This window comes from Aestuariibaculum scopimerae, from assembly GCF_059428085.1.
Map to the genome: position 1 here is coordinate 720,739 of NZ_CM182089.1, position 230,686 is coordinate 951,424.

Sequence of the window (230,686 nt, forward strand, 5' to 3'; positions counted from 1 at the left end):
GTAAATGTTTTTTTAACACTTAATATAAAGATAGTTAACTTCTAAATAATTGTGAGTAGTCCTCCAGAGGTTCATCAGAGGTTCATCAGTGGCCCAACAGAGCTTCGAGGTTCGGTGTAGCTTCGACGGAGGATCGACAGAGGATCGACGGACCAACAGCGGACCGTCGACGATACATCCATCTATATTTTTATTGGAAAGGCATCCAGACGGTCATTTCCTTTTGCAAGCGATTGCCCCAACTGAAATAAGGCACTAAGGTAATGGCTACCTTTTCTTTATCTTTTGAAATAGGCTGATATAATGTATTCTCCCAATTGGCTTTTTCTATAAAGGCGGTGGCACCTATAGCTGTAAGCGGTCTGTCGTCTATATTTATAGTTTTGACCACAAAATCTGAATTTATGTCCAATACCACTTTATTAATATCGGTTTCCTTTGAAATGTCTTCTGATTCTAAACAATACACTATAGGCCCTCGTTTCACTGCTACCTGATTCTTGGTTTCTTCAACTAAAGGATTGGCTTGCATCACCTCTACCGGCATGGGGATGTTAACGGTGACGATATCGCCTTTTTTCCAGGATCTGTTAATTTCCAGATAACTTCCGTAAGTGATGGTGTGGTTAACAACCTCATCATTTACTGAAATGGTGGTACCCTCACTCCAACCTGGTATTCTTAAAAAGAAACTCATTGCTTTTTTAGGAGCTTTTAATACGTTTAATTGGATGTTTCCATCCCATGGATAATTGGTCTGCTGGGTTACTTCCAATGTTTCGCCCTGTACTGTTTTTGTTTTTAAATGATTACTACCATATAAATTAATATACAGTCCTTGCTCTGAAAGGTTGTAGGCGTAATTTCCAACCTCAGCCAAGGTACGGGTCACATTAGGCGCACAGCAATTGGACAGGCTGATATACCCCTCCCGAATATTTCCCCAACGTTGCTTAAAGGGTAAATTATCGGACACATTTAGTGGATTGTTATAGCAAAATGCTTTACCATCTAAACTGATTCCTGAAAGCACACTATTATACAATGCTAATTCTACGATATCAGCATATTTGGCATCGCCGGTAATTTGTAACATGCGCCAGTTCCACAATACATTACCAATATTGGCACAGGTTTCTGTATGGGCCGTGGCATTGGGTAATTGGTAAGGCCGACCATAAGCTTGGTGAATTTTTTGTACTACGGATGGGTTGTATGAGGTTCCATCTGGAGACACCCCGTCGTACAAAGCACCGCATCCTCCTGTGATGTACATTTTTCTAAACACCACATCATCCCATATGGATTTTAAATTTTCCAGTAGTTTTTCTTCACCGGTTTCTGCATATAAATCGGCAATACCTGCATACAGATAATTAGCTCTTACTGCATGTCCCATAGCCTTGGTTTGTTCTCTAAAGGGAATACGGTCTTGATTGTCGTCGGTTCCATCATTCGTAGTTCCCCGAATATCGATTAGGTTGTTTGCTAACTCTAAGTATCTGGGGTCTTTCAAGGTCCGGTACATTTCAACAATACCCATGTAATGCGAAGGGCAAATAGCATTCCTGGCTAATTCCGGAGAAGCTTTTTTATAAAAATCATATAGGAAGTCGGCAACACCTTGGGCAACATCCAGAAAATTGGTTTTTCCGGTGGCCCGGTAATGGATGCATGCGGCCGTCATTAAATGCCCCATGTTGTATTTTTCAAAACCCAATTGCTTTTTTAATTCTTCCGGACCTAAGGTCCCCCAACGTTGTTCTATTAATACCGGGGTGTTAATGTAACCATCTTCTCTTTGGGCTTTCTTGAATAAAGCGATGGCAGTGTCCATTTCTTTATCCAGCTTTGGATTTTTGGTAATGGCATAGGCGGCGGACATCCCTTCCATGATTTTATAGAAATCGCCATCGTGAAACGACGGACCACTATGCTTACCTTTCATTAGCCCTGCGGCTATTTCAAAGTTTTTGTAGGCGTGGGTAATGGTGTCATTATGATACAGATCCCACATAAAAGGCAAGGTGTTTTGAGTTTCTACATCAAACTGTTCTTTCCAAAACCCGTTGGTCCATACCACATCTTGTAATCCGACACTTTGTAATTTGCTGTGAGGACTTTTAGCATTAGCTACCAATCCGTTGCTTTGAGAAAAAGCGATGCCACTTAAACAGAAACATGCTATTATTAAAACGTTATTCTTAATCATGGGTATATCTTATTTTATGTAAATATTGATTATACGGGTCATGCTATCGCCTTCTCCATCTTTTACAGAAACTTTAAGGGAGGCCATGCCTTTTTCTTTTGCTTTAAACTGAAGTGCACTTCCGTTTAAAGTAACGGTTCCATTATTAACTGATGAAAAACTATATTCGGGGTTGGTTTCAAATCCTTTAAAATAATCTTTCAAGTCGCAAGTTATCGCCTCTTCTAAGGTAATAAAATAATGGGGTTGGGCCATCCAATCTAAATAATCGTCTAATTGTGTAAAACCGTCTTTATCTATATCGGCCTGAGCATCTGAAAAATCATTAGCTGCAGATGCGGTATTTAACCCATGGGCTTCTTCCCACCAATTGGGCAAGCCATCGTGGTCTGTATCCCAATCGTCAGCACGCGTCTCGCTCTTAAATTGCGGCCAACCTCCTGCGTCTTGCTCTGTATCAATCATACCAGGCAACCCACTTTTAGTTCCTTTATATTTGTAGGTGCCTTTTATGGTTTCTTCAACAATACGCATATCGTGTTTGTTGAATGTGGGCTGATTGGCACCTACATCTGAAAGGACATTTTTATAAGCGGCTTTAGCGGATTGTGTTTCTACATACGACTCAAAAAACGGCGCATCTACAAAGGTTTCATAATCTACATTTGCATTATGGGTAATTTTAGAGGTTCTACCGGCCTCTTGGTTGCCCTCATTGAAATGTCCCGGCATTACATTGCCTTTAAAGTAGTATTGTTGCTTGCCTTTACCAACCCCTTCATGCTGGGCTATCAAAGCATAAAACACATCGGAAGATTTTCCGGGCTTATAATAATTGTTTACAAAGTTCACTTTATTGGCACCACCATCCGTTGTGCGGTGCCCCCAGTTGTAAACAACGTTGTTTCTAATATCTAAACGTCCGCTATAGTAGCCATCACCATTCAGCCCACCACCTATACTCCAGTTTCGTCCATAGTTATGGGCCAAGAGGTTATGATGAAAACTACCTATATCGCCTCCTATAGTTGCTGCATATCCGTGCATTTTTCCACCTTCATATTTATCATGACCTGCCACATTTAAGGCTTCTGATATTAACGTGCGTTGCAAGGTGATATTGTGGGCACCTCTGGAGCTAAAGGATTCATCAATGGTCCAACTGATGGAACAATGGTCTATAATGCTGTGGTTGGCACCTGTTAGCCCCATACCATCATAGGTCGTTCCTGAGCCTATTCTAACTCTTAAAAATCGTATGATGCCGTCATCACCTGTAAGGCCAATGGGGGCTCTGCTTATGGTAATACCCTCTCCGGGGGCTGTTTGCCCTGCAATGGTAATATAGGGTTGGTTAACAACCAATCGGGATTTTAGTTCTATGTTTCCGGAAATATTGAACACAATGGTTCGCGGACCAATATCCTGATTAACCGCATCCCGTAAACTTCCGGGGCCGTCATCGTTTAGGTTGGTTACTTCCACCACTTTACCGCCACGGCCTCCAATGGCATAACGCCCGTAACCTTGGGCTCCCGGAAATGCTAATTGTGCTGGCCTAAAAGACCAGATATTACCGCGCGTGATACTGCCTTCGTTATCAATCTCGTCCACACGCCAATAATAGGTGGTCATGCTATACAAATCATTCACTGTAAATTTGGTGTTGGTTTGTTTTCCTTTAAATTCCAATGCACTTTCGTTGGCGTTATATACCGCGTCTTCATCGGTTCCATAGTATAAGTTATGGGCAACAGCGCCATTGGATGCCTGCCATTGTAGCACCAAGGAGTCGTTAATCTCAACATGCTCATCCAAGTTTTCGGGACTAGGACTATGTGCTTGCTTCTTTATATCTGGCGTATTAATCTCAAACCCATTAATAATAAGTTGTTGTATGGCTTTGTCTGATTTTGAATCTATTTCAAATCGAATCACCACCGTTTCGTTTTGTTCTACATCAAACGTGACATAGGCCGTTTCGGCTTCAATTTTTGAAAATACGCGATTGCTTGGTGATACTGTTTTTACAAGTTTATCATTCACATAAATATTGATGGGAGCATTTATTTTCCCATTTAACTTATCGAAGGTATTGTGGAATGTTAGTAAGGAATGTTCTCCTGCTTCCAGACCACTAATGGTTAGTTCTAAATCATTATTTGTAATCAACCCATCACTGGTAAGTCTGGCATAATTGGGAGCGCTAACACCTACTTTGAACCAACTTGAGGCAAAGTTTCCTTTTAGTTTAATAGTGACCGCATCAAATGTTTTTTCTGCTTCGGTTTGTTCACTAATAACCCATGAGCTATATAAAGGGTCATGTACTTCCTGCAGTTTTCTTTGTGAAAAGTCGAAATCGACTTTTATGGGCTGTTTTGCCACATTACTGTGGTTGGTTTTACATTGTATATTTGATATGGCTATACCAGCTACAAATAAACACTTTGCAATTTCTTTTATAGTACGCATTTTAGTTTAGTTTTATTTTTTTATTCAAATCCCAATCTAAAAGATTTACAATATCCTTTACTCTTTCTTTTGGGAATACTTCTATATATTTTACCTCGCCATTCTCTAACTGTACTTCTACGGTGGTATTCCCGGAGACATGTAGTTTAAAATGAACATTCCAATCTTTTGGCCAGGCAGGGAATAGCAGGAGTTTTCCATCTACTTCCTGCAATAACATTTCCTGCATGCCTATCATGCCGGAACCGCCCCAGTTATGGTCGGGCACCCAATCGTAACCCGGCCCCCAAAATGCCGGGAAGCGTCTGCCGGAATCAGCCATTTTTAACAAACTGTACTTAGCAGCTTCTTTGGTTAAACCCATTCTGGCAGCAAAAATATTATCTTGTTTCCACCCGATATGATTTCTGAATTTTATAGCATCCATATCATAAGTCCAAGTGTTAATTGCTGTTTCCAAATCGGGTTTACCAATACCATAGAGTTTCCACGGATATACCGGGTATAGTTGTGGTACTTCGGTATTATTGATGCGTTCCCAGGATTGAGCGGGCGCCAATACTTTGTGGTGTTCAATCTCCCGATAATTTAATGGTGGTATTCTAGATTGAAAGGCTTTTAAGTACTCAACATCCGCTGTGCTTAACTCATCTTCTGAAAGCGCCAACAGGTTTTCTGTAACCACCTTCAATGCCGCAATGGTACTGTTGGCATTGTAGGCCATTTTATAAGTTTCTGCTGCAGAACCCGGATACAGAATAAGATGCCCATTGGCATCTAAAGCTTTTCGGCCTCTTTGCTTGGCCAGATATTGATAGTGTTCATCAAAAAAACGTAGGCAACTGATGATGAACGGATGGTATTTTTTTATATCTGTATTCGTATAGGCTTTTAAGTCGAGCATCATCTTACAGAACTCAAAAACAGTATCCCATTGGTACTCTAACCAGGCATTGTATTGCATGCCCGGGTCGTAATCAATCGGACGCTTCCATTCATACTCCGCAGGGTTGGGCAACCCATAATTTTCCAATTGCTCGGTGAATACAGCTCCTTTATGTTGCCAATAGACCTTACTACGCAACTCTGCATTGTGCTGTAAGCTTAAGTAATAGTCCAATTGCGAAGGCAACATATCAAAATCGCCACTCTTAAACATGGGAAAATAAACCAACCGTTGGTTTTGTGCGGTCATAGTCCCTCCACCCCAATTCCTAAAGTCCGGGGTAAAAGTGTATTCCGGATTTACATACACGGGGTCGGTAGTAAAGAGTCCGCCATTAAATTTTGTTGGGTATTTACCATAAGCATTACAGCCCAACATATAACGAAAGAGTTGGTAGTTTTGCCCGATTTGATAAACGGAGTCTTTTGCTCTGGAGTCTTTATTTTGGGTATAAATAAAACTCCGGTCCCAAAACTGATGCCACCAATCGGTCGTCACCTTCTCCGCCTTCTTTTCTTTGTATTTATAGGCTGACATCTGACTTTTAAGTTCGGTATGCCATTGGGTGTTGTCATCTGATTGGTTAGTATGCAAATAAATTTTAAAAGCTTGCTTTTTGGATGGCTTCTCACTCACCAACCGGTAGCCTTTAAAATCGGTATCCTGATAGGTTCCTGTATAGGTACCGTCTGGTTGCATGTTATTCCCCATCATGTAGCCTCCAAACATGCGGTATTTTAAAGGGTTCATCATACTATCCTTAACCGCTGTCATTTTTTGTTGTGCAACAGCTACGTCAAACACGGTTTGGGCTCTGTTTCTATGATAGAACAAAATGCCGTCAGACTCAAAATCAATGGAATCTTTATAGGTAATGATATCGCCCTGTGGTGCCCATTTATAAGAATTGGCATTGTTTGCACGCCCTTTAACCTCCCGGTTTTTATAGCGCCAACTTTCAAAGGACGCCTGCATTGTAACAGGTTTATCCGATTTTAAATCGACATGAATCACCGGGTCAAAGACATCTACCCACAACTTGATTTTGGTTTGGTTTTGGGCGATTTCAACATAACCATCTTGTAATTGTAAGGTTTGTTTAAATCCGTTATTATTTTTAAAAGGGTTGGGGGTTAAGGAGACTTTAACGCGTCCTAACTTTAACAGGGTATTGTGCTCATCAAACGTACCGCTTTTAGACAGGTAAAAATAGATATCACCATTTTCTACCCAAACATTCAGTCCGATATCGCCTCCACCCAAGGGCATGGATTCTGAGGCATTGCTGCTTTGGGTATACCATACGGGATTGTAATCTTTAAGCACAGGCGTTTGCGCTTTTAACAAAAGCGTTAAACTTAAAAACAAATAGCATATCCTGTACTTCATATCTTTTAATCTTGTTAATTTACCAAGAATCTGTTCTAAAGGACGATACTGGTAAACCGCCTACGCTAAACAATTCGGCTTTGGTAAAATCTTTAAACAAATACCTTACGGCTACGGGTTCTGCAACCAGCGGACTGGATAGTATTACTGATTTTCTTCTCAATACAACATTGGCAGGATGGAATACTTTATCTTCTCCAGCAATTTCAAAGCCAGTCACTTCCTTTCCGTAAGACGTCAGTCCATTAGGCGCATCCTCAAAAGCTACAGTTACAGTACTTCCTTTCACTTCCATGGCTTTAAACGTCGGACTTACGTATTCAAAGCCTTCCACGCCATAGGTTTTGGCTAAGGCTAAATAGGCTAATCGGTTACCTCCTTCTGCTTTATGAGCCGGGTGAATATTATCTTCTTCCCCAAGATCCATTAGCACAGCCATACCTGCATTGGGTATTTCCTGTGATGCCAGTAATTGAGATTCTCTCACATAGGCTGAGTTATAGATATCTTTATAATCATTGGGATGGAATTGCGCATAATTAAACGGTGCTATTTGTGCAAAGTAAAATGGAAACTCCCCTTGATTCCAAAGGGTTCTCCAACTTTGCACCATGGTTTTAAACAGGTCTTTGTATTGTCCCGGACGTTCATAATTAGACTCGCCCTGATACCATATACAGCCTTTAATACCATAACCGATTGCCGGTGACAACATCCCATTAAACAAAGTTGTGGGTTTCCTGTTGCGTTCTTGCTTGATGTCTTCTTTGGTTTTAGGGATTTCAATACCTTCAAAATCTTTCAGCATTTCTTTATTCATCCAGGCTTCTACATTAGACCCGCCAAAGGATACGTGAATCAATCCCACAGGCACTTGTAATACCTCTTGCACTAAGGAGCCAAAAAACCATGCGGTAGCACTAAAATTAGATGTTGTTTTTGGCGAAGCTGCTTCCCACTTGCCTTCAAAATCATCTTTGGGAGATAACTCAGCGGCTCTGGGTATGGTGATTAATCGGATTTGATTGTTGGTGGAATGTACAATGGCTTCATTACCACCTTTTACAGGTTGCCCGGGGAATCCCCTTAAAGGCATTTCCATATTGGATTGTCCAGAGCATAACCAAACTTCCCCTATGAGTATATTCTTGATTTCTAAAGTTTCTTTTACTCCCGATACTTTAATCGTGTAAGGACCACCCGCTATTGGGGTTTGCAAAGCTTGTTTCCATTTACCGGTTCTATCGGCTTTAACCTGATATACTTTGGAGTCCCAAGATGTTGTAATGGTCAGATTTTCATTGGCACTCGCCCACCCCCAAATGGGAGCGTTGCTTTGTTGTTGTAACATCATGTTATCTGAAAATAACGCAGGTAGTTTTATCTCGGCATGCACTTGGCATAATGCCAAAATACATAACATGGTGATGGTGATTAATTTTTTCATATCTATACTATTGTTTTTCTTCTTTAACTAAGGTTACGGGGCCTAGCAATCCGGCTTTTAATAAAGTATTCCCTTTTAACCGGAATGGTGCTGTGGTCCAGGTTAAGCGGTCTTTTTCTGGTAACTCCTGGTCACCTATCAAGCGGTTGGCCCAGGTATTGGTAATCCTTATTTCTAAATTGTTTTCTCCTTTCTTTAGGTATTCAGATATAGCAATCCGGTAGGGATAAGTCCAAAGGATACCGCATGGGTTACCGTTTAAACGGACATCTGCTATATTGGCAATCTCACCCACATCAAGCCATATTGCATCGGTGGTGTCTTGTGTCCAGTTAAATGTCGTTTTATAAATGGCTGTTCCCGAATAATATTTAATACTATCATTTTCTGAAGTACTCCAATCAAAAAGTTGTTTCGTTTGTATTGGTGCTTTCGGACCGTGGAAAGCGGTATCAAATTGGAGTCCCCAGGAATTGTTAAGTGTTTGAACGGTCTCAAAGTCACTCCAGTTTTGTAAACCACTTGGAGGTGTTTGTGTGGACGCATTTTCAAAAATGATAAAACAAGAGGCATTGGGTTCTAACTTGATTGGAACTATGGTTCGTTGATTTTCTTCCTCCCAAAGAGTTAACGTTTTGGTTTCATTGATTACAGGGTTGTATAGTTTCGGGATTTTTCCTGATATTCTAAAGGATGTCTTAAGCAGTTGCACTTCCGGGTTTTGATTTGAAATAAAATAGATATCCTCATCAGCCGTCTTTCTATGCGTCCATGCTATGGTGCCGGGTGTGGTATTGTGAAACGTTACATCCGGAGCTAAGTCAAAGGCTCTAAAGTCCTCCTCTAAATAGGGTAGTTTAACCACGGTTCCCTGACCGATATTCCAGATTGATTTATTATCACTCCCTTTCCAAATAGCATCCACAGTCTCTTGCCATGCTTTTGCATCAGTATCTTGTTGCAAACCGGGTATTCTGGTTGGTTTTTCAGCAACTAAAATGGTCGCGCCAGCTTTAACAAGTGCTAACATTTTTTTGGCAACTGCCAAAGACACCATATTGTTGGGGGCCATCTTCCTGCTTCCGGGAAATAATAAAAATCGGTATTCCAATCCATTTTGAAATACCACATGGCCGTTTTTAACGGTGGCTCTGTTTAGTAGCACATCGGCATTAAAGGAATCGTATTTATAACCATGCAAGGCATCTACCCAATCGTTTAAATCAGTGCTGTTTTTAGAATACTGCACTTCTTTGGGTTGTTTTCCAAGGGGCTGACCTTCATTCTCCAAGCGTATCTTTTCAGATGCTACACGTGCTTTACCAAACACATTGGGAATGAAAGGTACGAGTCGGTCCGGCAGCACAGCTCTGGAGGGAATATCCTCCCCGGCAAAAACAGCAAAGTCTATCACCGGTTTTCCTTTTTGAAGTTGGTATTGTACCCGCTGGCAATAATCAAAAAAGGCCTTTCCGGGTTCCCACCAAGTTTGGTCTCTTTGGAAAAACGTCCCGATACCATCTAGGGTCATCCCCGGCTTTCTGTCCGTCCAAGGATTATGAACAAACACATGATAAAAAAAGCGGTTGATTCCCAAGGCATAGTTTCTGTCTGCTAGTGTTTTCAGGTTACCGGGATGCTCATCCCAATCCATACGTAACTCTGTAAAAGCTTCTGCCTGTATAATATCTTTACCGTAAATATGTCCTCCGGAAATGGCATCCAACATATCATTGGGCTTGTCGTGGGTAGGGCTCTTTAACCAAAATTCACCGCTTGGGTAATCTACATATTTGTAATGTAACAGATTATCGCTTACCATGGTTGGAGCTACATTTTCTGAACTGAATTTTACATCGGCTTTTTTAGCTTCTTCGGCCAAGGTGGCAAAGAAATTATCGGCAATGAGTTCGGATATTGTTTTTCTAACATCATACAACACTTGTTCGGATGTTTCTATATTATCTATAGGGATTCCGGCCATTACAGGCAGGTAATCTATCAAATCATACCCTCTTCGGTCTTTAAAGGCTTGCTGGAATACGGGGGACCAATTCTGACTCCCACACTCCCAGCTATCTAAATGCAATATTTTTAATATCCTGGATGCTAGTTCAGGGCCTGCTACCCGAATCACTTCGCCAAACCAGTGGTCTAATTGAAACCGGATGGCTTCGGGATTAAACTTATCAACTTCCAATCCCTTTCCGGCACCTCCGGTGGCATTCTCATGTCCGGTAGAGGTATGTCCAAAACGCAGGATGCGCCAGGTGCCTTCGGACTCCCAATGAAGTACTCCGTTGGCATCTACAAACTCGGAAATGTTGACCATTTTGGATTTATCGATACAAACAGCATCGGGTGTTTGGGTTTTATCAGCACGGGTACTTAAACGCCAAACGGCGGCTGATTTCCCCTGGTAATTATCTATTTTAGGTTCTCCGGACAGGATAATTTTAGAGACTTTTAAGGACTGCTTCCACTTGGCGGCATCTAAATCTTCGGCACCGGGTTCCGTCCCCTCCGGGTCATAGACAAAACGGAAATACTTGGCTGTGGTTGGCACAATACTATGCGTATAGTACACATCGGTATCCTGCCATCCGTGGCGTGGCGCTTCCAGTCGTCCTAAACTTTTAAAATGCTCCCCATCGTCACTGACTTCTACCAACAACCTTTGTGCCTGATAGTTATTGCCCTTGGTTTCTATTTGTATGGACCGGCATGGAAAGGGTTCGGTGAATGCATATTGCACCCAGCCTTTTTCGTAAAGTTTAAAGTTACCGTCTTCCTCCAGACTGCTTAAAAAGGAAACATCTGTATTGGCTAAGGACGAGGTCACTTTGGGCTTCATTTCATGAGAGGTTTTGTAAACTTCAGAAACAGGCAACGCAAAGGTGGCGATGTCCTTATAATAATCTTGATAATGTTCCGGTAGCGGTAATTTTAAGTTTTTTGTTCCATTTTCATTGACTATAGTATCGGACCAAACGACTTTTTGCATGGAGCGTTCCGGGGTAATCCATGGACCTCCGGCAACCGCAAAACCATCGGCAGCGTGAAAGGCGATTTTTAAACCCAACCGGTCAGCCTCAGTTAAGGCAAAATGTACCATATTCCAAAATTCCTTGCTTAGTTGCAATACGGGTGGATCTATGAGTGGCGGATTTTCCGGTCCTTTAATGGTCATTAAATAGGCTCCTGCAATGCCGGCGCGTTTCATCGCCTCCAAATCGGCTGTAATACCTTCTTTGGAATAGGCGCTTTTCATCCAATACCAATATACCCATGGCTTGGCGGTTTCCTGAGTGGGCTGGAAATAAGCTATCGGTTCCTGTTCCGGGGATTGCTTACAGGATACCAGACCGATTAAGAAACTGCATAAAAGTGCATATGTAATGGATAATCGCATTTAATATTTAAAGGTTTTAAGTGTTTTATTTAAAGCGGGACCACCGGATTGAAATGGCACTAAATAAAAACCATATTCATAATCTTTTGAGGGGATTTGATACTTTTCTAAAGGCGCACTTACCGGCGACCAACTGTCGTTACCCCCGACACCCATTTGAATTAAATCGACGTTGACGGTTATAAAACCGGCATCTTTTAAATCGTAAGTGTGTTTGGCTTCATTCAAATTGTTTTGGGTATAAGGCCAGGCACTCATGCTTAGCGGTTGTGTCCCTACAACCAATAAACCGCTGTTTTTGTTTTGATTAGTAAAAGCCATCCATCGCACCTCCGTTCTATTCCCGTTTTCCTGAGGCATTACATAAGGTTCTGTAAATGTTTCCAAAGGCAAATGGTATTGCTTAACGGGGAATCCGTGGTTGCGGTCTATATAATTTTCCAGAGTACCTTTACCATACCAGGATATTGCTTTATAATCTTTGGGAATGCCTAACTGCATGCCCACTTTAGGAATGTTAGGCAAATCTTTTGAAGCCTTCAAGCCATAGGCGACTTTAATAACACCATCGGGCTTTATACCGTATTCTACAATCACCTCAGCACTGTCTTTAATCACTTCATAATTGATATGAATCAGTACATCACTTTCTATTTTTAAAGCTTTTACGGATTTAACCCGGGGCTTCGCTTCATACCAGGGTTTTAAAAGTTTGTTGGGCTTCCATCCCTTTCGGTCGTTGTCGGTTAAAGGTCTGGTGAAGTTTGGTAATAACGGGGCAAATACTTGCTCAGCACCTTTAAACACATAGGAGCTCAGGGCTCCCTGTTCTTTATCAATAGTGACATTAAAATCATTTCCCTTAACCGTAATGACAGTATCCGATTCTGAAAGCACCAAAGCTTTAGAAGATGTTGTACTGTAGGACACCTTGGGTTTTGATTGCAATAAAAACTGGTCTTCTGCCACAACAAATCCTTTTTTAGCCCAAAGGGTCGCTTCCGGTAATTGAAACTGTATGTTCAGGAAATATTCTGAATCGGATTTTAATTTTGGCAGGTATGGTTTGATGTTGAATACCTGCTCCTGACCTGCTTCTATTTTAAACGGCGGCAAGGTTGTTTCTTTTACAACCGTTCCATTTTCGAGGATTTGCAGTACCGGTGTATAAACCTCTAACGATTGGGCGGCTTGACGGTTTTTTATTTTAAGTTGTTGCCCGTCCAGACTACAGGTTGCCGGTTGGTACACCCATTTATTTTCATACATGGCGGCTTTAGGTCTACCATCGGCTGCCACGATGCCATTGATGCAAAAATTACCATCGTGTCTTGTTTCTCCAAAATCGCCACCATAGGCATAAAATGTTTTACCTGTTTCCTTATCTGTTTTTAACAAGCCCTGGTCTTTATAGTCCCAAATACAACCACCGATAACACGGGGCAGTGAACGGAACTCATCCCAAAGCTCTTTTAAGTTTCCTGTGGAATTCCCCATAGAATGCGAGTATTCCACAAATAAAATGGGACGGGTATCGGCTTTTTTATCCACAAGGAACTTCGGGGTAAAAACACCGGGATAAAACCGACTGACCATATCGACATAGGGTTCGTCCTGCGGATTTTCAAAACGGTGCGAATGGTCGCCCGTAGACGGATACCTTTCATCCAGAGGGTCAATGTACCCTTCCAATCGAGGATTCCCTTGTGCCGGCTCATAATGTACGGGTCTGGTGATATCGAAATCATGTACCCAACCAGCCATAGCGGCGTGATTGGGACCTTTGCCAGATTCATTACCCAAACTCCATATTACAACGCTAGGGTGGTTTTTATCACGTTCTACCATACGGGTCATACGCTCTAAATAGGCATGCGTCCATTGGGTATCGTTGCTCAGTTTACCTCCTATACCGTGGGTTTCTAAATTGGCTTCATCCATAACCATAATACCATAGGCATCGCACAACTCATAAAAATAAGGGTCGTTGGGATAATGACTGGTTCTTATGGTATTGAAATTAAATTGTTTGATGGTCTTTACATCGTCCTCTATGTCTGTTCTGGTCAAAGCCTTTCCTCGAACGGGATGGTGGTCGTGACGATTAACACCATAGATATAGGTTTCTTTACCGTTGATTAATAGCTTGCCATTGTCTTTTGAAAATTCTATAGAACGGAAGCCTACTTTACAGGATTTTACCTCTGTAATCTGCCCGTTATCATCTTTAAGGGTTAACACCAAGGTATAGAGGTTGGGGGTTTCTGAACTCCACTTCAACGGGTTCTTAATGGTTTCTTCAAAAAACCCAAAGCGGACGTTGTCTAAACGCGGGTAGCTTTCATTGATGAGGGCCTTTGCTGGTTTGGAAACGGGTGCCTCAAATAAAGGCTCGTTTTTTTGATTGTACAACTGAAACTCAAACGTAGCATTTCTTATGGAATCGCCGGTGAGGTTTTCCAATTTGGGTCGCAGTTGAAACAGGGCATCTTCATAGTTGTTATCTAGCTTTGTTTGGTAGAAAAAATCCTGAATACGCAACTTGGGTTCTGCCATGACAAAGACTTCCTTTTGGATGCCACTTAAACGCCAATGGTCCTGATCTTCCAGATAAGCACCGTCTGCCCAACGAATCACCCGAACGGAGACGATGTTATCACCTGCTTTTAGATATGGTGATATGTTAAACTCCGATGGCAAGAAACTATCTTCACCATAGCCTACAAAGGCACCGTTAAGCCATACTTGAAATGCTGAACTCACCCCGCCGAAGTGTAGGGTTACATTCATGTCTTCCCAGTCTTTTGGTATTTTGAATTTGTATTGATATGAGCCTACGCCATTGGTGTCTTTTGGGATGTACGGCGGATTGATGGGACGAAACGGGTACACTGCACTTTTATAAATGGGCTTGCCATAGCCTTTTAGCTCCCAGTTGGATGGTACGGCAATGGTGTCCCAGCCGCTGACTTCCTGTTTATAGAAATCTTTGGGAGCCTGTTCTAAATTGACGGCAAATTTGAAGTTCCAGGTCCCGTTGAGCATGAGCAAACGGCTTTTATCCCGGTTGCCTTCCAAAGCATCTGCTACAGTTTTATAGGAGTAGGCAGTGGCTCTGGCCGGTTGTCTGTTAATACTGGTTACCAACGGGTCTTCCCAAGGGGCATTGACATACTGTTTGGGTGCTTCAGGAATGCCTGCAGGTTCTCCGGTTACGGTCTGAGCCTGAACACTCCAAAACCCACTGATTATAAAGAATAAAAAGATGTTATTGCTTAGCTTCATCATTTAGTTTTACAAAGTGTAAATCGCTTTTTCCTATATCTTTAGAAGTTGCCAATGCAATGCCACGCTGTCCGGCTTTATTCACTGCGCAATAGTAATGATAGACCACACCATCATGCTTAATAACGAATGATTTGTGTGCAAATACACTATCATAATCTTCTGAAGATTTTATTAAATCGTCGCCCTCCCAATCTTTCCAGTTAATTAAATCGTTAGACACTGCAAAACGGTTAAACGCTCCGGGTTTCCAAAACGCTCCAAAATAGAACATCACCCAAGTGTCGTTTATTCTTTGGATGTAGGCATCACCCGAAATCCCTTTATGATGGTTTATTAAGGGTTTATCGCCATAGCGTTCCCAGTGTTTCATATCGTTGGAAACAGCCATAGCAATGCGTTCTGCACCCCGACCCGGATTGATGCTGTCACCTCGGGCATTGTAATACATAATGAAATTATGCCCGGTTTCTTTATTGACATCGCGAATGACTGAACTCTTATACATAGTACTGTTATCCCACCATTTAGCTTTATCGTCATTGGGTCTTAATACAGGCTCAGGCAATCTTTTAAACTCGTGTGGTGTGGTAGGCAATTCATCGGTGTATGCCATGCCCATGGATAGAATACCGGCTTCATACCCGGTGGTATTGCCACCAAAATAACTCATCCAGTATTTACCTTCGTAAGGTTCCCATGCATAGGAACCGCCCCAGGTAGGGTCTTGCAAGGCAATGTAGCCAGCTTTCTGGTTCACATCCCATTCGGTGGTGTCTTTGGAAAAGGACATCACTTTTCCCAAATGTTCCCAATGCAACAAATCGTTGCTTTTAGCTAACCAGGTTTCATACCCCCGACCTTCAAATATTAAATAGGTCATATACCAGGTATCGTCTTTTTTAAAGATGCTGGGACAATCCATTTTATAGGAATCGTCGGTAGGCACCATAATTAACCCGTATTTATAAGGTGTTTTTATCTCGTTGTAAATCTCTTCCATCACCGCATCTGTAATAGCTCTCTTTTTTGCTTTGGACGTGCAAGACACCAAGGCGATTAAAAGGAGTACTATGACTGATGCCTGGCCTAACAGCTTTTTACTTGTTATCATGAATTCTATTTGTTAAACTTTAAAAATACCCTATGCTTTTGCGGGCCGCTCAACCATTTGGGTTGTGATGAGGGCCCGATTAAATCGGTCATGTTTACTTTGTTTCTTACCGGGGGTATCACATCTAAAATGGCTATACCGGTATCGGGCAGCGTGTATAACAAGGCATCCCGTCCGTCTCTTGGGGAATACACACCCAAATAGGTATTGGGATTGGTGTTTTGTATGTGAATGTTCCCTTCGCTTGTTTGGAATAACACCCATTGCCAGCCACTAAAGTAGCCTTTAAACTCCGGATAAATGAAGGACTCACCCGGAATGGGGTCGTTGTAATCGTTTTGCCAAACATCCAGTTTGGTGCCTTTCATTCGGTTTTGCCACACACGGTACGGACCATCGCCCAACCATATTTTGGATTGCACATTTTCTTCGGGGTATTCAAAATACACCCCTGCTAAATCTACCACGCCGTTGTATTCGTATTCGTAATCCAGTTGCACGGTGCCATCGGCTGTCATCGTCCAAACAACGTTTTGAAGGATACCGTGGTAACGGGCTTCTATTTTTACAGATCCATCTAGCTTGTTGGCCTTAATACTAAGGAGGTTTTCTTCACAGTTAACTTCTTCATCAATACAAGCGAATTGTTTGTAAATACGGTCTTCGCCTTTTTCAAACTTGGGGTCGATGGTACCATCCAGAGTTCTGTCACCGCGGCGGGCAATCATCATTTTAGGGCCATCTTTAAAACTGATGGTTTTACCGTCTTGTGTAACTTTTGTCAGCTTCCCGGTGTTTTTGTCTATTTGTATAGCTATTTGGTTGGCACTTACTAAAAAGGCGGCATCGGTTTCTTGTAGATTGACATTTCCAGACGGATTGGTACCCTCTATGACTTTTGATTTATCCCAGGTAAAATCCCAGGTCCATAATTCTTCGCCGTTAGGGTTTAAGGCTTTTATGTAAAGTACATCTGCCTTTTGCCAACCGTTGGGTAATTTAATGGTCAATTCGCCTTCACCATGTGGTGAAATATCGGGACCATCCATGCTTTGTTTTTTAATGGTTTTGTGTCCCGGTTGGTTGGTTGTAAAACTAGCAAGTTCCCACTCAAAAGTACAGTCCTTGGTATTGGTAAAATCGTATCGGTTTTCGATAGCGAATGTCTCATTGAAATCATCTTTCAATTCAGAAGCATTTGTTATCATAACGGGCGACCAAACTTCTTTTACGGTAAAAAAGCTGCCTTCTTTTTCATGATGGGGTCCTACGATACCGTCGGCGCCATAATTCCCTTGGTTATCTATACGTCCGTTTTGGTCAGTTCGTGCAATGCCTTCATCGGCAAACACCCAAAGGTAGCCACCGCCACTTCTTGGATGTTTTCGCATGATTTCCCAATAATCATTAAATCCGGCACCGTGACCACCGTCATAAAGACCGTGCAGGTATTCGGTAGGCATGAAAATGTTATCATCCCTAAAATACTCCAAAGTTTCACCGTAAGAACGGTAGTGCATGGTTTCTACGCCATTATGTTCTTGTTGTGGGTGCAATACGGGACGTTTTTGTAAATCCCAGATATCGAATTGGTCATCTAAATTTGTATTCCAGCCGCCTTCATTACCATTGGACCAGAAAATGATGCTGGGATGGTTTAAATCCCTTGTCACCATCTCTCTTACCAGTTTTTTCCCGATGGGGTCGTCGTAGTGTCCGTGCCAACCACCCAATTCGTCCATAACATACAAGCCCAATTCGTCACAGGCTTTCAGGAAATCAGGGTCTGGTGGGTAGTGTGATAAACGCACGGCATTCATGTTCATTTCTTTCATCAATTTCACATCGGCATAGTTCAACTCTTTGTTAAGTGTACGTCCAGATTCCGGCCAAAAACTGTGGCGGTTAATCCCTTTCATTAACACGCGCTGACCGTTTACGTAAATCCCATCGCCTTTTCTGATTTCAATAGTTCTAAAACCAATGGTTTCTGAAATTTGGTGCAGGGGTGTTTTATCTTTAAAGAGGCTGATGCTTACCTGATACAGGTTAGGCGTTTCAGCCGTCCAGGTCTTGATGTTTTTAAACTGTCCGGATAAATGGATTTTGTCACTTCCGGCTGCTACACTGCCTTTAAGGGTTTCCCCTATTTGTTTGCCGTTGGTATCTTTTATAACAATCTCTGCACGTAAGTCGGAAGTGCCGTTCCCAAGGAACAGGTTTGCGGCAAAAGTACCGTCGGCTTCTGCTTTTAAAGCCGCGTAATCGATATGTGTTGCAGGTAATGCTTCTAAAAACACCGGTCTAAAGATGCCCCCGAAATTCCAGTAATCGGCACGGCGCTCGGCCAGGTTGACACTGGCGTTTTCGGATTCTTTGCTTACGGTAACCTCCAGTACGTTTTCTTTACCGAATTTTAACAGTCTGGAAATATCGTATTTGAAACGGTAGAATGCCCCTTGGTGTTTACTCCCTGCGGAACGACCGTTTATTTTGACTTCGGTATCGGTCATAGACCCTTCAAAAACAATTTTAACTATTTTGTTTTCCCAATCTTTGGGTACGGTAAAGATGTATTTGTATTCGCCTACCTCATCGGCGATGCCATCAGGGAATGGCTTTCCGTAAAATTTGATACCGTATTGGTATTTTCCAAAACCTTCTTGTTCCCAAACGGAGGGTACGTTAATGGTAGACCAAGTGTCACTTTGTCGACCGTCAGATATTTTAAACTCCCAGGTTTTGGTGTCTTGAAATCCTTTCCCAGATAAATATTGTATTTGGGTTTCCTGAGCAAAGGTGCTTAGGTTAATACATATGAAAAGTAAGGATATGTGTTTAATAATATTGTTCATTTAGTTGTTGTTTTTAGATCCTTCAGGTTTTTGAAACCTAAAGGGTCTTTAATACTATAATGCTTTATACTTAATTTGATATGATGTTTTTGGTTGTATGCGTAACTGATAGGTGTTCTTGTCCAACTGGAACAATTCGCCTGTATTGGTTTTTGGTTTGGTTTTACTTTTTATAATGAGGTTGCCCTGCCCTTCGTCGGCCATCACTTTTATTTCTGTAGTACTGCAATACATATTGACAACACCATTGGGGGTTGGCACCTTCCCCTCCATCCATTTTAAACCGCCTAAATTGGGTTTGATATCGTATTCAGTATATCCGGGCGCGGTGGGCTGTACACCCAAATAGTATCGTCCAAACAAATAGATAGGACTGGCACCCCAGGCATGGCAGAGGCTTTTTCCGTAAGGTCGCCCATACATTTCAAGATGGTCTTTGCCTTGTTGTTTAGGGTCGTACTTTTCCCAAAATGAGGTGGCTCCGAGTTTTAACATGCCGCCCCAATAATCTCGGATTTCATCTAACACAAACTCTTGTTCTCCAATGGCACACAGAGCCTCTAATTCATAAAACCGCATGTAGGGTGTTGTGATTTGTAGGATGTCATCATTCAACAATACCTTATTTTTGACACTTTGCTTTTGGGCATCATCAAAATAATTAAAAAAGATACCGAACATATTGGCATAGCGGGTAACAATGTCCTGCATCTCACCATCTATGCGCTGGTGTTTCATGACTTGATTGTCTTTATCCCAAAACACGTCAAATAGTTTTTGTTTTAAATCGTCGGCTAGGGTTTGGTACTTGGATTGATCTTCCGGCTTTCCGGCTATATCGGCACTCACTGCCATGGCTTCCAGACTTCTTGCTAGTAACATTTGTTCAAAACTAACTTCGCCTGTTTTTGGTAAGCCGTCGGCCCAGTCAATAAATACCCAATCGCCTTCCAAAGGTTCAAGGAAGCCGTTTTTATTTCTTCTACCCAGACAAAAGTCCATGAGTGTTTTCATGCGTGGGTAAAAGGTCTTGATGAATTTGGTATCGCCTGTGTATAAATAGTAATCGTAAATGCCCACAAACCAATACAGCGAATAATCCATAATGGTATTGATGTGCGCTGTTACGGGTTCTTTACCGCGAAGTGCCAATAGGGTACGTTCTACAGACGGGGAATCGAAAAACAGATAGTAATTCATTAAATAACTTTGGTAAGCGTCGCCGGACCACACCCAGCGGTCGCGCTTAATACCATCTATAAAAAACTCCCGCGAGGTGAGATGCATGGTATAGGCGGATACATCCCAAATATCATTAAGTAAATCATCGGAGGATTTAAAGGCGCCTCGGTACTCTAATGGTAAATATTCATAAAGCATAGATATGGAATCGTAGCTAATGGTGGAGTCGGCTTGCACTTGTACGTATCGGTAGGCTTTGGATTCGTCGTGGGTATAGGTTGCAGACTGTTTTCCATCGAAATAAAGACGGTCCAGAGTTTCGCATTTGGCGGAATCTAAGGCTTCCTCACGGGATTCACCGTAGTATAGAGCGATCTTACCTTTTCCTTTTAAACCATGAATGCGAATGTATCCAAAGGTTTCTTTTCCAAAATCTATCAGTTCTGCTGTTCCTGTTTTTTCTACTTTTTTAGCGTTCCAGGCTTCGGTAGTGAGTCTGAATTCAGAAGGCTTGCTGTCCGGCGTATTAAAATTCCATGAGCCAACAGGCATCCAGGGTGTTCCGGATTGCTGTGCGGTACCGCTCTCGTCAATCCAGAGTTTATCTTCATTGGTTACTATCCAGCTTTGGTTGGAATTAACATAGGTTCCATCAATGTATATAGCGGGCAGCACTTCCTGATTATAGACTTTAAGGGATATTTTATGTTTTCCTTTTGGAATGTTAATGGTTTTGGGCTGTCCGTAAATTTGAACGCCATCTACCAATAATTGAAACGGGCCTTCGGAGTAAATGTTTACGGTATCAGCTTCAGGTATGTCGACTTCGGTTTGAAAGGTCACTAAAGCATAAGGACTGTAATAACGCCACAGCGGAGGAAATACGGCTTCACGTTCGGTACGCCTTACCTGCATTTCGTTACTTAGCCAAATTTCAAAATCGCCGGGATACCAAATCCAGGTAGCATCATTGTTTGTTGTTTCCTGTGCGGAAAGGGATGATAGGGATAATAACAGTATCCCAATGCACATATTTAATGCTATTAATGCTTTATTGCTCATATACCTATTTTAGTTAGTAAAAATGATAATCCTTTTTTTAATTTGCATCCTGTACCGACCTGTCGTTGGTGCTGGCTTTTTATGCGTTTCGACTCCGCTCAACGTGACAATCCGAATGTCAGTTCGAGCATTGCCGTAGTGCAAAATATATTTTGCAACGAAGGTAGCAAGCGTAGCTTGTCGAGAACCTTTCAAGCCAAATTTATTGAGCCAATCTTTTCTTAGCCTCTTCCCAACAGGTTTTCACAATGTCTTTATATAATAATGCCTGCTGCCAACGATCGCCTTCTTCCTGTTGTCCATCATTTTGTGTTGGTATGGTTCTGGCATAGAAAATATCGGCTTTTAAAAGTTCTACTGTAAAGCAGATATAATCGCCTGGTTCTGCTGTTTTTAAAAAGCCCATAAACGCCCGTGTCCACATTTCTTTGAAGTGAGCCACATAGGTTAGATTGTCATCGTTAGTGATATCTACTTGTATGCTACCGGGATTACCAATACGCCCATGCATAAAGCGTACCCTATCGAATACAGGCTGTATAAAATCCCATTTGTTCTCGATACCACCGTAAACCATTTCTTGTCCGGTGTACCAATGTGAGAAGTCACCATTAAACCGTACTTCCGGAAAGCGTTTGGTCAACTCCACCGTTCTGAATAAATCCTGTGTAATGGTGGCACGGTGGGTTTCTATGTAAATGGGAATATTAAAATTGGCAACACACTCTTTTATATAGTTGACTAACACATCCATTTCGGCATCGCTTTCCATACCCCAACCTAAATGTACGGTGGCACAGTTATAGCCTTCAGACTTCCATTTAGGCAACAGTCCTTTTAAATCGCCTACTTTATTTACACGAGCGTGGGCCGTTAATTGGAGGTTTAAGGCTTTGCATAATTCCGGATCGCCGTCTTGTATACCTCCAAAGCCTGCCTTGGCAATGGCTTCGTGTTTTTCCTTGTCACTGCCTTTGGGGCCGGTTGAGAAGTCTGGCAAGTCATCACAGGTTCCATAGTTTATATCGATGCGTAATGCCGGTGGGTTGTTACTTCCATTGTTTGTGTTTTTAATCATCGTCATTTATTTTTAATTATCCCTCTTTAATTCCCATTAAAGTATATGTACAATAAAACCATGGTTAAAATCAGTGCTGCCCAAAGCAACCTAACTTTTGGCTCCATCTTCGCCAAAGAAGTATTATCCAAAGAACTTACATGCGGATTGGTTTGCTTATCCAAATACGAAATAAGTACAATCATTACCGCAAGGAAACAGAAAATATAAAATGATAATAACAGGAAATGTGGCCAAAATTGATATATTTCATTCGGGAATATCCAGAGATACATAATGCCTACTGTTAAACTCAATAGGGTTCCAAAAATTAATATGCTGTTAGCGGCTTTGGTGGTTGTTTTAGGCCAAAGCACGCCGAACAGGAATACAACGGACATGGGTGGTGCTATAAACCCTAACACAGATTGAAAGACATCAAACAGATTCAAACCTTTTATACTGTTTATAGCCAAGGTTATGAATATGGATAGCACCGCACCTGCAACGGTAACGATTCTACCAATGGTAACGATTTTACTCTGACTGGCTTTGGGTTGAAACTTTTTAACATAAATATCCATAGTAAACACAGTACTCAAGGCGTTTAATGCGGAATCGATGGTACTAACCAACGCTGCTATTAACACCGCCATAACCAGACCTCTCATACCAGTTGGGAACAATTCGGTAACCATAGTCATATACGCTTCATCGGGATTACTTAAATTTGGAAACAGAACAAAACACATAATACCGGGCAAGATGAACAAGGGAACATCAATAATCTTTAGCCAACCTGTAAAGTTAGCACCTAATTGTCCTTGCTTAACACTTTTAGCACCTAATACGGATTGTACCATGGATTGGTCGGTACACCAAAACCAAACCCCCATAATGGGGTAGCCTAATAATATAGCTGTCCATGGATAATTGGCGTCATCTACAGGCATAAACAGGTTCCAATAATGGGACGGCGTTTTTTTAATAACTACATCGATACCTCCTACCCGCTCCAATCCCACCCACATGAGAATGAAGGACACAACTATTAGCAAAATCATTTGTATAACATTGGTGTAGGCTATAGTTTTGAGTCCGCCTGCTACCGTAAAAAACCCTGCTATAAGTAACAAAATAACAACTGATAACCACATAGGCACATTTAGAATTTGTTGTATCAGTATACCGCCAGCAAATAGGGTGAGGGACAACCAACTAATTAAAATAGTGACTATGGTATACCAAGCTAGAATGTTTTGTGTAGAATTACCAAAACGTTTCCCCATAAACTCGGGTAAGGTTTGCACTCTGGCACCTAGATATCTTGGTGCAAATACAACGGCCAGCAAAAAGATAAAAATAAATGCATACCATGAAAAATTGCCTGCTACAATGCCGGTTGAATAACCTATACTGGCAGATGCGATGAGCATGGATGGCCCCACATTGGTTCCCCACATATTAAAACCAATGCTGGTCCAGTTTAAGGATTTACCTGCTAAGAAATAATTCTCGTCACTTGGACGTTTGGACCTAAAACTAATCCAGGCACCAATACCTATTAATGCTAATAGATACAAGCCCACAACAGTAAAGTCAAGTAGTTCTAATTGGTCGTATATATTCATTTTAAATGCTTAAAGGTCTAAATGTGGCTTAGTTGGTTTTGTTTACTCTGCGTAAGTACTGATGTTTTCACCTTCTTTTATAAAGGGTTCGGCCCAGTATAAAGGTTCTGTTTCATTTTTCAATATAGGTTCAGCTGAATATTGTATCAATAAGACACGTCGGGATTTGTTGGTAGTGTTAGACCCGCTTCTGTGGAAACAAGTGCTTGAAAACAATGCTACATCTCCTGCATTTAAAATAGCCGGCACACCTGGATTATCTCCAAAATAACCAATTTTATCATTGGTGCCTTCCTGTAATACGTGGTCAATGCGTTTTTCTGTACCTGCATCTTTGTATGGTAACAGGTAAACTGTACCATTTTCTTCGGTAACATCGTCCAATGGACACCAAACGGACAGGTAAGGTTTGTGCTCAAAATCCAAATATCCGGAATCCTGATGCCAAGAGAACGTCATTCCTTTATCGGCTGCTTTAACTACAAACTGCTCTAAAAACAGATAGACCTGATCGCCTAATATTTTTTGGGTGATTTCTTCCATTTCTTTACCAAAAATGAGGTCTTGCATGGTTCTACTGTCTTTGTAGCGCAAGGCTATAAAGTAGCGTTTGCCTTTATGGTTTATTTCATCAACCTCTACCCCTTTACGGTCCATTTCATCATCTTTTTCTTTTATAAAACGCTGACATTCGTCCTGTAAACGCTTTATTAGTTCTTGTGGTATTACGTTCTTTACTATACAAAATCCTTCCTCCTGGAATTGATTTAATTGTGCATCGGTTAATACTGCTGCCATTTTTTTAGATATTAGATCGCTTCGCTGTTAGACAGTAGATCTTTCCTGTTTTCAACTAAGCTTAAGTTATTATTAAATTTGTTTGTTTCTGTTCTATTCTCTCCTTACAAAAAATCCAAATGCTTCCAAATGCCTTTAAAGTTAGCATCTATTTTTATATGTATTACATTATTTAAGTCCATTTCATCGGTACAACTTACGGCTTCCGGATATAATGGTACTACGGCCCCTGCTTTTACCCAAACGGGCATGTCTTCCATGGGGGCTTCAAAATTGTTTAACCAACGATTGCCTGTGTTGGTGTCGCCGGTAAAAAAGTTTACCCACTCCCCTTCTGGTAAATAGACATCGCGTTTGTTTTCGGAATTCATCATAGGTGCTACCAAAAAATCATCGCCAAAATAATATTGGTCATCGATATGCCAACATATTTTATCGGCCTGGTGATGCATTAACAATGCGCGAATGACCGGGAATCCTGATGTTGTTGTTTTCTCGCTTTCTTTCAATATATAAGGCAACATGGCATAGCGAAGTTTCCACCATTTTCTTATTAAAGGGGCAACATTGGGATAATAATACGGTTCTCTTTTTGAGGTGCCATGATAACGGATATGAGACGTGAACACGCCAAATTGGGTCCAACGCACATATAAGTCGTCGGGTATAATGGCATTCATAAAATCTGGTACGCCGTGAAACCCAGGAACATCATGGCTCCAGAATCCGAAACCGGACAAACCTAAATGCAATCCGCCTTTTAAAGACCCTGCCATACCATCCCAAGATGCTGCGGCATCGCCACCCCAATGTATTGGAAAACGTTGGCAACCACTCCATCCTGCTCTGGCCCAAATAATGCCATCGCTGGACACTTCCTTGGTAACTTCATAAGCTGCTTTTTGATACAATAATGCATATACATTGTTCAATGATTCTGGGGTCATGTCATGGTAATTGGCATCTAGGTGAATTTCTTCTCCAAAATCAGTTTTTATACAGGACACACCCATATTCAGCAGTTCTCTCAATAAATCCTTATACCAATCCACTGCTTTGGGATATGTAAAATCTATTGTACCTGCATAATCCAGATTGCTAAAATTTGAGCCTCCTTTTATAATTTTAGAATTTAAAGCGCCAATATAGTTTTTAGATTTGGCTTCTTCATACTGTTGTGCATCTTCAGAAATATAGGGCATTTGCCATAAACTCACTCGGTAACCATTATTTTTTAAATTGGAAACAAATTTTACAGGATCTGGAAAGCGATCGGAATTGAATTTCCACTCACAAAGCCAATCGGTTTCAAACCAACCAGTATCAATATGAATAACATCACAAGGAAAATCCTCTTTCCGCAATCTGTCGCAAATGGTATTCACTTCGTCAGCAGAGAAATATGTCATTCTACTCATCCAAACACCATAACTCCAAAGTGGTGGCATGGTAGGAAAGCCTGTTATTTTTTTATATTCGTAAATTATTTTTTCAGGTGAATCTTCACCTATTAAAAATAAGTCCAATACTGGTTCTTCTACTAATAATTGCACGGAACGCGTTGAGAAATCGGCCATGGAAAATTTACAATAGGTAGAGGTATGCAAAAACAAGCCGTACATTTCACTAGAAAGGTAAAAGGGGATATTTTTATAAGTTCGCTTATTGTTAACCCCCTGTCCGTCCTGATTTTTCAATTGAAAAGTATGCCCAGATAAATCCATTTTACTAAAACGCTCCCCAGTACCCACAAACTTCTCATCAGGTTTGGCATGAAAAGATATGGAAGTTTTACTGGGCTTACCGTGCTTTTCTATAAAGGATAGACACATGGCATCCATTCTATTAGGAAAAAACTGGTCGTAAGCACTAACTTTAACAGCCTTTTTGCCATCAGGGTAAAAGGTGGCTTGCATAGACTCCTCAGGTTTTGGCAATAGATCACTCCAATAATCTATATTTGGAGTGGATAAGTCAAAAACGGCTTTGATGGTACCCTGATCATCTTTCACAACCCAAGAGTCTTCAAATTTCTCAAAACCCAAAGCTGTTTCTTTAAGATCTTTTGAAAATTGTAGTATAGGCGAAGTCCCTTCAATGTCACTTTGAAAACCAATGCTTACTCTGAGTATTTTTTTTCCAAAAGCACGAATAAAGACTTGATATGTTTCTTTGGGTACTAATGGATCTGGTGCAATTTCGTTTGATAATAACTGACATTGAAATGGGACTGTTATAGCCACCCCTAACCCGTTTTGATATATATCTACGGGCTTACAGGCTTTCCATAACCTGGACACCCCTTCTTCTAAAGATAGGTCAACATTAAAATCCAGAAAGTCAAAAAATTGATGATTGGTTTGTTTCATTCTTTTAGTTTATTTAAAAACACCCATGTTTCTCCACGACGTGTGCCTTTAATACCTGTTTGGTATTTTTTCATCAAAGTATTCCAATCGTCTACCCGCGGATTGTTTTCCGTTGTTTTAGGGTTTAGATCATCCAAACTGATCCCTTTTGGAATACTTATAATTAACATGAGTTGGCGTCCGTTTTTAAAAACCTGCAATTGCTGAAAATCAGCATTACAAAATCCTTGCGCTACTTCTGGCCATGCTTCAAATTGGGTTTTATGGTATTGTAAATAGTCTTCTTGCAGTGCTTTATCGTCCACAAGGTTAGCTGTTAGCACAACGTGGTCCCAGTCTTGGGCCATATCAACGCTTTCACACCGTTCAAATCGGTTAAAATTATAAACGGGCGTATTGTATGTTTTTATGTCGGCTTTAGGATATGCCTCGGCCAATTTATTCTTTAAATGGTCAATATGGTTCAGTTTAGCATAGAGCACCAGATGTTTCTTCCACTGGTACAGTTCTGCATCAATCACCCCGTTGGCTTTGGCGATAGCTTTTATTTTTTTAGAATCAAAACCCGAACCTACCAATTCTATGGCTGCAAAATGAGGGACTTCCTGTAAAGGCCACGTGGTGTCTACCACACGTTCTTTTAATAAATGCTTGTAGGGGGCACGAATACCTGCATTTTCTCTAATGGCATTTCCAACGTAAGCATTATTATTTGTCCATGTGTTATCGGGACCATTGGCGTTTTGTAAAAACTTTTCAGCAGGCACCCAATTGTCCTTCACAGTAAAAAAGGACGAGCCTTCATCAGTATACAAATAAAACCAGTGGTAAGGGTCATGAGCATAGGGGTTATAGTAAATGGAATCAATATAATTTTCTTTAATCACACTTTCAGGTTGTGCAGAAAGTGTATACACCCCTGCCACATCATATAAGTGTTTTCCATAATGATGAATTCGATTAGCAACCACTTTGTTATGCTTCATGGCATTGATTGTTTTAGTCCAACCCCAGCCTAGACCAATGCCTGTGTAGGACACATCTGAGATTTCATTATGTGCTATCGTAATGTTTTTTACAAAGCCAGCACTAATACCCAAAGTACCCCAATCCTCGTTGGTTACGTTTGTAATTAAATTATCTACAATCAATTCATTTGAACACACCTCACGCTCATCAGTAGGGTTGTATGGCAAATGGGTTTCAAAAGCTTCATCTGAGAACACGCCAACATTTATGGCACTACCACCAATATCTTTAAATAAGTTGCCCTGTACTGTATTGTTATTGGTGCCTTTGTGTAAATCCAAGCCCGTGGAGGACAAGTGTTTAAATATACAGGCTTCAAACGTAATATGGTTGGCAAAATTAACCTCTACAGCGGCTCTGGGCCTACCAATCCATGCCTGATTTTCCAAGCCCGCTTTATCGGGTGTTCCAGGTTGCTTTAGTTTGTAAGCATCCAACAGATACATACCTGCCTGTAAAGGCACATGTCCTTTTTGTGACGGGCGTAACCAATTGCTGTGTTGAAAAGCAATACCCTTTATATATACATGACGTACGTAGCAATCGATTACACCTCTAATGTTTAATATATTTTCCAAAACAGGCGCAGTAACTTGTATTGTATTGATATCCTCTCCCACTCTAGGGTAATAGTATATTTTTGAATGTGCTTTGTCTAAATACCACTCGCCTGGTTCATCCAGCAAGCTCATGGCATTTGTTAAGTAAAAAGGTGAGTTTCCAGTTTTTTTTGATATCCAGGGTGCTGGCCACGGGTGCTCACTTTGAATGCGACTTTCTGGTTGTTCAAAATATAACTTGGCGCTATCGCCTTTAACCTCCATTTCTTTAATTCTTAAATTGGCAATGGCCCACCATTGTTGGATAAACAGTTCCATACCAGGCTGGAATGTTACAGATTTATCATTAAACGGAATCCAACACGTTTGTGAAGCTTTATTCCAAGATAAAATTCTATCCATTTCCGGTCCAGTATTGCTTTTTGCTCTAACAGCTTTTTTGCCATTAACCCACAACTGTCTGTACTCTATAACACGACCTGCTTTTTTAGGGGCATCAGCTACCCAAAAAGCTCCATATTTTTTCCAATCACTAATTTGAATACCACCACTTAACATGGCTTCACCCCTATTTTGTGCCTCAATGATTGTTGGGCTGTCTTCAGTGCCTGAATCTTCGGGTCTAATAAATACAGGTTCCTCTAAATGAAAAACCCCATCCATTAATATTATACGAATACCACCCTTTATGGAAGGGTTATTTAAACGTCGCATGTTTCTGGCTTTTCTTAAAGCCATATTTAAAGTGGCCAATGGCTCTTCTTTGGTGCCCAAATTGGTATCATTCCCTGTATTGCTCACCCATATTTCAGTGGCGTTACAATAAAAAACAGCCCATAACAGCAATAATACTGTTATAATTTTACAGTGGTTATGTAGTCTCATTTAGTTGTTAATCTTATAGTAAAAGCAATCCTTAAATCATTTTAACAAAATGCAAAGAATTACTTTTTTTGTTTTAAATAGTATAAAATAAATATCTTTACTCAAACAATATACTTTATTCACTTTCAAAGCATAAAGATATCCATAATACTATTTTACACATAAAATCTGGCTAATATTACTATTTTAACAATAAAATAATGTTATTTTTAATCGACGGTCAATTTCATAAATGATTTTTTGCTATTTAATAATTATAAATAAAACACCATTAATTCGCACTTAGTTTAATATTTAAAAACTATAATATGGAAAACTTATCGGCATCTGATGTATCCGCTAAAAAAATCAAAACTGGAAACTATGGTATTTGGTGGCATAAAGGTAATTTAGGCCCTCTTGAAAAATTACCCTATATCATTCAGTTTGGGAGCATGAAATTCTCAAAAGTCCGGCTGGATGAAAATATGCGCCCCCATTTAAACGATGGTATTGAAATTCATTTTGTGAATAGTGGCAAATACAACTGGGTCGTAGACGATAAAGAAATTGAACTTTTGCCAGACAATCTGTCGGTTACCGCCCCTTGGGAATTCAATGGAAGCCCTATGGGAAAAATGGATATTGGTCAAATAAACTGGATTGTTATTAAGCCCAAAGAATATGCCAGAAACAAGCCCCTTAACTTTGGGTCATGGACTAAACTCTCTCCCGAATTTCAAGAAAGTTTAGGAACGATGATTGCCGACGATAATAACTTGGTAATTGAAAAAGCCAAAATTTTCAAAAAGTATTTTATTGAACTTGAAAAAGAACTATCTAACCAAGAAAAAGGGTTTGAAATCATGGTGGGCAACATCATAGAAAACTTATTTATAGACTTACATAGGCATCTATCCTTCAGACAACAAAAAAACAAAGAAGAGGATAACTTCATAGACAAGCTTACTCAAATTGTGCTGGGCGATTTAAACAAAAAATGGATTATAGACGACCTGGCTTATAAATTTGGTATGGGAAAAACCAAGTTCACCTACGAGGTTAAAAAACTCACTGGCTATCCACCCAACAGTTTCATTATCAATTTAAAAATCCAAAAAGCCATAGATTTAATTGAAAGTAATGATGGCATGAACATGTCCGACATTGCTTTTGCTTGCGGATTCTCCTCTTTACAACACTTTACATCCACATTTTCACAGCGTATTGGCGTAAGTCCTGGCAAGTATAAGAAGTAAACAAAACAGGTTAGCGAATGATTTTATCATAAATCTTTCGTTTATTTTCGTTTATTTTCGTTTATTTGCATTATGGCACTATTACCAAATCAACGACGCGAAAAAATTATTGAGTTTCTTCAAGAAGATGGCTCAGCTAAAGTTATTGACCTAGCTAAACTATTTAAGGTTACCGAAGTAACCATTAGGCAAGATTTAGAAAAACTAGAAAAACAGGGACTCATTATACGAGAGCATGGTGGCGCCTTTCTAAAGAATATCGAGGACCATGTTAAAAATTTCTCATTGTTCCACCAGGAAAATCTAGAGAAAAAAGAAATCATCGCACTTAAATGTCTAGAGTTCATAGAAAGCGGCGATACTATCATATTAGATTCTGGTAGTACCACTACCGAAATAGCAAAAAAACTAAAAGGTTACAAGAACCTAACGGTTATTACTAACGCCCTGAACATTGCATTAATGTTAGGCACAGAACCTGGCATAGAAGTCATAATGACCGGAGGCGAGTTTAAACCACCCACACTGTCATTAACAGGACAAAAGGCTGCAGATTTCTTTAAAGGCCTCAATGTTCAAAAGTTGTTTTTAGCAACTGCCGGTATTTCACTTAAATCGGGGTTAACCTACCCAAGCATTAGCGACTTGGTTGTTAAAAAAGCCATGATAAATGCCGCAGACATTACCTATCTGGTTGCAGATAGTACGAAAATTGGTAAAAATGCCCTGGCCAGTTTAGGGGCCCTATCATTAATTGATTATATCATTACCGATCCTCATATTGAAGATAAAGACAAAGACGTATTTAAAGAACATGAAATTGAAGTGATTTTAGCCACAAACTAACACCACTATTGAACTAACTAGAATTATAAAAAAACAAAAATGTCAAAACCAGCACTTAGTATAGGAATCATTATTGGTAACCGGGACTTCTTTCCTGATAGTTTAGTTGAAAAAGCACGTACCGAGATTTTGGACGTGTTTGCAAAACTCAACCTCAAACCTGTATTATTGGAAACCACCGACACCAAATTGGGTGGTGTTGAAACTTTTAAAGAAGCACAAAAATGTGCTGACCTTTTCAAAAAGCATGCAGATGAACTTGCTGGCATATTGGTACTGTTACCCAATTTTGGAGATGAAAAAGGTGTGGCCGATACCTTAAAACTCGCCAACTTAAATGTGCCTGTTTTAATTCAAGCGTATCCCGATGATTTATCTAAAATGAATGTTGTAAACCGTCGTGATTCTTGGTGTGGTAAAATATCCGTTTGCAACAACCTCTATCAGTATGGTATAAAATACACACTAACGAGTCAGCATGTATCACACCCTTCTGATGAAACTTTTCAAAAAGATTTAACCGATTTTGTAGCAGTATGTCGCGTTGTTAAAGGCTTAAGAAACGTTAGAATTGGTGCCGTTGGTGCCAGGCCAGGGGCTTTTAACACCGTACGTTATTCCGAAAAAATATTGCAACGCAACGGCATTACCGTAACCACAGTAGATCTTTCTGAAATTTTAGGTAAAGCAGACAAACTGACTAAAGATGACGCTGCCGTTAAAAAACACTTAGAAACCATAAATGCTTATGCGCCTAAAGGTAAAACACCTGATGCCGCTATGATACAAATAGCAAAGTTAGATGTAATACTTAATGAGTTTGTTGACGAACATGCTTTGGATGCCACCGCTATACAGTGCTGGACCTCCTTACAGCAAAACTTTGGGTGCAATGTGTGTACCAGTATGAGTATCATGTCTGAGAACATGTTACCATCCGCTTGCGAAGTGGATGTTACTGGTACCCTAAGCATGTATGCTATGCAGCTAGCATCTGGTTCACCCAGTGCTTTGGTAGATTGGAACAATAATTATGCAAACGACCCCAACAAATGTGTGCTGTTCCATTGCGGTAACTGGGCCAAGTCCTTTTTACCAGATATCGAAATAAGCAACGCCCCCATTTTAGGAACCACCGTGGGTGTTGAAAACACATACGGCGCATTAGATGGCCGAACACCTGCTATGCCCCTTACCTATGGGCGCATTAGTACCGATGACCCTAAGGGTATTATCAAAGCTTATGTAGGCGAGGGTGAACTAACAAACGACCCGCTAAACACCTTTGGTAATAGAGCTGTAGCTCAAATTGGCAACCTACAAGGCCTTATGAATTATGTTTGCCGTAATGGTTTTGAGCACCACGTGGTAATGAACGCTTCTAAAACAGGTGCCATATTAGAAGAAGCTCTGGGCAATTATATGGGTTGGGAACTCTATAACCATAAGGGCTAAACCATTAACCCTTACATGAAACGAAGGAACGATGACGAATAAAGAATTAAAATTAAAATCTGTAACACTTAGAAAAAACCTTCTTAAGTACATATACAAGGCCAAAGCCGGACATACAGGTGGCAGCCTATCCTGTGTTGATACTTTAAATGTGCTATACAATCGCGTTTTAAATGTCAATCCCAATGATTTTAAAAACCCTAATCGCGACCGATATATACAAAGTAAAGGTCACTGCGTAGAAGCCCTATTTGTAACCCTGGCAGACCGTGGCTTTTTTCCAGAATCCGATTTGGAAACGCTCTGCCAATACCAATCCCATTACATTGGGCACCCTACAAAAAAGGTGAACGGGGTCGAGCAAAACACCGGTGCTTTGGGGCACGGACTCCCTATTTGTGTGGGCGAGGCCATAGCCGCTAAGCTAGATAACAAAACCCACAGGATATTTACGTTAATTGGTGATGGTGAATTACCCGAAGGTTCCAATTGGGAAGCCTTTCTATCTGCCGCCCATTACAAACTAGATAATCTCTATGCCATTTTAGATTATAACAAACAGCAAATAACAGGCAACAACAGCGATGTGATGAATACCGATTCTGTTCGTGAAAAACTGGAAGCCTTTGGTTGGGCCGTAAAAGAAGTAGATGGCCACAATCTTGAAGCCCTAGAAGAAGCCTTAAACAATGGCCCTTTTGAAGTTGGCAAACCCAACTTTATCATTGCCCATACTATTAAAGGCAAAGGTATTAGTTATATGGAAAGGAATATTAAATGGCACCACGGTGTTCCCAGTCCGGAACAATACGAATTAGCCATATCCGAATTAAATGAAGCAGAAGCATTAATCTAAAACATTATGGAGTTAGATAAAATAGAAGAAAAAGATTTAAAAATGGGTAAGGCCAATCAAGAAGTGTTTTCAGAAACCATGCAAACATTGGCTGCAACCGATAATAATATTATTGCCGTTACCAGCGACTCCAGAGGTTCGGGAAAATTAGTCCCTTTTGGCGAAAAGTACCCCAATCAAATTGTAGAAGTTGGTATAGCCGAGCAAAATTTAGTTGGTGTAGCAGCTGGTCTGGCCTCGGCAGGAAAAAAAGCCTTTGCTGTATCGCCCGCTTGTTTTTTAAGTGCCCGTGCTTTAGAGCAGATTAAAAATGATGTTTGTTATTCCGATAATCCTGTAACACTCGTTGGTATAAGCTCGGGTGTTAGTTACGGTGCCCTGGGTACCACACACCACAGTTTGCACGACTATGCAGCCTTACGTGCCATTAACAATATTACCATTGTGGCGCCTGCCGATAATTTTGAAACCGAACAAGCTGTTATATTGGCGGCACAGCACAACAAACCCATTTACATGCGGTTTGGCAAAAAGGCCATGCCTTTTCTTAGTAAAGAGAACCAAAGCTTCCAATTTGGAAAAGGCCGTGTCGTAAAAAAGGGAGACGACCTCGCCATCATTGCCACTGGTGAAACTGTTTATCCCGCTTGGTTGGCCGCTAAAAAACTGGAAGATAACCACGGTATCAAAGCCACCGTAGTAAGTATGCATACCATTAAGCCTTTGGATACCGATTTATTAGAAACACTTGCCGCTAATGGCCGCCCCATTGTTACCGTAGAAGAACATATGGTACATGGCGGACTTGGCGAAGCTTGCGCCTCCCATCTCTTTCAAAAGGGCATTACCAATCCGTTTAAAATAGTGGGCATACCTGATGAATACACCGTAACGGGCTCGCAAGTAGAAATTTTCAACCACTATGGCATTTCAAAAGAAGGTCTTTACCAAACCTGCAAAACCCTTTTGAAGCTTTAAAAACCAACAACTATGACTAAACTAATATATTATTTGAATCGATTCCGGCTGAAACACGTGATAGTCCTTCTGGTTACGCTAACCCTAAGTGGTTGTAACAACAAAAAGAACGAAGGCCCCAAGAAGATAGCCGTAGTTATTTCCACCCTAAATAATCCGTGGTTTGTGGTCTTAGGAGAATCAGCAGCCGAACGCGCCAGAGAATTGGGTTATGAAACTACCATTTTCGATTCGCAAAACAACACCTCTAAAGAGGCAGAACATTTTGAGAATTTAATCGCAGCTGGTTACAGTGCTATCCTGTTCAACCCCACAGATTCCGAAGGTTCTGTATCTAATGTAAAACGCGCCAAAGAAGCCGGTGTACCCACGTTTTGTATGGACAGGGAAGTTAACTCCCTCGATGGTCCCGCCTCGCAAATCATCTCCGATAATTTTTCGGGCTGTGTAGAATTGGGGGAATACTTTGTTAGAAAACTTAATAAAAAAGGAAAATATGTAGAGCTGCTTGGACTGGTTGGTGATAACAACACATGGAACCGCTCCAAAGGCTTTCACAGTGTTGTAGACCACTTCCCAGACCTCAAAATGGTGGCGCAACAAAGTGCCGATTTCGATAGAAGCAAAGCCATGGAAGTTCTGGAATCCGTACTACAGTCCAACCCCGATATCGATGCCGTTTTCTGCGGAAACGATGCGATGGCCATGGGTGCCTATCAAGCCTTAGTAGCCTCCGGAAAAGCCGATAGCGTTATGGTTTTTGGTTTTGATGGTGCTAAAGATGTCATGGATGCCATTAAGGACAAAAAAATCATGGCAACCGCCATGCAATCCCCCAAACAAATGGCTCGAACAGCCGCCGAGTTGGCCGATGCATACATTAAGGGCAAACGGGACTTCATTGCCAAAACACCTTTGGCCGTAGAAGTAGTAACACAAGAAAACATTAACGAATTTGGTGCCTACGGTGCAGAAAACTAGACTATGAAAAAGCTTTTTAAATATCTCGTTTTAGGAATCATTGTAATTGTTTCGCTATACAATGCCATGTACTTTAAGCCATTGGATGAAGTAAAAGCCAAACTGGAAAGCAAAGCCTTTAATGCCAAGGCCTATGCCAGTGCCTTTATGAATAACAAAGCAGCAACCTTACCCGCCATTAACGCCTCTAGTTTTTTAAACGATATCATTAAAGATGTTACAGCCTACGCCGAAGCCAAGGGCAACAAACTTGGTATTAGCAAAGATTACTATTTCATTATTGAAAGCAATGCTACCGTAACCCACATTGGGGAAGAAAATGTAACCGTTACCTTAACAGACAGTGAACAACAAATCAACATCGCTACCGATTTTATCTTCGGGAATGCCATTCGTGAAGGGGCACAAATGGCCAATATTGGCGATTATCAAAACACGATGGATTACAACAATATTTCCGTAGAGCTCAATAATATTGTTCGCGAAACCATTGTGCCACCGTTTTTAAAACAAGTCAAAGAGAGCGATGCCGTTTATTTTAAAGGCGCTGTAAAAGTCAACACCAAACACCCGAACTTGGATCAACTACGCGTAATTCCTCTTGTACTCACCATAAATCCATAAGCCTTGAAAGACCAAACCAACATACTGCTTAAGGCACGGAACATCACTAAGCGATTTGGAGGCGTAACAGCATTGGACGATGTTAATCTGGATGTTCACACAGGTAAAGTCAATGTGATTGTTGGCGAGAACGGTGCCGGGAAATCCACCCTCATGAAAATCTTATCGGGGGTATATCCCGATTATGAAGGAACGCTGTATTTAAACAATAACGAGGTAACATTTAGCAGCCCCAAAGAGGCTATGGAACATGGGATTGCTATCATCCATCAAGAATTAAACCTCATCCCTTATTTAAGTATTGCCGAGAATATCTTTTTAGGCAGGGAACTCCAAAACACCTTTGGTATTTTGGATTCCAGTGAAATGATAAAACAAACCAAAGCATTACTAGAACAGTTAGACTGTCACTTAAACCCCAGAACCTTAGTTAGTGAGTTACGCGTAGGCGAGCAACAACTTATTGAAATAGCTAAGGCTTTATTAGAAGATGCCAAGGTAGTTATTATGGACGAGCCCACCTCTGCCATATCCGACTCGGAAGTGGAAGTGCTCTTTAAAATCATTGCCTCCCTAAAAAAACAAAACGTTTCCATACTTTATATTTCGCATAAGCTGGATGAGCTCTTTTTAATTGCCGATCGATTTATCGGCCTACGCGACGGCAAAACCGTTGGCACTATTGAAGATGTTTCCAATGCACAAAAAGACGACCTTATCCGGCTCATGGTAGGTAGGGATATTAAAAACCTTTATAAAAAAGATGCCATCACTTTAGGCGAAGAAGTACTTCGCGTAGAAAATATTTCTCTGCCTCGTGCCAACGATAAATCCAGTTTTCTAATAAAGGACATCAACTTTAGTGTTAAAAAAGGTGAAGTGCTTGGTATTTTTGGTTTGATGGGCGCTGGTAGAACTGAACTATTGGAAACCCTGTTCGGCCTGCATGCCAATACCATGACTGGCAAGGTGTATATAGACCATCAAGTTGTTAAAATAAAATCTGTAATAGATGCCATAAACCACGGCATGGGCCTAGTTCCCGAAGATCGTAAAGAAGATGGCTTAGTCCTACAAATGGAAGTCTCCAAAAACATCAGTATGGCTACAGTAAACAGCGTGGTTAAAAATGGTTTTTTAAACAATAGGCTTGAAACACTACTGTCTAAAAAATACATCGAATCGCTTAATATAAAAACACCTTCCGAAAGGCAACTATCTAAAAACCTAAGCGGTGGTAACCAACAAAAGATTGTACTATCCAAATGGTTGGCTACCACCCCTAAAGTGTTGTTTTTGGATGAACCTACACGGGGCATTGACGTGAATGCCAAAAACGAGATTTACCACCTTATTAACCGCCTGGCCAAAGACGGCTTGGGCATTGTTGTTGTTTCATCCGAATTGCCTGAAATCATGGCTATTTCAGACCGGGTGCTAGTGCTAAGCAACGCCAAAATATCTGGAACGTTTAACCAAACTACTGCCAGCGAAGAAGCCATTATGAAAGCCGCTACCTTATAACCAAACTAAGACCAACATCGTATGACAGACATTAAATCTACCCTAGTAAAATTCCAATCCATCATAGCCCTCTTGGTGCTGTGTGTTGTTTTAACCATCCTGTCCGATAAATTCTTTACCGCAGAGAATGGCTGGAACATTGCCCGACAGATATCCATTAATGTTTGTATTTCTGTGGGTATGACGCTGGTTATCCTCACCAAAGGCATCGATTTATCTGTAGGCTCCATGTTGGCATTTAGTGGCGCCATTGCTGCGGGCTTATTAAAACACGGTCTGGAAGTACCTGCCATAAACACATATATTGGCTTTACCGTTTTTGGGGCCATTCTTGCCGGGCTTGTTATTGGGGGTGTTATGGGCATTTTTAACGGTTGGATGATTACTCGCTTTAAAGTCCCTCCCTTTGTGGCAACCCTAGCCATGCTTACCATCGCCAGAGGCGCTACCATGTTATGGACGGGCGGTTTTCCCATTACAGGCTTAGGAGAACATTTTGCCTTTATAGGCACGGGGTGGTTTTTGGGTATCCCCATGCCCGTGTGGATTACGGCTATCATTGTAGCATTGGCTGTCGTTTTAACCAAGAAAACAAAATTCGGCAGGCATATTTATGCCATTGGGGGCAATGAAAGTGCAGCCCGTTTATCTGGCATTAATATCAACAAAGTTAAAATTTGGGTGTATGCCATAGCAGGTATTTTGGCTGCCGTGGGCGGTATTATCCTAACCTCGCGCTTAGACTCTGCGCAGCCCAATGCGGGAATGAGTTACGAACTAGACTCCATTGCAGCCGTAGTTATTGGTGGCACCTCACTATCTGGTGGTCGGGGTTCCATTATGGGCACCGTGCAAGGCGCCCTAATTATCGGGGTTTTAAATAGTGGCTTGGTATTGCTGAATGTTTCGCCTTTTTGGCAGCAAATTATTAAAGGCCTGGTTATTCTCGCCGCTGTTATCATGGACCGCTTAAACCATCCTAACGAAGATTAAATTACACACATTATGGCATCATCATACATTTTATCCATAGACCAAGGCACCAGCGGCACCAAAGCTATCATTTTTGATGCCTTGGGCAAGGTGGTTGTAAAAACCACCGAGCCCCTAAAATCCCATTACCCGCAGGCCAGCTTTGTAGAACAAGACCCAGAGGACATCTACACCTCAGTAATCCGTGCCGTAAAAACATGTATAGAGGCCTTTCAGGCTAAATTTCCTAAGGCCATTAACAACATTATATCTTGTGGTATATCTAACCAAAGGGAAACATTTGTGCTGTGGGACAAACAGGGCAATCCCTTATGCAACGCCATAGTTTGGCAGTGCAAGCGCTCTATTGCTATTTGCGAAAACCTAAAAGCAAGTGGTCTGGAAACTGCCGTAAACAATAGTACCGGTTTAACCATCGACCCTTATTTTTCGGCCACCAAAGTCATGTGGCTTTACCAAAACAATGCCACTGTTAAAGAGGCTATCGATACTGGCAATGCCTATTTTGGAACTGTAGATACCTGGTTGCTTTACAAGCTTACCAACCACAAGAGTTATAAAACCGATCACACCAATGCCTCTAGAACCCTATTTTACAATATTTACAATCTGGAGTGGGACCGCAACCTGTTGCGTATCTTCAATCTTGAACAATTAAACCTTCCTGAGGTTACTTATTCTTCCAATAACTTTGGCGCTACCACCTTTCAGGGCCTCCTTCAAGAAAGCATCCCCATAACGGGCATGATAGGCGATTCGCAAGCCGCTTTTTTTGGAGAAGCCTGCTTTACCAATGGCATGGCCAAAGCCACTTTAGGAACCGGGTCGTCGGTTTTATGGAATGCCGAAACCCTAAACAAACAGCCCAGCAATGGTATGTTAACCACTATTGGGTGGAGTATTAAAAACCAAACCAACTATGCCTTAGAGGGCGTTATTGTAAGCTGCGGCTCTACCCTAGAATGGCTAAAAAATCAAATGGGCATCTTTACATCCCATGACCAAATTGAAACCATGGCCACATCCTTGTCTACCAACGAGGGGGTTTATTTGGTACCCGCCTTTAGTGGCATGGGTGCCCCCTATTGGCAAAAAGATTGGAAAGCCTCCATTCATGGTCTATCCTTTGGCACCACCAAAGCGCATTTGGTACGTGCTGGGTTAGAGGCTATTGCTTTTCAAATAAAAGATGTTATTAACGCCATAGAAACAGAAACCAATACCCCCTTAAAGGCCTTAAAAGTAAATGGCGGCATTACTGCCAATACATTTTTAATGCAGTTTACGGCAAACTTGCTAAAAACACCCATTACCAATATGGGCATTACCGATGTGTCGGCCTGGGGCGCTGCACTCATGGCCGGTTTGGGTATTAACCTTTGGGAAACCATGGCCGATTTTCCAAGCCCCCCTGCAGAACGTATTAAAAACTACACCCCTAACAAAACCGAAAGGTACGCGCACGAATCGTATGCCAACTGGCAAACTATTCTACAAAACAAAACACAATAAACCTGCCTGTTAAATATTTTATAATACAGGACACAGCAGGATAGTTTCCTTCACAAAAAAAACTACTTTGTGTGGGTAAAAGCTATTGTTAATTTAGTGTATTAAACTAGATTAAGGTGTTAATAACAATTCTTTTAAAAATCACATTGGGAATACTTATTTTTTGAGTATTCCCTTTTTTGTTAACTTGTAGCGAACTTTTGTTTAAAAAAATAGAAAACAGAGAATAGAGAGTAGCAAGTTATGAGTTATTACAACTAACCGACTTTACAACAAACAACTAAACATACAGACATCTAAAAACTAACATATAATGAAAAACTCAAGACGAAACTTTTTGGCTTCTGTAAGCATGCTTGCCGCTTATAGTGCTTTCCCTATTAATGCTTTTAATTTTGGCAGTTCTAAAAAACTCCGTATTGTTCTGGTAGGCACCGGCATTCGCGGCACCAGTTTTTGGGGCAAACGATTGGTTGATGAATACTCTGATATTTTAGAATTTGTGGGCCTATGCGACATTAACCCCGGCAGGTTAGAATATGCCAAAGCATACATGGGCGTTAACTGCCCGGTGTTTGTTGATTTTAATAAGATGCTGAATGAAGTAAAGCCAGATCTGGTAATTGTTACCACTGTTGATGCTACCCATCACGAATTCATTATTAAAGGTTTGGAGTTTGGTTGCGATGTGCTAACTGAAAAACCTTTAACTACTGATGAGCACAAAGCACAGGCCATTTTGGATGCCGAACGCAAATCCGGCAAAAACCTTATTGTAGGGTTTAACTACCGATGGAGTCCTTACAGCACCAAAATTAAGGAAATACTGGCCAGTGGTACTATTGGAAAAATTACTTCGGTAGATTTTAACTGGTACCTAAACACCTACCATGGCGCCTCTTATTTTAGAAGATGGCATGGCCTTAAGGACAAGGGCGGCTCCCTTTGGGTGCACAAATCTACGCACCATTTCGATTTGTTGAACTGGTGGATAGACTCAGACCCCCAAGAGGTTTTTGCGTATGGCGATTTAGAACACTATGGCTCTAACGGACCTTTTAGGGGCGATAACTGTAGAAGTTGTGCCCATAAAAACGATTGCGAATACTTTTATGATATTACCGAAAGCAAGCGCATGATGGATTTATACGTTGCCAATGAAAAGCACGATGGCTACATTCGCGACAACTGTTTGTTTAGAGAAGAAATTGATATTTACGATAAAATGTCGGCACAAATAAAATATGCCAATAACGTATCGGTAAATTATACCCTAACCACCTATTCGCCTTTTGAAGGTTGGCGTATTGCCTTTAACGGTACCGAGGGTAGGGTTGAAGCATCCTTGCACATTCCTTACCATGAAAAAGTAGCCGTTAACCAGGCCGAAATGCACGCTAAGGAAATGGAACAAAATGCTTTAGAAAAAGTAGATATAGAGACTATTATTGTACACAAGCTATGGAGCGATTTTGATACTGTAATTGTAAAATCTGAAAGAGGCGGCCATGGAGGTGGCGACAAACGCTTACAGGATAAAATTTTCCGGACTGCTGCCGAAAATGATCCTTATGAAAGAGCAGCGGGTAGTCGCGATGGGGTTATGTCGGCCATCATAGGGATTGCCGCACGTAAGAGTATAGAATCTGGCAAACCCATAAAAATTGAAGATTTAACCGATATTAAACCAATGCCTAATAGAGGTTAGATATTAAAAGTAGAAAAACAAGTCTTTTACCCGTAGGGTATTAAGTATTGTAGAAAAGCATAATTCCCCCACCCCATATACACCGTAGGTGTTTAACATTATGGGTTGTTTATACCTGCCTTGCCGATAGGCAGGCGCTACGCGGAATTTCAACAAGGAGGTATCATGTTTTTACAATACTATAACCGCTACGCAGTAACTTATAAAACTATAAAAAATGCAACAAATAAACACAGCTTTGTGTTCATACGGTATGAGTGGCCAAGTTTTCCATGCGCCGTTCATTTCTGTTAACCCAAAGTTTAATTTTTATGGTGTTTTTGAACGCACCAAAAACCTTGCTGAAGCCCAATACCCAACCGTTAAAACGTTCCGGACTTTGGAGGATATGTTGGCTGATAATGTTATTGATTTGGTAATTGTAAATACACCCAACATTACACATTTCGATTATACTAAAAAAGTAATTCTTGCCGGCAAGCATGCCATTATAGAAAAACCTTTTACTGCCACGGTTGCTCAAGCCCAAGAGCTTATTGCTTTGGCAAAGGAAAAAAACGTGGTTATTTCGGTGTACCACAACCGCCGTTATGACAGCGATTTTAAAACGGTGCAAAAAATATTAAGCGAAGGTTGGCTGGGCGATATTGTTGAGGCCGAGCTGCATTATGACAGATACGACCCCGAATTAAGCTATAAAGTACACAAAGAAACCCCCACGGCAGCCGTGGGGAGTTTATACGATTTGGGTTCGCACCTTATAGACCAGGCCCTGCAATTGTTTGGTATGCCCAATGCCTTGTTTGCCGATTTGGATAGCTATAGGCCAAACTCAAAAGTGGGCGATTATTTCGATTTAAAATTGTTTTACCCCACCCACCGGGTCATTTTAAAATCCAGTTACTATGTACGCGAACCTTTACCGGGCAATGTGCTACATGGTACTAAGGGGTCGTTTATAAAATCGAAAGCCGATGTTCAAGAAGCCGACCTTCAAGCAGGAAAACTGCCTGGCACCAATGAGTGGGGCATTGAACCTATTGAGGAACGTGGTACGCTGCATACTGAAAAAGATGGTAAAGTCATTAACACATACATATCTACCCTGGCAGGTAGTTATATGGACTATTTTGATGGGGTGTACGAAACTATCATGAACGGAAAGCCATTGCCCGTAACTGCACAGGAAGGCATGGCAGTAATACAGGTTATTGAAGCCGCCCTAAGAAGCCATGATGAAAAACGGGTTATAAAAATGAAAGAGGCGCCATAACAACGCCTCTTTCCGATCAAATAAATCAGGACAAGTGTCCTGAAGCCCCAAAAAAAAAAATCTTCTAAATAATGTTAACCGCCATAAACAACGCTTATAATATCGCTTTGTTGTCCAATCTCATTATCACCCTTAAGCCCGATGGCCATGTATTCACGGGTTTCTGGTATGGATGGATTTATAAGTGCTCTTTTATCATCGTATGGACTGTTGGTATCGCGCGATAAAAACTCCCACCCTTCTGTACCTTTTAAGCGTGAGTAAATATTAACACCCGTAAACCCTTTTTTAGTGAATTTTATACGCACATACCCCGGATAAGGTCTGGCTTTTATAATAGGTTTTTTATTATTCAAATTTTCAGATGTACTACCGCTCACAATTCCTAAAGTCTCTCCTATAGACTTGGTGTAATTAGGATTGGTTTTAATTTGGGCAACCGTGGCTCGCAAACTTTTACCATTATCTCGCTTGGCATCTTTTTTTAATTCCATTGCAGAATTCAAATTCACCTTAGCTTCTTCAGCACCATCAATTCCAGTAAGAATAGCATCGCAGTCTGCAACTGCTTCATTTGTTTGATCTACGGTAAGCCCAACATTAGGCCCCTCTGTTACAATTTTTGTTTTAAAGTTTTTAAGCCAACTTACTAATTGACTTTCTTGTGTAGGATAATATCCAGACATAATTTAAATGATTAAGGTGTTAATAATAAATTAATTTATGAGTAAATATGTATGTGCTTGTATAATTAAAAGTAAAATTTCGATGAAAAAATCCAGTAAAATTTATAAATTCCTTGGTGTTACTAACAATTTCACTGGTTTTATTCAGAAGAAAACAAGTGTAATTGGCCATAAAACTGGTATTGCTGATAAGAAAACTAGTTTTATTGAGAACAAAACTGGTTTTGTTGAGAACTAAACTAGTTTTATTAAAAGCTAGACTGGTTTTATTGAGAACTAAACTAGTTTTATTGGGAATTGCAGATGTGTTTTTAACAACAGCCTTAATATTTTTTATAGTAACCTTAATACTTTTAGTAATATAACTTGTGCAATTATTAATAATAGTATGATTCTTACCAACATACTTTATTTTTCTATAAATAGCTTTGTTGTTTAAGTTTTGGAATGTAGGTTTATTGCTCAAATCTTCTGTATATTTTGTAATATTTTGGGGGTCATTGTGTGACAAACTTACAAATTTAGTAGGAATAACAATTTAATTTTATTGTAAAAACTCTTATTTAATAAAATTTTAACATTTGTTGTGTAGTTAAAATCCTGTAATTAAATGATTTAAGGCATTTTCGATAAAATGCATTTTTTTATTCTTGTTTTAATGTGTTTTAATATGCCGTTATAGGTGGGTAATAGGTATAGTCCATTAAATGTGTAATGGGTTTTAGGCGCAGGGATCATTCTATTTTACTGCTTTTTATAAAAAACAGCGTATTCTTTATCTAAACCATTGGGGCTGTTTTCGGGGTAGTCTTTATATAAAAACATTATGGAATCGTTATTTATTTCTGAAATGGGGTAGGATAAAAAGTCGTTTGAGTTGAACCCCCTGTAATAATGCAATACATCATTATCTATAAGCCAACCGTTAACACCACTTGGAAAGCAGGGCAAGAAGTATTTTCCAGACTCTGATTCTACTAGCTTAACCAATGGTTTGGACGGATTTTCAATGGGACAGGTTGTATTAAAAACTACAAGCTTATTAGAATAAAATTGAATGGTGTCTGTTCTGTTAAGATTACCATAATCAGAGCCCGAATCGTATGAAATAGAATCTGTTGCATCTTGCTTTTGGATGTATTGGTATGCAAAATACCATTTTCCCATTAAAATTTTTTCAGACTGATTTGCTTGCGAAAATAAATCTTCGCCACTAAACCTATCTGGCGGCGCAGCTTCATCTTTATTTGATGAACAGGCTACCAAAACAATTAATAATAAGAACCTGCTTAACCTCATAACCAATTAGCATTTAAAGTTTTAACTAAAATAGTTAAAAAAAAGCATTTGTTAATCTTGGCTTCTATTATTTTAATAATTTTTAATGCACTGCACTGGGTACGCCCTGCTTTTCGCCTATAACAACTTCGTTAAACTGTATGTTTTTGGTATTGGTTAGGGTTAAGCCATTTTTTGCCGATTGAAAGCTTAGGGTATCTAAATGAATGTTTTCAACTTTATGTTCGGGGTAGCCTTCTATTACAATGGCTGTGTTTAACACGGTTTTAAAGCTTACGTTGGATATGCTTATGTTTGATATTTTTGAAGGATACAGGCCACTGCCCTCACCGTGGTAATTACTGGTCATATATATACCGTCCTCAACATTGCCAAAAGCCATTCCATCTATATGGATGTTTTTTATGTAGCCGCCCCTATCGGAATTGGTCTTTACATAAATGCCCCGCTTTAAATAGCCACTGGCTTTACAGTTATAGGCATAGATATTTTTTACGCCGGCCGACATTTCGCTGCCTATTACTAGGGCGTGCAGGCCTTTAAAACGGCAATTTCTAATGACTATATTTTCTGAAGGTCTATCGGCATGGCGCCTACCATCATCATCTCGTCCGGCTTTTATGGCTATATTATCATCGGCATTATTAAAATCGATGTCCTCGATTAAAACGTTTTTAGATTGCTCAATGTCCAATCCATCATTATTCTTATTGTGGGCATCATATTTTAGCCCTCTTAGGGTAACACTTTCACTTTTAAGTATGTGGATGCACCAAAAGGGCGAATCTTCAACTTTTACATCTTCTATGAGTATGTTTTTAGAGTTAACGAATTGAATAAGCTGTGGCCGTAAATAATAACCTTCTCCAAATACGCGGTCTTTTACTGGTACCTGTTCGTGGTTCATGGTTCGGCTTCTTTGTTGCCCTTTGCTTTGTTTATCGCGCCAAGTATTCCAGGTGTTTTTGGCTTCGCCATCTATAGTGCCTGTTCCGGTAATGGCTACATCTTCTACATTTAAACCATAAATCATGGGGCTGTAATTGTACAGCGCGGTGCCTTCCCAACTGGTTAATACCATAGGGTAATCTTTAGGGTTAGAGCCGAATATAATTTTAGCTCCGGCCTGTAAATGTAGGTTTACGTGACTTACAAAATGGATGGGACCGTTTAATTTATAAATACCTGCTGGTACTATAATGGTGCCGCCTTGTTTTTTGGCACATGCCTTCATGGCCTTATCAAAAGCGGGCTTACTGTTTTTAATGCCATCGCCCTTGGCTCCGTATTGGGTTACATTTACGGTGTAGTTAGGAATGGTAGGCAAACTTATATTTTGTTCTATAGCTGTAATGGTCTGGGCATGTTTTTCCATATGTTGTGCGCTTGCAAGCTGGAAACAACATAAAAGACCTATTAATAGGGTGTACTTCATTTGTTTGTTTTTATTTAATGTATTTTACGAGTTCTGGTACTTTCTTTTTTAATTCGGCTACGGCCAGTTTGGCAATTTCGGTGGCTCCTAGTTTAGATAAATGGGTATTGTCCTGCTTTCCATTTTTGTAATACGGATGTTCACCGGGCTCAAAATGTAAATGCAATTTTTTAGAGCCTTCTACGCCATAGCTTTCCTCTAAATGTTCTGTAAAATATTGTAAGTCTATAAAAGGCACGTTGTACTCCATGGCTACCAGACGGGTTTCCAAAGGGTATTCGCCGTGGGTGTCTATCAACACGCCATGCTCGTTAAAGTTACGCCTAACGATGGATGAAAACAGCACGGGTATGGCGCCTTTTGCACGGGTTTCTTCTACAAATTTTATTAGGTTATGGCGGTAGGTAACATGCGGATTGGTGTAACGGGTTGGGGCTTTAAATTTTTGGTCGTTATGCCCAAATTGAATGAATACAAAGTCGCCTTCTTTTAAGGTTTGCAGTATAGAATCCCAGCGGTTTTCGCCTATAAAACTTCTACTGCTTCTACCGTTTACAGCCCGATTGTCTATTACTGCACTATTGGTAAAGAATTGCTGCAATACTTGGGCCCAACCATGCTCTGGGTTTTCTTCTGGATTTTTTTTATTGGCCATGGTAGAATCGCCAATGGTATAAATGGTGGTTTGTTGGGCCATGCAGCTGGAGGCTGTTATTAATAAAATGATGTATGTTGTTATTAAAAAGGACTTCATTGTTTATTTGAATTTATGGGTTTATTTAAGTTTATAGGTTTATGTGAAAACTGCGACTGCGACCGCAACTCAACATCACAACTTCTAATACCAAGCTGTTTTTGTGTTTTCGGTGTTTGATTTTAATATGTTGTCTTTTGTATATTGTTTTGCTTCGGAAGCTTTTAACTGATGCGACCAGGGCACGCGACTTGTGGGCTTAAACCCGGGACCGGAATTGTTGTACTCCCCATAGAAGGTTGTGGTCTGGGCTTCTTCTTTAGACCAATTGTGCCAGCCTTCGGCGCGTATATGGGAGCCCATATTACAATTAATGAATACGGTTTTGGCATACAGGCGCCAGGGCCTTCCTAAATAAACGGCATCTACATTGGCATCGGCCGTTAGTTTACAGTCTTTAAACACATAACCAAATGGTTGCCCTTTTGGTGTTGATGCCGCCGTTATATAGGAATTCGATTTACTGTTTATGGTACAGTTTTCAAACAACACAGTGGCTTCTCCAAAAATAAAATCGACCGTGCCTTCTATAAAACAATCTTTAAAATATTGCTTAAAGCCTTCGCCTGCGGTATAAACGGTATCTTGATACCCCAGAAAAGCACAGTTTTCAAAATAACACCGATCGGCATTCACTGATACCGCCACTGCTTGGCCTACTGGCCCAGAGGTATTTTGTATGGTGAGGTTTTTGGCTATAAAATCGTTACCTTCTACTAATAAGGTAGATGTATGGAAGGTACTGTTTCTTCCTAAGTTTAGCTTGCTAAAATAGTCATCATAAGTAATAATGGTGTTTTCTTTGCTCTCACCAATAAAGGTAACATAAGTGTTCCAGGAGTACACATGTACTTTTTCTTTGTACACGCCATTTTTAATGTTTATAATAACCCGTTGGTAAGGAAATGCCTTGGCAGCATACATGGCTTCTTGTATGGTGGTAAAGTCGCCACTGCCATCTTTGGCCACTACCATGTTATAAGCGTCTTTTGGAGCCTGTTGTGCTTTGCGCGGGGTATCGTGTTTGGCTTTCCATTTTGGGTAGGCTTCCAGCACATCCTTTGGGTCGTTAACATACCAGGCGTAACCGTTTCTACGTTCATGGCCTATTTCGGCCAGCGTGGCTTTTTTAATACCATCTCTATCACAAAAGAAAGGTTTGTTGTCTTCTAGGTTCATAAACCGTGCCCAAAGAGGGTCGGCATCTGCTACCTCAACCATTTTCCGGTCTAAAAAGGCTCCAGATGCATCGTAGATACGTTCTTGCTTTAGGTTGGTTATTTTAACTTTTTTAAACCAATCTACGGCACTGTTAATCGCTTTTTTAACGGCTTCTGAAGGGTTTTCTAAAGACATTAGCAACAATACAATACCCGCTGATTCTTTTCCACTCAAGGATGGCAATTCGTATGAACGTGCCTTGGCGGGTTCTAAAGTAAATTCGTCATGCTGTGCACACCAAGCGGTTAATACGCCGTTTTGTTTATACTGGGTTTTTAATATGCAATCAATGCCCTTGTTAAACGCCTCTTCTATGCTTTGGGCAACAGCTTGGGGAGGTTTGATGGCATAAACGCCTGTATTGTCCTTTAAGTCCTTTAACAAATTCATGATGTTTACCATAGAATCGTCGTTATAGGTAATATGGGTGTAATAACCTTTTCTTAAGGGATAAAATTGTGGCCAGCCACCGTTGTTGTACTGTGCCTCCAAGATATAATCTAAACCTTTTAAAAAGGCTGCTTTATAACGTTCATCGGGTACTTGGCGGTACATTTTTGAAAGGAACAGCATTTCTTGAATGGTGGCACCGTTATCGGTTGTAGCGGTTTCGGTACTGCTTTTTAGTTTTAGCAATGCTTTTTTCTCAGCTTTACTAAGGGGTTTTTGCATTTGGGTGTTTTTGGGCCAACCTCCTACATTGCGTTGGTACAGCAACACATTTTCGGCCATGGCTTTGGCTTCTTCTGAGGCAAACCAGGGGCCTTCTTCTTTTTGTATGATTCGTCGCCAAGAAATGTCGTGTACGCGCTGCGCTTGTAATTCTACATTAGCAAGCACCCCGACCAGACATGCTATAATTGTATGTTTAAGGAATGTTATGTACATGTTTATTTTTTTAGTTCCATTTAAATGCGAAATACTTGCATGGTGTTTCTTTAGCGTTACCCACCCCATGCATTAGTTGTGATTTTGCCAAATAGAAATCGCCTGCTGAAGCTTCGTATACTGTTCCGTCTATACCCATGTTGGTATCGCCAGAAATAACTAAAATAATCTCGGTTTCTATATGTTTATGCGGTGCATGGCTTAAGCCTTTACGGTTTAATTGTGTGATATGCATCTCAAAACGTTCATGCATACTGGTAGCCCTATCAAAATAAGGAATACCACCACCCTTTTCACTGGGTATAAATTCTAAATTGGCCGCATTATAAATTACCGAACCGCCATTTGCTTTACCGCGTTGGATGTCCATGGGTTTTTTAGATTTAAAACTCAATACATAATAGGTTAGGTTGGTATCGCCTACATTTTCCATAGCATGTTCTTCCTGTGGCATAAATAGTATAACGCTTCCTGGACCTACTATTTCGCTTTTACCTTCTATGGTTACTTTCATTTGGCCCTCTTTTACTATAATACATTCCTCAATATCCTCATTTGCATTAGGCTTATTGGGCTTGGCACCGGGATACTGCGTGGTGGCGTGCATTTCAAAATATTCTAAATGTGGCGAAGTGCCTTCTAATATGGCCCTGGACTCGCGGTCTTCACTTTTGGTTACTGGAAGTTCGTCCCATTTATAAACGCCGCCTTTTACGGGACTTAACTGGGCACTTGCACTTATGGTGCAAAATAGTATGATACTTAACAATAATGTTTTCATAATATTAATTTTTTAATGATTCGCTTTCAAGTTTTGGTTGTTATTTATGTTTATCTCTACTTATTTCCATTTTAGCACGATATACTTACAAGGACTATCGGTAGCATTACGCATACCATGCATAAGTTGCGATTTTATAAAAAACAAATCGCCAGCACTGCCTTTATAATCTTTTCCATCTATGGTCATTTCGGTATTTCCCGATACTATTAAAAAAATCTCACCTTCTAGATGTGCATGTGGGGCATGACTGGGACCTTTTACATTTAATAGTGTTGCATGCATATTAAAATTTTCGCACATAGCTGTTGGCCTGTTAAAATAGTCTATAGCACCCCCGCGGTCGGTTTTCTTGAATTCTAAATCGGATACATTAAGCAATAAGCTACCACCATTGGCATGGGCTCTTTCCAAATTCATAGGTTTTTTAGATTTGTACCGAATTACATAATAGGTTAGATTGGTATCGCCCACATTTTGCAAGGAATGCATTTGTTTGGGCATTAAGGAGAGCACACCACCTGCTTCTAGAATAGTGCTTTCAGTATCGAACGACACTTTCATTTTTCCTTCTTTAACATAATGCATTCCTCAATATCATCATTAGCATGCGCCGTTGAGGGTGCCGCTCCAGGATATTGCGTGGTAGCATGAATTTCTATGTACTGGAAGTGAGGAGACACACCTTCTAATATTTTCCTGCCTTCTCTGTCTTCACTTTTGCTAACAGGCAGATCCTTCCAATAGTAAGGACCTCCTTTTATGGGTTCTTGCTGTGCACACGCACCAACAATGTATAGTAAAGTAATACTGATTGATAGTAGTGCTTTCATTTGTTTATTATTTAGTTTTTCTTTTAGTTTAACGTTTAAGGGTTCAGATGCCGACCATTAAGACTGGGACTTCAACTGCAATCCCAACTCAATCATCCTAAAATTCCTCAACTACCTGCTTTCCTTCTAACCAGGCAATCATATTCAACACCAGATAGTTCCAGTTTTGAAATCCTTTGTTTAAAAGAGGTTCGCCTGTTTCGGGTTCGTAATATTCATGTAGGGCACCGTTCTTTTCAAAATCTTTTCCAAACAACCAAATGGTTTTGGACGCTAATTCCTTGGCCTCATTATTAAAACCATAGTTTTTTAAACCTTTAAATACCATATAGTTTGAAATGCCCCAAATGGGCCCACGCCAATTAGATGGATTGGCACTGGCACGCATGCTGTACATCTTTTCCATTTTAGATAAGGTACGCACGCCCGATGGTGCGTTAAAGGTTTTAGGATTTGCATAGTGTTCTTTTACAATACGCTCCGCCTGCTGGTGTGTTGCTACACCTGCCCATAGGGCTAAGAAACCAGACCAGACTTCTATACGTTGTATTAAACAATCATAATCACGTGGATAGCCACTATGAATCATAAATTCCTTACCAAGCGTACTATCTAAACGATTGGTGGCAGGGGTTAAATTTAAATCTACACTGTAAAAGAACCCATCACGTTCATCCCAGCAGTGTTCTTGTATAGCGGCCTTTAAGTCTTCAGCATCTCTGGCAAACTCCTCTCCTATCTCAGATTGGTTTAATTGATTTGCCAAATACACCATAGCTAGTAATTCTTTGTACATTAAACAGTTTAGGTAAATGGAACCAGAACTTTTGGCCGGTCTGAAAAAAGTGGCCGGGTCGTTATCTACACCAATAGCCACATCGTTTTGCCAATAATACAAACCTGTTGCCTTGTGCCTGTGGTGAGACTTGTAATTATTTACAAAGGCTTGTAGGTGATAGAACTTTTCACGGAGCCATTCGGCATCTCCTCCATTGGTTTTGGTTATAAACGCTGCATGCTGTGCCAAGACAGGCTTGTGCATGTTTACATTGTAAATGTTCTCGGGCATAATATCCCTAGGCTTGGAGTCGGCCCAAATAACAATGGGCAAATAACCGTCCCAATCACCATAATGTAAAAAGTTAAGCACACAGCCTTGTTCATATTTAATGGCTTCGTTTTTATCTTTAGCAGAACCCACATCGGTTAGTATTTGCCTAAGGGCAATGTTACTTAGCCAAGAATCCCAATCCCACAATACATTATCATATTGGTTGCTTCCGGGTGTGAGAAACGGATAAACCAATGAACCACTGCCGGGGCGGTACATGTTTTTATAATCTTTGTAAACGTAATCTTTTATAATGTTTGCATAACGCGCTATGGTATCGTTTCCTTGTGCACATATTATGGAACTTACTAATAAGGTTGCTATGACTAATATTTTTTTATGCATAATGTTTTTTTAGGGTGCTAATACATTATTTAATGGCGCCCACTTTTTCTGCCAATCGGGGTACCTGTCCAATACGCCTTGGGGTGCGTAGGTGTACCAAGCATACCCACTGCGGCGTTCTACCCCTACTTCTGCCAAGGTATATAAAAATTCGCTGGTACGGTCGCAAAACAAAGGTCGTTGTGTACCCAACTCGTAATAACGTGTCCAGATAGGAGGCGCCTTGGGGTCGTTAACTACACGACGATCTCTAGTTACGGTTTTGTATTTAGACTCGAATGGTTCTATATCAAAAGATTCAATTTTGGTATTGTAAATCTTGGAATCTTCAAACCATTTTACGGCGCTTTGTATGGCTTTTATTATCTTATCGCTGGGATGGTCTATGTCCATTAAAAACATAACAATTTCTGAGCTCTCTCCATTGCAAATACTGGGCGGCTCAAAATCACGTGCCCACGCTGGTGATAGGTCAATGTGATTGTGTTGTTGGCACCATGCTGTTAGCTCACCTTGGTCCTTAATCTGGGCACTTAGTATGCAATGCAAGCCTTTGTTATATGCAGATATGGCTTTAAGCATCAAATCTTCATCATCAATGAAAGCAATGTTTGGATCTTTTTTAACAATCTTTTTCAACAGATTCATAATACCTATATAGGCACCGTCATTAAAGGTAATGTACTGGTTGTAGCCCTGGCCCACGGGATAGTACTGTGGCCAGCCACCGTTAGGGTACTGGGCGTCAAGTATAAACTTAATGCCTTTAACACAGGCCTCTCTGTATTTTTCCTCGCCGGTAGCGGTGTACACTTGTGCCAGGTAATAGATGTGCGTGTAGGTGGTGGCGTTATCAAATGTGGTGTTGGTCATAGGTTTCGTTTCAACAACATGGGCTATTTGTTCTGGGGTGAGTATAGCACGCATGTCGTAATTTTTAGGCCAACCGCCGTTATCCCTTTGAAAACGAATTATGTTATCAGCAATAAGCGTATAATCGGTTTCCTCATAGCGCGGCTGATTGGGAACGGGATCTACCAAACTGTGTGCATTTTTAATATTATACCAATGGCTTACCCCGTCTCTAAAAGGACGGGTACTAATGGTATTAGAATCTTTTTGAGCGTATAACACACCACTAACACTTATAATGAGTGCAAATAGCAGTAGTTGTTTTATACGGGTCTTGATAAGCATTGTTCTTGAATTATTAAGTTAGTCAATCACTTTATATATAAAATTGTCAAATTGCACAGTTCCTTCTCCAAAGGCAAACAATCCGGCACGTAAGCTAAGGAATTCTCCAAATACATTATGGTTAAAACCACTCGCCTCAATACTACGTTCTACACGTGTCCAGTTGGTTCCATTGGCACTAAAATAGAAACTCACTTCATTCTCATCATTTAGAATACGCAAGTAACCATGATTGCCCAAGGTGTTGGGTTCACTGATTTTTCGTCGCTGGCGATTGAATACGGCAAAGCGCTCATCGGTTGCCGAGATATGCATGTTGGCAACTTCATTGTAATACAGGCAAAGCCCAAATTCAACACCTGGTTCTAAAGTGTATTCTACTTGAACTTCATATTTTCTATCACTGCTGTTTACTAAAAGCGGTGAGCTATCTGCAAAGGACGTACCTTTAGCCTTGAATTCTAATTTGCCATCGGTTAGAACAATTCTGTCCGGATCATTATCTTTATAGAATTGCCATTGAAGCCCCAGTGCGTCATTAAAATCATCACTCAACGCAATAGCTTTCTCTGATGGGCTTAATTTGGGAGCGGTAATCTTATCGGCTGCGTTTACTCCATCTGACACTTTAAACCAGCCATCTTCAGTCCATTCAATAGGTAACATAAGCGTTTGTCTTCCCAGTGTTTGGAAATGTTTTTCGTAACCATGGTACATAATCCACCAATCGCCATTGGCATCATCTACCAAAGTACCATGCCCTTGGTTCCACCAGCGTTCAGATCGATTTTCGGTGTGTACAATGGGGTTGTAGGGAGAATTCTCAAAAGGGCCGTAAGGTGATTTAGCTCTTGCCGATACCACCATGTGGGCTGTTGCGGGCCCTGCGGTTCCTCCTTCGGCTGTTGTGAGGTAATAGTACCCATCTTTAACGGTAGATTTTGGAGACTCTAAACAAAAACATTCTGTACTCCATGTTTTAGGGAATTCCCATCCCTTATAGTTTTCAACAGGTTCTTCGGCAGCGGATAAACCATCGGGGGTAAGTTTCACTACATAACCATCGGAAAGATATAAATAACGCTCACCACTTTCATCTACTAGATGCCCGGGATCTATAAAGCCTCTTAAGTTTAAATCTACCGGATCACTCCAAGGACCCTCTGGCGAATCGGCATATACTACCCAATTGGTTCCTCCTGCAGGAAAGTAGATATAATATTTATTATTGACATACACTAAGTCGGGTGCCCAAACGGAACCTACATTTTTGGTAATGGCATGCGATATACGCTTCCAATTAACCAAATCGGTAGAATGCCAAACGATGAGTCCCGGATAGTAATTAAAGGAAGAATGTGTCATATAATAATCTTTACCCACACGAACAATGGACGGATCGGGATAATCACCCCCTAGTATGGGGTTTTCAAATGTGTTTTCTTCTTTGGTGTCCTCTGGTATATTTGCTTCTGTTTTGTTTTTGCAATGGGTTAGGGTTAAAATTGCTATAACCCCTAAAACGATTGCTGTTTTTAATGTTGGTTGTCTCATTTAGTTGTCTTTTCTTTTTTGTTTAACCCTGCAAGGTTTTTAAAACCATTCTATTTTTAAATCCTTAATTAAGGTCGCTCCACTTCTTACGGTTCCTGTATGCTGGAAACTTACACCGCCATACTTGTTAGGAACTATTTCGGCTTGCATATCTACTACATTTACAACACCATCCTCACCATGAACTGTAAAATAATCTAACATATTTTCAGCATGCACCATTAACTTATTGCCTTTAACAGTAACTGTGATTTTACAATTTGGTCGGTAACAGGATGCCGATACTGGGTCGCTAATAGCTGTAGCTATGCCATTATTGTATTTCATTAAAATAAAATCGATGGCATCATGATATTTGGTAGTGCGGATAAGGCGTAAGGCATAGCCATTCATCTTTTCAACATCCATTTTAATACCTATATCCATATACTGGGCGCGTGCACTACTAAAGCCCTGCCCTGCGGTTTTAGAGGGCACTGCTATAAAGCTCACCTGCATATCCCCAAAGGTATTACCAACAGGCGTATAGCGCATGCGGGCACCTTTGGTGTTTTGTACAAAACCTTTGGTGCCTGCGGCACCGTTAATACCCTCGCCATAGTACCAAGGGTCTTGGCTATTATCGCCTTCCCAATCAAAATCATGGGTGTCGGCTGGTGCATAGCTATCCAAAGCCCAAAAGCCGGGTAGTGTTTGGGGTTGATATTTACCTGACATGTGCTCCAAGTCGGCCATCAAAATGCTAGAGTTGTCGGTCACATGTTTTGCGGTAATGGCTTTTATATAAACAGCAGTTACAGGTGCACCGGGGTCGCAACGCAAATGGTTGGGACGCACACTGGCCATAATGTAATACCCGATGTCGCCTGCAGATAGTGTGTAGTCTGCCATAGGCTCATTAAACCTAGACACGGCAATTTCTATAGGGTTACTCCCTTTGGCATCGGTACAACGGTACCAACTAATGTGAGATTGGTCTTCATAAGGCATATCCAACGTATAATTCACATGGAGTTTACCCGCTTTGGGTTTGGTGATGCTTGGTGATTTAATAAACGTTGGTGGATCAATAAATGAGGGGGCTATATACAATACACTCGCCCACTCCAATCCGGAAGCTGTCGATGCGGTAACAATAATCTCTTTTGTCTCCGGTTCATTGTTGGTCGGCACGACCAAACAAGTACCATCATTGTTTACTTTTAATGTAGCAAAAGGTTGATATTCCGCTGCGAGTTTCCAGTTAATAGGAATGCCTTTGATTTCATAATTACCAAAACGATTTACGGTGGCTTCTAACAACAAACTGTCCTTACCAGTTTCCAAAGTTTGTCGCGTGGGCTGAATAATAAGTTGTGTTGGAACCGTGGTGTAGTTGTTTCCGGTACTTTTCTCGGCAGCCTGTACCATGGGTTTGATTCCCATAGGATCCCAATCGTCATCCCCCCGCAATAAATTATAGGTATTGTAAACTACCTGATCGTTGTACTGAAACCGGTAGGCGTTTAATACGTCTTTACCGGTCATGTCCACAGTAGCATAGGATTCATTTTCACTAAGCATAATAGGCGTCCCATTCAAACGGACATCGTATTGGTAGTACCGTGCTTCTACATCGGGGATATCCCGCCAGCCAACATAATCTACGTGTTCTCCGGAAAAACGTGTATCGACAGCCGTTACGGGCCCACGCCCTTTTACAAAATACTGAGGACCGCGGGAAAACGATTCAATATCTGAATTAAAAAACACGGCTCCTGTACCGCGCGTACCTCCAAAAGGTTTTGATGAATATACGCCTAAGGTACAGTTAAGATACACGGCAGAACCATTTAAAGCATCGTCGGTAGATTCAAAATGGCACCGGTCAAACAGCGTACGTTTGCTACCCAGAAATGGCATGAGATTCAGGCGACTCATAAAACGGGTATTGCGGGCTACAACTTTATCACCATCCGCAAAAATGAGCTGTGCCTGGACTATGGCCGAGCCTCGTTTCTCCCTGTTGAGTTTAGGATTGAGCGGATATACCAAGTCAATATTGCAATAGTTACCAAAGGTGATATTCTCGGCACTGGTACCGTCTCCACTTATTCTAAACATGGTAAAGTTTCCTTTGGATCCCATGGTTTGCCCTCGATTACATGCTAAAACTACATTTTGCGCATCATCAGACAAGCCTTGAAATCGCAACCATTCACATTCAATTTCCAACCCAAAAGGTGCTCTTTGATTACCCTTTGGTATTCTAATTTCTGGGTCGTCTGGATCATCTATCCAATACACCCAAGGTGCTATGTACAAAACCATAGGGTCATATTCGGAGCCATTGGTAAGGTGTTTGGAAGCTTCGTTTACAGAATTATAAACATAGTTATATTTAGCGGCTTCTTTATCTGATAGTTGTCCATCAAGAAAAAAGGCCTTAGGACCCAGAATAATTTTTTGCCCTTTATAGACAATATGGTCTTTATGAAATTCTAAATCCTGGTACAAATCACCTTGATGATTTTGTGCTGGAGCAAAATAAAACCCTAGCAACATACATAGTATACTTAATAATGTTTTGTTTCGTGTTTGGTTAAATAACATAGTTTAGCTTTATTTGTTATTTGTGAAGCCAAGCTACCACAGCGCCTTCTATAGGAGTTTTTAAATTAGTAACCTGTTGCTTAACTCGTATTTTTGTTTTGATAATTTCACCAGTTTTTGGGTTAATCCAGTCCAATTTATATGATTTTGAATCGTTGTTTAAATCAATATTTATCTGGGGCATATCACTGTAAATAATATAACCCAATCCTTTTTTTCCAAGCACATAATCATTATATCCTGAATGTTTAGTGGTATAACTTAACATATTTACGGCATCTTCAAAAAAGGCTTCATCATCTATAGTGGGCAAAGACGCAAAGGAGCCCCCAGCCATAAAGGTAGCCCAGTTAGAATAGGGTGCTCCTCTTTGCGAATACACAACAGCCTTATTAGGGTATTTGGTTCTATACTCAAGAACAGCCCTGTAAATTTGATCGAAAGAAGTCTCTCCAGGATTCATGATACGGGCATATTGCCGAGCTGCTAGACTAACACCTCCGGGCGGCTCATAAGTACTACCATCGGCACGGTATTTCCATTGTAGGATATCTATAACATCTATTAATTTGGAATACTTGGGATTGGATAAGATAGTGTCTTGTACATCTTTGGTACCCGATAGCATAACCAATACGTTTTGGTTGTTTTCTTGCTCCCATTCGGCAATAACGTCCAACCAGAATTCCACAAAATGCAAAGGGCCTGTATATTCCCAACCAATATGGTGTATAATGTTCTTGTTATCTTTAAAGTTATCTAGGCTCTTACGAATGTAATTACGGTATAACTTAGTACGCACTGCATTGGTAGTGTCGTAAAATGCTTCGGCCATATAAATACGCTTATCTCCAGCGTATGCGGGGTTTTCTGCAAAGCCAGTATTATTAATATTGTTAGCAGTTCGCCATGGGTAATCTGCCCAGTGGGCTCCTTCTTCAATAATATTATGCTGCAAAAAATGTTCCTGTACATATAGCAGACCATTGTAATCTGCCAAGTCGGCAAATGTCTTTAAACGATTCCAGTACCAAGTATTCCATTTGGTAAGGTCATATTTACTCAAACGATCAAACGCTTCACCCTGGCCGCTTCTGCTAAAGGGTTGCTCATAAAATGGCGCCCAAACATCGGCATCGGCACGTCTGGTTCTGGCATGATCATCACGGCGACGTTCATACCAAAGTGCTGGAAAGCTTTGCATAACAGTGGTATGCCTTTCTTGCATGTCATCAACCAAGACATCTAAATCGTCTGTAAGTCCTCTACCTATACGTCCCGGCACAAACCTAACCAAATTGGGGCTGGGTCTTCGTAATTGGGAGGGCCTTGTGGAGCCACGCCATAATGAGGTTCTATTTCTACCTCCATATAGGATTTTATCGTCTTTAATAAAGCGTCCGTCTTTAAGTTCTACACGAACAACATCAGCTTTAAGTTGTTTGATTTTATTGTCTGCTAGCCCCCAAGTTTTAGCTTTTGAAACATCAGAAGTAATGGGGTATTTTTCAATCATTTGATCAATCCAAGCATCCATAATTAAATCAGGAGTTCTAGAACGCTCACTATATTGAGCAGTTAATTCAGGCAATGGCGCAGTGGTTTCATTAGACTGATACACCAATATTTTATCTTGTTCTTCTGATTTTTTGCCGGTACGGGCTTCCAGTTGTGCATAAAAAATACTTTCTGGGTTTATAAAGGTATGTTGCAATTCATGGTGACCACTTCCATAACCTTGTGCCCAGCTGCCATAGGCCCAATTTTGGGCTTCGGGTGGTTTTGTTAAATGGATTTTAGCAGCCCTGGTTTGCCAGCTTAATGAGTTGGCTGTACTCCAACCCCCTCCTTGACCATCCACATCGCGATAGTCAAAACTAAGCGAACCCCCATCTATGGTTGTTTTATCAAATAGAATACCGCTAGACCAACCGCCCACAGCACCACTAAAATTATAGGGCAAGTAGGAGTAACACTGTACAAAGGCATTGGGTCCTGGTGTTGTAAAGCCTACAGAGTAAGCATGATAGGCATACTCGGCATAACAACGTTGAAATAGTACTTGCTGCCCAAGAGTTTGAAATGCATAACGGCGATAGTTACCTATTTCGCCAACAGGATGAAGTGATTTACAATCTTCTACTGTAATGCGTTTAGCGGTTTCCCAAATGGCCACTGCGGAACTTACAAAATTTTCAGCCACAATGCGACGTACCCAGGAATCACTCACACTTTCCATGGTAATGGCCATCCAGCTGTGATTTTCGTCTTTATCGTTGGTTGGGTCGTAAATAGACTCACAACGTATATTCTCAATACCCACATGATCTATTCTACCATCCCAGTTATAACGAGAAACGGTACCACTCCCATATTTTGGGTCAATACCATTGGTTAAGGGGGCATCTAAAGTAATCGTGTTGTCTGATATAGCCACAACGCTGCGATCCCAATTCATATCAAAATCACCAGGTTCCCACTTGGTAAGTGTATAGTCTACATAAATGCCTATTTTATCGGCACCAATACTTTCTATCCATTCTTTTGTTGAGGGTCTATTTACAATCACCTTATCACCAACTTTAAAGGGATGGTCTTTAGAGAAAGATAATTTCGTTGTGTTTACAGGAAAGTATGCTTCTTCCAAAGCTACGGGGGTTTCCAATACACGATTGTTTGTCCCAGCTACACGAATAAGTGTTTCACGGTTTTTACTGGTAGCCAAAAGGACCGTACCATCCTGGTCACTTCCACTACCTCGTAACACCACACCACTAGTAGAAATCAATAAACTTCCATTAATTTTATAGGTTCCTTCTTTTAGAAGAATGGTTCCTCGAAACCCATTCTTATCTACAGGCAAACTGGAAACATGATCAATAGCCGATTGTATTAATGATGTTGCATCACCTGCTATTTGTTCAATGATAAGCACCACTGGCACATTGGGCAATGGTGCTTCGGAAGCCTTATAGCCACAATAGGAATAATCGGGAACCCGATCGCCGTTAGGCTGAAGCTTATATTCTAAGGCACCTGCTTCAGTAATGTGTATTGGAGAATCCTTTGTTGTTGTAAAATGCAAAAAAGCCATAGCTGGAGCTACCAAAACAATTAAAATAATATAAAACGTTAGCCGCTTGATCCATTTTGATTTCATAGTATCATACTTTTAGTTTATGGTCTTTAGATACCCGATTAATAGCTTCATATTTCTAATATAAGCACCTGTTGAAATGTATTCTTGCCCAGAATCGTCTGGATAAGGTGATGTATCATATTTGTCGCCTACACGGGTAGTTGCATATTTATCGGTATCACCCCCTGTTGGCTTACCATCTCCTATATAAGGATTACTTATAAAGGCCCTAGTAGATAACCATCTGTTTTGGTCATCCAAAGCATTAACTATTTCACTAATTCTTGATTCGTCTGGTTTAAAATTGAACACATACCTATTTAAATCATAAAAGTTTTGTGGTGTACCTTCGGCGGTAAACTCTTGCGGCTTTAGTGGGGAATCTTTGGTAGCTTCTTCTTCAGATAGTTTTAATAGTTTGTTATACTCATCCTTTATTTCTTGGATGTTTACAGACGTTTTGCCTCCATAGTGAGACAATAGATTTTTGTCATTATGATCTACATAATATTCGCCATTAACCACATTGGAACCTCTTCTATGCACATATATGGCTTCATTGGTGTTAATATCTATAAATGTTGGGTGGGTGCGCCTACCTTCCGCTTGGCTTTTTGGAAGCTTAGAGGCTTCTAACCATGCAATGCCTCTTGGCACACCTTCAAGGTATTTTTTATCTCCTGTTAACCGATAAAACTTCATGAGCAGGAATAAATTTTCACGAGTTGCACCAGGTAAAAATGCTGCGGGTTCATAGGTTCTGGCACTAGCCGCTCTCATATTCATATCTACTTGTTGGCCCCAAGCTCCTTTAGGATCCTGTGAAATTTTGTAGAAGTTCATCCCTCTATAAATAGGTTCCAGAAAACGCGCTTCACCCAACACTAAATAACACTGCATTAAAAAGTGTATGTTTTCCCAAATAACATCGTCGTTAAATGTATAGAAAGGGGTGTAATCTGGAAAACCTGGCTTTTCATAACCTTTTACCAATGGGTAACGCTGTGGCCATCCTCCATTTTCGTACTGGCTCTCTAGTATAAATGCAATGGCTTTATCTAATGCAGGCTTATAGGCAGGATCCATTTTTTCTAAATACATCCTTAAGAGGAACCTAGCGGCATCGGAAGTCACATCGTCATCAAAAGTCGCATTTCCATAATAGTGTTGAAATTCCTCTAAACGCCAGCCATTTTTACCAATGGTACTATACCATTGTTTTAAGGATCGGTCGCCTGCAAAATCAATCATATAGTTCCAACCACCTTCATGACTTTGACCCCAAATAATAGCATTAGCAGCTTTTTGGGCAGCTTTATAGTAATATTCGTCTTTGGTTGCTTGGTAGGCATCCAAAAACACGTGCCCCATACTTATGGTGCCTGGGTGTTGCAACCATATCATGGTTTTGTAGGCTTCCATTTCGCCCCACTGTCTTGAGAAGTCAGGCATATAATACCATACATAACCACCGTTGTTGCTTACATCTTCCACCATATACTTAGTGGCTCTATGCATGGTTTCTATAATATTTTCCTTGGTTAACTGGGTTTGGGCATTGAGGGTTAATACGATAAGGGTAAATGACAAAAAAATGAGGCGTTGTCTAGTTGATTTCATTAATGAATTATTTAAAAGTTAGTTTGGTCTTATTTTTTAAAAACAATAAATTGGTCTGCATTCAATTGCTTAGGTGTAATCTTAATTTCATAAACAGCACCTTTAAACCAAGAAACTTTATTCATACGTACACCTATGGAACTTTGTCCGGTTTGTATGGGTAAAAATGAATAATCCTCTGACAATTCCAATGTCCCATTTACATAGGTTTTAATACTATTTTTCCCTACTACCAAAGCCACATGGAACCACTTCCCTAAGGGGTGTAATAGCGTTTCATCTATCAATGCTTTTTTGTTAGTGCCCGAAGCTGCAAAACCATCAAAGTACCATTGTTCTTTTACGGCACGAATTTCCAGCAGCATACGATCTTTTGATATTTCTCCTATGTGCAAAACCCGTTGCTCGAAAGGGGCATCTTTTGCAGGACTAAAGATCATTTCCACAGTAAATTCCTCCATACCAGCCAACGGCATATCGTTTGAAAATATAGCATCGTCAACACCGTCAAAATAAACCGCTTTCCCATATGGGGAATCCATTATTTTAGGATTTCCTGAAATGGTGTTAGATTCTGCTACAAGCCGGTCTGCAACCAACCATTTGGTAACCATATGCCCCATTTGGTCTGTTTTAGAATTTTGACTATTTACATTAAAGGAAAGGAACAAAAGAAATAGTCCAATTAGTTTAGTTGTTATTTTCATCTAATTAATTTTAAACCATATTTTTTTTAACACCAGCAACTGCTTATCATGCTGAAATATTACTTGTTTTTTTAATAAATAAAACAATCAAGTAAAGGGGCTGCTTAATTAGATTATTGTAAACAGTGTAATCGATTACTCAAATATATTTAAAAAAAAAACTTATCCAAATTAAATGACGTTAAAATTAAATATGATTAGTTAGTTTATAGTTAATCTGGAAGTTAGACTTGTAATAGACTAAATGGTTTAATGCAAATAAAAAATTAATAGTTCACCGTTTTTGGCTTATGCCTTTTTAAACCAAAATATAGAATTACTATAAAACACACTAGAGGAATAATATAACCTGATTGAATATCATCTTGCTTCATATCTATTAAAGTTCCCATAATATATGGAAGAATGGCTCCCCCAACAATAGACATTACTAACCAAGAAGATCCCGTTTCTGTATTAGATTTTAGGCCAACCAAACCTAATGAGAAAATAGTGGGAAACATGATTGACATAAAAAAGCCTATGCCTCCCAATGCATAAATAACATAAATCCCAGTTCCGTAAATGGCCACCAAGCAAAGCAGTACATTAAGCAAACAATATGTGGATAGTAATATATAATCTTTTACATATTTCAAAAAGAAGGTTCCCACAAAACGTCCCAACATAAACAAAAAACCATATACCCCTAAATAGTATGCTGCTGTTTTTTCATCCAACCCCGCCCCTTGTTGTGCTATTCTAATAAAAAAGCTGGTCACACAAACTTGGGCACCTACATAGAAAAACTGTGCGATGACAGCCCAACGGAGATGCACTATTTTTAAAACGGCAAAGAAGCCCGATTTAATTTTGTCCTGCGGTGAGGCCTCTAATTTCAACGCGGGCAACTTCATAAAATACACAACTACGGCTACCAGAATAAGTACACTACCCAAAACAATATAAGGGAGTTTCACAGAAGAGGCTTCCTGCATTAAATAGGCTGATCGGGCGGTTTCGGTCATTGCATCCATTTGATCTGGTGTGTAGTTTTTTCCTGAAAGAATGAATAAGGACCCTATTACCGGTGCTACCATAGCTGCCAGTCCGTTAAAGGACGCTGCTAGGTTCAATCGCTTGGATGCCGATTCTGGTGGTCCCAAAATAGCTGCATAAGGATTGGCACTCGTTTCCAAAATGGTGAGTCCGCTACCAATCACAAACAAAGCAAATAAAAACAGTTCGTAGGTTCTGGTATTCGCAGCCGGAACAAACAGAAAAGCGCCGATAGCAAAAACTAACAACCCGGTAATGATACTGTTTTTGTACCCAAACTTTTTGATAATCATCCCGGCCGGTATGGCCATCAGGAAATATGCAAAAAATACAGCTGTGTCAATTAATGTCGATTGTCGGTTGTTCAACTCACAGGCCTTTTTCAAATGAGGTATCAATATGGAGTCCAAGTTGTGGGCCATTCCCCAGAGAAAAAATAAAAAGGTTATCAGTATAAATGGAAACAAATAGTTCCCTACCAAACTTGTACTTTTTGGTGCTGCCAAAGGCGCACTATCTTGACCTGTGATTTGCATATTCAAATAGTAAACTGTTAAACGTTCTTCTTTACAAGTAATAGGTGATCGCACACCAAAACCACATCGCCATGTTGGTTTATTATTTCAACGTGTTCGGTAACCGTCCCCATGTCCGGCCGTTTCGCCTCGCTTTTATCAGATATCGTGATTTCAGAGTGAATAGTATCTCCAATGTGCACCGGTTTTACAAACCGTAAACGGTCGTAGCCCTTAGAAAATGCTTCAGGATTAATTTCCGAAGCCGTTAAGCCAATCCCGATACTAAATACCATGGTACCGTGTGCAATACGCTGCCCAAAGGGTTGCGTTTTACACCAGGCTTCGTCCATATGATGCGGAAAGAAATCGCCGGTATGGCCGGCATGCACCACAAAATCGGTTTCGGTAATAGTTCTCCCTAAAGTAATACGCTTATCGTTAAGCTTGTAATCTTCAAAAAAAGTGGATTTAAAATACATAATGCTTTTGTTTTATATGTTGTTTAATGATACGCCACCGAGTGCATTGCTTTCATAACAGGCCTCTACCACACGCATGGTATCCAATACATCCTGAACACTGGTGTGCAGGGTGGTATCAGACCCTTCTTTATATCGCATTAAGTTAGACATGGTGCCTATAAAGGCCTCTGGAAACCAAGAGCCTTCTAAATCTAAAGATTGCCATTGGTACGTTTCGCCATCTTCTGCTACCGCATATTCAAAGGTATCGGGCAGACCGTCGGGGTAATTCATCAACAAGCCCATTCTGGCTTTGATAGCGCCTTGGGTACCCTCCCATTTGATATAGCTTTCTTGGTGCCTCTCTCCAAAATGGTGGTCGTGGTTCGTTTTAATAGACACGCTCATCGTGTCACCATAATCTAAAATAATGGTCGATCGGCAAGATGATAAGTCCTTTAAAGGATGCTTAGTTGTTCGCGCCATGACACGTGTTGGATTCCCTAAAAAGGAGCGAATACAATCAATGTAATGCACACTGTGAAACAGTATTTCCAATCTAGGATGTTGCTTTATTACTGGAAACAATTCCCAAGGGGTATTAACAGTTACCTTGAACTCCAAATCATATAAATTGCCAATAACCCCTTGGTCTATTATATGCCTTGCGGCGCTAACAAAAGAAGCAAAGCGCAACTGGAAATTAATAGCAGCCACCAGGTTTTTACGCTCGCATACCGCCACAATCTCCTTAGCTTGCTTTAAATCGTTACCCATAGGCTTTTGTATCAATACCGCAGCACCATCGGGTAACTGTTCCAGTATACTAATGTATTGATCCGGCAATACGGTAATATCATACACAGCATTGACCGGGGCGTGTTTAACCGCTTCGGCCACATTCTCGAACACATGAGGTATGCCATAGGTTTTAGCAAAATCATGCGCTTTGGAAATCGTTCTGTTGGTAATTCCAAACACGTCAAACCCTGCCATCTTATAGGCCGGTAAATGGGCATCTTTTACAATCCCACTGGCACCGATAATAATAATAGGCTGTTGCGTTTCCGGTAGTAATGGTTTATAGTTAACTGTCATTGTTTTTGAATGTTTTGGATGTTATGTTGAGTCGCTTCCAAAAGCTTTTTGGAAGACACATCACTCTGCAAAGCGTTCAGCACCATACCATCTATTAGTGCTGCTACCTTAGGCCAAACAGGTGTTTGCGGCAAGGTTTGTGCATTCTCATGCAAACGGGCCAATTTATTATAATAGGGTATGGTGTTATTAATGTCGGTATCCTTCCAGGTGGATTTCCTGCAACCTATGCCCCCTTCATTGGTCAACAGCTTATCACTTGCCGGGGTGGTTGCAAATCGCAAAAAGTCATAGGCCAGAGGTTTATGTTCACTGCCGGACCCAATGGTGTAGAGCCAATAAACATTCAGCGAAGCCGGGTCGCTATCTTCTGCACAGGGCAATTCTGCAATATCCACACAACCTTTTACGGTGGACGCTTCAATCACCTCACACATGGAGGCAAAACCAAACCAATTAATCGCCATCGCCGCTTCTCCCTGAGCGAAAGCCATTCCGGCTTCTACAGAGCCAAAATCTTTGGAGCCCGGGTGTGTGGTTTGTTTATTATTGACTATATGTCTGTAAAAGTCCAATGCTTTAACCGCCGCAGGCTGGTTAATATTGATATTATTTTCTGCGTCCAGCAAACTACCACCGCGTGTCCATAGTTGCAAACAGAAATCGAATACCATATTATGCCCATCCGGAAAATTGGCAAACACCACTCCGTATTGATTCTTATCCGGCCTGTTAAAAAAAGTAGCCATATCCTCAAACTGCGTCCAGGTTGTAGGCGGTTTCAGGTCGTAGCCATACTGTGTCTTAAACTGCTGTTGTTCTGTTTCGTCATTAAATAAATCCGTTCGGTAAATCAAGCACTCGGGTCCGTCATGAAATGGAAGTCCGTAGGTGCTCTGATTAATTTGTTGTAAATGCAACAGAGACTCATGCCAACCTTCCGGATAATTTAAAGGAGGTTGCTGGTGAATATAGGGTGATAAATTTTCAACCGCTCCGGCCGTCACGGCATCCAGAATCCAATCGGTATTCATATGGGCAATGTCCCAATCCCCTTTTTTCAGTCCGCCTTGAGTCAGCGTAGCGTCGTATAAATCATGAAGTTCCAGAGGTACCATCTCCACTTTAATGTCGATGGCATTTTCAGTACAAAACTGCGCCCAAAGTTTTTTTAAGGCAGATTCAAAAGGATCAAATTTTCTAACGGCTATTCTAAATGTTTTCATGCATGGTGATTTAATTCTTTTAAAATGCGTTCGTTATCTTCTCCCAGCTTTGGCGAGCCTTTTCCGGCGGTAAACAATGCGCCATCTATTTTTATAGGGCAACGGGTGGTTTCATAAGCATAGCCATCCTGCATAGTCACCTTTTGAACAAAATCCAATACCTTAAAGCCTTCCTCTTCAAAAAGCTCCTTATAATTCAGTACGTTGGCGCACCAAATATCGGCAGGTTCCAGAATGTCGAGCCAATGTTTTGTAGATTGGGTCTTTAAATGTTTAGCCAAAACTGCTTTTATCTTATCCCTTAAATGAAACTTGTTTTCTGGAAATTTCAATAGGTCTTCACATCCTAATAGTTCTGCCAACACAGGAATAGCACCCATAGCCAGCGCTAAATAACCATCTTTGGTCTTATAAATCCCGTAGGGGGCTCCCAAATAGGCGTGGGCGTTATTAGATTTGGTGCGTACAGGCAGTTCCCCACCATCATTAAAATAGGTGGTAATGGTTTCAAACTGAAAATCGATGGCCGATTCCAACATACTCACCTGCACCAAAGCTCCTATGTTTTTTACTGTTCTTCTATATAAAACTGCCAAAATCCCTTGGGCTAAATGGGCACCAGCCAGCATATCCACTATAGAGAGCCCCATAGGCACCGGGCCATCGTTTTGATTGCCCGTCAACCAGGTTAAGGCTGTGAGGGATTGTAATAATAAATCCTGTCCGGGATGCTCTTTCAAATCCGGGTGATTACCATAGCCTGATATTTCAGCATATACAACCGTTGGGTTAATGGCTTTCACCACCTCGTAACTCAAACCAATCCGTTCCATTACCCCCGGTCTGAAATTATGCATCACTACATCGGCACGAGCTATCAATGCTTTAATATGCTCTAAATCCTTCGGGTCTTTAAAATCAACAGCAAAGGATTCCTTATTTCTATTAATTGTATGAAAAATGGACGATTCGCCATTCATAATTAAATCTGAAGTATACAAGGTTCGGCAAATATCACCTTTGCCCGGTTTTTCTATCTTAATAACACGTGCTCCCAAGTCTGCCAGACGCAAACTAGCCGAAGGTCCGGATAAAAACTGACTAAAGTCTACTACTAAATAATCTTCTAAAGGTTTCATCTGTTCATTTTTATTTTATATTTCGGTCAGATGTTACACCCTAATGATCATTCTCGTGTGTGTTAAACAATTTGTCATGGGTGTTTCATTTAATCATTAATATAGTGTTCACGTATACTGATGGTATCGGCACCCACTTTGGGTGCTGCCTTGGCTGACTTTAAAATAGCCCCATCTATTTGAATAGGGCATCGGGTGGTAACCATCGTATTTCCATCGGCACTCGTTACCGTTTGTTTTAGTTGCAAGTCTTCCATAAAAGCCTTGCTATTCAAAGTGTGGTAATCCAGCACCTTTTCACACCAGAGTCCCTGTGCTCTCAATACCTGAATCCAATAATCAGAGGGCTTGGTGATAATCTTTTTACTCAATATTTTTCTAATAGCAGCTCTGGAGCGGAACCATGTTTTTTTATCGGTGTACTTGCTTAAATCTACTTCCAAAACCTCGCCCATTAAGAGTAAGTCGCCCATCGCTAATGCCAGATACCCGTCACTAGTTTCGTAAATACCATAGGGTGCACTTAAAAAAGCATGAGCACTGCCCCGTACATTCCCCCGGTCGGCCAATTTACCGCCATTATTTAAAAACATAGTAATAGCCTCAAATTGCACATCCAAAATAGATTCCAGCAAACTTACCTCCACCAAGACCCCTTTTCTGGTTTTAGCACGTTTAAGCAAGGCTGCCAAAATACCCTGTACAAAATGATTCCCACACATCAGGTCGGCCACCGCCAACCCAAAAGGTACAGGGCCTTGGATACTTTTACCACTCAGCCATGTTAAGCCCGAGAGCGATTGTAATAACAAATCCTGTCCGGGTTTCTTGGCCCAGGGTCCTGTACTGCCGTATCCGGTAATAACCCCATAGATAATTTTAGGGTTGATGGCCAAGGCTTCTTCAAAACTCAGTCCAATTTTCTCCATCACGCCCGGTCTGAAATTATGAGTCATCACATCGGCTTTGGCTATAAGTTGTTTTACCTGTTCCAGATCGTCGGGGTTTTTTAAATCTGCCGCAAACGATTCTTTATTTCTATTAATGGTATGGAACAGCATACTGCTGTCGTCCACAAACAAATCTTTAATACTAAGCTGCCTACAAGCTTCTCCTTTTTCGGGACGTTCAATTTTAATAACACGAGCACCCAAATCTGCCAATTTTAACCCAGCTGACGGCCCCGCCAAAAATTGGGAAAACTCAAGTACCAATACTCCTTCTAACGGCAACATTACGGCTTCATTTTTAAAGATTCCACATAAAGCGTATCTAAGGCATCCAATACCGTCTTTTCATTACCACCTTGCATTAAATATTCCTGTACCACATCTCCTGCACGATCCTGAAAGTACATGTGCCCATAATATCGGGGACGTAAAAAAGCACGCTCTAAAGCGGGCAGGGTGTTTTTAAAATAATCGTGTGTTAGTTGATTGATCCTATCACTTTTCCAAGCTTGTAAATGTCCGGGTTGCCCACCGTTATCTGCAAATATGGTTTGTTGTACTTGCGATGACATGGTAAATTCCACATACTTCATCGCCTCTGGAATATGCTTGCACGAAGCCGAAACAGCTAACCCAGTACCGCCCAATGAACTGATCATGGGCTTATTATTTAAGCTAACCAAATCATAAAAATGAAGCAGCTTTTTGGCATAGCCTATTCTAGAATAATTAGAATACCCATAGGCAAACGGACAATAAGCAATGGCATTGGTATTAACCATGGCCTCATAAACCTTAATGGGGTTTCTGTTAAAATTCTCAGCATCTATTAATGTTGCTAGCTCACGAAACATTTGCAACGCCTGCTGTCCCGTTTCATAAGATACAACCCGCTCCTGCGATTGAAAGGGAGCCTCGCCCAAACTACAGCAATACGAATAAAAACTCATTAACACATCTATGGGTATGCCAGCAAAAGCTACCAAGCCTTTTTTAGCCAGTGCCATTAAATCGTCGTACGTTTTAGGAACTTCCAGACCATGTTTTTCCAAAAGATCCAATCGTGCCGAGGCTACCGGTGTGGCAGCATCTAAGGCTAGAGCCCAGGATTTGTTTTCAAAAACATAGCTTTCAAAAGAACGTCCTATGGTATTCGTTTTTTGGTCTTCTATAAAAGCCTCCGGCAAATAATCGGATAGTGGTAAAATGACTTTAGATTGCGACCCAAACCCCGTCCAGGGATGGTCTATCACCATCAAATCAAACCGCTTTGCCAAATCCTCGATAGAAGCATCAGCAAATTCTTGTAAACTTCGTTTTTCCCATGTAATCTCTACTCCAGGGTTTAATTCAGAAAAACGCTGTGCTGTTGCCACCATGGGCACCAAGCCCCTGGTATGATTCCATGTAATACCTTTTAGTTTTTTCATTTCATATTCTTTATCATTTTAAAAGCGCTTCAGGCCATTGGTAACTGCCTGGTTTTATAGTAATATATTTTTTAGGGTCGTTATCATATCGCATGCGCACTACACCTAAAGTCAATTCTGCAATGGGTGTAAACGATTCCCATTGTAACTTTTTGAGCACATCATAAGCAGTAGCACCTCCTTCTATAAGCAATTCGTTTATAGTAGACTGTTTGAAAAGTAATTTTACAATATGGCACATTCTGTTTTTTAGAACTTTAGAACTGTTCTCAAATTTTATAATGCTATTGGAAATCCTTAATGCCATTTTTTCGTGCTTACTATAAACCTTAACCACTTCTTTGGCCCATACCTTTAAATCCTTTTCTTCAATATTTTTTTGCAACAACTGGTTTGGAAACACCATTACAGGACAATCTTTTTTAAGCATCTCACTATATGCAATGCTTTGGGGGTGTACACTACCAGACACCAATAAATATTGATTTAAGAAACTGTATTTGGACGACACCTTGAGTTTTGAGGTTAGGTTTAGTTTAATTAAAAACTGTTCAAAGAAAGCAGCACTTCCTCCTATGAGATGGGACTCCTCATACAAGTGCAAAGCACTAATTAGATCTGCTTCCGAATTGCAATCTGGAATATACAGCCCATTCGATGTTATTGTATCGATTAAGCCCGTATGTATTTTTTCAATACCTGAATACTTTATGCCTCTATTTATAAGTAGGTTTTTTACTGAAGATGTTGTAGCTGGAAAATCTGGATCGGTAACAAATCCTGTGTTTTCTATTAGGGTATTGTTTATATAATAAGAACCATTTATAATACAACGTGCTCCTCTGGGGTTTGCTGGCTGTAACAAAATAGTGTTTTTATCTTTTACACTCATTATGGCCGAAAGCTCTGACAAAACATACCCTCTTAAAACAGAATCACATTTTTTAAATATAATTTGATTGGTATTTTCTTGAATTATTTCTTTTGTAATCTGCCGATGTATCATATAAGCTTCTACTTCGGTACCAGATCTAGAATCGGTAGCCACGATATTAACTGTGGTCATTTTTTTGGGCAAGGCATCTATACCAAAAGCCACATGTATGCCATAACGAAGACAAACACCCGCAATTTCTGCGGCTCCTGTTAAATCATCGGCAATTACAGTTATCATCTTCTATCGCTACTTTTATGTTTAGCCATCACCACAGCATAATCTATGGCTACTAACATGGCATCGGCTGAAGCAATACCTAGACCTGCTATTTCAAATGCCGTCCCATGATCCACAGACGTCCGTATAATAGGCAAACCCAATGTAATGTTAACCCCTTTTACACTTTTCATGGTCTCCTTTTCATTATCCCATTTAAAACCTTCTAATTTAAAGGGTATATGGCCTTGATCGTGGTACATAGCTACACAGCCATCAAATTTTCCTTGTACTGCCTTAACAAACATGGTGTCGGGTGGAAAGGGTCCTTCTACAGTATAGCCCAAACGATTGGCTTCTTCTATTGCAGGAATAATTTCATGAACTTCCTCATCACCAAATAACCTATTTTCTCCTGCATGCGGATTTAATCCCGCCACTGCTATTCTTGGTTTTTCTATTCCAAATTTCAAGCAAGCATCGTGCAATAAAGTAATTACCTCAAACACGCGATCTTTTTTGCACAAATCACAGGCCTGTCTTAAGGACACATGTGTACTTACATGAATAACCCTAAAGTTCTCGTCTGCCAAAAGCATGGCAAATTTTGAAGTGTTCGTGTAATCTGCATAAATCTCTGTATGTCCTGAATATTTATGCCCTGCTTTGTGAATGGATTCTTTATTTATAGGGGCCGTTACCGTAGCATCAATTTCATTGGCCATGGCCAATTCAATGTTTTTTACAACGGCCTCGAAAGCAGCTTTTCCTGCCATGGCCGAAACAACGCCCGGTTTTAATGCGCTAATGTTTACATTTTTTAAATCGAAAACATCTACCGTTCCATACTCAAACTTCGCCTCACTTACCTTATTAATGGCATTGATATGCAGTGGCGACTTTAGTGTCTCTACTTCATTTCTCATGGTTTCGGCATCACCAATAATTAATGGTCTACAGCTTTCATATAAGCTTTCTAAAGCCATCGTTTTTATTATTATTTCCGGACCAATTCCTGCGGGATCGCCCATTGAGATTCCTACTTTTGGTTTCATCTACTTTTATCTTTTCTTTATTTTTACACAGCGTGCTTTATCTCTCTATTCTCTGATCTATATCAAAGCAATTCTTTATATATTTTAATAGCATCTTCCTTGGTCACTTCTCTAGGATTATTTTTTAGTAACCGAGTAACTTTCATAGCAATGTCTGCCAGTTCGGGCAAAACGGTTTCGGTAATCCCTATAGCTGTCAATCGCTGTGGAATTCCACATGCTTTTGATAAAGTCTCTATTTTTTCTATCCCTAATAAAGCAATGTCTTGATCTGCATCTTGAGTTGTAATTCCTAAAGCACGTGCTACCTCAGCATGCCTTTTCGGATTTGCAGAAAGATTGAATCGCAACACCTCGGGCATTAAAATAGCATTTGCAAGTCCATGTGGCACATGGAATTTACCGCCCAATCCATAAGATAGGGCATGAACAGCCGATGTGTTTACAGGCCCCAAGCACAAACCGCCATACATAGAGCCTAGTAACAATGCTGCTCGCGCCTCTATATCATCACCATGTTCGTAGGCTTGTTGAATATTGTTGGCAATCAATGCCATTCCCTTTAAAGCATAAGTATCTACAGTAGGATGCGCAAATTTATTGGTATACGCCTCTATGCAATGTGACAAGGCATCAATACCCGTTTCGGCAGTTAGCTTAGCTGGTAAGCTAAGGGTTAAAACAGGATCGAGATAACAAGCATCGGGCACTAAGTAGGGACTAATAATACCACTTTTTGCTTCTGTAGCCTCATTGAGCAAAATGGCATTTGGAGACACTTCACTCCCTGTTCCCGATGTTGTTGGCACACATATTAGTTTTATAGTTCGCTCTTTTAAAAATCCAATACCCACAACATCTTCCAAACTTTGGGTAGCATTGGTAAGCGCCGCCATTAGTTTGGCGCAGTCTAAAACACTACCGCCACCTATGCCTATAACACAATCTGGATTAAAGGATTCGCTTATCTCCAATAAGGTATTGAATTGTGAAAATGTGGGTTCTCCCAAAAAAGGATATTCTGTTAAAGACATCGATTTGTTTTCAGATTTAAGGTTTTCCACCAATGGCTGGATCGATTCCAATAAAGGTGGTGCCACCAATAGCATAATTTTGTTAGCACTTTGTATAATAGTGTCTTTAGCAAGCTCTAAAATTGAATGCTCACCAAATACTATTTTTTGAGGTTGTAATAATGTAATGGAATCCATTGTTATGTTTAGTTTCTTAATTTGAAATAGCCATAAATTGTCAGTTCGTCTTTAACGGTTTCTGACTTGAATAAAAAACTGGCAAAATAGCCTACCAATAATACAATAAGGTGACTGTAGACACCCAACATATATTTATGGTGCGGAAAATTATAATCACCAAAATCAAGTAGCAGGGAACCACCTATCTCAGTTGTAGTCAATACGGCATAAGCTGTAAACACAACACAGGTAACAATGCCTATATATAGGCCTTTCTTATTGGCGCGCCTTGAAAATAAACCCAAAAGAAAAATACCAACAATCCCTGCAGAAAAAATGGCGTATAATTGAAACACCACTCCTAAAACGCCCTGTCCGTTCCAAGCCGCATATAGTAGTGCTACAAAAGACATAGCAACACCTGAAAACAAAACCAATAAGCGTCCTACAAACAAGCGTTGTTTATCTGTACAATTAGGTTTTATACGTTGGTAAAAATCCTCAACACCAATGGCTGCTAAACAGTTCATATCAGAATCTAAGCTAGATACTGCTGCCGCAATCAATGCCGATAGCACCAAACCCACAGCACCTACTGGCAGCTCAGTACCAATAAAATATGTAAATACCTGATCGGCCTTCATACCCTCAGGTAATATGGCTGCCCCTGTATTATAAAATACAAATAACAAAGACCCTATCAACATAAACAAGGCCCAAGCTGGTACACTTGCCAGTACACCTATATAAGCTGCCTTTTTGGCCTCTTTATCACTTCTCGCCGCTAAATAGCGCTGTACAATGGTTTGGTCGGTTCCATACTTTTGCAAAGCATAAAATACACCATTGATTACCAAAACCCAAAAAGTAAGCTCTGTAAAAGTAAAATCATAAGGCCCAAAATCTATCTTCTTCATGGCAATGGCTTCATGCAGCATAAAACTGGGACCACCATCTGTAGAGAACAATAAAATGCCAATACACAACAACCCGCCTCCAATCAATAAAAAGCCTTGAATAACATCCATCCAAATAACGGCCTCTATACCTCCAAGCAGGGTTAATAATATAATAACAACACTCAAACCCAATATAAACAAAGTAACATCAATACCAGTTAAGGTTGCTAAAGCCAAACTAACCAAGTAAAGAACCGTACCCATTTTTGAAAAGTGTGTTAATATAAATGCAACAGAACTGTACATGCGGGCAAAAACCCCAAATCGCCGTTCAAAATACTCATAAGTACTTAAACGAATTACTTTTCTAAATAGGGGTACAATAACCCAAATCAACCCTATTAATACTATGGGTACCATGAGACCTTGTACCAATAAAATCCAATTCGATTTGTATGCTGCAGCTGGATAAGCCAAAAACGTAACACTACTTATTAATGTTGCAAATATGGAAATACCTATGGCCCATGCGGGTATGGTTTTACTGCCCGAGAAATATTGATCGGAGCTTTTTTGCCTTCGGGCAAAATAAAATCCTGCTCCCAATGTAAAACATACTGTAACTATAACAATTACAATATCAAGCCAATGAATATTTATCATAATGTATTTAATTTAGTTGGTTGGTTTTTCTTTTTTTATGCTTTAATCTATTTCAGTTAGAGGTGGCATCATGGTTTTATTGCAAATCCCTTTAGCAAATAGCAACGCTTTTAGCTTAGCTAGGGACTCTCCTAATGTTTTATCTTTTTGGTATTGCTGCGCGATGGCATCGGTTTCTTTTTGCCATTTTTCACAAGTATCCCAATCGGTTTCCATAGCAGCCTTATATAATGCTTTATACATTTCTGGAACATAATTACCCGTACTGGGTACAATACCATCGGCGCCCATTTTTAAACTCCCAGCACTTTGTGCTCCCCAACCACAAAAAAAGGAAAATGTTTGGTTATCCTTATAGGTATTAATACATGCTTGCATACGTTCTACGTCGCGTTCAGAGTCTTTTAAGCCCCATATATTAGGATGCTTAGATAGTGTAGCAACAACATCCAACGGAATGGACATTTGTGTGGTGGCCGTAATGTTGTACATCATAACAGGGCCTTCAATAGTATCGGCTAGGGTTTTATAAAAAACGGTCATTTGTTCAGATGTCAATCCATAATAAGATGGCAGGGTAGCCACAACACAATCGGCATGCAATGCTATGTATTTTTTACCTCTTTCTATCACCTCCGCTACTTGATTTCCAACCAAGCCAGCATATATACATTGGCCCTCCGACTTTGCTTTTACGGCTGCTTCAACCATCCGTAGGCTCTCTATTTCGTTTATAGAAGAGGATTCGCCCGTGGTTCCCAAAACCAATGGATGAATACCATTTTTAGCAAACAATTTAACCAAACGGCTTACCGCCTCAACATCCACCGTTAAATCTTTATTAAGTGGCGTTATCATAGGTACAACTACTCCTGAAAAACGTTTATGCATACATCATATATTGAAATTATTCACAATGTCTCAAATTCATCAAGCGCTATGGTATTTAAACTTATACCCACCATAATTTACTGCCTAAAATTCCGAAATTGTCATTGCCTAACGCGCAAGATTACCAAATTAACAACAATTCAATGGTATTTTTGAGCGCTGACCGATTTCATAAATCAATCTTTGCTTTTTTATCACAAGCAAGCTATATTTCTCCAAACCTGTTAAATGTTGTCCGCTTTAAAACATATTGCTATGATTTTTATAAAATATTATATATATTCGTGCAATCGATTGCATTTCGTTACAATAAAATTGTTTGATTAAATATAATATATTCTAATTGTATCAACTTGCATTTGTTAAACAGCAACTAAACTAAGTATTAATGATCATAAGAAAAACCTTTTTGGCTATTAACCTATTTTTGCTTGTTTTCAATATAGGCTATAGCTATCAACTTGATTATCAAAATTCTAATTCCTTACAGAAAGCATCTTATGATTTTATAGTTGATTCTAAAGGTCATGGTGACTTTACAACGGTTCAGGAAGCTATAGATGCTGTTCCGGACTTTAGGAAAAAAGAAACCAAAATCTTTATCAAAGCTGGTATTTATAAAGAAAAATTAGTGCTTCCTGCGTCTAAAACACATATAACCTTTATTGGTGAAAATAAAGACAGTACTATTTTAACCTTTGATGATTTTGCCAAGAAGCCCAATAAATTTGGAGAAGAAATGGGAACCACAGGATCAACATCCTTTTTTGTTTTTGGCGATCATTTTAAAGCCCTTAACTTAACTTTTGAAAATAGTGCTGGCCCTGTTGGTCAAGCGGTGGCTGTAAGGGTTGATGGTGACAAGGTAATATTTGTAAACTGTAAGTTCCTGGGAAATCAGGACACCTTATATTTACATGGAAATAATAGCAGACAATATTATAAAGATTGTTACATAGAGGGGACAGTCGATTTTATTTTTGGGTGGTCTACGGGGTACTTTGAAAATTGTGAAATCTATTGCAAAAATAAAGGCTATGTCACTGCTGCATCTACCAATAAAGAGACACCTTACGGATTTGTTTTTTACAACTGTAAAATTACAGGAAATGCTTTAGAAAACACTTTTTATCTTGGAAGACCTTGGCGTGATTATGCGCAAACCGTTTGGATAGATTGCTATATGGATAAACTTGTTAAACCCGAGGGTTGGCACAATTGGGGCAAGCCTCATGCTGAGCAAACCACATTTTATGCAGAATACAATTCCTCTGGCCCAGGAAGTTCTAACCAAAGGGTTACATGGGCCAAAAAGCTCTCAAAAAACGACCTTGCATCTTTTAGCCTGGAAAATGTTCTAAAAGGTAATGATAACTGGATTCCTAAAATATAATACATTAAATAAACTAATTTTTATGAAAATCACGAAACACTTCTTACTATACACGCTAACATTATTGCTGTTTTCTTTTCAGGCCTGCAAAGAAAAACCAAAAGAAAAAGCCGAAGCAGATGTTTTTGATGCTGCCGATGAAATTATAAATGCCATTAAAATACCAGAATTTCCAAACACAACCTTTAACATTGTAGATTTTGGTGCTGTTGGTGATGGCGAAACCCTAAATAGTGATGCCATAAAAGCAGCTATCGATTCCTGCAGCAAAATTGGTGGTGGCAAAGTAGTAATTCCTTCAGGAGATTTTTTAACCGGCCCCATACATTTAAAAAGTAATGTAAACCTGCATTTAGAAGCAGGTGCCCAAGTACTGTTCACCAAAGACAAACAAGCGTATCTTCCCGTAGTTCAAACCTCCTATGAAGGCGTAGAACTTATGAATTACTCACCGCTCATTTATGCCTTTAAACAAAAAAACATTGCTGTAACTGGTAAAGGAACTTTTAATGGCCAGGCAGACCCTGCCAACTGGTGGCCTTGGTGTGGTGCCGAAAGGTACGGACATATAGAAGGAACACCCAAACAAAGAGATGATCATAACTTACCCCGATTACGCACCATGAATGAAAATGCTACACCAGTAGCCGAGCGCATTTTTGGCGAGGGGCATCAATTACGTCCCACATTTTTTGAACCTTTTGAATGTGAAAATGTTTTAATACAGGGTGTTACTTTTACCAACGCCCCTTTTTGGGTAATACACCCAATAAAATGTAACTATGTACGTGTAGATGGTGTAACCGTAAGCAGCCACGGCCCTAACAATGATGGTTGCGATCCAGAATATTCTAAAAATGTACACATTACCAATTGTACATTCGATACGGGTGATGATTGTATTGCCATTAAATCTGGTAGAAACGATGAAGGCCGTCGTGTAAACATTCCAAGTGAAAATATTGTTGTTGAAAACTGCAGTATGAAAGATGGTCACGGTGGTGTGGTTATGGGTAGCGAAATATCTGCTGGTGTTCGCAATGTATTTGTTAGAAATTGTAAAATGGACAGTCCAAATTTAGATCGTGCCATACGTATTAAAACCAATACCCTTAGAGGTGGTTTTGTAGAAAATGTTTTTGTTAAAAATGTACAAGTTGGGCAAGTAAAAGAGGCCGTTTTAAAAATCAATACCTACTATGGTATTTATTCCAACCAAGATGGTAACCACATCCCTTCAATAAAAAACATACACCTTCAAGATATACAAGTAGAAAATGGAGGTAAATATGGTATTCTTATTAAAGGCCGTGAAGAAAACATTGTTAAAAATGTAACATTTACCAATGTCCAAATTAAACAAACAGAAACACCTATGTCTGTCGAAAACTCAGAGCCTGTTGTGTTTAAGAATACAACAATTAATGGAGAATCCTATTAGGTTAACGCGAACAACTAAAAACTGAATATTAGAAACTAAATAAAATGAAAAAAATAACCATCTTATCCATAGCCTTAATAAGTCTTATTTCCTGTAAAGACAAGGCTTCAAAAACAGAAGATGCACATACCAATAACACTACAGAAGTACAAGCTACAGCAAAAACCTATGCCGAAATATCGGTTAAGGAGGGTGGTGAATGGCAGGGCAAAAAATATGTAGGGGGCGATCATTTCAAAAATGTCGACCAACTGGATGTCCCTAATAGCCATACCGATCATTCTTATTACATCCGCTACGAAGGCCCTGGATGGGAAAATGGTCAAGTAGGCTATCGCCTATATATCGATTGGCGTACGGCTATTGATATTTTTGGAAAAAAAGTAGATTCCATGGTGCTCCCATATGTTGGACAAGACGGGTTTGATTCTTACCATGAGCCAGCGCCTTGGGGACAAGATATCCTAAAGGCTGGAAAATCTATGGGAATTGGTGGTTACGGACGTATAGTGGCCGACACCGTGGTACACTTTCAAAATCTGGGAAGCCGCTCTGTAAAGCTGGACAACACAGCCAGTAGCTCTTCGGTTAATATTGCCTATAAAGGTTGGTCCAGTGGCAATGACACCATCGATTTAAACACCAAACTAACCATTTATCCAAATGATCGATTTACCAAAGCTGAACTTACACCATCACAGGCTATTGATGGGTTGTGTACAGGCATTGTTATTGGTAAAGACATTCCTTTAATTAAAAAAGAAGGAACCTCTTGGGCCTATATTGCTACCTATGGGCAACAAACTTTGGCAAGTCCGCCCGATAACTTAGGCATGGCTCTATTCTATAAACTAGACGAGGTGGCCGAACAAAAAGAAGGCATACACGACCACTTGGTTATCTTCAAACCCACAACCCAAACCCTTACCTATTACTTTTTGGGCGCCTGGGAACAAGAACCAAACGGTTTAAAAACCAAAGAAGCATTCTTAGACGATATCAATGCAAAACTACAAACACTAGACAATACAAATACTCTTAACTAAAATACTATGAAGAAGACAACCAAACACATCGCACTTGTTGCCATGGCTCTGGGACTTATCCTAACAGCCTGCAAAGATGGAAGAAAACAAACAGAGGACACTGCCGAAAACACGGTAGAAAAAGTAGTGCCAGAAGATTTAAAATGGTCCGAGCGTATGATGCTTTCTGAAATTGAACGCTTCCCCAGTGCCTCTAAACTGGACTTTGTAGATAAGCCCCGTTGGAGTTATACCAACGGACTTGTACTATCGGCCTGTATTAAAGTGTACAAAGAAACCAACAAACAAAAGTATTACGATTATATATATGCCTATGCCGATGAATTGATAGACAGTACAGGCACTATTAAAACCTATAAATTGGAAAACCAGAATTTAGACATGATCAAATCTGGTGATGTGTTATTATATCTCTATCCAAAAACAAAAGAAGAGCGCTTTTTAACGGCCATAGAGACCTTAAACAGCCAAATGGAGTCACAACCCAAAACATCCGATGGTGGTTACTGGCACAAAAAACGCTACCCACACCAAATGTGGCTAGATGGTCTATATATGGCCGAGCCATTTCACACACGTTATGCGCGCGATTATGTAGAAGATCCAGCAAAAAAACAACAAATATTTAACGATGTGGTCTTGCAGTTTGATCTTATCCAAGAACACAGTCGCGATGAAGCATCTGGCTTACTTTTCCACGGTTGGGATGAAAGCAAGGAGCAACGATGGGCCAATAAAGAAACAGGAAATTCATCACACTTCTGGTCTAGAGGTATGGGCTGGTACGGCATGGCCATGGTAGATGTATTGGACTTTTTGCCACAAGATCACCCAGGTCGTGAGCGTATCATTACCTATCTAAACCAATTTGCTGAAGCCATAACCAAAGTACAGCACGAGTCGGGGTTATGGTATCAGGTTCTAGATCAAGGCGATCGTGAAGGCAACTATTTAGAGGCTACAGGTACGGCCATGTTTACCTATGCCTTTGCTAAAGGAGCACACAAAGGGTATTTACCAGAAAAGTACCTAGAAGTCGCAGAAAAAGCGTATGCCGGACTTATAGAAAATTTAGTGTCAGTAGAAGACAATGGTGTAGTAAACCTTAATAAATGCTGTGGCGTTGCAGGCTTGGGAGGCGACCCATACAGAGACGGTTCTTTTGAATATTATATAAACGAAATAATACGATCTAACGACCCTAAGGGAACAGGTCCATTCATATTAGCTAGTCTAGAATTAAACAAATAATAAATTAGTTATAATGAAATTTAATTCCCTATTATTTTCACTTTTAAGTACAATCGTATTATTTGCTCAAACAAACAAACCTTATGTCTCCGATGTATGGGTAGCCGATCAAGGTGATGGCACTTACCAAAACCCTATTATTTATGCCGATTATTCCGATCCGGATGTGGTAAGGGTTGGTGATGATTATTACATGACGGCCTCTAGCTTTAATGCTGCACCTGGCTTACCAATCTTGCACTCTAAAGACATGGTTAATTGGAAATTGGTTAACCATGCCTTAAAACAACAAGTTCCTTTTGATACTTTTAAAGTACCCCAACACGGTAACGGTGTATGGGCTCCCAGCATTCGCTATCACAATAACGAAGTCTATATTTATTGGGGCGATCCAGATTTTGGTATTTACATGGTAAAAACCAAAGATCCTTTAGGTGCTTGGGACCCTCCGGTATTGGTTATGGAAGGCAAAGGCCTTATAGATCCCAGTCCGCTATGGGATGACAATGGCGATGCCTACCTAGTACATGCCTATGCAGGTAGTAGAGCTGGTGTAAAAAGCCTGCTCACTGTAAATAAAATGAACCCAGAAGGCACTAAAGTTCTAGATGAAGGTGTACATGTGTTTGATGGTCATGACAGCCACCCCACTATTGAAGGATCAAAATTTTATAAGCGTAATGGCTATTATTACATCTTTGCACCAGCAGGCGGTGTCCCTACAGGGTGGCAGCTTATTTTACGCTCTAAAAACATTTATGGCCCTTACGAAGAAAAAATAGTATTAGAACAAGGAAGCACCAATATCAATGGTCCGCACCAAGGTGCCTGGGTAGACAGTCAAGATGGGGCCTCTTGGTTTTATCATTTCCAAGATGTTGAGGCCTATGGTAGGATTGTACATTTACAGCCCGTGTCTTGGATAGACGATTGGCCCATGATGGGAAAAGACTTTGATGGAAATGGTATTGGCGAACCTGTAACATCACACAAAAAACCAAATGTAGGTAAAACCTATCCTATTGAAACCCCAGTAGAAACTGATCTTTTTGATGGTTTCAATATAGGTTTGCAGTGGCAATGGAATGCCAATTCCAATGTACTGTGGCATGCCAAACTTCCTGGAAACAACTATTTGCGTTTATTCTCTATTAAACCACCAAATGAAGATGTTGTAAATCTGTGGATGACGCCTAACTTATTGCTTCAAAAGTTTCCGGCGCCAAACTTTACGGTTTCCACAAAAATTGCATTATACCCAGAAGAGGCTAAAAGTGGCAAAACGGCAGGGCTTATCATCATGGGTATGGATTATGCTACATTAAGCATTTCGCACGATGCCGATGGTTTTTATATAAAACAAACCGAAGCTATAGGTGCCATTAATGGGGCTAAGGAAACAATCGTGGCCCAAGAGCGCCTAAAAACAAACAGTGCGTATTTTAAAGTTGAAGTATCGGCTCCCGATGCCATGTGCCAGTTCAGTTATTCCGAAAACGGAAAAAAATACAAAAAGATAGGACAGCCTTTTAAGGCGCAACCTGGAAAATGGATTGGTGCCAAAGTAGGGTTGTTTAGTGTAAGCACAGAAGAAGCGAAACGCGGTGGTTATGCCGATGTTGATTATTTTAAAATATCTAAATAGATTTTAAATACAAAGCCTCTTTAGGTTCTTAGAACCTAGAGGGGCCAAAAAACCAAACTAAACAAATGAAACAGTTAAGCGCTATTCTTATTATGGTTTGCTTCACGCTAGTAGCGTGCATAGAAACCCAACAATCTGCTGTTGTTACAACAGATGATGATGAAGCCAGCCTGTACGAAGGCATTGAATTTGATATGCCAAAAGTAAAAACAACCAGCTTTCCAGACCTTGAAGTCCGTATTACAGATTTTGGGGCCAAAAGTGGTGGCATCTTTAAAAACACTGATGCTTTTGCAAACGCCATCGACCATGTTGTTTCTAAAGGCGGTGGTAAAGTAGTGGTACCTCGAGGCATTTGGCTTACTGGTCCCATTACCCTTAAAAGCAACATCAATCTGCACTTGCAAGCAGGGAGCTTAATCCTTTTTAGTAAAGACTTTGACGATTACAAACTTATTGAAACCCATTTTGAGGGCCTTAGTACTGTAAGATGTATATCGCCCATTAATGCCAACAATGTAGAGAACATTGCCATTACTGGCAAAGGTATTATAGATGGTAGTGGCGATGCATGGCGCCCAGTTAAATCTGGAAAAATGACCAGTGCACAATGGAAAAAACTTGTAGAATCTGGTGGCGTGCTTTCAGAGGACAAACGTATTTGGTTCCCTTCAGAAGGTGCCAAAAAGGGCTATGAGAGCACAACCAATTTTAATGTACCAGATCTTATAGACAGTTCTGAGTTGCAATCGGTTAAAGATTTTTTACGTCCCGTAATGGTTAGTATTGTACGTAGCAAAAGAATTTTGCTAGATGGCCCTACCTTTCAAAATTCCCCTGCATGGAACTTACACCCTTTAATGAGCGAGGATATTATTATTAGAAACCTAACCGTAAGAAACCCGTGGTATTCCCAAAACGGTGACGGTCTGGATTTAGACTCTTGTAAAAATGTACTGATTTACAATAATACGTTCGATGTAGGTGATGATGCCATGTGTTTTAAGTCTGGAAAAAATGAACAGGGCAGAAAACTGGGTATGCCAACACATCATGTTATTGTAAAAAACAACATTGTTTACCATGCCCATGGTGGGTTTGTAATAGGCAGCGAAATGTCTGGTGGTGTTAACCATGTACACGTATCCAATTGTACCTTTATAGGTACCGATGTAGGGCTTCGTTTTAAAAGTAACCGTGGTAGGGGTGGTACTGTAGAAAACATCTACATCTCCAACATCGATATGATGCATATACCCACCGAGGCCATTCGCTTCAATATGTTCTATGGTGGAAACTCCCCTGTTTTAGAAGAAGATCAGGAGGAAGATGTACATGATGAAACTCCAGAGCCCGTGACTGAAAAAACACCGTCTTTTAGAAACATCTTTATGAAAGACATTCGCGTGTCCGATTCCGAAATCGCCGCCTTCTTTATGGGCTTGCCCGAAATGAGTCTAAAAAATGTGTCTTTAGAAAACGCTGTTCTGGAAACCAAAAAAGGTATTACAGCAATTGATGTGGATGGACTCACCCTTAAAAACGTTAAAGTGATTGCTTCTAATGGCTATGCCTTAACGGTTTACAATGGAAAGCATATCAAGGCCAGTGATTTTGACTTCAGTGCCAGCAAATCCCCGGTTCGGGTGTTGGGTGCCAAAAGTGAAAATGTACAATTTAGCAAGCAGGATTTTAGCAGTGAGGAGCAGTTGGTACTTGGAAAGGGTGCAAATAAAGAGGTTGTGACAATTGAATAAATAAAGCGTATGATAAAATGCATTGTATTCATCTGTAGCTTTTTCTGTTGGACGCTCCAGGCACAAGATGTTATCAACTTATGGCCCGAGGGTAAAATGCCAAACTCCAAGGGTATGGTGCTTGAACATATAGAAGCTCGTGAACGTATTACGCAAGTTGCCACACCCCATATGCTTGCCTTTTTTCCTCCCAAGGAAGAACAAAACGGCAGTAGTGTTTTAATTTTACCTTCAGGTGGTTATCATCACCTAACCTATAATTTAGGCGGTATCCAATTAGCAAAATGGTTTAATACTCAAGGCATCGCAGCGTTTGTACTTATGTATAGGCTTCCTACATCGCCCGACCTAATTATTAGCGAAAATGGACCCATTCAGGACACCCAGCGTGCCATGAAACTTATTAGGCACCATGCTGATGCATGGCGTTTAGACACCAACAAAGTAGGTATATTTGGAGCTTCGGCTGGCGGGCATCTGGCCTCCACTATTGGAACGCATCAAACTGACTTATCTAATATTAATGATACTATCGATACGCAGGAGTTCATTCCCAATTTCATGATCTTGGTATCCCCAGTTATTAGCTTTACCGAAATTACCCATAAAGGCAGCTTAACAAACTTTTTGGGCGACCATATTACTGATGAGAACATTCGTAAATACTCCAATGAGTTTCATGTTACTAAAAGCACCCCGCCTACCCTATTAATGCATGCCCAAAACGATACTGCTGTTAATTGTAAAAACAGCTTACGGTTTTACGAAGCCATGCTAGAACACCATGTTCCAGGATCACTTCATATTTTCCCATTAGGAGGACATGCCATAGGTATTTACAACAAATCGGCATTAACAGATACATGGAAAACTATTTGCTTTCAATGGCTAAAAGAAATGGACATCTTAAAATAAAAACCATGCAATTAAAAAACACTCACTTCATCATTTTCTTATTAGCGTTTTTTACAATCGCCTCATGTAAGTCTAAAGAAACGGAAACTGCTCAGGAAACCGATAGTACACCACCAGTAACGACCATTTATTTAATTGGCGATTCTACCATGGCCGATTACAGTGGCGATTATGATAAAGGAAAAGACTATATGAAAACACGCTATCCGCTTCATGGCTGGGGACAGGTTTTTCAAAGGTTTTTGGTTTCAGATAGCTTAACACTGGTAAGCAAGCTTATAAAAACCGATAGCGCCTTTGTTGATGATCGTGCCCGGGGTGGCCGTAGTACCCGTACTTTTTTTCAGGAAGGCCGATGGCGTGCCGTATATGAAACCCTTAAAGAAAATGACCTCGTGCTCATGCAATTTGGCCATAACGATGCTGCAAAAAACTATGCGCCACGTTATGTTCCTATTGAGGGTTATAAAGAATTCTTAAGGCTTTTTGTAACGCAAACCAGACAAAAGGGTGCTATTCCCATCATTTTAACGCCAGTTGCCAGAAACTACCCTTGGGAAGATGGTGTATTAAAAAACGTGCATGGCGATTATGATCAGGCTGCTAAGGATGTGGCTGCAGAATTAGACGTTCTACTGATTGATTTGAATAAAAGATCTATGGATTTCTTTACCAAAATGGGTGAGCCCTATGTAACAGCAAATTATTTTATGAACCTCCCTGCGGGTAAATACGAGGCCTATCCTGATGGACAAAAAGATAACACCCATTTTCAATTAGAAGGTGCCGTAGCGGTTTCACGGTTGGTATTTACAGGTATGAAAGCCTTAAATGCCAATATTAAACAATAAATACATTAACAATGACTAAGTTTATAAAAATTGCATGCCTTAGCATTACTGTTTGCTTCGCTTTAATCGCCAAGGCACAAGAAAAAATAGAATTTCCTCCATATACCATTGAGACTACTTATCAAAAGCTTAAAAAGAACTATCCCTTTATCACCCCTATAAAGCCTTTGGTTTTTAAAACCATTAAGGCCAAAGAAAACATCACCTATAAAACAACCGAAACCAGCGCATTAAAGCTCGATGTGTACTACCCAAAAGGAAAGGCCAAAAAAACCTACCCTGTGGTATTTTTAATCCACGGCGGTGGTTGGCTTGTAGGCAGCAAGGAAAACGAACGGGTTATGGCCCAACATTTGGCCCTTAACGGGTATGTTGGCATATCGGTAGGTTATAGGCTGGGCTATGAAGCGCCCTACCCTGCTGCTGTTAATGATATAAAAGATGCGATTAGATGGGCCCGAAAGCACGCCAAGAAATACCACATCAACCCCGATAAAGTGGCCGTTTTAGGAGCTTCGGCCGGGGCACAATTGGCCGCACTGGTTGGGGTAACACCCAATTCGTCCATTTATGGTAAAGATGCTACCTTTTCAGATGCTGTACAGGCTATCATAAATGTTGATGGTATTGTATCCTTCATTCACCCAGAAGCCGCTGCCGAAGGTACCATGGCCGGTATCTGGCTCAGTGGCTCTAGAGAAACCAATTGGAAAAACTGGAAAGAAGCTTCGCCCTTGGAATATGTAGATGAAAACACACCACCCACTATTTTTATAAACAGTGCACAGCCCCGTTTTCATGCTGGTAGAGACGACATGATTGCCATCTTAAACAAGCACGGTATTTATAACGAAGTACACACCATTCCAGAGAGTCCACATTCCTTTTGGCTCATGCACCCTTGGTTTGAAACGACCTTAAGTTATACCGTGAATTTTTTGGATAAGGTGTTTGGGGAATGAGGATTTACGATTTAAAAGACATAAGTGAGTCAACTTTTAACTTTTAACTTTTAACTTTTAACTTTTAACTTTTAACTAAACTATGAAGCGTTTTACAAACCACAAACTGTTAGCACTGGCTTTAATGCTCTTAGTATCCACTACTACAGTGCTTGCCCAAGACAAAAACATCACCATTTATCTGGTAGGCGATTCTACCATGTGCCTTTACGATGAAAGCAGATATCCACAAATGGGTTGGGGCATGCCTTTTGCTTACTATTTTGATGACACGGCTAAAATTGACAACCGTGCCCGAGGTGGCAGAAGCTCTAGATCGTTTGTAGAGGAAGGCCTATGGCAACCTATTACAGATTCGCTACAGCCCGGCGATTATGTTCTTATCCAATTTGGACATAACGATGCGGCCAACTCCAAGAACCATCCCGATAGAATGGCACCGCCTGACGTTTATAAAACATTCATGGGGAAATACATTACCGAAACACGAGCTAAAAATGCACATCCTATATTAATAACCCCAGTAACCAGAAGAAAGTTTGACGACCAAGGAAAAGTCCTAGAGTCGCATGCACCCTACCTGCAAGCTGTTATAGAATTGGCTAACGAATACCAAGTGCCCATGATAGATCTAGACACCAAAAGCCGCGAACTTGTAGAGGCTATGGGGCCCGAGTTTTCCAGACACCTGTATATGTATTTTGAGCCCAATGAACTACCAAAATTTCCAAAAGGTTACAAAGACAACACGCATTTTAGTGAATTTGGTGCCCGAAAAATGGCCGAATTGGTTTTGTGGGACATCAAAGCACAGGGCTTAGACTTGGCCAATCATATTGTAAAACCTTACGTTAGAAAATAATTACGTTTAGGGCAATAGGCTATTTATAATATTGCCTATGGGTGAAGTATTCTAAAAACTATAATCACAGAGCCATATTTAAGAACCCAATACAACCAATAAAGCCATAATATTATAAACATATTCCAATTGAGTTATATGAATTTATATATTTGTGTTTCTTTTAAAAAAACAAACACTAAATAATGAAACCATTTAAACTACTAACATTTTTGCTGCTTACTGCTTTTGGTGCAGCACAAGCTCAAGTTACTTTTATTTCGAATACTCAAAATCGTACATTCACAAGTTTAAATGGAAAATGGAAATATGTACTCGATCTTTATGAAACCGGGCAAATAGGTTTTATGCCTGTATATAAAAACGTAAAACCAAAAGAAAAATGGGACCGGGTTGAATATAGTTTTGATGATGCCCAAACCCTCTGGGTTCCTGGAGGGTGGAATGCTCAAGAAACAGCGCTTAAATATTATGAAGGAAGTGTTTGGTATCGCAGAATGTTTGATAAGACAGATGTCTCTAAAGACAAAAGGTATTTTGTATATGTTGGAGCTGCCAATTATATAAGCACCGTTACTTTCAATGGAGAAGAACTTGGTAAACATGAAGGGGGCTATACACCGTTCTGTTTTGAAATAACCGATTTGCTAAAAGAAAAGGATAATTATTTAATAATTGGAGTAAACAACAGGCGTTCTGATGATTATATTCCAGCAAAAGTTACCGATTGGTACAATCATGGTGGAATTACGCGCGATGTGAAATTAATAGAAGTACCAAAAACATTCATTAGCAATTATTTTATTGCTCTAGATAAATCAACTTATGCCCAAGCGAAAAAAAGCATACATGGAAAACTCCTTCTTACCGGAAAAACATACCCAAAAAAAGCTACTGTTTCTATTCCCCAGTTAAATATTGAGCAAGACGTTGCGGTAAAATCAGATGGTACATGTGAGTTTACAATAGAAGCTAAGCATTTGGTACTTTGGTCGCCCGAAAACCCGAAATTATACACAGTATCCATAGAGGCTGGAGATGATAAGATTAGCGATCAGATTGGTTTTAGAAGTATTGAAACAAAAGGAAAACAAACTCTATTGAATGGCAAACCTATATTTCTTAAAGGTATTTCATTGCATGACGAAAATCCACTTCGAAAAGATCGTGCCAATTCAAAAGAAGATGCTGCTTTAGTACTTAATTGGGCAAAAGAACTTGGATGTAATTTCATTCGTTTGGCACATTATCCCCATCAAGAAAACATAGTTAGAATGGCAGATAAAATGGGTATTTTACTTTGGGAAGAATTGCCTTTGTATTGGGGTATAGATTGGGATAATCCAGCAGTACTGGACAAAGCGAAACAGCAGTACACAGAATTAATAAATCGAGATTACAACAGAGCTAGCTCCATTATATGGTCAATCGCCAACGAAACTAGCCCCACAGACGATCGCAATGCCTTTTTAATTTCAGTGGCAAAACATATTAGGTCGATAGATAGCACCCGATTACTTTCAGCTGCCTGTAAAAAAGATCAGGCCATGGACGGACATCCCGATATGGATTATACGATATCAGATCCAATCATGGAACATCTAGACATTATTAGTTTTAATGAATACTTGGGATGGTACGGTGGTCTGCCTGATGAATGTAGAAACAAAACCTACAATTCTACCATAGACAAGCCAATTATTGTAAGTGAATTTGGTGGTGGAGCACTACAAGGTTTCTATGCCGATAATCTTACTCGCTGGAGCGAGGATTACCAAGAATACATGTACAAGGAAAACATTGCTATGTTTAACAAAATTGATGGACTAGCAGGCATGACTCCATGGATCTTGGTTGACTTTCTATCGCCACTTCGCCAGTTGCCAAATGTACAAGATGGTTGGAACCGTAAAGGTTTAATCTCCGAAAAGGGTATAAAGAAAAAAGCATTTTATGTGCTACAGGAATATTACAAGACAAAGTAGGCATCAAGAAACCGTTTCAAAAATAAACAACAGCAATACCGCAGTTAAATCACTGTTCTCTATCGATCTTAAAAACGCATACGAGCGTTTCATTTGGGTTTTAACGGTATTAATGGAAATACCATAAGTCTCCGCTATTTGAGAATAGCTAAGTCCGTCCACAACATGCGATATAAATATGTTGCGTCGCGATTCGGGAATTTGGTTCACCAGCTCGCGTATTTTTGTAGTCTTGGTATCTTCGGCCCCCTCAAACAAGGTTGGCTCATCATGGATTTCAACAGCCAATTCGCTTTTGTTCAATGCGCGCTTTCGCAAAGCTTCTACATGCTGTAAACTCAAGTTTTTAACAGCTCGGCTGGCATACGCCTTAAACGAGACATGAATCTCTAAGCTTTTATCTTTTTTCCATAAATAGATAAAAAAATCCTGAACAATATCCTTTGCAGACTCCTTATTCTTGGTGATTTGAAAAGCCACCAAGCACAAAAAATTAAAGTGCTCTTTATACAACTTTTCGAATGCTAATAAGTCATCTTGAAATGTCATGCTTTAGTTGGTTCAGGATCGTTTAATGCTGTGATTGAATGCAGGTGCGTTGTGCCAAATATATAAATTTTTAAGAATTAATATAAAAAAAACATAATTTTTGTCACCCTATATTATCATTTACACAACATATAAATAACACATGTTATATTATGAATACAAGCAAAAACATCATTACAGTTCTTAGGAAAGTTGCCAAAACCAATGCGATAGACCCAAAGGACTTGATCGGGTTATCTGCAGAAGAGCAGACCTTAATCCAAGATTTATATAAAGACCAGCTTATTCATGAAGCCCTGGATTTGGTCAGTACACTAGATGCTAACAAAAGCTGGAAAGTACTCAAGGCAAAATTAACCAAACAGCAAAACCCCGTAAGGCCCCTATGGCAAAAGGTGGCCAAGTACGCTGCTATTTTTGTGGTGCTTTTGGGCTGTTTGTTTTTCCTTAAAAATCAATATTTCAACAAGCCTGCCAATACAAAAGTAGCTTCCAATGCCATAGAGCTTTTATTGGACAATGGTAATGTTAAAATACTTAATGATGAAGGAACCGCCAAGATTGTTAAATCAAACGGCCAGGTGGTTGCTTCCCAAACGGGCGATGTTTTAAATTACAGTGCTGCACCGGCTGCTACACAAATTACCTACAACCAACTTAGGGTACCCTATGGAAAAACCTTCCATCTGGTCCTGTCCGACGGCACCAAGGTTTACCTAAACGCAGGCACCAAATTAAAATTCCCCACAAACTTTATTAGCGGAGAAAACAGACAGGTATTTCTAGATGGCGAGGCCTATTTTGAGGTTGCCAAAGACCCCAACCACCCTTTTATAGTTAATGCCAATAGTGTTAATGTAACTGTTTTGGGTACCAAGTTCAATATTTCATCCTACCAAGAGGACGAACAAATAAACACGGTACTTATTGAAGGTTCGGTTAGGCTTTCCAATACAGCTCATCCTGAAGATGCCGACTTGCTAAAACCTGGTTATAAAGGTTCTTGGGATAAAGCTAAGGCCATTATGACTTTAGAGAAAGTAGACACCAAAATATATACCGAATGGATGAAAGGCGATATCATATTTAGAAATACATCCTTTAAAGACATTATCAAGAAACTGGAACGCAATTACAATGTAAGCATTACAAACCATTACAATGCCTTAAACGAAAAGCGTTTTAATGCCAGTTTTAACAACCATATAGAAAGCATTGAAGACATCATGAATTCCATAAGCGAAATTCAACCTTTTGCTTATACCATAAACAATAACAGTATAACCATAAATAAACTATAGCCTATGTAGAAAAAAGACTAACAGACTAAACAAAAGACCAAAAAAAATCGGAAAATAGTACCAGTATTTTCCGATCCGTTAAAGGTTTCAACGACGACTTAAAATTAATCATTAAAACCAACTAAAATTATGAAAAAAATAATTAAGGCTAAAAGGATATGTTTATTATATCCAAAAATCAACCTGAAAATGAAACTCACCACTATATTACTTATAGTTTCGTTGTTTAAAGTACAAGCTAATTCTTATTCTCAAAACACTAAACTAACCTTAGATATAAACAATTTAAGTGTACAACAGGTTTTCAACCAAATTGAATCCATTTCAGAGTTTAGGTTCTTGTTTGAGAGCAATCAAATAGACCTAAACAGAAAGGTTAGCATACAGGTTGAAAAAAAGAAGATCTCCCATGTTTTAGAGCTCTTGTTCAAGAACACCAATGTATCTTACAAAACAAATGACCGGCAAATCATTTTAACAGTAAAAAACAAAGACCCAAAACAAGATACCACATTAAGCAAAGCTGATAACACACCCATACAGGGCATAGACGTCTCTGGTAAAGTTACCGACGAAAAAGGCTTGCCCCTACCCGGTGTTAATATTTTAATAAAAAACAGCAATACCGGAACCCAAACCGATTTTGATGGCAACTTCAGTTTAACAGTCCCTGATGAAAATGCCGTTTTGGTCCTTTCTTATATAGGCTATCTAGGGCAAGAAATTACCGTAGGTACCAATACCGCCTTTAACGTTATTTTAAAAGAGGATGTTGCCGAGCTGGACGAAGTGGTTATTGTTGGTTACGGTAGTTTAAGAAAACAAGATGTAACAGGAGCCGTATCGTCTATTGGCAATACCGAAATTAACCGTGTGGGTGCTACCAGCCCCATGAAAGCCTTACAGGCCAATGTTGCCGGGGTTAATATTTCGCAACGTACAGGCTCGGTAGGTGCTGGGTTCGACATCCAAATTCGTGGTGCCAACTCCCTTACAGGGGGCACGCCGCTTTTTGTAGTAGATGGCGTTATGATCGACAACATCGATTTCCTAAACCCTAACGATATTCAACGTATAGACATTTTAAAGGATGCATCATCCACAGCAATATATGGATCTAGAGGTTCTAATGGGGTGGTTATTGTTACAACCCATTCTGGAGAAGGCTTAAAAAACAAAAAGCCTACCATTACCTATTCTGGTTTTACAGGCATTAGGGATATTGCCAACATGCCCGATTTTCTTAACACTTACGATGAAAGTGTTACCTGGCAACGCGACCGCCAAGTGGCCAGAGACCTGGTTCAAGGCAATCCCATAGTACCATCGCTAACCTATGGCTTCCCAGAAATTATTACTGAAAACGGCACCAACTACTGGGAAGAAAACCTTTCCAATAGAAATGGCACCGATTGGTTGGGCGAATTTTTAAAACCCAGCATACAGCACAACCACTTTATTTCGGCTTCCAACAGTGGTGAAAAAGGAAGCTATGTTATTGGTTTTGGTTACCAGGGCGATAACGGTAATGCCAAAGGCCAATCGTATGACAAATACAACTTTAAAGCCAGTATCGATGGGCGGTTTAGCGACAATTTCTCAATAGGCGCCAATATTAATTTAGCTTATTCAGACCAAGAACTGGTTTCTAGGCAAGGTTACACACAACAACTTTTTAGAATGCCAAGATATGCCCCTTCCAGGGATTTAGAGGGCAACCTCATCCAATCGCCTATGGTTGGTATATCAGGCAACGTAAGCCCATACACTTTCCTAGACAACAATTCGTTTTGGAATGTGCAGCAGTACAACATTGTTTCAAACTTTTATATTAAATTCAGCCCCGTTAAGGGCATTACCTTTAAATCTACCTTTTCTCCCAGTGCGCGTTTTGAAAGACGTGGCGAGTACAAAGACCGCTTTGCAACGCGCTCTATTACGGTAGCCAGAATGTGGAACGATATTAGTTTAAACTACATTTTAGATAACCAGATTACCCTAAACAAAGATTTTGGCGAGCACAGTCTATCCTACGACTTTATCCAATCGGTACAATTCAACCGTTTTGAAACCGCTTTTGCTTATGGTAGGGATGTACCCTTCCAATCGTTGTGGTATAATACGCAAAGTGCACCACGACGCGATTCGTCTACAGGATTTGCTAAAAGCACCTTACTATCTTTTACCAATAGGGCCAATTACTCCTATAAAGACCGTTATTTATTAACGGCTACGGTAAGATGGGACGGTTCTTCAAAACTGGCATCCGGTAACAAATGGGCCATCTTCCCATCGGCAGCTGCAGCTTGGAGAATGAGCGAAGAACCTTTTATGCAGGACATTACTGCTGTTAATAATTTAAAGTTACGCTTAAGCTACGGGTATACCGGTAATAACAACATCGATCCCTACTCTACACAATCTGCTTTAAATAGGCAAACGTATTACGATTGGGATGGCGACAGTGCCAATGGGTTTATACCAAGCGCCTTGTCTAATTCCAACCTAACCTGGGAGCGTACCCGCGAGTGGAACTTTGGTATCGATTATGGCTTATTCAACAACCGTATTTCTGGTGCTATTGATATTTACGACCGTTTGTCTTTAGATTTATTGATGGAACGTAAGTTGGCCATGCCAACGGGTTGGGGGTCTATGATAGACAATGTAGGTTCGGTAAGCAATAAAGGTATTGAGCTACAATTAAAAACCGTTAATGTAAATACCAGTGATTTTAGATGGGAAACCAACTTTATCTTCTCTAAAAACACCAATAAAATTGTAGAGCTGTATGGCAAAAAAGAAGACGATGTGCCCAACAGATGGTTTATTGGGCAGCCCGTAGATGTTGTTTATGCTATGGAGTTTGATGGTATCTGGCAACGCGACGAATTGGATCCTGCCGATCTTCAAGCTTTAGAAGGTACCGCTAAGGTAAAAGACCTTAATAACGACGGCAGTATTGATATTGATAACGATATGCGTGTGCTGGGATCGCCAACCCCCGATTGGATTGGTACGTTCTCTACCACGCTTAACTATAAAAACTGGGATTTCTCTACAACCATTTATACCAAACAAGGGGTGTTTCAATACAGTCCCTTCCACAGGGAGTTTACCGATTTTAACAGTAGGGTTATTTTAGATGTGCCTTACTATGTTAGAGAGAACCCCGTTACCCAGGCACGTTATTCCAATACCCACCCACAAGCATCTTATATGGGCGAATACTGGAGTGAAGATGCTGAAGATTATGGTTACCCTGGTTTTAATAAAGATGCGTCTTTTGTACGTGTTCAAAACATTACACTGGGCTATAGTTTTGGCCAAAATGCTTTAAACAAATTGGGCCTAGAACAACTGCGTGTTTACGTAAATGCACTTAACCCGCTCACCTTTACCAAGTATGAAGGTTTTGATCCTGAGTGGGCCGGTGCACAAATGTCTGGAGTAGATGCCACCAATACAGGGTATTCTATTTATCAGCTTGGTGTTAATATTAAATTTTAAAATTATGAGACATACATATATATACATACTATCAATTTTTATAGGATTCACTTTAGTAGGTTGCTCTAACTTTTTAGAAGAAGAAAATCTGGGCAACACAACGGCTGAAAACTATTATGGATCGCAATCTGGTTATGAAAGCTTAGTAAATGCGGCCTATGCTTCTATGAGAGATATTTATGAGCCCACGCCATACATTTTTTGTGCGGGCACCGATTTGTTTTTCAATGCACATGCCGAAGTGCCAACGGGCTTGGCCTCTTACCAAACCCTTACACCCAGCAATAGCGAGGTAGAAGATTTGTTCCGCACCACTTACCAAAGTATTCAAATAACCAATTTGGCCATTGCCAATGCCGATAACACAGAGCCTTTTTCCGATTTGGAAACCCGCGTGGCCGAGCTTAAAACCATTCGTGCTTATTTCTATTTCCTTTTGGTGCAAAACTTTGGCGATGTTACTTTGGTAGATCAAGTGGTTAATGAGCCCATTACCCATTTTGATCGTAACCCCGCAAGCGATGTGTACCAGTTTATTATTGATGAGCTAACAGCTGCCATTGCTGTGTTGCCACAAACCCAAGACGATTTTGGTAGGGTAACCAAGCGGGCTGCACAACATATGCTTGCCAAGGTTTACCTAACTAGAGGCTATGAGTCTTTTGGAACGGCATCAGACTTTAGTGATGCTGCTGTTCAGGCCGATGCCGCCATTAATGGTCAGGGCCTTAATTTAAGTTTCGACCAGTTGTTTGCTTATGAAAATGACAACAATGAGGAAGTGCTGTGGTCTATTCAATATTCGGCAGGTTCTACCCAAAATGGAGGTGCCCACAACTGGGACTATCCCTGGGGCCCTTTGGTACAAAGTAGCGATGATGGTGTAAACAAGAAAAACGCTTTACACCCTACAGAATACCTGTTTACTTTGTTTGATGATAACGATATGCGGTTTGAAGGAACCTTCCTAAATGTAAAGACCACCCCCTATTCGGGATGGCGATTGGATCCTGATAATACGCCCGTGGCCTATTACTACCCTAGAACGGCCGATCAAATTGCCAATGTAGATAACTGGCGCGCCGAAAATCCAGATACACGTACCAATACGGTTATTTCGCCTTTAGACCCCCATTGGTGGGACCCGTTAAACCAAACGGATTTCCCGGCTGTTAGGAAGTATGACCGCCTTCAATTGGCAAATATTCAATACACCCACGATTTGTATTTGGCTCGTTTGGGTGAAACCTATTTAATTGCTGCCGAAGCATATTTACAATCCAACAACCCTGGCAATGCCGTTGCCCGTGTTAATACGGTAAGACAACGTGCGGGAGCCGATCCTGTGGCGAGTGTGGATTTAGACTTTATCTTAGAGGAAAGAGCCCGTGAGCTTGCTGGCGAAGGGTTTCGTTGGCTAGACCTAAAGCGTACTGGAAAGCTTATGGACTATACGAAACTAAGAAACCGAGACATTAAGGCACTTGTAGATTCTGGCACCGATCCGTTTGTTGGAAATGACGGCAACTTTAAAATATTAAGACCTATTCCACTATCAGCCATTTCGCTAGACGATGGTGAGTACCCACAAAATCCAGGGTATTAGGAATTGTTTAAACGTTTAGTTTAGTTATTATTTAGTTGTAAATATTACCCATGCGTTCTATAGCAATATAGGATGCATGTGGTAATATTTCTTTTTAATCTGTAAACAACACATATTTATTGCCCGCTGCATCCACCCTATAAAAGGTATGGCCCTCTACCAATAGGGCTTCAGACTTTCCTTTGGCATGTGGCGTATCCAAATCTATCACTTTGTTATCGTACCAGGTGGTAATAATATCAGATACAATGGTGTGTCCTGTAACAATATGCTTGGTTTGGTATTGCTTTAGGGTAGTATCTACAATGTCCCTAATGTTGGCCGGTGGCCCATGGTAGTAACCACGGTACCATAGGGGGCCATTGGCACCCATAAGCAATTGTAGGGTTTGGTCTGTTTTAAAGTTCCTGTAATCCTGGTAGTGTGGCTGTACTTTTTGGTTCATATCTGCCACGGGCATATGCATGGCATTTACCTCGGGCGATATCCCGCCGTGCATTACCAATAAGTTGCCTATAGTTTCCACAATGTTTTTGCTGCGTAGCCATTGCCCCAATTCCGTATCGGCATGGTATAGTGCCTCTAGGGGCCTTTGCAATACCTCGGCATATTTTTTATAGCTCTCGTGCACATACCTCAAATCGCCAGAAAGGTTCATGGTTTCATGGTTGCCCAATACCACATGCACATAGCCCCCTGCAGCTTTGGCCTTTTCCTCAAGACTGTACAGCAACCAAAGGCATTCCGTAACATGGGCCCCACGGTCAAACATATCGCCGGCTATCACCAAGTGCCCGTCCCCAAAGGTCCAGTTATAACGGTCGTCCATCACACCACCTTGTATCAAAAGGTTTCTAAAAACTTCAAATTCCCCTTCAATATCAGACATGGCCAATAGCTTGGCAGGTTGCTTGTAGCTGGTGGGCGCTTTGGTGTGTGTGTCTTTTAAAGTGACCGCAAAGTTCCATCTTGGCTGGTTTTCAAAGGTCACGATCACTGTATTATTGTCTTTGCCCAAAGGCTGTGTCTTGCTGCTATAGGTATCCTTTTGTATTTCAACGTACCGGGCCTCTTTGGTGCCATCGGCTTTATGTATTACAAAAGGGATTTTAGACTTTGGGGGTTCGGGCTTAAGCATCCCGGGGTAGCATATTCCATCGGGGGCCTTAAAGTCCACACCCAACAGTTTGGCCACAAAAGGTGCTATATCGTACGTATGCATTTCTGGAATAACAGTGCCCTGCTTTATACCAGCGCCATAGGCTACCATACCCGTCATAAGCTCCGGCCTGTTGGGGTACTGCCCATGGGTGCCCCCTACATAGGTTCCCAGGTCACGGCCTTGGGTACCGCCAAATACGACCACGCCCAATATAGGGTTTAAGGCCAGGGCCACCTTAGCATCGGTGCCCACAGTTTTTAGGCGTTCGCCTTCAATAATTTCAAATAGGTCCTTGGTTTGTGCCGGTAAGTTATGGAGCACGTCTTTTACCTGTTGCAATACTTTTTTATTGTTGTTCCTTACATATAGAAAACCAGAGCCACTACCAGACTGAAAACGTGCCTGCCAGTGGTCGCCCTCGGTAACAATGCCCGCTTCTTGCAACCAGATGTTCGGACTTATATAACTGTGAATATCGCTAAACCCGTGGTCGCCCACCACCAGAATAGTGGTTTTATCCGCCATACCATGTTCCTTTACGGTTTCCATAAGGTTGCCAATAACATTATCTACAGCTGCGAGTGCCGCTTTTACATGGTCCCCTTGGCGTCCGCCCTCATGCTGGGCATGGTCTACAGATATGAGGTGCAAGGCCAACAGGTTGGGCTTGTACTTGGTGTACAGGTAGGCTGCCATACGGCCTACGTTTTCGTCCATGCGCAGGGTACCACTATTAATAAGCTTAGAATCCAGATCGCCCACAGCATTAGCCTCCAGTTCTTGCATCAGGCCTTGGGGTGTGGTTAGTGCCGCAATTCTTGCCTTAGTTTGGGTGTTGTCTTTGGCATCCCATATATCGGGCAGGTTGTAGGTTATGGGGGCCCCTACGGTTACGGGCCATAGCACAGCCGCAGAGGTTTTATTATGGGCCTTTAGGGCATCCCATAGGGTGGGTGTTTTTATGTCTTTGGCATACCAATACCAATCGCCCGTACTGCCTTGCGGCTCAAAGGGCGTGTTGTAATAAATACCGTGGCGTACAGGCTTTGCCCCAGTAACCATAGCGGTATGGTTGGGATAGGTAATAGAGGGAAATACAGGAATCATTTTGGTGGCATGCATACCGGCCTCATATAAATGCTGCAGGTTGGGCATGGGGTATGTGGGGTCTTGATAAAACTCGGGTCGCATGGCATCGATGCTTATCAATATAATGTGTTCGGCTTGTTGGGCTTGTATGCTAAAACCATTTAAATACAGCAGGCTTAGTGTTATAAGGCCTTGCTTGAGTCTCTTTTTAATGGTTTTTGGTTGTGGTTGATTGGATGGTGCTAGCGATAAAGTTTTTACCATGGTTGGTTGTTTAGTGTCATTTATAGCCTTTAGTTAATAGACGTTTGGTAAACCAAATACCCTTATTAAGAAAATGTTAAAGTTCCCTTAAACAGAACAAAGGTATAATGGGGGCTAAACATTCCTCTAGTATAGTCCTCGTAAATTTACTATCTTCGGTTTATGGTGAAAAATCCTTGAGGGTTTTACAAAATGAGACCATACCAAAACCATTGGCAGTCTTTATGAAAAAATTTTACTTAATAATTTCACTTCTTTTATTTAATTATTCGATAAGCCAAGAAACGAATTTACAACTGATCGACAATGCTAAAACTAAACTTCCTGCAAAAAAAATAAACAAATTACTTGTCGGAAATTGGGAGTTTATAAAATTGACTGATTCTACAAAAAACAATGAAATTAAAAAAGTAATTCATAAAATAAACGATACAATTACTGCAGTTGAAGTTGTTGAAAGGCCAAACGTGCAAATAAATAAAGACGGAACGTATAAACAATACAATTGTCCAACTGAAAACTGTGAATCTGGAACATGGAGTTACGACTTGAAAGAAAAATTACTAAAGTTTAAGTTTAAAGAACCAAAATATAATGTATCAATAGACAGACTGGCACCCGGACTTTTAGAAAAACTAAAAGCTAATGGGCAACTAATCCTAAGTGAAGGATTTGAATGGGAAATAGCTGAAATAAACAAAACCGAATTGGTGATAATTGAACATTTACCACATAATCAATTTGAGTTTAAATATAATTTAAGAATTTATCGAAAAAAATAACCAATGATTACGTTTTTTAAACACTTCCGTAAACGCCTAATTGCTGAAAATAAGTTCAGAAAATATCTTACTTACGCCATTGGGGAGATAATACTTGTAGTTATTGGCATTTTAATAGCCTTACAAATTAATAATTGGAACGAAAAAAGAATAGAAAACAACAAAAAGCTGTCCCTATTGAAAGGTGTCGTAGAAGATTTAAAAATGGATACCCTGTATCATTATTTTAGCATAAAACTTTATGAGGAGCAAAGTGAAAATAGTATTGAGTTATTAAAGGATTCTATATTTGTAAATATCAAGACAGACTCTTTATTCAATAAACTTCCACTAGGTAATACCTCTTTTTATTTGAACTCCCAAACTTTTGAGAAAATAAAAAATACAAGTTTATCCAATTTATTAGACAACCCTAAATTAGACAATGCTATTAGCGCTTATTATAATTCAACGGCTAAGGATAGTCAGGATCTAATGAATTGGGACATAAAAGAAACTGATAAAGATGAAGATTTTTGGTATAATGAACTACATATTGAAACCCCAAATAATTTAATACCTTCTTTTAAAGATAACATTCCATACAAACAAAGTGAAGCCAAAAGAAAGCAAATATTGTTGGAAGCCATTAACTCCATTGACGGTAGAAGTCGCATTAGGATGGCTTTATATCGAAAACAATTAATTTTATCAGCCTTAAAAGAGAGAAAAAGGTTTGCAGAATGGATAATTTTGGAGCTAGATAACATTTTGTAAAACAAAAATGCCCTCTATCTGCTTTTGTATGTAAGTGCCATCTTAAAATCGGAATTTAACGTCGCATAACAAACACCACTGGCATAACACATTTTGTCTCCGTTACATAGAGCAATTGCCTCGGTTACATAGCCTCTTTACCGCAACGGCATAGCATAATCCCCTCAGTTACATAGCAGGATGGTCTCAGTGGCATCGGGCTCTAAACAAAAAAAACCCGCAAGGTTTGCAAAACCTTGCAGGCCTCCTGCCATTACAAATGCTGTTTAAAGCACTGTAAGTTCCTTAGAGAGGTTTCCCGTACGCAATGTTAGCGTATTGAGTAAACTACGCACCTCCAAACGGTAGGTTCCCGCCGCTAAAACTGGTGGGTTTAAAAAGATCAGCTCAGCAGGCTTATTGCGCAACATTTGGCTATCTACTCTTGTGGCTACCCCGGTAGCCGTGTTAACAAAAAAGATCCCTTGTGCCACATCATCCGCATCAAACTTTAGGTCGGTGCCAACAATGCGCCCACCTCCATTTACGGTAATCTGTTCGTCCTGGGTTTCAGATGTGTTGTCGTTATAATGCAACAGCACCGGTGTACGCTCTTTAGGCGCTACTTTTTTAACAGGAATTTGCTCGGTTACGCCATTAAACCGTACACCGGGTTTTAAATGGATACTGATTTTGTGCTTGCTCTTGTTAAACGCTTCGTCCTCCGAATTGAACACACCACCCACCGAGGAGGTAATCGAAAAAAATGGTGTTACTACTGCATGGCCCTCCTGTACTTTCTTAAGTACCGATTTAACCATCGCTTCAAAATTTGCCAGAGCTTCTGCCTTGGTGACTGTAGATCCCTCTCGGGTAACATCATCATAGATGCTTTCCAAGCCATAGCTTAGGGCATTTCTGCTAACCGCCATGTAATCATTGGGGTCTGCAGTCATTAGATTGGGTATTAAATAAAATTCTAATGCCATACTAACATAAGTTTAATTAATTAAATATTCCAGTGTCATTATTTGCCTCCCGCACCGGTTTTCGGGAGTTTTCGTCAATCGTCAATCAACACCCCCGTTACCACCCCTACCAACACCCCGCCAATGCCCGCGCCAATAATCCGCCAGGTGTTCCTTTGTTGTTCTTGCTTAATATGTTCTTCGGTGGCTATAAGCTTAAGGTTCAGTTCCGAGAGCTTAAGGTCGGTTAGCAGCAATCGGGTGCGCAGTTCGGTGTTTTGGGTCCTTATGAATTGGAACAGGGCTTCCACATTGTTTTGCTTTTGGGCGAACAGGCTTTGCAGGCTGTCCAACCGCCCCTGCTCCCGTAGCAAGAGGCTTTCCAATAGCTGTTTGCAGTTATAATCTAGGGTTACCACCAGGCTGTCGTTTAGCAGGGTTTGGGTTGGTTGTTGCGCTTGGGCTGTTGTGGTGTATGCTAGTAGTAGCAATAGGATGGGGATTCGTTTTTTCATTATACTTTTGTTCTAAATGCTGTGCTAAATGTTGTTCTAAATGTTTAGTTGTTTGTTGTAAAGTCGGTTAGTTGTAATAACTCATAACTTGCTACTCTCTATTCTCTATTCTCTTTTCTCTTCTCTCTATTCTTATTCTAAATGTTTAGTTGGTTGTTGTATAGTTGGTTAGTTGTTTCTTACTCGGATTTGCTTACTGTTGCTTTTAAACTCCCCGGATTGCTGTTGCACAATGCCCGCGCGCCTCCTGGCCCCTTCACTAAATCTTTCCACTGGAAAGATTTTTAACGCTCGGTCCCCCCATCTTCGGAAAAGAAGAGGGGAGCCAGATTCGTCTGGCTTTTTAATTTCGTCTGAGTAAGCAAAACTCTGAACTCTTAACTTTGAACCCATAACTTGCCAACCCACATTTCGCTTGTTTTTTTAACATTTTTCATTTTTTGTTAGTTCTTTAATGTTCAGCTTAATGGAGGGTTAAAAACCCAACCGTGGTATTCATAATCCTGAATCCTGAATTTTTCTCTAGTCTCTAACAGCAAAGCGGTCTAGCATCTAGTTTCTATTTTACTGTTCATTCTTTTCACTTTTAACTTTTAGTTTTTCACTTTTCACTGCTTTTCACTCTTTTCACTGCTTCTCAATCAAGTACCCCGTTAACTCCCAAAACCCTTCCATTTCCTGTGCCATGTTAAACACTTGGCTCCAGCCCCCTGCTAGCAGCAGTATTATAGTGTCTTTTTTAAACACCACACTATTAAGGGTCATGTTGGTGCGCCGCTCTATAACAGCCAGTACCTGGGGCAATAGGCCCTTTACGTTTGTTGTGGTGATGGTCATCTTAAAAATGAGATCCTGGCCGTTTCGGTTCATGGGTATCTAATTGAGATGTGACATGGTTTAGCTCTTCCTGCCACTGGTTTAATAGGGCACTTATATTCTTATCTATTTCTGCATCGGTAGCACGGTAATGCCACAGGCCCCTATCTAGGCTGTCTATGGCCGCTTTGGCCTGCACCAGTTGATCTTGGGCATTGGTAATACGCTGCTGGGTAGCCTCTAGCTTTTGCTTAAGGGTCCGGGCGTTTTGGTACTGCCCAATGTTTAGTAGGAGCATCAACAGGGTAAGCGCCCAGCCCAGGGACTTGATAAGGCCCTTCCCTATTCTAGACCATAAGCTTGTTGCTGGTAGTTTGGGGGATTGTAATGTCATATTCGTTTAATTAAAATTGTAAATCATACATCGTAAATACAAATCCATTTCCTGTATAATTTAAAAAATTTTCATATATAATTGTATTCATAATTATCAATATTTGTTTTTATTTGTCATTTTTCAGTTGCAAATATGTCAAAAATTATAAGAATAAACATACTTAATCTTTCAAGCGTACGAAAGATTATTTTAGGTTTTTGATAGACAAGAGCGGGTATTTAAAATCAATTGGTTGCTTTAAATATGTTAAAACTGAAAAACATCAAGCTTTATGAAAATTAGCCACGAACCCGCCTGCCGGCAGGCAGGTTTGTGGCGTTTTAGAGATGTGTACACACGGTAGTCCCTCGAAAGGGAAGGAATTTCTCGTCTGCAGTGTTTTTGTTTAGCTAAATCAAGGCATAGGCTGTAAGCCTTCCCACTTAACATTCCAGGTACCATCTTTTGGGAAGCCTGGGTTTTTCTCACTACCATCATAACCCGCGCACATTAATGCGATGGCGGATAGGATGCCCCCATTACCGGGTAGGTATAGGGTAAGCCTTTCGGTTTGGTAATTATGGCCGCTTGGTAAATACCTGTTGGTGGTTTCGTCTCTAAGCAAACCTTTTATGGCATCTTCGGGCCTGCCTAAACGCGTAGCTGCCATGGCTTCTAAAGGAAAATCCCAGCCCCAGGTGTGGTCCCAGTGCCAAACTTTGTTAACGGTATCAAACGTTTTATTCATCACATCCATATCCACATAATTATTTTCTGGCAAGAAGCTAATAGCGCCTAGTACAGCCGGGTGGTCAATGGTATGCTCACTGGTAGGTGAGTAAGAATTCGGTACGCTTTCGGCGGCTAAATAGACGCCGTCCTGTTGTGCCATAGGCGATAGGTTATCGATGATGTTTTGCCAATCGGCATCTTTATCCATACCCAATCGTTCGCGCCATTGTTGGGCCTTTTCTAAAGCCCATTTCCAATAGGCCAGTTCGAATGGCGGATTGTAGGTCTCTAATTTATTAAAACACTCTTGTGCCGGAATAACGCCTTTGCCCAGGATGTACCGATTGTTTTCTGCATCATGGTTGGGGTAGGACGCCATAAAATCGGCCGTAGCCATAACTAGCTTTTTATATTTTTCTAAAGTCTCTTTGCTGGGGTTGTTACGGTATATCAACTCTGCTAAATAAATGGGATGCGGCTGTTGCCATATTAAAAAGGAGCCCACATTGGACGGTGCTTCATCGGCATTGTGATCGGTCATTTTTTGCCAACGTACGCCTTTATAGCCCTGGCGCTCGGCAATGTTTTTGGCTTTATCGAAAGCATCAAAATACCAGCCCATACTGTTTTCCAATAAATCGGTACGGCCCCATAACGGGTAATGGGCGCCATGCCACCAATACATTTCCATATGTGGCTTGCCATACCAGCTATTATAAGTTAAACCGGTTTCTTGTACGGGGTAACTGCCTGCACATTGCGAACGGGTAAGGTATTGCGATAAAACAACGCGTCTTTCTATTTCAAAGGCTCTAGGGTCTGTACATTCTGAAAAATCTACGGCCCCTCCCGATTGCCAAAACTGCTCCCAGGCCGTGGCACTGTTTTGTGCCGTAGTGGTAAATGTATTGGGCATTCCTTCGGTATTTGATGGTGTAAAGGCTACTGCTATTTCAAAAGCTTCGCCAGCTTGCGGCGCTAAGGAGTAATAGTGGTCTTCTACTTTGGTAACGGTGGCTTGGGTATTTAAGGATGCTGTTACATAGTAGTGGTCCTGGTCTAGGATTCTACTGAATACAAAATCTTTACCTGCCTGTTGGTCTACACTGGTAAGGTGCTTATCGCTGCTATTGTAATTGGCTGCCCTATCGGCAAACTGTACCGTTGGATAGGGAAAGCGTAATTTTACTTTTATACGGCCCTGGTTTACTAAGGGCGATGTTACTTTTGCGGCTATGGCATCTTTTTTAGAATCGCCATAGGTTATAACGCTTACGGGGGTACCCTCTACCGTGAAACGACTTTCTATTTTGCCCGTCCAAAGATCCAGATTTTGGTCAATGGCCTTAATGTCATCTGGTTGGGCCAGGCTGCCATCGGTTTTGGTTATCTCTAAACCTATATTACCCAATTGCAGACGGTGCGGATTGGCACGAAAGTAGTTAACAGCATTAACACGCCGTTGGGGTTCTTTATACTGAATGGCGTATAGGCTGTTTTTATAGCCATTAAAATCGTAGCCTTTTAAGGTTTCATCAAACGTATAGTTTTCAGGGTTTGGTAGAGTGTGCCAGCCCCATTCGGATTGGGTCCCTAGTGGCACGCCTTTTTCGTAAAACTCGGGAAAGGATTGCAAGCCCGTAGCATCTACGGTAAAGGCAAATTTACCATTACCCACGTTTAACGACCCCAGGGTATCTATATGCTTTATTTGCACATTATGCCTGGTTACCACGGCTTTGCGGTCTATTTTTTCTATGGCTTGGCTTTCGGCCACCTGGTCTTTACAGGATGTAAGGCCAAAGCATACTAAGATTAAAAGTAAAAGAAGGTTTGCTTGTTTCATATGTTTATTTTTATTGTTTTAGAGGTCATATGGAACACCTAGACAATCATACTCGTGTGTGTGAATGCAATTCTCATGGGTGTTTCATCTGTTTATTTTTATTGTTTTTAATTGTCAGACCTGCCTTGCCGGCAGGCTGGCGGAACGCCGAGATACTCATTATTATGTGCTTACTCTTGTTGTTTAAATACTGCATTTTGGATTACTAAATTAATTTATTTTAAAGATAAAGCCCGAGGCCGTTTCGTATTTGCCCCCTTGTGAGGCCGTGAATAAATAGGTGGGCTTTCCTTGCTGAAACAACACTTGGGGGCGCTCTGCACGTCCGTACCTATTTAAGTGCTTGGGCGCTGGGGGTTGGGTAACATATTTGCTTAACTGTTGATAGCCTATTTTTGGCTTAGACCAATGCTTGCCGTCTTGGGAATGCATATAAAGCCCTTTGTCTATACCATACACCCCTAAGTCGCGTGCCAGCATATGAAACTTATTATCGCCATACCAAACGAAGGCATCTTCACATTGTTCGTTGTTTCCCATACCATGATAGTCTATAACCGGGTTTCCTTCATATTTTATATATGGGCCCTGCAAGGTCTTTGCTATAGCCAGTCCGTATTTTCTATTGCCCCTAATTTTAAACTTGGGATGTATGTAGCCCTCGGTATCGAAGGACTTGTAATACAACCAATACTCGCCATTGGGATGCTTAAAAAAGGACGGATTGGTCGTACAATGGTCATCCCACGCGCCCGCTTTGCCCGGCATTAATAAAGGCGTATCGGGACGCTCCCAAGGGCCATAAAGGGAATTGGCGGTTGCCAATCCTACCCGCTGTGTATTGAGCTTGCCGTTGGAGTTGCCCATAAAAAACAAGGCGTACTTGCCATCTACATAATGAATGCTGGGGTTGTGGCAGGTGGTAGCATCCCAATGGCCTTCGCCACGAGGTGCCAGTACGGTGCTGACATGTTTGTAGGGCCCCTCGGGACGATCGGCCACGGCATGGGCAATCTCAGATGCATGCGTCCACCCACTCATGCTTTTGGCCTTGGGCCAACGGGAATAAAACACATGTATTTTACCATCGGGGCCTTCTATGGGGCTATTGCACCACACGTAATAATCCTTAAACTCCAAAGCACGCCCAACGGGACTGAGCCGTTTTTCAAAATCGGACAATGGAGGTTCTTGAAGCCCTGCGCCAAGCCACTTGTGTGCATGTAGTGGCATAAGGGCCCCTAAGGAGGTTAATAAAGTGGATGTTATAAAGTCTTTTCTATGCATAATTAGTAACGCTTTAGGGTAACACTCATAAGGCCAATAACGACCTCGTTGGCTACGGCCTTTAGCTCCAGTGCCTGTAATGTTTTGTTTGGGTTTAACGCTACATCCAATAGGGTAGCTGCACCACCATCTATACCAAATTCGCTAAAACCCTTTATGGGTGTAAAGTTGCTAAAGGTTCTTGTTATCTCGCCTGTTTTTAAATATACCCTTGGGGGCTTGGGCGCATTGGTGGTAAAGGCCAACCCATCTACAAAATAATCTTGCTCTATGGGCCACCAGTTTTCGGGGTTTTTCAACTTTAAGGTTTCGGTACTGCCATCGGTATAGCGTATTACCATTTCGCCATTGGTAAACCTACTTTGCATGGGGTTGGTGGTTCCGGCCATCATAAAATAGGCATGGGTAGCTTTGCCAGACAAGGGCGCTGTTATGCTACTGGGAAAATTATCCCATTGCGATACAAAAGCAATGTTATTGGCTTGGCTGTTGGATGGTGTTTGAAAGGGAATGTTTTGCGGACTGATAATGGTATTATCGGCTCCTGCTTTTTCTCGCAGCCCAACATCGTTAATCTCTGGTTTTATATAAGGATAGCACCAATTGCCAATACCCTGGGTTGGTAATTGTAGGGTTGGCGAAGTGGGCCTGGGGCTTAGGTATTGCTGCTCGAAAATTTCGGTGACCTTACTATTGAAAACGGTTTGTAAATCAACCCTATCGAACACGGTACTTGCAGGCCATACAACATCCCAATCTTGAGAAGTTGCTTGTGGGTTTTCTGCGGGCAACACCGTTATATGTATGGGCTGCCACCAAACCATATGGTTTTGTTTTAATTGTACGAAATAGGTTTTATGACCTGCTTTGGCTGCCACCCTAAAATCCAACTGATGTGGGGCTTTATTGGTTACGGTTATGGAAGCCTGTGGGTCTTTTACGCTTACAATACTTGCCTGGGTGGTTTTAAACTGAAGCATATCGCCTTGATGCCCTGTAAATTGAAATGCTGGTTGCTCTAAGCGGCTGCCTTGCCATGTTATTTCAATCTCATACTCGGGATGGTAAGGGCTTTCTATAATTAGTTTGGGCGTGCCAATGGCATTTTCATCTAATTGCCAGGCAACTTCTTTATTGTTAACCGTAACATGGGCAAGGCCTTCATTTAAAACATCTACCTTAAAGCGAAGCGCCATGTGCTGTTTAAATTTAGGGATGATGGTATAACGGGCCCCCTTTTTTTGTTTGCTGTATGTTACGGAGATATCGGGCACTGTTAACGATGCATAATTCCAATCTTTAGGAAAGCCCGGTTTTACGGTTAGGGTATTATCTAAGGCATTGGGCTGCACACCAAATAAGCCCTCTACCAACGAGCGCGCTGCCATACCTACGGGGTCGGCAAAATCGCGATACAATTCCCCACGGATGGCATCGTAATGGGATAATTGCTGAAAGCCTCCTGGCGATGCCCCCAAGTACATACTTTCTAAAAGGGCGCTTTCCCATAGTTTAAAGGCTGCTTCACTTCTACCCCCTTGCCAATAGGCTAAGGCGGCATGTAAATTCTCGGCTAGAGCCACGTTGTTAACGGACCATGTGTAAGGCTGCCAATTGGTAGTGGCCAGTAAATACAGATCGTCTTGCGGCAACCCTGTAACAGGGATGTGCGGTATTTGGGTATCTACATACCGTAAGGCTTGATAGGCTTGAAATGCATTGGCTATCTGCTCATCCAAACTGTGGTATATGGTCCAAAGCCCCGGGGTATCATGCGCTAATTGATTGCCCAGCAAATCTTTATATTCGGCAAACACGCCTTTTTCGGGCAACCATAAATTGGTATCGATGGCCGTTTTTATTTTTTGGGCTTCTTGGAGGTACGGCTCTGAATGCTCATGTAATAGTTTGGCAATTCGGGCTGCCAACCTATTGGCACTGTAATTATAGGCAGAGGTATAGGTAACGCCACCCCCTGTATACTGCAGGGCATCGCTTGCCCAAATGGCTGCGTAGGCATCATAAAGGCCGTCGTTATCGGCATCAAAGTTTCGCTTTTCCCATACTAAATGACGCTTTACTACGGGCCACATCTGTTTGATAAAATCGGTATCTCCCGTCCATTGGTAATGCCGAAGTAATTGGTTTATAAACACCAAATTCATATCGTAATGGTGGGCAACGGTATTGTTGTTGGGGCGCCTACTTATATAGCCCCTACTAAACATGGCCGTGCCTAAAACTTCTTTTTGCCTGGCAAAGTTTCGGGAGCTGTCCAATACCACTGGGCCCACTTCGGGCTCGAGTACTTGCGAATTGCCATAGCTTTTAAAATGGGTTTCAGCCCGATCGTGCCAGCCCAACGGATCGGCCACATAGGCCCCACGCCAAGCATTGAGGTGCATACGCCAGGCTACGGCCCCATGTAAATAGGCGGGCGCTTCCCAAATGGCATCTCCTGCAATGGCCAAAGCACCCCCTAGGGTATTAATGTAAGGGTTTGGGGTATTTAGTACAACCCGTTCTCTTAATTGTGCCACACTTTGCAGGGCTTCATTAAATTCGGTCGCCAATTGGGCTTGGCTTGTGGGAACGACAGCTTCTGTATTTTCTATTTTCCACAGTAAGGTGTCCTGGACTTTTAAGTGGATCTTACCCATAATTACGGGCAAGCTATCAGGCACTGTTTGGAACAATGCGTTGGGAGTCTTATTTAAATGGACCTGGGCTAGCTTTAATTCAGATTGTGGAACATACCCTGCCAGGGTTCGGTTATTACCTGTTTTTTGCCGGTTGCTCTCTGAACCATAATGCAATAAAAAGCTGTTTGCTTTCTCAAGATCGTAGGTGTTGTTTATGCAATATTCGGGCTGTAAATAGAATACGCTTTCGGGGTCGGCACCTATATCGCCATCGCGATGGAATTTTTTTCCAGTGGCACCACCATATACCCATAGAAGGCTTAGCCCTTTTGGGATGTTTTGGGTTGTTACTTTAACCAACATGCCCTCGGTAGTGGCATGGGCTACTACCTGAAGTTGTATGCTACCCCCTTTTAACCATGCATCGGTAATGTTATAGGTCATAGTACCCGGGTTGTAGCAGGTGGTAATGGAATCGGCTACTGTAAGCCATTTACTGCCTGCTTGGGTAGCAAGCCCTAACTTAAAATTACCGCCCATACCTGGCATGTACAATGCAAACTCGGGCAAATCGCCTGTTTCTACCCGAAACCCGGTATTGGTGCCATACAAGGCTCTATTAAACTTTCTGGAACCGTATTTTAAAATAAAACTTTTGCCCTCGGGGGCATAATGTATCTTTCTGCTGTTGTTTTGTGCGGTTGCTGTTAGTGTGCTTATTACCAAAAAAAACAACCAGCTTGTTAATTTTATATTTTGATGCATGTACTGCTTTTTTATTATACCAAACACAAGTTTGGTGCTACCGAGGCTATTTGGCTATTTCAACAGTGATGTTTGTAGATAGCTGATTTGTTAATTGCTTTAAATAATTTTCGAAATAGGTTTTATTGATAAAACCTGCATCACTCAATTCCCAACACGCCACGGCATAATAGCTAACGGGCTGGTTATTTGCAATCTTGAGCTTTGCTAAAAATGTTTTGGAAAGCGGGCCTTCTTCTGGTGCCTGGGTATAACCTAAATAAGCGGCCTTGGGAAGTATAAGTGCCATACCCAACCACCATTGTTTTTCATAGGTTTGCTTGTCATGCGTATAAAGCACCACATAGGTATCATTCGTGTCCATAATATCCAACGGGCCATCATAATTGATATTCACTAACCCTACTGCTAAATACTCATCACCCTGTAGGCCAGAAACGGCTACGGTATTTTTATAGCCATACATACCGGGCCAAATGGTTGTTTTTTCTTCAACGGAATAGGTTCTATCATTGGGTTTCCAGTTTTCATAGTTATAGGTTAACACAGACGCCACAGGGCCTTCGGCTTGAATCTTGAAGCTTGTTTTTTCTACATTGTTTATAGAATCGTTTACCGTAACACCCAAGCGCATAAAAGCGTTATCGGTAATTAGGGCATAGCCACCAATACCTACCGAGTTGCCAACAGCCAGTACGTCCCTACCCCAAGCTTCCATAACGTGATAATTATCTTCTACGGCACCTTCGGCATTTACACCAACGGTTTCTGGAGATATTGCAGCGGTTTTTTTACCAAAGAGGTCTTTGGCGTTTCTTCCATCAAAATAATGCCTAAAGCCTACTTTATCGTTTTCCCATGAAGGGCCATCGGTTTGGTAAGGTTGGTAACCCAGGCTTTTGGGCAATTGATTGGCCAGTAAAACATCTTCGGTTACTGGTTTTACTGGGGTGTCTATAGCACTTCTTTTACCAAATCTGGCACTGGTTCTAATGGGGTATTCTGGAGCCGCATCTACCAATTTAAACTGTACTGATTTCTTTTCTTGTGGCTCAAAATCTGCTACAAAAAACAAGGTGTCCCAAACACCATCACCATTGGTATCGTTTACCTGGGACGGAATGGTATCTGTATTGGAAATAAGTAAAGGAATTTTGGTTATTGTATCTTCAATAGATAACTGGGTTCTGGGTATTGAAACCGCTTTATCTGTTAACTTAAATTCTGAAGGGTTTGTTAAAACAATTGTTTCGCCTTCTTTCTTGGTGTTTTCGCAAGCTGCAAGTATGGCTATTAACAAGCTTAGTTTTAGTAATTTTCTCATTTTATGTTTGTACATTGTTTATTTAACTGCTACATCCCAAACTTTTGACAGCCTAGAATGTCCTTTAGGGCCTTGGATATCTAAAATTACAACATATTTTCCTGCTTCACTATATTGATGTATTGGATTTTGTATTGTTGAAGTGTGACCATCTCCAAAATCCCAATGCCAAGACGTAATTTCACCATGAGATTCGTCGAAAAAAGCGACTTGTCTTCTATCCATATCTATGATATTGAAAGCCCATTTAGTCTCTATTTCTTTTTTGAATGGTTTTTCTAGGGGCATTAATTTAAAAGGCAAACTGTAGGATGCATTTCCGTACATGGTATGCTCTTTAGATAGGTTCCAAAATCCATTGTTGCTTTTGTTGTTTACATCATCATAATCTATAATGGCCCAACATAGCCCAATGTTATTGTTCTCTTTTAAAATGGATTGTATGGCCCGCTCTGGATTATTTCCTGCATAATCAAAAGGTGTTATCCAAAACTCTAAAACCAGTTTTCCTGCCTCGCCCGGCTTAAAATTATAATTGTAAGCGGCATTGGCATAAGGTAGATTTTTTATCCAAGGTTGACTGCCCCAAACCATGGTCCAATCTTTATCTTTAGCTGGTGTAAAAATATGGTAGTTTTGCGCATGCACCCCATGAAAGGTATAATAGGCATCCATAATATCCAAGCTTTTATTAGGGTGAAATCGATCTATAAAAGGCCCTCCAGATTGATCGGCATCTACTATCACTTCAAAAGTATCATTATGCAATCCTGGCAACGAGAAATCCCAATAATCATCAAAAGCCTCATAAAGAAAATACAATCGGTTAAGCCCTTTTACCCAACCCACTTTTACACTAACGTTTAAGTTTTCGGGGTTAGCTTCTGGCTGTTTTTTACTGTCGTCCCAAAGTTGGTCCATGCCAACTGTATAACTATCGGGAACCATATCCCAATCTTTTGTATCTCCATTTATTGTTGGAATCTTATCTGCCGGAAATTGAAAGATTTTAAAATGCCTGGTATCTTGGGCCTCTATTTTGTATACCCCTATAAACAAGATAACCAAAAGCCATTTTAAGGTTTTTTTGAAAACCGTAATATTTGAAAACTTACGATTATCTATTGTCTTATTTATTGCCATTTTTACAAAAAAACATAAGGGTTATAAATAGTAAATTTAAAATAAACCCAAAGGCTATGTATCCTGTACATACATGCCAAAGGGCGCAATTACTTTTAAGGACAAATCCTTACGGATTGGGTTTTACATAATTTTTGATTTCTTAAAAAACGAATAAGATGACTGTTTGCAAATAATTTTATATTAATTTTGTTCAGTTAAACTAATAAAATAAGCAGCAACTAAAACGTATGTCGCAATTAATAGAAATAAAAATTAATGAATCTTCACGTATTCCTAAATACAAGCAAATTGTAGATTCAATTATTAATGATATTTCTAAAGGCAAATTAAAAATAGGCGAAAAAATCCCGTCTATTAATGAGCTTAGTGAATCTTGCTATTTATCTAGAGATACTGTTGAGAAAGCATACAAGCAGCTTAAAGAACAAAAGGTTATTGTATCTGTAAAAGGAAAAGGATATTACACTGCTAAGACCGATTTGATTTCTAAGGTTCAAATCTTTTTCATGATTAATAAACTAAGTTCCTACAAAATGATGATTTACAACTCTTTTGTAAATAGTATTGGCATTAACGCCCATGTAACCTTGGCTGTTTACCACTGTGAGGAATCTATTTTTACAAGAACCCTGGAAAGAAACCTTGGGGCTTTTGACTATTATGTAATTATGCCCCATTTTAAAACAGAGGAGCTAAACCATATAAGCACCACGCAAAGCGTGCAAGAGGTGATTGAAAAAATACCTAAGGATAAATTGATTGTTTTAGATAACGATAAAATTGATATTAAGGGCAACTACGCCTCGGTTTATCAAGATTTTCAAGAAGACATTTTTAACGCCCTTAAAAAGGGCCTTGATAAATTAAAAAAATACGATAAGCTGGTTTTGGTGTATCCGTTTAAATCTGTTTACCCATACCCTAAAAGAATCGTTCATGGTTTCCGTAAATTTTGTGCAAAATACGATTTTGACTTTGAGGTACTGAATGAAATTTACGACCACATGGAATTGGACAGTAAGGATGCCTACATTATTGTTGAAGAGCACGACTTGGTGGACTTAGTAAGACAGGTACGCAAAAAAAACCTAACCTTGGGCGAAGATATTGGCATTATATCTTATAATGACACACCTTTAAAGGACCTTTTGGGCATTAATGTTGTTAGTACCCACTTTAAAGCTATGGGCGAGACAGCCGCCTATATGGTTTTAAACCATAAAAAGGAAAAGGTTAAAAATGTATTTGAATACATTGAGCGAAATTCCATTTAAAGCTTTATAGATTCTATATAAATTTAAGGATTCATCACAGTACAGGATGGATCTTTTTTATTTTGAAGATATTTTAGACAAAATTTAGGTATAAAATATATGCAATCTATTTACTTAATCTTTCTTAGCTTAGCGTTAACTACCCAGGCCTATGCACAAGAATTAAGTACCCATTTTTATTTTGGAAACCATACAACCTCCTCTGGAACCCTTATAACCACCCCCATTATATACAATGAAGCTAGGGGCTATGGCTTTGATTTTGATACGGCCAAAGATGTTGTGTTTACAAAACATGCGTTTTCTGGTACGAACAGCATTTATTTTTCGGTAAAGCTCCCTGAAGGACATTATAAGGTGACTCTTGTTTTAGGAGGAAATGAAGACTCTAACACCACCGTAAAAGCAGAATCCAGACGCTTAATGCTCAAGGAATTTATTTTAAAAAAAACCGAAACAGCACAGCAGTCTTTTATGATTAATGTAAGAACCCCTAGAATTAATGATAGTACTTTTATAAAAATTAAAGCACGCGATAAGAACCAACTAAACTGGGACCATAAATTAACGCTGGAGTTTTCTGGAACACCAATAATTCAAAGTATTCAAATTACTCCTGTTACTGATGTTAAGACACTTTTTTTAGCTGGGGACTCCACCGTTACTGACCAAGATGTTGAGCCTTGGGCTTCTTGGGGGCAGTTTATCACCAATTATGTGTTGGATAATGTTGTGGTTGCCAATTATGCCGAATCGGGGGCATCCTTAATAACTTTTAAGGGTTCTAACAGGTTAGAAAAAATACAGTCGTTAATGCAACCTGGGGATTACCTGTTTATAGAATTTGCCCATAACGATGAAAAACGAAAAGGTGTTGGAATAGGGCCCTGGCAATCCTATACCAATTTATTAAAAGACTATATTGCCACGGTTCGTCATTTAGGAGGACATCCCATTTTAGTGACTCCTACGCAACGCCGTGCCTTTAATGCCGATGGCTCTTTAAAGCCTACACATGGAGATTACCCTAATGCCATGCGAAAGGTGGCCAAGGATTTAGGTGTGCCTTTAATTGATATTACTAAAATGACCACCATTATGTATGAGGCGTGGGGCGCGGAAGCTTCTAGAAATGCATTTGTACAATATCCAGCAAACACATTCCCCGGACAAACAAAAGCACTAGAGGACAATACCCATTTTAATAGTTTTGGAGCTAATGAAATTGCTAAATGTGTTGTACAGGGCATTAAGGATTTAAACCTGGACCTTGCTCATTATTTAAAGCCAAACATCCCTACTTATAAACCTGAAAAACCCGATCACTTAAGTGACTGGACCGTACCCATGAGTACACGATTTGAAACAACTAAGCCAGAAGGCAACTAATGATATTATGAAATACACTATTTTAAAATTAAACCTATTAGTTTTTATATTAACCTCGCTTTTCTATCTCCATACAACGGCTCAAGAAACAGAAACAATTTATTTAAGCGGTAAGGATTTTAAACATCCCGTAACCTGGGAATTTATGTGTACCGATGGCCATAACAGTAATGCTTGGCATACCATTAATGTACCTTCTAATTGGGAACTGGAAGGGTTTGGCACATATACTTATGGGCGCTGGTATATGGAATTAAAGCAAGAAGCCCCCAGTAAAGAAGAAGGCTTTTACAAATACACATTCCACATTCCTGAGGCTTATAAAGGCAAACATGTAACTATTGTTTTTGGCGGTGCCATGACGGATACTGAGGTGAAAATAAATGGTAAATCTGCAGGGGATCTTCACCAAGGTGGATTTTATGAATTTAGATACGACATTACTTCCCTGCTTAACTATGGTGGTGACAACCTTTTGGAAGTGCATGTTTATAAACACTCTAGCAATAATAGTGTTAATGCTGCCGAAAGAAAGACCGATTGGTGGCTATTTGGTGGCATTTATAGACCTGTTTGGCTGGAAATAACATCTAAAAACTACATAAAACATGTTGCTGTAGATGCTAAAATGGATGGTGCTTTGCGTGCCGATTTAAACCTTATAAACAGTAGCAACAATGCCATTATTGAAGCAACCATAACACCTGTTGGAAGTGACGAAACTTTTCCTACCATTACAATTCCCCTAAAAGATGCATCGGGCCAACAAACCATACATGCAAAATGGGACAACGTAAAAACCTGGGATCCTGAATCGCCCAATTTATATACCCTTACATTATCCCTTAAAACCAACGGAACCATACAACATACAACCACCACCAGAATAGGGTTTAGAACACTGGAGTTTCTTAAAAAAGACGGCATTTATGTTAATGGTAAAAAAATTATCATGAAAGGTATTAACCGCCATGTTATTTGGCCAGAATCTGGCAGAAGTACAGATAAGGCTATTAGCATTTTGGATGTTAACCTTATTAAGGATATGAATATGAATGCTGTACGCTTTCATTACCCTGTAGACAGTCATTTCTTGGATGTGTGCGACTCTTTAGGGCTATTTGTTTTAAATGAGGTAGCTGGTTGGCAAAACTCATACGACACAAAAACTGGTGCCAAATTAATTAAGGAAACTGTTGAACGTGATGTTAACCATCCATCTGTGATTATTTGGAATCATGGTAATGAAGGGGGCTGGAATTATGACAATGATGTGGTATTTCATGAATACGATCCGCAAAAGCGTATTGTAATACATCCTTGGGCTGATTTTAATGGCTGGGACACCCACCACTATCCAACCTACTTAACGGGCATGCACCGTTTTAATAACGGTGAAAATGTGTTTTTCCCAACAGAGTTTATGCACGGCACTTACGATAATGGTATTGGAGCCGGTTTAGAGGATTTTTGGAAACGCTATAAACAAAGCCCCTTGTTTGCTGGTGGCTTTATGTGGGCCCTTTTAGATGAAGCGGTCTTGCGAAGCGATTGGACTGGTGAGCAAAAATATGACTCTAAAGGCAACCTTGCTGCTGATGGTGTTTTAGGACCCCATAGAGAAAAAGAGGGCAGCTTTTTTACGGTTAAGGAAGTATGGGCACCCATTCAATTTAAACCTAAAATGATTACATCGAAATTTGATGGTTCCTTTTTTATTACTAACGAATACATCTATACCAACTTAAACACTTGTAACATGGTATACCGTGTTATAAAAACAGATGAACATACCTTATACAATGATAGCAAAACAGAAGTTATTGCTACTGGCTCAATCCCTTTGGAAAGCATAAGCCCAGGCGAAACCAAAGCCATCCATTTTAATATGCCCGAAAACTTTTTTGAAGGTGATTGGTTAGAAATAACCGCACATGATAAACACGGTAGAGACATTTACACTTGGTCTTGGCCCATACATAGAGCCCCTTATTATGCAAACAAATTGATTGCTAAGGACGATATAACCAAAACTGCTAAAGCTTCTAAAACCGATGACGAAATTGTGCTAAAGAGCAAATCGGTTACCGTAAAGCTTGATGCTAAAACTGGCCAAATTACGGCTATTAATAACAGCACTGGTGATGTGCCCTTTAAAAATGGCCCCAGGCCCATTGGCATGAAGGCCGAAGTTAAGAACACAACAATAGAAACAACAACCCATGCAGCCATTTGTAAAGTATATTATAACGGTGGTATTGATACGGCTACTTGGACATTATTTAATGATGGCCGATTAAAATTAGAAATTATCCTGTTAAAAAATGCGGGAAGAAATAGTGGTTTTGATGGTGCTTTCTTTGAGGGAGCTATTGATAAGTTTGGTGTTACTTTTGATTTTCCTGAAGCTGGTGTAACGGGCATGAAATGGCTAGGTAATGGTCCTTACCATGTGTGGAAAAATAGAATTAAAGGTACCACACTGGGGCTTTGGGAAAAGGATTATAACCAAACAATCACTGGTGAAAGTTTTGAAAACTTAATCTATCCTGAATTTAAAGGATACCACGCCAATTTTTTAGCTGGTAACCTTAAGACCGAAAATGGATCTATTAAATTTTTTAGTGAATCGGACAAATTGTTTTTAAGACTGTTTACTCCAGACCTACCTAAGCATACGGTATCAAAAACATTTCCGCAGCCTGAATTTCCTGAAGGCAATATTTCGTTTATGTATGAGATTCCTGCAATGCGTGCTTTTAAACCTTTGGAACACCAAGGCCCTGAAAGCCAGCCTACCAACATAAGAATTAAAAGCGGCGACGATGGCATACCCATGATTTTATGGTTTGACTTTAAAGGTGATTAGTGCCTTACCAAAGCGTTAATACTGGTCAAGTGTTTTATCGTACATCTAAAAGTGAAACGGTCTAATATCTAAAAACAAGTAGATGAAAACATTACAATTATTAGCAGCAATGTGCTTTATTGCATTATTTATAAGTTGTAAACAAGGCAACCAAATAAAACCCACAGTTTATACTGTAGGTGATTCTACCGTAAAAAATGGACAGGGAGATGGTGCTGGTGGCTTATGGGGTTGGGGTGATTTTATTAATCAATTTCTAGACACTACAAAAGTTCGTATAGAAAACCATGCTTTAGGTGGTACCAGTAGTAGAACTTACCAAAACCTAGGGTTATGGGATCGTGTAAACAACAAATTGAATGCTGGTGATTATGTTTTAATCCAGTTTGGGCACAATGACAATGGACCAATTAATGACAACTTTAGGGCCCGAGGGACCATTAAGGGAGTTGGTAACGAAACTGAGGAAATTGATAATATACTTACCGGTAAACATGAAGTTGTTCACAGTTATGGCTGGTACATTGAAAAAATAGTTACCGATGCCAAAGTAAAGGGCGCTATACCAATTGTGCTATCGCCAATACCAAGAAATAGATGGGATGGCAATAACATACCCAGAAATGATACATCTTATGGCTTATGGGCCAAACAAATTGCTGAAAGAAACTATATAACCTTTATTGATTTAAACGATAGAATGGCCCTTAAAATGGAAGGCCTTGGTGAAGACCAAGTTACTGGTACTTATTTTTACAAACGCGATCCTACACATACTTCAGCAAAAGGAGCTGTGATGGCTGCATCGGTTATTGTTGAGGCATTAAAACAAACCTCTAACCCACTTAAGGATTACATTGTGGAGAATCCTAAAATAGTGCTGCCTAAAAAGAAAAACATTTTTTTAATTGGCGATTCTACCATGGCGGATAACGGAAATCCCAATGCTACAGGCTGGGGCGTGCCTTTTCCTAAGTTTTGTGACACCATGCAAGTAAATGTGATTAATAAAGCTAGAGGTGGTAGAAGTTCCAGAACTTTTATTTATGAGGGCTTATGGGATGCCGCTAAAGCAGAATTTCAAGAAGGTGATTATGTGTTCATTCAATTTGGACACAATGATGCTGGAAATATAGACAAAGCAAAATACAGGGGCTCTTTAAAAGGTCTAGGAGATGATACCCAAAGTGTGTTAAGAGATAGCATTACTGAAATAGTACATACTTATGGCTGGTACATGACGCAAATGATACGCGATACCAAAGCAGCAGGTGCCATTCCAATTGTTCTAAGTTTAACCCCCCGTAATGAGTGGTCAAATGGAAAAGCCGAAAGAAGAACGAATACTTATGTAAAATGGGCCGAAGAAGTGGCTAAAGCTGAAGGAGCCTTTTATATAGATGTAAATGATATTGTTGCAACCAAGTATGAAACCCTTGGAAAAGAACAAGTAAAATCTTTTTTTCCACAAGACCATACACACACTAATTTAGAGGGTGCTACGTTTACGGCGCTAGCTGTTGCCGAAGTATTAAAGACCTCTAAAGAAATGGGGATGCGTGGGTATATTTTTTATTAATATCAGTCTAAATGAAACACTTCTTTTAAAGGAACACTAACGGGGGAATTATCTGGATTTGTATCCATAATATCTGCCATATAGGCCCACCACTTCTTTACAATGGGATGATTGGATAAATATGCAGGATCAAAATCCTTATTTATTTTTTGAACCGCAAAAAGTATAAGGGTTTCTTCATCCAAAAAAATACTGTAATCTTGAATACCTGTTTCTGAAAGCAAGGCTGAAAGTTCTGGCCATATTTCATCATGGCGTTTTTTATACTCGGCTTCAAAACCTGGCTTTAGTTTCATTTTAAAAGCGTTTCTTATACTATTGCTCATTGCTCTGTTGGTTTTAGGTTTTAGGTTTTAGGTTTTAGGTTAATATAAACAGGTTGGTTTCTATTGCAAGTAATCTGGCCATCCATATAGTTTAATTCTGCCACCTGAATGGTGCTTCTTCGGGTTTGGTAATTATCTTTTCCATCATTTTCAGGCGTTCTTCCAGGATGTGTAAAATAGAATACATGGGCTTTATCCCCTTGAACCACTACGTCTGGGTGACCTCCTTTTACTTTATCGTCTTTTCCGCTTCCGGGTATTTCTAAAATATTGTTCTCTTGGCGTTTCCAATTTATGAAATCTGTAGATGAATATACACCTAGGCCTTTCCAGGCATCATTTACCATCCAGTTTTTACCCTTCCATGAAAAAACCTTAGGCCCTTCACCACAATCTTTAACCACTTTTTCGCCACTGTCTACCCAATGGTATAAATCTTTGCTATCGGCATAATAAATTGACTTGCCATCTTCTTCGTTATTATAATACATGCGCCAAACACCACTGGGAAGTTGGAAAACTGATGCATCGATACAACGTTCTGAAGCTAATTGCAATCGTGACTGGAATTTCCAGTCCATTAAATTACTACTGGTTAAGTGCACAATATGCCTTGGGTGGTACCAGTCTTCAAAAATACCGGGCACTATTGTTAAATACATATGGTACGTGCCCTTATATTCTAAAACATCGGGTGCCCATTGTGTAATATCTTTTATTTTATAGTCAATATTACAGGTATCTACATAAGTCCAATGTGCTCCATCTTTAGACGCCGCTACACCTATTCGAGTTCCATGCACCCAACTTACTCCTTTGGCTAAGGTATCTTTGGCGCGCCTGTTGGTGTAAAACATATACCATTTTTGTGCTGCTTTGTTCCAGATAATGGAAGGATCGGCTGCCCCATCAAAAATGGTGTCTCTAAACAACGGCTTATCAGCTATATGCTGTTTTTGTGAAAATACACTGGTAAAAGACAGTAGCAAAAATAGGAAATAAATAATACTCGTTTTCATTTAGAAAGACTGCGTTAATTCAACATTTACCGTTTTATCATCTTTTAAAAATTGATTTTGAAGTCGGGTTTTCATGTCTGCTGTAACCGAAGCGTCTTTATCTATTAAGTTGTTTTTCTCTTCTGGGTCTAAATCTATGTTATAAAGCTGGTATATTGCTGGCGAATTATCTGCCTGTCGATTTCTAATAATTTTCCACGGCTTGTGTATTAAACTTTCTTGAACATGACCACGCACATAAATATCATGTGGTGTTTCTGTTTTTGGGTTTAAAATAGAAGGCCAAACGTTTACACCTTCAACAGCCTTAGGTATGTCTGCATGAATTAACGAAAGGATTGTTGGCATAACGTCTGAAACTGACATATAGCTGGAATTCATTTCCGAATTTAAATGATGTTTCCAATATACAATTGCAGGAACTCTAATGGCCCCTTCATAGTTTGATGTTTTCCAATCCCGTAAGGGTAAATTACTCCCCAATACGGGGTTAGGGCCGTGTACCCCATTATATTGCTCTACTGGAAACCAGTTTTCCATAGCGCCATTATCGCTCATAAAAATAACCAATGTATTGTCTTCTAACTTTAGTGTTTTTAAGGTTTCTAAAACGTTACCAATACTATGGTCCATATGGGTCATGGCTGCAGCAAAATCGCGTCTTGAACTATCTTTAATGGTTTCATAGTACGGTGCTTTCCATACAGCTTCTTCCTGTAAAGGGAAATGTGGAGCACTATATGCCAATTGCACATAAAAGCTTTTTGTAGTATCGCGCTTTTGGGTTAACCATTCTATGGCTTCTTTGGTCACCAAATCTGTTGTATGCCCTTCTTCTTCAATCATGTTATCGTTTCTATACCAGCTCGCATCGCCATTCTTGTACCGATGGGTATACTGGTCTATTTGTCCATGAAGAAAACCATATGAATAGTCGAAACCAAAGGCATTGGGGCCATTAGAAATATCCAATCCCAAATGCCATTTGCCAAATAAGGCGTTTTCATAATTATATTTTTTTAATGCTTGTGGCAGTGTAACAATAGAATCTGGAAGCGTTTTTTTGCTCTTTCCGCTAATGGGTGCTACTACTCCTATTCTACTGGCCGGCATACCCGTTAATAATGATACTCTTGACGGCGAACACGTAGGGTTTACATAAAATCTATTTAATTGCACACCATTATTAGCCAACCAATCAATATTAGGGGTGTTTATTATTGAACCGTTATAACCCACGTCATTCCATCCCGCATCATCTGCTATAATAATTAGCACGTTGGGGTTATTGCTAACAGGTTTTTCTTTTGTTTTTTGATTACAGCTTAATACTAAAAAACAAAAAAGTAATGGAACGTAGTTAATTGGTTTTATCATGCTTTAAGAATAAATTAATTGCCAACTTTTAACTGCAGTGAACTATCATTTATTTCAAAATCATTGTTATTAAGCATGGTTATGATCTCTGCACCTGCCAGTAAAACAGGGCCATAACCATGAGCAGCGTAAACATTTATAGGTCTGTAATAATAAAAAGCTGGATCGAAGGCCATACCGGTGCCAACACAGGTGCCTTCTACCTGGCCTTTGGCATTTACTTTTGTGGCAACGGCATTCCAGCCTAAAAGTGCAACAGGCGAATATGCTAATTTATCAATATATCCTTTATTGATGGCTTTAGCAATGGCATATGTATAAATGGCAGTTGCCGAGGTTTCTAAATAGGTATCATTCCTGTCTATAAGCTGGTGCCAAAACCCCGTACCATCTTGGTAAGACATTAACCCTTTTATATGCTTTTGTAGCTGATTTAAAACAGCTATATATCCTTGATGTTCTTCTGGTAGCACATCCAGTAATTCAACCAACGTCATAACCGCCCAGCCATTGGCTCTTGCCCAGTAGAATTGTGGATGATCTTTCATACCCATTACCCAACCATGCATATACAACCCTTTGTCTTCATTAAACATCCGCTTAGAGAATTGCAACACCTGTTTTACGGCATCATCATAATATTTGTTATCACCAGTTAGTTTTCCCATTTGTGCCAATGCCGGCACACTCATAAACAAATCGTCTAGCCATAGGGTATTGGGTTGTGGTCTATTTCTAGCCAATGTACCATCTTCAAAACGAAATTGTTTGTTGCTTATATAATCAATAAAATTATCTATTAAGGGCTGAAGGTTTGCATTTAAACCAGCCCTTTTAGCCTTTATCATAGCCGCACAAATAGCGCCTGCATCGTCTAACGCATGTGGCCTCAAAGATTGGATAATAGGTGATGGGTAATCTTTGTTTTCTTTTAATTTTTCTGAATAAAATGGTGCTATGTCTGCAATTAATTTTAATCGCTTATTAGTATAATCGGAATATTTACTATTACCCGTTGCCTCTGCTAAGTGCAACATTCCTGCATAGGTTACACCCCACTCATAACTTGTTAATCGGAATGCGCCAGGTTCGAAAATAGTATTTTCATTTAATGCTTTAAGATCTGTAACCTCTTGTTCGGTTTTAGAGTCAATAAGTTTTGAAGCTGTTTCGCTTTCTAAATAATCATAAACCCTATCTAAGGTTGTAGTTATATCTTCTACCGACTTTGCTTCGTACGGTGTTGGATAATCTGGTTGTAATGCATGCAATGGTGTAGTAACATCGTTAGCGGGTTCATCTTCGTCTGTGGTTTGCACCTGTTTAACAGAAGAATTACATGATATTAAAAGCAGAAAAACTGTTATAATCGCGATTTTTATTTTCATTTTTTTATTTAGTATTTTACGTTTATTTATGTTGAAACTTGGTTTGTCTTTATTTTAATTTATATATTTTCAAATCATCTATTTCTTGTCTGGATTCTGTGGTTCTAAAGCCAAAATATCCACTTTTTAGAGGGGCTTTATCAAAAAAAGAGAAATATGCTTTATTATCTACAAACACTTTAACCAAACCATTATAAATTATAGTTTTTATTACATAGGTTTTATTGGGCTCTAAAAGATACTCTTTTTCTCGTAAATCTTCAATTAGCAATCTTTCGCCATTACCTAAATACTTTCTAAACCTTGATGTTGTATTATAATTACCTCCAATACCAAAATAGTATAGTTCTAAATCATGATATTGAGCAAAGGTTCCTTTTCTGGTAAAAAGATTGGAATTTTTGGGGTCATTTGCCATGCAAAATTGATTTAAATCTGACAGTCTATCATTTATACCATCTTCCATTACTACCCGACGCTTATATTCTATTAATACATTCCCGTAGAGTTTTTTATTTAACCAAATGGTAGCTCCACAATCTACATCAACAATTAGTTTTCCATCTATTATTTCAACTTTAGTATGGCGCAAAGTATCTGTTTCTACCTGCCATTGAGAAAGGTCTTTATTAAAATCATCTTCGTAAATAAGTGCATCTACTTGATAACTGACCTGCATGTCGTTTTTAACTTGGCCATACAACATATTAGTTATTACATAAAGAAAAATTACTAAGCGTGATTTTTTTAGCATTGAAAACCTTTTATTAATCTTTAAAAATTGAATGGTCCTCGGGTAAGTCATCACCAACTAATTCAAGTAACTCTATAGCATTTAAACACCATTGTGCTACGGTATTGGTTGAAACTCCTGGTACCTCATAAATTGGTTCAAGTGTTTCATCTCCTTCAAAAAGTATGGTGTTAAATTTTATTTGATACCGACTTCCTTCAGATCCTAAAAAATCATTCCAGGCCCTTTTTGCATATGTTCTATCGCCTGTTGCATTGGCATAATATGCCGGAAGTCTGGCATACCACGGTCCAGGATCTCCTAGTTTAACACTTCTGCCAAACTCTTTTTGGATGTTCTCCTTTGGAGTACCATACAATTTTGTGAATTGAAGCCATAATTTATTAAATTTCTTGTTTTTTAATAATGGCATTAATTCAAATGAAACTTCTGGCCCTCCCATTAAAACAGATAAATGTGAAAACCCTATACCATCATCACTTAGCTGAAAAAGCTCATAGGTTTTAGGATTATAACCAAATGCGGCACCTTCGGCCGAGAAAAGTCCATAAGGCATTTTTGATAGGTTTTTTACACCCGTTAAAATTCTATCTCGGTATTCATTATTTCCAGTGCGTTCCCATTCGGTCATCCAATTCCCAACTAGAGCGAACCAATCTGGTCCTACTCTTGCATGGGTAGGATATTGGCTTTTCTCCAATATAAGCCTTAATGGGTCTAAATTTCCAATAGCCGTATTTGATGCTTCAACAACATCATGCATTAAATCGCCCGTACGTTCATCGGTTGTAAGATAATAGTAAAACCTCCCAAGTGCAGCTTGTGATATTCTAACTTCTTTTGCGCCCCCTCCCCAATGGCGAACATTGTGTCTAGACCCTAAGCCTTTAAATTTACCTAAATGATGAACGTCTACCTCGCCTGTATGCCGGGTCATAGCTTCTGCCATTTTAAACACATCCTCTTTACCAGTACGTAAATATTGATACCAAAGCCACATATTGGGCATTAACTCGGTATTATCCCAAGCATATCCACCTATATCATATTTCCAAACATGCCTATCAAAATCATAGCCGTGCATTACATCTCCATAATCCCAAAACCCATACCAATTGCGCTGTTCTACTTCCTTTTTATAATAGTTAAAAACAGTGTCTAATTGGTTTTCTAGCCAAGCTTTTCCTTTAGTTGACCTATTGGGCAAACTCCAAAAACCGAAAACAGGAATGCTGTGTATATATTCTGGTGATGCCGTGAGCAATGGCGGGTTGTTACCTAATTCTGCAATGGTATTTAACGTTTTGTAAGAAGGGACGTTAGATGAGGCAAATAATAAAATTTCGCTAGTTCTAGCAATGCCTTTTGGAGTAGCGTGCCCTGGTTGTGCGTCCTCGTAACTTGCAATTAAAGTATGGCCATTTGGTATGGTATCATAAGGTCGCAGATCCATTGCCGGACTATCTGGAGACCAAAACCATGCCTTAATTTTACCTACATCTTTTTTCATGTTCCTAACCTCTAATGAGGTTGGGTAGGATTGCCAAAAATTACGTAATGTAAGCGCTAAGCCTCCTGAAACATCTCCGGCAAAAACCATACCTCGCGACCGAGTACCAAAACCGGCATCTAACCATACGCTTTTATCGTTGGTTCTTTTTTGTATTCTAAACCCTTCGGCATTTTCTTGCATTAATTTAAAATCGTTCCAAGAAGCCCAATTGTCTAGTAAAAATTGTTGCCTAGCTGAAAAAGTATCACGATTAGGTATACGTTCTCCTTTTAATTGTGAAGGGTAATACCTTTCTTCTCTAGAAAGTCTACCTCTACCTATAAGTGGTTGTACAGGTTCGTCCCACAATCCATTATTTTCGCCTGAAAATCTTATGTGACGATTATAAATTTCTTCGTTTAAAGGAATATCAAATGTTATCCCTAACCCACGTATAAAATCTTTTTCTTGCTCTCCGTCATAAATTATAGTATGTATTAGTTTAACAGATTGCTGTCCTGCATAAAAATATAGCCTAACTACAAATGGCAACCACTCTCGGTTACCAGTTTCAGACTTATGATTGCCTTCAATTTTAATAACTGATCTTACAGGCCCATTTTGTTCAATAGTAACTTGGGATATATTTCCTGTAAATTTTTCTTTTATGGGTTGAACTCCTATCTCATTTTCTGGTCCATTTTGTACTATGCAAACTAATTGGCTTCCTGAGCTTATTTCTTTTCCATCAACAGTTAATGATGAGAATAGTTGATTCCCAGACTTTGGAATTTCTCCTTGTAAAACCCCAGTATCTATATGAATTGACGCTTCTTTTTCGGTAACAGAAATTTTAGTAAAAGGTTCAGTAGTTATTTCTTTTTGATTAAACTTGAGATTAAACGTTGTGCCACTTTCGCTTGTAACTGAAGTACTAAACCCTACCCATTTAAAGGATCCATCTGGCCAGTAAGCCAATTTCCATGATTGTAATGGCAACTGCTTATTGTTACTATCTGTTAATTCAAATTGGTTAAGCGATTTTATTTCACCTTCATTAAATGGCACACCCCAACTTACCCCTGTAGAGATACTTGGTTCTGTTTTTCCCAACCATGATAATTTTACATTATTTTTATTTTGGGCGTAAAATGTATTGTTAAATCCAATACATAAAAGGGCAAAAGCAATGATTGCTTTTTTTGTTGATGAAAAAGAAGATGAAACTTGAACTTGCATATTATATTTATTATAGTACTAAAACATAAAAGCCCTAACTAATAATTAGGGCTTTTAGTTTTTAATATGTTAAACAACAAACTTATACGAGACTAATAACCCGGGTTTTGTGTTAATTTAGGATTGGATCCTAAAGCTGTTGTTGGTATTGGGTATAGAGTTCTGAAAGGCTCTGAAGGCGCTTTAAACTCCCATGCATCACCAAATTTTCCAAAACGGATTAAGTCTCTCCTTCTTTGCATTTCGAAAGCTAACTCTCTACCTCTTTCATCAAGAACATCATCAAGCGTTACAGAAGCCAGGTCTGGTGCATTACTTCTATTTCTAACTTGGTTTATAATTGGTAATGCCAAATCTGGATTACCTTGTCTCACCAAGGCTTCTGCTTTAATCAATAAAACATCGGCATATCTAATAAAAGCAATATCGTTCCCAGCGTTACCGCCATTTGTATTAGGATCTAAGCCCCATTTAACCCATTTTAAACCTGCATTCATTGGTTGCAAACGAATACCTGTAGCTGGAATAATCTCATAAGGCACCGGGCCTTCTGTAGAAACTCCTGGCTCATATAACTTGGAATTATTATCTGGCACAATACGTTCTACCATTACTGTTTCGCCATTTCTTGGGTCTATTAAATTACCGTAAGGAATAATCAGGTTTTTTCTATCATCGCCATCTTCATATAATGCAAGCACCGATGGTCTTGTTCCAAATCCATTTTGTGGAGTATAAGGTAACCCAAATAAGCCTCCTTGGATGCCAGGAAGTACTTTTTGTACCAATGGATGCCCTACACCTCCAGCTACATCTGGAGAGTAAACAGCTCCAAATATAAACTCATCATTATTTTCATTGTTATAGACAAAATTATCGAAGTAATCTGGCAATAAACTATAAGCACCAGAATTTATAACCTTGTCGGCATATTCTATAGCTTTAGCGTTTTGTTCTGTACCTGTATATACTTCAGCATTTAAGTATATTGTAGCCAGTAAAGCTTCTGCTGCTTCTTTTGTAAACCTACCATAATACCCATTACCAGCTTCCGCTTTTGTTGGCAAATCTGCTGTTGCAGCAATTAATTCGGATGTCACAAACTCAAATACCTCAGTTCTTGTATTTTGTTCTGGTAAGTTTAAAGGATCTACTTTAGGCAATGTAAAGATTGGCACATTACCAAACAAATCCATTAAAAAGAAATAGGCATACGCTCGTAAAGAATGTAACTCCGCAAGCGGACCAGCTACTTGGTCTTCTGGTAAAGCAGACCCTTCTAATGATGCTATAAGGGCATTGGTTTGCCCTACTGTTCTAAAATAAGAGTCCCAAGTTCCTGCTATATAAGCATGGCCAGGCGTCCATGTGTGTTCCATTAATTCGGCAAAGTTAGCGCCACCCCACCAACCTTGGATCTTTTCATGTACAACGACTTGATCTCCCGGTAATTCTAAACATCTATATTCCACTCCCATACCTGTAGTTCGCGCAAAATTTCTATATATTCCCGAAAGCGAGGAAAGAACTTGTTTTTCATTGGAATAAAAAGTCTCTGGAGTGTATATTGAATATACATCTTCTTCAAGACTACATCCCGATAAAATTACCATGATACAGCATACGCTAAGTAATTTTATTCTTGTTTTTAATTTTTGTATACTTTTCATACTATATTTTCTTTAAATTTTAACAATTTTTTATTTAAAATGTTATACTCGTTCCCAATAGGAAAGTTCGTGGTCGCGGATAAACCAAGTAGTCTATTCCTACAGATCTAGTTTGAACTTCAGGATCGTAACCTGAATAACCTGTAATTACAAACAAGTTGGTCCCTGTCAAATAAACTTTTGCCTTTTTAATAAAACTAACATTGTTCACATCAAAGTTATAACCAATAGTTAAATTGTCTAATCTTAAATAGCTGCCATCTTCTAACCATTGCGATGAATATTGCGCTGTTTGTGTTCTACTTGCCCCTGTAGTTAAAGCAGATTTAAGAACATTTACGCCTGGTGCTTGACTAACATAAGAAAACTCTGCTGCAGTATTATTGTAAATATCATTACCTATTACACCCCTAAGATTCACTGTAATATCAAATTTCTTGTAGTTAAAGTTATTGTTAAAACCAAATGTCCAATCTGGGTTTGCATCACCTATTACTACCTCATCGGCACCAGCTTCGCCATCTACATCTAGATATGTTTCTAAGCCACTGGCATCATAACCTGTAAACTTTCTCCCATAAAATGTGTTTAATGGAGACCCTGGTTTAATTATTTTTGTAAGTGCATTTTCACCTACAACACCAGACCCTGCAGTTGTTCTAATTTCATCTCTTTGGAAGTTTTCATTAGAAAGGCTTATTACTTCATTTTTGTTTGTAGCAAAGTTAAGGTTTGTAGACCATCTAAAATCTTCTTTATCAATTATATCAGCACTTAAATTCAACTCAAATCCTTTATTTTCAACTTCTCCAACATTGGCCCATTGTGTAGCAACCACTGAGGGTGCCGCTGTTGAGAATTCCAACAATAAATCTGTGGTCTTTTTTAAGTAATAATCTATAGAACCCGTAATTCTTTGATCGAACAAACCAAAATCCACACCTAAGTTTAATTGACTTGTTTCTTCCCATTTTAAATCTGGGTTCGGGTAATTTGTAGGAAGCACACTTGGTACTGCTAGACCACCAAAAACATAAATTGCTGAACCTGCTATTGAAAGCTGTTCTCTATAAAGATTGTTTGGAATTTCTTGGTTACCTGTAATACCATAACCAACTCTTAATTTTAAGTTACTGATTTTTGAACCAGCCATAAAATCTTCATCAGTCACATTCCAGGCCAAAGCACCTGATGGGAAAGTACCCCATTTATTATTGGCACCAAATCTACTAGAACCATCACGTCTTAAAGTAAAGGTAAGTAAATATCTATCTTTATACTTATAGTTAAGACGACCATAATATGAAGACAAACGATTGGCATCCTTAAAAGACGTATTGGATTGTACTGTACCTGATTGAATCAAGTTCCACTCTGTAGCATCAGACACAAAATTATTTGCAGATGTAAATGTGTTCTCAGTTTCAAAACGCTGATAAGAATATCCAGCTAAAACAGTGATATGATTGTCATCGTTTATTTGCTTTTCATAGGTAAGATTGGTTTCCGCTAATATATTTGTGTTTTTATATTTATTAATAGAACCAAAACCACCTTGGCCTTCTCCTGCTGGGTGGGTTGAAGGAATATAATTGAATCTACTAACATTTTCACTTGAATGTCCAATATTAGTTGATAATTTAAGCCCTTCTATTATCTCAAAAGAGGCGTTTAAATTGCCTAAAAACAATGAGCTTTTACTTTCATCGGTAACATCAACCCAAGATACTGGGTTTATCCTTAATGCTCCAATTTGGTAATAACTACCATCATCATTCCTTACTGGTAATGTTGGTGCCCAACGAAGTCCATCTTTTAATATGTTACCTCCTTCATCTGCAATGTTTGAATTTAACGCAGGCCTTTGGTCGTCAATTTGTGAATAGGTTAAATTTACACCAATTTTTAATCTATCATCAATTGTAGAATGGTTTGCGTTTAATCGAGCTGTGTATTTTTTAAGATCAGAATTTAGCAAAATACCTTCTTGGTTATTATAACCTAAAGAACTTGTTACATTTGTAGACTCGGATCCACCAGCAAAAGACACATTGTGATTGTGTGTAATGGCAGTTCTAAAAACTTCTTTTTGCCAATTAGTATTTACACCTTGATCAGAAAATGGTAAACTATTGCTGTTAGCATAATCTCTGTACTCATCGGCAGATAAAAACGGTAATAATTCTGGAACACTTGAAATACCTACATAAGAATCGTACGTTAAGAAATCGCCATACTTACCTTTGTTTTTTGTAGTAATAACAATTACACCGTTTGCACCTCTAGATCCATAAATAGCAGTAGCTGAAGCGTCTTTTAGAATATCTATACTTTCAATATCTGCTGGATTTATTAAACTTAATGGATTGGAAGCTTCTTCAGAGAGTGGTGAGGACCCTGATGTAGCCACTCTAATTTGGTTGTTCGCACTCCCAAATTGCAATGGCACACCATCTATAACATAAAGTGGGTCATTCCCTGCTGATATTGAGCTGGTACCTCTAATTCTAACAGTAGATGAAGCACCTGGCCGTCCGCTATTTTGTACAATGTTTACACCAGCAACTTTACCTTGCAAGAGCTGCTCTGGAGCAACTGGCAAAGCATCAATAAAGCTTTCTGATTTAATGGATGCCACAGCTCCTGTTACATCCTTACGCCTTTGGGTACCATACCCAATTACAACAACTTCATCTAGTTGTGCATTGTCTGTTTCAAGCGAAATATCATAGACATCTCCGCTTCCAACAACTACTTCACTTGTTTTAAACCCTACATAAGAGAATACAAGTGTTTCTCCAGGGGCTACAGATATACTGTAGTTCCCATCAAAATCTGTACTTGCTCCTCTATTTGAGCCTTTAACAATAACATTCACTCCCGGTAAAGGAAGGTTTGAGAGATCTGTAACAGTTCCCGAAACATTTTTTTCTTGAGCATAGCCCGTGGAATACATTAAAGCAAACACGAGCAAACTCATGAAAACAGTAATTTTGTTTTTCATGTAATACTTAGTTTAGTTAATTATTGATTAAACCCTAAAAGCACTTGACTTTTAGATGTTTTTATGTTTGTTGACACTCAAAGTAACTGCTATTTTCTTGTTACGCTATCCTGTACTTTCCTGTTTTTTACAAAATAATTCACCGACTCATTCTATAAAAAAGGGTCCTTTATGTGGGAAATAACCCTGTAAATCAGCGTTTACAAAACAAAACTTCAGAATCTAAATTATTTTTGATTAACAAAAATTAAGGCATTTTTACTGCTTTATTTCGGCCATTAATGGAACAATCATAATATCATTACTTGTTAAAAGACTGGAATTAAACAACACCCATTTACCATCTGGGCTAACGGATTGGTGCATGTGAGCTTCCTCAGAAAACGGGCTCACACTTAGTAAACGATGACCTTGCGTTAATAGCACCGTATCCTCTGGATTGGCCGCGTTAATACGATATAATTTACCATCAAAAGTATCGCCAGCTATCCACTTACCATCTGGTGTGGCATTGCAATGCCAGTAACCGCCACCACCTGTTTGCCCATGAAATTGAAGTTCATTGGTTCTTAGATCTATTGAATAGATCCCTGTTTGATTTTCTTTTAAGCGATCAATATGTCCCATAAGATGAAATAACACCTTATTAGGTCCCATAAATACTTCATGGGTAACCCAGTCGTTACGTCGCTCTTCATATAAAGGCCTGTTACTAACCTTGCCTTTAGAATCGATTGAAAGAAGCCACATACGTTGTGGGGAATCGCCTCCCGTTTCCCAACAATACATAAGTTCTCCAGATACGTATGGATTGTTCTGTAAATGTCCTATACGAAAAGGGACTTCTAAAACCTGCGATGTTTTTCCTGTTTTAAAATCTACCCTATAAATTGCATGCCTGTCATCATCTATTCTGGTTGAAAAGAAGATTGATTCCTCTTTAGCGTCTAGCCCCAAGCCCGACGGCCTTATAGAGTCTGGTATCTCTGCTATTACCCGTTCATAATCTTCAGGGTTCTTAATGCTATTATTTTCACTGTCTTTTAAAAGCTCCCCTAAATTTAGTTCTACCAAATTGTTTCCACTAAATTGATATGCCACATTTTTATGCCAACCCAAATGCATGTTTCTACCTCGATCACCAGTGGTTATTTGAACAATTTCAAAATTGTCCATTGAAATAGCATAATACTGTCTATCCCTATTTTCCCTTGTAGATGTTCTGTTAGACGAAAAAACAATATACTTTCTATCTGGAGTCCATTGAGGGTGCGTTTGGTACATTTTAGAATTACTGTGTCTTGATGTTGTTAATGCATTTACAGTTACTCCAGTAACATGATCCATATATGTATAATTTTCCGAGGGGAACCTTTGCCCAAAAATATCATCTCCTGCCATATCAAAAGTATGATCAACATCTGAAAGCGAAGAATAATCTTTACCTTCGACTATCTGTGCTATTATTGTGTCTAAACAAAATACAATACAAACCACACTCATTAAAATTTGTTTTAAGCTAATCATAATCTTATTTTTATTATTTAGTTATATTTAAATGTATTCAAAACAAATAGCAATAGTATCCTGCTCTTACATGTTAAAACTTAACACACTTAATCCATCATAATAAAAAAGCATTATACCACAGGATAGTAATCAAAAAAGAGAACTCTATTTTTACTAAATAAATTTTTACTAAATAATTCAATGAACGTCAAAACTAAATATCTCCTCTTATTTTTACTTTGCCTTGCTTTTTTAAATTGTAAAGAGCAAGATTCTAGTTCAAATTCCCCTTGGCCTGAACAAACTAATGTAAATAAACCTTGGACGCGATGGTGGTGGATGGGCAGTGCTGTAGACAAACCCAATATCAAATCAAATTTAATAGCTTTACAACAAGCTGGCATTGGCGGTGTTGAAATAACTCCCATATATGGTGTAAAAGGTGAAGAAGATCATTTTATTGATTATCTGTCCCCTAAATATATGGATATGTTAGACTATACAATTCATATTTCTGATAGTTTAGGAATGCAAGTAGATATGGTTTTAGGCACCGGATGGCCCTATGGGGGCCCTCAAGTAACTGTTACCCATGCTGCTACAAAACTAATAGTAGAATCCTATGAATTAAAAAAGGGTAAGACATTCCATAAGACCATTGAAGTAGAAGATAAAAAACAAAAAGGACTGGCCCAATTACTTTATGTTTTAGCCTATGGAAATGATGGATCTTTTTTAGACTTAACAAACAAACTTACCAACTCTCAACTGCATTGGCAAGCCAACAATTCTGATTATACTATTTATGCCGTTTTTAGTGGTAAAACACAACAGCAAGTTAAACGTGCTGCCCCAGGTGGCCAAGGCTATACACTTGACCATTATTCTGAAGAAGCTCTTAATGCTTACGTAGTTCCTTTTAATGAAGCTCTAAAAGGCTTTGAAGGTAAATTACGTGCTATTTTTAATGATAGCTATGAAGTTTACGGAACCGATTTTACACCTATGTTTTTTCAAGAATTTGAAAAGCGCCGAGGTTACGATTTAAAACCGTATTTACCCCAATTACTTAACACCGAAAATGACACTATTGGAAATAGAATTAAGAGTGATTTTAGAGAAACCATTTCAGATTTACTACTTAACAAATTTGACATTCCTTGGACAGAATGGGCACATTCAAAAAACTACAAAACAAAACTACAGGCACATGGCTCGCCTGGAAATCTAATCGATTTGTATGCTTCATCCGATATACCAGAATGTGAAACTTTTGGATCTATGCCCTATGATATCCCTGGATTTAGACGTGAATTAGATGATATTAGAGAAGGTGATGCCGACCCAGTAATGTTAAAATTTTCATCATCGGCTGCACACATTACAGGAAAACCACTAACCTCTTCTGAAACATTTACATGGCTACGTGATCATTTTAAAACAGCTTTATCGCAATGTAAACCTGAAGTTGAAGATTTATTGCTAAATGGTATAAATCATGTGTTTTTACACGGCTCTACCTATTCCCCAAAGAGAGCAGCTTGGCCAGGTTGGAAATTCTATGCATCTGTTAATTTTAATACCAATAATACCATTTGGGAAGATGTTCCTGCTCTGTTTTCCTATATAGCAAATTGCCAATCGATGCTTCAAGAAGGGAAGCCTGATAACGAAACCCTATTATACTGGCCCATTTATGATACTTGGGGCAAAAACCTTAATGCCGAGTTATTTGTACAATTTAAAATCCATTCCCTAGACCAATGGCTACATGGCTCTCCTTTTTACGAAACCACAAAAGCATTGATGAAAAATGGCTATAACACTGATTTTATTTCTGATAAATTTATTGCTCAAGCTACTGTTAAAGATGGACTTATCGTATTACCTGGTGGCCACTATAAAGCTCTAGTGGTTCCAGACTCTGATAAAATGCCTTTAAAAACCTTGGAAAAATTATGGGACTTAAAACAAGCTGGCGCCCATATTATTTTTCAAGGATTTCCAGAATCGGTTCCTGGATTTCATAATTATGAGACCAAAAACACTAAACTATTGGAGTTGGTTTCCAATTTAAAACCTACTTTAAACTTATTTAAAGATTTAGAAACTGCAAATGTATTTCCAGAAACATTGGTAGAAACGGGGTTAAAATTTATAAGAAGGGATGTAAATGGAGAAAAAATATACTATGTAGTTAATCATACTTCAAAGCCCATTAGTGGTTTTGTTCCTTTGGCTATTACCAATAAGGAAGTTATTATTTTAGATCCATTAACTAAAGCTGCAGGTAATGCCCTAGTGAAAAAAGAAGCCCAAAATACTTTGGTAAAACTTCATATAGAACCAGGAGCATCTTTAATTCTAAAAACAGAGAACAGCCAATCCCAACAGGCATGGCCCTATTACGAAATATTAGGCAAGCCCATTGCCTTAAATGGTGTTTGGAATATTACCTTTGATAAAGGTGGTCCGGAGTTGCCTGCACCCGCAACTATGGATTCGTTACAATCTTGGACCTTACTTGGTCCAAAAGCCGAAGCCTTTTCTGGTTCTGCAACATACACTTTACAATTTAACGCCCCTGATATTGAAGCCGATAACTGGTCTCTAAATCTAGGTGATGTTCGTGAGAGTGCCCAAGTATGGCTTAATGATAAATTTATTGGTCATGTATGGTCGGTGCCTTTTAAAATTAATTTAGGGGCTCTTAAAAAAGAAGCAAACCAATTAAAAATACAGGTAACCAACTTACCTGCCAATAGAATACGTGCCAAAGAAGTAAGAGGTGAAACGTGGAAAATCTTTTACGAAATAAACATGGTCAATAAAGATTATAAAACATTTGATGCAACCTTATGGAACCCAATGCCCTCTGGTTTATTAGGGTCCATTACTGTAACTCCCTTAAAAAAGCAATAACTAATTAACTATAAAATGAAAAAAAACCTTTTCTCTTTAAGCCTGTGCCTTATAATATCAATATCAGCCTTTGCGCAGCAACCCTTTAATAAAAAAGAAGTCTTGGCGCACATGCAGCTGGCCAATAAATACTTTATGGATAAATGGCCAGATGTTGGCAAAACTATTATAACCAATAAAGAACGCCCTAGCCATATTTGGACACGTGGTGTGTATTATGAAGGTCTTATGGCTTTACACGAAATATATCCAGACCAAACTTATTACGATTATGCATTTTCTTGGTCCGAATTCCATAGATGGGGATTTCACAGAGGCAATACTACCCGTAACGCGGACAATTACTGTGCGGCCCAAACCTATATAGATCTATACAATTTAGAGCCAGACCCTAAGAAATTAAAAAACACCAAAGCTTGTATAAACATGCTACTTAATACACCACAGTTGGATGACTGGTCTTGGATAGATGCCATACAAATGGGAATGCCTGTTTTTGCTAAACTTGGTGTTTTAGAAAAAGATGATCGTTATTTTGAAAAAATGTACGAGATGTACATGTACACAAGAAACTATCATGGCGATCATGGTTTATTTAATGAAGCCGATGGACTTTGGTGGCGTGACGGTGATTTTGATCCGCCATACAAAGAGCCAAATGGCGAAGATTGTTATTGGAGCAGAGGCAATGGTTGGGTAATTGCTGCATTGGCTAAAGTACTAGCTATCATTCCCGAAAATACGCCTCACAGAGCACAGTATGTTGAAGATTTAAAGGCTATGGCCAAAGCCTTAGTTCCCATTCAAAGAAAAGATGGTTTTTGGAATGTTAGTCTGCACGACCCTAACCATTTTGGAGGTGAAGAATCATCAGGAACTTCTCTTTTTACTTACGCCATGGCCTACGGCATTAACAATGGCATATTAGATAAAAAAACATATCTTCCTGTTATAGAAAAAGCTTGGAATGCCCTTACCAAGGATGCATTGCACGACAATGGTTTTATTGGCTATTTACAATCTACAGGAAAAGAACCTAAAGACGGTCAACCGCTATCCTATGACAAAGTTCCTGATTTTGAGGATTATGGATTGGGCTGTTTTCTATTAGCAGGATCAGAAATTTATAAACTTAAGATATGATACTAAATATAACATCAATACCAACCGCACTTATTGTTGCTATGCTAATTGTAAATTTAACTGCAAACGCTCAAGAAGAGGTAAGCCTTTGGCCAGATGGTATTCCAAATTCTAAAGTTAATAAGGATTATGTAGAAGCTTATACTTATTTTGACAATGAAGAAATTAATGGGATTAGTAAAGTGTCTATCCCTACTTTAACTGTTTTTTTAGCTGATGCTGATATAGCCAATGGTGCTTCGGTAATTATTTGCCCCGGTGGGGGTTATTCCCATTTATCTTTTAACAAAGAAGGCCTAAAGGTTGCCAAGTGGTTTAATGACATTGGCATACATGCGTTTGTTTTGAAATACCGATTGCCCAGTGATCTCATTATGAATAATAAGACCATTGGCCCCCTACAAGATGTGCAAGAAGCGATTCGTACAGTACGACGAAACGCTAAAATGTGGCATTTAAATCCTAACAAGGTTGGGGTTATGGGGTTTTCAGCTGGTGGTCATTTAGCATCCACGGCTTCTACACATTATGCCGACAATGTATACACACCAAAAGATACCACGAGTGCCAGACCTGATTTCTCTATTCTTATTTACCCAGTTATTTCGATGGCGGATGGTGTGACTCATAATGGCTCTAAAAAGAATCTTCTAGGAGATAACCCAGATGAAGCACTCATAGAAACCTATTCCAATGAAAAACAAATAAACGGCCAAACCCCGCCTACCTTCTTAATTCATGCCACCGATGATAAATCCGTTCCCCTAGAGAACAGCATACAATATGTATCAGCACTCAAGGAACATGGTGTTCATGCTGAATTGCATATTTATGAAACTGGCGGTCATGGTTTTGGATTAGGTCGCGCAGGTACTAGTAAGTATTGGCCAGAAACACTTAAACATTGGTTGGATATTAATATAATATCAAAATAACCTAAAACAATCGCAGGTGTATACCTTAAACACCTTAAGGTATACACCTGCTACTCTTTAAGATACATACCTTCGATACTTTAAGGTATACACCTCCAATTATTTTTCCATAGTTCCATTTACAAGACGCCAGATTCCGAGTTTATTTTCGGCTTTGAGGGCGTCCGGCAGCATGAAATCAGGATAATCCTGATAACATACTGGTCTTACAAAACGTCTTATTGCAGTGGTACCAACGGACGTTGATTGTGGTGCTGTAGTTGCCGGGTATGGTCCACCATGTACCATAGCATGGCATACTTCTACGCCTGTAGGATAACCATTTATAACAATACGTCCCACTTTTAACTCCAAAATACTAAATAGCTCTTTGTATTCTTCAAAATCGGCATCAGTACCATGAATGGTTGCTGTTAAGTGACCTTCTAAATTTCTTGCAGCTTCCAATATTTCTTCTTTGGTAGAGGCTTCCACTAACACACTTGAAGGTCCGAAGTTTTCTTCTGCTAAAGATTCATTTTCCTTAAAATTACCAATAGATGTTTTAAATATTCTTGGAGTGGCACTATTGGATGTATCACTTGTCAAACCAACCGCAAACTCTTCAACATCATTAACGGCCAAGGTGTTTTTTACTCCATTATTAAAGGCTTTTAGCATATCTGAAGTAAGCATAGTTCCAGATGGTGCTTCACTAACACTATCTTTTAATTTGCTGTAAAACTTACTGATAGTGTCTGATTTTTGAACAAATGAAAGTCCTGGATTGGTACAAAATTGGCCAACACCCAATGTGATAGACCCTACCATGCCTGCCGCAATAGCTTCGCCCCTTTCTTCTAAAGCTTTGGGCAAAATAAATACCGGGTTTGTACTGCCCATTTCAGCAAAAACAGGTATAGGCTCTGGCCTGCTATTTGCATAATTAAATAAAGCTTTACCACCACCATAGGATCCAGTAAACCCTACGGCCTTTATTCCAGGATGCTTTACCAGGTTTTCACCAACATCTCTTGAGTTACCATGAAGTAATGCAAAGGTTCCCTCTGGCATGCCACAAATTTCTATAGCTCTTAAAATGGCTTTAGATACCATTTCTGCAGTTCCAGGATGTGCTTTGTGTCCTTTTACTACAACAGGGCAACCGGCAGCTAAAGCCGATGCCGTATCACCTCCAGCAACAGAAAAAGCCATTGGAAAATTACTGGCCCCAAATACGGCTACAGGACCTAATGGCTGAAGCATATGTCTAATATCAGACCGTGGCATAGGTGTTCTATCTGGCATGGCTGTATCTATTCTTGCATCTACCCAAGAGCCTTCTCTAACTACCGTTGCAAATAATTTTAGTTGATTTACGGTTCTACCCCTTTCACCTTGTAGCCTGCCTATTGGCAATGCAGTTTCTAAATGACATCTTTGCAAAAGAGCATCTCCTAAATTCATTATCTCGTCGGCAATCTTATCTAAAAAGTCTGCAATACTATCTTTATCCTTTTTTCTATAATCGTTAAAAGCTTTTGCTGCTGCTTCAACGGTTTTATTAACCTGTTCTTCACTGGCACTTATAAATGCTCCTTCTAAAGGTTCATTAGTAAAGGCATTGATGCCATAAAATGTTTTATCTGTACTCATTAAAATTCTATTTTAATAATTCTGTTTGCTTATCAATTAACTTTTGAAGCTCGGCTACTTCATTCGGTTTTGGAATAGGCAATGGTGCTCGCACGTCACCTGCGCTTTTACCTATTAACTTGGCACCTGCTTTTATTAAACTAACAGCATATCCTTGTGAATTACTTCTTAGTTTAACAAAAGGCATGAAAAATTCTTTAATAATGATACGAACAGTTTCTGTATCTCCGGCACGTAACGATTTATAAAAATGGTTGGCCAAATCTGGCACAAAATTAAATACTGCCGAAGAATACGTATTCACTCCTATTGACAAATACGCTTCAGAAATAATCTCTGCGGTTGGTACTCCTCCAATATAAACCAAACGGTCTCCAACAGTTTTAATAGTAGTATTTAACGCTTCCATATTACCTGTTCCATCTTTGAGGGCTATAAAATTAGGGCATTCCTCGGTAAGCTTAGCAACATATTCTGCTGGAAGAATTCCATTGGCCCTATTATAGTATATAACAGGTAAATTGGTGTTTTGCATAATTGCTTTAGCATACTCATACACGCCTTCTTTGGCACATTCTGTTAAATAAGGTGGCATTAAAAGCAAGGCATCTATTCCTGCCTCTTCAGCTATAGATGCAAATTCTATAGCTTCTGGAATACTTCTCCCAACACTAGAAACTGTTGGAACACGGTTTTGTACAGTCTCAGCAGTTACTTTAACTATGCTTTTATATTCTTCTCTAGATAATGAAAAGAATTCACCTGTGCCTCCTGCTACAAATATTGCAGAAACATCATGGCTTATAAACCATTCCAATCTGTCTGCAAAAGTAGCAACATTAAACTGCCCTTTACTGTCCATATCTGTTACTGGAAATGATAATAACCCATCTCCTAGTGCTTTTTTTATGTTTTCTAAATTTGATTTCATTTTAATATTATTATTTGTTTTATTTTTAAGTTAATGGTCCTGGATTAAACAAAACCAAATCATTATGAATTCCTAGCTTATCGCAAGCTACTTGTTTTTTTCCACTGGCAACATCCAATATCATATGGAACAACTCCCAACCCATGGCTTCGATTGTTTTTTCTCCTGTTGCTATTTTACCAGCATCAAAATCAATTAAATCAAACCACCTATTACTTAGCTTGGAATTAGAGCCCACTTTAATAACAGGTACCATAGATAATCCATAAGGAGTTCCTCTTCCGGTCATGAATACATGCATATTCATTCCAGAAGCTAATTGCAGAGTACCGCAAACAAAATCACTAGCGGGGGTAGCTGCAAATATTAATCCTTTTTTCCTAATTTTTTCTCCGGGCTTTAGAACATCTACAATAGGTGTTGTTCCTGATTTGGCAACAGAGCCCAAGCATTTCTCAACAATGGTGCTTAAACCCCCTTTTTTATTTCCAGGTGATGTATTGGCACTGCGATCGGCTTGTCCCTTTTGCAAATAATCATCATACCACTGCATCTCTTCTATGAGCGCTTTGGCTACCTCTGGACTAGCAGCCCTAGGCACCAATAGATGTATGGCATCTCTAACTTCAGTTACCTCAGAAAACATAACACTGCCGCCCGCTCTAACAATCAAATCGGCTGCAAATCCTGCAGCAGGGTTTGCGGTTAAACCTGAGAAAGCATCACTACCTCCACATTGCATACCCACTACCAAGTCAGAAGCTGGACACGTTTGTCTTTTACGCTTGTTTAATTTTTCTAAATGAACCTTAGCTGTTTCTAGAATACCATCTACCATTTCATTAAATCCGTGAAAGGATTCATCTTGCATATAAACAATACTATCTTTATGGTTAGTGTCTTGCTCTTCTCGAACTAAACGCTCTGGTCGTAATTTTTCACACCCCAATCCTAAAACCATTATCTCGCCTCCAAAATTAGGATTTGTTGCTATATTTTGAATGGTTCTTATAGGAACAACGGCTGCTGGAGCATCAATGGCCACACCACATCCGTAAGAATGACTTAACCCCACCACATCGTCTACATTTGTATATTGTGTCAAGAGGTCTTGCTTTATTTTCTTTACTACAAACTCGGTAAGTCCCGCTACACATTGTACACTATTGGTTATCCCTAAAATATTTTTTGTACCAACGCTTCCATCATGGTTCTTATAGCCTTGAAAAGTATAACCCTCTAACGGTTCTATTTCTTGGTGTTTAAACTCTGGCATTGATATGTATTGCAATTCGGGAGACTTAGGTAATATTATATTGGTTTCATTTACCCAAGTGCCTTGTTTTAAATCTTTATCAGCATAACCAATTACTGCTCCATATCGTATTATAGCCTGTCCTTCATTAATATCCTGTAGAGCAACTTTGTGCCCATTGGGCACATATTCTAAAAGAGCAAAACCATATTCAAGCCATGTTCCTTTCTGCATACCAAGTTCGTTAGCTACTATACCAACATTATCCTTGTCCGTTGTTTTTATTAAAATATTTTTACTCATTATTTTGCTTATACAAAAGGAAATAACTTAGAAAGTATCATAACACCTATTAAACCAGAAAATGCCATAACCATTAATAGAAATGAAAAATGGCGAATGGTTTCTTTTTCTTCCATACCACTCATTTTGGTAATAATCCAAAAAGCACTATCGTTCATCCATGCAAATATCTTAGAACCACATCCAATCACTAAGGCTAGATAAACAGGATGGAATGCCAGTCCTGCACTTGCAACACCACTCATAATCCCTATGGTTGTAACCATAGCTATAGTTGCAGATCCTTGAGCTGTTCTAACTGCTGCCGTTATAAGAAACGCCATAGGTAAAATGGCCATTTGGTAATTTGAAGATAACTCTTGTATTCTAATACCAACTCCTGTTTGCTGCAACATTTGTCCGAATACACCACCTGCCGAAGTTATTAATATAATCATACCGGCACTGGTTAAAGCTTCATAAATATACTTTTTATATTTATCCATATCTGCTACCCGTGTCCACATTAAGTACATCGCTATCAATGCAGAAATGAATAATGCAATATTGGGATCGCCTAAAACAGAAAAGGCAGAGGTTAAACCTGTTTGAAATGCACTTAAATCTGTTCGCCCTTCTGTTAGCATTTTTGAAAAAGTATTTCCTGTTATTAAAATAATAGGAAGTAATACTGGCAATAAGGACAACCATATATTTGGCAAGTCTTTGTTATCTTTCTCCGATATTTGCTTAAGTTCTTCAATACTGATATCCGGTGTACTACGCATTGGTAAATCCCATCGTTTGTTAGCCCACACGGCATAGCCATAACCACTAAGTACTGTAATTAAACCAACTACTAAGCCTCCAATCATCATTACTCCTAAATCTATGTTCATGGTTTCAGCTACAAACAAAGGCCCGGGGGTAGGAGGAATTAAAGAATGAGCCATAACACCACCACCTATAACAACCATTAAATACAGACTGAACTTTTTAGGATTTTTAATCCCCATGGATTTAATTACCGGAATCATAAGATAAAACACCGTATCAAAAAATACAGGAATGGCTAATGTAAAACTACTGAATAATAAAGCTACGGAACTATTCTTCTTCCCAAATAATGCCAAAATACCTCTTACAATACGTTCTGCACCTCCACTTCGCATTAATGCAGTTCCTATAACAGAAGCCAAAGCTATTAAGATTCCTATTTTTCCACTGGTATTTCCAAAGGCAACACCAAGTCGTTTACCTAGTGAAACCTTAGATAAATCTATAGCGCCTTGCTCAGACATGCCACTGTTTAATGCAAAATTATAAATAAGTTCAGGAGGTGTTAATAATGCCGTTACTAAAGCTGCTAACAATAATGAAATAACCGCATGCATTCGCAATACGATAATACAAAATAGTACGACAGCAGTTCCTATTAATATAATTAATATTGGATCCATAAATCACTTTTTATCTGTTTAACTCTAGGGCAGCCATCATAAATGGTCCTAACCCATGTGAGTTATCTGTTATTATTTTTTCACTCATATAATATTCAAAAGATCCATCTCTATATGGATCTCCTCCCAGTCCTGCGCTTCCACAAATTTGTGTTAAATGAATCTCACCATCATCATCTACCTTAACTAGTTTGTTTACCAAGCCATCAAAAGCTTTATTGGCTACTGCTTCGAATTTTTCGGGCAAATACCCTTTATGTGCGCCTTTAGCAAAGGCATATGCAAACATACCTGAGCCCGAAGCCTCTAAATAATTACCCGCTCTATCTTGCATATTTGGCACCTGGTACCATAAGCCTGATACATCTTGAAAGTTAATGGCTGCTGTTGCCAATTCGTTTAGATAACCAACCAACATTTGTTGTTTAGGATGATCCTCAGGGAAATAATCCAACACATCAACTAATGCCATAGCATACCATCCCAACGCTCTTAACCAAATGTTTGGTGCTGTACCAGTTTCTTTATTTGCCCAAGCCATTTGCTTACTTTCATCCCAAGCATGAAAATACAGACCTGTTTTTTCATCAAGTGTATGATCGTGCAAGAGTTTAAATTGGTGAGCGACATCATCGAGTTTTTCACCCGATTCGAATTCGACTGTATAGCGTGCATAAAATGGTTCCCCCATATATAGGCCATCTAACCACATTTGGTTGGGGTATATCTTTTTATGCCAAAAGCCATTTGATGGTGTTCTTGGATGTCCATCTAGCTGACTTCTTAAAAGTTTCAATGCTTTTAGGTATTTTTCATCTTGGGTTTCATCATATAGATTAAAAAGGAGCTTCCCTGGGTTTATCAAGTCAATATTATAGCTTTCCAGTTCATAGCCCTTTATGGCTCCTGTACTATCAATCATAGTATCTGCATAAGCTTTAATATAATTGAAATACGCTTTGTTATTGGTTGCTTTATATAGCCTCTCGTAAGCTTTTAAAACCAAACCGATTTTGTAGTCCCATTTAGGAGCCTCACGGTGGTCAATATCCCAAACTTCAGGATTACGCTTCATAATGGAAAGTGCCATACGATCTGACCATTTTAAGGTATCTGATATAACTGATTTAACAGTATTATCATCAAGTTTATTACTTTGTTTCGTTTCATTTTTACAACTCACCAACAGGATAGTACTGTAAATGGCAATGAAACATACACACTTTATTAATTTCATAATTTCAATGTTGAAAATTCTCATTTAAACTTCTATATAATTAATAACCCGCTACATAATGAGCGGGTTATTATTTTTATATAGATACTATTTAAATATACTCATACTTCAAAAATACTACTCTGAAGCGTGTCCGTATCCTTGAGTTAAGTTACCGTTGGAAGTACGTAATGCATCTCCAGATAAAGGCATAATATAACGTGGTGGTACACCGGCTGCATAAGAACCATCTGGATACCCTAAGAATAAATCATCCGTATATTCTACCACATTGTCAACAAGATTGATTCCCCAATTTGCCTTAGTGTAGCCATCTGCTTCAAGAGCTGCAGCAACTGGGCCAGCAGGGTCTATATAACTGTACAGACCTCTAATAGCCAAATGATTTTTCTGTCCTTCGGCAGATAATGTTGCCAAATAATCTGCCCAACCATTATTGGTTCCTCGCCATCCTGGCACTAAAACAGGATAAGTTGGATCTGCTTCTGTAAGCCCATCTGGTGTTTTTGTCGTTAACAGGTCTAAACTAGGATCTATGTCTTTAATAGCAACATTTTTAGTCCAAACATAATTTGAAATTTGATCACCATTGTCAAATGTGTAATAACCATCCGCAGCTAAACCTGCAATCATAGCTCTCATATTATCACGCATGGTTTGAATTCTTTCTGGCATAGTACCAAAAACAACCATATCCCAACGCGTTACACCTTCTCCTCCAGTTTCTAATTTAAGCTCTTGCTCAATACCTCTTAATAATGCATTGCCAGACATTCCGTCTACATAAGCATTCACCTTAGTTGCTTGATCTGCTGCTGAGAATGCACGTGCACGTACTTTTTTGAAGTATGTTTTAGCTGTTGCCTCATCACCTGTCGCGGCGGCGGCATAAGCAAGATAAAGCATTACACTTCCCATACGTACTTGTTGCCAGTTAACCCCAGATTGACGTTGTCTTGGAATATAGGGATCAGACATACGAGCCTCATCAAATTTATTAGAAGCTAAGCCTCCTCTTTCACGGTTACCACGAACCCAGCTCATTAATATTTCACCAGCTTTACCAGTATTACCAGTTATACAAGCTGTGATTTCACGACGCTTATCATCTGGATCAAAATCTGAATAATAATAATATGGATTTATACGACCTTGTCCGTAACATTTGTTTGGATGGTCGTTAGACCCAGCTCCTCCCGAAGGACGTCCCCAAGAATATGGCCAGTCTGAATTTTGAGTACGTGTATAACCACACTCAAATAAAGATTCTGGACTTACCTCCAAATCTAATAGATACTGGAAGTTTCTTTGGAAGGGATTATCAAATTCTGGGCCTCTTTCATCTGTTTCAATTAAATAAGCTGAACCAGAATCATTAACTACCTTTAAATAATATTCTTTGGCTATTTGCATAAAACTTTGCCAGTTACTATTTCTAACATATTTACATTGCCATTCTGAACTTTCTTGACCCCACTGATCGAAAGAAATACCTCCATAATCAAAGTCTGTACGGCGTAACTGGTAACCCGCAGCATCAAAAGCCAATCTTGCAATTACTTGATTACCATAAACTCTTGAGAATTTTTCGGCAGTCACCCCATTTTCACCTAAGTTATACATTAAAGGCACTGCTTGTTTAAGTGCTTCAATTTCATTTTCATAAATATGATCACGTATAGTATACCCTAATGTATCTGTCTGTCCTGTACTTCTAATAGCATAATCAAAATATGGTACATCACCAAAATACTTTATTAATAATTTATAATTGGTAGCTCTATGACAAAGTGCCTCACCGTATAAATGCGTCCAAGCATTGGCTGTACCTGATGCCACGGCATCTTGATATTCTGCTTTGTCTTCAATAGCCTCAGCTACTATATTGGCTCTATTAATTAATTGATAACATTCCAACCAAGTATCTCTATGGGCATCATCATCAATAGGATATGGTACAGGAAAAAGTCCCATGGGTATATGACGTGCTTGTGCAGTATAAGGCTCTGGATGATGCTCTGAATCCGATCCTACAGACGACACATCATAAAATAACCTTTTATCTAGGTCATGCCATATGTCATACATCCCTGCTAATACTTTATCGGCCTCCTCTGGGAAACCAAACACAAAGTCTTCATCTACACTGGATGGGTTTTGCACCACCAGAAAATCTTTCTCACACGAAGTATTCACTAGTACTAGGAATACGGTGAGCAATAAATACAATAATTTTTTCATAATTAATTTCTTTTTTTATTAAAATTCAATATTCAAACCAAATGTATATGTGCGTGGTCGTGGATATGCATTTAAATCAAGCCCAGGGGTTGGATACCCACCTTGATTATTTGCATTCGCATTAATGCCTCTTGATTCTTGTACATTTATTTCAGGGTCAAAACCATCATACCCTGTAATAGTAAATGCATTATAAATTGAACCATATAGACGGAATCTATTGATTCCAAATTTATCAACTACTTTTTGAGGAATTGTATATCCTAATGTAAATGTGTTTAATCTTAAGAACGAACCGTCCTCTATGCCAAACGTAGAGGCTACCGCCGTTTCTGGATAAGGTAAGAAGGTTGTTGCATTGGCATTAAGCGCATCTAAAGCAGCTGGCTCTACAACATTTACTAATTGTCCATTTACAATATCATAAATCTTATAGTGCCCAGATAATTCATCTAATCTGTTTCTAAACAAACCAGATTCTTTATTACCCAAATAAGCATTTACATGATTGGCATTATATATATCGTTTCCTACACTCCAAGTGAAATCAAAGTTGAAATCGAAGTTCTTATAATTACCTGAAAGGTTAAAGCCTCCTGTGTGATCTGGATTAGCATCACCTATAACAGTAATATCATCGTCATTAATCACGCCATCACCATTAAGGTCTTTAAGTTTTTGAACACCAGGGTATTCAGCTTGGCCACTAGGTTTGTTAGCTGTTGTACCATATACAGTTCCTAAAACACCACTTTGTATTGATGGCTGTCCCGCCTTAGTTGTATAAGTTTGTGTGGAAGGATCATAATCAAAATCATCAGTAGTATACCATCCATCATGAACAAATCCACGGAACAAGCCTACAGGACTACCTTCTTCAAAGAAGTAATCTTGTCTTGGGTAAAAATATACCCCACCAAAACCTGAACTATAAGTTCCGTTTACACTATCATCTAACTCATCAACATTGCCCTTGTTAATATTGATATTAAAACTTGCCATTAAATTAAAATCTTCAGACTTTATGATATCACCACTTAAAGACAGCTCTATACCTTTATTACTGGTTTGTCCTATATTATCCATTGTAAACGGAAAACCTGTAAGTGGTGAAGTAGGTGTTACCAATAATAAATCTTTAACAGTGTTCTTGTACAATTCAAGTGTACCACTTAATTTACCTCCAAACAACTGAAAGTCAATACCCAAGTTTCTTGTAATAGTTGTTTCCCATTTTAAATCTGGGTTAGCCAGTAAATCTCCTGGAGCATAACCTTGTTGTCTTACATCACTTAATGACCATCTTACTGTACTAGGCTCCCAACTTTGTTTCCATAATTCAGCACTAATACCATCATTACCTACTGAACCGTATGAGAAACGCACCTTTAAATCATCGATCCAACTGGCATCACTTAAGAAATCTTCTTCAGACACTCTCCAAGCAAAAGCTCCTGCTGGAAAATATCCCCATTGATTTCCTAGTGCAAATTTAGAAGATCCATCCGCACGGAATGTTCCTGTTAATAAATATTTGCCTTTATATCCATAATTAAGACGTCCGAATATAGACTGCAGACGATTAGGCACTCCTCCAGATGAGTTTAACGAGAAGAACTCTGAGCCTTCTTCTCTACGGTATGAATTCATATTAGCCCAAGCACGCTCGGCGTCAAAAGATACAGGATATCCATCCCCTCTAATATCCGTAGATTCAGAACCAGAGTCTGCTACCTCATAACCAGCTAAGGCACTTAATTTATGGTCTTCTCCTAAACCTTGTACTTCATAATTCAAAGTGTTTACCCAACGGTAATTCCACCCTTGTCCCATTCGAACTCTAGCATCACCACCAAAGGTTGCATTACCATCAGCATCCAAATATCCACTAGCAGTGGCTCCATCCCAAGTATTATTTCGATCCCAACTTGAGCTTAAACTTAAGTTTGTTTTAGCAGTTAATCCGGGTATAATTTCCCAACTTAAAGATGTATTAGCAACCAAGCCACGACTTACTCTATCACTTTCTGTATCATTTAGTAATGCAACTGGACTATATCTATCCTGAAGTAAGTTAATATAATCACCTAATATAGTGTTAACTGTTTGGTCACTCTCACCTTGTATGTATTGAGAATCAATAGGTCGGAAATAATAAGCGGTTGAATTACCATCATTATTACCTGTTTTTACTTGACGGAATCTTGTATTAATAGATAGTTCTAATTTATCACCTAATTTTTGGTCTAATCTAAATGACGCGTTAGCTCTTTCATAAAAAGATCTTACTTTGTTACCTTCTTGATCCAAGTAATTTACAGCCAATATATACTTTGTGTCTTCAGTACCTCCTGAAACAGTGAAGTTGTGATTATGTGTGAAGGCATCATTATATAATTCTTTAGTATAATCACGACTAGGAACTGTTTTGTAATAATCAATACCTGCTGAATTACTACCTTCAAAACCACCTATGGCCCATAATTGTTCCCAACCTTCTTTGTAGCTGTCTCCAATTGCTGCGGCATAACCCCAGTTATACGCAATATAATCGTAACCATCCATCACTGGTACATATTCTGGAATCACACTAAACTGCGTATACCCGTCATAAGTGACTTTGGTTTTTCCTGTTCTACCACTCTTTGTGGTTACAATGATAACCCCGTTTGCTCCACGTGCACCATAAATGGCCGTTGAAGATGCATCTTTTAACACATCAATACTTTGTATTTGGTTACCTGGTATGTTACTAATTGTACTTACTGGAAATCCATCCACAATAAAAAGCGGTTGGTTACTCTGTGTAATAGAGCCTCCTCCACGTACACGAATGGCAATATCAGCTCCTGGCCGACCATCTTGTGTTGTTACACGAACACCAGGTAGTTTACCTTGTATAGCCTGTGCTGCATCTGCTACAGGAACTGCAGCAATTTTTTCACCTGTTACAGAAGCAATTGCACCAGTTACATCTCGTCTTGTAGTACTACCGTAACCAATTACAACCACTTCATCTAACTGGCCGGCTTGTTCTGCCATGTTTAAATTAATTGTAGATTGTCCGTTAACAGCAACCTCTTGGGTTTTGTAGCCCAAATAGCTAAAAACCAAAACAGCATCAGAATTTGCACTAATGGTGTAATTTCCATCAAAATCTGTTGCAGTACCTGTTGTTGTGTTTTTGACAATTATTGAAACCCCTGGTAAAGGTACGCCGGCTTCATCGGTAACCGTACCTGTAACATTTAATGCGTTTTGAGCATAAATTGGTAAGTAAAGTAATATCCCTAATAAAAAGAAATAATACTTAGCATTCATTTTTTTTGCTTTCATACTAGTTTATTTAGTTTAGTTTGGTTTGAATTTTTTTTAAGTTTGAATGTGAGTTTAAGTTTAAAGAGTCTTTTTTCTGCATAGGCATACATTTTTAAATTAGTTTAGTTTGATATTTTTTTTAACAATCGATTACACTGAATAAGACCGTAATAATCTAGCTTATTATGATCAATAATAAGCATGTATATTATTTATTCAACCGTGTAATTAATGTAATCGATTACCAAAAATAGAAAAAAATATATATATTGCAATGAAATTATGGGAAATTTAAAAAAAAAAGTCTGTATTATTAATTTGGCGAAATATCAAAACAAAAAATAATGATTTGACAAACACGTGTTTTTTAACTTAAAATTAATATTTATCGTAAGACTTATTCTATAACATCGAAATATTAATACTTTGGATTTTAATTAATTAATTTACTTTTGCAAAATATAGCTAGATATTAAATGAAGAAAAAAACCACCATATACGACATTGCAGAAAAACTTAACATTACTGCTGCAACTGTTTCTAGGGCTTTAAACGGTAATTCTAAGATAAGTGAAGCCACCCGCAAGCTTGTTGCTGAAACGGCAAAAGAAATGAATTATGAACAGAACAAACTTGCCCAAGCACTAAAAAGTGGCAAAAGTTTTAATGTAGGTGTTGTTGTCCCGCGTATTGATAGTAACTTTTTTGCTTCGGTTATTCGTGGTATTGAGGAAGAATTATACCCTAGGGGGTACCATGTTATTATTTGTCAAACCCATGACCAAGAGCATATAGAGAAAGAAAACATCAATTCGTTATTAAATGCTCAGGTGGATGGTGTTTTAATATCGGTATCCAGCTCTAAGCAAGAAAATAACGAAAGCCTTAATAAACTCATCAGAAAAAATGTTCCTTTAATATTTTTTGATAGGAAGAAAGACATTAAAGGTATTAGTTCGGTGACCATTGATGACTATAAGGGCGCATACGAAGCGACCATGCATTTAATAAGTCAAGGTTGTAAACGTATTGCGCATTTATCTAACTTCCGTTCGTTACAAATTTTTAAGAATAGATATTTAGGTTATAAGCAGGCTATTTTGGATAGTGGGCTGGAATTTGATGAAAGCCTTGTTGTAGAAACCATGAGCAAGGTTATTGAGGGAAGAAAAACGACTAAGAAGTTTTTAAATATGAAAAACCCTCCTGATGCCATCTTTTCTGCTAGTGACTTTACTGCGTTGGGTGCCATCCAAGAAATTAAAGCAAATGGCCTAAGAATACCTGAGGATATATGTGTTATTGGTTTTAGCAACGAACCATTTACGCGATTTATGGAACTTTCTATAACTTCGGTAGATCAATCTCCTATTGAAATGGGACGAATTGCTGCCAATGTATTTTTAGAGGAAGTTAACAACGGTAAAAACATTCGGTCTGATAAGCAAGTGATTTTATCGCCTGAATTGATTGTTAGAAAATCATCTTTAAAGTCGCCCGTTTTGATGAAGAGTGAAAAAATGAATTGATATAACCCAAGGTTTACACTATAAAAAACCCCAAGATACTAATCTTGGGGTTTTTTATAGTGTATTTTATATCTCTTTATAGAGAAACTCCTCGTCTCCATGGAATAAAATCATTTTGATTTAACAACTTAGCTTTGGTTGTTACCTTACCGCTGGCTACATCAATAATAAAATCTAATAGTTCCTCGGCCATTTCTTCAATTGTTTTTTCGCCTCGTATCACAGCTCCAGTCTCGATATCTATAATATCAGGCATTCTTTCTTTAAGCTCTGTATTGGATGATACTTTTATTATTGGTGCTATTGGATTGCCTGTTGGTGTTCCCAATCCTGTTGTAAACAGCACGACATTGGCTCCTGAACCTACTAATCCTGTGGTACTTTCTACATCATTCCCCGGGGTACATAATAAATTAAGACCTGGTTTACTAATGTACTCACCATAGTCTAAAACATCTTGTACAGGTGAGGTCCCTCCTTTTTTGGCTGCACCGGCCGATTTCATAGCATCGGTGATTAATCCGTCTTTGATGTTTCCTGGTGATGGATTCATATCGAACCCTGAACCTGCATCTACTACAGATTTTTCATAGGCTTTCATTAATTCTAAAAACTTCTTGCCATCTTCATCATCAACACATCGATTCACCAATTCTTGCTCTACGCCACAAAGTTCTGGAAACTCTGCCAATACGGCTATACCGTTTAATGCGACCAACATATCTGAAACGGCTCCTAATGTTGGGTTTGCAGATATTCCAGAAAACCCATCGGATCCACCACACTCTAAACCTACTCGTAATTTTGATAAGGGTGCTGGTTTACGTTCTATCTGATTGGCTTTTTTAATGGCTTCAAAGGAATCTTTTACGATGGCTGTAAGCATATCATCAACGGTCCCCATTTGCTGTTGCTCATAAATTAGAATGGGTTTGTTTAGGTTTGGGTTAATGGTGTTTAATGCTTCTTTAAATACACTTATTTGAAGATTCTGGCACCCTAAGCTTAAAACTGTAGCTCCTGCTACATTGGGATTGTTTACATAGCCTGCCAATAGTTTGGCCAAACTTTCTGAGTCTTGTCTAATACCACCACAACCTCCTGGATGGGTTATAAATTTTACATCGATGTTATTGAAAACATTGGCTGATTTTTCTGCTACGGCTGTTTCTTCTGCACCACCTACTAGGGAACGAAGTAACATTTGGTGCGGGTTCACTTTTTGCTTTAAAAGCTCTTTTTCAAAAATGTCTTTTAGTATTTCTATGTTTCTGTTTTCACAAAAGACTAATGGAAAGAACAACCAAACGTTTTCTGTTCCTACTTGTCCATCTTCTCTATGGTAACCTAAAAAGGTTTTATGCTTCCATTTTTCAACATCTGGTGGGGTCCAGCTAAATGATTCTGTTTTGCCATGCACCTTTTCGCTTTGGTGCTTTACATTTTCTATTGTTAATACATCTCCTTTTTTTATTGTACCATTTGCTGTTCCTACTAGAACACCGTACATAATGATCCTGTCGCCAGATTCAAATGTATCTAATGCTATTTTGTGTTTTGATTTTGTATCTGAAAGTATGTGAATGTCTTCTCCTTCAAAGGAGACAACATCGCCTGCTTTCAAATTAACTAAGGCAACTGCTACATTGTCTGATGCATTTACTTTTATAATCTTTTTCTGCATTTTTATTGTATATTATAGTTGTACTATAAAACTTAAAACTTTTTACTGTAATTTGTAAATCCTGCTTCTATGCCATTTGCCTCTATTTCTTCTAAAGCTAGGGCAATGGCTTCGGTTAAGTTTTCAACTTTTGTGAGATCTTCATCCCAATAGGCTTCATTGCTCAATACGGCTTTGGCTATTTCGGTATAATTGTTAAGCTCCCATATTTTTGCAAAGTTTGCCACTATGTCTTCACTATCGTTAATGGGTAGTTGTTCACCTTGCCAAGTACCTTTGTAAAAACGTATTAGTGCTGCAAATGCAAAGGTTAAATGGGTTGGCACTTTGCCGTGCATATTTGCATACTCTAATAAACTTGGCAGTACTCTTACTTTAAATTTAGATACTGAGTTTAAGGCTATACTGGATAGGTTGTGAATAATAAACGGGTTTCTAAAACGGTCGAAAATCTCATCGGCGAAACTGTTTAATTCGTCACGGTCCATTTCTAGGGTATCTATAATCTCATTAAATACGGCCTTGCTAATAAATGCTCCTGTAAATGGATTGTCTACAGATTGTTTTACGGTTTTGTTTCCATATAGTATTGAGAATGGCACCATTGCGGTATGCGCCCCATTTAATATACGAACTTTTCTGGTTCTGTAAGGTTGCATATCGTCTACAATCTTAACATCTAGTTTGGTTTTATTGAATGGTAACTTTGCCTTTAGGTCATCGCCTCCTTCTATTACCCATAGTAAAAATGCTTCTGCAGCTACTATTAAATTGTCTTGGTATGCTAATTGGCTATTGTAAGCTTCTATTTCATCTTTTGGATAACCGGGCACTATTCTATCTACTAAGGTATTGTGGAAGGTGCTGTTTTCTAAAAGCCATGTTTTAAAGTCTTCGCCTAGGTTCCAATCTGCTATATATTTTAAAATAATCTCTTTTAATGTATCGGAGTTATAGTTTATAAGTTCGCATGGAATGATGGTAAGGCCTTTACTGGCATCGCCATTGAAATGCTTAAATCTTTCGTACAACAGTACGGTTAATTTTGCCGGAAAAGAGCTTGGGGGCTGCATGTCTTTAGTATCTGTACTTACATAGGCTATCCCAGCTTCGGTGGTGTTGGATATTATAAACTCTAATGATGCTTCTTTGGCTAGGCTTATATAATCGTTAAAATTGGCATAAGGGTCTACGCCTTTTACAATATTGGATATTAATTCTATGTCTTGAATTTCTTGTCCTTTTTTTACCCCTTTCATAAATAGGGTGTACAGACCATCCTGATCATTAAGCATTTTTACCAAACCTCTGTCTATGGGTTGCACTACGGCAATACCACCATTAAAGTTGGCTGCTTTATTTAATTCTTGAAACGCATATCCTATAAAAGCTCTCAAAAAGTTACCTTCTCCAAATTGTACGATCTTTATTGGGAGCTTTTCTTCTAATCCAACATTTTGTCTGTTTAATTTTTTCATTCTGTTTTTACTTTGGTTTTTAAAGCTGTAAAGTTGTTCTGGTTTTTTAAGGGATTGCTTTGCCTTTTAGGAGCTTGCAACAACAAGCAACTTTGCTACTTTTATGCTTTTTTGGTGTTTTATTTCTTTATTTCTTTTCAACTTTATTACTCTATTAACCCAAATACTCTAGGTAACCATAGGCTTAACTCTGGTAAGTAGGTTACTAAAAACAAGGCTATAATCATTACTAAAAATAAGGGCATGAGTGGTTTTACTACTTTTTCTATGGTGGTATTGGCTACGCCTACACCAACAAAGAGCACGGAACCAACGGGTGGTGTACACAGCCCTATACATAGGTTTAGCACCATGATAATTCCAAAATGGATGGGGTCCATTCCTAATTCTACTACTACGGGTAAAAATATGGGTGTAAAAATCAATACGGCTGGTGTCATGTCCATAAACACCCCTACAAACAATAACAATAGGTTAATGATTAATAGGATGATGATTTTATTTTCACTAATGCTCAACAATACGGAGCTTATATTTTGTGGTATGTTTTCATAAGACATTACCCAAGACATACTCATGGAGGCACCTATTAACAGCATTACGATGGCTGTGGTTGCTGATGACTCTAATAATATTTCTGGCAAGGACTTAAATGATATTTCTTTGTATATAAACCCTAATACGAGGGTGTACAGTACGGCTATGGCCGATGCTTCTGTGGCTGTAAAGATTCCGGTAACGATACCTCCTATTACTACTACTAATAGGAACAAACTTGGTACGGCATCTATAAATGTTTTTACTACCTCTTTTAGTTTGCTGCGTTCGCCCAGTTTGTATTTTTTCTTTTTGGCCCAAAGGGATGCTACAATCATTAAAAACAAGCCTGTTAGTATTCCTGGAATGTATCCTGCTAAAAACAGGGCTGCTATGGATACACCTCCACTTGCTAAGGAATATACTATTAGTACATTACTTGGCGGAATGATTAATCCAGTGGTTGCTGATGTAATGTTTACGGCGGCACCAAATTCTTTTGAATAGCCTTCTTTTTCCATTTCTGGCCCTAAGATACTTCCCATAGCTGATGCTGATGCCATGGCTGATCCGGCAATGGCTCCCATTAACATGGCGCCTATTACGTTTATTAATGCTAAACCCCCTGGAAGTGACCCTACTAATGTTTTGGCAAAGGCTATGAGCCTATGGGCTATACCGCCTTTGTTCATTAATTGCCCCGAGAGTATAAAGAAGGGGATGGCTAGCAGGGCAAAACTATCTAACCCGGTGCCCATACGCTGCGATACTGTTGTAAATGCTGCCATTGGAGATATGCTAACCAACATGGTTAATACTGCTGAAATGGCTATACTCCATGCTACTGGAGTACCTATTGATAGGAGAAATAAAAAGCTGATTACTAATACTAATACTGGTATATATTCCATAACATTATTTTTTTAGAAGGTCTGATGTTTTGTAATAAATGATTAAAATACCGCTAATGGGGATTACTAAATAAACAAATGCTAGTGGTATTTGTAATGCTGGCGAACTTTGCCCTAGTAGATAACTAATGTAAACTAACCTGATACCTCCTACTACTAATGCTAAAAAGGAAAATACTATTATGATTATGTACACTAAACGCAATATCTTTTTTTTGTTTTTACTGCTTGCTCTTGATGGCAATACGTCTATGGCTACGTGCATGTTACGACCTGATACGTAAGCTGCTCCTAAAACGCCTATCCAAATCATTAAATATCTGGCCAATTCATCGGTAAATGAACTGGGGGTGCCTACTACAAATCTTGTAAATACCTGCCACAGTACATTTATGACCATTACGGCCATTATTATTATGAGAACGCGGCCTAAAACCTTATCAATTTTTTCTCTTAAATTCATGTCGCTTTTTAGTTTGTTGGAATCATAGTTTTAATTGATATCGTGTATCTTTTCTATGATGCTGGTTAATTCTGGATTTTTCTTATATTCTTCATAAATGCCCTTTACTTTTTCTTCAAATAATGTTTTATCAGGTGTTATTATGGTTACGCCTGCTTTTTCTACTTCTCTTAATGCTTCGGCTTCGGCTTCGGCCCATAGTTTTCTTTGATAGATTACTGATTTGTCTACGGATGCCTGTAACCATTCTTGTTCTTGTTGTGATAGGGTATTCCATCTATGGGTACCTATTACTAATACGTCTGGTAGTACGGTATGCTCGTCTAATGAATAATATTTACATACTTCGTAATGGCGAGACAGATAGAAACTGGGCGGGTTGTTTTCGGCACCATCTACTACGCCTTGTTGTAACGAGGTGTACAATTCTCCCCAGGAAATGGGTGTTGGCGATCCTCCAAAGCTTTTTACCATATTTATGGCAGTTACACTTTCCATTACGCGTACTTTTAAACCTGCCAGATCTTCTGGGGCGTTTATGGGCTTGTCTTTGGTATAGAAACTCCTGCTTCCTGCATCGTAATAGGCTAGACCTTTTAACCAGTATTGCTCTCCATCGTCTAAGATTTCTTTTCCTACTGCGCTATCTAATACATCAAATGAATGTTGCCTGTTTCTAAACAGGTAAGGGATTCCAAAGACTTTCATCTTGGGCGCAAAATTTTCCATAACGCCTACTGATACTTTGGTCATATCTAAACTTCCTATTTGTAGAAGTTCTAGGCATTCGCGTTCGGTACCTAGTTGTTGACTGGGGTAAATTTCTAATGTCATTTTCCCGTTTGATCGTTCTTCTAGGTCTCTTCCCATTTCTACCATGGCTTTGTGCACGGAATGGTTTACGTCTAGTCCATGAGCTATTTTTATGGTGCGTGTTTTGCTAATTTCGCCACATCCTGTTAATGCTATTGCTAGCAAGAGGATGCAGGTTTTTAGTTTAAAGTGTCTTAAATGCCTAAAGTTTTTATTCATTATAGTTTCTGTTTAGAAATCAAAATATTGTTTGGCGTTGTGGTAACTTATATCTGAAACCATTTTTCCTATCCATTCTATGTCGTTTGGTAATTCGCCGCGTTGTATTTCATCGCCTAACAAGTTACATAATATTCTTCTAAAATATTCGTGTCTTGGAAATGATAAAAAACTTCTTGAGTCAGTTAGCATACCTATGAAGCAGCTAATAAGCCCCATGTTTGACAGGGCGTTCATTTGCTTGGTCATCCCGTCTTTTTGGTCTAAAAACCACCATCCAGACCCAAACTGTACTTTGCCTTTTACACTGCCGTCGTTAAAGTTCCCTATCATGGTGGCCATTACTTCGTTATCGGCAGGGTTTAGGTTGTATATTATGGTTTTGGTTAGTTTGTCTTTGCTATCTAATGCATTTAGGAAGGCCGACAGTTTTTGTGCTTGTGGGTAATCGCCTATGGAATCCCACCCGGTATCGGGACCTAATATGCGGTGCATGCGTGCATTGTTGTTTCGTAATGCTCCTAAGTGGAACTGTTGTACCCACCCAAATTCGTGATAGGTTTCGCATAGAAACACTAATATGGCGCTTTGGAATTTTAGGGCCTCGGTTTGGGTTAGGGCTTTGTTTTGGCGTTTCTTTTTAAATATGGCACTAATTTCGCTTTGGGTGTAGTTTTCAAAATATATTTGGTCTAAACCGTGGTCGCAAATTTTGCATCCGTTGTCGTTAAAGTAGGTAATGCGCTTTTTTAGGGCGGTACATAAATCGGTGAACGATTGTATGTCTATGCCCACTACTTCACTTAAAGTGTCTATATACGCATTGTACCCTTCATTTGAAATTAATATGGCTTTATCGGGCCTAAAGGCGGTGCTTACTTTTATGTTGAAATCGCTTTTTGCTATTTGTTGGTGGTACTGTAAATTGTCGGTAGGGTCTTCTGTGGTGCACACTAGTTCGGCATTTACTTTTTGCAGTAACTTGCGGCAACTGTAATTGCCTGATGTTAGTTTATCCTGGGTGTTTTCCCAAATGGCTTCTGCTGTGTTTTCGTTTAGCAGCTCGTATATATCAAAATATCTTGCTAGTTCTAAGTGTGTCCAATGGTACAGAGGGTTACGCATGGTGTAGGGCACTGTTTTGGCCCAGTTTAAAAACTTGTCTTTATCGGGGGCATTGCCTGTTATAAAGTTTTCGTTTATGCCCAAGGTACGCATGGCGCGCCATTTGTAGTGGTCGCCATCTATCCATACATTGGTTATGTTGTTAAAGGTTTTATCTTCTGCTATTTGTTGTGGTGGCAGATGGTTGTGATAATCTATTATGGGTTGGTTTTTTGAATAATTATGGTATAATTCTTCTGCATATTTGTTTTCTAGTAAAAAATTATCATGAATGAATGTTGTACTCATTTTTATTGTTGTGATGTGTTAATCTTCGTTTGATGGTTTTCCTATGGTTGCTAATATGCCGCCATCTACATATACTACTTGCCCATTTACAAAGTCGCTTGCTTTTGATGCTAAAAACACGGCTGCTCCTGCTAGATCTTCGGGATTGCCCCAACGTGCTGCGGGTGTTCTACTTATAATGAATTCATTGAATGGGTGCCCATCTACGCGTATGGGTGCTGTTTGGCTGGTGGCAAAATACCCTGGGCCTATGCCGTTAACTTGTATGTTATGTTTGGCCCATTCGGTTGCCAGGTTTTGTGTTAGCATTTTTAGCCCGCCTTTTGCTGCTGCATAGGCTGATACGCTGTTTCTGCCCAATTCGCTCATCATGGAGCATATGTTTATTATTTTGCCTTCTTTTCGTTCTATCATTTGTTTGGCGACTAATTGGGACATGATGAAGGGCCCAACTAAATCGACATCTATTACGCGACGAAAATCGTCTACGGGCATGGTTATGGCCAATTCTCTTTTTATGATACCGGCGTTGTTTACCAGGATATGTATGTCTCCTAGTTCTTTGGTTATTTTGTCTAGGTTTTCTTTGGCTTCCACTTCGTTGGTTACATCGAAAAGGTAACCACTGGCTTTGTAGCCCTGGGTTTTGTAATGACTTAAGGCATCTTGCATTTTAGAGGGGGTGGTTCCTGTTATTACTAGTTCGGCACCGGCACTGGCTAGGCCTTCGGCCATGGCCATACCTAATCCGTGGGTTCCTCCTGTAATGAGGGCTCTTTTTCCTGATAAGTCAAATAAATCCATAGGTTTAATGTTTTGTATTTAGTTGTTTTGTTTTTTAAACAATTAATGCTTGGTATTTTCACTTTTAAAGTGTTCGCAAAGTTACGATTTGTAATCGATTACGCAAAAATAATCGGTATATTATTTAACACGATTTTTTTTGTTTTTTAAGGGGTTAAATGTAAGGAAGTAATTTGTATTTTTTGGTGTTTTTCTTTGTTTTAGTATGTGCTTCTTTAAAATGTCACAAACCTGCCTTGCCGGCAGGCTGGTACACGAATGATGTTTTTGATGAAACCCACAAGGTCTTGGAGACGCTTGCAGGTTAGTTATTTTTATTGTTACTCTTATTTTTTTCCACGACCCCATCCCGATAACTATAGGGAGCTATCGGGACACGAATGATGTGGTTTTTGTTTTGTTTAATGCTTTGGGTGATGATGTGGTTTGATGGTTTTTGGGCGGAGTATTGAACTAGTAATATTCCGATACCATATTTTCTAAATTTTATTATCTATTTCTCTAAAAGTGTTTTGATAGGCCATATTCCAAGCCTATCAATTCTGCCAAACCTCGCAACCTTCCAATACCAGAATAACCGGGGGTTTTTCTATTCTCTACTTGTAATTTTCAATTTAGCACTAAAATTATATAAAAATTTAAGATTAAATAATCTAATAGTAATTAATAGTATAATTTTATTTGTCTTTTTAGTTTAACTTTAGTCACTTGTTTTTATAAATTCAACCTAGAATTACACTTTATTAAAGACATGGTTTCTACATTGAATATTAAAAGTTAAAATTAATTCTTTGCTGCCCTATAACAACCTAAAACATTGCTAGATATAATACTATTTTTGCTTTAAAGGTGTACATATCAACAAAAGTTATATATTTAATATTATAATTACAAAATAATATTTCATAGCAATGAAACTTCACCATTTAGATAGAAGAAGTACGGTCAATAGTTCATTTACCAGTAAATTAAATGAATACCCATATTTTCTTAAGGTTTGGCATTATCACCAAGAACTAGAATTGGTCGTGGTTCTTAAAAGTGAAGGCACTTGTTTTATTGGTGATAGTGTAGAAAAGTTTGAAGTGGGAGATGTTGTTTTAATTGGAAAAGACCTACCCCATATGTGGCTGAACAACAAGGAATATTTTGAAGAAAACTCAAAGAAAATGAGCAAAGCAATTTCTATACACTTTAAAGAAGATTCTTTTGGTAAAGGATTTTTTGAAATCCCAGAAATGGCCCATTTACGAGAACTTTTTAATCGTGCTAAATTGGGTATAAAATTCTTTGGTGTTGACAAAGATTTAATCGATGAAATAAATTATCTGTTGGAATTAAATGGTTTTAATAAGGCCATGGCATTTCTTTTGATTCTTAACAAACTTGCCAAACATACAGATTTTAAGCTGTTATCAAGTGTAGGTTTTATAAATTCTTTCAAATATTCCAAAAGTGCCACACATAACAAAGTACAGACTTATATTTTTGAAAATTTCAACAAGGACATTAGTTTAAAGGAGGCTGCAAAGATAGCTAGTATGAATACCTCTGCCTTTAGTCGCTTTTTTAAACGTGTAAACCGAAAAACATTTTCCAAGTATGTAACAGAAATACGTATTGGTTATGCCTGCAAACTTTTAATTGAAAATAAATTGAACGTTGCAGGGGTTTGTTATGAATCGGGATTTAATAATATTTCAAATTTCAATCGGCAATTTAAAATAGTTATGAATTGTACACCTTCTGAATATTTAAAGAATTACGAAATATAACCCGAGGCTTTATAGAACTTTCACTTAAGAATATGACATACATAAAACACGTATTAACTTTGCTTAAATTTTAAATAAATTCGTTAAAAGCAAAAAAAGTATCACAATCTGCCAAATAATCATAAGTTGTGTGATTATTTAACATTTATTATTGCATTTATTATTAATGTCAACTGATTTTAAATGAGTCCTCAACGTAAAGTTCTTAAAATACATCCAAAAGATAACGTTTTGGTAGCTTTGTCCGATTTAAAAAAAAATAGCTCAGTGACCATTAGCAATTTAGAATATACACTTCAAGATGATATTTTGGCTAAGCATAAATTTGCTACAGAAAATCTAATTAAAGGTGACCCCGTATATATGTATGGTGTTTTGGTAGGGCGTGCAAAAAAAAGAATTACTAAAGGAAGCCTTATAAGTACCACAAATCTAACTCACGATACTGAACTTTACACTGCAGATATAAATACAAATAAAACTAAATGGGAAGCTCCCGATATCAATAAATTTAAAAATAAAACATTTAATGGATATCATAGGGCAGATGGTAAAGTTGGGACAGAAAACAATTGGTTAATTATTCCTTTGGTATTTTGTCAAAATAGAAACGTAGAAGTATTGAAACAGGCTTTACTTGAAAAATTGGGTTTTGGCAAAAAACAGCACTTAGAATTAAATGTAGAATCTTTAATTGAGGATTATAAAAATGGGGCTTCAATAGAAAGTTTATTAAACAAAGACATTTTAGGGTCCCATCATCAAAATATCAAAAACCCAATATTTCCAAACGTAGATGGTATTCATTTTTTAACGCATGAAGGGGGATGTGGTGGAGCAACTTCCGATTCTGTTGCTTTATGTCACCTTCTAGCAGGGTACATTAATAATCCGAATGTTGCAGGAGCCACAATTTTAAGCTTGGGGTGCCAACATGCACAAGCCAGTATTTTAGAGAGAGCTCTTGACCAAATGTGCCCTGAGCATAAAAAGCCTGTTTTTATTTTGGAGCAACAACAATGTGATTCTGAAAGGGAGTTACTTGCTGAAGCAGTAAAAAAAACATTTGTAGGCCTTATTGAAGCCAATAAGATAGAACGCAAACCTGCTCCATTGAGTAAATTGGCAATAGGTTTAGAGTGTGGAGCGTCTGATGGTTTTTCAGGTATTTCTGCTAACCCTACTTTAGGCTACGTTTCAGATCTAATTGTTGCATTAGGGGGCTGTACGGTACTTTCTGAGTTTCCAGAATTAAACGGTGTAGAACAGGAACTAATTAATAGATGTGTTAATAAAGAAAAGGCAAAGAAATTTTCTAAAATCATGTCTACATATAGCGCCAAAGCTGATGCTTTGGGTGCCGGATTTTATGCTAACCCATCTTCAGGGAACATTAAAGATGGGTTGATCACAGATGCCATAAAATCTGCCGGTGCTGCAAAAAAAGGAGGCACATCTCCCATTGTAGATGTTTTAGACTATACGGAACAGATCACAATGCCTGGATTAAACCTATTATGCACGCCTGGTAACGATGTGGAATCTACAACGGGTTTAGCTGGTTCTGGCTGTAATTTGATTTTATTTACTACAGGTTTAGGTACCCCTACAGGAAACCCTATAACACCTGTTGTAAAAATTTCTTCAAACACAAAATTATTCAATAAATTACCTGATATAATCGATTTTAATACTGGTACTATCATTGAAGGCACAAAATCCATTGAAGAATTAGGAGAGGATTTGTTAAATTTTGTAATAGAAATAGCTAGTGGAAAGTTAACAAAAGCAAAACAACTTAGACAAGACGATTTTATTCCTTGGAAGCGAGGAATGTCCCTATAATTAAAAAACATAAAACACCTAAACTAATAAAGATGAAATTTAGCTTAAAAAATAAGGTGGCTATTATAACCGGTGGTGGAAGCGGTATAGGAAAAGCAATTTCTTTAACCTTTGCCCAACAAGGTGCCAAAGTACATATTCTAGACTATGACCTGAAATCGGCTAAGGCAACGATTTCAGAAATTGGTAATAATGCCGAAGCATATAAATGTGATGTTGCCAATCAACAAAGCGTAAGCAACATTATTCAAGGGATCGCTGAAAAAGAAAAAATTGACATTCTAATTAATAATGCTGGAATTGCTCATGTTGGAAATATAGAAGCAGTTACGGAAGAAGATTTAGATCGACTTTATGACGTAAACATCAAAGGTGTTTATAATTGTATAAAAGCATCTATACCATCCCTTAAAAACGGCGGCGGCGTTATTTTAAATTTGGCATCAATAGCTTCAACGGTTGGGATAAATGATCGTTTTGCTTATTCTATGAGTAAAGGGGCGGTATTAACGATAACATACTCTATTGCCAAAGACTATATTAATGACAACATTAGATGCAATTGTATTGCCCCAGGAAGAGTTCACACACCCTTTGTTGATGGCTTTATTAGCAAAAATTACCCAGGAAAAGAAAAGGAAATGTTTGAAAAACTTTCAAAAACACAGCCTATCGGAAGAATGGGCACCACACAGGAAATAGCAGATCTCGTATTATTCTTATGCTCTGATGAGGCCGGTTTTATCACAGGATCCAACTTCCCTATTGACGGTGGCTTTGTAACATTAAATGGAAATTAACTAACTATATTTTAAACAATTATATGAAACTAATACGATTTGGACCTGTTGGAGATGAAACCCCAGGGGTTCAATTACCAAACGGAAAAAGAATAGATGTATCTGCTTTTGGATCAGATTATAATGAAGACTTCTTTGGTAATAATGGCATTGAAAAGTTGCGCAAATGGTTAGAAACCAATCTAGAATCTTGTCCAGAAATAGCTGATAATATACGTTTAGGGGCGCCATTAACAAGACCGTCAAAAATTATTTGTGTTGGCTTAAACTACGCAATGCATGCAGCAGAGAGCGGTATGGAGATCCCAAAGGAGCCCGTTATATTTTTTAAGGCTACATCATCAATAGTAGGCCCCAATGATAATGTTATTATTCCTATAGGTGGTGATAAAACGGATTGGGAGGTTGAACTAGCCGTTGTTATAGGAAAAAAGGCTTCTTATGTTTCTGAAGCTAATGCATTAAATCACGTTGCAGGCTATGTTTTACATAACGATGTAAGCGAAAGAGCTTTTCAATTAGAAAGATCGGGACAGTGGGTTAAAGGAAAAAGTTGTGACACTTTTGCCCCTTTAGGACCATTTATTGCTACTGCCGATGAGATTGAAGATCCTAATAATTTAAACTTATGGTTAAAATTGAATGGGGAACTTTTGCAAAATAGTTCTACAACAGATTTTATTTTTAATATACAACAAGTCGTTAGCCATATTAGCCAGTTCATGACCCTATTGTCTGGTGATGTTATATCTACAGGAACACCATCTGGGGTTGGTTTTGGTTTAAAGCCACAACGTTATCTAAAAGATGGAGACATTATGGAATTGGGGATTGAAGGGTTGGGGGTCTCAAAACAAACCTGCGTGAGCTACAGATAATTTTCAACACAACTAAACTATGGACTTAAATTTAAAAGATAAAGTAATTATTGTAACAGGTGGCTCCAAAGGTATTGGCCTTGGGATAACAGAAGCCTTAATAATTGAAGGTGCTATTCCTGTAATAATAAGTAGAAATGAACCAAGTGCTAAATCTGTTGTCAATAAATTAATTTCAGAGGGGCATGAAGCGCATTATGAAATAGCAGAGTTAACAGATCCAGATCAATGTAAAAAGGCCGTTGAAAAAACCATTCAAAAATATAATCGAATAGACGGTATCGTTAATAATGCCGGGTTAAATGACGGTGTTAGTTTAGAATATGGCAACTACGAAGATTTTACTGAATCATTAAAACGTAGTGTGGTTCATTATTACTTAATAGCCCACCATGCTTTACCAGAATTAAGGAAAAGCAAAGGAGCCATTGTTAATATAGGCTCTAAAACATCTGTTACAGGCCAAGGTGGAACGTCTGGCTATGCGGCAGCCAATGGTGCCCGTAATGCTTTAACAAGAGAATGGGCGGTAGAGTTACTGCCTTACTCGATAAGGGTCAATGCTGTAATTGTTGCAGAATGCTATACACCTCAATACGAAAAATGGATCAAAACGTTTGATGATGCAGATTCCCGATTAAAAGAAATAACAAGTAAAATTCCTTTAGAAAAAAGAATGACCACTGTACAAGAAATTGCCGATATGACTATTTTTCTAATTTCAGGAAGATCAAGTCATACAACAGGACAATTAATCTTTGTTGATGGCGGTTATACACATTTAGACAGGGCATTGTAATTACCAAACAATTGCCTATAAATAATAAATATTTTAAAATGAAGACAAAAACAGTTGTTGTTTCAAAAAAGGTACGCATCCCATTTATATTAGTAACCTCATTATTTGCTCTTTGGGGATTTGCCAATGCCGTAACAGACCCCATGGTTCAAGCATTTAAAAAAGTACTGGAATTATCAAACTCTGAAGCTGCATGGGTGCAAATGGCTTTTTATGGAGGGTATTTTTGCATGGCTTTACCAGCCGCCATGTTTATGAGAAAATACTCCTACAAAGTAGGTATATTGATTGGTTTAGCCCTTTACGCAACTGGTGCCCTTTTATTTTATCCTGCTGCTCAAGCTGAAAGCTTCATTTTCTTCTGTGTAGGTTTATATATTTTAACATTTGGGCTTGCATTCTTAGAAACTGCCGCTAACCCTTATATTTTGGCTATGGGTTCTAAAGAAACGGCCACACAACGGTTAAATTTGGCCCAAGCATTTAATCCTGTCGGATTAATTATTGGATTAATTATAGCGCAACAGTTTGTTTTAAAAAATTTAAAGTCAGATGACATCACTGATTTCAATGCGCTTGACCAAGCCTCTAAAATTGCCATCAAATCAGCAGATTTAATGGTTATTCGAAATCCTTATGTCGTTTTGGGACTAATTCTAGTAGGCATTTTTATAGTATTCCTGATTAGCAAAATGCCACAATCAAAAGATGATGGAGGTATGCCTAAAATTGGTGACACGTTTGCAACATTATTCAAAAACAAAAAATACACCTTGGGTGTTTTGGCCCAAATATTCTATGTAGGTGCTCAAATAATGTGTTGGACTTATATTTATCAGTATGCCGAGGCTATAGGTATAGATAGTGTGACTGCGGGAACGTACCAGCTGGCCGCCTTTATATTATTTATTGCAGGCAGGGCTATTGGAACTATTTTATTACGATTTATAAAATCTGGAAGACTTCTTATGAATTTTGCATTCATGGCATTATTGTTTACTGCTGGCACACTTTTTATTCAAGGGTTAATAGGCCTGTACTGTTTGGTCACTATATCCTTCTTTATGTCCTTGATGTTCCCAACTATATACGGAATAGCGTTAGGGGATTTAAGTGAAGATCAATCTAAAATCGGTTCTGCCGGATTAGTCATGGCCATTGTTGGTGGCGCATTAATGCCAAAACTTCAGGGGATGATAATAGATGTAGGCGGCAACGGAGTTGCGGATACTAAAATTTTCGGGGTCTCAGAAGTTAACTTTTCATTCATTCTGCCGCTTCTTTGCTTTTTTTATATCGCTTGGTATGGCTTAAGGGTTTCTATGAGTCTGGACAAAATGAACAATTCTTTACGGCAAATTCAATAATATATAAATTATGAAAAACATTTCTTTAAAAAGGTATTGTTTAGCCTTAGATTTAATTGATGATCCTGAAATCATCTCGACTTACAAAAAATATCATGAACATGTTTGGCCAGAAATCGAAAAAAGCATTAAGGATTCTGGGATTAGAACTCTCGATATTTATTGTGTCGGCAATAGGTTATTCATGATCCTAGAAGTTGATGATTCTTTTTCATTTGAGAGGAAGGAAGAGATGGATAAAAATAATCCCAAAGTGCAGGAATGGGAAACTTTAATGTGGAAGTATCAAAAGGCATTACCCACAGCCAAAAAAGATGAAAAATGGCTTCTCATGGATAGGATATATCATCTCTCATAATTTTCAATCATGGTGGGCGACAAATAGATATGGGACAATCTACGTAAGGCTTCGACGTTGAGCCTCTTATAAGGTTCCAAAAGTGTGTTTAGTTTTGGAAAACCACTAAAAACAGAACTTGATGAAGCAACCTTTACAATGTCGCCGCAAAACCAAAAGCCCTGCCCAACAAAAAAAGAGATCATACAGATGATGACTGTGGCAGAGATTGGTTCGCTACCTGGATGACAACCGCTACGAAATGGATAACAATCTCGTGGAAAACCGAATTAGACCCATCATTCTCGGGCGCAAAAACTTCTTGTTCGCGGGCTCCCACAAGAGCGCAAGGCGTGCGGCCATGATGTACTCCTTTCTTGGTAGCTGCAAAATGTACGTGGTAGATCCTTTTGCATGGCTCACCGATGTGCTTGAACGCATATCCGACCACAAGGCCAACAAACTTGAAGAACTTCTTCCCGAAGACTGGAAATTACAGGACAAAAAAATTATCATAAATGCAGATGATAACAATACTGAAAACCGCTACGTAGATACCTTGAAATTAAATGATAAAGTCTATACTAAAAACTGGTTAAGCCATAAAGAACTGATGAAAGGAGCAACACTTGATTTAAAAATGTCTGATACACCAAATAAAAAGAGAGGAACAAAAAAGGAAGATTTTCCTTATTCTTTATCTAATGAATAAATTTTCATAACCGTTTTCTTTTGGTCATTAATTCGCCAACTAAACGTGTGGACTTACTATATTAGGGTGGACATAAAGAAGCGGAACTATCTTAGCAGATTTTAAAATTTAAGATCTATGAGAAAAAAGCGAGTTTACAGTGCAGAATTTAAAAGAAAGGCTATAGCCTTAAGTTATGCCAGGGGCAACGTATCAGAAGTATGCAGGGAGTTGGACATATCTAAGTCTGTGCTCAGTCGTTGGCGAAGTGAGTCCAAAACCTATGGCAAGAACAGTTTTCCGGGTCATGGCCATGCAAAATTGACCGATGACCAAAAGGAGATAGCACGATTAAAAAAGCAATTACGAGATGCAGAGTTAGAGCGTGATATCTTAAAAAAGGCGATCAACATCTTTTCCGTGAGCGACAAGAGAAATTTAGATTTATAAAACAACACAAAATCCGATTTCCTGTTGAGAAGATGTGTTCGGTATTAAAAGTTAGTAAAAGTGGTTATTATAAATGGCTAAAGGCTGGTCATTGAGTAATAATCTAACTACTAAGGACACGATTATTAAAGCTTGGCATATGCCACTGGAAACCAACCTATAAATCAAAATCTAATATTCCATTCCGATAGGGGCATACAATATGCCAGCTATCGTTTTATAAATATCATTAAAAGCTATAAAGGGCTTGTAAAAACAATCTATGAGCAGGAAGGGGAATCGTCGGGATAATGCGGTGGCAGAATCTTTCTTTAAATCTTTAAAAGTTGAATGGATTTATAAACACAAGTATCAACTGATATCACAAGCAGAACTATCCATATTTAAATGAATAGAAACCTGGTATAATAAAAGAAGAAGACATTCTTTTTAGGATATAAAACTATTGATAAATTTGAATTAAATATGTATAACCAAAATCAGGCTGCACAGTTCCTTAACTGATTGTCTACTTTTTTATTGTATATCCAAGTTCAAAGTTGCAAAAATATTGAACGCCAGGAATAATCATTCGTCAAAATTTCCGTTATCTAATCTAGAAATGAATCTGAAAAATGTATAATAGTTCAAGAAAATTGATTGGCGATTAGACTTGTGGCGGAATGTTATATTTTGTTATTTTTAATAAATTTTCAATTGATTTAGTTTTTTTTTGAATTATTTTAGCCAATTCGGAGAAAGTGTTCCATTATTTATGTTAGAAATAATTCAAATAATCGCCCTTATTCAGGGCTTGTTTCTTTTAAGTGTTTTGCTCGTTAAACAAGAAAGTTACAAGCGGGTAAATTTCTTATTGCTTCTAGGGTCAATTATTGCATTGCTTTTGAACATTGTGGGAGATGATGATTTTAACCTGTTTTTTCCTAATGCTAATTGGTATTTTTTTCAATCTCCATTAATCATTACACTCTTCTTTTTACTTATAAAGTATCACAATTCTAAACAAGATAAATTTCAACTTAGGGATCTTCTTTATTTTATCCCGTATTTGTTTTTTATTACTCTTCAAATTATAGAAGACGTTAATGGCTTAGTTAAGAACATATGGTTAATAATAGGAGAAATTCTGGCAGGCGTAACGCTATTAGTTTATTTAGGTTATACCATCTATGATATCATTAAAAACAAAAAGGAAAGGTGGATGTTATTTTTTATAGCTCCTTATGCTTTATTGAACTTAATAGACGAAGTTTCATTTATTATAACAAAAAGCCATGATAATTTCTCCTTCCTAAAAAGCTATGGAATTATTGGATTATCAGCAATACTTCTCTACATGATTTTATTTAAGCTTGTTGTATCACCAAAATCTGTGCTACCAAAGGCGGATACCAAGGCTTATAAGACCTCGAGTCTTAGTAAAGCCAAAGCAGAAGTATATAAAAGGGAGTTTTTAAGGCTCATGGAAAAAGAGAAGCCTTTTATTAATAGTAATATAACGGTTAACCAAGTAGCTCATAAGATGGGGATTCCAAGACAGTACTTATCCGAAGTCTTGAATGTGTACTTAAAATCCAATTTTCAGGATTACATGAACCAGTACAGGGCTGAAGAATTTGTAGAATGTCTAAAAGATGACAAGTTCAAGAATTATTCTATTATGGGCATTGCCAACGAGGTTGGTTTCAAATCCAAATCCTCTTTCAACACTACCTTTAAAAAAATATACGGGGTTACCCCTAGTGAGTATAAAAAGGCATTACCTTCAGTAGTTTAGTCCTAACCATTTCTCCTTATTCCTCAAAGAAGGAATACGTCCCAACTCCACTTTCAAAAACCTCATAGCAACCAAGATAGCTTCCTCATTCCGTTGGTTATAGAATTCTCATTTTACTTAGAATTTTCAAGTATTGAAAGTACAGCACAGTACTTATTAACGGGCATTTGGAATCGATAGCCTTAACACCGGTATTGCCCACTCTGCACCGGGGTTATTTTCATTTTCATGGTTTTTAAGCCAAAACTTCAACCTTCCAATCCTCACCACTCCAAAAACAAAAAAAGGCCACAAATTCTACAGTTGGCGACGTTCTAAGTGCGAAAAGCGCATTTAGAACCTTTAAAACTAAATAACCAATAAAATCCAAAAATCTAATAATCAGGATATTAAAATTTTTCTGGTAACAAACAGGTACTGAAAGCGGATTTGAAACCTACTTCATTTTGGTCTCTATGGAGCCTAGTCTAATTTTGTCCCCGTTGAATAAAAACCTCAATTAAAATTTTTAGTAATTATGACAAAAACAAAGCAATTAAAACCCTTTAGGTCAAGAAAAAGACAGGCCTTATTTATGGTGATGATGTTGTGTCCAGTATTATTTTTTGCACAAACAAAATATACAGTTAGTGGTGCCGTTAAGGATGTTGCCAACGGTGAAACACTCTTGGGGGCAACTGTCCTTTTAAAAGGTACTTCTATTGGAAGCACGACCAACGAATATGGTTTTTATTCTATCACAGCACCTGAAGGTAATTATACCTTAACCATTTCCTATTTAGGATTTACATCTTTTGAAAGAGCTATAACCCTTAGCGCTGACCAAGAGTTCAACATTGAGCTCAAAGAAGATGCCGCTCAATTAGATGAAGTAGTCATCACAGCTGAAGAATCAAAGAAAGTAGATCTTCGAACACCACAAATGAGTGTGGCAAAACTCTCAACTAAGGCTATCAAACAGATACCTGTTGTTCTGGGTGAGGTAGATTTGATCAAATCCATTCAATTGTTGCCAGGTGTTACCAACGCCGGCGAAGGTGCATCGGGCTTCAATGTACGCGGTGGTGCAGAAGACCAAAACCTAATTCTTTTGGATGAAGCCATTATTTACAACGCCTCCCATTTGTTTGGTTTCTTCTCGGTATTCAATGCGGATGCCATTAAGGATGTTAAACTTTATAAAGGAGGTATTCCTGCGCGTTTTGGAGGGCGAGCTTCTTCAGTGCTGGATATACGTCAAAAAGACGGGAATAGTAAAGAATATGAATTCACTGGCGGAATTGGTGCTATTTCCAGTCGTTTCGCTGCGGAAGGGCCCATGTTTAAGGACAAAGGTTCGTTTTTAATGGCTGGAAGAGCTGCTTATGCCAATATATTCTTAGCCTTAGCTGGTGAAGATAGTAGAGCCGGATTTTACGATTTAAACCTGAAAACAAATTATGAAATCGACGGGAAGAACAGGCTCTATCTATCTGGTTATTTAGGCAATGATAACTTTGACCTAGAAGGAATTTTCACGAATTCATACGGAAACCTCTCAGGAAACTTGCGATGGAACCATATTTTCAATAACAAGTTATTCTCCAATACATCCTTAATATACAGTCGATATAATTACAACCTGGAAATTCCCATTGAAGGAATTGATTGGAAGTCGGATATCAGCAATTATAATATACGCTATGATTTAGGGTATTATGCAAGCGATAAATTAAAATTTGATTTTGGAGTAAGTGGTATTTATTACAATTTTAATCCAGGAAAACTCAATCCTTTAGATGCAAATTCGGGTGTTAATCCAGAGAAATTAGACGACAAATTTGCGCTAGAAACTGGAGTGTATGCAAGTTTAGAACATAAAATTTCTGATAAGCTCACCGCTCAATATGGCTTGCGTTTCAGTTACTTCAATCGACTAGGAAAGCAAACCTTAAACAATTACGCTAATAATTCACCAGTAGTTTACAACGAAGAATTGGGCATTTATGAGCGTGCTGACCCTATTTCCAATACCAATTACAGTAAAGGAAAAAGCATAGCCACCTTCAATAATTTAGAACCTCGGTTTGCACTTTCATATCAGTTAAACGAGAAGTCTTCTTTGAAAGCAAGTTACAACCGAATGGCTCAATACCTGCATTTAATTTCCAACACCACATCAGCCACGCCATTAGATGTTTGGACACCTAGCGGAAAGTTTATTGAGCCACAAATTGCAGACCAATATGCTGTAGGCTACTTCAGAAATTTCAAGGAAAATATGTTTTCCATTGAAGCCGAAGCCTACTACAAAACCATTGACAATAGGGTGGATTATATCAATGGCGCAGAACTTATAGCCCAAAACACCATTGAAACCGAAATTTTATCTGGTGAAGCCCGTGCCTATGGATTGGAGCTTTTAGTACGAAAGAACAAAGGTGATTTTACAGGTTGGGTGGCATATACCTTGTCGAAATCACAACAGCGCACTCCTGGTGGAGCAGCAGGCGGATTGGGCATCAACAACGGTAAATGGTATAACTCTAATTGGGACAGGACCCATGACTTTTCATTTACTGGTAGTTACAAACTCAACGAAAAATGGCGATTTGGAGCTAATATGGTATTCCAAACAGGTCGACCTGTTACCTATCCTAACGGACAGTTTATATACAACGGATTATCCGTAGCGACGTATTCTGAAAGGAATGCAGACCGTTTGCCGGCTTATCACAGACTAGATCTTTCTGCAACCCTGACACCTCGAAAAAATAAAAACAGAAAATGGCAAGGCGAATGGGTGTTCGGTATATACAACGCTTATAACAGAAGTAATGCAGCCTCTATTTCTTTTGGTCAAAATCAAAAGACAGGCGTAACTGAGGCCACTCGTACTTCCATATTTGGTATTGTTCCTTCAGTAACCTACAACTTTAAATTTTAAAACAATGAAAAAAATAAATATATCTAACAAATTAGGGGTACTCCTTATAATAATAGGATTATTAAACTCATGTACCGATGTCATAAATGTTAATGTCCCAAACGGCGGCACACGATTGGTGGTTGATGCGTCTATTAACTGGCAAAAAGGTACTTTGGGAGAAACACAAACCATTAATCTAAGAGAGTCAACCGCTTTTTTTGCTAACAATCCAGATGTCCCTGTTACGGGTGCTTCAGTAACAGTAACCAAAGAAAACGACGGGTCAATAGTTGTATTTGCCGACCAGAATAATGGTAGTTATACAGCAACCGATTTTGTTCCGGAATTAAACACATCGTATACTTTGGAAATACTATACAACGGCACCTCCTATACAGCAACCGAAACCTTAATTGCAGCACCTGATATTAATCGAATTGAGCAATCCATAGAAGGCTCGGGTGATGACTCGGAAATTCAGCTTCAAGTATTTTTTGACGACCCCGGAGCTATTGAAAATTATTATTTAGGCGAATTTATTCCGTCCAATTTACCAATACCGTCCCTTGCTGTGATTAGCGATGAATTTACAGATGGCAACGAAAATTTTATTGAGAACGATAATGAAAACTATGTTGCTGGAGTAACTGTAGGTGTTAATGTGTATGGTATTTCACAACGGTATTATGACTATTTAAACATATTGATTCAACAATCTGGAAGTGATGAAAACGGGCCTTTTCCAACCACCCCTGTACAGTTAAAAGGAAACTGTAACAATGTCAATGATCCCAATGAGGAAGTATTGGGATATTTTAGGCTAGGTGAATTTGATACTACATCATATACGATTGAACAGCAATAGGATATAAGGTGGTTTTAAGGGACAAAAATGCGTATTTGGAACTATTGATGATTGAATACGTATCCCGAACCACCTCTATTTTTCCAGCCATTTTCCGCAGACAGATTTGTTTGAAGATACGAGGGAATTCGATAAACATGTAGGGATATTAATACAAAAATTTTATAAATGGATCCAAAAAAATTCATCAATGCTATAAAGAGGAAAGCATTTAGGCATCTTTCAGGTTGTTTTACAAACAAGATAGGTAAAACAATCAGTAATAATGATGAAATAAGGCGTATCCTAATTTGTAGACCTAATCACAGATTAGGAAATTTACTGTTGCTTTCACCTTTGGTTCAGGAGTTGGAATCCACATTCCCAAATAGCGAGATCGATCTGCTGGTCAACCATTCCTGCGCCATCCAATTGTTTCAAAATTATGATAATGTCAACCATGTTATAGCATTTCCGCTGAATCCCTTCAAAAATCCCATAAAGTACATGAGCAAATTGGTACGGTTCAGAAGCAAGAAATATGACCTGGCCATAAACGCCGTCACAGAATCCTGTTGTGGAAGATTATTCGCGGGCATTTCAAATGCAAGGTTCAAGTTTGTAGGCGATGTGGAAATGGTTAAAAGAGAAAGACATATTGCAAAACAAATCATCTACTCCTTGAGGGAGTTTTTGCCCAATTTAGGGGTCAATCCAAATGATGCGATGCCGGCAAGCTTGGACTTGAGGCTTGCCAATGATGAACTGATACATGGCGGCAGTTTGGTGTATGACATCGTACAAGACACACAACCGATTATTTGTTTATACCCAAATACCACTGGTACAGGAAAATGGTGGCTTGATCTATATGAACACTTACGGAAAGCATTACCAGACGCAAACATCATTGAAATACTTCCAAAAGAAAACAGCTCCAAGATTGGTTTCAGGGCCCCTGCTTTGTATTCCAATGATATAAGGGAATTGGCGGCCATAATCGCAAATACAGATGTTTTTATTGGACCCGATAGCGGAGTTATGCACTTAGCCAGCTCGTCCCTTACCTCTACCATTGGCCTATTCTCAGTTTCGGACACAGAAAAATACAAACCCTACAACGAGGGCTGTGTCGCAGTGAACACCAGTGAGGTGGAAATCCAAGAGTTGGTGGTCCTTGTCGAAAATATACTCTATCCATATACATAAACTTAAACGAATGGGCAAACTCACAATTTTTCAGGGAAGCATGTACAGTTTAAAAGCTATGGTTATACTTCTATTTTTAAGTGCATCACTAATACATGGGCAGGTGAAGCCTCTGACATCATCCCAAAACACCCATAAAATTGCAGGAGATGTTTTACTTGGTGCCATGCCAGCTTTGGCTTTGGTTTCTACATTCATTTGGCAAGATGGTCAAAAAGGAACTTATCAATTTTCCAAAGCCTTAACTGGCACTATTGCATTAACGTATGGTTTAAAACTGGCCATAAACAAAGAGCGGCCGAATAGAGAAAACAACAATAGTTTTCCATCTGGTCATACTTCTATCGCATTTGCCAGTGCTGCATTTGTGCAAAAAAGATACGGTTGGGAATATGGCATTCCTGCCTACCTCTTGGCAGGATATGTTGGGTATACAAGGATCAAAGCAAACAAGCACGATGGTATGGATGTGCTAGCGGGTGCTGCGATAGGTGTTGGAATGAGTTATTTATTCACCAAACAATATGATGAGAAAAAGAAGTTAGGAATTTCTTCAGGCTTTATTGAAAGCACCCCTACCATAGGTTTAACCTACAAATTTTAATGCCTATGGGGAAAGCTTACTTAAAAAATGAATGAACAAATGACAAAAAAAGATAAAATACTAGTAACGGGAGCTACGGGTCACTACGGGTATGCGGTTATTGAATCATTGATCGAGAGCGGGGTGAATGAACGTTTGATTTATGCCATGGTAAGGGATTTTACCAAGGTTGATGAATTAAAGTCCTTGAACGTAAATGTGGTATTCGGCGATTATAATAACTATAATTCGATATTGAAGGCTTTTTCCGGTATGGACAAACTACTTTTTGTTTCAAGTAATGAATTGGAAAACCGTGGTGAGCAGCATATTCAAGTTGTAAATGCGGCTGTGGAATCCGGGGTTAAGTATATGCTTTACACAAGCCAGGAGCATAAGGAGGTAAATTTTTCCCTTATTGAGTCTATCCTAAGTTCACATCTGGCAACCGAAAATGCCATTAAAGGAAGTGGCATGGACTATACCATATTGCGCAATGGGGTATATATGGACCTCTTGCCTTCATTTTTGGGTAAGAACATTTTTAAATATGGTATTCACCTGCCAGCAGGTAATGGGAAAATAGGCCTTGCGCTACGAAGTGAAATGGCGGAAACGGCCGCCAAGGTCCTACTCTCAACGGGACACAATAATAAGACCTATAGTGTATCTGGGGATAGTTGTTCATTTTCAGAGATTGCAGAGTATATTTCTCAGATTACAGGGAAAAATATCACCTATTTAAGCCCTGTTCTAGATATATTTCTAAACACAGTGATTGATCAAGGGATGTCTCAGAAATGTGCCAAAATGATTGGTGGTTTTGCCGCAGCTACAAGACACGGAGAATTGGAAAGTGACAGTACGCAAATGGAAAAACTATTAGGTCGAAAGCCCCTTACGGTAAAACAATTTCTGGAGGAAACTTTTATTTGGAATTTTTTGAGCAGTGTTGGCTAAAGAACTGATTTAGGCGAGACCACTTAAAATATATGTATAAAATCACTCCCTAGCTTGGTTAATAGCAACAAATCAAACACTGCCTAGGCTATCCTTTATTGGATTGACAGGGTGGCAATAAAGTCACTAATTTAAATAAACTAAAATGAATAAAATAATCATTGTGCTTTTTCTATTCTTGTCCATTTTACAGGTTAACGGACAAAGCACTTCAATTGACTCAACAAACTTAAAGGTTCTCAGGCAAAACGTTTCAATTGACTCAATAAAAAACAAAAAACCGAATGAGTTCAAATTCAAGTCGCTTATAATTCCATCTGCTTTAATAGGATATGGTGTTGTTGGCCTTACAAACCCTTCTTTAAAAAATATTAATACCAGTGCAAAATATGATTTGAGAGGTTATGATGATAAGAAATTAAACATCGACGATTTTTCTCAGTACAGTCCGTTTTTATCTGTATATGCCTTAAATGCGATAGGCATACAAGGAAAACACAATTTTAAAGATAGGACCATTGTTTTGGCAACGGCATATCTCCTAATGGGTGGCTCTGTAAGCATCCTAAAAAAGACTACAAAAGTTACCCGACCGGATGGATCTTCTTCAAATTCGTTTCCTTCAGGGCATACGGCCACAGCTTTTATGGGTGCCGAATTTTTATATCAAGAATATAAAGATGTATCGGTTTGGTATGGTATTACCGGATATCTTGTCGCTACTGGTACTGGCCTTTTTAGAATATACAACGAAAAGCATTGGCTTAACGATATCGCGGCAGGTGCTGGAATTGGAATTTTAAGTACCAAAATTGCTTATTGGGTGCATCCATGGATGAAGAAGACATTTTTCAAGGACAAAGAAAAAACAACTGGAATTGTTATGCCTTTTTATAATGGAAGAGAATATGGATTGGGATTATCATTGAAATTCTGATGTAGAATATGTTAAAAAACAGTGTCAGATTAATTCATTTTGTATCCATAGCAAGTTTTGCTAACTTTTTATTATTTCACTATCCTTTCTTTAAGTACGTCTTCAATGCTCTCGATTATAAAAATTTTGGCGGTATTACCATTATTGTCTCTTTGGTCATTGCAATGTTGGTTGCAAATACTTTTGTATTATATCTTATATTTTTTCTTTCTCGATTTGTTGGAAAAGTTTTATTGATTTTCTTTTTCATCGTCAATGCAATTGTTGCCTATTTTACAAATACCTATCACGTCATTATAGATCTTACAATGATTGGTAATATTCTGAATACCAATTACGAAGAAGCCAGCAGTTTCTTTTCTTTTCGATTGATGCTGTATTTAGTTTTATTAGGCCTTATCCCTGTAATCTTTATAATTAAGGTTAAGATTATTAAAGAAACCTCCAAGAGATTTTTAATTAATTTTTCTTTAACATTGCTTTTTCTTGTCGTTTTTGTTTTTATTAATGGTGGCAATTGGCGATGGATCGATAAAAATTCAACCAAGTTAGGTGCCTTGGCAATGCCTTGGTCCTATATGGTAAATATCTCAAGATTCTACATTTATAAGAGTAAAGAAAATAAAAAAGAGATTTTATTGCCCAATGCGAAAATAAAGGACCATATAAAGTCTATTGCGGTTTTAGTCATTGGAGAATCGGCAAGAAGTGAAAACTTTTCTCTTTATGGGTATGAAAAACTCACCAACCCTTTATTGTCTAAAATAGAAAATGTTCACAATTTTAATTCAATAGCTTGTGCTACTTATACCACAGCAGGTGTCAAGTGCATATTGGAACACACAAATTCTGGTAAGCTTTATGAGATTTTGCCTAATTACTTATACAGAAATAATGTCGAAGTCATTTGGAGAACCACAAATTGGGGAGAGCCTCCTGTCCATATTAAAAGTTATTTAAAAAAAGAGGATTTAAAAGAAATGTTTAAGGGTGAAGATTGTAATTATGATGAGATTCTTTTAAAAGGTTTAAAAGAGCAAATTTTAGCAAGTAAAAAAGATAAAATATTAGTTGTTTTACATACAAGTACCAGTCATGGGCCATCGTATAATACCAAATACCCACCTGAATTTGAAAGGTTCGTGCCCGTTTGCAAAAGTGTTAAACTGGGGGAATGTACCCATGAGGAACTCGTAAACGCCTATGACAATACCATTGTTTATACAGATTATATACTTGCAAGTTTAATTAAGGATTTAAAGGGATTAAAGGAATACAACAGTACGATGCTGTTCGTTTCTGACCATGGTGAATCCTTAGGGGAATATAATTTGTACATGCATGGAGTACCAGCAACTTTTGCACCTAAGCAACAATTGGAAATTCCTTTTATAATATGGTTGTCAGATGGCTCTAAAAAACTGAAGTCAAACGAAACACTATCACAACATCATGTTTTTCACAGTATCCTAAATTTCTTAGCAATAGAAAGTCCTATTTATAATGAAGATATGAACATATATAAATAATTAACTGTTTATCTAAATATAATAATTGGAAAAGGTTAACGGAATGGAAAGGAGAAATTGAGGATGGTGTCCAAGACTTTTCAATGAAGCTCTTTGCCCGGAATGCAGCTTTTCTCGAAATGGGGGGAATGTGCTGAACGGATTATGAAATTGGAAATCCAATAACTACCACTATTGCAATAAAGTGGCAAATATTTGTATTTTGTTTGAAATATTTACTTAATTCGTACCATGAGTACTAAAAAAGGATTTAAAATAAACCAATTATTACAGTCCCAACCATCTGGAGTGGTGTTCCTATCCTCATAGCTTGTTGAGCAAGGTTATAGTCACGACCTGTTACGAAAGTACAGAGAAAGCGACTGGTTGACCTCTATAGGCTCAGGGGCTATGATAAGAACCGGTGAAAAAGCAGGGTATGAAGGTGCTCTATATGCATTACAGGAACAATCTGGACTGAGCGTGCATCTTGGAGGAAGAACGGCTCTATCCCTACTCGGAAGGGCTCATTATTTGCACTTTAACGTGAAAAAAATATTCCTGTTCTGCAAAAGTGGCAGTAAGCTTCCAACATGGTTTTTAGATTATGATTGGGGATATAAAATAGAGCAAATAAACACCTCTTTTCTTCCCTCTGGTATAGATTTGTCCGCTATAGAGCAAAAAACATTTTCCATAAAAATATCAAACCCGGAAAGGGCTATCTTGGAATGTTTTTATTTAACCCCAAAAATCCATTCTTTTTTAGAATCCTACGAACTTATGGAGGGATTGAACAACCTAAGGCCAAACCACGTACAAACCTTGCTTGAACAGGGTAGTTCCGTAAAAGTAAAACGATTGTTTTTATATATGGCCGAAAAGGCAAATCACGATTGGTTCAACTACATAAAGACAGAAAAAATAGATTTGGGCAGCGGAAAACGGGCACTTCTGAAGGATGGGATTTATATACCGAAATACAATATAACCGTACCCAAAGAATTGGAAACTTAATGGAGATCAGAAATGTATATAAGATCCAGGTATCCCTTTTATTAAAGGTGTTATCATTGGTGGCGAAGGAAAAATGTTTTGCTTTACATAGCGGTACAGCCATCAATTTATTCATTAGGGACATGCCCAGACTGTCTGTGGACGTCGACTTAACTTATGTACCCATCGAAGACAGGGATACTTCAGAAACATATTGCTGAAGCCCTAAACCGAATAAAATCAATTATCGAAGCCGCCATTCCCGAAACGCATATTTCCCTTCAGGAGAAAATACTTAAACTCCTTATTTCAACCCCAAAAGCACAAATAAAACTGGAAGTCAATCAGGCGAACAGGAGTGTAATCGATGGCACTAAGGAAATGATGCTTTGTGAAAAAAGTCCAAGATGAATATGTTTCATTTTGTGCCATTGATGTAGCCCCATTTAGCCAACTTTATGGGGGTAAAATATGTGCTGCTTTGGACAGGCAACACCCTAGGGATTTGTTCGACATCAAATATCTAACGGAGAACGAAGGGTTTACAGATGAAATAAAAAAAGGATTTTTACTTTGTCTATTAGGCAGCAACCGTCCTTTGCACGAAATGCTCAGCCCTAACCTCACGGACCAAAGTCATGCTATGGAAAATCATTTTGACGGAATGAGCTATGTCTCATTTTCCTACGAATGTTTTAAAAAACTAGGCATCAACTTACAACGGTCGTCTTTAATGAGTTTTTAGATTTTTACCGCAACCGCACCACCGTACTGAAAGCAGAAGAGCGCTATTATGAACATTTGGATGCTATTGTACGCGAGTATGACGATGCCTCGATTGAAACGGCCATTAAAATGGTGTTTGAGGCTATTGAAAGCCTGCCCGAACGCTGCCAGGAGATCTTTATTTTGAGTAAAAAAGACGGGCTCACCAATACCGAGATTGTCGGTCAACTGGGGATTTCTGTCAAGACCGTGGAAGGACAAATATCCAAAGCCTTTAGATTTTTAAGGGACACGCTGGGGGAACAGATGAAGCCTATTTTGTTTTTGTTGTTTTCGGTGTATAGAAAAGACAGATGGACTACTTTGGGTGATGATGCCCTTGAAAATGTGGAAAAAAGCAATAAAGCTTTGAATCTTGCCATAAACTTTTAGAAGTACTTCTGATAATGGTTTAATGAAACGTTTTTTAGTTTAAAATCGGAACAATTAAACAAAATTACTTCTTATTGATACAATTTTACCCATAGGCTATGCTATTAATAAATACATTTAGACCATGAAAAACATTTTTTTACTTCTTATTATTTTAAGTTTGGTTGGTTGTAACACGAGCCAAAAGAGAGAAAACACATTTGTACAGAAGGATTCCTTATGAGCCGTCCTAAAATAGGTTGACAGTTTTTAATAAAATTAAATCAAACCAGAGAAGCTAGCTTCTTTGGTTTTTTATTGTGTATAAAGTTAGGTGTTTTCATATTAAGGCTCAAATGGGACCTTTTGTTGTTATAGGTTTCTATGGATTCTCTCACCAACTGTTCCAGTTCTTTGCCACTGTTGCATTTATGGATTAAGAATTCTTGCTTTAATACCATTTATCCGTTCTGCCAGTGCATTTTGATAGCAGTCGTATCCATCTGTCATGAAAGGTCTTACATTATGTATTTGCAGGGCATCTTGATATACCGAAGCACAATATTGCAACCCACGGTCAAAGTGGTGTATCAGCTCTTTATGATGTTGTCATTGTCTGATTGCCATATTAAAGGCTTTCACCACATTCTCAGTACCCATATCGTCACTTAGTTTGTAACCCATTATCATCCTACTGTAAGCATCGGTTACCAAGGACAAATAATGTGTTCGTTCTCTACTTTTCACATAGGTAATGTCACTGACCAATACATGTCCTGGTCTTTGTGGCACAATCTCTTTTAAAAGATTAGGGTGCTTTTTGAGCCAATGTTTTGAGTTAGTGGTCTTAGTATAGTTCCTTTTTGGCCTTATAAGTAAATGTTCACTTTTCAGGTAACCAAATAAGGCATCCCTCCCTATTCTTATCCCCAAGCTATCAAACTCTGGCTTGAGCAGATAGTATAGCTTACGTGTACCTATTCTTGGCATGTCCCTGCGTATGGACAATACTAAAGGCTTAACTTGCGATAGAACTTTGGCTCGCGCATGTTTTCGCCTTTGTGCCTGATAAACCGCTTGCCTGCTTATCCCTAACAATCTACAAGAGCGTGAGAGTGCTATCTCTTTAATATTCATAATAAGTCGTTTTTGTGTCAACTTATTTCAGGACGGGACATTAAGAATAAAAAAAGCTTCTCAAAATTGAGAAGCTTTTTTCTTTATATCGTGCGGGCGGGGAGACTCGAACTCCCACACCTCGCGGCACTAGATCCTAAGTCTAGCGTGTCTACCAATTCCACCACGCCCGCTAAGCCCGATAAATATCGGGATGCAAATATAAACAAGATTTTTAAATTGCAAACTTCTAAACCAGAAAAACCTTCTTTTTTTTATACTTTTGAAATCTAAACTAATTATACTTCATGCATACTATTGAATCTTATATTAAGGAACATAAAAACAGATTTATTGATGAGCTTATTGATTTATTGAAAATCCCATCTATTAGTGCTGATTCGGCCTATAAGCAGGATGTTTTAAAGACGGCTGATGCTGTTAAAAGGACTTTGGAGCAGGCTGGGTGCGATATTGTTGAAATTTGTGAAACGGCTGGTTACCCTATTGTTTATGGTGAGAAAATAATAGACCCTAACTTACCTACGGTTTTGGTTTATGGCCACTATGATGTACAACCACCCGACCCAATGAATTTATGGAACTCCCCGCCTTTTGAGCCTGTTATTAAGACTACGCCCCTGCATCCTGAGGGTGCTATTTTTGCACGCGGTGCTAGTGATGATAAGGGACAAATGTATATGCACGTAAAGGCTTTGGAGTTTATGACGCGTACTGAGCAATTGCCCTGTAATGTGAAGTTTATGGTTGAGGGCGAGGAAGAGGTTGGCAGCCCTAATTTGGCGATTTTTGTTAAAAACAATCAGGAAAAGTTGAGGAATGATGTTATTCTAATTTCTGATACGGGCATGATTGCTAATGATGTGCCTTCTATTACTACGGGCTTACGTGGTTTGAGCTATGTTGAAGTGGAGGTTACAGGCCCTAATAGGGATTTACATTCTGGATTGTACGGGGGCGCTGTTGCGAACCCTATTAATATTTTGGCTAAGATGATTGCGTCTTTGCATGACGAAAACAACCATATTACGATTCCTGGGTTTTATGATATGGTTGAGGAGCTATCGGTTTTGGAACGAGCTGAAATGGCTAAAGCACCTTTTAACCTCGAGGATTATAAAAAGGCCCTGGATATTGAAGCTGTTTATGGCGAAGCTGGCTATACGACTAATGAGCGCAATTCTATACGCCCTACTTTGGATGTGAATGGTATTTGGGGCGGCTATACTGGCGAGGGTGCTAAAACGGTTATTGCCAGTAAGGCCTATGCTAAAATATCGATGCGCTTGGTACCTAACCAGGATTGGGAAACTATTACGACGTTGTTTACGGAGCATTTTACCAATATTGCTCCTAAGGGTGTGAGCGTTAAGGTTACACCCCACCATGGAGGACAAGGATATGTAACGCCTATTGACCATATTGGCTACCAAGCGGCGGCTAATGCTTATGAGGACACTTTTGGTAAAGCACCTATACCGCAACGAGGTGGCGGCAGTATTCCCATTGTTTCGCTATTTGAGCAGGAACTGCACAGTAAAACTATTTTAATGGGCTTTGGCTTGGATAGTGATGCCATCCATTCGCCCAATGAGCACTTTGGCATTTTTAATTACTTAAAGGGTATTGAAACAATTCCTTTGTTTTATAAATATTTTACAGAGTTAAGTAAATAATACAAGGCGCTATTTGATGAAGAACCAGCATACTAGCCACCTTATTCAACTTACTTTGGCTACACTTTTTATAAGTACTTCGGGGGCTTTGGGGCGTTTTATTGATATGCCCACGCCTGTTATTATTTGGTGGCGCTGTGCTTTGGGTGGCGTGGCCTTGTTCTTGTTTTGTAGGTACAAAAAGTTTAGTCTTAAAATACATTCTAATAAGGATGTGGCCGCTACTGTTGTTAGTGGCCTGTTTTTGGGTGCCCATTGGATTACTTATTTCTATGCCCTAAAACTTTCTAATGTTGCTATGGGTATGCTTTCGCTGTTTGCCTACCCTATTTTAACGGCTCTTTTAGAGCCCTTGTTTATTAAGGTTAGGTTTGACCCTATGTATATTGTTCTGGGCTTAATGGTGCTTTTGGGAATTTATATTCTTGCTCCTGAATTTGATTTGGAAAGCACTTACTTGCAAGGGGTGCTTTTTGGTTTGCTCTCGGCGCTTTTGTATGCTTTACGCAATATTATGTCTAAAAAATTGACTAATACTTATAATGGTACTAGTGTGATGTTTTATCAAATTGCAGTGCTATCGGTGGTTTTGGCCCCTACTTTGTTTTTTATGGATTCTTCTGGTATTGTAACGCAGTTTCCTTATGTAATTATGCTGGCGTTTTTAACTACAGCTATTGGGCATACTATGTTGGTTAACAGTTTAAAGCATTTTACAGTTAGTACTGCCAGTATTATTAATAGTACACAGCCTATTTTTGGTATTATTATCGCTTTTATTTTTTTAAATGAAATACCTTCTCTAAATACTTTTTTGGGAGGTATGCTAATTTTAGCAACGGTTATTATTGAGAGTGTGCGGTCTAGAAATCAGTAGTTCTTTTTTATGCTGCTATGTAACATTTTGATAATCTTGACGTTCTAATAGTCAATCAATCAAAAAACCAATCGTTATGTTAAAACAATTTTTTATTGTATGCTCTGGGGCGGATACTGATATTCTAGACACCTGCTCTAAAGGTGAACAAAACAAATATGCTGGTATTGGCGCTACAGTTTTCTTTACGGCTGTTATGGCTTTTATTGCTGCCAGTTATGCGCTGTACACTGTTTTTAACAACATTTTTACTTCTGTTTTCTTTGGGTTTATTTGGGGTTTGCTCATTTTTAACTTAGACCGTTATATTGTATCGACTATTAAAAAGACGGGGCATTTTGTTGATGAGCTTATTCAAGCTACTCCCCGAATTATTTTGGCTGTCATTATTGCCGTTGTTATTGCCAAACCTTTGGAACTAAAGATTTTTGAAAAGGAAATTGACCGGGTATTACTGGAACAGAAAAATGCTTTGACACTTGCCAACAAATCGCAAATAGCTGAACAGTTTACTCCTGATATTGCGGCATTAGAGGGCGATATTAAAGCGCTACAATCTGAAATTACAACTAAGGAGCTAGAGGTAAATACGCTTTATGATACTTATATTAGTGAGGCGGAAGGTACGGCTGGCACCAAAATTTTGGGTAAGGGTCCTGTTTATAAGGAGAAGCGCGATAAGCATGATGCTGCTTTGTCCGATTTGCAACAATTAAAAACAGATAACCATGCTAAGATACAGGCTTTAGAAACCCAAATTGCCAAATTGCAAACTGCTTTTAAAGATAAAGTAACTACTACTCAACCTATTATTGATGGGTTTGATGGCTTAATGGCCCGTATAAATGCTCTTAACCAACTGCCCTGGCTGCCTTCTTTTTTTATATTCTTACTGTTTTTAGCGATTGAAACTTCGCCCATATTTGCCAAATTGCTGTCGCCTAAAGGGGCTTACGACTTTAAGTTGGAAAATGAAGAAGCGGCCCTTAAAGCGCATGTGCTTCAAAACAAAACCCAACGCGAAGCGATGTTAAAAGCTGATTTTGCCATTAACGATCGTATTTATAGCGATCTTGAAAATGAGGATGAACTTTATACATATAAGCGCAAAAAAGCGAGGGAACTTTTACAGCTTCAGGCTGATGCGTTTTTGAAGCATCAAAAAAATGCGCTTTAGGCTGCTAGTTCTGTTTTAAAATGATCGTAAAGCGCTTTGCAACCTGAACCTATTATGGAAAAACTTTTGTTTTTTATTATGGATTCTTTATGAAGTTCTGATAGGGCTTTAACGCCATGATGGTCTATTTGCACTAAGTCTTCTACGCTAATGGTTAAGGTGTTAACTCGATGAAAAATGTTCTTGAATTCGTTTTGGAATACTGCTAGATTGCCTTTATTTAAACTCCCTTTTATTTTATAAAAGTTGTTGCAACTGGTAATTTTAAGATCCATAATTAAGCAATTTGAAATGATTAAACAATAAATTTGGGCTATTAATTAGTTAAGGCGAGATAAATATATAAAACTTATCTTATATTAACATTGTTTTTTCGACCAATCTAATTTTAGTTGGGTTAAAAAAAGCTAAGTACTATTTTATCTGATGAATGATACTTTTTAATGTTAGTTTTCGCTATTTTTACTTCCATCCTAACATAATACCTTTTTTATTTATGAAAAAATTCATTTTGTTACTTTGCTTTTTTAGTGCTATTTGTTCGTATTCGCAAACTACAGAGGAAGATGATATTAAGGCCATTCATGCTGTTTTAAAGGCCCAAAGGTTGGCTTGGTCTAAAGACAATATTGAGGGCTACATGGAAGGTTATTGGAAAAGCGATTCACTTAAATTTTATGGCCGCAATGGTATTACTTATGGCTGGGAAAACACTTTGGAGAACTATAAAAAGGCATACCCCAGTAAAGAGCATACTGGAAAATTAAATTTTAAGATTGATACGATTACCAAAATAAATGATGGTGCTTATTATGTAATGGGCGAATACCACATTAAACGTGATGCTGGAAATGCTACAGGTTTTTTTATGTTGGTGTTTAAAAAAATTAATGGTTCCTGAAAGATTATTGCTGATACGTCTTGTTAAAACCTGCTTAGGTTTTTTTAACGTACTTGGTTATAATTACTATTTGCTGCCCATCTACCTTACCTTCTATATACTCTGCATTTTCGTTATCTAACCTAATATTCCTTACGGCTGTACCTTGTTTGGCTACCATACTTGAGCCTTTTACTTTTAAGTCTTTTATTAATACTACAGAATCTCCTGCTTGTAAAATTACACCGTTAACATCTCTATGAATTATTTTGGCTGACTCGTCCTCATGCTCGCCTGTTGCCCTTGCTAAGTTTAGTGCCTCATCATCTAAATACATCATATCTAACAAATCTTTGGGCCACCCTTCATTACGCAACCGTTGTAACATTCTCCAAGCCATGATTTGTACGGCTATAAATTCACTCCACATACTATCGTTTAAACACCTCCAATGGTTAGGATCCATTTCTGAATGGCCTTCTATTTGGCTTAAACAAACATCACAAACCAATAGGCTGTTATCTACATTTTCATTTGTTGACGGCGGAATTGTATATTGTGATAACGTTTTACTGGAAGCACATAATTCGCAAGTGTTATTACTTCGTTCTTTCAAGCTTTGCAGTACACTCATGGTTTTTGTTTTTTATTTGGCAAAAATACATTTAATTTAAGGCTATACAAGCTCTATGTTAAAATAAAAAAAGGGTGCCGCTTGGTACCCTTTTTTATATTGTGCTATTTTATGTTATAGCTTAATGGCTGTGTATACTGCATCGCCATGGCTCTCAACATATTTTCTAAAGCTTTTACTTTCTTCTTCTGTAAAAGCTTCTTTCCATAATTCTTGGTTCTTGTTAAACATGGCTTCTAGATCTGCCATAGAATCTAACATTACGGCTTCTACCATTTGTTTTCTGTTGGATCCCCAAGCATGGATGTGTGGATAGTACCCCTTAATGTAATCATTTTTACCAATAACCTCTTTCTGCATTTTTTTCATAAAGTCTGTAAATTCTTCTCCACTACCATCTTCTGGAAATGCCATGATATTGGTTCTTACATAAAGTATCATGTCTTTTGTAGCTTCCTCTTTCATGGGTACAGCACCGGGTAGGGTAGCATAAATCTCATCAGAGTGATCCATGGAATAGGCCGATCCTTTTTTATCTAAAAAGGCCTTTCTAGCTTCTTCATCTGGCCAAGCTGCTTTTTCGAGTTCACCATCTTTTGCAGATGCTTCTTCTATGGCTGCCCAACTTGGATAGGATTGCACATAGATAACCTCGTTACTGTTTGGAGACAGTAAATGGGTGTAAAATCCAGCATGAATGATGTGCTCATTTTTACTGGTTACTTTTTCCATGTATTCTTTTTCGACAGCTCTCCATTCCTCTCCGGTCATGTCACTATCTGTGTCCCAATACATGGTTGTTACTGTAATATATTTGGGGGCTTGTGCATCTTGTGAAAAAGATACAGTACTAAATAATAATGCTACCATTACAATAGCTGCAAATAATTGATTGGTTGTTTTCATAATTTGTAAAAATTTTGAGTTAGTATATTAGTCATTTATTAAATGCTACTTAATTGATTAGGGCTCAAAAAAAATACTTAGGGCAGTTGGTACTGGTACTATTATTATAAAAACAGGAAGTGATTATATATATTGCTATAACCAAATATACAATAAAAAAGCTTATGTTTTACACCATGTAAGTCTTTTCTAGTTAAATTAACTTGTCTCTAGTCTTTTTGGGCAAGCCTTTTACTACCATAGCATAGGAATGGTCTATAAGCTTAAAAATAAGGTGGGCTTGTAACTGGTCTTCATATATATACAAGGTATTCCAATGTTTTTTGTTCATATGAAATCCAGGGCGTATGCTACTGTATTCTATACGCAGTTCTTGGGCATAATCTGGATCAGCTTTTAAGTTTAGGGTGGGTTTACCAGCTTCCCAGCTTTCTAGTGGCACTAAGGCAAATATTTTTCCAAATACTTTAAATACCATTGTATTTTCATCAAAAGGAAAATCTTCTGTAACGCTCTGCTTTTTTATGCAGTAATCTCTTAATTGCTCTATATTTATTCTCAATTGGGATTGTCTATGTTTTCTAAATGTGTGTGGCGAAATGAACTGGCATATTTTAATCCATAACCAAACACCCTATCTAAAGCGGCATGGCTAAACAATATAATTCCTGCTAACTGTAAAATATTATTTTGCAAGGACATCCCTATTAAATAAATGGCTACTGCCACGCCTTTATTATGAAAAAAATTGTACGTAAAAGTTCCCACTTTTAAATTTACAAGATAGCCTAACATACTAATATCGGGTGTAAGGAACAACACTAAAAATAACCACCAACTATAGGGCATATAACTAAACGCATACACTCCCAAAATGAACATTCCCAATTCTTCTAGTTTTAAAATGTACTTCATCATGTAATAATTTTGTATAGAATGGGCTTACTGGGAGACGCATCGTTTTCAAAAGGGGCTATTTGTATGTTTATAAAGTAGGTGCCATCTTCTACTTTATTGGGTACAAAAATAAACTCGGTAATGGTGGCATCCATTCTAAGCTTTCCTTTGGTATTCCAAAATGCATTATGGGCCAACAATTCGCCATCATCTTTTTCCTTGTCTACACTAGGCAGGTCAATAAGTAAATGCTTTACATCTTTATTTTTAAGGTATGTGGCTGCTGCTTCCTGCAAATAGGGCGGGTTGGTATTGGAATACTGTCGGGAAAGCTTCTCTTTGGTATTGGGCAAGGTACGAATTACAATGGCTTCTCGTTTTTTGCTGTCTAATGCATATTGTAACTGCTTTTTGGAAATTACAAAATCGCCATTTATTTTTTCTGGCGGTATGGTAATGACTTCTGCCAAGAAGAAAAACTGCTTTAGGTTTTTGTTTATTGAATGTACTTTTTTGGTAATGTGCCCTACACATTCGGTATGGGTGCCGTGTGCATGTGGATTGAAACTGATGTTATTAAAATTAATACAAGCACCGGCTTCTACGCTTCCTGTCCAATCGTCAAACTGTACAGGTTTTATTGTTGGTGCTTCTAAATACCAAGCGTTTACATTGCTCTTGGATGCTTTAAGGGGTATGGATATATCTATAGCTTGCGATAAATCTATTTTATACTTTTTGGAGTTGCACTCTATGGTTGTTATCAAAATTCAATTAATTTTAAATAGGTTTGAGGCGATACCATCGCTTAAAAATTTTCCTTTTTTTGTTACTAATAACTTATCCCCATTAATATACAATAATTGTTGATTAATATACCCTTGTGCCTGCTTTAAAAGATAATTTTTATAATCTGCACCAAAGTCTTCTTCAACTTTTTTTAGCGACACCCCCCAGATTGTGCGCAACCCGGTCATAACATATTCGTTGTACTTATCGGTAGTTGATAAGGTTTCTTTTTCTGCAGGTAAAATGCCAAGCTGTATTGATTTGATATATTTTGAATTGTTTCTCACATTCCAACTGCGCTGGCTGCCTTGAAAGGAATGTGCCGATGGACCAATACCTATATAGGGTTTTCCTTGCCAATAAGCCGAATTGTTTTTACTAAAGTATTCTGGTTTTCCAAAATTGGACAGTTCGTAATGCACAAATCCATTTGCTTCTAATTTTTCTACCAGTAATTGATATTGCTCTTGGGTTAGTTCGTCATCCACATTGTTTATTACCCCCTTTTTTATAAGGCTATCTAAAGCGGTTTTTGGCTCTACTGTAAGTGCATAACTAGATATGTGTGGAATATTGAAAGCTAATGCGGTTTCTATATTTTGCTCCCATTGGCTATGGGTTGCTCCTGGAATGCCATAAATCAAATCCAACGATATATTGTTAAAATACTTGGTGGCCTCCTCTAAACATTGCTTGGCTTCTTGGGCATTATGGGCGCGGTTCATGAGCTTTAAATCGTTTTCAAAAAACGACTGTACGCCAATACTCAACCTATTTATAGGCGTATTAGCCAGGGTTTTGATGCGTGTGTTTGATAGGTCGTCTGGATTGGCTTCTAAAGTAATTTCGGGAGTGTTTTCTACAGTGTAGTGTTTGTATATGGTATTTATTAGCAATTGCAATTCTTTATTGGTAAGCAAACTAGGTGTGCCGCCGCCAAAATAAATAGTTTCTACAGACTGGTTTTTAAATTCGCCTTTGCGTAATTCCAATTCTTTTATTAGTGCCGTAATTAAATCGGTTTTCTTTTTTAGGGATGTTGAAAAATGAAAATCGCAATAATAACAGGCCTGCTTACAAAACGGAATATGGATATATATTCCTGCCATTATTTTTTTATTCGATCTTCATTTTGCTTAACAAAGGCACTCCATCCGGTATAGCTTTTACCTACTTCAACCTTTCCTTCGTTATAAAAATGGCATACGGCTGCAGCCAGACCATCGGTAGCATCAAGATTTTTAGGTAGGCTTTTTAATTTTAACAAATTTTGTAGCATTTTGGCAACTTGTTCTTTACTGGCATTTCCATTTCCTGTAATGGCCATTTTTATTTTTTTTGGGGAATACTCGGTAATGGGCACTTCTCTACTTAAACCTGCTGCCATAGCTACTCCTTGTGCCCTGCCCAGTTTTAACATACTTTGTACGTTTTTACCAAAAAAGGGCGCTTCTATGGCAATTTCATCTGGGTGATGGGTTTCTATGAGCTCTACTGTGCGTTCAAAAATTAGTTTTAATTTTAGGTAGTGGTCGTCGTACTTCTTTAAATCGAGTTCGTTAAGCTGAATAAAAGACATGGTTTTACCTATAACTTTTATAAGCCCAAAACCCATAATGGTTGTGCCGGGATCTATTCCTAAAATAATTTTTTCTTTAGTCATTTTGTTCACAATAGTAACAGCCGCTCAACGAAATGGAGGCGCCAATGCTTATGGTTAAAAGGTTACCGTTAAAGGAACCATAACCATCTGTTATCGGGTTAAAATCATCATCAAAACCCATAATATAGGAAGCGTCCAAATAAATGGACAGGTTATCTGATACCCCATAATGGACCTCTAACCCAGCCAAGGCATTAAAAAATGAATTTTTATTCTCGGTATAATTCCCCAAGGGTTTTATAAATGTATACCCCGGCCCAGCGTGTAAAAACAATCCTAAGCGGTTGGAAACATTTATAATACTGGAAAGATCATAAACCCCTTGTAGATTAACACGTGAGTAGTTTAGTTTAAATTCTATTGTATTATCCTCATTGGATATTCTACTAAAACTGTAATCTAATTTAGCTCCTAATTTGGGCCTGAACATATATTGTAAGCCTAAGCTAACGGTTGGGAAATTATATGTTTTACCCTTAAAGCTACCTACAAAACCATCTTGGGACGGACTGTTAAGACCTAATGCTACTTGTGCCTTAAACGTACTGGTATCTCCTTGAGAAAACCCCATAAAACCACTAAATAGAAGGATTGCTACCAGTGTTTTTACTTTATTAATTTTTAAAATGGAAATCATACCGTATAATTGATTTAATTTGCAACTATATTACTATGACGTATTCGTTGCCATACAAAACTAAACAAATCTTTTTTGTACTTATTAAAATAGGTCTTGTTATTGGTGCTTTTTATTTTATTTACCAAAAACTAAGGCACAACGAAAACCTTAATTTATACGATTTTAATCTATTTTTAAGCAAAACAGAGGCTTTTTCGTTAAAAACAGTTGCTTTTTTGACGTTTTTAAGTCTTTTTAATTGGTTTTTGGAATCCTTAAAATGGCAGTATTTGGTTAGTCCCACAAAAAAAATTAGTTTAAGTAATGCCGTAGAACAAAGTTTGGGCGCTTTAACTGTTTCTTTAATTACCCCCAATAGAATTGGTGAGTATGGCGCCAAAGCTTTATACTATGCTAAAGCTTATAGAAAACATATTGTATTGGTTAATTTGATTGGCAACCTTTTACAAATGATGGTAACTTTTCTCTTTGGTGTGGTTGGGTTGCAACTTTTTATTTCGAAATATACGGCAGGCAACTTTCTCTTTAAACCAAACCATATGTTTTTGATTCTGCTTGGGCTTATGGGCTTTGGTGTTTTTGTCAGCTTGTTTTTTAAAGGGTCGTTTTTCAAGAAAGCTTTGCGCTTTTTATTGAATTATCCTTTGGGCGTTTTGGCTAAAGGGTTTGGGTTTTCTGTGGTTAGGTATCTGGTCTTTTCTTTTCAATTTTATTTTTTGCTTAAAATGTTTGGGGTAAATATGGATTATTTTATGGCAATGGCACCTATTACGTCTATGTATTTGCTGGCTTCTATACTACCTGTTATTTTTATTTTTGATGTACTTATTAAAGGCAGCATAGCGGTGTATCTATTTGCTTTTCTTGGGGTTAATCCGCTGGTTATTTTCTCTATTACCACTATAATGTGGCTTTTTAATTTTGTATTACCCAGCATGCTTGGCAGCTTTTACGTATTACGGTTTAACTTCCCTAAAGAAATGACTTAATTATGGTTTTTGTTAGCGTTATAATTACTGTACTATATTTACTTCTTATTGGAAGCTTTGTTTTTGGCTTTAATAAAACACAACCTTTTACGTTAAAAAAAACCACGGCCAAAACTACATTTTCTGTTATAATTCCCTTTAGGAATGAGTCTAAAAATTTGAACGCCCTGTTAGCCTCTATACAGAAATTAGATTACCCAAACCACCTGTTTGAGGTTATTTTTGTTGATGATGACTCTAGCGACGCTTCTTTTGAAATTATTAAAAACAGCATAAGGGCACCCTTTGATATTTCAATACTTAAAAATGAGCGCCTTACGCCTTCGCCAAAAAAAGATGCTATTACGACGGCCATAAAACACGCAAAACACGAATGGATTATTACTACTGATGCCGATTGTATGCTTCCTAATTATTGGCTAACTGTTTTTGATGCATACTTGCAAAAAACAGATGCCCTATGTATTGTTGCTCCTGTAACCTACTCTATGGAAAACAGTTTTTTAAACACCTTTCAACTACTTGATATTTTAAGTCTGCAAAGTGCTACTGCTGGCGGTTTTGGTATTAACAAACCCTTTTTGTGTAATGGTGCGAATTTTGGATACAGAAAGACCTTGTTTTATGAACTCAACGGATTTGAGGGGAATACCAATACTGCTAGTGGTGATGATATTTTTTTTCTTGAAAAGGCTGTAAATAAATATCCTGAGCGTATCCATTATTTAAAAAGCGATCAAGCTATTGTTACTACCCAACCCCAAACATCTTGGAGAAATTTGTTGGCTCAACGTATCCGGTGGGCTGCAAAAACCAGTGCGTACCATAATGGGTTTGGCAAACTTACTGGGCTGCTTGTTTTACTTATGAATATACTTGTGCTTTCTATTATCTTGCTTACCAGCATTGGGGCTTTTAAAGTCAACACGTTATTATATATAGTAATCATTAAATTCAATATTGATTTATTTTTAATTTATAAAGCATCCCAATTTTTTAAACAACAGGCTGTATTAAAGTTTTATGCCTTTGGGTTTATCCTTTATCCTTTTTTTAGTGTTTATGTTGCTATAGCATCCTTGTTTACAGGTTACAAATGGAAAGGCAGGACTTATAAACGGTAAGTTTTTGTGCTATCAACCCCTTCTTTTAACTAAAAAACTAGGGCATGGGTGTTTCATTTATTTTTATTAGTTTTACATACATCCCAAAAGCTTTAAGCTGAATGAAAAACCTATTGCCTATATTAGTGACACTTCTTTTTGGTACGCTTCATTCCATAGCACAAGAACAATATACCATTAATGGTGAAACGCTAACGCTTAAAGAAGAGGTAACTGGTGATTTAGATTTCCTTACCTATAAAACGGCTGATGGGTATCGGTTTTTTGTTAAAGACCAAAACGAAACCATCTACGAACTATTAAATACAAAGCAGCCAGGCCAAAGCTATTTAAGGGAATACCAAACTGTTTTAAGTAATTTAACCAAAGGCTCTAATATGTCTACAAAAGGAGTCGACTTTGGGCGCTATAGTTTAAAACAGTTTATTAAAGCCTATAATTCCAATGGCACAAAACGCTATATGTACACAGGCGAGAAAGCCTATATACAATCTAGACTGGCCGTTTTTGGCGGCATTACAAACCATCCCTATGTAGAAAACAGTGCCAACGACAAAACCCCTTTTATATTGGCCGAACTAGAGTTTTTAGCCAAAGTCCCCAAACCAAAGCAAGCTGGTTATTTTAGTGTGGAACATGCTTTTGAGAATAATGCAACCGTTAAATACAGTGCAACACAATTGGCCTTAGGGTATCGATACCGATTTATTAACCAAGCTACATTCAATATTTATGGCAATTTGCAATTTGCCACCTATACTTTTACAAAAGAAACATTTACCATAGCTAACAATGCTACTTCTGTTGTTACAGATGCTTTGTTCCATGTCCCTTTTAGTTTTGGATTGGGATCGGACATTCGAATAAGCGACCACAGTTTTATAAGCTTAACTTATAATGAACTGTTTGCCATATTTATGACCAACACTGGTAACTTCCCCATAGATTTTGCACTTGGGTATAAATTTAATCTGTAACTCTAATTGACATGGACAATAATTGGCAACTGAAACTCTGTTTTTACCTGTTGCCCGCGCTTTATGGCAGGAAAGATTTCTGGCAAGGAATCTAAACTTTTATGAATTAAATTTTCCATTTGCGGAATTTCTTCAATAGTTATACTATCCATAGCTGTTTTTAAAAGTTTAAGCTGCCCAGCTTCAGACACTTGAAATTGTAGGGTAATGGTATCTGTAATATCCCTGCTTACAATAATGGCTTCACTTTCCAGATACTTTAAAATATGCGTGGTTAAAACCTTAGAGAAACACTGTTTTCTTTCGGTATTGGCTTCTAAGGAATCGCATACGGAAAACGAGGGATACACATCCACTTCATTCCAATTAAAAGTTTGTAATTCTTCTTTTAAGATGGCTTCAGAAGATGTTTTTTTTACATTAAAATACTTGCAAGACGTAAGTATCAAAATCAATATAAAAACACAAATATGCCTCATAGTTAACAACTAGACCCGAAATGTACAATTTTTTTGGTTTTTATATTATTAAAAACCAAAAAACCGAAAGCCAAGCTTTCGGTTTTCCAATACACGTACTTAAATTCGTTTAATCTGCAACATGGAATATGATTGGCAAACTGTAAGGTACAGTCACTGTTTTTCCTTTTTGTTTACCGGGCTGCATTTGCGGAAGCTGTGAAATGACACGAATGGCTTCTTTTTCTAAAGCGGGATGTGGTGCACGAGCACGTGCATCAACAACAGCGCCTTCCTTGTTTATTTTAAATATAACATTAATGCGTTGTTCCCCTTTTAAATCTTGCTGAGAAGCAATATCCGTATTAAAATGTTCAACTATAAATTCTTGTATTTTTCCAGACATACATGCTTTCCTTTCACCATTATCACCTTCCTCACATCCGGGAAATACAGGCACATTTTCAATATACGCAAAAGGCACTTCAATATCTTCTTGCACTTCTGAAGGTGCTGGTTTCATTGGTTCCCTTACAATGTCTACTCCTTTATGGTTTTCAACTTCCTTTTCACAAGATGTATACACCAACATGGCTGTAACCAAAGGCAATAAAAGCGCATACTTTAATAAATGGATCTGTTTTGATTTTGATTTTTGTAACATAACGATTCGTTTTTTGATTAATGATTGTTTATAAAAAGGATTGATAAATGATACGTGCCTGGTATCAAACACTTGTGCCAATAAGTTTTGATAATAGTCTTTTTTACTATGATGCGCTATTGCATTAGCATCTGCCATATATTCATGTAGCGCCATGATTTTGTTTTGATATATATACACTAAGGGATTAAACCAGAAGACCACACGCAGTATTTCAAAAACCAGCAAATCTATAGTGTGATATTGTTTTACATGTACCATTTCATGCTTCAAAATGGCATCTCTTTCTTTTGCGGTTAACCGTTCCCCTAAAAAGATGTAATTAAAAAATGAATACGCCTGATTGCTATTTGGCAATTGCACTAAGCTAACATGCTTCTCTCGAATTTTAGGGTTTCTTTGTATTGACACCAATATATAGACCAGCTTGATTAAAAAAATGAGAAGTGCTACTGCCATTCCAATAAAGCCTATAAGTTCTAAAGTGGTTTCCCATGTTAATTTACCAAAGATGCTATCGAATAAATTCGCATTTTGATTTATTGGGCTTGCTTGCCCAATAATGACTTCCGGTAGTGTTATCCTTAACTGTTCGGGCAGTATCTCTCCAAAACCATCCACTTTAATAAAAGGTAGTAAAAGCGATACCAACACGGTGCCCAAAAGGTAATAGCGATTCCCCTTAAAAAAGGTCTCATTTTTTAATACCATATCGTACATGAGTAAAAAGATGACCTGAAAGGCTATCGTTTGCATTATATACTGTAACATCTCTATTCTTTTTTATTAATATCTTTTAAAACACTTTCCAATTCCTGCAGACTGATGTCATTCTTTTTCATAAAAAACGATACCATGCTTTTAAAGGATCCTTGAAAATAATTATCAACCAATTTATTGATAGATTGGTTACTGTACTCCTGCTTTTCCAATAAAGGAAAGTACACATGCCCCTTACCCTCCTTTTCATAATCTACAAATCCTTTGGTTTCCAAAATTCTAACAATAGTAGATACTGTATTATATGCAGGCTTGGGCTCAGGCAATTCTTCTATTATAGATTTTACATTGGCTTTTTTCAATTGCCAGAGTACTTGCATGATATCCTCTTCGGCTTTTGTTAATTGCTTCATTTTGTAACTAAGTTTTTAGTTCAACAACACAAATATAACTAAACATTTAGTTTAAACTAATTTTTTAGTTACAAAAACGTAACATAATTGTATCTTGCACGTCTTACTAATAAAATTTTTAAAACATAATGGACACCTTTTTAATAATCCTTTCGGCCCTTTTAATGCTGCTTGGTATTGCTGGAAGTTTTTTACCTGTGCTACCAGGTCCCCTTACGGGTTGGGCGGGGTTGCTTGTACTACACTTAACCAAGGTTATCCCGATGAATTTAAGCTTTTTGATCATTACACTTATTATTGCCATTCTTATTTGGGTATTGGATTATATCATTCCTGCTATGGGCACTAAAAAATTTGGTGGTTCTAAATACGGTATGGTTGGCACTACCTTAGGTTTAATTTTTGGACTTTTAAGCCCTATACCTGGAGGCATTATTATAGGTCCCTTTGTTGGGGCTTTAATAGGTGAGCTTATGTATAAAAACAATTTTAATATGGCCCTAAAAGCGGCTTTTGGGTCTTTTATAGGCTTTTTAACCTCAACATTTTTAAAGTTTGTGATTAGCCTTATTTACTTAGGATTGTTTATTAATATTTTATGGCGTTACAAAAGCAGTCTATTTTAATATATAAAAGAACCCTGTGGGTCTCTCACCTCCGCACAGGGTATCTTTCTGTAAATTGCTATTATCAACAAAAAAATTGAGGGATTTTAATTTTTATGTAGTATATAAAGTGTTGATATACATCAAATTTAAGAATAACTTTTTTAATAAAACTGCGGGAAACCCACAGCATTGTTACGGGTTACTTGTAGTATGTAGATATAGCGGGCTTTGGGGAATGCTTTTTTTTCTTATACAAACCCTTTTTTTCTGGCCGCTTCCAGTAATGTTTCATCTTGGCCGTCTTCTACTTCAAATATCTCCCTAAGTTGTTTTTTTCTTTTTTCAATAGCACTTAGTGAAATATCGAGATGGGAAGCCAAATTTTTTGTTTTGATCCCTTGGGACAGTAAGTGGAGTATTTTTCTGTTTTTATCGTCAATAACAACATCGCTGGTTATGGTTTTCCTAATAAAACTATTTACTGTACCACTATAAAATGGCGGGTTGTTTAATACTGCTTGAAAAGCACTGGCCAATTCGCTGGATGTTAAATCACTTTTAATTAAAAACCCTTCGGGGTCTATGGTTTTTATAATGTTATGAATTCTAAACGATTCATTAAACATGGTTAAGATTATAATTTTGGCATTGGGCAATACTTTGCGGGCATAAATTGCCAAATCCTCTCCCGAAGTCATTAAACCATCTGATGATGGCGGCAAACTAATATCTACAAACAAAACATCATAATGGTATCCTAATTCCAACGATTTATCCATTAATTTAATCGCTTCATCACAATTATTGGCAATGTCTATTTTAAGTTCTTGGTTTTCTTTTTTTGTAAATAACAATGTGTTTTGATACCCCTCTATAATCATGGGGTGATCATCAATCATAAGAATTTTAATCTTTTCAGTCATACTAGTTAGTTCGTATTATACAATTGGGGCTTTTATGGTTAATACTGTACCTTTATTTATTTCAGAAGCTATCTCTAGGGTACCATTAATTTCTTTAACCCTAGAATTGATGTTTTTTAATCCGATGCCTGATTTTGCTTTATTAACATCAAACCCTAAACCATCGTCGCTTATGGTCAAGCAAATTACATTATTTTTTAAACTAAAACTAATATTCACCTTAGTCGCTTGGGCATGTTTGTATATGTTTTGAAGCGATTCTTGAATAATCCTGTAAATATGTATCTTCATCATATTAGGAAACTGGTCCCAGTTTATGGTATCGTTATGCTCTAGCTTATAATCTAGCTTATAAGCCATGGTTTGGGTTTCAACCAAGGTTTTTATAATATCAATAAACCCAGAGCCAGAAACAAAGTCGGTGTTCAGTTCATGCGATACTTTCCTGATGTCATTTTCAATAGTTTTTAGTCCATCAATATATTGACTGCGTGTTTTAATGGCTTCAGGGCTATTGCTCATGTTTAAACTATCCAAAGTTAATCGTGTTCCAAATAAACGCCCTAAAACCCCATCGTGCAATTCTTCTGAAATACGTTTTTTTTCAATATCCCGGGCTTCCTCTATTCTTTCGTTTTGGGAGAGCATCAAATTATAAATCTCTTCGTTAGATTTTTGCTGCTTTTGTATAAACTGTAATTCCTTGTTCTTATTACGCTGGGTAATCACCAGGTATAACAAAAACGATGCTATAATCAATACCGCCGATATAACCAATAGCCACATACGTTCTTTGGCTATTCGTATATTTTCCTGTTCTATTTGGCTGGTTTCATATTGAATTCTGGCAAACTTGTTCCTAATGCTTCGCTCGTTCTTTATAAGACTGTCGTTAAGGGCTATATAATCCTTTAAATATTTGGCAGCCTTGTCCCCTTCCTCGACTTCCGAAAGCAATAGCAACGAACTTAGCAATTCATCATTATGATAATTTTCGGCAATATCCTTGGCCTGGTAGGCATAGTATTTTGCCAAGCTATCATTAGCTTTACTTTTATAATACTCGGCTAGATGTTGATTTATAATTATGGAATTGTATCCGCCCGGGTTTACACTATCCGAAACCTTTAAAGCCTCAAAATATAAGTCGGGCAATTCACTAAGCTTATTGGATAAATATTGGGTATGCGCATAGTTATCCAAAACTAGGGCATAAAATTCTGGCCTGATGTTAATTAGGTCTTTGTTTTCTAAAATTTGGCCATAGTACTCTAATGCCAAATCATAATTTCCAGATTTTTTATAGGACAGTGCCAGGTTGTTCTTTCGAATATCTATACTTAATACATTATTGTTTTCCAGTTCACTTATTAATGCAATTGATTGTTTATAATAAGATATGGACTCTTCAAATTGTCCCAGTTCCCCAAAAACCAATCCCAAATTGTTGTATATAAAAGATTTTATTTCTTTTACTTCCCTGGTATTATCAAGGCTTTCCAATAATGCAATAGCTCCAATAGATGTTAATTCGCTTCCTGTTAGGTCTTTTTCATTTTTTTGAACAACAGCAATGCCATATAATGTCTTGGCAAGTTTAAACTTTTCATTCTTGAATTTATAAATTTTCTCTGCAATGTGGTAATGGTAGTAAGCACTATCTCCCAAAAAACTAAACCTATAAAGTTCTCCAATATTGAAATGCGCATTGGCTATAACTAAAGAGTCCTTAACTTCTTTAGTCAATACATTTTTTTGGATAGAATCTATAACCTGTAAATTCGTCCTATTTTGTGAATTGGCCGTAATAAAGCAAAAAAGAAAGGCTATGTTAAAAATTATAAACTTCAAAAACATATGAGGGTTTACCTGTTTCCTTCAAATGTATTTATAATTTTTTAATTAATATTAATAAAAAAACTCTTTACCAAATTTGGTAAAGAGTTTGTAATTATTATTTAAAATGTTTTTTATAGGTCTACTCCTCCTCCAGTTACTGGCAATTCAGCCTCTGGTAAGATAAGGATATCGTCTTCAGATAAATCTTGTTTAGTACAAGATGTTAATGATGCTACTAATACTGCTAAAATTAAGGTAATTTTTAGGGCTTTCATATTTATTTGATTTTAAGGTTTAACTATTAATTTTTCTAACTTTTTTAACAAAAACATGAACCATGACTTTGAAATCAAAATCTCGGTTGAGGGAAAAATGGATAATTAACTTTAAAATCGTATGCATACAAAAGCACACAAATTTTCAATAAAAATATTTTTTGAGGGATTATTGACCGCTAGGGTCAAAAAAATGGATTAATTGTCTTAATGGACTTGAGGGTAATAGATATGTCCGTTAAGATGCTATAAAAGTATGCCAAAGCAACTTCAAATAAGCAAAATAATCGATGAAATGCATGTTTTTATCGATTAAAAGACAAAATGCATTACACATAAGCCTTTAGGTGGGTTTATTTTTTTTTGGTAGATTGACTCTCAATTAAGCTTGTTTTTATGATTTTTGTCTTTACATCTAGCTCAGTGCCTTTATTTTGTATTCTATTTATTAGCATTTGGGCAGCATTGGCCCCTATTTCTTTAGCATGTTGCCTTATGGTAGTAAGTTTTGGAATGGTATGGTTGGAGTCCGATTTACTTGCAAAGCCTATTACCGATATATTTTTTGGCACTTTAAAGCCTAAGTTAACGGCCGTATTAATAGCTATAATGCCCGATTTGCTTTCTGCTGCTATAACACCATCTATAGTAGGGTTCTTTTTTAAAAGTGCTTTTATCTTCTTTTGGTAATCGTCTCCCTTCCCTATCTTTAGTACAATAGGGCTATAGTCCATCTGCTCTAAAATAGCCTTATTGTAACCTCTTTCTCTTAGCTTACCTACACTTAACTCGTCAATACCACTAATAAAAGCAATGTTTTTACGCTTGTCTTCCAATAACTTTTTAGTGGCATTATAAGTGGCTTCAAAATCATCTACAATTACCTTATCACACATCACATCATGGGCTACCCTATCAAACATAACAATGGGCAAGCCCTGGTGTATTGTTTTTTTAAAATGCTCGATTTCCTTTTTTATTTGGGTTTCTTCGGCCACAGATAAAATAAAACCATCTACACTACCATTGGCAAGTAGTTGCAAGCTTTCTTTTTCCTTTTCTAAAGATTCATTGGAAATACAGGTAATAATGTTGTAACCATATTTTGTAGCTTCTCTTTCTATACCAAAAAGTACCTTTGCCAAAAAGTGATTTAAAATATCTGGTATAATAACCCCAATGGTTTTTGTTTTGTTAGACTTTAAACTTAACGCCACTTTATTGGGCTTATAATTATACAATTCTGCTAATTCCTTAACACGCCTAACCGTCTCCTCGCCAATTTCCTCGCTATTATTAAGCGCTTTAGAAACTGTGGATATAGAAACATTCAACTCTTTTGCTAACTGCTTTAATGTTACCATACTGCTCTTGTATAAATTATAAGTCATGCAATTTACAAAAATCCCTTGTTTAAAATGTTTACCTACTAAATAAGTGCTATAAATAACAAAGATTTATTAAAAAATGGTTTATTAAATAATCAATTTATTAAAAGTAAGCACATTAACATGTTGCTAACATACCTTGTCTTTTAGAATTGTATTTTTACATTATATTATAGCCTATGAATTTATCCAATGTAAAACTGGTGGTGACCGATATGGACGGCACCTTACTTAACCCAAACAGCGAAGTGAGCAATCGCTTTTTTGATCAGTTCCATGAACTTAAAAAGCAAAACATTCATTTTGCTGCTGCCAGTGGCAGACAGTATCAAAGTATTTTAGAAAAATTACACTCCATACAGCACGATATATCTATTATTGCAGAAAACGGAGGGATTATGAAGTATGCCAATGAAGAGCATATCCTATTAAGGTTATCTAAAGCAGATATTGTAACCGCCGTTAACCTTCTGCGTGGTATTGCTGGGGCTTATATTGTACTATGTGGCAGAAAATCGGCTTATATTGAAACCTCCGAAGCCGATTTTATATCCAAGTTTAGTAATTACTATGCGGCTTATACTATTGTTGATGACCTAACGCAGGTAACGGATGATGACTTCCTAAAAATTGCCGTTTACCATAATGCCTCGTCCGAACAATACATCTTACCACACACAGCTCCCTTAAACGATTTTTTACAAGTGATTGTTTCTGGACAAAACTGGCTGGATATTTCCCATGCCCAGGCCAATAAAGGTTATGCACTCCGTATCCTGCAAGAAGCTTTGGGTGTTACCAGCGATGAAACCATGGTTTTTGGCGATTATAACAACGATTTACAAATGATGGAACTTGGCTATTTTAGCTATGCCATGCAAAATGCCCATGCCGATGTAAAAAAAATAGCCCGCTTTGAAACCAAGAGCAATTCTGAAGAAGGTGTAGAAAGCATCCTTGATGAACTATTAGGGCTCCCTAAAACACATGTAAAATAAAAAAACACCCATGAAAACCATAGGTGTTTTTAAATGCATTACCAAAGCCAAGGCATTATTTAACCACGCGTAGTTTTAATTTAAACTTTTCACCTTTCTTAGGAAATTTGTAAGACACTTTCTTGTAATTAAGCTGTTGTTTTACATAGTTTTCCAAATAGGTGTTGGTGGTATCTACCGAAAGAACAATCACTTCATTTTTAGTGTTTAAGGTAAAAACTATTTCGGCTTGTGTTACTTCGGTTTCCAACTCAATTTTTGGAACATCCAGCAACGCAATAATCTCATTTCGCAATTTTTCTTTTGGTGTTGATAAGGTCGTAAATGCCATAAGCACAGTGGTACTTAAAACAAACATTAAACTTGTTAAGGCTACTTTTTTCATGATGTTAAGTTTTTTAAAGATTTGATTAAAAATTACATGTCAAAATTACTTTCATAACGTCTTTAAAAAAAGAAAAACAGGTTATCAAAATGTGACGGATTCATTAACAGAACGTTTGGCTATAAGCAACTTAGCCGTTTAAAAACATTACAATCTCTTAACATACAAAACCTGTATTTTTTAAAAACAACACCTATCTTTATAATTATCATTTTAACACCCCAAGTTCTAGCTACTAACCTCGTTTTAAGTACTAGCATGAAACTAAAAAACACAGAGGCGTTTTTACAAAAGTTTGATTACAATTATGAGCGCCAGGATAATGCACTTATTGTTAAACCAAGTAACTCGCAACGTATCTGGGTTGATTTTTCAAACCCAAAACGCATTGTCATTACCGATACCCTAACTCGGTGGAATTACTTAACCGGTATATTTAGCATGAGCATTAAAAAAGCCATTGTATTAGATCTTATTTTTGTGAGCATCTTAAGCTTTACCACAGCCTATTATTACGGTACTGCCAAAGCCCTATATGTCTTTTTTGTGCTTACAGCTTATATTTTTTTCTGGTCTGTTCACTACATTAACAAATCTGAAAATCTAAAAGACTTTTTAATTCGTTTAACACGGTAGTTTTTAGTAGACGATCTCAGTCTCGGTCGCAGTGGATAGTGCTTACTTAAAATACCGACAACTAGGCATTACTTGAATTGTTTCCATCAAAGATTTAACGGCTTAAGGCTATTATTGATACCTTACCCCCCAAGTGTAAAAAGGTATTGCTTTTAAACAAAATTGAAGGGTTGAAGTATACGGAAATCTAGGAACATTTAAATATATCTAAAAAAACCGTGGAATCGCAAATGCGTATTGCCTACATAAAAATACGCGAGGCGTTTGAAAACGACCCCTTATTTTTGGTGCTTATTAGACAAGTATTACGCAAAATAAAATAATGTGTTTTATTACAGTAGCACTAATAAATTCTTGTTATTTAAACAAAAAAAATTTTACTTACAAAATATAATAGTATATTTACTACGTTCTATAAAAATCATTACACCTTTATAGGACGTTATTTAGGGGCACTTTGTTGCATGCTTACCTAGTTAATTATTAACATTTAATTGATATACTATGACTATTTTTAAAGGCGTAATTGCGGGAATTATTGTTGCTGCTCTGTCCATTTTTATATGGAAAACTTGGTTTGATATAGATGAACCATCTGGTTGGGCCGGTTTAAAGGAAATTGTAAAAAAGAAATCCCTGGAATTGGTTGAATATAATTATGACGACATTATATTTTTACATAGAAAAAACGATATCGACAAAAAATTACTGGCTATTGTTAAGTATCCTGTAACGGTTTCTGCTGCTATAGACTTGGAGGCAATGGTTATAGATTCTATAAACAAAAAAATTACCATACCCCCTGCCACTTTAAAAGAACCGAATATTATGCTGCAATCGGACGAGACCGAAATTAGGATGGTTCGCAACGGTTTCTTGGTATCCTTTAAAGGCGCCCGAGAGGACTTATTAACGACCTTATTTGATAGGCTTAAAAATACCAGTTTTAGGATTAAGGCTGATGCCACAAAACGGGGCATATTAACACAAGCCGAAGCGGAAGCCATAAAATATGTTGAAGATTTATTGGGCTATTTTAAGAAAGGGGAAACCTATACTATTGCTATTGCAAAAGACACTGAAACAGGTACTGGTGATGGTATAATAGGAGAAGAAACGGTGTCTTTTGATAAGGATAATGACTTTATTCCTGATGCTATGGACCTAAATCCAGATTTTGCAGATCCTATATTTGATTTTCGTGTTTTTGGTGTTGATGAAACTTTATTTGATGAGCCTAAAGACTAAAGCAATATGAGATACGCTGTTTTCTTTTTTCTTCTGTTTGTTGACTTACTTTTTAACGGCTACTCACAGAGTCCGTTATTTTTTGATGACAACAGGACCATTAAAATACCTGTAATTGTACACATTATTCCTGCTAAAGGCACACCTAATAGCTCTCAACAAATTACTGATGCCATTATTGCCCAGGAAATACTGGAATTAAACCTTAACTATTCGGCCAAAAACGATCAGTCTACACTAAATCCGCAATTTAAAAACCTTGTTGGCAACCCCAACATATCATTTTATTTGGCAGATACCATTTTAAATAACCAAAACACCAAAGGAATTATACGTTACAAAAAACACCTAAAGGCAAAAAACATAAAGCTTATAAAACCAGAAACCCATCTAAACATTTTGATAGGAAAATTTGGAAGTGCCTCGAGTGTTTTAGGGGATAAAACCGTGCCTCTTTCGGTAAGAATCAATTATTTATCTGTTGGACATAGCAACCAAACTATTACACACGAAGTGGGGCATTATTTGGGCTTATGGCATGTGTGGGGAAACGGTAATTGTAAAAAATTGAAATCGCCATTTAGAACTAAAACAGACTACATTTCTGATACACCGAGACAAAGCAATTGCACCGATGTAGGACGTAAGGATACATGTCCTCCTGTAAAAATAGCTAAAAGGCCCAACTATAATAACTTTATGGACTATAGTGCGTGCAGATGCTTCTTTACTATAGAACAAGCACAAACCATGCGCACAAAAATCATTAAATACAAAAGCGTATTTTATGATAATTCATTATAAGCACATTTGTTTAAATAAAAAAAGGGGAAGCATTTTTGCTTCCCTTTGTATTGTTGTAATTACGCTTTTCCAAGAATTCTGAACATGCCAGTGCCGCATGATGGGCAGGTGCCTTTCATAGCTTTTCTACCATTTTTCATGGTTACTTCTGTAGCACCTTTGATTTCTTTTTTGTCTTTACATTTTACACAATATCCTTCCATAATATTTATTATTTATTTATTGGTTGATTATTTTTTATCTTTTAAAGATAGGTTTTATTTTGAGTGTCAACAAATAAAATTTAATGAAATCTGTTTTACTCTATTTTGTGCTGAAATTTAAATGCATAAAACCACTGCTTTTGCCAAAGCCAAATCTTAATTAATCTTTCTATTTTATCTTTTGAATTCATGCATACATGCTTATTCTTGATAAGGCATAACATAAAGAAACCCAAAAGTTTAAGCAAATATTAACCATCATGTTTATCTCTAATTACTATCTTACACTACACTAGCTGTAACATTATAATAAGTTAAAAACCTATTTTTAAACACTTAAACAACATATTTACATAAACAAAAAACCAAACTATGCATAGAAGAACTTTATTAAAAAACACATCTTTAGTTTTTATGGGGTTGTCCTTACCAAGTATAATACTTGCAGACAGTTTAGAATTTAAGTCTACAAAACCCATTAACAATGGTACTGTTCCTGAACATTTCCCTAATATTGACCCTGAGATTATTGCTGAGGTTGTTGGTAAATCCCATTTTGATTTGGATAGCGTTAAAGTGTTGGTAGATGCCAGGCCAGAGCTTTCCAGATCGGTTTGGGAATGGCGTTTTGGTGATTTTGAATCGGCTATTGGCGCCGCATCCCATGTGGGTAGAAGGGACATAGCTCTATATTTAATGCAAAAAGGTGCCAGACCCACAATCTATACCTTTGCTATGCTGGGAGCTTATGATGTAATAAAATCGGCCATTACTGCCTCACCAGGTATTCAAAAAAACACAGGCCCCCATGGCATTAGTTTGCTAGATCATGCTTATGCGGGCGAAAGAATGCAAGATACTATGTCTACTAATGAAATTGACAATTTAAAACGAACAATAGATTTTTTGGAAGCTTTGGGCGATGCTGGAGGTGACACCTATTTAGACATTGGTACCGATGAGCAAAACAAATATTTGGGTGATTACAAATATGGCACTGGCGAAAAAGATGGATTTACAATACAACTAAACATGCGTAAACAAATATCTTTAGGCCCTATTGGTGAATTTGGTGGTGCCCTGTACAAAACTGGGGAAAATAAATTTATATATAATGGCGCCCCTTCTGTAACTATAAGCTTTGACATACAGAATGATACTGTAAAGGCCTTAACCCTTGTAGAACCTGCATTAAAAATAGTAGCTAAAAAAATTTCGTAATATAAGGTATGATTGAAACCATTAGAACCTTATTAAGACCTATAGCTCTGGAGGATAACGAACAGGTGTTTGCCTATCGGTCTGACCGGGAAACGAACCAATACCAAAGCTGGATTCCGGAAAAGATGGAGGAGGTTAACGATTTTATATCCCAAAACCCCGTGAAATTCAATAAACCGGGCAGTTGGTTTCAATTGGTTATTGTTGAAAAAACAACCAACATAGTTATTGGTGATATTGGCATTCACTTTTTGGATGAGGAAAACCTACAATGTGAAATGGGATGCACTATTAGAAAACAAGACCAAGGCAAGGGTTTTGCTACGGAAGCCTTAAAAGCCGTGATTGGTTATTTGTTCAATACCTTAAGGAAACACAGAATTACAGCTTCTATTGATCCTGAAAACAACAATTCCATAAAACTGTATGAGCGCCTTGGTTTTAGAAAGGAAGGGCATTTTAAGGAAAGTCTTTTTATTAATGGGGCTTGGGTAGACGATGTTATTTATGCGCTTTTAAATAAGGAGTGGCATTAAATATTTTCTACTGCATCATTAAACTGGTTGATGGCTATATTGATGTCTTCTTGCGTTGTTCTCCAATTTACAAACGCAGCCCGCAAACCCTGTTTACCTTTATAAATGGTAGGGGTAATAAACACTTTACCTCGATTATTTACTTTGGTGATAAATTGACCCACCCTATTATCGCTTCTATTTGCTAATGTAAAGGCCACAATATTGAATGTTACCGGAGCCAACAATTCGAAATGCGGATTTTTAATGAGGTATGCTCCTAACTGTTTTGCTAACTCAATATTCTTCTCTACAATATCGCGATATCCAGCTTTACCATACGCATTTAAGGTAAACCAAACTGGCAGGGCCCTTAACCGTCTTGAATTTTCGGGCAGCATATTTAAATAACTAAAATTACTTAATATATCTCCCAAATAAGGCGCATTTGAGTTTTGAAAGGTGTTAACTTGTAATTTACTGTGCTTGCTTTTTATAAAAAATGCAGCATTGTCGTAAGGAACATTTAACCACTTGTGGTTATCTATGGTAATACTATCTGCATATTCCCAGCCTTTTAGGAAATGCTTATAACTTGGAGAACAAGCAGCATAGGCCCCAAAAGCAGCATCGATATGCCACCAAAAGTTGTACTCTTTCCTCAATTTTAAAATAGCTTCAAAATCATCAAAATCGCCCGAATTTACTGTGCCTGCACTTGAGATAAGGATAAACGGTTGATTGAGCTGCTTTATTTTTACTTCTAAATCCTCAATATCTATGGCTTCCCTTAGGCTGTTAAGTGTATTTATTTTAACAATATTATTACTGCCCATTCCAAGCATTGACAAAGCCTTTATAGATGATGCATGTGGTGTGGCACTTAACACATTAAGGTTCTGTAACTTAAAGATTCCCTCTTTTGCTACGTCTATATTATACACTTCTCCTAACCACTGCCTGGCCACAGCCAAACAGGTAAAATTAGACATGGTTGCCCCAGTAACAAAACCTGAAATGTAGTCCTTGGGCAAACTAAATAAGTCGAGCAATAAACTAAGAGCTTGCTGTTCTATTAATGCTGAATTATCTCCTTCGCCCAATAATGACTGTGGATTTTGGTCGTAAACACTAGTTAACCAGTCGCCAACTATTGAAGCTGGTGTGGCACCTCCTGTTACATAGCCCCAATATCTGGGGCCTGCTGAAGCCACCATGGTAAACTCTAAGGTTTCTTTAAATTTTGCCAATGTATTTAAAGCCCCAAGTCCAGCATTATTTAAAGTAACTTCCTTATTTGGTATATCTGGATTAGACGTTGGTACTTTATCTATAGTGCCCAGGTAATTAGTTGCCTTTATAAGGGTCTCTTCTAAAATGGCTTTTAAGTTTTCTTTATCTTGATGTAAAATATCTGTCATCGTACTATGATCATTAATTCCCTAGCTTTTGGCCAGATTTACAATGAACTTATCCCTGTCCTTAATAAATACTTTGGGGCTAACTCCAATGAATGATTTAAACTCTCTTGTGAAATGCGCCTGATCTGAAAAGCCCTGATCGTAGGTTAGCGCCGTTAAGTTAACTTGGGGATTTCCCTGCATATACTTTTGGATGGCATTTAACCTGGCCAGCCTCATATATTCTTTTGCTGTTATTCCCAGTTTACTTTTAAATGCTCTTTGAAGCTGTCTGGCTCCTATGGGGACTTGCTGCAACAAATCGTCCAACGACATAATACCACTATGCTTCCTAATGATCTGGGAAGCTATTTTAACATAATCCCATTTGCTCACCAATGTGTTTTCTAATTTTTTTAATAGAAACTGCTCTGTTAAACGTATTTGTGATTCTACAGATTTTGAATCTCTTAACCTGGAGCAATAATCGTCAAATTCTGTTCCTAAAACAGCTTTACTATCTTCAAAAGTAGCTGTAAAATGTGCTGGTGGAACTCCAAAAAGGTTATAGATCCCTTCGGGATTAAAGCGTATTGCAAATACGCTTACCTTATCGTTAAATTTTACATTATATGATGCCGTTTGCAAGCCAATTAAAGTAAACTCTGGGGATTTACCCCAAGAGTCTTCTTTAATTAACTCACAATGGTTTGAGCTAAGGTGAATGATAAGCTCTATACACCCATTAGGAACTACAGCTTGTGTAAAATCTTTTTCGGCATTTATGTTAAAATCTCCTGTCCAATAACTTTGAACAAAACCTCTCAACAATGTGGTTGGCTTATATTCTGAAAACTTAATACTCAAAACCTTCTCAAATAATGATTTTTAGTGGAGTAAATTTAACAAATTATGATTCAAAAAAGCAATGCGGTGTCTACTACATTAGAATTAGCAGGTAGCCACTGGTCATCAAATGTAGCTACAATATTGTTTGCCCCACCAAATACACCTAAAACTTTCACTTTCTCGTCTCCAATATTCCTGACATTATGAGGTACCATTTCGGGGACTAATACCATAGCTCCTGCTGTTGCTTGTTTAATGTCCTTACCCACTACTACTTCGGCATGTCCCTGCAATACCACAAGCAGTTCTTCGGCACTATCGGTATGGCTCCCTAAACACTTTCCTGGTTCTATCTCAAAATACACGGTGGCTAACTGTTTTAAGCCATGCGCCCCTACTAATGGGAATGTAGCCATACAATGTTGGTCTGAATTGGTTTTTCCTGTAAACTCATTTAATTCTAAGTTTTTTAAGTCTGCTGTTATCATTTTAATCGGTTTTAAATTATATACTCATGCAAAAGTACCCCACAAGTGTTTGCTATAATTGAAGAAAAACGACTTTGTTTAAATACACACCTTGCAGCACATGTTATGGTTGACATATAGATGTCTTTGGCTTTAACCATTAATTATCAATACATTAGGAATAATCCCTACATTTATTTATATTTATAATATCCTTTCTCCAAAGAATTCTGCCAGTCGTAACTACCCCTGCTTTTAAACTTTTAAACTTTTAAACAAATGGAACAACCAACTAAACCAATGCCCCTATTGCCATTAATGCTATTGCTATTTGTTTTTGTGTTTTCCGGTTGCATTGAAAAAGCCAAGGAACAGACAGAAGCTATGGCTGAACCTGCGTTTGATTTAGCAACTGCTAAAGCAGAAATTATAGCTGCTAACAACGCGTTTGAGGAATTTTATAATGCTGGCGACTCTACAGGGGTAGCTAGTCTTTACACAGAAGATGCCAAATTTATGATGAATGGGGCTCCTGCCATTGTGGGAAGACAAAATATTGAAAAGACCATGTCGGGCTTTATTACGTCTGGCGTTTCTGGTGTTGCCCTAACAACTATTGATGTATGGGGTACAGAGGATATGGTTACTGAGGAGGGCGCCCTAACTTTATTTGCAGGCAACGATGTAGTAGACCAAGGGAAATACTTGGTGCTTTGGAAAAACGTAGCTGGTGAGTGGAAATTATTTAGGGATATATTCAACTCCAACCTCCCCCCCAAATAATTAATTAAAGCATCCTAAAACAAAAAGCATTCTGTTTTTTTTTAAAACAGAATGCTTTCTTAATTTGGATTAAGGTTAGCCCCTTTGCACTAGCGCTTCCCTTTATTTTTGTGCTTATTCCCTGGACCTTTGACCCTTTTGGCACTGGTATTGTTTTTTAATTGGTGAAACGCTGCCGAACCTGGTTTAATACCTAGTTGCTTGGCTATAACACCCCAACCTTTGGATTTATGCGATCTATAAGCACCTAAAACATCGTCTATAGAAACCCTGGCTATTCTGGAAATTTCTAATGCCAAATATATTTCGCCAGGAACCAATTGCAAATCTACACGCATGTAATTGAGTTTCTTTTCGGAGATGTTATAAGACAATCTCATATCTGTTCCAAACGCACTTAAATCTGATCGGGCTTGGGTATTAATAAGATTTAAATCGGCGTCCAACTGCACACTGCCTGTATTGAAGGCTATTTGTGCAGAAACAGAATAAAAACTAATTAAAAATACGGCTAACAATAAATGTTTCATCTGTTTATTTTTTATTGTTTTTAATTGTCAGATGGAACACCCTGAATAATCATCCTCGTGTGTGTGAATGTAATTCTCATGGGTGTTTCATTAGGTTAAGATTTGGGTTAATACTATACAATGTACGATTATATTTTAATTTTGGTTTAAAGACCCAGCATTTTTGATATAAAACAAAAAGCTTCAATGAAAACATTGAAGCTTTTTAGTTACTAAATAAACAGTACTTAAACCAACACTTACTCTAATGTTACTTTTATCATATGCTCAATTGGTGGCAAGGTGTTAAAGGTGTTTGGGTTTGGCACTTCCATAATGGGTTTGCTTTCTTCTATAGGGGTGCCTCCTAAAGCAGCCTGGCTATAGCCGGCACCAGGGAATTCGTCAACCGCCGTACCATCATCAAACAAGCCTATAGTGGAAGAAATATCACCTTTACGCAACGCATTTACATTATTGCCTTTGGTAGCAAAAAACCAGTCGTTGGAAAGTCCGTACATGGTTACCAGTGCCATTTTACTTCCTTTTTTAACGCGTATATCCTGCCACACTTTACTGCCCGGTTGTCCACCAATGCTGGGCAATAATACAGTACTAACCGGATCTGCTAATATATATACATCAGATACATTTGGGTTTTCATTTAAACTTTCGGCCAGTACAGCAGCGTTACCAAACTGCGCAATTTCCTTAAGGCCTTCGCCACGATCGTATTCGCCAACTTCATAAATGGGATTGCTTCCTTTATATATAACAACCAATACAGGCGATAAAGGAGTGAAAATTCCCGTGTGCTCTTGAAGGTTAGCATGCATAACTGCAATATCTCCAGCTTCGGCTATATCTGTTATACCTTGTGTGGCATATACATCAAAAATAGGATTGGGCATTAATACGTTACCACCTGGTGCATACGATATGGCCCAAACACCAGGACTAAAAGGTGTGGCATTATCGGTTTCATCAGAGGTATTCATTATGGTTACGGTAAACATGGAGTTGCCTTGGTATGCTAAATAGACTTTCATCATATCGGATGCGGCTGGGTAGGTGTTGGAATAATCGTCCATACCATCCACTTCTGTAATGGGAAGCATAGTAGCTTCTGGCGTTCCAGGATGTGTAACATCCATTCCCGGGGCTTGGTTTTCTCTGGTACCGTTATCCCATAATTTAATATAGGCAGACACATCGCCTTCCATGGGATTTCCATCACCATCATATAGTGGTATACCCGGATTGGCCGGTGCAAAAAACAAATCGTTGCTCCAACCGTACATGGTAGCAAAACTTATAAATTGCCCTTTACCGGCATATACATCAAAAGAAATGTTTTGTCCTGGGAAAATAACCGGTGGCGTTCCTGCGCCTTGAAATGTACCAGATTCTACTAAGGGTTTGGCATTTAAAACATTTTCAATAGTTATTTTTGTAGTGGTATAGGTGTTTTCTTGATCGAGTTTGAGGGTGCTATTTGCTGTAACGAAAGCCTCATCCATAGGTTCGTTACTACAGCTATATACAAAAGCTGTTACTACTGTGATCATTAAAAATAGTTTTTTCATAATATTTTGTTTTGGTTTAAAAATTTTTAATAAAACTACTTTCAAAATATCACAATCTTATAACGAGGATATAAACCTTTTATAACATTCGGGTTCTGTATTAAACAACACATATCCAAACACATATAAATATTGTGAATGATTTATAATGTGATACTATTGTGATACATTTTAGATAATTCTTCATTAACTTGCTTAAAAAATTTTTTGATGACAAACATTTTAGTTGTTGAAGATGACAAACATATTGCAGAACTTGTTGCCATAAACCTTGAGGACGACCAAACCACTGTTAATTGTTGTTATGATGGTACTGAGGGCTATATTGAAGCTTCTAAAAAGCATTATGATCTCATTATACTGGACCTGATGTTACCGGGGAAAAAGGGACTGGATATTTGCAGGGATTTGCGTGCCAGCAAAATTAACAGTCCTATTTTAATGCTTACTAGCAAAAGTGATGAGATTGACAAGATATTGGGTTTAGAAACAGGCGCTGATGATTATATTACTAAACCTTTTAGTGTACGGGAAGTACAGGCAAGGGTAAAAGCTATATTAAGGCGCACAAGACTGGATGCTAAACAAATGGATGAAACAGCCTTACCTGAATTGTGTGTTAAGGACCTTGTGATTAACCAAGAACTAAGAAAGGTGGCATTACATAATAAACGCCTTAATTTAACACCCAAGGAATTTGAATTGTTATCCCTTATGGTTAACAACCCAGGCAAAACGTATAGCAGAGCGCAGTTGCTACATAAAATATGGGGCTATGAATTTGAAGGTTATGAGCATACGGTAAACTCGCACATTAACCGTTTACGTGCTAAACTGGAAAAAGACCCTGGAAACCCTGAGTATATTTTAACTACTTGGGGCGTTGGGTACAGATTTACCGAAATATTATGAAAAGAAGCAATACATTATTTTATAAAATAGCAGGTACATTAACACTCCTGTTCTTTTTATTGGCATTCCTTATTGTTAATTCCTCATTAAAACTATCGGAGGACTATCATGATGAAATTACGCAAGGATTGAATAAAGACGTTTCAAAATATATTGTACAAGAGGTACAGGGTTTGTTTAATGGTGATAAAGTTGTGGAATCTAAAATGGGCACTTTAATGCACCACATTATGGCTACCAACCCTGCAACCGAAGTTTATTTACTTGACCTGGACGGACATATTTTAAAACATGTGGCTATGCATAAGGAAGTAAAAGCCACAAAAATAGATTTGACTCCTATTAAAACTTTTATTGCACAAGATGGTAATATCTATATTAAAGGGGATGATCCTAAAACCCCTGGGACTAAAAAGATCTTTTCGGCCGCGCCCTACACACATAATGATGAAACGGTAGGCTATATCTATACTATTGTAGGTGGCAATGATTATGACACGCTTATAAAAGAACATAATGCCAGCTACATCCGTAAGCTGGGCGTAAGAACCATACTTTATGCCCTATTTGCTGCCTTGGCTATTTCGCTATTGGCCGTGTTTTTACTTACCAGAAATTTCAATAAAATTACAACCGCATTCCGATCGTTCCAAAAAGGCGACCATAATGCCCGGGTTAAAGGTGTAACACACGGTGAAATGGGTTTATTGGCCAATACATATAACGACATGGCCGATACTATACAATCTAACATTAATGAGCTGCAAAGTGTTGACAACCTTAGAAAAGAACTGATTACCAATATATCACATGATTTACGAACGCCCATTGCCTCTATTCGCGGATTTATAGAAACCCTAATGATAAAAGAAGATGAGTTATCTGAAGAACAGAGAAATAGATATATGGAGATTGTTCTTAAAAACTCTGAAAAGCTTAAAAAATTGGTCGATGACCTTTTTGAACTAAGCAAGCTTGAAGCGAAACAAAAGCCCATAAATTATGAAGCCATACAGATGGCAGAGATCATTCAAGACATTGCAGACAAGTATCGTATTATTGCACAGAAAAAAGGGGTAAGCCTTAATACTGTATACTCTAAAGATCTTCCTTTGGTGTACGCAGATATTGCCCTTATAGACCGTGCACTACAAAATATTATTGACAATGCTATTGAACACTGTAAACAAGGTGATGTTGTTACACTGGAATTGATTAGAGAGCATAATGACGTTAAAATTTGTATTTCTGATACGGGTAGTGGCATTCCTGAAAATGAGCTGCCTTATATTTTTGAACGCTACAGGAAAGGCGAGCTTATTACAAGCCCTAAAAAAGGCAGTGGCCTAGGGCTTGCCATTGTTAAACGCATCATGGAGTTGCACAACATAAATATTAATGTAAAAAGTGCGCTTAATCAAGGCACGGAATTTTTCTTTAGCTTGCCTACCAGTAAGCGGTTTTCTACTTCTTAAGAACCTTAGAGCAAAAGTATGTTAGCGTTCTTTACAATGCTTTTAATAGTATATTTCTATATTCTACTTTCATGGGTGGACCAACATGTACTTGTACCCCTAAATAGCCAGAATTTGTACGGTTAAGCGTATCATTATCTGTAACATCGCTCATTAATATCCCGTTTACGTAGTGCAGCATCCTATGGCCTTTTGCTATAAGATGCACATCGTTCCAATCATCTTTCTTTATATATGTATTTAGTGAATCTGGAGCTCCCAACAACTCTACCAATTCGGTACTTTGCCATGCATTTTTGGAAATGTTAGCTCGTAATGACCCAGGGTTATTTGGATTTGGCTGTGTATTAACAATTGTTTTTTGCCCATGATAAGCCAACGTTGTACGCTTTCTTTCATCATAGTTTTGACCTGTATAGCGGTTTCGGCCATCAATATCAAACTGGTAGCCTCGAAGTGCATAGGGAAGTGTATCTATAATAGTACTACGATAGTTAATACCACTATTCCCCAGTTCTGTAATACGGTATTGTAGTTTGAGTTCAAAATCTGAAGGTTGCTCCCCTTTCCAAATGATAAAAGAGTTTGTTTTTAAAGTGGTAGACGGTACAATTTCACCAACAAGATTGCCATCTTCAACACGCCAGTAAGTTAAGTCGCCTTCCCATCCATCCAATGTTTTACCATTAAAAATGGGTGAAAACCCACCTGTCTTTGAATGGTCTTTACAACTATAACTTAAAGTAAGAATAACTATTATACCTAAATAAATAGGCTTTACGTAGGTGTGCTTTATCATCTGATTGTTTTTAGTTCCTTTAAATATATTATTGTGTAAGCATTTAACCATCCTGCTCTGTACTGATACTTTTTTAATAAGGAAACTTTCATTATAAAAGTCTTAAACATATTTGAACATTCAAGTGTCATATACTTCACAACTATGTATAAATTAAAATACTAATATTTATAAACCATTGTATTTGTTTTGCCCCTTAACCATATTTTTTATATCTTTAACTAACTTATATTAAGTACCAATAGCTTTTATTCTCCCTATAGTTTCTATTGATAGTCATTTTTTAGATTAATCAATTAAACATTTTATTATGAAAGCTAAATTATCATTTATAGCCTTAACTACTTTGTTTTCCCTCACGTCATGTGTCAACAAAGTAAACGTTAGTACAACTGATTCTATTCCTCCTGAAGCCAGAATAAGTACAATTCAAAATGGAAAGGTCCATACTGTTTCAAGCAAGCAGCCTACTAATAAACAGGTGGAAGTCCTTGAGGGCACTGATGTATTCTTTCTTGCTAGCGGCATTGATTCATTGGGCATTAAGTCCATTACCGCTGAGGTTAAACAAAACGGCTCAATGAATATTAACAACCAACTACATACAGCTTTTACCAAAAATGCTAGAGCTATAGACAGTACAGGGTTGGGTATTGACCATGTATTTATTTCCGGCAAGCTCAATCCTGATTCTTCTGACTCTGAAATGCATATAATTAGTAAAGCAGAAGACCATGCTAATAATGAAAGTCTATCACCTACATTAATAATAGAATTCACAAAACATGCCGAAGCTAGATTATCCACTAACCTAACTTCCATTCAAAGAGGCGAATCTGCTAACCTAGTTTACGAAACAGATCATGCTGATAGTGTGATTTTAGATGGTAATGTAGTTTCCACTTTTAATGGCAGTCTTACAGTTTCGCCAACACAAAATAAAACATACATCCTTGAGGCTATCAATAATGTCTCTGTAGATAGAGACACTGTAACTATTGCTGTAAACCAGCCACCTAGCATGGCTTCAATTATTAGCTTTGACGCTAATCCATCAACAATTACAAGAGGGCAATCTACAACTCTTCGTTGGAATACACAAAATGCAACCAGTATTCAAATTAGTCCAGGAAACTTCTCATCTAATAATTCAAATGGATCAACATTAGTTAGTCCGTCAAGTACAACCACTTATACTTTAACAGCTATTAGTAGTTCAGGTAATATTCAAGCTACGACTAGAGTAACTGTAAATCCTCCAGCTTCTCAAGTAACTTGTTTAACGACTCCTCAATCTATTGTAATGTTTAACTATTTGGGGCAAATACCAAACGGTAATTATGTTTATGAGTTAGATTTGACCTCTAGCACAATATCCACTTTTAACAATAAACGGGTTACAAGCGTAAAAAACAAAAATAGTGTTTCTGTTGCATTATATAATGGCAATGATTTAGCTATACTAAGTCCAAATGAGACCACATCACAATTTAATATTATAATTTTCGAAAACAAATGGGTTTTAGAATCTACCCAATTTATAATATCTCCCCAGATAGAATTTTGTTATGAAAATTAAAAATGTTGGATTCAAAAAACAGATTTAGGGTACTTTTGAAGCACCCTACCCCGCCTCAAAGGTACGTGGACAGACCTAAAAGGTGAGACGACGTACCTTTTTACTGCGTTGGCCGAGCTTTGAGGTACGCTGGCGAACCTTTTTACTAGGACAGCGGACCTTTGAAGTGAGTCTGCCTACCTTTTTACTCCGTCGGTCGAGCTCGGGACTACGTTGACCGACCTTTTAGGTTCATCAACACATTTTATGAGTATAAGATTCTAAAAAAGATAATATATATTTAGAAAAAATCAGGGGGTACCTAACTGATTTTGTAGGCACTTTGGAGTATACATAATTAAGTCAAAAAAGCATCTAAAACAAAAAAGCATCCCAATCTTCTGTAAAGAAAAAAGGAAAGCTTTCCATTGGAATCCAAATTGCTTTGGTTTCACTACTTCCCAAAGAAACCTTTGGGAACAACACAACTTCTTTTTATTGCCAAAAAAAGCCCTAATCTCTTAGAGCTTTTAGCAATTTGGCGGTCTGGACGGGACTCGAACCCGCGACCTTCGCCGTGACAGGGCGACATTCTAACCAACTGAACTACCAGACCGTTGCATTATTGCGGTTGCAAATATACATGGCTTTTTTTATATGTCAAATCTTTTTTTGTCTTTTTTTACAAGATTTGTCTAAACAAACTTTTTACGCTCTACCATGTACGTGGTTAGTATATTATTAAAGGCTTCGTTAATATCAGCTTCAACATATTTTATTTTGTATTGCAGGCATTTAAGGCGTAGTGCATCAAAATAATTTGTTACTGCTGTACTGTAATTTTCTTTAATATTATCGGCATACAAATTAATATGGCTACCCGTTTCTACATCTATAAATTGCTTGGGTTTATTGTCGAAACTAAAATGAAGCTCTTTTTGCTTATCAAAAACATGAAATAATATAACTTCATGCTTGTTATACTTTAAATGACGTAAAGCTTCAAATAACTTTGTTTCGTCCTCTACTGTTTGGAACATATCGGTAAACAAAAAAATCATGGAACGCTTATGTATTTTTTCTGCTATTTGATGCAAATACAAATAGGTGTCTGTTTGCTTGTTTACGGGTTTTGAAACCACTAAGCCACTTAATTGGTTTAATAACATTTGGTGGTGGCGCTCACTGCCCTTCTCTGGGGCATAAAAATCGTAAGCATCACTATAAACACTTAACCCAACGGCATCGCGTTGCTTTTTTAGGATTTGCATTAACGATGCTGATGCTAAAACGGAAAATGCTATTTTGTTTAAGTTATTGATTGAAAAACTCTTGATTTCTGGATAGTGCATAGAGCTACTATTATCAATAATCATGTGGCATCGCAGATTGGTTTCATCATCATACCGCTTTGTGTAAAGCTTATCGGTCTTTGCGAACAATTTCCAGTCAATGTGCCTGGTACTTTCCCCCTGGTTGTATATTTTGTGCTCTGCAAATTCTGCGGAGAACCCATGAAACGGACTTTTATGCATGCCTGCTATAAACCCTTCTACCACTTGTTTGGCAAGTAACTCTAGGTTTTTAAACCCTTCTGCTTTATTAAGTTCCTCTTGTAAATTCATTGTTGCCAACGGTCTCTTATTAGTTTTGCACGGTATACATCGTCTGAAGCCTGTAACAATTTATTTTTTAAAACTAATGGAAAATCTGGATGGTCTTTTATAAACTGTTCCAATGTTTGATATGCTTCGGGGGAGGTATAACTTCCTATAGTGGCATTTAACCATGCTTTTGGGAAAAAGATGTCTCCTGTAAGCTGTATCTCTTCTACCAATTCCAAACACATTTTTAAATGCTTTTTTGCCGATTCCTGCCGCAATGGATGATGAATATTATGCAATGCAGATGCTACCCAACTTTCTTTTTCGCGATTTTTGGCATCGGCTAAAGATACCATAAAGGCATCGCGCAGCTCTACATTATTGGATAATGAGGGCAATAAAAATTCAAGACGTTTTTTTCTATCTGGGTTGGAAATATCACTTAGGGCCTTTTGTAAAATCACATCAGATTTAGGGTGATTATAAACGGCCAGCGTGCATGCCAAACCCGTGTAATCATCTTCATTTAATTTTAAATTTTTGATGGTTAGGGATTTATTCCAAATGCGATACAGGGTATCTTTGCCCGCTTTGGAATAAGCAATGGCCCTATACAAATAGAACAAGGTCTTTTTCATGCTTGTAGATAGGTTTTCTTTAACCAACCTGTCTTTTAATTTGACTTCCAGGTGCCTCCCTATTTCATCCCGTTGCTCTTGGGTTATATAATTCCAAAAAATAGCGCCTGTATAACCAATAATACTATTTAGGATAAGTTCTTCTTTTTCAATGGTAACACCTTCTATAAATACGTTTAAAGCTTTATTGGGCGGGATGTTTCCCAACAATACATTTTCATACAAATTTATATAACTGTACCCTCTGGCCACATCATCTTTAATGTGGGGTATCTGGTTTACATACAATGTGTCTAAGGGAAAAACACCATAACCAAAGGCATCGTAATTATAAATAATGGTTTGGGGCTTAGGCATTCCAACCAAAGTGTCTATTGTTTGTTTTTGCCTATTTATATTAATGGGAACCGTAACAACACTATCCTTATACACTAAACCAAGGCTAAAGTGTTGTGGCCAAATATTTGCACTACCATCTTCGGCTTGCTGCATAATCTCAAACCGTTCAATGGTATTATCTTTATATGTAACGGCATCGGTAATTATGGGTCGCCCAGATTTATTTACCCATACATTACTCCATTCATTTAAATCGTAACTACTTTCGGCATCTAGAATTGTTACAAGGTCGTTCCAGTCGGCATTACCATTAGCAAACTTCCTTATGTAATTGCGCATTCCCAACTTAAAGGCATCGGCCCCTAACAAAGCCTCAAGCTGGCGCATCATAATGGGTGCTTTATTATAAATAATACTACCATAAAGTGTTCCCGCATCTTTTAAGTTGCCTAAGTTTTGCTTTATAGGCGTGGCGCCTTTTGTTCTATCTTCCCCATAGGCCCCTGAATAATGCTCACTCATAAAGTTTAAGCGATGATTTACGTTCGGGAATGCTGGATTGGAAATTTTATCGGCCAAAAAATTTGCAAAAACTTCTTTAAGCCATACATCGTCAAACCAATTCATGGTTACCAAATCGCCAAACCACATATGGGCCGTTTCGTGCGCGATGAGTTTACAACGCCTCATTTTTTGATTTTGTGTAGCATTTTCGTCTAAAAATAACGAGGGCTCTCTATACTGAATGGCACCAACATGTTCCATACCACCGTATTGAAATCCTGGAATGGCAGCAAAATCCAATTTTTGAAACGGGAACTTATATTGGGTATAATCCTCTAAAAACAAAACGGATTCATGATGTCGTTTGAAAATTTCATCCGTGCTGGCTTTAATTTTATCTTCGTTATTTTCCCTGTAAAGGAAGTTCATGTTAAAGTCTCCCAATTGTTTATGGGCGCTATCAAAAACACCTGCTACAAATGAAAATAAATAGGTGCTCATGAGATCCGATTTTTTGAATTGGTATCTCATAAAGTCGCCTTTATTCTCTTTAAAATCCACATGAGATGGCCCTAGTACTTTCCAATCTTTGGGTACTGTAATATCTAGTACGTAATGTGCTTTTATGTTGGGTTGGTCAAAACATGGAAACAAAGTGCTGGCACGATCTGGCACTAAAAGTGTATATAAATAGTCTTCATTTCTATTCAAGGACTGCTCACCTGCATAAAATTGCACATTTACTGTATTACTGCCTTCTTTTAGATATTTAGCATTTATGATTAAATGCTCTTGTTGATGGATTACCGGAATTTGATTTTTGTTGACTGTTACGTGTTTTACATGGGTACTATCTACGTTAAAATCTAAATACAATGGATGCTTTAAATCATTGATTTGCAAATCCAAATCCAGTTGCGCCTCTATTTTCTCATCTTTGCTATTCGGAATATCCAAAGCTAAATGGTACACAACATTAGACACTTGCTTTTTTCTATAATTTGCTAAATCCAAAGAAATACCTGGACCCAATAAAGATGTTTCTACAGATTTTGAGTTATTGCAAGACACTAAAAAAAACAAGCTTAATATAGATGCATAAATTCTTAACATAGTTCCCTATTTAAGATAAAACTTAAAGACATGCAAAACACGCCTTTAAGTTTTATGTTAATATATTTATAATACCTGATCTACAATTCCGTAAGCAACAGATTCTTCGGCACCCATCCAATGGTCACGATTAAAATCTTTCATTACCTTATCAAAATCTTGACCACAATTATCGGCTAATATTTGTGCGCTTAATTCTTTGGTAAGCAAAATTTCTTTGGCTGTAATTTCTATGTCACTAGCTGGCCCGCGGGCACCACCACTTGGTTGGTGTATCATAACACGTGCATGGGGCTGTATAAAGCGTTTGCCCTTTTCGCCTGCTGAAAGTATAATGGATCCCATGGAAGCTGCAAAACCAGTACAGATTGTAGATACTTGACTGTTTAAGGATTTTATGCAATCGTATATAGCAAAGCCTGATGTTACATACCCTCCCGGACTATTGATATATAAATGTATATCTGAATTATTTAAAGCATCTAGGTACAATAAACGATCTATAACATGTTTCGCTGATTTGTCATCTACCTGCCCCCATAAAAAAACTTTACGTTGCTCTATTAATTTACTATCAATAGCATCTTGAACTTTTATTTTATCACTCATTATTTCTATTTAATTTTTATCTAAAATAAAAAAAGGTTTACCATAATGGCAAACCTTTTTACTTTTCTTTTTCTTTATTGATTATAAAAGCGAATCTATCGCTTCGGTATAAGCATTTTTGGGAGCAACTCCCACTTGTCTTCCAACCACTTCTCCATTTTGAAAAACCAGAACTGTAGGGATATTACGTACCCCGTACTTTGCTGCAAATTCTTGATTGGCATCTACATCTACTTTACCAACTACAGCTTTTCCATCATATTCATCACTAATTTGTTCTATAATGGGACCTACCATTCTACATGGTCCGCACCAAGCTGCCCAAAAATCAACAAGTACTGGTTTATCGCTTTTCAATACTGTTTCCTCAAACGTTGCATCTGTTATTTCTAATGCCATAATATTTATATTTTAATTCGTATTTTATTTTAATATCACAAAATTAGTCAAAAAAAACTCTAAAGCTTACAAGCTAACAATTTGTTTTGCTTATAGCCTTATTGTTTGTGGTTATTTTAACATTTTACCTATAAAAACCTAAGAGTTAATGGCTTTTAAAATATAGAATTATTGTTTTTAAGCAACCAATAGGTTGCGTAATTAAAATATTTGTTTTATTTTAGCAACCTATTAGTTGCATAATTAATTAAAAAAAATGAACAATTATGAATGATACTATTAAAAAAGAAGCCTTTTTTAGCCATTCTATTGATAAGGTTTGGAATGCTATTTCTAAGGCTGAAGAAATTTCTACTTGGTTTATTAAGGCCGATTTTAAAGCTGAAAAAGGGTACAAATACACCTTTACAGCAAGTGAAGAACACGGATGCATTTCTATTACAGGAGAAGTGAAATCTGCTAACCCTTTTACATTGATTTATACATGGATAGTACAAAACACAACAACAGAAACTACAGTATCATGGGAGTTGGAGTCTGTTGAAGGTGGTACAAAATTGTATTTAGAGCATTCCGGAATTTCAAATTATGAAGGTGATACTGCTATAAAAATGTTTGAAAGCTTTAATGGTGGTTGGAACAAATGTATTGCTGAACTATCTGGATATTTAAAAGAAGTGGTTAATGCAGGATAATATTACAAAACTATTTAAAGCCATTGCAGACCCAACAAGGCGTGAAATCTTTCACGCCTTAGTGATTGCGAGCTCTGCACTAAGTATTACACAAATTAGCAATCAATTTGATATTAGCAGGCAAGGAATTACAAAACATATTAAAACTCTTGAAGAAGCTGGCTTAATAGATATTGATACCAAAGGACGTGAGCGTTTTTGTATTGCGAATCCTGAACAGTTACAAGAAATTAATAAATGGCTGCAATTTTATTCGAAATTCTGGGATAATTCTTTACAAAACCTTGGAACTTATTTAGACCAAAAAAAATCTTAAACGCGACATATTTAGTTTATTAATGATATCTGTTTAATATTAATTGAGTTTAAACATCACATCATGGTTTATCAATTCATTAAGTAATTCTTGAGACACCTTAATCTTTTGTTTTCTACTGGGCATTTGCAATTTTATTTGCTCTTTATTATCGTACACCACAAAATTAAGTGCCTGATTACCAGGATGCATTTTCAATAGATCTTTTAGCTTTAGTATCTTGTCTTCTTTTAAATGATCAATATCTACTTGTATGGATAATTTTTTAGCATAGTTTTCCATCACATCATGCAATAACTGAAAACTATTAAATTGTAAACGCGGTTCACTTTTTTTGCCTGTATCTTTATTTATCCACCCTTCACGCACAAAAACTTTTACGAACACAAAGTTGTTTTTCATTAAAAAATGCCTAAACTTAAGGTATTCTTCCCCAAAAATACGGAACTCATAACTATCGTCATAATCTTCAACTGTGAACAATCCCCACCCTTTGCCTTGTTTGCTAACGCGATGCTGAACATCGGTTATTACACCACCAAAAACGAGCTCTCTATTTACAAAGGATTCTAAATTAGAAAACAAGCTTAAATTCGCATTACAGAAGGTCTTCATTTCAATTTTAAAGTCGTCTAAAGGATGCCCAGAAATATAAATACCTACAACCTCCCGTTCTTTGGCCAACTTTTCCATTGTACCCCATTCTTCGCATGGTGGTACTTCTGGCTCGGCTATTTGGATATCACTGGCATCACCAAACAAACTTACTTGTGCTGAGTTTTCATTTTCTTGATGCTTATTCCCATAACGAATGGCTTTTTCCAAAAAGGTAATTCCATCACCATCATCATGGAAATATTGTGCCCTATGGGTGTTCTTAAAACAATCAAACCCGCCAGCCAATGCTAAGTTCTCAAAGGCTTTTTTATTGGCTGCCCTTAAATCTATCCGTTTTGCAAAATCAAAAATGGACTTATAATGCCCTGCTTCTTTTCTGTTTTCCACGATGGTTTTTACGGCACCATGCCCTACTCCTTTAATGGCACCCATTCCAAAACGAACCGCATTATCTTTATTCACCGAAAACTTATAATAACTTTCATTTACATCGGGCCCCAGAACATTAAGCTTCATACGCTTACATTCTTCCATAAAAAACGTTACTTGCTTAATATCGTTCATATTGTTTGATAGTACTGCAGCCATATATTCTGCCGGATAGTGTGCTTTTAAATAGGCCGTTTGATAGGCTATCCAGGCATAACACGTTGAGTGGGATTTATTGAAGGCATAACTTGCAAAGGCCTCCCAATCTTTCCAAACTTTCTCTAAAATTTTAGCATCATGCCCTTTAGCACTGGCCTGCTCAATAAATTTGGGTTTCATTTTGTCCAGAACCGCAATTTGCTTTTTACCCATAGCCTTACGTAAAACATCGGCTTCACCTTTGGTAAATCCTGCCAACTTTTGTG

At 38.4% G+C, this 230,686-nt stretch carries 182 protein-coding genes, 2 tRNA genes and 3 pseudogenes (1 of these 187 cut by a window edge); 80 read left to right on the forward strand and 107 right to left on the reverse strand.

The window, feature by feature from the left end; genetic code table 11:
- Nucleotides 1–190: 190 nt before the first annotated feature.
- The 14 genes from AC5SR4_RS03270 to AC5SR4_RS03335 all read right to left on the reverse strand — a co-directional run bounded on the left by AC5SR4_RS03270 (nucleotide 191) and on the right by AC5SR4_RS03335 (nucleotide 29,708).
- The gene (locus tag AC5SR4_RS03270; protein ID WP_495358107.1) at nucleotides 191–2,212 is read right to left on the reverse strand and encodes an aceric acid hydrolase; all 2,022 of its coding nucleotides are present in this window, start codon (nucleotides 2,210–2,212) and stop codon (nucleotides 191–193) included.
- Between the two features lie 9 nt (nucleotides 2,213–2,221).
- Nucleotides 2,222–4,687 (reverse strand): pectate lyase family protein, encoded by a 2,466-nt coding sequence (locus tag AC5SR4_RS03275; RefSeq protein WP_495358108.1) that lies wholly within the window; start codon nucleotides 4,685–4,687, stop codon nucleotides 2,222–2,224.
- Nucleotide 4,688: 1 nt separating this feature from the next.
- Nucleotides 4,689–7,022, reverse strand: a complete 2,334-nt coding sequence (locus tag AC5SR4_RS03280) for a DUF5703 domain-containing protein (protein WP_495358109.1) — start codon at nucleotides 7,020–7,022, stop codon at nucleotides 4,689–4,691.
- Between the two features lie 19 nt (nucleotides 7,023–7,041).
- Nucleotides 7,042–8,469 (reverse strand): sialate O-acetylesterase, encoded by a 1,428-nt coding sequence (locus AC5SR4_RS03285; protein WP_495358110.1) that lies wholly within the window; start codon nucleotides 8,467–8,469, stop codon nucleotides 7,042–7,044.
- Nucleotides 8,470–8,476: 7 nt separating this feature from the next.
- Entirely contained in the window at nucleotides 8,477–11,881 is a 3,405-nt protein-coding gene (locus tag AC5SR4_RS03290; protein ID WP_495358111.1) for a glycosyl hydrolase, read from the reverse strand.
- Entirely contained in the window at nucleotides 11,882–15,169 is a 3,288-nt protein-coding gene (locus tag AC5SR4_RS03295) for a glycoside hydrolase family 2 TIM barrel-domain containing protein (protein ID WP_495358112.1), read from the reverse strand.
- Nucleotides 15,150–16,280 carry a glycoside hydrolase family protein gene (locus AC5SR4_RS03300; RefSeq protein WP_495358113.1) on the reverse strand — a complete coding sequence of 377 codons (1,131 nt, stop codon included), beginning with the start codon at nucleotides 16,278–16,280 and terminating at the stop codon, nucleotides 15,150–15,152. The genes AC5SR4_RS03295 and AC5SR4_RS03300 overlap by 20 nt, the downstream gene beginning before the upstream one ends.
- A gap of 5 nt (nucleotides 16,281–16,285) precedes the next feature.
- Nucleotides 16,286–19,135, reverse strand: coding sequence for a glycoside hydrolase family 2 TIM barrel-domain containing protein (locus AC5SR4_RS03305; protein ID WP_495358114.1), 2,850 nt, complete (start codon nucleotides 19,133–19,135; stop codon nucleotides 16,286–16,288).
- Between the two features lie 54 nt (nucleotides 19,136–19,189).
- The gene (locus AC5SR4_RS03310; protein ID WP_495358115.1) at nucleotides 19,190–21,379 is read right to left on the reverse strand and encodes an alpha-L-rhamnosidase-related protein; all 2,190 of its coding nucleotides are present in this window, start codon (nucleotides 21,377–21,379) and stop codon (nucleotides 19,190–19,192) included.
- Nucleotides 21,380–21,581: 202 nt separating this feature from the next.
- Entirely contained in the window at nucleotides 21,582–22,457 is an 876-nt protein-coding gene (locus AC5SR4_RS03315) for a hypothetical protein (RefSeq protein ID WP_495358116.1), read from the reverse strand.
- 26 nt (nucleotides 22,458–22,483) lie between these two features.
- The gene (locus AC5SR4_RS03320; RefSeq protein WP_495358117.1) at nucleotides 22,484–24,067 is read right to left on the reverse strand and encodes a sodium:solute symporter; all 1,584 of its coding nucleotides are present in this window, start codon (nucleotides 24,065–24,067) and stop codon (nucleotides 22,484–22,486) included.
- Between the two features lie 42 nt (nucleotides 24,068–24,109).
- The gene (locus AC5SR4_RS03325) at nucleotides 24,110–24,865 is read right to left on the reverse strand and encodes a phytanoyl-CoA dioxygenase family protein (protein WP_495358118.1); all 756 of its coding nucleotides are present in this window, start codon (nucleotides 24,863–24,865) and stop codon (nucleotides 24,110–24,112) included.
- Between the two features lie 104 nt (nucleotides 24,866–24,969).
- On the reverse strand, nucleotides 24,970–27,234 hold the full coding sequence (locus tag AC5SR4_RS03330) for a glycoside hydrolase family 31 protein (protein ID WP_495358119.1): 2,265 nt from the start codon (nucleotides 27,232–27,234) through the stop codon (nucleotides 24,970–24,972).
- Entirely contained in the window at nucleotides 27,231–29,708 is a 2,478-nt protein-coding gene (locus AC5SR4_RS03335) for a right-handed parallel beta-helix repeat-containing protein (RefSeq protein ID WP_495358120.1), read from the reverse strand. Before AC5SR4_RS03335 ends, AC5SR4_RS03330 begins: the two co-directional genes overlap by 4 nt.
- Before the next feature lie 308 nt (nucleotides 29,709–30,016).
- On the opposite strand from AC5SR4_RS03335, the gene AC5SR4_RS03340 reads away from it, so the two are divergent.
- The 12 genes from AC5SR4_RS03340 to AC5SR4_RS03395 all read left to right on the forward strand — a co-directional run bounded on the left by AC5SR4_RS03340 (nucleotide 30,017) and on the right by AC5SR4_RS03395 (nucleotide 43,696).
- A complete protein-coding gene (locus tag AC5SR4_RS03340; RefSeq protein ID WP_495358121.1) occupies nucleotides 30,017–30,946 on the forward strand; it encodes a helix-turn-helix domain-containing protein in 930 nt (309 codons plus the stop codon).
- 72 nt (nucleotides 30,947–31,018) lie between these two features.
- Nucleotides 31,019–31,792 (forward strand): DeoR/GlpR family DNA-binding transcription regulator, encoded by a 774-nt coding sequence (locus tag AC5SR4_RS03345; RefSeq protein WP_495358122.1) that lies wholly within the window; start codon nucleotides 31,019–31,021, stop codon nucleotides 31,790–31,792.
- A 39-nt stretch (nucleotides 31,793–31,831) separates the two neighbouring features.
- Complete coding sequence (locus tag AC5SR4_RS03350; protein ID WP_495358123.1) at nucleotides 31,832–33,247, forward strand: L-fucose/L-arabinose isomerase family protein; 1,416 nt, start codon at nucleotides 31,832–31,834, stop codon at nucleotides 33,245–33,247.
- Between the two features lie 31 nt (nucleotides 33,248–33,278).
- Nucleotides 33,279–34,103, forward strand: a complete 825-nt coding sequence (locus AC5SR4_RS03355) for a transketolase (protein ID WP_495358124.1) — start codon at nucleotides 33,279–33,281, stop codon at nucleotides 34,101–34,103.
- 6 nt (nucleotides 34,104–34,109) lie between these two features.
- Complete coding sequence (locus AC5SR4_RS03360) at nucleotides 34,110–35,081, forward strand: transketolase family protein (protein ID WP_495358125.1); 972 nt, start codon at nucleotides 34,110–34,112, stop codon at nucleotides 35,079–35,081.
- Nucleotides 35,082–35,093: 12 nt separating this feature from the next.
- Nucleotides 35,094–36,062 carry a D-ribose ABC transporter substrate-binding protein gene (locus AC5SR4_RS03365; RefSeq protein ID WP_495358126.1) on the forward strand — a complete coding sequence of 323 codons (969 nt, stop codon included), beginning with the start codon at nucleotides 35,094–35,096 and terminating at the stop codon, nucleotides 36,060–36,062.
- A gap of 3 nt (nucleotides 36,063–36,065) precedes the next feature.
- On the forward strand, nucleotides 36,066–36,686 hold the full coding sequence (locus AC5SR4_RS03370; protein WP_495358127.1) for a DUF2291 family protein: 621 nt from the start codon (nucleotides 36,066–36,068) through the stop codon (nucleotides 36,684–36,686).
- A 3-nt stretch (nucleotides 36,687–36,689) separates the two neighbouring features.
- The gene (locus AC5SR4_RS03375) at nucleotides 36,690–38,210 is read left to right on the forward strand and encodes a sugar ABC transporter ATP-binding protein (protein WP_495358128.1); all 1,521 of its coding nucleotides are present in this window, start codon (nucleotides 36,690–36,692) and stop codon (nucleotides 38,208–38,210) included.
- A 21-nt stretch (nucleotides 38,211–38,231) separates the two neighbouring features.
- Nucleotides 38,232–39,203: an ABC transporter permease gene (locus tag AC5SR4_RS03380; protein ID WP_495358129.1), complete on the forward strand. Its 972-nt coding sequence runs from the start codon at nucleotides 38,232–38,234 to the stop codon at nucleotides 39,201–39,203.
- A gap of 12 nt (nucleotides 39,204–39,215) precedes the next feature.
- The gene (locus AC5SR4_RS03385; protein ID WP_495358130.1) at nucleotides 39,216–40,715 is read left to right on the forward strand and encodes an FGGY family carbohydrate kinase; all 1,500 of its coding nucleotides are present in this window, start codon (nucleotides 39,216–39,218) and stop codon (nucleotides 40,713–40,715) included.
- 313 nt (nucleotides 40,716–41,028) lie between these two features.
- Complete coding sequence (locus AC5SR4_RS03390; RefSeq protein ID WP_495358131.1) at nucleotides 41,029–42,423, forward strand: Gfo/Idh/MocA family oxidoreductase; 1,395 nt, start codon at nucleotides 41,029–41,031, stop codon at nucleotides 42,421–42,423.
- A gap of 217 nt (nucleotides 42,424–42,640) precedes the next feature.
- On the forward strand, nucleotides 42,641–43,696 hold the full coding sequence (locus AC5SR4_RS03395; protein WP_495358132.1) for a Gfo/Idh/MocA family oxidoreductase: 1,056 nt from the start codon (nucleotides 42,641–42,643) through the stop codon (nucleotides 43,694–43,696).
- A gap of 74 nt (nucleotides 43,697–43,770) precedes the next feature.
- Here the strand turns inward: AC5SR4_RS03395 and AC5SR4_RS03400 are convergent, their stop codons facing one another.
- From AC5SR4_RS03400 to AC5SR4_RS03530, 27 genes are all read right to left on the reverse strand, one after another.
- Nucleotides 43,771–44,382: a hypothetical protein gene (locus AC5SR4_RS03400; RefSeq protein WP_495358133.1), complete on the reverse strand. Its 612-nt coding sequence runs from the start codon at nucleotides 44,380–44,382 to the stop codon at nucleotides 43,771–43,773.
- Nucleotides 44,383–45,126: 744 nt separating this feature from the next.
- Nucleotides 45,127–45,681 (reverse strand): hypothetical protein, encoded by a 555-nt coding sequence (locus tag AC5SR4_RS03405; RefSeq protein ID WP_495358134.1) that lies wholly within the window; start codon nucleotides 45,679–45,681, stop codon nucleotides 45,127–45,129.
- Between the two features lie 82 nt (nucleotides 45,682–45,763).
- Nucleotides 45,764–47,116 carry a glycoside hydrolase family 28 protein gene (locus AC5SR4_RS03410; protein WP_495358135.1) on the reverse strand — a complete coding sequence of 451 codons (1,353 nt, stop codon included), beginning with the start codon at nucleotides 47,114–47,116 and terminating at the stop codon, nucleotides 45,764–45,766.
- Nucleotides 47,117–47,126: 10 nt separating this feature from the next.
- Entirely contained in the window at nucleotides 47,127–47,870 is a 744-nt protein-coding gene (locus AC5SR4_RS03415) for a rhamnogalacturonan acetylesterase (protein ID WP_495358136.1), read from the reverse strand.
- 84 nt (nucleotides 47,871–47,954) lie between these two features.
- The gene (gene pelA / locus AC5SR4_RS03420; protein WP_495358137.1) at nucleotides 47,955–49,979 is read right to left on the reverse strand and encodes a pectate lyase; all 2,025 of its coding nucleotides are present in this window, start codon (nucleotides 49,977–49,979) and stop codon (nucleotides 47,955–47,957) included.
- 10 nt (nucleotides 49,980–49,989) lie between these two features.
- Entirely contained in the window at nucleotides 49,990–50,760 is a 771-nt protein-coding gene (locus AC5SR4_RS03425; protein ID WP_495358138.1) for a cupin domain-containing protein, read from the reverse strand.
- A gap of 60 nt (nucleotides 50,761–50,820) precedes the next feature.
- Complete coding sequence (locus AC5SR4_RS03430; RefSeq protein ID WP_495358139.1) at nucleotides 50,821–51,324, reverse strand: cupin domain-containing protein; 504 nt, start codon at nucleotides 51,322–51,324, stop codon at nucleotides 50,821–50,823.
- Entirely contained in the window at nucleotides 51,321–51,593 is a 273-nt protein-coding gene (locus AC5SR4_RS03435) for a hypothetical protein (protein WP_495358140.1), read from the reverse strand. Before AC5SR4_RS03435 ends, AC5SR4_RS03430 begins: the two co-directional genes overlap by 4 nt.
- 97 nt (nucleotides 51,594–51,690) lie before the next feature.
- Entirely contained in the window at nucleotides 51,691–53,049 is a 1,359-nt protein-coding gene (locus tag AC5SR4_RS03440; RefSeq protein ID WP_495358141.1) for an MGH1-like glycoside hydrolase domain-containing protein, read from the reverse strand.
- A 9-nt stretch (nucleotides 53,050–53,058) separates the two neighbouring features.
- Entirely contained in the window at nucleotides 53,059–54,246 is a 1,188-nt protein-coding gene (pelA, locus tag AC5SR4_RS03445) for a pectate lyase (RefSeq protein ID WP_495358142.1), read from the reverse strand.
- 18 nt (nucleotides 54,247–54,264) lie between these two features.
- Nucleotides 54,265–55,800: a family 43 glycosylhydrolase gene (locus AC5SR4_RS03450; protein WP_495358143.1), complete on the reverse strand. Its 1,536-nt coding sequence runs from the start codon at nucleotides 55,798–55,800 to the stop codon at nucleotides 54,265–54,267.
- A 39-nt stretch (nucleotides 55,801–55,839) separates the two neighbouring features.
- Nucleotides 55,840–58,392 carry a hypothetical protein gene (locus AC5SR4_RS03455; RefSeq protein ID WP_495358144.1) on the reverse strand — a complete coding sequence of 851 codons (2,553 nt, stop codon included), beginning with the start codon at nucleotides 58,390–58,392 and terminating at the stop codon, nucleotides 55,840–55,842.
- A gap of 16 nt (nucleotides 58,393–58,408) precedes the next feature.
- Nucleotides 58,409–61,552, reverse strand: coding sequence for a DUF6298 domain-containing protein (locus tag AC5SR4_RS03460; protein WP_495358145.1), 3,144 nt, complete (start codon nucleotides 61,550–61,552; stop codon nucleotides 58,409–58,411).
- Between the two features lie 12 nt (nucleotides 61,553–61,564).
- On the reverse strand, nucleotides 61,565–63,151 hold the full coding sequence (locus AC5SR4_RS03465) for a pectate lyase (RefSeq protein ID WP_495358146.1): 1,587 nt from the start codon (nucleotides 63,149–63,151) through the stop codon (nucleotides 61,565–61,567).
- Between the two features lie 29 nt (nucleotides 63,152–63,180).
- Complete coding sequence (locus AC5SR4_RS03470) at nucleotides 63,181–63,858, reverse strand: LamG-like jellyroll fold domain-containing protein (RefSeq protein ID WP_495358147.1); 678 nt, start codon at nucleotides 63,856–63,858, stop codon at nucleotides 63,181–63,183.
- 266 nt (nucleotides 63,859–64,124) lie between these two features.
- Nucleotides 64,125–65,432, reverse strand: coding sequence for an L-fucose:H+ symporter permease (gene fucP / locus AC5SR4_RS03475; protein WP_495359152.1), 1,308 nt, complete (start codon nucleotides 65,430–65,432; stop codon nucleotides 64,125–64,127).
- 17 nt (nucleotides 65,433–65,449) lie between these two features.
- Nucleotides 65,450–65,893, reverse strand: a complete 444-nt coding sequence (locus AC5SR4_RS03480) for a MaoC/PaaZ C-terminal domain-containing protein (protein WP_495358148.1) — start codon at nucleotides 65,891–65,893, stop codon at nucleotides 65,450–65,452.
- Between the two features lie 12 nt (nucleotides 65,894–65,905).
- Entirely contained in the window at nucleotides 65,906–66,973 is a 1,068-nt protein-coding gene (locus tag AC5SR4_RS03485) for a Gfo/Idh/MocA family protein (RefSeq protein ID WP_495358149.1), read from the reverse strand.
- Complete coding sequence (locus tag AC5SR4_RS03490) at nucleotides 66,970–68,199, reverse strand: ABC transporter substrate-binding protein (protein ID WP_495358150.1); 1,230 nt, start codon at nucleotides 68,197–68,199, stop codon at nucleotides 66,970–66,972. The genes AC5SR4_RS03485 and AC5SR4_RS03490 overlap by 4 nt, the downstream gene beginning before the upstream one ends.
- On the reverse strand, nucleotides 68,196–69,338 hold the full coding sequence (locus tag AC5SR4_RS03495; RefSeq protein ID WP_495358151.1) for a CaiB/BaiF CoA transferase family protein: 1,143 nt from the start codon (nucleotides 69,336–69,338) through the stop codon (nucleotides 68,196–68,198). Before AC5SR4_RS03495 ends, AC5SR4_RS03490 begins: the two co-directional genes overlap by 4 nt.
- Before the next feature lie 89 nt (nucleotides 69,339–69,427).
- The gene (locus AC5SR4_RS03500; protein WP_495358152.1) at nucleotides 69,428–70,573 is read right to left on the reverse strand and encodes a CaiB/BaiF CoA transferase family protein; all 1,146 of its coding nucleotides are present in this window, start codon (nucleotides 70,571–70,573) and stop codon (nucleotides 69,428–69,430) included.
- Nucleotides 70,573–71,718, reverse strand: coding sequence for an ABC transporter substrate-binding protein (locus AC5SR4_RS03505; RefSeq protein WP_495358153.1), 1,146 nt, complete (start codon nucleotides 71,716–71,718; stop codon nucleotides 70,573–70,575). Before AC5SR4_RS03505 ends, AC5SR4_RS03500 begins: the two co-directional genes overlap by 1 nt.
- A 13-nt stretch (nucleotides 71,719–71,731) precedes the next feature.
- Nucleotides 71,732–72,892 carry a four-carbon acid sugar kinase family protein gene (locus AC5SR4_RS03510; protein ID WP_495358154.1) on the reverse strand — a complete coding sequence of 387 codons (1,161 nt, stop codon included), beginning with the start codon at nucleotides 72,890–72,892 and terminating at the stop codon, nucleotides 71,732–71,734.
- A complete protein-coding gene (gene pdxA / locus AC5SR4_RS03515) occupies nucleotides 72,889–73,926 on the reverse strand; it encodes a 4-hydroxythreonine-4-phosphate dehydrogenase PdxA (protein WP_495358155.1) in 1,038 nt (345 codons plus the stop codon). The genes AC5SR4_RS03510 and pdxA overlap by 4 nt, the downstream gene beginning before the upstream one ends.
- A gap of 62 nt (nucleotides 73,927–73,988) precedes the next feature.
- Complete coding sequence (locus AC5SR4_RS03520) at nucleotides 73,989–75,137, reverse strand: iron-containing alcohol dehydrogenase (protein WP_495358156.1); 1,149 nt, start codon at nucleotides 75,135–75,137, stop codon at nucleotides 73,989–73,991.
- Between the two features lie 8 nt (nucleotides 75,138–75,145).
- Nucleotides 75,146–76,681 (reverse strand): sodium:solute symporter family protein, encoded by a 1,536-nt coding sequence (locus AC5SR4_RS03525; protein ID WP_495358157.1) that lies wholly within the window; start codon nucleotides 76,679–76,681, stop codon nucleotides 75,146–75,148.
- Nucleotides 76,682–76,723: 42 nt separating this feature from the next.
- Nucleotides 76,724–77,572, reverse strand: a complete 849-nt coding sequence (locus AC5SR4_RS03530) for a dihydrodipicolinate synthase family protein (RefSeq protein ID WP_495358158.1) — start codon at nucleotides 77,570–77,572, stop codon at nucleotides 76,724–76,726.
- 388 nt (nucleotides 77,573–77,960) lie between these two features.
- On the opposite strand from AC5SR4_RS03530, the gene AC5SR4_RS03535 reads away from it, so the two are divergent.
- From AC5SR4_RS03535 to AC5SR4_RS03585, 11 genes are all read left to right on the forward strand, one after another.
- A complete protein-coding gene (locus AC5SR4_RS03535) occupies nucleotides 77,961–78,965 on the forward strand; it encodes a pectinesterase family protein (RefSeq protein ID WP_495358159.1) in 1,005 nt (334 codons plus the stop codon).
- Between the two features lie 22 nt (nucleotides 78,966–78,987).
- A complete protein-coding gene (locus AC5SR4_RS03540; RefSeq protein WP_495358160.1) occupies nucleotides 78,988–80,406 on the forward strand; it encodes a glycoside hydrolase family 28 protein in 1,419 nt (472 codons plus the stop codon).
- A gap of 44 nt (nucleotides 80,407–80,450) precedes the next feature.
- Nucleotides 80,451–81,452, forward strand: a complete 1,002-nt coding sequence (locus AC5SR4_RS03545) for a DUF4861 family protein (RefSeq protein ID WP_495358161.1) — start codon at nucleotides 80,451–80,453, stop codon at nucleotides 81,450–81,452.
- Between the two features lie 6 nt (nucleotides 81,453–81,458).
- Entirely contained in the window at nucleotides 81,459–82,703 is a 1,245-nt protein-coding gene (locus AC5SR4_RS03550; RefSeq protein ID WP_495358162.1) for a glycoside hydrolase family 88/105 protein, read from the forward strand.
- Nucleotides 82,704–82,716: 13 nt separating this feature from the next.
- On the forward strand, nucleotides 82,717–84,348 hold the full coding sequence (locus AC5SR4_RS03555; RefSeq protein ID WP_495358163.1) for a glycoside hydrolase family 43 protein: 1,632 nt from the start codon (nucleotides 82,717–82,719) through the stop codon (nucleotides 84,346–84,348).
- A gap of 65 nt (nucleotides 84,349–84,413) precedes the next feature.
- Nucleotides 84,414–86,105, forward strand: a complete 1,692-nt coding sequence (locus tag AC5SR4_RS03560) for a glycoside hydrolase family 28 protein (RefSeq protein ID WP_495358164.1) — start codon at nucleotides 84,414–84,416, stop codon at nucleotides 86,103–86,105.
- A 9-nt stretch (nucleotides 86,106–86,114) separates the two neighbouring features.
- Nucleotides 86,115–87,020 carry an alpha/beta hydrolase gene (locus AC5SR4_RS03565; protein ID WP_495358165.1) on the forward strand — a complete coding sequence of 302 codons (906 nt, stop codon included), beginning with the start codon at nucleotides 86,115–86,117 and terminating at the stop codon, nucleotides 87,018–87,020.
- Between the two features lie 5 nt (nucleotides 87,021–87,025).
- On the forward strand, nucleotides 87,026–87,871 hold the full coding sequence (locus AC5SR4_RS03570; protein ID WP_495358166.1) for a rhamnogalacturonan acetylesterase: 846 nt from the start codon (nucleotides 87,026–87,028) through the stop codon (nucleotides 87,869–87,871).
- Between the two features lie 11 nt (nucleotides 87,872–87,882).
- Nucleotides 87,883–88,833: an alpha/beta hydrolase gene (locus AC5SR4_RS03575; RefSeq protein WP_495358167.1), complete on the forward strand. Its 951-nt coding sequence runs from the start codon at nucleotides 87,883–87,885 to the stop codon at nucleotides 88,831–88,833.
- A gap of 82 nt (nucleotides 88,834–88,915) precedes the next feature.
- Nucleotides 88,916–89,695 carry a rhamnogalacturonan acetylesterase gene (locus tag AC5SR4_RS03580; RefSeq protein ID WP_495358168.1) on the forward strand — a complete coding sequence of 260 codons (780 nt, stop codon included), beginning with the start codon at nucleotides 88,916–88,918 and terminating at the stop codon, nucleotides 89,693–89,695.
- Between the two features lie 185 nt (nucleotides 89,696–89,880).
- Nucleotides 89,881–91,680: a glycoside hydrolase family 2 protein gene (locus AC5SR4_RS03585; protein WP_495358169.1), complete on the forward strand. Its 1,800-nt coding sequence runs from the start codon at nucleotides 89,881–89,883 to the stop codon at nucleotides 91,678–91,680.
- Nucleotides 91,681–91,683: 3 nt separating this feature from the next.
- Here AC5SR4_RS03585 and AC5SR4_RS03590 read toward each other — a convergent pair whose 3' ends face one another.
- Complete coding sequence (locus tag AC5SR4_RS03590; RefSeq protein ID WP_495358170.1) at nucleotides 91,684–92,229, reverse strand: RNA polymerase sigma factor; 546 nt, start codon at nucleotides 92,227–92,229, stop codon at nucleotides 91,684–91,686.
- A 152-nt stretch (nucleotides 92,230–92,381) separates the two neighbouring features.
- Here AC5SR4_RS03590 and AC5SR4_RS03595 point away from each other — a divergent pair, with 152 nt between their 5' ends.
- The 3 genes from AC5SR4_RS03595 (at nucleotide 92,382) to AC5SR4_RS03605 (ending at nucleotide 98,646) form a co-directional block, all read left to right on the forward strand.
- Complete coding sequence (locus AC5SR4_RS03595) at nucleotides 92,382–93,530, forward strand: FecR family protein (protein WP_495358171.1); 1,149 nt, start codon at nucleotides 92,382–92,384, stop codon at nucleotides 93,528–93,530.
- A 189-nt stretch (nucleotides 93,531–93,719) separates the two neighbouring features.
- Nucleotides 93,720–97,040, forward strand: a complete 3,321-nt coding sequence (locus AC5SR4_RS03600; protein ID WP_495358172.1) for a TonB-dependent receptor — start codon at nucleotides 93,720–93,722, stop codon at nucleotides 97,038–97,040.
- Nucleotides 97,041–97,044: 4 nt separating this feature from the next.
- Nucleotides 97,045–98,646: a RagB/SusD family nutrient uptake outer membrane protein gene (locus tag AC5SR4_RS03605; protein ID WP_495358173.1), complete on the forward strand. Its 1,602-nt coding sequence runs from the start codon at nucleotides 97,045–97,047 to the stop codon at nucleotides 98,644–98,646.
- A gap of 94 nt (nucleotides 98,647–98,740) precedes the next feature.
- Here AC5SR4_RS03605 and AC5SR4_RS03610 read toward each other — a convergent pair whose 3' ends face one another.
- Complete coding sequence (locus AC5SR4_RS03610; protein WP_495358174.1) at nucleotides 98,741–101,161, reverse strand: alkaline phosphatase family protein; 2,421 nt, start codon at nucleotides 101,159–101,161, stop codon at nucleotides 98,741–98,743.
- Between the two features lie 107 nt (nucleotides 101,162–101,268).
- On the opposite strand from AC5SR4_RS03610, the gene AC5SR4_RS03615 reads away from it, so the two are divergent.
- Both AC5SR4_RS03615 and AC5SR4_RS03620 read left to right on the forward strand, forming a co-directional pair.
- Complete coding sequence (locus AC5SR4_RS03615; RefSeq protein ID WP_495358175.1) at nucleotides 101,269–101,943, forward strand: hypothetical protein; 675 nt, start codon at nucleotides 101,269–101,271, stop codon at nucleotides 101,941–101,943.
- 3 nt (nucleotides 101,944–101,946) lie between these two features.
- A complete protein-coding gene (locus tag AC5SR4_RS03620) occupies nucleotides 101,947–102,699 on the forward strand; it encodes a DUF6090 family protein (protein ID WP_495358176.1) in 753 nt (250 codons plus the stop codon).
- A gap of 266 nt (nucleotides 102,700–102,965) precedes the next feature.
- Here AC5SR4_RS03620 and AC5SR4_RS03625 read toward each other — a convergent pair whose 3' ends face one another.
- From AC5SR4_RS03625 to AC5SR4_RS03665, 9 genes are all read right to left on the reverse strand, one after another.
- Entirely contained in the window at nucleotides 102,966–103,667 is a 702-nt protein-coding gene (locus AC5SR4_RS03625) for a DNA-binding domain-containing protein (RefSeq protein WP_495358177.1), read from the reverse strand.
- Between the two features lie 74 nt (nucleotides 103,668–103,741).
- Complete coding sequence (locus AC5SR4_RS03630; RefSeq protein ID WP_495358178.1) at nucleotides 103,742–104,137, reverse strand: hypothetical protein; 396 nt, start codon at nucleotides 104,135–104,137, stop codon at nucleotides 103,742–103,744.
- 651 nt (nucleotides 104,138–104,788) lie between these two features.
- Entirely contained in the window at nucleotides 104,789–105,031 is a 243-nt protein-coding gene (locus AC5SR4_RS03635) for a hypothetical protein (protein ID WP_495358179.1), read from the reverse strand.
- A complete protein-coding gene (locus AC5SR4_RS03640; RefSeq protein ID WP_495358180.1) occupies nucleotides 105,000–105,371 on the reverse strand; it encodes a hypothetical protein in 372 nt (123 codons plus the stop codon). The genes AC5SR4_RS03635 and AC5SR4_RS03640 overlap by 32 nt, the downstream gene beginning before the upstream one ends.
- A gap of 397 nt (nucleotides 105,372–105,768) precedes the next feature.
- Nucleotides 105,769–107,931 carry a hypothetical protein gene (locus AC5SR4_RS03645; RefSeq protein ID WP_495358181.1) on the reverse strand — a complete coding sequence of 721 codons (2,163 nt, stop codon included), beginning with the start codon at nucleotides 107,929–107,931 and terminating at the stop codon, nucleotides 105,769–105,771.
- Nucleotides 107,932–108,141: 210 nt separating this feature from the next.
- On the reverse strand, nucleotides 108,142–109,218 hold the full coding sequence (locus AC5SR4_RS03650) for a glycoside hydrolase family protein (RefSeq protein WP_495358182.1): 1,077 nt from the start codon (nucleotides 109,216–109,218) through the stop codon (nucleotides 108,142–108,144).
- 2 nt (nucleotides 109,219–109,220) lie between these two features.
- Nucleotides 109,221–112,625 (reverse strand): DUF4450 domain-containing protein, encoded by a 3,405-nt coding sequence (locus AC5SR4_RS03655; RefSeq protein ID WP_495358183.1) that lies wholly within the window; start codon nucleotides 112,623–112,625, stop codon nucleotides 109,221–109,223.
- Nucleotides 112,626–112,671: 46 nt separating this feature from the next.
- Entirely contained in the window at nucleotides 112,672–113,949 is a 1,278-nt protein-coding gene (locus tag AC5SR4_RS03660) for a DUF4861 domain-containing protein (RefSeq protein WP_495358184.1), read from the reverse strand.
- Between the two features lie 18 nt (nucleotides 113,950–113,967).
- A complete protein-coding gene (locus AC5SR4_RS03665; RefSeq protein ID WP_495358185.1) occupies nucleotides 113,968–115,092 on the reverse strand; it encodes a PKD domain-containing protein in 1,125 nt (374 codons plus the stop codon).
- Nucleotides 115,093–115,322: 230 nt separating this feature from the next.
- On the opposite strand from AC5SR4_RS03665, the gene AC5SR4_RS03670 reads away from it, so the two are divergent.
- From AC5SR4_RS03670 to AC5SR4_RS03685, 4 genes are all read left to right on the forward strand, one after another.
- Nucleotides 115,323–116,369, forward strand: coding sequence for a GntR family transcriptional regulator (locus AC5SR4_RS03670; RefSeq protein ID WP_495358186.1), 1,047 nt, complete (start codon nucleotides 115,323–115,325; stop codon nucleotides 116,367–116,369).
- Between the two features lie 99 nt (nucleotides 116,370–116,468).
- Nucleotides 116,469–117,758: a rhamnogalacturonan acetylesterase gene (locus AC5SR4_RS03675; protein WP_495358187.1), complete on the forward strand. Its 1,290-nt coding sequence runs from the start codon at nucleotides 116,469–116,471 to the stop codon at nucleotides 117,756–117,758.
- Nucleotides 117,759–117,765: 7 nt separating this feature from the next.
- Nucleotides 117,766–120,627: a glycoside hydrolase family 2 protein gene (locus AC5SR4_RS03680; RefSeq protein ID WP_495358188.1), complete on the forward strand. Its 2,862-nt coding sequence runs from the start codon at nucleotides 117,766–117,768 to the stop codon at nucleotides 120,625–120,627.
- A gap of 82 nt (nucleotides 120,628–120,709) precedes the next feature.
- On the forward strand, nucleotides 120,710–122,206 hold the full coding sequence (locus AC5SR4_RS03685; protein WP_495358189.1) for a rhamnogalacturonan acetylesterase: 1,497 nt from the start codon (nucleotides 120,710–120,712) through the stop codon (nucleotides 122,204–122,206).
- Nucleotides 122,207–122,208: 2 nt separating this feature from the next.
- Here the strand turns inward: AC5SR4_RS03685 and rhaM are convergent, their stop codons facing one another.
- The 9 genes from rhaM to AC5SR4_RS03730 all read right to left on the reverse strand — a co-directional run bounded on the left by rhaM (nucleotide 122,209) and on the right by AC5SR4_RS03730 (nucleotide 136,002).
- On the reverse strand, nucleotides 122,209–122,532 hold the full coding sequence (gene rhaM / locus AC5SR4_RS03690; protein ID WP_495358190.1) for an L-rhamnose mutarotase: 324 nt from the start codon (nucleotides 122,530–122,532) through the stop codon (nucleotides 122,209–122,211).
- A gap of 20 nt (nucleotides 122,533–122,552) precedes the next feature.
- Nucleotides 122,553–123,551 (reverse strand): family 43 glycosylhydrolase, encoded by a 999-nt coding sequence (locus AC5SR4_RS03695; protein WP_495358191.1) that lies wholly within the window; start codon nucleotides 123,549–123,551, stop codon nucleotides 122,553–122,555.
- Nucleotides 123,552–124,928, reverse strand: coding sequence for a sulfatase family protein (locus AC5SR4_RS03700; RefSeq protein WP_495358192.1), 1,377 nt, complete (start codon nucleotides 124,926–124,928; stop codon nucleotides 123,552–123,554). It abuts the gene before it with no gap.
- Between the two features lie 14 nt (nucleotides 124,929–124,942).
- Nucleotides 124,943–126,247, reverse strand: a complete 1,305-nt coding sequence (locus AC5SR4_RS03705; RefSeq protein WP_495358193.1) for a glycoside hydrolase family 88/105 protein — start codon at nucleotides 126,245–126,247, stop codon at nucleotides 124,943–124,945.
- Nucleotides 126,248–126,365: 118 nt separating this feature from the next.
- Nucleotides 126,366–127,070, reverse strand: coding sequence for a DUF6250 domain-containing protein (locus AC5SR4_RS03710; RefSeq protein ID WP_495358194.1), 705 nt, complete (start codon nucleotides 127,068–127,070; stop codon nucleotides 126,366–126,368).
- A 13-nt stretch (nucleotides 127,071–127,083) separates the two neighbouring features.
- A complete protein-coding gene (locus AC5SR4_RS03715) occupies nucleotides 127,084–129,801 on the reverse strand; it encodes an exo-rhamnogalacturonan lyase family protein (RefSeq protein ID WP_495358195.1) in 2,718 nt (905 codons plus the stop codon).
- Between the two features lie 92 nt (nucleotides 129,802–129,893).
- Nucleotides 129,894–131,471, reverse strand: a complete 1,578-nt coding sequence (locus AC5SR4_RS03720; RefSeq protein ID WP_495358196.1) for a RagB/SusD family nutrient uptake outer membrane protein — start codon at nucleotides 131,469–131,471, stop codon at nucleotides 129,894–129,896.
- A 34-nt stretch (nucleotides 131,472–131,505) separates the two neighbouring features.
- Complete coding sequence (locus tag AC5SR4_RS03725) at nucleotides 131,506–134,475, reverse strand: SusC/RagA family TonB-linked outer membrane protein (protein ID WP_495358197.1); 2,970 nt, start codon at nucleotides 134,473–134,475, stop codon at nucleotides 131,506–131,508.
- Nucleotides 134,476–134,733: 258 nt separating this feature from the next.
- Nucleotides 134,734–136,002, reverse strand: coding sequence for a biopolymer transporter Tol (locus AC5SR4_RS03730; protein ID WP_495358198.1), 1,269 nt, complete (start codon nucleotides 136,000–136,002; stop codon nucleotides 134,734–134,736).
- A gap of 183 nt (nucleotides 136,003–136,185) precedes the next feature.
- On the opposite strand from AC5SR4_RS03730, the gene AC5SR4_RS03735 reads away from it, so the two are divergent.
- Genes AC5SR4_RS03735 through AC5SR4_RS03745 form a run of 3 tightly spaced genes read left to right on the forward strand, consistent with a single transcriptional unit; the run spans nucleotide 136,186 to nucleotide 140,984 of the window.
- Nucleotides 136,186–138,906, forward strand: a complete 2,721-nt coding sequence (locus AC5SR4_RS03735; protein WP_495358199.1) for a glycosyl hydrolase — start codon at nucleotides 136,186–136,188, stop codon at nucleotides 138,904–138,906.
- 15 nt (nucleotides 138,907–138,921) lie between these two features.
- Nucleotides 138,922–140,049, forward strand: a complete 1,128-nt coding sequence (locus tag AC5SR4_RS03740; RefSeq protein WP_495358200.1) for a glycoside hydrolase family 88/105 protein — start codon at nucleotides 138,922–138,924, stop codon at nucleotides 140,047–140,049.
- Nucleotides 140,046–140,984, forward strand: a complete 939-nt coding sequence (locus tag AC5SR4_RS03745) for an alpha/beta hydrolase (protein WP_495358201.1) — start codon at nucleotides 140,046–140,048, stop codon at nucleotides 140,982–140,984. Before AC5SR4_RS03740 ends, AC5SR4_RS03745 begins: the two co-directional genes overlap by 4 nt.
- A gap of 99 nt (nucleotides 140,985–141,083) precedes the next feature.
- Here AC5SR4_RS03745 and AC5SR4_RS03750 read toward each other — a convergent pair whose 3' ends face one another.
- From AC5SR4_RS03750 to AC5SR4_RS03780, 7 genes are all read right to left on the reverse strand, one after another.
- The gene (locus tag AC5SR4_RS03750) at nucleotides 141,084–142,619 is read right to left on the reverse strand and encodes an aldehyde dehydrogenase (NADP(+)) (protein ID WP_495358202.1); all 1,536 of its coding nucleotides are present in this window, start codon (nucleotides 142,617–142,619) and stop codon (nucleotides 141,084–141,086) included.
- A gap of 7 nt (nucleotides 142,620–142,626) precedes the next feature.
- Nucleotides 142,627–143,550: a 5-dehydro-4-deoxyglucarate dehydratase gene (locus AC5SR4_RS03755; protein ID WP_495358203.1), complete on the reverse strand. Its 924-nt coding sequence runs from the start codon at nucleotides 143,548–143,550 to the stop codon at nucleotides 142,627–142,629.
- Nucleotides 143,551–143,575: 25 nt separating this feature from the next.
- Nucleotides 143,576–145,108, reverse strand: a complete 1,533-nt coding sequence (garD, locus tag AC5SR4_RS03760) for a galactarate dehydratase (protein ID WP_495358204.1) — start codon at nucleotides 145,106–145,108, stop codon at nucleotides 143,576–143,578.
- A gap of 8 nt (nucleotides 145,109–145,116) precedes the next feature.
- Nucleotides 145,117–146,547: a GntP family permease gene (locus tag AC5SR4_RS03765; protein ID WP_495358205.1), complete on the reverse strand. Its 1,431-nt coding sequence runs from the start codon at nucleotides 146,545–146,547 to the stop codon at nucleotides 145,117–145,119.
- 10 nt (nucleotides 146,548–146,557) lie between these two features.
- Nucleotides 146,558–147,784: a glycoside hydrolase family 88/105 protein gene (locus AC5SR4_RS03770; RefSeq protein WP_495358206.1), complete on the reverse strand. Its 1,227-nt coding sequence runs from the start codon at nucleotides 147,782–147,784 to the stop codon at nucleotides 146,558–146,560.
- A 117-nt stretch (nucleotides 147,785–147,901) separates the two neighbouring features.
- Nucleotides 147,902–150,025 carry a RagB/SusD family nutrient uptake outer membrane protein gene (locus AC5SR4_RS03775; protein ID WP_495358207.1) on the reverse strand — a complete coding sequence of 708 codons (2,124 nt, stop codon included), beginning with the start codon at nucleotides 150,023–150,025 and terminating at the stop codon, nucleotides 147,902–147,904.
- A gap of 18 nt (nucleotides 150,026–150,043) precedes the next feature.
- The gene (locus AC5SR4_RS03780) at nucleotides 150,044–153,361 is read right to left on the reverse strand and encodes a SusC/RagA family TonB-linked outer membrane protein (protein ID WP_495358208.1); all 3,318 of its coding nucleotides are present in this window, start codon (nucleotides 153,359–153,361) and stop codon (nucleotides 150,044–150,046) included.
- Between the two features lie 458 nt (nucleotides 153,362–153,819).
- Between AC5SR4_RS03780 and AC5SR4_RS03785 the strand changes: the two genes are divergently transcribed.
- The gene (locus AC5SR4_RS03785; RefSeq protein ID WP_495358209.1) at nucleotides 153,820–154,872 is read left to right on the forward strand and encodes a LacI family DNA-binding transcriptional regulator; all 1,053 of its coding nucleotides are present in this window, start codon (nucleotides 153,820–153,822) and stop codon (nucleotides 154,870–154,872) included.
- A gap of 76 nt (nucleotides 154,873–154,948) precedes the next feature.
- On the opposite strand, the gene AC5SR4_RS03790 is transcribed toward AC5SR4_RS03785, so the two are convergent.
- The 7 genes from AC5SR4_RS03790 to AC5SR4_RS03820 form a co-directional block, all read right to left on the reverse strand.
- Nucleotides 154,949–156,556 carry a UxaA family hydrolase gene (locus tag AC5SR4_RS03790; protein ID WP_495358210.1) on the reverse strand — a complete coding sequence of 536 codons (1,608 nt, stop codon included), beginning with the start codon at nucleotides 156,554–156,556 and terminating at the stop codon, nucleotides 154,949–154,951.
- 32 nt (nucleotides 156,557–156,588) lie between these two features.
- Nucleotides 156,589–158,034: a tagaturonate reductase gene (locus tag AC5SR4_RS03795; RefSeq protein WP_495358211.1), complete on the reverse strand. Its 1,446-nt coding sequence runs from the start codon at nucleotides 158,032–158,034 to the stop codon at nucleotides 156,589–156,591.
- Nucleotides 158,035–158,180: 146 nt separating this feature from the next.
- A complete protein-coding gene (locus tag AC5SR4_RS03800) occupies nucleotides 158,181–159,482 on the reverse strand; it encodes a TRAP transporter large permease (RefSeq protein ID WP_495358212.1) in 1,302 nt (433 codons plus the stop codon).
- Between the two features lie 4 nt (nucleotides 159,483–159,486).
- Nucleotides 159,487–159,945, reverse strand: a complete 459-nt coding sequence (locus AC5SR4_RS03805) for a TRAP transporter small permease (protein ID WP_495358213.1) — start codon at nucleotides 159,943–159,945, stop codon at nucleotides 159,487–159,489.
- Nucleotides 159,946–159,975: 30 nt separating this feature from the next.
- Nucleotides 159,976–160,977 carry a TRAP transporter substrate-binding protein gene (locus tag AC5SR4_RS03810; RefSeq protein WP_495358214.1) on the reverse strand — a complete coding sequence of 334 codons (1,002 nt, stop codon included), beginning with the start codon at nucleotides 160,975–160,977 and terminating at the stop codon, nucleotides 159,976–159,978.
- Nucleotides 160,978–160,989: 12 nt separating this feature from the next.
- Entirely contained in the window at nucleotides 160,990–162,390 is a 1,401-nt protein-coding gene (gene uxaC, locus AC5SR4_RS03815; protein ID WP_495358215.1) for a glucuronate isomerase, read from the reverse strand.
- Nucleotides 162,391–162,408: 18 nt separating this feature from the next.
- Nucleotides 162,409–163,194: a gluconate 5-dehydrogenase gene (locus tag AC5SR4_RS03820; RefSeq protein ID WP_495358216.1), complete on the reverse strand. Its 786-nt coding sequence runs from the start codon at nucleotides 163,192–163,194 to the stop codon at nucleotides 162,409–162,411.
- A 911-nt stretch (nucleotides 163,195–164,105) separates the two neighbouring features.
- Between AC5SR4_RS03820 and AC5SR4_RS03825 the strand changes: the two genes are divergently transcribed.
- The 23 genes and pseudogenes from AC5SR4_RS03825 (at nucleotide 164,106) to AC5SR4_RS03935 (ending at nucleotide 185,016) form a co-directional block, all read left to right on the forward strand.
- Entirely contained in the window at nucleotides 164,106–164,969 is an 864-nt protein-coding gene (locus AC5SR4_RS03825; RefSeq protein WP_495358217.1) for an AraC family transcriptional regulator, read from the forward strand.
- A 183-nt stretch (nucleotides 164,970–165,152) separates the two neighbouring features.
- Entirely contained in the window at nucleotides 165,153–166,814 is a 1,662-nt protein-coding gene (locus tag AC5SR4_RS03830) for a UxaA family hydrolase (RefSeq protein WP_495358218.1), read from the forward strand.
- A 32-nt stretch (nucleotides 166,815–166,846) separates the two neighbouring features.
- Nucleotides 166,847–167,614, forward strand: a complete 768-nt coding sequence (locus AC5SR4_RS03835; RefSeq protein WP_495358219.1) for an SDR family NAD(P)-dependent oxidoreductase — start codon at nucleotides 166,847–166,849, stop codon at nucleotides 167,612–167,614.
- Between the two features lie 23 nt (nucleotides 167,615–167,637).
- The gene (locus tag AC5SR4_RS03840; RefSeq protein WP_495358220.1) at nucleotides 167,638–168,492 is read left to right on the forward strand and encodes a fumarylacetoacetate hydrolase family protein; all 855 of its coding nucleotides are present in this window, start codon (nucleotides 167,638–167,640) and stop codon (nucleotides 168,490–168,492) included.
- A gap of 19 nt (nucleotides 168,493–168,511) precedes the next feature.
- Nucleotides 168,512–169,291 (forward strand): L-fucose dehydrogenase, encoded by a 780-nt coding sequence (locus tag AC5SR4_RS03845; protein WP_495358221.1) that lies wholly within the window; start codon nucleotides 168,512–168,514, stop codon nucleotides 169,289–169,291.
- Between the two features lie 38 nt (nucleotides 169,292–169,329).
- Nucleotides 169,330–170,658, forward strand: a complete 1,329-nt coding sequence (fucP, locus tag AC5SR4_RS03850) for an L-fucose:H+ symporter permease (RefSeq protein WP_495358222.1) — start codon at nucleotides 169,330–169,332, stop codon at nucleotides 170,656–170,658.
- A gap of 10 nt (nucleotides 170,659–170,668) precedes the next feature.
- On the forward strand, nucleotides 170,669–171,016 hold the full coding sequence (locus AC5SR4_RS03855) for an L-rhamnose mutarotase (RefSeq protein WP_495358223.1): 348 nt from the start codon (nucleotides 170,669–170,671) through the stop codon (nucleotides 171,014–171,016).
- A gap of 208 nt (nucleotides 171,017–171,224) precedes the next feature.
- Nucleotides 171,225–171,707, forward strand: a complete 483-nt coding sequence (locus AC5SR4_RS03860; RefSeq protein ID WP_495358224.1) for a transposase domain-containing protein — start codon at nucleotides 171,225–171,227, stop codon at nucleotides 171,705–171,707.
- A 117-nt stretch (nucleotides 171,708–171,824) separates the two neighbouring features.
- Nucleotides 171,825–172,640, forward strand: a pseudogene (locus AC5SR4_RS03865) (transposase).
- Nucleotides 172,641–172,890: 250 nt separating this feature from the next.
- Nucleotides 172,891–173,913, forward strand: a complete 1,023-nt coding sequence (locus AC5SR4_RS03870) for a helix-turn-helix domain-containing protein (RefSeq protein WP_495358225.1) — start codon at nucleotides 172,891–172,893, stop codon at nucleotides 173,911–173,913.
- Nucleotides 173,914–174,430: 517 nt separating this feature from the next.
- A complete protein-coding gene (locus AC5SR4_RS03875; RefSeq protein WP_495358226.1) occupies nucleotides 174,431–176,839 on the forward strand; it encodes a TonB-dependent receptor in 2,409 nt (802 codons plus the stop codon).
- 4 nt (nucleotides 176,840–176,843) lie between these two features.
- A complete protein-coding gene (locus AC5SR4_RS03880) occupies nucleotides 176,844–177,686 on the forward strand; it encodes a DUF4249 domain-containing protein (RefSeq protein WP_495358227.1) in 843 nt (280 codons plus the stop codon).
- Between the two features lie 168 nt (nucleotides 177,687–177,854).
- A complete protein-coding gene (locus AC5SR4_RS03885) occupies nucleotides 177,855–178,874 on the forward strand; it encodes a glycosyltransferase family 9 protein (RefSeq protein WP_495358228.1) in 1,020 nt (339 codons plus the stop codon).
- Nucleotides 178,875–178,884: 10 nt separating this feature from the next.
- Nucleotides 178,885–179,478, forward strand: a complete 594-nt coding sequence (locus AC5SR4_RS03890; RefSeq protein WP_495358229.1) for a phosphatase PAP2 family protein — start codon at nucleotides 178,885–178,887, stop codon at nucleotides 179,476–179,478.
- A 39-nt stretch (nucleotides 179,479–179,517) separates the two neighbouring features.
- The gene (locus tag AC5SR4_RS03895) at nucleotides 179,518–180,417 is read left to right on the forward strand and encodes an SDR family oxidoreductase (RefSeq protein WP_495358230.1); all 900 of its coding nucleotides are present in this window, start codon (nucleotides 179,518–179,520) and stop codon (nucleotides 180,415–180,417) included.
- Between the two features lie 145 nt (nucleotides 180,418–180,562).
- The gene (locus tag AC5SR4_RS03900) at nucleotides 180,563–181,354 is read left to right on the forward strand and encodes a phosphatase PAP2 family protein (RefSeq protein WP_495358231.1); all 792 of its coding nucleotides are present in this window, start codon (nucleotides 180,563–180,565) and stop codon (nucleotides 181,352–181,354) included.
- Nucleotides 181,355–181,362: 8 nt separating this feature from the next.
- The gene (eptA, locus tag AC5SR4_RS03905; protein ID WP_495358232.1) at nucleotides 181,363–182,883 is read left to right on the forward strand and encodes a phosphoethanolamine--lipid A transferase EptA; all 1,521 of its coding nucleotides are present in this window, start codon (nucleotides 181,363–181,365) and stop codon (nucleotides 182,881–182,883) included.
- A 321-nt stretch (nucleotides 182,884–183,204) separates the two neighbouring features.
- A pseudogene (locus AC5SR4_RS03910) lies at nucleotides 183,205–183,390 on the forward strand (AbiEi antitoxin N-terminal domain-containing protein); the annotation flags it as partial.
- Nucleotides 183,391–183,408: 18 nt separating this feature from the next.
- Complete coding sequence (locus AC5SR4_RS03915) at nucleotides 183,409–183,879, forward strand: type IV toxin-antitoxin system AbiEi family antitoxin domain-containing protein (RefSeq protein WP_495359153.1); 471 nt, start codon at nucleotides 183,409–183,411, stop codon at nucleotides 183,877–183,879.
- Nucleotides 183,879–184,079: a nucleotidyl transferase AbiEii/AbiGii toxin family protein gene (locus tag AC5SR4_RS03920; RefSeq protein ID WP_495358233.1), complete on the forward strand. Its 201-nt coding sequence runs from the start codon at nucleotides 183,879–183,881 to the stop codon at nucleotides 184,077–184,079. The genes AC5SR4_RS03915 and AC5SR4_RS03920 overlap by 1 nt, the downstream gene beginning before the upstream one ends.
- Nucleotides 184,036–184,269 carry a hypothetical protein gene (locus AC5SR4_RS03925; protein WP_495358234.1) on the forward strand — a complete coding sequence of 78 codons (234 nt, stop codon included), beginning with the start codon at nucleotides 184,036–184,038 and terminating at the stop codon, nucleotides 184,267–184,269. Before AC5SR4_RS03920 ends, AC5SR4_RS03925 begins: the two co-directional genes overlap by 44 nt.
- Nucleotides 184,250–184,603: a nucleotidyl transferase AbiEii/AbiGii toxin family protein gene (locus AC5SR4_RS03930; RefSeq protein ID WP_495358235.1), complete on the forward strand. Its 354-nt coding sequence runs from the start codon at nucleotides 184,250–184,252 to the stop codon at nucleotides 184,601–184,603. Before AC5SR4_RS03925 ends, AC5SR4_RS03930 begins: the two co-directional genes overlap by 20 nt.
- A 26-nt stretch (nucleotides 184,604–184,629) precedes the next feature.
- On the forward strand, nucleotides 184,630–185,016 hold the full coding sequence (locus AC5SR4_RS03935; RefSeq protein WP_495359154.1) for a sigma-70 family RNA polymerase sigma factor: 387 nt from the start codon (nucleotides 184,630–184,632) through the stop codon (nucleotides 185,014–185,016).
- Nucleotides 185,017–185,279: 263 nt separating this feature from the next.
- Here AC5SR4_RS03935 and AC5SR4_RS03940 read toward each other — a convergent pair.
- Together AC5SR4_RS03940 and AC5SR4_RS03945 are read right to left on the reverse strand one after the other, a co-directional pair.
- A pseudogene (locus AC5SR4_RS03940) lies at nucleotides 185,280–186,120 on the reverse strand (IS3 family transposase); the annotation flags it as partial.
- A gap of 103 nt (nucleotides 186,121–186,223) precedes the next feature.
- Nucleotides 186,224–186,305: transfer RNA gene (locus AC5SR4_RS03945), tRNA-Leu, on the reverse strand.
- Nucleotides 186,306–186,419: 114 nt separating this feature from the next.
- On the opposite strand from AC5SR4_RS03945, the gene AC5SR4_RS03950 reads away from it, so the two are divergent.
- The 3 genes from AC5SR4_RS03950 (at nucleotide 186,420) to AC5SR4_RS03960 (ending at nucleotide 189,862) form a co-directional block, all read left to right on the forward strand.
- Nucleotides 186,420–187,808 (forward strand): dipeptidase, encoded by a 1,389-nt coding sequence (locus AC5SR4_RS03950; protein WP_495358236.1) that lies wholly within the window; start codon nucleotides 186,420–186,422, stop codon nucleotides 187,806–187,808.
- A gap of 16 nt (nucleotides 187,809–187,824) precedes the next feature.
- Nucleotides 187,825–188,685, forward strand: a complete 861-nt coding sequence (locus tag AC5SR4_RS03955; protein ID WP_495358237.1) for a DMT family transporter — start codon at nucleotides 187,825–187,827, stop codon at nucleotides 188,683–188,685.
- Nucleotides 188,686–188,761: 76 nt separating this feature from the next.
- Entirely contained in the window at nucleotides 188,762–189,862 is a 1,101-nt protein-coding gene (locus AC5SR4_RS03960; RefSeq protein ID WP_495358238.1) for a DUF4407 domain-containing protein, read from the forward strand.
- Here AC5SR4_RS03960 and AC5SR4_RS03965 read toward each other — a convergent pair.
- Nucleotides 189,859–190,137 carry a hypothetical protein gene (locus tag AC5SR4_RS03965; protein ID WP_495358239.1) on the reverse strand — a complete coding sequence of 93 codons (279 nt, stop codon included), beginning with the start codon at nucleotides 190,135–190,137 and terminating at the stop codon, nucleotides 189,859–189,861. The genes AC5SR4_RS03960 and AC5SR4_RS03965 overlap by 4 nt on opposite strands.
- 221 nt (nucleotides 190,138–190,358) lie before the next feature.
- Between AC5SR4_RS03965 and AC5SR4_RS03970 the strand changes: the two genes are divergently transcribed.
- Nucleotides 190,359–190,763, forward strand: a complete 405-nt coding sequence (locus AC5SR4_RS03970) for a DUF4440 domain-containing protein (RefSeq protein ID WP_495358240.1) — start codon at nucleotides 190,359–190,361, stop codon at nucleotides 190,761–190,763.
- A gap of 34 nt (nucleotides 190,764–190,797) precedes the next feature.
- Here AC5SR4_RS03970 and AC5SR4_RS03975 read toward each other — a convergent pair whose 3' ends face one another.
- The 8 genes from AC5SR4_RS03975 to AC5SR4_RS04010 form a co-directional block, all read right to left on the reverse strand.
- Complete coding sequence (locus AC5SR4_RS03975; RefSeq protein WP_495358241.1) at nucleotides 190,798–191,376, reverse strand: PhnA domain-containing protein; 579 nt, start codon at nucleotides 191,374–191,376, stop codon at nucleotides 190,798–190,800.
- A gap of 114 nt (nucleotides 191,377–191,490) precedes the next feature.
- Complete coding sequence (locus AC5SR4_RS03980; RefSeq protein WP_495358242.1) at nucleotides 191,491–192,282, reverse strand: hypothetical protein; 792 nt, start codon at nucleotides 192,280–192,282, stop codon at nucleotides 191,491–191,493.
- A gap of 193 nt (nucleotides 192,283–192,475) precedes the next feature.
- A complete protein-coding gene (locus AC5SR4_RS03985; RefSeq protein WP_495359155.1) occupies nucleotides 192,476–192,838 on the reverse strand; it encodes an MmcQ/YjbR family DNA-binding protein in 363 nt (120 codons plus the stop codon).
- A gap of 2 nt (nucleotides 192,839–192,840) precedes the next feature.
- Nucleotides 192,841–193,200 (reverse strand): DUF4260 domain-containing protein, encoded by a 360-nt coding sequence (locus tag AC5SR4_RS03990; RefSeq protein ID WP_495358243.1) that lies wholly within the window; start codon nucleotides 193,198–193,200, stop codon nucleotides 192,841–192,843.
- Complete coding sequence (locus tag AC5SR4_RS03995) at nucleotides 193,197–193,946, reverse strand: cyclase family protein (protein WP_495358244.1); 750 nt, start codon at nucleotides 193,944–193,946, stop codon at nucleotides 193,197–193,199. Before AC5SR4_RS03995 ends, AC5SR4_RS03990 begins: the two co-directional genes overlap by 4 nt.
- Nucleotides 193,947–193,949: 3 nt before the next feature.
- Nucleotides 193,950–195,077 carry a radical SAM family heme chaperone HemW gene (gene hemW, locus AC5SR4_RS04000; RefSeq protein WP_495358245.1) on the reverse strand — a complete coding sequence of 376 codons (1,128 nt, stop codon included), beginning with the start codon at nucleotides 195,075–195,077 and terminating at the stop codon, nucleotides 193,950–193,952.
- Nucleotides 195,077–195,631, reverse strand: coding sequence for a crossover junction endodeoxyribonuclease RuvC (gene ruvC / locus AC5SR4_RS04005; RefSeq protein ID WP_495358246.1), 555 nt, complete (start codon nucleotides 195,629–195,631; stop codon nucleotides 195,077–195,079). Before ruvC ends, hemW begins: the two co-directional genes overlap by 1 nt.
- The gene (locus AC5SR4_RS04010; RefSeq protein WP_495358247.1) at nucleotides 195,624–196,268 is read right to left on the reverse strand and encodes an outer membrane beta-barrel protein; all 645 of its coding nucleotides are present in this window, start codon (nucleotides 196,266–196,268) and stop codon (nucleotides 195,624–195,626) included. Before AC5SR4_RS04010 ends, ruvC begins: the two co-directional genes overlap by 8 nt.
- 35 nt (nucleotides 196,269–196,303) lie before the next feature.
- Between AC5SR4_RS04010 and AC5SR4_RS04015 the strand changes: the two genes are divergently transcribed.
- The 3 genes from AC5SR4_RS04015 to AC5SR4_RS04025 all read left to right on the forward strand — a co-directional run bounded on the left by AC5SR4_RS04015 (nucleotide 196,304) and on the right by AC5SR4_RS04025 (nucleotide 199,361).
- The gene (locus AC5SR4_RS04015; RefSeq protein WP_495358248.1) at nucleotides 196,304–197,260 is read left to right on the forward strand and encodes a lysylphosphatidylglycerol synthase domain-containing protein; all 957 of its coding nucleotides are present in this window, start codon (nucleotides 196,304–196,306) and stop codon (nucleotides 197,258–197,260) included.
- A 2-nt stretch (nucleotides 197,261–197,262) separates the two neighbouring features.
- Nucleotides 197,263–198,384 (forward strand): glycosyltransferase family 2 protein, encoded by a 1,122-nt coding sequence (locus AC5SR4_RS04020; protein ID WP_495358249.1) that lies wholly within the window; start codon nucleotides 197,263–197,265, stop codon nucleotides 198,382–198,384.
- A gap of 101 nt (nucleotides 198,385–198,485) precedes the next feature.
- The gene (locus tag AC5SR4_RS04025) at nucleotides 198,486–199,361 is read left to right on the forward strand and encodes a hypothetical protein (protein WP_495358250.1); all 876 of its coding nucleotides are present in this window, start codon (nucleotides 198,486–198,488) and stop codon (nucleotides 199,359–199,361) included.
- A gap of 2 nt (nucleotides 199,362–199,363) precedes the next feature.
- On the opposite strand, the gene AC5SR4_RS04030 is transcribed toward AC5SR4_RS04025, so the two are convergent.
- From AC5SR4_RS04030 to AC5SR4_RS04040, 3 genes are all read right to left on the reverse strand, one after another.
- A complete protein-coding gene (locus tag AC5SR4_RS04030; protein ID WP_495358251.1) occupies nucleotides 199,364–199,840 on the reverse strand; it encodes a hypothetical protein in 477 nt (158 codons plus the stop codon).
- Between the two features lie 109 nt (nucleotides 199,841–199,949).
- Complete coding sequence (locus AC5SR4_RS04035) at nucleotides 199,950–201,254, reverse strand: M56 family metallopeptidase (protein WP_495358252.1); 1,305 nt, start codon at nucleotides 201,252–201,254, stop codon at nucleotides 199,950–199,952.
- Nucleotides 201,255–201,256: 2 nt separating this feature from the next.
- A complete protein-coding gene (locus AC5SR4_RS04040) occupies nucleotides 201,257–201,616 on the reverse strand; it encodes a BlaI/MecI/CopY family transcriptional regulator (RefSeq protein WP_495358253.1) in 360 nt (119 codons plus the stop codon).
- A gap of 128 nt (nucleotides 201,617–201,744) precedes the next feature.
- Here AC5SR4_RS04040 and AC5SR4_RS04045 point away from each other — a divergent pair, with 128 nt between their 5' ends.
- On the forward strand, nucleotides 201,745–202,242 hold the full coding sequence (locus tag AC5SR4_RS04045) for a DUF456 domain-containing protein (RefSeq protein ID WP_495358254.1): 498 nt from the start codon (nucleotides 201,745–201,747) through the stop codon (nucleotides 202,240–202,242).
- A gap of 230 nt (nucleotides 202,243–202,472) precedes the next feature.
- On the opposite strand, the gene AC5SR4_RS04050 is transcribed toward AC5SR4_RS04045, so the two are convergent.
- The 4 genes from AC5SR4_RS04050 to AC5SR4_RS04065 form a co-directional block, all read right to left on the reverse strand.
- On the reverse strand, nucleotides 202,473–203,147 hold the full coding sequence (locus AC5SR4_RS04050) for a response regulator (protein ID WP_495358255.1): 675 nt from the start codon (nucleotides 203,145–203,147) through the stop codon (nucleotides 202,473–202,475).
- Between the two features lie 15 nt (nucleotides 203,148–203,162).
- Nucleotides 203,163–204,998 (reverse strand): ATP-binding protein, encoded by a 1,836-nt coding sequence (locus AC5SR4_RS04055; protein ID WP_495358256.1) that lies wholly within the window; start codon nucleotides 204,996–204,998, stop codon nucleotides 203,163–203,165.
- A 119-nt stretch (nucleotides 204,999–205,117) separates the two neighbouring features.
- Nucleotides 205,118–205,261, reverse strand: a complete 144-nt coding sequence (locus AC5SR4_RS04060; protein WP_495358257.1) for a hypothetical protein — start codon at nucleotides 205,259–205,261, stop codon at nucleotides 205,118–205,120.
- Between the two features lie 353 nt (nucleotides 205,262–205,614).
- On the reverse strand, nucleotides 205,615–206,652 hold the full coding sequence (locus tag AC5SR4_RS04065) for a LacI family DNA-binding transcriptional regulator (RefSeq protein WP_495358258.1): 1,038 nt from the start codon (nucleotides 206,650–206,652) through the stop codon (nucleotides 205,615–205,617).
- A 176-nt stretch (nucleotides 206,653–206,828) separates the two neighbouring features.
- On the opposite strand from AC5SR4_RS04065, the gene AC5SR4_RS04070 reads away from it, so the two are divergent.
- Complete coding sequence (locus tag AC5SR4_RS04070) at nucleotides 206,829–207,647, forward strand: HAD family hydrolase (RefSeq protein ID WP_495358259.1); 819 nt, start codon at nucleotides 206,829–206,831, stop codon at nucleotides 207,645–207,647.
- Nucleotides 207,648–207,702: 55 nt separating this feature from the next.
- Here AC5SR4_RS04070 and AC5SR4_RS04075 read toward each other — a convergent pair whose 3' ends face one another.
- Nucleotides 207,703–208,032: a hypothetical protein gene (locus tag AC5SR4_RS04075; protein WP_495358260.1), complete on the reverse strand. Its 330-nt coding sequence runs from the start codon at nucleotides 208,030–208,032 to the stop codon at nucleotides 207,703–207,705.
- Between the two features lie 258 nt (nucleotides 208,033–208,290).
- On the opposite strand from AC5SR4_RS04075, the gene AC5SR4_RS04080 reads away from it, so the two are divergent.
- From AC5SR4_RS04080 to AC5SR4_RS04095, 4 genes are all read left to right on the forward strand, one after another.
- The gene (locus tag AC5SR4_RS04080; RefSeq protein ID WP_495358261.1) at nucleotides 208,291–208,668 is read left to right on the forward strand and encodes a hypothetical protein; all 378 of its coding nucleotides are present in this window, start codon (nucleotides 208,291–208,293) and stop codon (nucleotides 208,666–208,668) included.
- Nucleotides 208,669–208,781: 113 nt separating this feature from the next.
- Nucleotides 208,782–208,859 (forward strand): hypothetical protein, encoded by a 78-nt coding sequence (locus AC5SR4_RS04085; RefSeq protein ID WP_495359156.1) that lies wholly within the window; start codon nucleotides 208,782–208,784, stop codon nucleotides 208,857–208,859.
- A 313-nt stretch (nucleotides 208,860–209,172) separates the two neighbouring features.
- The gene (locus tag AC5SR4_RS04090) at nucleotides 209,173–209,916 is read left to right on the forward strand and encodes a DUF4230 domain-containing protein (protein ID WP_495358262.1); all 744 of its coding nucleotides are present in this window, start codon (nucleotides 209,173–209,175) and stop codon (nucleotides 209,914–209,916) included.
- 6 nt (nucleotides 209,917–209,922) lie between these two features.
- Nucleotides 209,923–210,720 carry a M43 family zinc metalloprotease gene (locus tag AC5SR4_RS04095; RefSeq protein WP_495358263.1) on the forward strand — a complete coding sequence of 266 codons (798 nt, stop codon included), beginning with the start codon at nucleotides 209,923–209,925 and terminating at the stop codon, nucleotides 210,718–210,720.
- A gap of 59 nt (nucleotides 210,721–210,779) precedes the next feature.
- Here the strand turns inward: AC5SR4_RS04095 and AC5SR4_RS04100 are convergent, their stop codons facing one another.
- On the reverse strand, nucleotides 210,780–210,923 hold the full coding sequence (locus AC5SR4_RS04100; RefSeq protein WP_495358264.1) for a DUF5679 domain-containing protein: 144 nt from the start codon (nucleotides 210,921–210,923) through the stop codon (nucleotides 210,780–210,782).
- Between the two features lie 372 nt (nucleotides 210,924–211,295).
- On the opposite strand from AC5SR4_RS04100, the gene AC5SR4_RS04105 reads away from it, so the two are divergent.
- Both AC5SR4_RS04105 and AC5SR4_RS04110 read left to right on the forward strand, forming a co-directional pair.
- Entirely contained in the window at nucleotides 211,296–212,144 is an 849-nt protein-coding gene (locus AC5SR4_RS04105; protein ID WP_495358265.1) for a hypothetical protein, read from the forward strand.
- A gap of 8 nt (nucleotides 212,145–212,152) precedes the next feature.
- The gene (locus AC5SR4_RS04110; RefSeq protein ID WP_495358266.1) at nucleotides 212,153–212,680 is read left to right on the forward strand and encodes a GNAT family N-acetyltransferase; all 528 of its coding nucleotides are present in this window, start codon (nucleotides 212,153–212,155) and stop codon (nucleotides 212,678–212,680) included.
- Here AC5SR4_RS04110 and AC5SR4_RS04115 read toward each other — a convergent pair.
- The 3 genes from AC5SR4_RS04115 to AC5SR4_RS04125 are packed head-to-tail and all read right to left on the reverse strand — an operon-like array spanning nucleotide 212,677 to nucleotide 215,396.
- Nucleotides 212,677–214,080 carry a pyridoxal phosphate-dependent decarboxylase family protein gene (locus AC5SR4_RS04115; RefSeq protein WP_495358267.1) on the reverse strand — a complete coding sequence of 468 codons (1,404 nt, stop codon included), beginning with the start codon at nucleotides 214,078–214,080 and terminating at the stop codon, nucleotides 212,677–212,679. The two genes, AC5SR4_RS04110 and AC5SR4_RS04115, sit on opposite strands and share 4 nt — an antisense overlap.
- A 21-nt stretch (nucleotides 214,081–214,101) precedes the next feature.
- Nucleotides 214,102–214,926, reverse strand: coding sequence for a DUF6597 domain-containing transcriptional factor (locus tag AC5SR4_RS04120; protein ID WP_495358268.1), 825 nt, complete (start codon nucleotides 214,924–214,926; stop codon nucleotides 214,102–214,104).
- A gap of 50 nt (nucleotides 214,927–214,976) precedes the next feature.
- A complete protein-coding gene (locus AC5SR4_RS04125; protein ID WP_495358269.1) occupies nucleotides 214,977–215,396 on the reverse strand; it encodes a cupin domain-containing protein in 420 nt (139 codons plus the stop codon).
- Nucleotides 215,397–215,654: 258 nt separating this feature from the next.
- Between AC5SR4_RS04125 and AC5SR4_RS04130 the strand changes: the two genes are divergently transcribed.
- Entirely contained in the window at nucleotides 215,655–216,158 is a 504-nt protein-coding gene (locus tag AC5SR4_RS04130) for a YybH family protein (RefSeq protein ID WP_495358270.1), read from the forward strand.
- 89 nt (nucleotides 216,159–216,247) lie between these two features.
- On the opposite strand, the gene AC5SR4_RS04135 is transcribed toward AC5SR4_RS04130, so the two are convergent.
- Nucleotides 216,248–216,688: a hypothetical protein gene (locus tag AC5SR4_RS04135; protein WP_495358271.1), complete on the reverse strand. Its 441-nt coding sequence runs from the start codon at nucleotides 216,686–216,688 to the stop codon at nucleotides 216,248–216,250.
- 239 nt (nucleotides 216,689–216,927) lie between these two features.
- On the reverse strand, nucleotides 216,928–218,253 hold the full coding sequence (locus tag AC5SR4_RS04140) for a spondin domain-containing protein (protein WP_495358272.1): 1,326 nt from the start codon (nucleotides 218,251–218,253) through the stop codon (nucleotides 216,928–216,930).
- A gap of 210 nt (nucleotides 218,254–218,463) precedes the next feature.
- On the opposite strand from AC5SR4_RS04140, the gene AC5SR4_RS04145 reads away from it, so the two are divergent.
- Both AC5SR4_RS04145 and AC5SR4_RS04150 read left to right on the forward strand, forming a co-directional pair.
- Nucleotides 218,464–219,165 carry a winged helix-turn-helix domain-containing protein gene (locus tag AC5SR4_RS04145; protein ID WP_495358273.1) on the forward strand — a complete coding sequence of 234 codons (702 nt, stop codon included), beginning with the start codon at nucleotides 218,464–218,466 and terminating at the stop codon, nucleotides 219,163–219,165.
- Nucleotides 219,162–220,640, forward strand: coding sequence for a sensor histidine kinase (locus AC5SR4_RS04150; RefSeq protein WP_495358274.1), 1,479 nt, complete (start codon nucleotides 219,162–219,164; stop codon nucleotides 220,638–220,640). Before AC5SR4_RS04145 ends, AC5SR4_RS04150 begins: the two co-directional genes overlap by 4 nt.
- Before the next feature lie 31 nt (nucleotides 220,641–220,671).
- Here AC5SR4_RS04150 and AC5SR4_RS04155 read toward each other — a convergent pair whose 3' ends face one another.
- Entirely contained in the window at nucleotides 220,672–221,439 is a 768-nt protein-coding gene (locus AC5SR4_RS04155; RefSeq protein ID WP_495358275.1) for a 3-keto-disaccharide hydrolase, read from the reverse strand.
- Nucleotides 221,440–221,785: 346 nt separating this feature from the next.
- Here AC5SR4_RS04155 and AC5SR4_RS04160 point away from each other — a divergent pair, with 346 nt between their 5' ends.
- On the forward strand, nucleotides 221,786–223,018 hold the full coding sequence (locus AC5SR4_RS04160; protein ID WP_495358276.1) for a hypothetical protein: 1,233 nt from the start codon (nucleotides 221,786–221,788) through the stop codon (nucleotides 223,016–223,018).
- A 518-nt stretch (nucleotides 223,019–223,536) separates the two neighbouring features.
- Here the strand turns inward: AC5SR4_RS04160 and AC5SR4_RS04165 are convergent.
- The 5 genes from AC5SR4_RS04165 to trxA form a co-directional block, all read right to left on the reverse strand.
- Nucleotides 223,537–223,613 (reverse strand) — tRNA-Asp (locus AC5SR4_RS04165).
- 79 nt (nucleotides 223,614–223,692) lie between these two features.
- Nucleotides 223,693–224,622, reverse strand: coding sequence for a DUF58 domain-containing protein (locus tag AC5SR4_RS04170; protein ID WP_495358277.1), 930 nt, complete (start codon nucleotides 224,620–224,622; stop codon nucleotides 223,693–223,695).
- Nucleotides 224,619–227,195 carry a M1 family metallopeptidase gene (locus tag AC5SR4_RS04175; RefSeq protein WP_495358278.1) on the reverse strand — a complete coding sequence of 859 codons (2,577 nt, stop codon included), beginning with the start codon at nucleotides 227,193–227,195 and terminating at the stop codon, nucleotides 224,619–224,621. The genes AC5SR4_RS04170 and AC5SR4_RS04175 overlap by 4 nt, the downstream gene beginning before the upstream one ends.
- 66 nt (nucleotides 227,196–227,261) lie before the next feature.
- Entirely contained in the window at nucleotides 227,262–227,804 is a 543-nt protein-coding gene (locus AC5SR4_RS04180) for a ClpP family protease (RefSeq protein WP_495358279.1), read from the reverse strand.
- Between the two features lie 81 nt (nucleotides 227,805–227,885).
- Nucleotides 227,886–228,203: a thioredoxin gene (gene trxA / locus AC5SR4_RS04185; protein ID WP_495358280.1), complete on the reverse strand. Its 318-nt coding sequence runs from the start codon at nucleotides 228,201–228,203 to the stop codon at nucleotides 227,886–227,888.
- 266 nt (nucleotides 228,204–228,469) lie between these two features.
- On the opposite strand from trxA, the gene AC5SR4_RS04190 reads away from it, so the two are divergent.
- Together AC5SR4_RS04190 and AC5SR4_RS04195 are read left to right on the forward strand one after the other, a co-directional pair.
- The gene (locus tag AC5SR4_RS04190; protein WP_495358281.1) at nucleotides 228,470–228,898 is read left to right on the forward strand and encodes an SRPBCC family protein; all 429 of its coding nucleotides are present in this window, start codon (nucleotides 228,470–228,472) and stop codon (nucleotides 228,896–228,898) included.
- Nucleotides 228,888–229,214, forward strand: coding sequence for an ArsR/SmtB family transcription factor (locus AC5SR4_RS04195; protein WP_495358282.1), 327 nt, complete (start codon nucleotides 228,888–228,890; stop codon nucleotides 229,212–229,214). The genes AC5SR4_RS04190 and AC5SR4_RS04195 overlap by 11 nt, the downstream gene beginning before the upstream one ends.
- Nucleotides 229,215–229,253: 39 nt before the next feature.
- On the opposite strand, the gene dnaE is transcribed toward AC5SR4_RS04195, so the two are convergent.
- Nucleotides 229,254–230,686, reverse strand: partial view of a DNA polymerase III subunit alpha gene (gene dnaE, locus AC5SR4_RS04200; protein ID WP_495358283.1) — the final stretch only. Its footprint extends 2,956 nt past the window's final position; the window shows 1,433 of its 4,389 coding nt (coding positions 2,957–4,389); the start codon falls outside the window, past its right edge; the stop codon is at nucleotides 229,254–229,256.

Coding starts and splice junctions, on each gene's coding strand:
- AC5SR4_RS03270 (WP_495358107.1), bottom strand. CDS start 2,212: ATGATTAAGAATAACGTTTTAATAATAGCATGTTTCTGTTTAAGTGGC.
- AC5SR4_RS03275 (WP_495358108.1), bottom strand. CDS start 4,687: ATGCGTACTATAAAAGAAATTGCAAAGTGTTTATTTGTAGCTGGTATA.
- AC5SR4_RS03280 (WP_495358109.1), bottom strand. CDS start 7,022: ATGAAGTACAGGATATGCTATTTGTTTTTAAGTTTAACGCTTTTGTTA.
- AC5SR4_RS03285 (WP_495358110.1), bottom strand. CDS start 8,469: ATGAAAAAATTAATCACCATCACCATGTTATGTATTTTGGCATTATGC.
- AC5SR4_RS03290 (WP_495358111.1), bottom strand. CDS start 11,881: ATGCGATTATCCATTACATATGCACTTTTATGCAGTTTCTTAATCGGT.
- AC5SR4_RS03295 (WP_495358112.1), bottom strand. CDS start 15,169: ATGATGAAGCTAAGCAATAACATCTTTTTATTCTTTATAATCAGTGGG.
- AC5SR4_RS03300 (WP_495358113.1), bottom strand. CDS start 16,280: ATGATAACAAGTAAAAAGCTGTTAGGCCAGGCATCAGTCATAGTACTC.
- AC5SR4_RS03305 (WP_495358114.1), bottom strand. CDS start 19,135: ATGAACAATATTATTAAACACATATCCTTACTTTTCATATGTATTAAC.
- AC5SR4_RS03310 (WP_495358115.1), bottom strand. CDS start 21,379: ATGAGCAATAAAGCATTAATAGCATTAAATATGTGCATTGGGATACTG.
- AC5SR4_RS03315 (WP_495358116.1), bottom strand. CDS start 22,457: ATGATTAAAAACACAAACAATGGAAGTAACAACCCACCGGCATTACGC.
- AC5SR4_RS03320 (WP_495358117.1), bottom strand. CDS start 24,067: ATGAATATATACGACCAATTAGAACTACTTGACTTTACTGTTGTGGGC.
- AC5SR4_RS03325 (WP_495358118.1), bottom strand. CDS start 24,865: ATGGCAGCAGTATTAACCGATGCACAATTAAATCAATTCCAGGAGGAA.
- AC5SR4_RS03330 (WP_495358119.1), bottom strand. CDS start 27,234: ATGAAACAAACCAATCATCAATTTTTTGACTTTCTGGATTTTAATGTT.
- AC5SR4_RS03335 (WP_495358120.1), bottom strand. CDS start 29,708: ATGAGACTACATAACCACTGTAAAATTATAACAGTATTATTGCTGTTA.
- AC5SR4_RS03340 (WP_495358121.1), top strand. CDS start 30,017: ATGGAAAACTTATCGGCATCTGATGTATCCGCTAAAAAAATCAAAACT.
- AC5SR4_RS03345 (WP_495358122.1), top strand. CDS start 31,019: ATGGCACTATTACCAAATCAACGACGCGAAAAAATTATTGAGTTTCTT.
- AC5SR4_RS03350 (WP_495358123.1), top strand. CDS start 31,832: ATGTCAAAACCAGCACTTAGTATAGGAATCATTATTGGTAACCGGGAC.
- AC5SR4_RS03355 (WP_495358124.1), top strand. CDS start 33,279: ATGACGAATAAAGAATTAAAATTAAAATCTGTAACACTTAGAAAAAAC.
- AC5SR4_RS03360 (WP_495358125.1), top strand. CDS start 34,110: ATGGAGTTAGATAAAATAGAAGAAAAAGATTTAAAAATGGGTAAGGCC.
- AC5SR4_RS03365 (WP_495358126.1), top strand. CDS start 35,094: ATGACTAAACTAATATATTATTTGAATCGATTCCGGCTGAAACACGTG.
- AC5SR4_RS03370 (WP_495358127.1), top strand. CDS start 36,066: ATGAAAAAGCTTTTTAAATATCTCGTTTTAGGAATCATTGTAATTGTT.
- AC5SR4_RS03380 (WP_495358129.1), top strand. CDS start 38,232: ATGACAGACATTAAATCTACCCTAGTAAAATTCCAATCCATCATAGCC.
- AC5SR4_RS03385 (WP_495358130.1), top strand. CDS start 39,216: ATGGCATCATCATACATTTTATCCATAGACCAAGGCACCAGCGGCACC.
- AC5SR4_RS03390 (WP_495358131.1), top strand. CDS start 41,029: ATGAAAAACTCAAGACGAAACTTTTTGGCTTCTGTAAGCATGCTTGCC.
- AC5SR4_RS03395 (WP_495358132.1), top strand. CDS start 42,641: ATGCAACAAATAAACACAGCTTTGTGTTCATACGGTATGAGTGGCCAA.
- AC5SR4_RS03400 (WP_495358133.1), bottom strand. CDS start 44,382: ATGTCTGGATATTATCCTACACAAGAAAGTCAATTAGTAAGTTGGCTT.
- AC5SR4_RS03405 (WP_495358134.1), bottom strand. CDS start 45,681: ATGAGGTTAAGCAGGTTCTTATTATTAATTGTTTTGGTAGCCTGTTCA.
- AC5SR4_RS03410 (WP_495358135.1), bottom strand. CDS start 47,116: ATGAAGTACACCCTATTAATAGGTCTTTTATGTTGTTTCCAGCTTGCA.
- AC5SR4_RS03415 (WP_495358136.1), bottom strand. CDS start 47,870: ATGAAGTCCTTTTTAATAACAACATACATCATTTTATTAATAACAGCC.
- pelA (WP_495358137.1), bottom strand. CDS start 49,979: ATGTACATAACATTCCTTAAACATACAATTATAGCATGTCTGGTCGGG.
- AC5SR4_RS03425 (WP_495358138.1), bottom strand. CDS start 50,760: ATGAAAACATTATTGTTAAGTATCATACTATTTTGCACCATAAGTGCA.
- AC5SR4_RS03430 (WP_495358139.1), bottom strand. CDS start 51,324: ATGAAAGTGTCGTTCGATACTGAAAGCACTATTCTAGAAGCAGGTGGT.
- AC5SR4_RS03435 (WP_495358140.1), bottom strand. CDS start 51,593: ATGAAAGCACTACTATCAATCAGTATTACTTTACTATACATTGTTGGT.
- AC5SR4_RS03440 (WP_495358141.1), bottom strand. CDS start 53,049: ATGCATAAAAAAATATTAGTCATAGCAACCTTATTAGTAAGTTCCATA.
- pelA (WP_495358142.1), bottom strand. CDS start 54,246: ATGCTTATCAAGACCCGTATAAAACAACTACTGCTATTTGCACTCATT.
- AC5SR4_RS03450 (WP_495358143.1), bottom strand. CDS start 55,800: ATGAGACAACCAACATTAAAAACAGCAATCGTTTTAGGGGTTATAGCA.
- AC5SR4_RS03455 (WP_495358144.1), bottom strand. CDS start 58,392: ATGTTATTTAACCAAACACGAAACAAAACATTATTAAGTATACTATGT.
- AC5SR4_RS03460 (WP_495358145.1), bottom strand. CDS start 61,552: ATGAAATCAAAATGGATCAAGCGGCTAACGTTTTATATTATTTTAATT.
- AC5SR4_RS03465 (WP_495358146.1), bottom strand. CDS start 63,151: ATGAAATCAACTAGACAACGCCTCATTTTTTTGTCATTTACCCTTATC.
- AC5SR4_RS03470 (WP_495358147.1), bottom strand. CDS start 63,858: ATGAAAATAACAACTAAACTAATTGGACTATTTCTTTTGTTCCTTTCC.
- fucP (WP_495359152.1), bottom strand. CDS start 65,432: ATGCAAATCACAGGTCAAGATAGTGCGCCTTTGGCAGCACCAAAAAGT.
- AC5SR4_RS03480 (WP_495358148.1), bottom strand. CDS start 65,893: ATGTATTTTAAATCCACTTTTTTTGAAGATTACAAGCTTAACGATAAG.
- AC5SR4_RS03485 (WP_495358149.1), bottom strand. CDS start 66,973: ATGACAGTTAACTATAAACCATTACTACCGGAAACGCAACAGCCTATT.
- AC5SR4_RS03490 (WP_495358150.1), bottom strand. CDS start 68,199: ATGAAAACATTTAGAATAGCCGTTAGAAAATTTGATCCTTTTGAATCT.
- AC5SR4_RS03495 (WP_495358151.1), bottom strand. CDS start 69,338: ATGAAACCTTTAGAAGATTATTTAGTAGTAGACTTTAGTCAGTTTTTA.
- AC5SR4_RS03500 (WP_495358152.1), bottom strand. CDS start 70,573: ATGTTGCCGTTAGAAGGAGTATTGGTACTTGAGTTTTCCCAATTTTTG.
- AC5SR4_RS03505 (WP_495358153.1), bottom strand. CDS start 71,718: ATGAAAAAACTAAAAGGTATTACATGGAATCATACCAGGGGCTTGGTG.
- AC5SR4_RS03510 (WP_495358154.1), bottom strand. CDS start 72,892: ATGATAACTGTAATTGCCGATGATTTAACAGGAGCCGCAGAAATTGCG.
- pdxA (WP_495358155.1), bottom strand. CDS start 73,926: ATGAAACCAAAAGTAGGAATCTCAATGGGCGATCCCGCAGGAATTGGT.
- AC5SR4_RS03520 (WP_495358156.1), bottom strand. CDS start 75,137: ATGGATTCCATTACATTATTACAACCTCAAAAAATAGTATTTGGTGAG.
- AC5SR4_RS03525 (WP_495358157.1), bottom strand. CDS start 76,681: ATGATAAATATTCATTGGCTTGATATTGTAATTGTTATAGTTACAGTA.
- AC5SR4_RS03530 (WP_495358158.1), bottom strand. CDS start 77,572: ATGCATAAACGTTTTTCAGGAGTAGTTGTACCTATGATAACGCCACTT.
- AC5SR4_RS03535 (WP_495358159.1), top strand. CDS start 77,961: ATGATCATAAGAAAAACCTTTTTGGCTATTAACCTATTTTTGCTTGTT.
- AC5SR4_RS03540 (WP_495358160.1), top strand. CDS start 78,988: ATGAAAATCACGAAACACTTCTTACTATACACGCTAACATTATTGCTG.
- AC5SR4_RS03545 (WP_495358161.1), top strand. CDS start 80,451: ATGAAAAAAATAACCATCTTATCCATAGCCTTAATAAGTCTTATTTCC.
- AC5SR4_RS03550 (WP_495358162.1), top strand. CDS start 81,459: ATGAAGAAGACAACCAAACACATCGCACTTGTTGCCATGGCTCTGGGA.
- AC5SR4_RS03555 (WP_495358163.1), top strand. CDS start 82,717: ATGAAATTTAATTCCCTATTATTTTCACTTTTAAGTACAATCGTATTA.
- AC5SR4_RS03560 (WP_495358164.1), top strand. CDS start 84,414: ATGAAACAGTTAAGCGCTATTCTTATTATGGTTTGCTTCACGCTAGTA.
- AC5SR4_RS03565 (WP_495358165.1), top strand. CDS start 86,115: ATGATAAAATGCATTGTATTCATCTGTAGCTTTTTCTGTTGGACGCTC.
- AC5SR4_RS03570 (WP_495358166.1), top strand. CDS start 87,026: ATGCAATTAAAAAACACTCACTTCATCATTTTCTTATTAGCGTTTTTT.
- AC5SR4_RS03575 (WP_495358167.1), top strand. CDS start 87,883: ATGACTAAGTTTATAAAAATTGCATGCCTTAGCATTACTGTTTGCTTC.
- AC5SR4_RS03580 (WP_495358168.1), top strand. CDS start 88,916: ATGAAGCGTTTTACAAACCACAAACTGTTAGCACTGGCTTTAATGCTC.
- AC5SR4_RS03585 (WP_495358169.1), top strand. CDS start 89,881: ATGAAACCATTTAAACTACTAACATTTTTGCTGCTTACTGCTTTTGGT.
- AC5SR4_RS03590 (WP_495358170.1), bottom strand. CDS start 92,229: ATGACATTTCAAGATGACTTATTAGCATTCGAAAAGTTGTATAAAGAG.
- AC5SR4_RS03595 (WP_495358171.1), top strand. CDS start 92,382: ATGAATACAAGCAAAAACATCATTACAGTTCTTAGGAAAGTTGCCAAA.
- AC5SR4_RS03600 (WP_495358172.1), top strand. CDS start 93,720: ATGAAACTCACCACTATATTACTTATAGTTTCGTTGTTTAAAGTACAA.
- AC5SR4_RS03605 (WP_495358173.1), top strand. CDS start 97,045: ATGAGACATACATATATATACATACTATCAATTTTTATAGGATTCACT.
- AC5SR4_RS03610 (WP_495358174.1), bottom strand. CDS start 101,161: ATGGTAAAAACTTTATCGCTAGCACCATCCAATCAACCACAACCAAAA.
- AC5SR4_RS03615 (WP_495358175.1), top strand. CDS start 101,269: ATGGGGGCTAAACATTCCTCTAGTATAGTCCTCGTAAATTTACTATCT.
- AC5SR4_RS03620 (WP_495358176.1), top strand. CDS start 101,947: ATGATTACGTTTTTTAAACACTTCCGTAAACGCCTAATTGCTGAAAAT.
- AC5SR4_RS03625 (WP_495358177.1), bottom strand. CDS start 103,667: ATGGCATTAGAATTTTATTTAATACCCAATCTAATGACTGCAGACCCC.
- AC5SR4_RS03635 (WP_495358179.1), bottom strand. CDS start 105,031: ATGAACCGAAACGGCCAGGATCTCATTTTTAAGATGACCATCACCACA.
- AC5SR4_RS03640 (WP_495358180.1), bottom strand. CDS start 105,371: ATGACATTACAATCCCCCAAACTACCAGCAACAAGCTTATGGTCTAGA.
- AC5SR4_RS03645 (WP_495358181.1), bottom strand. CDS start 107,931: ATGAAACAAGCAAACCTTCTTTTACTTTTAATCTTAGTATGCTTTGGC.
- AC5SR4_RS03650 (WP_495358182.1), bottom strand. CDS start 109,218: ATGCATAGAAAAGACTTTATAACATCCACTTTATTAACCTCCTTAGGG.
- AC5SR4_RS03655 (WP_495358183.1), bottom strand. CDS start 112,625: ATGCATCAAAATATAAAATTAACAAGCTGGTTGTTTTTTTTGGTAATA.
- AC5SR4_RS03660 (WP_495358184.1), bottom strand. CDS start 113,949: ATGAGAAAATTACTAAAACTAAGCTTGTTAATAGCCATACTTGCAGCT.
- AC5SR4_RS03665 (WP_495358185.1), bottom strand. CDS start 115,092: ATGGCAATAAATAAGACAATAGATAATCGTAAGTTTTCAAATATTACG.
- AC5SR4_RS03670 (WP_495358186.1), top strand. CDS start 115,323: ATGTCGCAATTAATAGAAATAAAAATTAATGAATCTTCACGTATTCCT.
- AC5SR4_RS03675 (WP_495358187.1), top strand. CDS start 116,469: ATGCAATCTATTTACTTAATCTTTCTTAGCTTAGCGTTAACTACCCAG.
- AC5SR4_RS03680 (WP_495358188.1), top strand. CDS start 117,766: ATGAAATACACTATTTTAAAATTAAACCTATTAGTTTTTATATTAACC.
- AC5SR4_RS03685 (WP_495358189.1), top strand. CDS start 120,710: ATGAAAACATTACAATTATTAGCAGCAATGTGCTTTATTGCATTATTT.
- rhaM (WP_495358190.1), bottom strand. CDS start 122,532: ATGAGCAATAGTATAAGAAACGCTTTTAAAATGAAACTAAAGCCAGGT.
- AC5SR4_RS03695 (WP_495358191.1), bottom strand. CDS start 123,551: ATGAAAACGAGTATTATTTATTTCCTATTTTTGCTACTGTCTTTTACC.
- AC5SR4_RS03700 (WP_495358192.1), bottom strand. CDS start 124,928: ATGATAAAACCAATTAACTACGTTCCATTACTTTTTTGTTTTTTAGTA.
- AC5SR4_RS03710 (WP_495358194.1), bottom strand. CDS start 127,070: ATGCTAAAAAAATCACGCTTAGTAATTTTTCTTTATGTAATAACTAAT.
- AC5SR4_RS03715 (WP_495358195.1), bottom strand. CDS start 129,801: ATGCAAGTTCAAGTTTCATCTTCTTTTTCATCAACAAAAAAAGCAATC.
- AC5SR4_RS03720 (WP_495358196.1), bottom strand. CDS start 131,471: ATGAAAAGTATACAAAAATTAAAAACAAGAATAAAATTACTTAGCGTA.
- AC5SR4_RS03725 (WP_495358197.1), bottom strand. CDS start 134,475: ATGAAAAACAAAATTACTGTTTTCATGAGTTTGCTCGTGTTTGCTTTA.
- AC5SR4_RS03730 (WP_495358198.1), bottom strand. CDS start 136,002: ATGATTAGCTTAAAACAAATTTTAATGAGTGTGGTTTGTATTGTATTT.
- AC5SR4_RS03735 (WP_495358199.1), top strand. CDS start 136,186: ATGAACGTCAAAACTAAATATCTCCTCTTATTTTTACTTTGCCTTGCT.
- AC5SR4_RS03740 (WP_495358200.1), top strand. CDS start 138,922: ATGAAAAAAAACCTTTTCTCTTTAAGCCTGTGCCTTATAATATCAATA.
- AC5SR4_RS03745 (WP_495358201.1), top strand. CDS start 140,046: ATGATACTAAATATAACATCAATACCAACCGCACTTATTGTTGCTATG.
- AC5SR4_RS03750 (WP_495358202.1), bottom strand. CDS start 142,619: ATGAGTACAGATAAAACATTTTATGGCATCAATGCCTTTACTAATGAA.
- AC5SR4_RS03755 (WP_495358203.1), bottom strand. CDS start 143,550: ATGAAATCAAATTTAGAAAACATAAAAAAAGCACTAGGAGATGGGTTA.
- garD (WP_495358204.1), bottom strand. CDS start 145,108: ATGAGTAAAAATATTTTAATAAAAACAACGGACAAGGATAATGTTGGT.
- AC5SR4_RS03765 (WP_495358205.1), bottom strand. CDS start 146,547: ATGGATCCAATATTAATTATATTAATAGGAACTGCTGTCGTACTATTT.
- AC5SR4_RS03770 (WP_495358206.1), bottom strand. CDS start 147,784: ATGAAATTAATAAAGTGTGTATGTTTCATTGCCATTTACAGTACTATC.
- AC5SR4_RS03775 (WP_495358207.1), bottom strand. CDS start 150,025: ATGAAAAAATTATTGTATTTATTGCTCACCGTATTCCTAGTACTAGTG.
- AC5SR4_RS03780 (WP_495358208.1), bottom strand. CDS start 153,361: ATGAAAGCAAAAAAAATGAATGCTAAGTATTATTTCTTTTTATTAGGG.
- AC5SR4_RS03785 (WP_495358209.1), top strand. CDS start 153,820: ATGAAGAAAAAAACCACCATATACGACATTGCAGAAAAACTTAACATT.
- AC5SR4_RS03790 (WP_495358210.1), bottom strand. CDS start 156,556: ATGCAGAAAAAGATTATAAAAGTAAATGCATCAGACAATGTAGCAGTT.
- AC5SR4_RS03795 (WP_495358211.1), bottom strand. CDS start 158,034: ATGAAAAAATTAAACAGACAAAATGTTGGATTAGAAGAAAAGCTCCCA.
- AC5SR4_RS03800 (WP_495358212.1), bottom strand. CDS start 159,482: ATGGAATATATACCAGTATTAGTATTAGTAATCAGCTTTTTATTTCTC.
- AC5SR4_RS03805 (WP_495358213.1), bottom strand. CDS start 159,945: ATGAATTTAAGAGAAAAAATTGATAAGGTTTTAGGCCGCGTTCTCATA.
- AC5SR4_RS03810 (WP_495358214.1), bottom strand. CDS start 160,977: ATGAATAAAAACTTTAGGCATTTAAGACACTTTAAACTAAAAACCTGC.
- uxaC (WP_495358215.1), bottom strand. CDS start 162,390: ATGAGTACAACATTCATTCATGATAATTTTTTACTAGAAAACAAATAT.
- AC5SR4_RS03820 (WP_495358216.1), bottom strand. CDS start 163,194: ATGGATTTATTTGACTTATCAGGAAAAAGAGCCCTCATTACAGGAGGA.
- AC5SR4_RS03825 (WP_495358217.1), top strand. CDS start 164,106: ATGAAACTTCACCATTTAGATAGAAGAAGTACGGTCAATAGTTCATTT.
- AC5SR4_RS03830 (WP_495358218.1), top strand. CDS start 165,153: ATGAGTCCTCAACGTAAAGTTCTTAAAATACATCCAAAAGATAACGTT.
- AC5SR4_RS03835 (WP_495358219.1), top strand. CDS start 166,847: ATGAAATTTAGCTTAAAAAATAAGGTGGCTATTATAACCGGTGGTGGA.
- AC5SR4_RS03840 (WP_495358220.1), top strand. CDS start 167,638: ATGAAACTAATACGATTTGGACCTGTTGGAGATGAAACCCCAGGGGTT.
- AC5SR4_RS03845 (WP_495358221.1), top strand. CDS start 168,512: ATGGACTTAAATTTAAAAGATAAAGTAATTATTGTAACAGGTGGCTCC.
- fucP (WP_495358222.1), top strand. CDS start 169,330: ATGAAGACAAAAACAGTTGTTGTTTCAAAAAAGGTACGCATCCCATTT.
- AC5SR4_RS03855 (WP_495358223.1), top strand. CDS start 170,669: ATGAAAAACATTTCTTTAAAAAGGTATTGTTTAGCCTTAGATTTAATT.
- AC5SR4_RS03870 (WP_495358225.1), top strand. CDS start 172,891: ATGTTAGAAATAATTCAAATAATCGCCCTTATTCAGGGCTTGTTTCTT.
- AC5SR4_RS03875 (WP_495358226.1), top strand. CDS start 174,431: ATGACAAAAACAAAGCAATTAAAACCCTTTAGGTCAAGAAAAAGACAG.
- AC5SR4_RS03880 (WP_495358227.1), top strand. CDS start 176,844: ATGAAAAAAATAAATATATCTAACAAATTAGGGGTACTCCTTATAATA.
- AC5SR4_RS03885 (WP_495358228.1), top strand. CDS start 177,855: ATGGATCCAAAAAAATTCATCAATGCTATAAAGAGGAAAGCATTTAGG.
- AC5SR4_RS03890 (WP_495358229.1), top strand. CDS start 178,885: ATGGGCAAACTCACAATTTTTCAGGGAAGCATGTACAGTTTAAAAGCT.
- AC5SR4_RS03895 (WP_495358230.1), top strand. CDS start 179,518: ATGACAAAAAAAGATAAAATACTAGTAACGGGAGCTACGGGTCACTAC.
- AC5SR4_RS03900 (WP_495358231.1), top strand. CDS start 180,563: ATGAATAAAATAATCATTGTGCTTTTTCTATTCTTGTCCATTTTACAG.
- eptA (WP_495358232.1), top strand. CDS start 181,363: ATGTTAAAAAACAGTGTCAGATTAATTCATTTTGTATCCATAGCAAGT.
- AC5SR4_RS03920 (WP_495358233.1), top strand. CDS start 183,879: ATGGAGATCAGAAATGTATATAAGATCCAGGTATCCCTTTTATTAAAG.
- AC5SR4_RS03925 (WP_495358234.1), top strand. CDS start 184,036: ATGTACCCATCGAAGACAGGGATACTTCAGAAACATATTGCTGAAGCC.
- AC5SR4_RS03950 (WP_495358236.1), top strand. CDS start 186,420: ATGCATACTATTGAATCTTATATTAAGGAACATAAAAACAGATTTATT.
- AC5SR4_RS03955 (WP_495358237.1), top strand. CDS start 187,825: ATGAAGAACCAGCATACTAGCCACCTTATTCAACTTACTTTGGCTACA.
- AC5SR4_RS03960 (WP_495358238.1), top strand. CDS start 188,762: ATGTTAAAACAATTTTTTATTGTATGCTCTGGGGCGGATACTGATATT.
- AC5SR4_RS03965 (WP_495358239.1), bottom strand. CDS start 190,137: ATGGATCTTAAAATTACCAGTTGCAACAACTTTTATAAAATAAAAGGG.
- AC5SR4_RS03970 (WP_495358240.1), top strand. CDS start 190,359: ATGAAAAAATTCATTTTGTTACTTTGCTTTTTTAGTGCTATTTGTTCG.
- AC5SR4_RS03975 (WP_495358241.1), bottom strand. CDS start 191,376: ATGAGTGTACTGCAAAGCTTGAAAGAACGAAGTAATAACACTTGCGAA.
- AC5SR4_RS03980 (WP_495358242.1), bottom strand. CDS start 192,282: ATGAAAACAACCAATCAATTATTTGCAGCTATTGTAATGGTAGCATTA.
- AC5SR4_RS03990 (WP_495358243.1), bottom strand. CDS start 193,200: ATGATGAAGTACATTTTAAAACTAGAAGAATTGGGAATGTTCATTTTG.
- hemW (WP_495358245.1), bottom strand. CDS start 195,077: ATGGCAGGAATATATATCCATATTCCGTTTTGTAAGCAGGCCTGTTAT.
- ruvC (WP_495358246.1), bottom strand. CDS start 195,631: ATGACTAAAGAAAAAATTATTTTAGGAATAGATCCCGGCACAACCATT.
- AC5SR4_RS04010 (WP_495358247.1), bottom strand. CDS start 196,268: ATGATTTCCATTTTAAAAATTAATAAAGTAAAAACACTGGTAGCAATC.
- AC5SR4_RS04015 (WP_495358248.1), top strand. CDS start 196,304: ATGACGTATTCGTTGCCATACAAAACTAAACAAATCTTTTTTGTACTT.
- AC5SR4_RS04020 (WP_495358249.1), top strand. CDS start 197,263: ATGGTTTTTGTTAGCGTTATAATTACTGTACTATATTTACTTCTTATT.
- AC5SR4_RS04025 (WP_495358250.1), top strand. CDS start 198,486: ATGAAAAACCTATTGCCTATATTAGTGACACTTCTTTTTGGTACGCTT.
- AC5SR4_RS04030 (WP_495358251.1), bottom strand. CDS start 199,840: ATGAGGCATATTTGTGTTTTTATATTGATTTTGATACTTACGTCTTGC.
- AC5SR4_RS04035 (WP_495358252.1), bottom strand. CDS start 201,254: ATGTTACAGTATATAATGCAAACGATAGCCTTTCAGGTCATCTTTTTA.
- AC5SR4_RS04040 (WP_495358253.1), bottom strand. CDS start 201,616: ATGAAGCAATTAACAAAAGCCGAAGAGGATATCATGCAAGTACTCTGG.
- AC5SR4_RS04045 (WP_495358254.1), top strand. CDS start 201,745: ATGGACACCTTTTTAATAATCCTTTCGGCCCTTTTAATGCTGCTTGGT.
- AC5SR4_RS04050 (WP_495358255.1), bottom strand. CDS start 203,147: ATGACTGAAAAGATTAAAATTCTTATGATTGATGATCACCCCATGATT.
- AC5SR4_RS04060 (WP_495358257.1), bottom strand. CDS start 205,261: ATGAAAGCCCTAAAAATTACCTTAATTTTAGCAGTATTAGTAGCATCA.
- AC5SR4_RS04065 (WP_495358258.1), bottom strand. CDS start 206,652: ATGACTTATAATTTATACAAGAGCAGTATGGTAACATTAAAGCAGTTA.
- AC5SR4_RS04070 (WP_495358259.1), top strand. CDS start 206,829: ATGAATTTATCCAATGTAAAACTGGTGGTGACCGATATGGACGGCACC.
- AC5SR4_RS04075 (WP_495358260.1), bottom strand. CDS start 208,032: ATGAAAAAAGTAGCCTTAACAAGTTTAATGTTTGTTTTAAGTACCACT.
- AC5SR4_RS04080 (WP_495358261.1), top strand. CDS start 208,291: ATGAAACTAAAAAACACAGAGGCGTTTTTACAAAAGTTTGATTACAAT.
- AC5SR4_RS04090 (WP_495358262.1), top strand. CDS start 209,173: ATGACTATTTTTAAAGGCGTAATTGCGGGAATTATTGTTGCTGCTCTG.
- AC5SR4_RS04095 (WP_495358263.1), top strand. CDS start 209,923: ATGAGATACGCTGTTTTCTTTTTTCTTCTGTTTGTTGACTTACTTTTT.
- AC5SR4_RS04100 (WP_495358264.1), bottom strand. CDS start 210,923: ATGGAAGGATATTGTGTAAAATGTAAAGACAAAAAAGAAATCAAAGGT.
- AC5SR4_RS04105 (WP_495358265.1), top strand. CDS start 211,296: ATGCATAGAAGAACTTTATTAAAAAACACATCTTTAGTTTTTATGGGG.
- AC5SR4_RS04110 (WP_495358266.1), top strand. CDS start 212,153: ATGATTGAAACCATTAGAACCTTATTAAGACCTATAGCTCTGGAGGAT.
- AC5SR4_RS04115 (WP_495358267.1), bottom strand. CDS start 214,080: ATGACAGATATTTTACATCAAGATAAAGAAAACTTAAAAGCCATTTTA.
- AC5SR4_RS04125 (WP_495358269.1), bottom strand. CDS start 215,396: ATGATAACAGCAGACTTAAAAAACTTAGAATTAAATGAGTTTACAGGA.
- AC5SR4_RS04130 (WP_495358270.1), top strand. CDS start 215,655: ATGGAACAACCAACTAAACCAATGCCCCTATTGCCATTAATGCTATTG.
- AC5SR4_RS04135 (WP_495358271.1), bottom strand. CDS start 216,688: ATGAAACATTTATTGTTAGCCGTATTTTTAATTAGTTTTTATTCTGTT.
- AC5SR4_RS04140 (WP_495358272.1), bottom strand. CDS start 218,253: ATGAAAAAACTATTTTTAATGATCACAGTAGTAACAGCTTTTGTATAT.
- AC5SR4_RS04145 (WP_495358273.1), top strand. CDS start 218,464: ATGACAAACATTTTAGTTGTTGAAGATGACAAACATATTGCAGAACTT.
- AC5SR4_RS04150 (WP_495358274.1), top strand. CDS start 219,162: ATGAAAAGAAGCAATACATTATTTTATAAAATAGCAGGTACATTAACA.
- AC5SR4_RS04155 (WP_495358275.1), bottom strand. CDS start 221,439: ATGATAAAGCACACCTACGTAAAGCCTATTTATTTAGGTATAATAGTT.
- AC5SR4_RS04170 (WP_495358277.1), bottom strand. CDS start 224,622: ATGAATTTACAAGAGGAACTTAATAAAGCAGAAGGGTTTAAAAACCTA.
- AC5SR4_RS04175 (WP_495358278.1), bottom strand. CDS start 227,195: ATGTTAAGAATTTATGCATCTATATTAAGCTTGTTTTTTTTAGTGTCT.
- AC5SR4_RS04180 (WP_495358279.1), bottom strand. CDS start 227,804: ATGAGTGATAAAATAAAAGTTCAAGATGCTATTGATAGTAAATTAATA.
- trxA (WP_495358280.1), bottom strand. CDS start 228,203: ATGGCATTAGAAATAACAGATGCAACGTTTGAGGAAACAGTATTGAAA.
- AC5SR4_RS04190 (WP_495358281.1), top strand. CDS start 228,470: ATGAATGATACTATTAAAAAAGAAGCCTTTTTTAGCCATTCTATTGAT.
- AC5SR4_RS04195 (WP_495358282.1), top strand. CDS start 228,888: ATGCAGGATAATATTACAAAACTATTTAAAGCCATTGCAGACCCAACA.